The sequence below is a fragment of the Agrobacterium tumefaciens genome (genome assembly GCF_017726655.1).
GTDB classification, from domain to species: Bacteria; Pseudomonadota; Alphaproteobacteria; order Rhizobiales; family Rhizobiaceae; genus Agrobacterium; species Agrobacterium tumefaciens_B.
This window is the reverse complement of the sequence record NZ_CP072309.1, coordinates 771,511-996,350: the sequence shown is the minus strand read 5'-3', so window position 1 is coordinate 996,350 and position 224,840 is coordinate 771,511. Positions and strand designations below refer to the sequence as shown.

Below are 224,840 nucleotides of genomic sequence, written 5' to 3'. Positions count from 1 at the left end.
GCCTGGTCCGGTTCGGCAAAGCTGGTGACGGGCACGATGCACCTGTGATCGACGCCGAACCAGCGCGTCCAGTGAGGCAGGTTGAGCTTGCGCACATTCGTCACACCACGGTCGGGCTCCATGCGGATGAGTTCGTCCATGTCGACGGCCTTGCCTTTGGCCTTCAGTTTCTCCGCCCGAGCTTCGGCGGCCTTCTTCTGTACGAAGATCGGCGAGGGCAGGCCCCAGCGTGCATGCACGAGCTGCGTCTTTCCGTCTGCCGCGTTACGGACGATTGGGCCCATCTGGTCGGGGTTCATCTGATAGGCCGGCATCAGGTTGATAAGGCTCTCGGCGTCTTGGGCCCATTTCGAGACCCAGTCCTTGTCTTCCATGCGATAAAGATTGCACATGGCAGCAATTCCTCCGTTGCGACCCAATGCAGTTTGACGGATGAGTTCCGCCTGCGTCTCTAGTCGAGGTGGTAAACGTCGGCGTTATCCTGCCGTTCCCGCAGGCCCTTATAGGAAGCATGCCGCAGTTTATCGTCGCCGGTCCACGCCCTGAACTCGATCTCGGCGATCAAGGTCGGCGCGACCCAGACGATATCTGATTTTTCAGCAAAGGCGACAGGCGGCTGCTTTCGTTTCCAGCGGAGTTTGTCGAGTATCTTGCGCAGCCTGATCATCTCGGCTTCCTTGAAGCCCGTCCCGACGTTCCCGACATGGACGAGTTGGTCGCCACGATAGGCAGCAAGCGCCAGCGATGCGAAACCGCCCGGCGATGCGGTGGATGGCTCATAGCCTACGACCATGAAGGCTTCGCTTTCAACGCATTTGACCTTCACCCAGTCGCCTGTGCGGCCGGAACGATAGGGCTGATCGAGATGCTTGCCGACGATGCCTTCGAGGCCAAGGCCGCACACATGTTCGAGGATGACGTTTGCGTCGGCATCGATGGTTTCCGACAGGCGGATGGCGCCATCTTTGCCGTTTAGGGTGTCCTCAAGAAGATGGCGGCGCGAACGGTACTCGACGCTGCGTAAATCGTGACCGTCGAGGTAGATAAGATCGAAGGCGTAGAGGATGGCATCAGACGCTCGACGGCCAGCGGCCCGGCCGGAAGCACCTAACGATTTCTGCAGGAGCCCGAAGTCCGGCCGCCCTTGCTCGTCAAGCACCACTGCCTCGCCATCGATGATCATGGTGGCTGGCCCGAGGGCCCGGGCCGCCTCTGCGATATCAGGAAAGCGATGTGTCCAGTCATGGCCGCCACGGGTGAGGACACGGACGCCTGTCGGCTCGATATGCACCGCCAATCGATAGCCATCCCACTTCAGCTCCCAGCTCCACTGGTCACCTCGTGGCGGATGGGCCTTCAATTGCGCAAGCGCCGGCTCGACGCGGTCAGGCATTGGATCGAACAGAAGCTGCGGCTGCGCCGGATTGCGCTTCCGACGCGGCTTCGAGCGGATCGGAGCTTCGGTATCACGAAGGAGCGGTTTTGATCTCGGGGGCTTCGTCATTGGGAGAGTTCAGCACAAAACTCTTAAAAACATTGCCACGCCGTGCATTCATCCCCGCTATTCACCGAGCGCGCGCACCATCATCCGACGGCCTACAAAATTCTTTTTCCCGTACGAGCTTGATTCCGCTTCGAATCTTCAAGACCGCTAATGCTGGGCAGGCCCAGTTCAGTCCAGGACTGGCGATGCAGGTCAAAGCGACGCCCCGGTTGCGAAACCTGATCACCGAAATTGTCGAAAATCCCACGGGAGATTTGTCCGGTCCTGCTCTTGCCAATAAAGCAGGAATGAGCGAGCGGACTTTTTCGCGCTCCACAGGCACGACGCCAGCTCACTTTGTTGAGACCGCTCGGATCGAGCGAGCAAAGATGTTGCTTGAGACATCAGATTGGCCCCTGGCTCGCATTGCCGAGCAATCCGGATTTGGCAGCCTGCATGCTCTGCACCGAGTATTTCGAAAACAACTCGGAATTACACCTGCCTTTTACCGCGATTGCTTCCGGACAAATTAGTCACAGCATCGCTGAAGAAGAGTTGGGGGCGATTTTAACTTCGTAGACGCCGAGCTTTCGCGAGCCTGAATGAGGTGCCTCTTTTTGGGGCGGCAAGTGGTTGTGCTGGCGGCCAACAATGGCCGCTGTTGGACATTTTTCGGTTGGACCGGACAATCTCATTCCGCCAATATTGCGGTTCCCCGTACGGCAAACCGAAAGTCTCCGTTGAGCGGTTTCAGCGCACTGGTTTTCGGACAGCAGGACCGCCGGTTCATATCTGTTCAAGAGCACACGCCTTCACCTACTGCAACAACCTGATGAACCACTTTCTCGGCGCAGATTGCCACGCTCGGGGAGTAGCCGGACGGGCTCTCGTGGCTATACTTCGTCCGCTTTCAATGACCGCTTTGGGGGACCGCTCGCCTGGCCTCCGCGTTTGATGGCCCCATGGATCAGCCTTCGGAACGTGGGGCATTCCATATGCGATGGGGCCGGACAATCGGCGATATGACGCAGTGTCTCGCGCAGCGCCGTCAGCTCCGCGATCTGTTGATCGATGTGCTCCGCCTTTTGACGCAGCAGGTCGCGGGGCAGATCTGGCAAGCCATTGCGTCCAAACATGCCGGCGATCTCCTCGAGCGAGAAGCCCGCAGATTTCCCCATGGCGATTATCTTGAGCTGCAGCAGCACCTCGGGCGGAAACTGCCGGCGCAGGCCGTGACGCGATACCGAGGCGATCAGGCCAGCCTCCTCGTAATAGCGCAGGGCCGACGGCTTGATCCCTGTGCGCGCAGCGACCTCACCGATATCCAGGAATTTCATACTTGACCTCAAGTTGGCTTGAAGTGGCAGCTTGCCCCTCAGTTGATCATTTGACAAGTGGAAACGACATTGGACACCATCGATTCACTCCGACCGCTTTCTGGTCGAGCCGGCATCACGATCGCCCTCTCGCTGGCCACTGGGCTTGCCTCGCTCGGCACTAGCATTGCCAACATCGCCCTGCCGGATCTCGCCAAGGCCTTTGCCGCGCCGCTTCCGCAGGTGCAGGCCGTCACGGTGGCCTATCTCGCCAGCCTGACGGTCTGCGTCGTCGTCGCCGGCCGTCTTGCCGATCGCTTCGGTGCCAAGGCGATGCTCGTGCTGGGCCTGGTGCTGTTTGCGTTGGCCACCGGGCTGTGCGCCGCCGCGCCGACCTTGTCGGTGCTGATCGTTGCAAGGGCGTTTCAGGGCGCCGGCGCGGCATTTCTGATGACGCTGGCCATGGCGTTGATGCGCCAGACTGCAGGCGAGATGCAGACAGGGCGGGCCATGGGCCTGCTCGGCACCGTCTCGGCCATCGGCACTGCCCTTGGCCCCTCTCTCGGCGGGCTGCTGATCCCGCTGTCGGGCTGGCGGGCGATATTCTGGATGCAGCTGCCGTTGGCAGCCTTGGCGTTGATCCTGGCAGTCTCGTTTCTGCCGCGTGACGCGAACTTAGCCGATAGCAAGGCGCCGAGCCTGTGGTCGGTGATGGACCGGAGTCTGACCGGCAATCTCCTTATGAATCTGCTGGTCGCTGCCATCATGATGACGACGCTGGTGGTGGGACCCTTCTATCTCGGCCTCGGGCTGGGATTGACCGTTTCTGAGGTCGGCGCGGTGATGGCGATCGGCCCGGTGATTTCGATCGTCAGCGGCGTGCCATCCGGCCGGCTCGTGGATGCCTGGGGCAGCCACCGCATGCTGGCAATCGGCCTGGCCCTGCTGGGTGTTGGAGCGCTTATGCTGGCCATCGTGCCGGGCGTGATCGGGGTCGCCGGTTATGTGCTGTCGATTCTCGTCCTTACACCGGGTTATCAACTGTTCCAGGCGGCGAACAATACGGCAGCCCTAGCGGATGTGGCCAAGGACCGCCGCGGGACCGTCTCCGGGCTCTTGGGCTTGTCGCGTAATATCGGGCTGATTGGCGGTGCTTCGGCCATGGGCCTTTTCTTCGCCCTTGGTGTCGGCACAACGGATGTCACCCAGGCGCCGGCGTCGGCTATAGCATCCGGGATGCGCCTGACCTTTCTCATTGCCGGTGCCTTGACCATGGCTACCTTCGCCGTCGCGGTTTTCCGGCCGGACAAGCATAGGGCAGAGGTTGAGCGCGGTGAGGCCTGACGGGGACAGCTCGTGTAATTGTGGACAATTGCCCCAGACCATGGCCCTGACGCCAGGGAAGATCAACAGGCCAAAAATAGTTGGTTGAGCGGCACACCTTGCCCTTTGATAACGCCGGCGGGCGAGTCAGATGCCCTTGCTGCTAAGTTTACCGAAGAGGGAATCAAGCATCCTAACCTGTCAGCAATTCACAAGGTCATCTCAAGCCGGGCTGGTTCGCTACGGAAAGTGACGGAGCAGGTTTTGATCAGATGAATGGTCTCGAGCATCCAGTGTCCTGTCGTTCCCACTACGGGTCAGTGGTTCATATCTATGTCAAGGCGACAGAATCGAGTTCCCTATTGTGACGGTTCCACTCGAGCATTATACTGTTTTTGAAAAACAGTATAACATCGGAATCGAGCTTATGAAGTCAGTTGATCTCATGTATCAAACTATGCTTGCCGAGCTAGGTCAGCGCTCGCTCGACGCTGCATGGACGGCCGATTTCCCTCCGGAGGGTCGATTCACTCCGGCGAACATCAAGGGACGGAAGTATTGGTATTTCGACATCCCGGACGGACACGGTGGTACGAAACGTCGTTATGTTGGACCTGCTGACGATCCGGATATAGCGCAGCGCGTATCTGATCATAAGCGGGACAAGGACGATCTACGCGCTCGCAGGCGCCTGGTAAACACCCTGACCCGTGAAGGCGGGATGATATCCCCCGACGCAATGTCAGGCGATATCGTTGAAGCTTTAGCCAATGGCGGTCTCTTTCGACTTCGTGGCGTTCTCATCGGCACGGTGGCCTTTCAATGCTATTCAGGGCTGTTGGGCGTGCGCCTTCCCATGGCCGCCATACTAACCGGCGATGCGGACATCGCTCAGGATTATGCCATTAGTCGAGAGGTTGAAGATAGTCTGCCTCCGATCGTAGAATTGCTGCAGGACGTCGACGCCAGTTTCCGGCCCGTTCCACATAGATCGGGATCAGCGGCTTCGTCCGCATTTCAAAATGCCGACGGCTACAGGGTGGAATTCTTGACATCGAACCGCGGCTCGGACGACTACATCGATCAGCCGGCGAAGATGCCCGCCCTCGGCGGCGCCAGCGCGGATCCACTACGCTTTCTCGATTTTCTTATCAGGGAACCCGTAAGAACAATACTTCTCCACCGAAGCGGCATCCCAGTCGTTGTCCCCGATCCAACTAGATATGCGGTCCACAAGCTCATAGTCGCCAGCCGCCGCCACTCTGACGGGCAGGGGCCAGCGAAGCGTGAGAAGGACCTTCGCCAAGCCGCGCTGCTTTTTGAAGCGCTGGAGCAGACGAGGCGATCTGCCGACTTGGCCCTCGTCTACAACGAAGCATGGGAGCGCGGGGCGGCATGGCAACAAGCTATTCGAACCGGGGCGGGGATGCTGCCGGCGCCAGATGCGGACCGGTTCAAAACGGTCCTAATGGACGGCGCAAAGAAAAACCGCGAAAATATTGAACTTCCGTTTAGCGAATAGCCCGTCTTCCCATTGAACGCCAGGTTGCTGATTGCATTCGAAGTGGCGCGGACAAATAGGGTGCCAAGGGTTCAATTCTGTTCAAGGCGCATCCTTTACGGCCTAGACGTCATCCACACGCCGACTAGAGTTATCACCAGCCCGCTCAGCATCATCAACGTCAGAGGCTCCGAAAACAGCATCCATGCCCACAGCATTGTAACTGGCGGGCTGAGGTAGATGGCCGCGCTGACCTTTGCTGCGGGGAAGAGCCGAAGGCTGGTGTATTACACCGAGTAGGCTAGGAACGTCGCGATCAGCACCAGCCAGGCCATGGCGAGCGCGAATTTCTGCGTGAGAGGAGGCACAAGGCTGCCTTGCATGGACGCGCAAAGCCCGAACAGAACCGCGCCCGTCAGCATTTGGACACAGAGACTTTGATGGACCGGCATGCCGCTCGTTGAGTTCCTCCTGTTCACAACAGAGGCGAGAGCGAGGATCAACATTGATCCAACCGTGAGAATATAGGCCCAGGCCGGAGCGGTGCCTATACCGAGGCTGTCAAAGGATACGATCAACACACCTGAGACTGCGATTGCGGTCCCTTGCCACTGTCGTGTCGTCAAGCGCTCACCGAGGACGGGTTGCGAGAGGGCAGCAACAGCAAGCGGAAGGAGGTCGGCGATGAGTGCTACCAAACCGGTTGGCACTTTCTGCTCTATGGCGAGCGCGAAACCGCCCAGGTACAGAAAAACCGCCATGAACCCGAGCAACGCTTGATACCTGACTGCAGCTAGCGACATTCTGGGACCAAAGGCCAGCGCGAACGGAAGTAAGACCAGTCCGGCCAGCAGGGTGCGCCAGAAGAGCAGCAGCATGACGCTTGCCTCCTCATTCGCATATCGGATCCCCACGAACCCGGAGCTCCAGCCAACGATCAGAAGGGTGGCCAATAGCGGCCACGAACAAAGGCGGTGATGTTGGCCCTTAATGCCTTCGAAAAATTCATTGTGCCTCGTACATGCAGCTACGTTCCAGGATTAACGAGCCGACATCGCAATGCCGCATGACAAATGTCGATGATGCCATGACATTCGTTCTGTATCTGTCATACTGTTAGGATCGCCCTGCAACACTGACGCGGATGTCAGGATGATCGAGATCAACAGTCGCCGTTTGGAAATTGACGCACTGCGGGCAATGCGCGCGATCAAGCACCACGGCGGAATCACCAGGGCAGCGGCTGCCTTAGGACTTTCGCAATCGGCCGTCAGCCACAAGATTCGGCGACTTGAGCTGAATCTTGACTGCGAGTTGCTCTCGCGCCGAACAGGCGGCCCAGTTTTCACCACAGCTGGTCAAGAGCTCCTGGACTATGCGAACAAGATACTAGACCTGCACGACGAGGCTTTGCGGAGTCTCGCGAAGACGCCACTCGCGGGCCGACTGCTGCTGGGTTTTACAGAGGATACCGCTTGCAGCGACCTTGCACGCGTACTTGGACGCTTCAAAAAACTGCACCCGAATGTGGCTGTTAAGACGAAGGTTCGAATGAGCCTTGTCCTCCGCGGCATGCTGGAGCGTGCCGAGTTGGACGCCGCAATCGTTCAGATTTTTGATCATGAAGTGAGGCCCACGGATGTTGTTCTCTACAATGAAGCTCTTCGCTGGGTAAGCCACCCCGAGCTAGAGCTCCGACGCGAAGAGCCAGTCCCGTTCTTGTCCTTCGATGATGACTGCTTTTACCGGAAGTGGGCGCTTGATGTGGGGCGGGATGATGTCGTTCTGGAAACGGTTTTTGAGTGCTCCAGCTCGGCGGGTATTGTCTCTGCGGTCAATGCCGGGATGGGAGTCGCATTGTTGAGCGATCGTCATATCAGCCGCAACATGCGCCTCATCTCCGATCGCTTACCCGCACCCCCTTCGCTTGCCTATGTTGTACGGCGGGCACGGAAGGCGCGGAACCCGGCTCTTGATAGCCTCGTCGCTGAAATACAAGCCGAGGTTGGGCGTCAGGGAGGTCTGGCGTTGATTGGCTAAGTTCGACTGGGTTCGGCTTGATGCCACCATCGTTGCCAACGCCGCTCATATAGTCCACGTGCCGAGAGGCAGGCGCCACCCGAAGGTGGGCCGGGCCCTATGACCCAGCCCGTGCCGCGATCAGAATTGTCGTCGATGGGACCAGAGAATAAGTGGCGACGCGGGTAACAAGCGACCCATTGCTGTGCCCTCTATGTATTCCCCCATCGACGAACGATCTAGCTCCTACATCGTCGCCATCAGGTTCTCATCTCACCATGCCAGCTTCACCATCAGAGTAATTCACCGGCATCCAGTCGAAGTGTTCGCCTTCTTTGAGGACATTGCCGATCCCCGGAAAGGCAATATGCGCGCCGGCGACGAGATAACCTTCCGCGATGGCTTCGGCGAAGGCGTCAAGCCGGGATCGCACTGCCCTCGGACGATCGACGTCGAACTCGATGGTCACATCAGGCTGCTCGAACTGAACGATATCGCCATGCGTGATGTCGCCCCAGAACACCAGTTTTTTGCCGCCGCTTTGAACCACGATCGAACTGTGGCCCGGAGTGTGGCCAGGGCGCATGATCGACTGGAAACCCGAAATTACCTCCTTATCATCCTGAAACACTTCAACCCGGCCCCGCTCGAGATACGGCCGAAGGCAATCCTCTGCTTCCTTGAACAGCTGCTGGTTCAAGTCTTTAGGTCGCGCCTCTACCGGAGTTTTCAGCCAGAATTCAAGTTCACGCGCGGGAACATGCAGGGTTGCGTTTTCAAAGACGAGCTTCCCGTCCCGAACCAGGCCACCGGAATGATCCGTGTGGACATGGGTCAAAATGACATGATCAATCTCAGAGGCCTTGTAGCCGGACGCTTCCAGGTTGGCGAATAGATGCCCGGCCTCCGCGCCTAAGTAGCTACCACTACCGGCATCTATGAGGACGAGACGCTGACCGTCATTGACGAGGAAGGCGTTGACCGATGTGTCAGTCGGAATGTCACGGTAAGCTGCGTGCAGCAGTCGAGCGGCTTGCTCTGCAGTCACGTCACGATACATTTCTGGAAGAGGGAGGGGCAGTGTCCCGTCGGAGAGTGCCGTGATTTCCAGATCGCCCAGAGCCATCCTGAAAAAACCGGGCGACTGAAAGTGTTGCTTGGGGGCAGCCGCGAACGTGAGGGAGGGGGCTCCCGAAATGGCCGCGACCGTGGCTAGCATGGACGCCCCCTTGAGGACGTTTCGTCGTGTTATGCTGTTCATGATAAATCCTTCATCCATTGTCACCGAGCAGCGGCAATTCGATGCGCGCGGCGAGTACGGGATGAAAGTAAGGGGTGGTCGTTCGGGCGATTAGGCGCTGAACCTTGATCGCGCTGTCAGCGATCTGATTACAATGAGGGATCGAGCAGATAGACTGCTCAGGTTAGCCGCAGCACGTTTTCGAGGTTCTCACTCAGATAGTCGATGAAGGACCGGACCTTGAGAGGCTGGACGCGTGCACCGGCCCTGACGGCATACAATATGGCACTGGGTCCGGACCATTCAGGGAGAATACGGACGACGTCGCCGGTTTCCACCGCTTGATGGGCGAGGTGGGGATTGGTGAGCTGTATGCCCTGTCCTCGGATCAGAAATTCGAACAAGGCCTCCGGGTCTGTTGCGACAACCGCCGGGTTGATCGGGAAATCCATTACCTCACTCTGCCTTGTCAAAGGCCATGAGTGCTGAGGCTTCCCGTAAAACAATTGCGTCACCAGGCAGGCATGGTCTTTCAGCTGCGACGGATGTTGTGGGACTCCGTGCTGCTCAAGGTATTGCCTCGACGCGTAAAGGCCTGTCTGAACGTTGGCCAAGCGACGGGCGGCGAGGTTGGAATCGGGCATGGGGCCGTTCCACAAGCGGCAGGCGACATCGATATCCTCCTGCACGATGTTCTTGACGTCGTGGTCGAGAAGCAGTTGCAGTTTGACCTCTGGATAGGCTTCTCGAAACCCGACCATGAGCGGGGCGAGGGCCTTGGTGACTAGCCAGTGCGGCGCCGTCACCCTCAACCACCCAGAGGGTTTGCCATGCACCTGCTCGACCGCGCTCTCCGCGTCACCGATAAGCCGCGCGAGATCGCGACAACGATCAAAATAGATCGATCCCGCCTCCGTCAGACGTATGTTGCGGGTGGTTCTGTGAAGGAGCTTCACCCCCAGCCTCTGCTCCAGGTCCTGCACCTTCTTGCTGATCCGCGCCTTGGATGTTCTGAAGCTCTCCGCTGCAGCGGTGAAGCTTCCCCGCTCGACGACTTCAACGAAGGCTAGCGTGTCGCTCATGTCTCGAAGCATCTATGTCGTTCCTCAGGCGGCCGGATTGTCGCACACACCTCACCGGATGCCATAGCGAGGTAGGCGAGACACATGCGCTTCAACTCATCGCGTATGGAAGTCTGCTCCGAAGGTGGCAGGTTGCGCTCGAAAACATTCCTGACCGTTCCGAAGATGACGGAGAGAAGCGTGAGGTTGACGAGATCGATGTTTTCGTAGCGAGCATCAGGAGCGCTCAGCAGCATCGCCCTCGTCGCTGCATCCATGCGCTTGGCGAAAGCATCAATCAGCGCCTCATTATCCAGTTCTACCGCAGAGCTGTAGAGTGCGCGCGTGACATCGCTACGCTCCGTCTTTGCTTCCCAGTAAGTGGTAATAAGCGCCTCGACCATCTCGTCGGTCGACCGAGCATGGTGTGTACGGCAGGTCATCTCCACGCGCTCCGCCAATTTGTCGAGATAGCGTTCGTTGAGCGCGTAGAGCAAGGACTTCTTGTGGGGAAAGTACTGGTACATCGTACCGACCGAGACGCCGGCGCGCTCTGCCACACGCGTGGTGGTCAGCCGGTGCGTTCCCTCCGTAATCAAAACCTGAATAGTCGCCTCGAAAATAGCGTCGATCGTAGTGGCGGAGCGGGCCTGACGCGGCTGTTTCCGGGCCTTCAGGTGGCGAGGGGGAGGCACATCCATATGCGAATCCAAAATCCGAACTATCCTTCATATATTTACCGTTGCATCCTTCCCAAATGCAAAGGTGAATGAATGACAGATACAAAGAAAATCGCGCTCGTCACAGGCGCTAACAAGGGCATCGGCTTGGAGATCGCAAAGCAATTGGCGGAGGCCGGTGTCACTGTAATCATGGGCGCCCGCAGCTATGCCCGCGGCGACACGGCTGCGAAGGAACTGACCCAGGCCGGATTGGCTGTGGAAGCCATCGAGCTGGATCTTAATCGCGAGGAGACAGTCCGAGTTGCAGCTGCAGCCATCTCGGCCCGCCACGGCAGGCTCGATATTCTTGTCAACAATGCCGGTGTCGTCGACGCTGAGGACGGGCCGCCTTCGGTTGCAACGGTCGGTGCGGCCAGACGGTTGATGGAGACGAACTTTCTCGGGACGCTGGCCGTTACACAGGTCATGTTACCGCTCTTGCACAAGTCGAGCGCTGGCCGGATCGTCAATCTGGCGACGACGCTTGGCTCGCTCACGGTGAATGGTGATCCTACGTCTCCGTACTACGAGGCACGCCTGATTGGCTACAACGCCTCGAAGGCGGCGTTGAATATGCTTACGGTGCAACTGGCCGCTGAGCTCAAGGGGAGCTCCATTGTCGTTAACTCGGTAGCGCCGGGTTATGTCAAAACGGACCTGACTGGAGGTAATGGCTACATGACACCGGAAGAGGGGGCCCGCCTTCCGGTCCAATATGCTTTGCTCGACGACAATGCGGTTTCTGGCCGATTTGTTGCCCCCGAGGGCTCTGTCGGTTGGTAGCGTCACGTTATCCGGGCCGGCCTATGCCGGCCCTTTCCGACATCTCTGTCGCGCAACCGCGAACCACGCCTTTGCCCGGGCATCAATAGCGGGCGTCAGTGAAACGGATTATCGGCGAAGGCACCAAGTCCCAAGGAAACACATGGTAGAGACAGTCGCAACCTCCGATCATCCTGATCCCGGTCCTCTATCGCCAGAGGATGATGGGGATTTTCCGCCGGGCGCAGATGCACCTATGCTGGACCGAACTGTCCCCGATCGCACGTCACCGCGTGGGCTGGAGCAGTTCATAGCAGGCCGAACCTTGTTGAGCGGAGACGGTCTGGCCTGGAGTGATCTGTTCGTACAAGTCTACTCACGCCATCAGAACCAGGAGCCGTTTCTGGTCCCAGCAGTGGCCGAGCCGCTCGTGGTCTGGGTTATGTCGGGTGAGGCCATCGTCGAAGAGCGAGATCTCGATGGAGAGTGGCAGACTGCCCGTGTTAACGTTGGCGATTTCTTTTTGACCCGAGCAGACCGGCCTTATGAGATGCGATGGCGCGCTCTCGGATCTGATCCGTTTCAGGTGATGCACCTCTACATTTCTGTCCCTCTGTTCGAGCGGGTGGCAGGCGATGTTCTTGGCTGCGACACTCCTCCACGATTGCGCGATGTGTCGGGAGGTCAGGATCCACGGCTGACACATTTCCTGGCTCTCATTCACCACGAGCTCACGGCGCAAGGTAGGGGGAGCCAGCTGTATGTCGAAGGGCTAGCCCAAAGTCTTGCTGTTCATCTAATACGAAACTACGCCTCAAACGGCGGCGATGATGATCGGCAAACCGCATTGCCAGGCTACAAGCTGAGAAGGGCGATCGCTCATCTGGAAGAACACTTGGCTGAACCGTTCAATCTGGCGGAGCTTGCGGAAAAGGCCGGGATGAGCCCTTTCCACTTCAGCCGATTGTTCAAGAAAGCGACAGGGCTGTCACCTTCTCGCTACTTCATCCGTCAACGGATGGCGCGCGCTCAGCAACTTCTACAAGAGACAGATCTCAGCATCATCCGAGTAGGCATTGCTGTTGGATACACCAGCCCGAGCCATTTTTCGCAAGTCTTCAGACGGGAGACGGGACTGCTGCCCAGCCACTATCGCAAGACGTGAATACTATGTGCCGCAGATCCAGGCTGTTGTCTCGATGTTCTCACACATCAAGTTTTCTGGTGGTATCAGAACACGCGTTTGTTTATCCCATCGCCAAGAGGTGTGTCCCATCAATCGGGTGCCGCCCCACCAGCGATCAACGCCCTGCGTCTCGACGAAATCAATCGCGCCCGCGATGATCTTGTGCCCGTCAGCCGTCAATCCAAGGTAGCTTCCGACATACGTGTCCCAAGCGTCGACATCATCAAAAAAGTCTGTCGCCCTCAAGCGTCCAGACAGCCCGGCAATGAGTGGCGAAACGCCTGACGCAAGTGTTGTAATGAGGTCAACGACCAAAGGCAAACTAAGCAGATGCAACGGGTCGCTGGCAAAGGCCCTAGCAACCTGGCCGACGGTACATCCTTCATCGGCGACAGTCATCAGTACCAGGCGCTCGGACGAGCCAAGGCCCGTCTCGGCGCTCGGCAGATCATCAAGAAGCGCTTCTCTTGTCTGGGTCATGAAGGGAAAATGGGACAGCTCGTCTAAACTAAGGCCAAGCCATGCATGGGGCGTGGAAGCTGAGTAGGCCGACCATATTGCGGCGGCGGCGGTCAGATGCTGATTTTCAACCGATATCGGCGCCACCACCGAACTGCTTTGCGTCTGAGGGAGCTGTTGTCCCCACGGTGTTATGCCCTGGAAGATCAACAGATTCGTGTGGCCGACTTCCGCGGCAAGGGCATGGCTCAATAGATAGACCATCAGCAGTTGGCTGTTGGGGTCAGGATCTATGTACAGCTCCACCTGATCGGCGTCACGCCAATTCTGCAAGATCTGTTCCACCGCCGGGTGGATAGAGGGAAGGGCCTGTTGTTTGTCGCTGTCGCCGAGATCCACTTCAATGACAGGAGACCTGATGAAGCTGCTGCGCACAGGTATGATTTGTGACCTCGCTGGAATAGATACCTGGCTCGCCTTCAGATAGCCGGCGGCTGCCTCGTTGCAGGTCACGCACAATCGATTTCGCATGGAAGAACCTCAATATTTGTCATGAGCACAGGAGCAAGTGCCGCTGTAGTCTCACTGGCTCAGGTGCAATCTTGACGCCATTCGACACGAGCGCGTCGGCGTCTTCGGGCCGAAAGGTGTTGCGGTGGCATCGTTGTCGCCGGCCTCGAGAGGAGTGGAGATACAAATGGGGAATGATCTGATCAACCAGCAGGTTCTCGTCAACAGCCATCGCATTGCCGCCGGCACCCATGGCAACGGAGAACCCGTGGTTCTGCTCCATGGAACCCCGTCCTCATCGCTCATCTGGAGGAATGTCACGCCACACCTCATCAAAGCCGGGTGCAAGATCCACGTGTTCGATCTCCTAGGCTTCGGTCTTTCCGAACGCCCGCAGGCAGGAAATGTGGACACGTCCATGTCTGGGCAAGTGCCTATTCTCGAAAAGATGCTGGAGCACTGGGGCCTCGAACGTTTTCATCTGGTGGCGCACGATATTGGCGGGGGAATAGCGCAAAGGTTTGGCGTTTTTAGTCCATATCGATTGAAGTCCCTAACGATGATCGACGTCGTGAGCTTCGACAGCTATCCCTCAAGGCGGACCAAGCAGCAAATGGAAAAGGGGCTCGAGGCGCTGATGAAAGCGCCCGACGCCGCCCATCGGGCGCATTTCCGGGATTGGCTGCTCAGCGCTGTGTACGACAAGCATAGGTTCGAAGAAGGTCCTCTTGAGACGTATCTTGATTACATTTCTGGTCCGATCGGGCAGCCGAGCCTGTTTGAGCACCAGGTAAAGCACTACGACCCTGTCCATACATTGGAGGTTGCTGACAGGCTTGGTGAGTTGAAAGACCTCCCTGTGCAACTCATCTGGGGCGCCAATGACGAGTGGCAGGTCCCAGAGTGGGGGCGAAAGCTCCGTGATGAAATCCCTGGGTCAGCCCTGACCATCTTGGAAAATTGCGGTCACTTCTCGCCGGAGGACCAGCCGGAGAAAATTGCGGAACTGGTTTCGCAGTTTATACGGCCTGCTTCAGCAACGTTCTCGTAAGTCGTCGTAGCGCTGCCGGCCGCAGATCTCTTCTCTAGGCTCAGGCGGCTAACTCGCTGGCTGGGCGCTTCTCCGTCGAATTCAGCAAAAGCGCAACACACGAAGCAAGATCGCGCGAGACGATCCACCATCAGCTCCTAGCTTCTTCTCTTTCAATGACGGCGGTCTACGGACCGCCGAGTAAAGGAGCAGAGAAAATGAATTCACGTACCGCCATCTTTCCAACGGATCGTCACGCCCTCTACCAAGCGCACGGCTACTCGGCAGCAATAGCCTCCGGCGGCCTTCTATTCGTTTCCGGCCAGGTCGGAAGCCGGTCCGACGGATCACCAGAGCCCGACTTCGCGGCGCAGGTCCGACTGGCCTTCGCGAACCTTGAAGCGACCCTGTCGGCTGGAGGTTGCAGCTTTGACGATGTTGTCGACGTGACGACCTTCCACACGGATCCCGAAAACCAATTCGGCGTCATCATGGCGGTGAAAAACGAGGTATTTCCGGAACCACCTTATCCAAGCTGGACTGCGATCGGTGTCACCTGGCTCGCCGGGTTTGACTTCGAGATCAAGGTTATCGCTCGTATACCGAGCAACCGCTGATATTCATCGCGCTCTGCCACGACGTTGCTGGGAGCAAATCTAAGGCTCCTGCCTTGCACATTTGCGTCACACGCATGCGGATCGCGACTTTTGCGCAAGATCCCGACATGCGGCGCAAGACCCCGAAAGAAGCTCATCCAGTCGAGCCTAAATCTCACATCGTCAACGCGACAAACCGTCTTCAAGGCGGCTTCCCCAGATTAGGAGTGACGACAATGACGAACCTGAACGAAAAAATCGCCCTCGTGACCGGCGCCTCCAGCGGTATTGGCGCCGCAACCGCTCTCAAGCTTGCCGAGGCCGGAGCGAGAGTTGGCATTGCCGCCCGCCGCACCGAAAAGCTATATGAACTCAGGACAAAGATCGAGGCTGTGGGTGGCGAAGCCATAGTACTCGAGATGGACGTGGTTGACCCCACCTCCGTCGAAGCTAGCGTCAAGACGCTTGTCAATACCTATGGTGCGATCGACATCCTCGTCAACAATGCCGGCCTGATGCCGCTCTCCGATATTGATCAGTTCAAGGTTGATGAGTGGCACCGGATGGTGGATGTGAACGTGAAGGGCCTGTTCAATACGACGGCCGCCGTCCTGCCGCAGATGATCAAGCAGCATTCGGGCCATGTTTTCAACATGTCCTCGATTGCCGGCCGCAAGGTCTTCAAGGGTCTGTCGGTCTATTGCGCCACCAAACATGCCGTTGCCGCCTTTTCGGATGGCCTGCGCATGGAGGTGGGCCCGAAGCACAACATCCGGGTCACCTGCATCCAGCCGGGTGCTGTCGCCACAGAGCTTTACGATCACATCACCGATCCCGGCTACCGCCAGCAGATGGACGACCTTGCCGGCCAGATGACCTTCCTAAAGGGCGAGGACATCGGCGACACGGTCGTCTTTGCCGCACAGGCACCGGCGCATGTTGATGTGGCCGAACTCTTCGTCCTGCCCGTGGAACAGGGCTGGTAAGGCGCCGCCCTTTCGGCCCCTGCCGCTGCGCAGGGGCCTCAATGGAGATCCAGATGAAGGAACTACCCGCATCGCAGGCATACCGTCTGCTTGAACCTGGCCCGATCGTGTTGGTGTCGACCTACGACAACGGCAAGCCCAATGTCTTGACAATGGGCTTCCACATGATGATCCAGCACGATCCGCCGCTCATTGGCTGTGTGATCGGCCCCTGGGATCATAGCTATCACGCGCTTCGCAAGACCGGTGAATGCGTGATTGCCGTGCCAGGCCTCGATCTGGCCGAAACCGTTGTCGATGTCGGAAACTGTTCCGGCGCGGATTTCGACAAGTTTGAGCGGTTTGGCCTGAGGACCAGGCCCGCGGAGCAGGTCTCGGCTCCCCTTCTCGCGGATTGCTTGGCCAACATCGAATGTGTCGTCATCGATGACAGGCTGCGCGACCCCTACAACCTCTTCATCCTCGAGGCGAAGAGGATCTGGCTCAATGAAAGCCGCACGGAACGGCGAACCCTGCACCATCGCGGGGATGGGACCTTCACCGTCGACAACGGCACGCTCGACCTGAAGCACCGCATGGTCAAGTGGCGTCACCTGCCGTGAGCACCATGCGCAGGCCGTTGCCCCATTTGAAACCACCAAGGAAGGAATACTCAGATGACGAACATCGAAAACAAGATCATCCTGATTACCGGAGCGAGCAGCGGGATCGGCGAAGCGACCGCGCGGGCACTTGCCGGCGCCGGCGCCACGGTCGTGCTTGGTGCGCGGCGAACGGATCGGCTGGAAGAGCTTGCCGGCGAATTGAATGCCGCCGGCGGCAAGGCGATCTATAGAAGCCTTGACGTGACGTCCCGTGACAGCGTCCAGTCCTTTGCGGATGCGGCTGTCCGGGAGTTCGGTCGGATTGATGTGATCATCAACAATGCTGGCATCATGCCGCTGTCACCCATGGCGTCCCTGAGGGTGGACGAGTGGGACCTTATGATCGACGTCAACATTAAGGGCGTCCTGCATGGCATTGCAGCGGTTCTGCCAGTGATGAACAGGCAGGGATCCGGTCAGATTATCAATATCTCGTCGATCGGCGGCCTTGCCGTCTCGCCGACGGCCGCCGTTTTACTGCGCAGCCAAATATGCGGTTCGCGCGATCTCGGACGGGCTGCGCCAAGAGAACGACAAGCTCCGCGTCACCTGCATCTATCCGGGTGTGGTGGAATCTGAACTGGCCAACACGATCACCGATCCGGTGGCGGCGCAGGCCATGGAGAGTTATCGCCAGATCGCTTTGAAGCCCGAGGCGATTGCAGCGGCCATCATGCATGTCATAGGCCAGCCTGACGGGGTGGACACGAGCGATATCGTCGTTCGACCTACGGCGGGTGACTGAAACCCGGCACTTCATCCGGCGCTGCTGCGGTTCTGCGGCAGCGCCCGCGTTGCGACGCCATGCCTATGGGGGTCAACTCAGTCCCCACGCGGCGTGGCGGGTAAGGCACTGCGGCAAGTCTGCATTGATGCCTTTGCCTGCGACGGCATCAGTTGATCCAACGTCACCTGGCCAAATCGCTGCAACAGCAGGCTTTCCGCCTGCCGCATCGTCTCCGCCAGGGTTGAGTTGACGCCCTCTTCAATCCTGCATCCCGGATGCCTGCCGCGTGAGCCAATAGCAAACAGTGTCGGCCGCTCCAGCGCTTCATAGACGGCTAGAAGCGTGATTTCCTCAAGGGGTCGCGCAAGTTGCCAGCCCCCGCCGTGGCCCTTGCCCGAGATGACGTGGCCCGCGCGACGCAACCCCGCCATTGTCCTACGGAATACGGCTGGGTTGGTACCCATGCTTCGTGCCAGAACCTCCGATGTCAGGCACTCCTTCACTTGCGCCATGTGCAAGAGCACATGCAACACATCAGATAGTCTCGTATCCTTGTTCATCGGCCGCCCCACTCGTGCGAGCATCATCCTGGCGAATCATGTAGCATCACTTGATACAAGAAGCGAAAGCGTATTATGTATCTTCGACTGATACATAAAGAGGTTCGTCATGAACGGCAATCCCAATCCATTCCAGAATCTGGCGGCCGTCAGCGACTATGTCCTTGAGACGCCGCGCAAGGTGCCAGGGCTTGCAGACCTCCACAAAATGGCAGCGCTGCTTCTTGCCGAACAGGCGCCGGGTGCTGCCGACATACTCGTCGTGGGTGCCGGCGGCGGCCTGGAAATCAGGGCTATGGCGGAGATGCGGCCGGACTGGCGATTTAATGGCGTCGATCCCTCGCCTGCCATGCTGGACATCGCCCGCCAAACGACGTCATTTTGCGCCGAGCGAACGCAACTTAATCATGGAACGGCGATCGATGCACCAGCCGGTCCTTTCGATGGCGCGGTTTGCCTCCTGACACTGCATTTCCTCGATTGGCACGAGCGGCTGGAGACTCTACAGGAGATCTGCAGGCGTCTGAAGCCGGGCGGCGTTTTCGTTGCCGCCCATCACACTGAGATCGAAGGACAAGCGCAAATTTGGTTGGCGAGATCTGCGGCATTTGCCGCGGGTCCGACCTCGGCGCCTGGACAGGCAGCAGCCTCGGCCAAGGCGATGGCCGAGCGGTTGCCGCTGCTTTCGCAGGACCGGGAAGAAGCGTGCTTTCGCGAAGCCGGCTTCCAGCAACCAAGCCTGTTCTACGCCGCTTTTTCGTTCCGCGGCTGGGTCATGACCGCCTGACGCTGCGCACAACGCCCTGTCGATAAGGAGGGATCAGCTTGATTGAAATTTTCAATTTCGCCTTTGGGCCTTATCCGCAAAGGGTGAATATCTACCTGGCAGAAAAGCAGCCTGAGAGCGTCGCGGTGACATTGTATGCGGAGCCAAATGAGCGTGAGCAGACGCCGACGCCTGAAATCAGGGCTCTCACTCCCACGGGATCTCTCCCCATCCTCAGGGACGCCGATGGTACCTTAGTTGCCCAGTCGCTTGCGATCCTCGAATATCTTGAGGATCGGATCCCGGTCCCCGATATGCGAGGGAAGACACCAGCGGAACGGGCCAAGGTTCGCCAAATCGTTCATGTTGTCGATCAGGCCCTTACCTTTTTCGGCCTCTGGGCGCGCCACGGCAGTGCGCTCGGACAAGGCGTGGTGCGATCAAGCCGCGAAGTCGCGGACATCTGCTCCGACCGGTATTTCGGGCAGCTGCGGCTCATCGAAAGGTTGATGAGCGAAGACCCCTTCATTGCCGGTGAGCACGTCACGCTGGCTGACTGCGTGGCGATGGCGACGCTGCAGTATACGAGCGATTTCTATGCCGTTCCGATCCCGCCCGGGTGCGTTAAGCTCCAGATGTGGTTCGATAGGTTCAGCCAGCGGCCCAGCGCCAAGCGGCCACCCTATCCCGAGCAACTGCAGTGCAAGGCAGTGGGTCTGATGGGGCAGACGGGAGTTTACTTTTAGGCTGAGTCCCTTACTTCCCACGTGCTCAAGTGGTTCAGTCACATGCAAATAGTCGGTTAGGATGACCGGACGCTGGTTCGATTCCGTTCAAGAGCAATGTCGCTTGCACGCCGTTCCTTGAATATGCCGAAACATTGCAATTCAGTTGTCGATCCCCCGACGCGAAAAACAACAACTGGTCAAGTGTGTTGGCCACGAGAATTTGCCGCTGTAGTAGGGTACTCTGAGATCCGGAAACCTTACGGTACTTAGAAAACAATTCCTTCTTGGAATTGTTTTCCATTAAAAATAATCTCTTTTTGTTATGTTTTCTCCCGCTTAGTTTCCCTTCGATAATGGACGAGGGAACAGATACTGCAATGGCCGAATTGAACGTGGACTATCTCAAACGGTTGATGGACGTGTTTTCCACATCGCCTTTGAACTCTATGACCCTCAAGCATGGTGATTTTGAAATCACCATGCAGCGTCATCGCGAAAACGCGACGCCCATACGGACCGCGGTCTCTACGGCGCACGAGATGCTACATAAGAGCGCATCCACCCTAGAATCGCCTCTATCAGGCATCGTCTATCTGGCACCGTCTCCGGATGCCAAACCCTTCGTTTCCACTGGTCAAAAAGTGTCGCGTGGCGATACAGTGATGCTATGCGAGGCAATGAAAACGATGATGCCAATTGTCGCGACCGAAGACGGCGTTGTCGACACCATTGCTATCATCGATGGAGCCAATGTCGAAGCCGGCGATATTCTTCTTCATTACCTACCGTCGCGGGCGTGAGATCATGCGAACATTGTTCATTGCAAATCGCGGTGAAATCGCCGTCCGGATCGGCAAGGCTGCCCATGCATTGGGCATCAGCACAGTGCAGGCCTGTTCTCAGGCAGATCAAAACGCACAATATGTGGAGAACGCCGATAAGGCAATTTGCATTGGAGCAGCACCGGCGGCCTTGAGCTATCTTGATGCGGATCGCATTGTGCTGGCTGCATTGGCGGCAAATGCAGATGCCATCCATCCCGGCTACGGATTTCTGTCTGAGAATGCCAGCTTCGCCGACAAAGTGACGCAGAGTGGAATGACATTTGTGGGACCATCCGCGAGTGCCATTCACATCATGGGCGACAAGGTCAGGGCACGCGCATTCATGCTGAAAACCGGTGTCCCATGCCTGCCCGGTTCCGAAGGGGCGCTGCCGGAGGATGGCGATGAGTGCCGGAAAATTGCTGCAGAAGTCGGTTATCCGGTCATCGTCAAAGCGGCCGGTGGTGGTGGCGGACGTGGCATGCGCGTTGTATTACGGGAAGATGAGCTGCTCGCATCGATCGAACTGACACGAGCGGAGGCGGCCAAAGCATTTGCCAACCCGTCCGTTTACATAGAACGCTATTTGACGACCCCGCGCCATATCGAAATTCAGGTCGTCATGGACAATTTCGGCAACGGCGTCTGGTTGGGTGAGAGGGACTGCTCGATGCAGCGTCGACACCAGAAAGTACTGGAAGAGGCACCGGCACCTGATGTGTCCAGAGAGCTACTTGCAAATGTTGCAGACCGGTGCCTCAACGCTTGCCGGCAAATGGGTTACTCGGGTGTTGGCACCTTCGAGTTTCTCTATGAAAACGGTGAAATGTTTTTCATCGAAATGAATACGCGCCTGCAGGTGGAACATCCGGTCACCGAAGCCATTACCGACGTCGACATCGTACAGGCTCAATTACGCATTGCTGCTGGTGAAAGGCTGTGGCTTGACCAGGGCGACATCGCATTATCCGGACATTCGATCGAATGCCGGATCAATGCCGAAGATAGTGAAACCGCGTTGCCGTCCCCGGGACGGATCACACGTTTCATCGCACCGTCTGGGCAGGGCATCCGCGTCGATACACACATTACTGATGGCTACGTTGTGCCACCTTTCTACGACTCGATGATCGCAAAGCTTATTGTCCATGCGCCAACACGGCAAGAAGCCATCGACCGTATGCAATGGGCTCTCGATCATCTTGTTATCGAGGGTATAGCAACCAATATCGCCTTGCATCAGTCGCTCCTGGCCGACCCAGCCTTCCATGAAGGCGGCGCCAACATTCATTATCTCGAAAGCCGCAAGAAGAAGAGAACACCATGACGGATGAACTGCATCTGGCAATGCCCTCCGTTACGCTTTCCCTAACACCGATGGGCGAAGCAGCTTGGTTATGCGAAGTGCCTCAAGCCCAGCTTGATATCGGTTTGCAGCAACGTGTCATGGCATTATCTGAAAAGCTCTGCACGCATTCTGCCGTTTGCGAAACCGTTCCCGGAATGAACAATTTACTTGTCATCTTCGATCCGTTTCACCCACAGGCCGCAGATCTTGAAATGCTCATTTGCGAGCAGTGGAACAACTCTGCCCCGAAAGATCACATCGCTAAAGTCATCGACATACCGGTAAGTTATGGCGGCGAGGATCTTGTTGAATGCGCTACCATTACCGGCATGTCACCTGAAGCCTTTGCCCGTTTGCATGCAGCAGGGGAATATACCGTCTTTGCATTGGGTAGCCACCCTGGCTTTGCGTATCTGGGCGGGCTGGATGAACGTCTCTGCATGCCCCGCCGTGCCGTGCCACGTCCAAAGGTAGCAGCAGGTGCTGTCATGATCGGCGGCAGCCAGACTGGCGTACAAGCCTGCGACAACCCGACAGGTTGGAATGTGATCGGAAAAACGGAAATCCGTTTTTTTGACCCTGCAGCCATGCCCCCCACCTTGTTGAGCCCCGGCATGCGGGTACGTTTCGTGTTCAAGGAGATCGCGCTGTGATCGAAATCATTCGCCCCGGCCCTCTCGCTTCTGTTCAGGACCAAGGAAGGCCGGGCTATCGCAATATCGGCGTTGGCGTGTCAGGTGCCATGGACCATCTTGCGAGACGTATCGCCAATCTCATGGTTGGCAATGACGAGGAACTGGCTGTCATCGAAGTCACGCTGGGTGGCATCGAACTTCGCTTTGACGACAATTGTACTTTCGCAGTGACAGGCGCAGACGCCGGTTTCACACTTGATGGCGAAATTTTGCCTGCCTGGTGGTGTGTCACAGCGAAAGCTGGACAAGTTCTTAAAGCCTCTGCCCCTCGTGCAGGCATGCGTAGCTGCATTGCTGTTTCTGGTGGCATTGATGTGCCCGTACTGCTTGGTGCGCGGGCGACAGACCTCAAGGCAGGTTTCGGCGGCCATGCTGGGCGTGGATTGGCGGCCGGAGACAGGCTGGCAGTCGGAGAGCACCGCTCCACACTCGCAAAACCGTTCGGCCTGTCGGCATCGCGGCTGCATCTTGATGCAAGGGCACACAGCGGACTGCAGGGAGAAACCGTTATTCGCATGCTACCCGCCGCGGAATGGAAAAATTTTGGGCCGGCAGCGCACCAACTTTTCCTCTCCACTCTCTGGGAGATAGACCCCGCCAGCAATCGGGTCGGCATTCGCCTTAACGGACCAGAGTTGATACCTGACCACAGCCGTGAACTTTTGTCTCACGGCATCCTGCCGGGCACGATTCAAGTCCCCCCCTCTGGCAAACCGATCGTACAATTGTGTGATGCGAACACGATGGGCGGTTACCCCAAATTGGGCGTCGTCATAACTTCGGATTTGCATCTGCTTGCTCAGGTCCGCTTGGGGGGCACTGTTCGTTTCGAAGTGATCACGCGTGAAGCCGCGCTCAATGCAGTCAACGACCACAAAAAATCCTTCGACCGTATCAAGGCGTTGATCGCTAGTGCACGCGCCGTTTCGGGAGAAACCCGGAAATGACAACGACTTCAGACAACCGTGCAGCATTCGATCCCGAGATGATCTCGCAATTGACGCAGACGGCTGCATCACTCGGCATCAGCAAACTTCACCTGAAGGCTGGTGAAACAGAGATTACACTTGAGGTGCATGTCGCTCAAAAAGGCTCTACGGGGATAAGTACCACTCGCAGTCTCTTGTCCGACATCGTTGGCAATCTTCATTGGGCGCACCCTGACCGGAGCGAAGATGTAGCCACGTCCGTGAAGGCCGGACAAGCATTTGCCTATCTTGAAAGCGGTGGCGTCATCCTGCCACAGTTCGCGCCATGTTCCGGTGTCGTTGTTGAACGGCTTGCAGCGGCAGGTGATCTCGTTGGTTATGGCACACCGCTCGTCACAATCAGGGAGCAGGCGTGAAGGAATGGCGCTTATGAAAACGATCGATCTCAATTCGGATCTTGGCGAGGGATTTGGCCCATATCGCATGGCAGACGATGCGACGCTGCTCGACATCGTCTCATCGGCAAATATCGCCTGTGGCGCCCATGCTGGAGACCCGGTCATCATGGATCGCACAGTGCGTGATGCAATGGCGCGCGGAGTGGCACTTGGTGGGCATGTCGGTTATCCCGACAGGCAGGGTTTTGGTCGCCGTGCCATGAGCATGACGCTGAAAGAGCTGGAACTGATGACAATCGCACAATTGGGCGCACTGTCGGCAATCGCAGTGCATGCAGGCGGTCGTCTTACCCATGCGAATTTTCACGGCGCGCTTGGAAATCTGTCTTTTGTCGACGAGGACGTTGCCCGCACGCTTATCGGGGCCCTGAAAGGCTTTGATCCCGATCTTCATTTTATTGGGCTGCCACATACCGCTGCTTTCCGCCAAGCCGAGATTCACAATGTTCAAACTGTAGGGTCTTTCCTGGCTGACCGTGGGTACAAGCCAGATGGCACGTTGATGGCCCGAGGCATGGCAGGTGCGGTCATCCATGACGGTGATACTATCAAGCAGCGGGTTGCTCGCGTTTTGCAGGAAGGGGTCGTTGAGGCTGTAGACGGCACTGTCATTGCCATGCCCGCCCGTTCCATCCTCATTCACAGTGACACGGAAGGGGCCGTTGAACTGGCGAAGGTCATTCGCCAGGCCGTGCTCGACGCAGGTTTTGTGATCAGCTATTTCCGCTGAGAGTGTTCAGCTCAAACTAAAAAGGCCGCCCCCAATATCTGGAGGCGGCCTTTTTTCTTATGGTTCCTCAACTTAATTGGTCAGGTTCGGCAGCCAGTTTACGATGTCGGGGAAACACGCCAGCAAGAATACCATCGCGATCATGATCAGAAAGAATGGCAACACTGCGCGAGCAATGGTCGACATGTTTTCACTGGTGAGGTTCTGAACAACAAACAGGTTCATGCCCACAGGGGGTGTAATTTGCGCCATTTCAACAGCAATCACCAGGAAGATGCCAAACCACACCTTGTCAAAACCAGCTGCGGTGACGAGCGGCAGGGCAATCGGCAAGGTCATGACAATCAGTGACATGCCTTCTAGAAAACAACCCAGGACGATGTAAATCATCAACAGCAATGCAATCAGGCCGAGGGGCGAAAGGTTGAGCGACTGGATCTGACTTGCGATGGCCTGAGGAAGCCCAAGAAAACCCATGGCAGTGGACAGAAAGCCTGCCGCAGCAATGATCAAACCGAGCATGCTTGCGACCCGCGCGGTTCCCATACAGGAATCAATGATAGCACGGAGCGTCAATGTTCGCTCGGCAACCATGATCAGCATGGTCGTCGCCACGGCCAGCGCAGCAGCTTCAGAAGGGCTTGCCAGTCCGCCATACATCGAACCAAGCAAAACTCCCATGAGGACCGCGAACGGTGTCAATGATCTCAAGCCATAGAACCGCTCTTTCCAGAGGCTGGCCTTGTCCTGCAACGGCCCACGAGGCGTGTCTTTGTAGATCAGGGAGCGTATCGCCAGCCACGCCATGAACATCAGGCAGAGCAGCAAGCCAGGAACAATGCCCGCGGCAAAGAGCTTCAGCACCGAAGTTTGCGAGAGAACACCATATATGATCATGATCACGCTTGGCGGGATGAGGAACCCGAGCGTGCCGGCGCCGGCAAGAGATCCCATGGCGGCGCGTTTGTCATATCCGCGACGAGTCAACTCGGTGTAGGTGATTTTTCCAACAGCGCTGGTCGTCGCGGCAGATGAACCTGAAATCAATGCAAAAAATGTGCAGCCAAGAACATTGGTGTGCAGTAGCCCGCCGGGCATATTTCGCACCCAGGGTTCGATTGCCCGGAAAAGACCATCGACGAATCTCGAGCGGAACAGGAGTTCAGCCATCAGGATGAACAGCGGAAGCGCCACAAGTTCCGGCGAAGCAAGGCCGTTCCAGACAGACTGGCTCAGTACCTTGTCGATCGGGATAGAGCGGAACAGTGCAAGGCTCGAAATACCGATCCCCATAAGGCCAAGACCAACCCAGGCACCAGAGCCAAGAATAAGGAAGAGAAGTACGATCGGGGCAATAACTGTCAATGGCATAGTGAACCCCTGGCGGTCGCACGTGATGTGATGTTGCTCATGGTCAAGTCACTCCACGGAAGGGCCGGAGCTTCCGGCAAGTTCAAGAGGCGATCCGACAATGTGATGGATGATGCGCAGGACGAGTTGCAGCGTCAGCAGTGCCGCGCCAAACGCCATGACGGCTGCTGGATAAACGAGCGGGACATTGTTGATCGTGCCGGAACTGCGCCCGCTCGCGCCGTAAGAAATGGCAAGTCGAATGAGCGCGAAACTTAAAACGGACGAAATCGCCAGACCCACGAATGTGGACGTCCAGACAAAAAGCCTTGGTGCGACCGCCTTGAGCAGCGTCACCTGAATGTGACCGCCGGTGCGCAACGTATACGCAAGTCCTAGAAAGATGGCCGCCATGTGAATGTAGGCTGCGTATTCCCAAACAAATGGCAGACTGATCCCGGCTGTGTTTCTCAGGATAATCTCGGCAAGCTGCATGATTGCAATCAGCATGATCAGGCCGCCAGCCAGATTGGCCAGCCACCGTGAAATGGCGTCGACAGAGCTATATATGGTTTGCCACATGGCCTTTGTTCCCCTTGCAAGGCACACAAGAGTGCCTCGCATTATGTCCGGTACGGATCGGTTGATGCCCGATTAGCGGGACTGGAAGGCCTTGACGAGCCCTTCTGCCTTTTCACCCATGCCCTTCAGGGCAGCGTCGCGAAGTGGGGCTGCGAGCTCTTTGAGCTTGGCGCGTGTTTCAGCAGAAAGATCCCGTGTTTCGATCCCGTGTTCTTTCAGCTTTTCGATGTTGGCTGCGTCGGCGTCGGCAGCCGATTGCCAGAACTGGTCCTGCAAGCCTGTCGCTGCATCTTCAATTGCCTTGCGCTCGGTTTCGGAAAGTGCGTTCCAGCTGTCTAGGTTAACCGTAACGGCGTTGGTGTTCCATGTCTGGCGGGTGGTGTAACCGTATTTCAGAAACTCCCAGAAGGAGCCATCCACAGCCGAAGGTGACGATGTCGCTACTGCATCGATCACGCCAGCAGCAAGCGATGGAATAACTTCACCCCATGGCAACTGAACAGGCATCATCTTTGCCGCATGGAAAATCTCTGTCGACGATTTGTCGTAGGAGCGGATTTTCAAACCACCGAAATCTTCAACCGAGTTGATTTCCTTCTTCAGGTAGACCTGCTGTTGCGGCCAAGGAATGGTATAGAGAAGCTTCTGATTGTTTTGCGCGAAAACTTCATCAAGAACAGGACGATACATCTTGTCGAAAGCCTTCAACTCGTCGAAGCTATCGATGAGATAGGGCAGGGACTGAATACCGAAAAGGGCGTTCTCACCGACCTGCTGGTTGAGCAGCATGTCACCGACAGGAACAAGACCATCACGTACCGCTGAAACCATTTCCGGGCCCTTGAAGCCGAGCGAGCCGGATGGATGCAAGGTGATCACGACTTCGCCATTGGTATCGGCTTTTACCTTGTCAGCAAAAATCTGCGCGTTCTTGACGATATAGTTGTCCGCAGGCCATGCCAGAGGGAGGTCCCAGTTTGTGGCGGCCGTTGCGGCGGATGTGCCAGCTGCGAGGACCATGCCGGCAAGCAGCGTCGCGTTGCAGAATTTCATGTCATTTCCCTTCTGGTTAATTTTATGACCTTACATGCAGGCGCGTTGCGAGCAGTTTCTTAAGAAAAGCCGAAAATACGAGCCCGAAAAAACGATATATTCTGATGTCAGTTCATTCCTTTTTGGAATTCATTCAGACGCTGGAAGCCGCCAGCCGCTTTGGCGGGCGGCCTCGCCTTGTCATTTCTTGGTGGCATAGGCACCAGTATAGGTACCGTCTTCGATCGTTCGAAGGATGTCAGCCTCTTTCAATTCCTGTGCGCGAACTGCGTCAAGCAACTCAGCCGCGCGCTCTGGTCTGAACGCCACCACGCCATCCAGGTCACCGACGATGATATCGCCGGGATAAACAACCATGCCGCCAATCGAAACCGGAACATTGAGTTCGCCTGGGCCATTCTTGTAGGGACCACGGTGAATTGCAGACCGGGCAAACACAGGAAAACTGTCTTTTCCAATCGCGTCGACATCGCGGATTGCGCCATCGAGGACAAAGCCAGCCGCGCCACGCTTGCGGGCAATGGCACTCATGATTTCACCGATAAGTGCACGGCTGACGTCACCATCACCGTCGACAACGAGAACGTCGCCAGGCTGGATGAGGTCGAGTGCTTCGTGAATGACCTTGTTGTCACCCGAGCGCGTCTTGATGGTAAACGCAGTACCAGCCATCGGCGTACCATTATGAAATGGTCTCAAGCCAATTGCGCCGGGTTGTCGTTCAAGATTATCGCTGATGTTGGCAGTTGCAAGCTTGCGGAATGCCTCGATAAGCTCCGGCTTGACCTGTGCAGGAAGTGGATTTTCGCGCGGGTTGGACATGTTGATCACATTCTCTTTTGGATGCATTGGAAATTAGCGGAGTTTCGCGCAGGCCGTCGCTATTCGGCGGCATCCTTCCTCGATGTCAGGCAGAGCGGTGGCGAAGGAAAGGCGCAGATAGGGCGACATTCCATAGGACGTGCCATCCATGACGGCGACGTTTGCCTCATCCAGAAAATATTCCATGACATCAATGTCGCTGACGAGTGTTTTGCCTGCGGGCGTGGTGCGCCCAACCAGACCCGAAACATTTGGGAACAGGTAGAAGGCGCCGGCAGGAGGCATGCAACGAATTCCATCGATCCCGCTAAGCAGTTCGACCATGCGATTGCGGCGGTGGCGATAATCTTCGCTCATGTCAGCGACGACCTGTTGATCTGCTTCCAGTGCGGTAACGGATGCCATCTGTGTGATCGAGTTGGCACACGTCGTATTCTGACCAAGAAGTTTGGCAATTGCCCCGATCAGTTCCACCGGTCCGGCGACAAAACCGAGACGCCAACCGGTCATGGCATAGGCTTTGGACATGCCATTGACGATCAGGCAGCGGCCGGCAAGGTCTGGCGCAACGGCAAGTGGCGTCACATGGGCAGCGCCGTCATAAATAAGGTGTTCGTAAATTTCATCGGTCATCAGCGCCACCTGCGGATGGCGACGTAATACCTCCGCAATCGCTTCAAGCCCGGCCTGATCGTAAATCGCACCCGTCGGATTGCTTGGTGAATTCAGGATCAACCAACGCGTCTTTGGCGTGATTGCGGCCTCGAGTGCTTTGGCCGTCAAAAGAAAGCCGTCCTCTTCGGGGCAGGTCACGATAACGGGCTTTCCGCTATTTACGGCCACTATATCGGGATACGACACCCAGTAGGGAGCAGGCACGATAACTTCATCACCCGGATTGAGCGTCGCTGCGAAAGCTTCGAAGATCAACTGTTTTGCACCGTTACCGACGAGTACCTGTGATGGATCGATGCTGATGGCATTATCGCGGGCGAATTTGGCTGCGATCGCTTTGCGCAATGCTGGAATACCAAGTGTTGCAGTGTAGTGCGTCTGTCCGCTTCGCATTGCGTCAATTGCAGCGTCAATAATGTGAGCTGGCGTGTCGAGATCTGGCTCACCCATCGTGAAGTCGATGATGTGCCGGCCAGCAGCCTGTAGCTCGACCACGCGCTTCTTGGCGCCGATGCTTGCGGAGGGCTTAAGGCTCTTGACACGTTCGGATAGCTGGATTGCCATTGTTGTCGATCACTCCCGTATTGGCAGGCGAATGGCTTGGCCGCCTTGATCAGAGGAGGATAGAAAAAAATAACATTCAAAAAACCGATAAATAATGATAATCTATCATGACGTTTTGGAATGATAGAGGTACGACGTGACCGTGACGATAACCTTGAAGCAGCTGGAGGCCTTGTATTGGATTGCGCAATCCGGCACTTTCGAGCGTGCTGCGGCGAAAATGAACACCACTCAATCCGCGATATCGAAACGCATTCAAGAGCTTGAGGCCGCGTCTGGGATCGTGATTTTTGATCGAAGCCTTCGTGGTGCTCGCCTGACAGAAAGAGGTGAGTATCTCGTCGCAATCGCTCAGGAAATGCTGGAGCGTCACGACCGCATCATTTCATTAAAAACCGACCAAAAGCCGCCTATGCGAAAACTCCGGTTGGGTGTGACTGAACTTACGGCCATGACGTGGCTGCCGCGCCTTGTGGCAGCGTTGCAGGAGACTTACCCCTCGATAATTCTCGAGCCGGAGGTCGACATGAGCCGTGATCTCTATGGAAGGCTTTTGGATGAAACCATCGATCTCGTTGTCATCCCCGAGGCTTTTGTTGCGCCGGAAATTACTGCATTACGCGTTGCGGAAGTTGAAAATGTCTGGATGGCTCATCCCGGTTTGGTGGATGCGTCCAGGCCCCTGCATCTTTCGGAACTTGCACAATATCCGGCGCTTATTCAGGGAGGCCGATCTGGTTCTGGCCTCTATTTTTCGAAATGGTTGAAGTCGGAAGGCGTTAAATTCGGACACTATATTTCGAGTGACAGCCTCGTCGCCATGATAGGCTTGACGGTAGCGGGCATTGGAGTTAGCTACGTACCTCGTCAATGCTTCCAGCCTCTTGTTGATGAAGGCAAGTTAGTGGTGCTGGAAACCCGTCCCAAATTGCCGTTGGTGCCCTACGCAGCGATGTATCGAAACGATCGGCCTTCCACGATTGTGCAGTCCGTCGCAAAACTCGCAGCTAGAGTATGTGACTTTTCTCAGCAGTTTCAGTCATAGCCCAAGAGGCGCCAGAATGCGCTCGCGAAGTGTAACCTACGAGCCCTCCTATACAGTTGTACCTACAATTTCCTGTCTGTTTCATGATCCCTTGCAAATGTCATGCACTTGCCTTTTTGACGCTCAGCGGCCATGGGCTTACGATTACTGCCTACGAATTTAAGCAAGATCATTTGTTAATGCCCGTGGCGCCCCAGCACGCATATGATCGGCTCGAATGTATCGCGATGGACACGCACCACCCGTTGGGTCGGATTTTCGGCGTACGAGGCGACATTTTGATTCCCTTCAAGAGCTGTGTTTACTTACTTCGTTGGTAAACCACCAAGAAAAAGCCGTTCAGCATATCAACTCTCCACGAGGTCCGCGCGCTGAACGCTGAGCCAATGCGCCGTCGCGAGTACTTCCTTGAGGTGCGCCGCCATTTCTTTTCGTGCGGCTTCCGGCTCTTTCTGCTCGATTGCACGGACAATTTGGCAATGCTGTGCAAGAAGGGTCCGCAAATGGCTGGAGTCCGGAAGGCTGAGGTAGCGAACGCGGTCCATCTGCAGCTTTACGGTCTGGATGACACGCCAGCTTTTGGAAAGACCAGCCTCTTCGCAGAAACTTCTGTGAAAGGCCTCGTCCAGCTCCAGGAAGAGATCGCCATCTTCCTGCGCCACAGCAAGCTCCTGCCGGGCCAGATTAGCCTTGATGTCGATCAGGAACTGGGGAGAACATTGCCCGGCCAGACGCCCTACCACCGCGACTTCGAGGGACTCACGAATGAACTGCGCTTCCTCCACATCTCTGATCCGTATGGGAGCCACAAAGCTTCCGCGCTGAGGAAGGATGTCGATCAAGCCCTCATCTGCAAGGCGGATAAGCGCTTCACGCACCGGTGTGCGACTGACGCCCAGCTGCAACGACAGCTCCTTTTCGCTAAGGGCTTCTGATGGAAGGATCGCAAGGGTGATGATGGCGCGACGGATGCGTTCGTAGACCTGGGGCGCAATCGGCATGCGAAGATTGATGGACTCCAGTCCTCCTGCAGGCTGCGAATTAAGCTTGTCACCGATCATCACCTCCACCGTAGGTTTGTCCGCCATCATCCCCCCTTTGAGCGACCGAGATTGCCGATATCCGCAAATCGCACATCTCTTGCAGACAGTCTATCAAAGATATTGACATGCTACCATGGTAGTATGTATGTGTTCTTCTGGGAGAAACGGGAAGACTTCGACGAACGACTTTCCGCCGCGTTGATAGCGCTACGGCGCCATGCCGCGCATGAAAAGCCGATCGTGGAAGTGAAGCCGCCGACCCCAAGGCCCGGCAGAACCGGGCCTTTGCTCGGGGAGTTGGAGGAGAAAACATCCATGAAGATCAATTACAGAAACAAGGCTGCGGCACTTGCGCTTGCGCTGCTTGCCGGCACAGCCATCGCCTCGTCTGCGCGCGCCGATGACGGTGTCGCTGCAGGTGACACCAGCGGCAAGAAGATCGCATTCAGCAATTCCTATGCCGGCAACTCGTTTCGCCAGGTCATGATCAAGAGCTTCCAGGATATGGGAGCCAAGGCGAAGGCTGATGGCAAGATCGCCGACACGGCCGTCGTCAGTGCTAATAACTCGGTCACCGAGCAGGCCTCGCAAATCCAGAATCTCATCCTGCAGGGTTATGACGCCATCATCGTATTGGCTGGCTCGGACACGGCTCTCAACGGTGCGATCAAGGAGGCCTGCGACGCAGGTATCGTTGTCGTTGCCTTCGCCAGCGGTGTGACCGAGCCATGTGCATATGTCGTCGACTACAACTTGAATTCCTACGCCAAGGCCGAGCTTGATTTCATTAAGTCGAAGATGGGCGACAAGCCAGCCAATATCCTTGAGATCCGCGGCATGGCCGGTGACGGTTTCGACAAGCGTCTGCATGACGGTGTCGTCAAGGCTCTCGCCGAACATCCGGATTACAAGAGTGTCGGCGAAGTCTATGGTCAGTGGACCGCGACCGTAGCGCAAAAGGAAGTTTCCGGCATTCTTCCGTCGCTGCCGAAGGTCGATGCGGTCCTCACGCAGGGTGGCGATGGCTATGGCGCAGCTCAGGCCTTCAAGGCTGCCAAGCGGGATCTGCCGATCATCATCATGGGTAACCGTCAGGACGAACTGGCGCTCTGGAAGCAGGAGCATGACGCTTCCGGCTATGAGACGTTCTCCCTTGGTGCAACACCGTCCGTCTCCCAGGTCGCTTTCTGGGTGGCCCAACAAATCCTCGCTGGAAAGAAAGTACCCAAGTTCGTCGAGGTTCCCCTGCTGCAGATCAATCAGCCGGATCTCGATGCCTGGCTGAAGACAGTTCCCGAGGGCGGCGTGGTCAACGCGCAATATCCGCAGGACCTTGTTGCCAAGATCATCGATGCAAATGTCAACAAGACCGATCTTCCGGCCGTTCCCGCCCCGAAGTGAGACTGATTATGACTGACCTGCCAACCACATTGCCGGATGCCGCCGTGGCGGAAGCGCTGATTGACGTGCGCGATGTGCGCAAGAGCTATGGCGCCGTCCACGCGCTGGGAGGGGTCGACTTTCGGCTCGCATCCGGAGAAGTGGTTGGCCTGGTCGGTCATAACGGTGCCGGGAAGTCCACGCTGATGAATGTCCTGTCAGGCGCTACCCAGCGCACGGCAGGCAGCTTCCGCTATGCCGGGTTTGAAATGGAAGCATGGAATGCAGCGAAAGCTCAGTCGAGCGGGCTTCGCTGCATCTTCCAGGAACTGTCGCTCTGCGCAAACTTGTCCGCGGCCGAGAACACGCGGGTGGTTCACAGGCAGTTGCGGGGTCCCGGCTGGCGTGGCCGCGCAAGGCAGTTGATGGCCCGGGCGCTGGACGACATCTTCCCCGGTCACGGTATCGATCCGAACGCGAAGATTTCGGAACTCTCCATCGGCTCCCGCCAGATGGTCGAGATTGCTCGGGCCTTTACCGAGACGGATATTCGCGTTCGCTGCGTTATCCTCGATGAACCCACATCGTCGCTCGGCCACCAGGCGACCGAACAGCTTCTGGCCTACATCCGGTCGGCTGCCGCGCGCGGTGTCGCCTGCATTCTTATTACTCACCGCCTGAACGAAATCATAGCCGTCTGCGATCGCGCCGTTGTCATGGTCGATGGCAGGATCATAGCCGAGCGCAGCACGCGCGGCCTTTCGCGGTCCAACTTGGTTGAAATGATGGGGGGCATCGAGGTAACCCACAGCCGCAGCGCGAATGGCGCGGCCCGCAGGACAGGTGCCGTTCAGATCGATCATCCCGGCGTCGATGGAGCGGATCGTCCGGTCAAGGCAGCCGCCGGGGAGATCATCGGCTTTGCCGGCCTTGATGGCCATGGCCAGCGTGAACGGCTGCGATCCATATTCACCTCCATAAACAAGGCTGGAAAGACGCCCGCTGCCTATGTTGCTGGCGACCGCGGGCTCGAGGGTGTGTTCGGCCTCTGGTCGATTGCCGATAACCTAACGATCCGCAGCCTGAATGCGTTGCAACGAGCCGGTTTCGTATCGGCCGATGCGGCGAGATCCTTGGCCTCCAGCTGGTCGGCGAGGTTGAAGGTCAGGGCGCCCTCGATTGACACGCCGATCCTGTCGCTCAGCGGCGGCAACCAGCAGAAGGTGCTTTTTGCCCGGGCTCTCGCCTCGGATGCCGAGGTCATCTTCCTCGACGACCCCATGCGCGGCGTCGATGTGGGCACGAAGCAGGAGGTTTATCAGCTGATACGCGCTGAAGCCGAGCAGGGGCGGACATTCGTCTGGTACACCACAGAGATGGAAGAGCTCAATAATTGCGACCGCCTTTATGTCTTCCGCGAAGGCAGGGCCGTCGAGGAAATCCAGGGCAATGAGATCGATCATGCCCGCATTCTGGAGGCTTCGTTTGGAGGCGCACATGGCTGATGTCATGATCAGACCGACATCTAAGGCCCGGCCGGCCTGGCTTTCCGCAAGCCTGCAGGTTGGATTGCCGGCCGTTGCTCTTGTCCTGATGCTCGCCGTCATCTTCTGGATCCGGCCGACAGCCATGAGTTATTTTGGCTTTACTCTGCTGTTCAAGTTGGCGACGCCGCTGGTTCTTGCCGCGCTGGCACAGATGCTGATCATCATGCTCGGTGACATCGATCTGTCGAATGGCGCGTTCGTCGGGCTCATCACCTGCATTACGGCTCTGCACCTCGCGACAAATCCTTCGCTGGCAATCGTTTTCTATCTTGTTGCCATTATCGTCTATGCCGGGATCGGCCTGCTCATCCAGGCTCGCCAGCTCCCATCCATCATCGTCACTCTCGGCATGTCGTTTATCTGGCTCGGCACGGCCATCATGATCCTGCCTTCGCCGGGTGGTGCGGCACCTGCCTGGCTTGCGGGCTTCATGAGCTGGCGGCCGCCGCTTGTGCCGCTCCCGATCCTGCTGGCGGTCATCGCCGCTGTTGTCGGACACTTCGCTATTTCGCGATCCTCCTACGGCGCCATCCTGCGCGGAGCGGGTTCCAATCCACGCGCCATCGAGCGAGCAGGATGGTCCACCACGCGCATCAAGGTAATGGTCTATGCCGCAGCCGGTCTTCTCGCCTGCCTTTCCGGCATCACGCTCACAGGGCTCACCACGTCGGGTGATCCGAATGTCGCGCCGGCGTACACGCTTCTCGGCGTCGGCGCGGTTATCCTGGGCGGTGGCTCCTTCAACGGGGGCATCGTCTCTCCAGTCGGAACGGTCATCGGCGCCCTGACACTTTCGCTTGCCGGCTCTCTGCTCAGCTTCCTGCAGGTGCCTCCCACCTGGCAGATCGGTGCTCAGGGCGGCATCTTGTTCCTGGTGCTCGCCGGTCGCGTACTCCTCACGGAGAAAAAGCCATGAACCATCGTCTCTCGCTCGCCCCCTGGACCTACGGCTTCATCGTGGCCTTTGCGATGTGGATCGCAACCACAGCCTATGCCGGCTTCGACAGTGCGGAGGCGACTTTGACGGCCGCCCTGACATTCGGTGCCTTCAGCGTCGTGGTCGGAACCGGGCAAATGCTGGTGATCGCATCCGGACCGGGTAATATCGACCTGTCCGTCCCCTCCGTGCTGACGCTCGCCGCGTACGTCTCCATGACGGTCATGAACGCGCAGGATGGCATGCTGTTCGCCGGACTTGCGGCGGCCGTCGCAGTCGGCGCTCTTGCCGGTATGCTGAATTTCCTGGCCATCACGCTGCTCCGCCTGCCGCCGATCATCGCTACGCTTGCCTGGAGTTTCGTCTTCCAGTCGTTCGCCTTCAATTTGGGCGGTGAGGCGACGCTGAAGCCCCCGGCGATGCTGTCGGCCTTCACGCTGTGGCGGATAGGTGGCGTTCCCTTCATGCCCTTCGCCGTGATGCTGCTGACGTTCGCAACGATGATCGTCCTCTCGCGCGGCGTCTGGGGCAGGCGGCTGCTCGCGGTCGGACAAAGCGAACCGGCGGCAAAGCTTGCCGGCGTCTCGGTCGGGGGTGTCAGGCTGATCGCCTACTGCCTGTGTGGCGTGGCCGCGGGCCTTGCCGGCTATCTTCTCTCCGGATTTTCCGGCGGCGCGGCGCTCAACATGGGCGACGTCTACCTGCTGGAGTCGATTGCGGTCGTGGTTCTCGGCGGCACGAGCGTGGCCGGCGGTCAGGCAAATGCCGTCGGCATCTGGGGTGCTGCATTGTTCTTCAATCTGATGGCGACGATGCTCAACACCTTTCAGATGCAGGCAGGCGTCCGCTTCGTGCTCACGGGTGCGCTGATCATCCTGATCGTCGCCATCGTACCGCGGCCGAGGGCTGCCTGAAATGGCGGACATCAGCAGCCTGAGAACCCTGTTCAGCGAAGAGCACTTCACCTTCGTCGATCTGACACATCCGATGAAGGCGGAGATGCCGGTTTGGCCGACGCATCCACGCTTCTGCCAAGAGGTCATCGAGAGCTACGACAATGGTGATGTCGCCTGCAATCATTCACTCTGCCTCAGCGAACATTCCGGTACGCATTTCGACGCACCGCTGCATTTCGTCAAAGGTGGAAGCTCGATCGCGGAGATTGTACCCCAACGGTTCTTTGGCCGCATGGCGACCATCAGCGTCTTAGATGCGCTGCTTTGCGAAGCCGTCGGTGCGGACCGGATTCTAGCCTTCGAGGAAAGCCACGGACAAATCGAAGCCGGTGATGCGGTGTTCTTCCATTTCGGCTGGGATCGCTTCTGGGACGATGCATCACAACACGGGCGCTTTCTCAGCGACTGGCCGGGGCTTTCGAAAGAAGCCAGCGAACTCCTGCGTGCCAGAGGTGTTCGTATCGTCGGCTCGGACTGCCTTTCGATAGATCACTATGGAAGTACGGATTTCCCGGCCCACAACACGTTGCTCGGAGCCGATATTCTGGTTGGCGAGAATTTCGCCAATCTCGGTCAGCTGCCTCCTTACTGCTTCCTTACCGCATTGCCTCTTCCGATCGAAGGCGGCTCCGGCTCTCCCGCAAGGGCGGTTGCGCTCGTCGGTACGCCGGACGGAAGTGATTACGGGCAAGGGATTCCACTGCAAACCGGCACAATTTCACGAGGTAAGGCATGAGACATACGTGGCGCTGGTTTGGGCCGGTTGATAAGGTAAGCGTCCGCGAGGCTGCCCAGGCAGGAGCGCAGGGTATCGTCAGTTCGCTGCATCACCTTCCAACGGGAACCGCATGGACGACAGAAGAGGTTGAAAAGCGGCAGCAGGAAGTTCGCGCGGGCGGCCTCGATTGGGAGCTTGTCGAGAGCATCCCGGTTTCTGAAAGCATCAAGACCATGTCCGGGGACTGGAAAGCGCATATCGACGCGTGGCAGCAGAGCCTCCGTGTGCTGGCCAAGGCCGGCATCTCCACCGTTTGCTACAATTTCATGCCGGTTCTGGATTGGACACGCACCGATCTGCGCTGGGAAACGCCGATCGGCGCGCGCGCGATGCGTTTCGATCTGATCGACTTCGTGGCGTTCGACCTCCATATGCTCCAGCGCCCCGGAGCAAGAGGCGAGTACTCCGCTGTTGTCGCCGAACAGGCCGATTCGCACTTCCGTGCCATGTCGGCTGAAAAGAAGGCGGCGCTATCTCGCAATATTGGTGCCGGTCTTCCCGGTTCTACGGATGGCTACAGCATCGGCGAACTCAGGGAAGCACTTGCCCGCTATGCCGCTATCGATGCCGCCACCTTGCGGAAGAATCTCATCGATTTCCTTTCGGAAGTCGTGCCGGTGGCTGAAGAACTCGGCATGCGGCTCTGCGCCCATGGTGACGATCCGCCCTGGCCATTGCTCGGCCTGCCGCGCATTTTGTCGACCGAAGCGGACTATCTCGAAGTCCTGCACGGGGTTGACAGCATGGCGAACGGGGTGACCTTCTGTACGGGATCGCTCGGAGTGCGTGCGGATAATGATCTGCCTGCCATGCTCCGACGCCTGGCACCAAAAATCCACTTCTTCCATCTTCGAAACGTTCGCCGCGAGGAAGAGCGTATGCCGTGCTCCTTCTTCGAAGACGAACATCTCGAAGGTAATACGGATATGGTGGCAATAGTCGCCGAGATCGTCGCCGAGGAAAAGCGCCGCAAGGCGGAAGGACGGAGCGACCATCAGATATTCATGCGGCCTGATCACGGTCAGGAAATCCTGGAAGACCTTACGCGCGGCGCCCAGCCTGGCTATCCTGCGATCGGTCGCCTTAAAGGTCTCGCAGAGCTGCGCGGCATCGAGCGGACCTTGTCGCACACCAGCTATGGATTGGGATGACCATGAACCGATTGAACGCACAAGCACCTTTGTCGGAAGATGTCGAACGTCCAGGCTATGATCGCCGGTCACTCAAGCCGGGCATCGTCCATATCGGTGTGGGCGCGTTCCATCGAGCTCATCAGGCCATCTATACGGATGATGCCCTGGCGAGCGCATTCGGGGACTGGGGTATCATCAGCGTGAGCCTTCGTTCCACGGATATCGTCAAATCCTTGAAGGACCAGGACTACCTGCACTCCGTGACAATACGCGACCAGTCTGGCGCTAAGACAAAGCTTGTCGGCTCGACCGTCGGCGCGATTGCTGCAGCCGAGGACAGGGAGGCGTTGCTTTTGAAGCTTTCGGATCCGGCAATCCGAGTCGTGACCTTAACGGTGAGCGAGAAGGCTTATGGCCTCGATCTGAAGACGGGAAGTCTTGATACCGCACATTCCGCGGTTGCTTATGATCTGGCCGATCCTGAAAGTCCTGTCGGCGTGATCGGTTATCTCACGGAGGGTCTTGCACGCCGGCGGGCTGCAGGCCACCAACCCTATACAGTCCTCTGCTGTGACAATCTGCCAAGCAACGGCCATGTCGTTCGACGGCTGGTCCTCGAAATGGCGTCCCGTCGCGACGCGCACCTCGCTAAGTGGATCGAGGAGGAAGGGCGCTTTCCGTCGAGCATGGTCGACCGAATCGTTCCGGCGGGAACCCAGGAGGTCCGCGTGCGGGCAGCCGAAGCGCTTGGAGCATGGGATGATCTGGCGCTTGAGACGGAGCCTTTCAGGCAGTGGGTCATCGAGGACGATTTTGTTTCCGGGCGACCCGCTTGGGATGCCGGCGGCGCGCTGTTCGTTAGCGCGGTCGAACCCTATGAGAAGATGAAGCTGCGTCTGCTCAACGGCTCGCACTCGTTGATCGCCTATCTCGGGCAGCTCCGCGGGCTCGAATATGTTCGCGACGTCATGGCTGTTTCTGAATACCGGGAGATAGTGCGCCGCCACATGCAGGCGGCGAAATTCACCCTCGATCCGGTTCCCGGCATCGACCTCGACAGCTACATCGAGGAGCTGATTGCCCGCTTCGCCAATCCCGAGATCGCCCACCGCACGGCGCAGATCGCAATGGACGGAACGCAGAAGCTGCCACAGCGGATTTTCGCTGCTGCGGTTGATGCTCTTGCCGCCGGTAGCGACGGTGACCGTTTCGCTTATGTCACTGCGCTCTGGATGGCCTATGTCACGCGATTTGAAAAGATCGACGATCCGCGCGCCCAGGAAGTGCGGCAGGCGGCGTTGGCTGGTGATGGGTCCTCGGTGTCCCTTTTCGCCGTCTCCGGTCTTTTTTCGCCTGAGCTGAAAAACAATCACGACTGGCGCGGGAAAGTGGACGCGCACCTGAAACAGATACTGACTGGCTGAATACTGAACGCGGCTGGCCGCGTTTCGATGCTGCGCCATGATTATGAATGTGGAGACGACATGGTTACGATATCGGTACTCGAACCGCACAAGCTGGCGGTCGATCGGCGCGAGGTTGCTCCTCCATCGGAGGGTGAAATTGCAGTTCAGGTCATGCGCGCCGGCATTTGCGGTTCTGACATGCATATCCTTCACGGCTCGAATCCGTTTGTGACCTATCCGCGTATCATCGGTCATGAGTTCGCCGGTGTCGTCACCGCGCTCGGCGCTGGCGTGTCAGGGCTTGCGATTGGCGATCATGTGGTGGCAGATCCCGTCATATCCTGCGGCCATTGCCATCCATGCCGCATTGGACGCTCGAATGTTTGCGCCAACCTGCAGGTTATCGGCGTTCATCGTGATGGCGGATTTCGGTCAACTGCCGTCCTTCCACAAGAGAACGCCGTCAAGATATCTTCTTCCATGGGTTTCGATGTGGCTGCTCTCGCGGAGCCGCTTGCGGTCGCTGCCAATGTTTTCTGGCGCACCGGCTGCTCGGCCGACGACACTGTCTTGATCTATGGTGCCGGCACCGTCGGCATCACGGTACTTCAAGTTGCCAAGATGCGCGGCGCGCGCTGCATCATCGCCGATATCGACGAAATGCGCCTCGATCGCGCCATGGAGTTCGGCGCCGACGTTGTCATCAATTCTAGGACGAAGTCCGTGGCTGAATCCGTTGCAGGCGAAATGGACGGTCTCGGGCCGTCTGTTGTTATCGATGGCGCGGGAATTCCGGCGCTGCTGGACGAGGCATGCCGCATAGCAGGGCCGGCAGGGCGCATCGGTTTGCTCGGCTTTTCTTCCGCGCCATGCAATGTCACTCAGCAGGAGATCGTTCGCAAGGAATTAACTGTCGTCGGCTCGCGGCTCAATCGCCGGTTTATTCTCGAAGTGGTAGAGTGGCTGGATGCTGGCAAGCTGAAACCGTCCGGCATGATCACGCAGACTTTCGCCGCTGAAGACGCGCGTTTAGCGTTCGATCTCATAGAGCGGAATCCTGAGAAGACGTTGAAGGTCCAGCTGGCTTTCGATGCCTGAATCTGTTCACAAAGTGTGTTTTGGCGTGCAGAATATTGGGTCTGACTCATATGTGGAGCGGTCCGGTTGGCAAGGCTTTGTTGCATGATTTTTCATTGGACAGTGCGGTCATATGTCCGGCCTGTTAACGCGGTCATAAACCGCTAGCCACGATGATTTCCGCGATGCCGATCGGCTAATCAATTTCTCGCGCTCAAAAGCGCACTGAGTCAGACGGTCCGCTTGACGTCGAGATATTGTCCCTGAGAATCATCCTGCTTCGGCGCCTTCCATTTATCCCAACGACGTAGCTCCAGAAATTTTCTTCTTCAAGCTGTTACCAATTCGTAAGCGGCAAGCTGACCCCATCTGGCGTCAGTAGCGCGAGCTCAGCTATTGCGTAATGACTATTCACCAGCTGTGAGCTTCTATGTCTGCGCCTATCTCTGGAACTAGAAACTTTCATATGATCGAGGCCGTTCCGGAACGTTTCGAGGGCGCGCCGCGGCAGTTTCGGCGGCGTTGGTCCGATGATTTCAAGGAGCGAGCGGTGGCTGAGGCGATGGAGCCTGGAGCGAGTGTCTCGGCAATTGCGCGTCGCATCGGCATACACCCATCACAATTATTCGGCTGGCGTCGTGATGCTCGCGCCGAACAAGGGGGCTCTTCGGTGCCTGCGGCTGTCGAGGCGGATTTGGGGCCGATTTGTGCGCGGGCGGTGATCGAGGTGGTTATCGGCGACGTGATTATCCGGGCGGGGGTGGATGCCGATGAAGCACACCTCAGTCGCGTGATCCGAGTGGTGCGGTCGGCATGATCCCGTCGAACGTGAAAGTCTTTCTGGCGAGCCATCCGATCGACTTCCGTAAGGGACCTGACAGCTTGCTATCACTGGTTCGAGATGCTGGCAGTGATCCGTTCAACGGAGCTCTTTATGTCTTCCGGGCGAAACGAGCAGACCGTATCAAGATCGTATGGTGGGATGGCTCGGGCGTTTGCCTTTACGCCAAGCGGCTGGAGAAAGCCCAGTTCTGCTGGCCGCGCATCGGACATAGCCGGGTCCAGCTCAACAATGCCCAGCTTCTGGCTTTGGTGGATGGGATGGACTGGAAACGCGTTCGATCAACACCCATCAAGCCGCCCGAGATTGTTGGGTAAAACCCCTGCGGCGAATTGAATCATGCACCTGAAACTGCGGGCGGATCACAGCAAAATATGCTCTGATCATACCCATGACGCGACCCGATATAGAGCTCCCGGATGATGTAGAGGCACTCAAGGCCATGGTTCTTGCCATGGCCGAAAAGGCCGCTCGCGTCGAGGCTTTGGAAAAGCAGGTCGATGATCTCGAGGCCCGAAATGCTGATGCCGATGAGCGCATCGAGCGGCTGACACAGATCCTGAAAGCTTTTGACCGCGCGCGCTTCGGGCGGCGTTCAGAGAAACTTGCAGCGGCCAGTGTTGATGACGAGCAGCATGCTTTTGTCTTTGAGGAGATCGAGACCGGTATTGCGGCGATCAGGGCCAAGGTTACGAGTGGCATCAACAAAGATGGCAAACGTCCACCGAGGCCACGCAAGGGCTTTGCGGCGCATCTGGAGCGTATCGAGGTGGTGATCGAGCCGGAAGACTTGCCGGAGCATGCGGGTAAGACCAAAATCCTGATCGGAGAAGACATATCCGAACGCTTGGATGTCGTTGCAGCGAAGTTCCGTGTCATTGTTACGCGCCGTCCCAAATACGCTTTTAAGAACGAAGACGGCGTGATCCAGGCTGCGGCCCCGACACATATCATCGAGGCGGGTATCCCAACCGAAGCGCTTCTGGCCCAGATCGCCGTCTCCAAATATGCCGATGGCCTACCACTCTATCGGCAAGAAGCGATCTACGCCCGCGACAAGGTCGAACTCGACCGCAGGCTCATGGCTCAATGGATGGGAAAGCTGGGGTTCGAGCTCGACATCCTCGCCGATTACATCCTGAACGAAATCAAGAAGGCGGAACGAATATTTGCCGACGAGACGACCCTGCCGACACTGGCGCCTGGATCCGGGTCGGCGAAGACCGCTTGGTTATGGGCCTATGCCAGGGATGACCGACCGTTCGCAGGCAACAGCCCGCCCATGGTGGCCTATCGCTTCGAAGACAGTCGGGCGACCGACTGCGTGGCACGACACCTCAGCGGCTATCGCGGGATTCTGCAGGTTGACGGGTACGGGGCCTACAGCAAACTCGTCCGCAAGGACGGCGGCAACGACGGCGTTATTCTGGCTGGCTGCTGGGCCCATAGCCGTCGCAAGTTCTATGAATTGCATGTCGCCAAGAGCTCCAAGGTTGCAACTGAGACAGTCGAGCGAATGGCAACGCTCTGGGAAATAGAAGATACCGTCCGTGGTCAAAGCCCTGAGGCGCGTGTCGCTGCCCGACAAGAACGCTCGGCGGCGATAGTCCGTGACCTCTTCACTCTCTGGCAGACGACTTTGCCGCGAGTATCAGGCAAATCCAAACTCGCCGAAGCTCTACGGTACTCGATCAAGCGTCGTGACGTCTTCGAACGCTTCCTCACGGACGGCCGTGTCGAGCTCGACTCCAACATCGTCGAGCGAGCGATCAGACCTCAGGCGATAACAAGAAAAAATAGTCTCTTCGCCGGCAGCGACGGCGGCGGCAAGACATGGGCGACAATCGCGACACTTTTGCAGACTGCAAAAATGAATTCTGTCGATCCCCAGGCCTGGCTGACGCAGACGCTCGAGCGCCTTGCAAACGGCTGGCCTAGCAGCGAAATCCATACCCTTATGCCGTGGAGCTACAAGGCCTGAACGGCCTCAGCTTGCCGCTTACACCAATTCGACCGGCGGCTCATAGGTTCCACCCTTGAGGAGCAGCGCCCAAATGGGACGCACCATCTTGTCCGCACGGGCTACGGCTGCGACCTTGTCGGGACGGCGTTTAATGAGAGAGAACACCTAGAGCGCGTCCGTTGAACGCGGAATCGCGGACAGCGGGCTCGATCGAGTTCCGCCAACCTGGTTGCTGTTAGTGGTGGTTGATTTCGTTTGTTTCGGCGCTTGTCGTCTATTACCGGTTGAAAATGCCGCAGCTCACAGGATTATTGGAAGAGGTGGTGCTGTTCGTGAAAACGAACTCAAAAAGAGCATCATTATCTGTATTCCAAAATGACCGACGATGAATCCATCGACCCACATAGCCCCACCTGTCGGCTACCCCACTAATTGGGGTAGCGAGAGTTACAAACGCGGCTCCAGCAGCAAGAGCCGATAACTTCATCGTTTTGCGCGGTAGAGCGCAACGCGGTCCTGAAGCCTGTAGCCCTGAATTATGGCAGGCATGAACCAAGGGTTTCCATTATAAAACGGAACGGATGCAGGTGGTTGAAAGTCGAAAACGCTGCGTGTTTCTGCCCTGTTGCCTAGTAGCCTATAAGCAGCATGCATTCCGATCCAAGGAGCCCAAACCACGCCCGACCCGCAGAAGCCTGTTGCATACACGACGCCATCCTTTTCAAAAATGCGGGGCAGCATGTCGCGGTTCATCGCTACATTTCCAAACCAGCTATGCGAGAGGCGAACATCTTTGAGATCGGGAAAGATATGCACTAGGCCGCGGCGCAAAAGCACTTTAGGCGCGTCGGGATCGCCTGTTCTGGAACTGTCACGTCCCCCGAGAAGAACGCGTTTACCGTCCGGTGTCGGACGGTAATAGAAGCCAAGTTGCTTGCCTTCACCCATCATCATCTGTTTGGGCATGAGTCTCGCCATCAGTTCTGGCGGCAGTTCTTCCGTGACGATGATTCGGCTTCGAACCGGCACAAGCCGACGGCGCAAATAAGGGAGAGCTTTGTCTGTGTAGCCGTTCGTACACGCCAGAACCTGGCGAGCCCGCACCGTTCCAGCCTCAGTAACAACCTCAAATCCTGACCTGCTTTTGCTCACTGAAATAACACGGGTGGCTGCATGAACACCGACGCCCGAAGCCAAGGCAATGCGAAGCAACTCCGCATGGAACTTTGCCGGATGCAGCCCACCAATATCAGTTCGCACCATCCCTCCGCGATAGGAATCTGTGCCGATGTACTGTTGCTGCTCTGCATATGGCACCGCATAGGTTTCGATGCCAAGGCGTTTTGCTAGGGCGTCAGCAGATCGGGCGGTTTTTTCGTACTCGTCGTGACCGATGACGCCTTTGAAAAGGCCGACCAGTTTGAAGTCGCATTCCAGGCCTTCCGTCCTTATGAAATTATACAGAAACTCGCGGGCCATTCTACCCTCGGCCTCTACAGCGATCGCAGTGTCTTCACCGAATTGTCGTGTAAGGGTCGAATAGTCTGGGCGGATACTTCCACTGGTTATGCCACCGTTGCGCGTGGATGCGCCTTCGCCTGGATTCATCGCGTCGAATGCAATGACGTTGCGACCGGCGCGGGCCAGAAAGAGGCCAGCTGCCAACCCCGCATATCCTGCGCCAAGGATCGCGACGTCGGTTTCCTTGGCCAAGGGCTGCCGTGGCACTGACTTGACCGGTGCCTCCTCCCACCAATAGGGCGTATTTTTTTCTGCGATAGGTGTGCGATTCATCGACTAATAGTTCTCATTATGTATGACAGACCTCAATCTGCCAGAACTGTGATACGGGTGGTCGGCACCGTTGTTTAGCCGCTGGTGCCACCATGTGTGGTTTCAAGTATCTCCGCGAACATCGAAGGCGTCACGAAGGCCGTCGCCGATGAAGTTGAAGCTGGTCACTGCAATCGTGATGGCGGCACCCGGGATGATGGCGAGCCAAGGTGCGGTGCTCAAATATTGCTGCGCGCCGTTCAGCAAGTTGCCCCAGCTTGGTAATGGCGGCTGAATGCCGTAGCCCAGAAAGCTGATATAGGCTTCCATCAGGATCGCACGTGCCACGGTCAACGTCGCGGCAACGATGATGGGACCGATCGTGTTCGGCAGAATTTCCCGGAACATAATATGCATTCCACTCAAACCCAACATGCGACCGGCCTGCACGAACTCGCGTTCGCGTAGCGATCGAACTTCTGCTTCGACAATTCGCGCCACTTCCATCCAGCTGGAAACCGCGATGACGACGGTGATCATCACCGGACTGGGCTTCAATGCTGCCGCAAGGGCCAGCACCAGGAAGATCGAGGGGAACGACAGGAAGCCATCGACGGCGCGCATGAGCACCTTTCCCAGCCAGCCGCCCTTATATCCGGCAATCACGCCGACGACGGTGCCGACGACCACCGACAAAACCATCGCCGAAAAGCCGACAAGAAGAGAAATCCGCCCTGCCATCAAAAGACGCGCTGCGAGGTCTCTTCCCAAGGGGTCCGTGCCAAGATAATGGCTTCCGGTAAAAGGTGGCGCGAAACGCGCGCGCAAATCGATGTAAAGACTATCATACGGCAGCAGATATGGCCCGATGAAACATGCAACCGTCAGGGCGATGATCAGCGCCAAGCCGATCAAGGCGAGAGGGTGGCTCCTGAAGCGGCGCGCAGTACGGCTGTTCCACCAATGATCTCCGGCAGGATTTACAGCTGTGGCGGTCATCAACGTGACTCCTTCTTCAGCGTCGAGACGCTACTTAACTCAGACGGATCCGGGGATCGATGATGGCGACCGCAACGTCAGCAACGAGATTGCCCAGGATCACGAGAATGGCGGAGAACATCAGCAAGCCCATGACCACCGGGTAGTCGCTATAGCCAAGGCTATCCAGGAAGAGCCGGCCCATGCCCGGCCAAGTGAAAACTGTTTCGGTCACCAGAGCACCCGTCAGCACGCTGGGCAATTGAACGCCCGCAAGCGTGATCATGGGCAGCAAGGCATTGCCGACAACGTGTTTCATCAGGATTCGCCGCTCGCTCAATCCTTTGGCGCGTGCGGTGGTAACGAACTCCTGGCTGATGACATCGAGCGTTGCGGAGCGCATGTAGCGGCTCCAGATGGCGACATGAACCAATGCGAGCACGATGCTTGGCAAGATCAGGTGATGGAGGAAGTTCAATGCCGACCCATCGCCGATCGTGTACATGTTGCCAGCGGGAAGCCAGCCCAGTTTTAGCGAGAAGATGTAGATGCCGATAAGGCCGAACCAGAAGGTCGGGATGGAAAGCGCCACCATCGAGCCGATTGTCGCGGCATAGTCAAACATCGAATAGCGGTGTGTTGCACCCCGAATGCCGATCCAGGTGCCGACGGCGATCGCTATGATCGTTGAGGAGCCCATTAAAAGCAGTGTCGCGAAGATATGGCGGTAGATCACATCCAGAACCGGTGCGCCGTCGCGGAAGGAGTGGCCCCAGTCGCCCTGTAACAGGCGCCGTGCCCAGTCGAAATACTGGATCCACAAAGGACGATTGAGTCCGAGTTGGTCCTTAAGGCGATCTAGGTCGTCTTGCGTCATACTTGGATCAAGCCCGAATTGTGCCAGCGGTCCGCCAGGAATAAGGTTCAGAACAACGAAGCCAATGACCGAAACGATCAAAAGGAGGACAAGGCTCTGGAAAAGCCGATTTAACAAGTATCCGCGCATTCAGCTATCCTCATGGTAGCGTCAGGTATAGTCCGCCGCCGCAATATGCGACGGCGGGGGAGACGCTCAGTCTTTCCAGTTCCAGCTGGCAGCGTGCCAGGATGCCGTGCGGGTGTTGGAATTCTGCACGAAGCCGTCGAGGCGTCCCTTGCGGCCAACCACGTAGGTTGCAGCAAAGAGGGGCAGGAATGGCAAATCCTGACGGACAATCTCCTGGACTTCGAAGTAAATGGCCTTGCGTGCTTCCGGATCGAATGTGCGGGTGCCTTTCTCAAGCAAGGCATCGACCTTGGGATTTGAATACTGCCCCGTGTTGGAGCCCTTGCCACCTTGGGCGACGATTGCCTTGGTGTGCAGACGGTTGGTCACGTCGGGGTCTGCCGCAATGAGGTAGCTTACGGCGGAAATTGCGGTGTCGAACTGTGATTTAAGCCAGAAATCACCAAACATGACGGCCGGTGGCAGGTTCGAGATCTTCATCTCGACACCGATCTCGGCAAATGTCTGTTGCAGAAATTGCTGCACCTGCTCGCGCAGATTATTGCCCGATGTCGTTGAATTGTTGAATGACAACCGGACGCCGTCCTTTGCGCGAATCCCATCTGAACCAGGCACCCAGCCCGCGTCATCAAGCAGTTTACGGGCGTTGTCGAGATTGTAGCTCTGCGTGGGCAGGTTGGGATTATAGTAACGCGATTGCTGCGGCATAAAGGTTTCGGTCAGCGTGCCGACACCGTAGTAGATCTGGTTGATGATGGCTTCACGATCCATAGCCGCGTAGAGAGCCTGACGCACTGCCGGATCTTTGAACTGGGGTCTTTCAAGATTGAGAAAGATCGACTCCACCGATCCGCCAAGCTCCAGCGTGACGGTACGATCCGGCAGGGTCTTGGCTTCTTCGTAATGATCGGCGTTGATATAGGCCTGGTCCACAAGGTCGATATCGCCGCTTTTGAACTGCGTGTAGAGGACTGTCATATCGGGAATGTATTTGAAGACCAGTCGCTCTATGTACGGACCCTCACCGACATAATCCGTGTTCGCAACCAGCTCGATATGGTCGCCCGCCGTGCGTTTTTCCCATTTGAATGCGCCTGTGCCAACAGGTGCCTGATTAAACGCCGCGGTGTTCGGATCGGCCTCCTTCTCCAGAATGTGCTTCGGAACCATGAATGTTTCCGCAAGGAACGACAGGTAGGGGGCAAACACGCTCTCCATCCGCCATGTCAATTCCGTAGGAGAGACGACTTTGATATCGCGTACCAGCGAATGCCCTCCTGTGCGCCAGGCGCGGAAGCCCGGCTTGGTGATCAGTTCAATGGTAAACTTCACATCCTCGGCGGTGAAAGGCGTTCCATCGTGCCAGCGAACGTCGTCACGCAGGCGAATGCGCCAATCCAGACCATCCTTTGAAATGCCGCCATTGGCCTCGGTTGGCACTTCGGCGGCGAGGTTGGGAACGAGTACGCCCTTGGGATCGATACGGAAAAGCGCGTCGAAGAGAGAGAAATGCAGCGCGTCGTCAACTTCGATATGCGGCATCAGTGGATTGAAGACGGTCGGCTCCTGGGAAAGGCCCACGACCACCCGGCCAGCCGGCTTCTTCTCATTCCCCGCAGCAAAGGCCGGCTTGCCGAGCAAGTTCGGCGCAACCAGCGTGGCGAGCCCCCCGGCGGCCATAAATCGCATTGCGTCGCGGCGTGAGAAGCTCGATATATTTGCCAGATCTTCGGTCATTATTGTTCCCCTTTTTGGCGATTTCCGCCGTTGCTTAATGGCTTGCAGCATTCGTCCGGACGGCGGCCGGACGTTCTCCTGGAATTGCGGCGACCAGCTCGCGCGTGTAGGCCGATTGCGGGTTAAGAAAAATCTGAGAGGGCGGACCGCGTTCGACGATCCGTCCCTTTTGCATCACGGCAATCTCGTCGCAGATCTGACTTGCCACGCGCAGATCGTGCGTGATGAAAATCATGGAGACGCCCGTCTCGCGTTGAATCCGGTCCAGCAGCTCGAGAATTTGGGCCTGGATGGATACGTCCAGAGCCGAGACAGCTTCGTCGGCAATCAGCAGTTTTGGTTTGAACATCAAAGCGCGCGCAATGCCGACGCGTTGGCGCTGACCACCAGAAAATTCGTGCGGATAACGGTCGAAGGCACCTGCATCAAGGCCCACATGGGATAGCAGTAGCCGCGCTTCTGTGCTCGCCCGTTTGTACGATGAGCCGTGGGCAACTGGTCCTACGGTCAGAATTTGCCCTATCGTCGAGCGTGGATTGAGCGAAGCGAAAGGGTCCTGGAAGATCATCTGGATGTGGGGCCGCAGCGGCCGAAAGCTTGCCTCGGAAAGCTTGGCAATGTCGTTACCTTCAAACAGGATCCGACCGCTGTCGCTGTCCTGCAGCTTGATGAGCAGCTTCCCGACGGACGATTTTCCAGAGCCGCTCTCCCCAACAATACCGAGAGTGCGCCCCTGTATCAGGTCAAACGAAACGTCGGCGACGGCCGGCACGATACGCTGGCTGCCGAACAGCGGGCTGCCGCTCCGATAGGTCTTCACCAAGCCTTCGATTTTCAAAATGGTGGTTTTGCTGACGCTGGCACCAGCATTTCGATCTTCGCCCGTCAGGCGCGGCACGGCCGCAATCAGGCGCTTTGTGTAGGGATGAGCAGGCGATTTCAGAACCTGTTCGGCGCTTCCCTGTTCAACGATCCGTCCCTTCTCCATTACAACGACACTATCTGCGATTTCCGCCACCACACCGAAATCATGGGTGATGAACATCACGCTCATGCCCTTGCGGCGTTGAATGTCCTTGATGAGCTTAAGGATCTGAGCTTGTGTTGTGACATCAAGTGCTGTTGTCGGTTCATCTGCTATGAGAACTTTCGGCTCAAGCGCGAGGGCCATTGCAATCATCACACGCTGACGCTGGCCACCGGACAATCGAAACGGATACTGAAAGTACATGAGCTGCGGATCGGGCAAACCGACCTCATTCAGAAGCTCGATTACCCGCTCGCGCCGGGATGCCTTGCTGCCCACGCCATGGGCCGCCATAGCCTCGATGATCTGATCGCCCACCGTCATTAACGGGTTCAGAGCAGAGAGCGGATCCTGGAAGATCATCGATACGGCTCTGCCGCGCATATCCTGGAGCGCTTTGAGCGAGGCGCCAACCAGGGAGGTGTCTTCAAGGTGTATAGAACCTGATGAAACCTGGAATACCTTGGGCAGGAGACCCATGATTGTGTTTGCGGTCACAGACTTGCCAGAGCCGGATTCTCCGATGATACAGAGTATTTGACCTCGCTGAAGATCGAACGATATGTCTTCAACGGCATGCGCTCGCTCCATGCCCTTTGGCAAAGCCACAGTCAAACCGCGCACCGAAAGCACCGTTTCGTCTAATGTCGCAGGTTCAAGTGTTGCGGGCATGGGATACCTCTCTTCAATCGGTCTACGGTTCGTCAGCGCATTGGGTCACTGTTTGACTGTCCCCTTTATCGACGCCTTCCTGGAAGCTGTACTGCATCGCACCTCCCATTTCCCGATCACGGGTCGCACTAAACCAATTTGCATTCTTTTCTTGCCCAATATAGGATTGGTCTTTGAGATTGGTGTCAATCCCGATCAATTTGGTTGTTAAAATATTTTGTGAGAAGCAATGACTGTGGTGTTGAAAGACTTCATCGAAGCCGAAGGTCTTGAGCCTGGAGATCGACTACCCCCGGAGCGGGACCTGGCGGTCAAGCTGGGCATTCCACGAACGGCGTTGCGCCGGATGCTTGCAGAGCTGGAAAATGATGGGCGACTTATCCGGCATGTCGGAAGAGGTACGTACATTGCCGGCAATGGCGTGAGTTCGTCTGCACTGCGCCGTCCTCTTGCCGGCGCGATTGACGGATTACGGACCTATCCCGCCGAGGTTTTCGAAGCACGGCTCATTCTGGAGCCCCGGATCGCAGGTCTGGCGGCTTTTAGGGCGACGCGGCAGGAAATCGATGAATTGCAGAAGTCGATTGACCGGACGAGGACCGCGCAAACCCACGCGGAATTCGAGAAATGGGATGCTGTTTTTCACCGAATCATTGTTCAGTGTTCCCGAAACGGGCTGCTGGAGTCTCTCTATGAGAGTATTCACGCCGTCAGATCGGGCAAGCTTTGGGGCAAAATGAAGGAACAGTCACTCAGCCCGGAACGTATCGCGGGCTATACGGCCAAGCATGTGGCGATCCTCGATGCGATCAAGGATCGGAATAGCAAAGAAGCAGAAACGAACATGTACGACCATATCGTCGATGCACGCACAAACACGCTCGGGCCGAGTTGAAAACGACGAGGCGGCGCTCAGGAGAATCGCGCACTTGGTTGGCGACATTGATCGGGTTTCGGTTGCGCCCGCGCATGAGTGCCTGAAAAAGCATCAGCGTTGGGCGGCGCGGTCCTTTTTTGCCCCCGGGTTTTTCGCCGGTTCCCGTTGGGAGTGCATATAAATTTGTCCGCGTGCTAAAATTTATATCGCAACCAAATTGGTCTCCATTGACACCAATAGCGTTACCAATCCAATATTGATTTCATGTCAATCATTGTCGGTGACCAGCCATGTCGCGTGTGAAAATCAAACCTACAGACGAAATAAATCCCGGTGCCGATCTCTACGTCGAGACCGTCGCCAGCCGTGCGCCCACCCAGCTGTTTGTCGGCGGTGAATGGGTCTCCGCAGCAAATGGCCAGACGTTCGATGTGGTTGATCCTTCTACGGGAGGTGTCATCGCCGCGGTTTGCGACGGCCAGATTCAGGACGCAATAGCAGCTGTCGATGCGGCGCACGCTGCATCCAGAGCCTGGAAATCGACATCTGCGCGGCAGCGCTCGGATATCTTGATGAAATGCTTCCACCTCATGCTTGAACATGCGGAATGGTTGGCAAAACTGATCACCATAGAGAACGGCAAGGCTCTTGCGGACGCAAAGTCCGAGGTCACTTACGCCGCCGAGTTCTTCAGATGGTATGCCGAGGAAGCCGTGAGGTCATCCGGCGAGTTTGGCCCCGCTCCGTCGGGCACCAATCATATCATCGTCAGCCATGAGCCGATCGGTATCGCGGTCCTGGTCACACCCTGGAACTTTCCAGCAGCCATGGCCACGCGAAAAATGGCGCCAGCCCTGGCTGCGGGTTGCACCTGCATCCTCAAGCCGGCTGCTGAGACCCCTTTGACCGCGCTGGCAATCGGAGAGATCATGAAGCAGGCTGGCGTTCCTGCGGGGGTGATAAATATCGTTACGACAAGGAATGCAGGGCCGGTGGTCAGCGCAATGTTGCATGATGAGCGCGTGCGCAAGCTCTCCTTCACTGGTTCGACGGGTGTTGGCAGAACCCTTCTGCGAGAGGCGGCAGATCAGGTAATCAGCTGTTCGATGGAGTTGGGCGGCAACGCACCTTTCATTGTTTTCGATGATGCCGACCTGGAAGCCGCTGTTGCGGGCGCAATGATCGCCAAAATGCGAAATGGTGGCGAAGCATGTACGGCTGCCAACCGCTTCTATGTGCAAAAGGGAATTGCGGCCGACTTTACCCGGCGACTTTCCGAGGAAATGAGCGCTCTCACGGTCGGCCCCGGCTTGGAGGCGGGTACCCAGCTTGGACCGCTTATCACACGTGCCGCAGTCGAAAAGGTCGCGCGTCTGGTCGATGACGCTCTTGCCAAGGGTGCTTCCATCATGACCGGCGGTAACAGGCTGAATGGTAAAGGTTTCTACTACCCCCCGACGGTCCTTTCCAACGTACCGGCAGATGCAGATATGCTTTCCGAGGAAATTTTTGGCCCTGTAGCGCCAGTCATCCAGTTCGAAACGGAAGACGATGTCGTAAGATTGGCAAACAACACCGAATACGGGCTGGTTTCCTATGTGTTTAGCGGAAATCTGAAGCGCGCCCTCGCTGTCGCCGGGCATCTCGAAAGTGGCATGGTTGGCATCAACCGAGGGGTTGTTTCAGACGCTGCGGCGCCGTTCGGTGGCGCAAAGCAGAGCGGGCTCGGCCGTGAGGGAAGCCATCACGGCATGCTGGAATATCTCGAGACCAAGTACGTCGCCGTGAGCTGGTAGTCGCAAGGAAACGCTTTGATCGGCAGCGAGGCGTTTCGTCTCGTAATCCAATATTTTCACATTACCGGAGATTTACATGTCACTTTTGAAAACAATCGATCCTAATCCAACATCTGAGCCGAGGCATTCGACGCCGACGCAAGAGCGGCTGGTCTCCGGCAACCCAACCTTCAAGACCTGGGCGCAGGACAGCTCCAAGGACGACAAGGTCGATACTGGCGTCTGGGAGGCAACGCCCGGTGAAACCCATTCTATCAAAGGTGAAAGCTTTGAATTCTGCCACATCCTTCAGGGTGTTATCGAGTTGACCGAAAACGGCAGGGAGCCAGTTGTTTACAAGGCTGGCGACAGCTTTGTCATGAAGCCGGGCTATGTCGGCGTCTGGAAGACGATCGAAACGGTCCGGAAAATCTACGTGACAGTTTCCTGATCAGGTACGAGCGTTCAGGACGGCCCGTGCCGCCCTGAACGCTCGCCATGAGAAAATGGACGTGGTCCAAAAGCCGTCGTTTTCTTGCTTTGAGGTGCCTCTTCGTGGTCGCGAAGTCGCACTTCATCATGCGCCATGGGCGGATCAATACTCTCTTCCGAAATCGGTCTCTTGCACGGGCGAATGCGTCAATCGGCACCCAGCGACACCGATGTCCTAATGATGGATCTGTCGGGCCGGATGCTAAGGAGGGGATGAAAAACGACAAGAATAACTCATATCGCTAGCCAATATAGCTGCTGAGCTTCGCTTTCTTCCTCCATGTTGGCTCGAACGCTGAAGCCTTTACAAAAACAGAGACGTCAAGATATGACGAACGATCATCGTGTTCCTTTCACAGACGGGAGCGACATCCGGCTCGCCCGACTGGAAGCGAGGCATCTCGAAGGTGCGCTGAAACTGTCTCAGGAGTTTTCCTGGCCATACCGCCTGGAGGACTGGCAATTTGCCGCCGGTCTCGGTGAGGGGCTGGTGCTGGAGCGCGCTAGCGAGGTTGTCGGCACGGCGCTCTGGTGGAATTACGGGGCGGAACATGCGACGGCCGGCATGATTATCGTGACGGCCAAGGTTCAAGGCATGGGCCAAGGCTCACGGCTTTTCAACGCCCTTCTGGATGCAGCGCAGGGGCGAACCATACTTCTCAATGCGACAGCAGAAGGTTTGCCTCTTTACGAGCGAAGAGGTTTTGCGCCGTGGGGCAAGATCCAGCAACATCAAGGTGTGTTGAAGGGTGCGCCTAATGTCGAGGCTGAAAGCGGGATCCGTCCTGCAACTAAAAACGACCTCGATGCCATTCTTGCCTTCGATGAACGCGCAATCGGTATGCAGCGAAGGCACGTCGTCACAGCGCTTGCCGCAATCGGTGATACGCTGGTGATAGCGCGAGATGAAAACCTGCTTGGCTATGCCATTGCCCGCAAGTTTGGTCGCGGCCATGTCATTGGACCCGTCGCTGCCAACAACGCTGACGATGCGAAGTACCTTATCTGCGCGCATCTGGCCAAGATCGGCAGGCAGTTCGTGCGAATCGACGTCTACGCCGACGATGGGTTGAGCCCTTTTCTGCAAAGCCTCGGCCTGTTCCTCGTCAGTGAGGTCGCGTCGATGGTTCGAGGCAATTTACCGAGGCGTATGGCACCAGCTCGTATGTACGCTGTCGCAAACCAGTCATTGAGCTAGCTTGTCGCCTCGGCCCCTAGCGTGCAAACAAATTCATGCGATGACCGCTCCTGACCAGCATCTTGTCGAAAACAACAGGATGGGCCAATTTTCATCAATGGCTGATGGACACCAGCGCTGGCGAGCGAGAGGTTCGCCGTCACCAATCCGGCGACCGAAAAAGTCATTGTGTTGGTTTCCACGCGGAACTGAGCCGGAGGGGGTGCGGACGAAAACTTGGACCACCAAGGAGGTAGTTCATGTATTACTACGCAGACAGACTTCGAGCGGTTGAGCGCTATATCCGGCTTGGGAAGCGACTTAACGCGACCATTTACCAGCTGGGATATCCCACCAAGAATGCGTTGAGGGGTTGGTATCGCGAATACGTACAGCATCTCGACCTGCGTATTCAGCCGGTAGCGCGAGCACCCAAATATTCAGAGGCTCAGAGACAAGCGGCACTTGAGCACTTTCGCACCTATGATCGTTGCATCTCCGCGACGATGAGAGCGCTTGGCTATCCCGGACGAGGGACTTTGACCGCATGGGTCCGGGAGGCATTTCCGGAAGCGCGGACCTCGATGGCCGGTCAATCGTGGCATCCTGGCTGATGGGCGACGGATTGAATGCCGCTATCCTTGCCGTGGTGCTCAAGACGGGCGCCTATACCGCGGAGATCTTCCGAACAGGGTTCCTGTCTTTGCCCAAAGGTCTGATCGAGGCCGCCGAAGCCTGCGGCATGTCTCCCTGGCAAGTTTTTATGCGGGTCAAATTTCCCTTAGCTTTGCGTCAGGCGCTGCCCGCCTACAGCAGCGAGGCCGCCATCATTGCCAAGGAATCGAGCCTGGCTTCGACGATCACGGTCCTGGAAATCACCGGATATGCAAAACGTCTGATGAGCGAGACCTTCGCAATCATGGACATCTTCATCCTCACTGCCGCCCTTTACCTCGCCATGAATGTCGTCGCTCTGAAAGCTTTGAAACTTCTCGAGCGGAGTCTGTCGATCGCCCGCTAACGACATCGGAAAGGCAGGGCATGCCTAACACAAATATGATGATGCGACGGCTCAATGGTGCGCCGCCAGTTCACGGATCGTTTGCCATAAACTCTTTGACGAACAGGAGGGCTGCTCCGCTCGAATGCCTGCGATCTCCAAGGGGCAACAGCTAACGGTTGACGAGCAGTTTCGTCTGGAGATCTTGCCAGTGCTCCTGAAACGCTTCCCGCGCGGTATCATAGTGGCGGCTTCTAAGGCTGCTGATCAGGCGCTCGTGCTCCTCCGCCATTTCCTCAGCGGTTCCGTAGAAATCCTGACGCTGTCCGAGGAGAAGCTCGATTTCCCCCTCGAGATCTGAATAGGTTCGCTTCAGGCGAGCGCTACCGCTGGCGGCAATGATCGCGCGATGGAAGTCGCGGTCCGCGGCAACCAGCAGGGATCTGTCGGAGGCGAGTGTCGACCTGCGCATTACATCGATTGCCTCCAGCGCGAGAGGGGGAACAACTCCGGTTAGGACAATCAATCGGATCGCCTCACCCTCGATCGCACCGCGCACCCGGGTGATATCGACAATATCGTCGGGGCCGAACTCGGGAACCACGAAGCCCCGGTTTGGTATCTGTCGGAGCAGGCCCTGCGTCACCAGTACCTGGGCTGCCGTACGGAATGTGTGCCGAGAGGTTGAATGCTCCTCGCACATCTTTACGTCACGGAGGAATTCGCCCGGGCGATAGCTTCCCGTCAGGATGCGCTGTCGCAAGGCGTGCGTCAGGTGCTCCACCGCGCTAGCGGGTGAGATCTCGACATTCTTCACACTGTCTTGGGTCCGGGTTTTGATATGCTGCCACGGCATGGAACTGACACTGCTCGTTGGATTCTACCCCTTACCTACGACACATGTAATGGTACAGGGCAAGAGAGATAATGCTGATATCCAGCCGTCACATCGGGACGCATCCTAAGTCTGCACGGACCGAAGTGCCACGTCGATACCCTCCAGAAGACGCGCCGCATTCGACGACGTGAAGATGAGTGGGGGTCTTATCTTAAGGATATGGGCGTCTGCTCCCGTGGCGGAAATGAGGATGCGCTGGTCGCGCAATGCATTGATGGCTGCCAGCGCACGGTCCATATCGGGTGTCTTCTTCTCTCTATCCTTGACGAGTTCCACCGCAAAGTAGAGGCCAGCCCCGCGAACATCTCCGACAAATTCATATTTCGCCTGGAGGTCCTGCAGCCCGTCGAGGATTTCGCTCCCGATCTTGGCCGCGTTGTCCAGAAGACCCTCGTCGCGGATTGTTTCCAACACAGCGCTTGCGGCGGCGATCGCGACGGAGTTGCCGCCAAACGTGTTGAAGTAGCGCATGCCCGATCCGAATTCCGCGACGAGTTCAGACCGCAGGACGACACCGGCAACGGGATAGCCATTCCCCATGGGCTTGCCCAATGTTACGATATCCGGATCGACCTTGTGGCGCTGGTGCCCCCAAAGATGCGTGCCGGTCCGTCCGAACCCTGACTGTACCTCGTCGGCAATGAAAAGGCCGCCCGCCTTGCGTACGACGTCGGCCACCGGCGCCAATACATCCGTCGGATTGACGTAAAGACCATCGGAGGAGAAAACCGAGTCGGCAATGAAGGCCGCCAATCCGCCCCCATGACGCTCGAGATCGGCTATCTGCCGAGAGACGTCTTCTGCCATTCGCCGGCCTATTTCAGCGACGGGTATGCGGTAGGAGTCAGGCGCTGGAACGGTCCGAAGATACGGGTCCAAGGGTGACTTCTTGCCGAGAGACGGAGAAATTGCAGCAACCGCGCCGCTGTTGCCGTGATAGGCTTCTGCTGTGACGATCACGCCGGTCTTGCGGGTGTGATAGCGTGCGATACGCAAGGCAAGATCATTGGCTTCTGAGCCGGTGCAGGTGAACATGGCGCATCCGGTTTTGCCGAGTTCACCGCTGAACGTACCAAGCAAGGCTTCCGCATAGTCCAGCAGGGGTTCTTGCATGTAGCGCGTGTGGGTGCAGAGCAGTTCCAGTTGCTTCTGGATTGCCTCGACGACGCGCGGGTGAGAGTGGCCCAGCGACACGACATTGTTGTAGGCGTCGAGATATTCGACGCCATGCTTGTCATAGAGAAAGACACCCCTCCCGCGGGAAATCTCGACGGGCGACCTGTAGAAGAGGCGGTAGGCGGGTCCAAGAAGTCTTTGACGCCGGGCTATATGCTGCCGTTCCTCACTAGTGAGATGAGACGTATCCTGAGGGTTGAAGCCATTCGGCATGTCACCGCGGAAGCCCTTTGGGAGGCGAGTTGCTTGATCGGACATTGCTGTTCCTATCGTTTCAGAAGAAGAGAGATCTGTTCGGTGGAGATCGAGTGGAACCACTCAAGGTGCGCCCAACCGGCTTCGGTGTTGCGCAGAATGTAGCGCCTGTTTTCGGGGAAAATCTCCGCGCGCCAGCAGGTCAGCAGCGCGCGCACCGCAAGGCGTCCCATCGACAGGAACGGGATCAGCCGTAATTCCTCATCCGTCAGTTCGGCGTGGCGCAGATAGCCTCGGAGAACGTCGCGCGGTTCGTCAAAGAGGTCATGCCGGTCCCGATAGTCGAAGGTTTTCGGCATCTGGTTCATCAACGCCGTTGAGACGTCCACGGCGATGGCGGTGCGAACTGCGTCGCCAAAGTCGATGACGCCGGTCAGGAACTGCGGATTGTCATGATCAACGACTAGGTTCGATGTATTGAAATCGTTGTGAAGCACCTGTCGCCGGCACAGGTCGAGCTGCGGTTTGACGTCGGCAAAACGTTCCAGGGCCCGGACTGTCCAGGTTCGTTTGTCGCCAGGAGGGAGAAACCTCAGGAGATCGGAAAGATCAAGAAGATGCGTGACGTCCCAAGCCACTGTCCGACCATCCGCGGGATGCGAGAAACCGGACATGGCTTGACGAAGCTTCGCCAGGATTTCACCAATCCGTTCGCGCTGCGGGGCCGTGGACGTTGTCCGGTCAAGGGGCGTTCCCGGGAGAAACGTGATGAGGCGCACCGCGCGCCGCTCTCCTTCCTTCGTCACGATAATGGGCAGATCCGCGCCGCTCAGGTCGCGAATGGCACGAGGGACCGGCAGGTCCGGAGCCTGTTCTTCGAGATGACGCGTCAGTGCGACCTGGAATTCAAGTTCATCCAGCCGCTCACTGGGGTGAGCAATTTTAAGGACAAATCTTTCCCCGTCCCCGCCTTCAAGTAGGAAAGTGTCGTCCTTTTCCGTCTCGAAGCGTGTCATCGAGCCATGTACGCCGTAGAGGCGGCTGGCAATTTCCTCGGCTTCCGCCGCCGAGACCGGGTGACAGGTTTCGAAAAGCTCCGGGCCGCGAGCCGGCATATTCCTGTGCTTCTGATCCATCTCCACCTCTCGCTGGTCCTGCCGCGGGAACGGGCAGCTGCGGCTGGTAGTAATACAAATCGCAATTGTTGTACAACAATTTTAAGAGGCGGTGCGTTTTATTCCAATTGGCGGGATACCCACGCGTGCTGGGTGAGGGCGTTGTAACGTGCCGTGACCGTGCGAAGCAAAAGCAGCCAAAAAAATTGTTGGACAATTATGTGCCGTTGTGCGAAGGCTGTACAAGTGTTGTTGCAACACGCTGGACTACGGCATGCGGTTTGGAGCCTGTCTCCATCGGACGGGCGGCACGTTCTCCAGGATGACCTAGAAAGGCCCTAGGGGCGCTCAATTTGGAAAGAATACCCGCCATGACCCTATTTCGACCGAAATACGTCACCTTCGATTGCTACGGCACTCTCACCAACTTCGATATGGCCGGCGCTGCACGGCGCGTCTACGGCGAGCGGCTCTCTCCGCAAGCGATGGCGGCCTTTGTCGAGGCTTTCAGAGGGTATCGACTGGATGAGGTACTAGGGGCATGGAAGCCCTTTGTCGAAGTGGTGCATAACTCGATCGAACGCAGCTGCAAACGTCTCGGCATTCCTTTCAAGCCCGAGGATGCGCAACGCATCTATGATGAAGTGCCGACATGGGGTCCGCACCCCGACGTTCCCGCCGGACTGTCCCGTGTTGCCAAGGAAATTCCGCTTGTCATCCTGTCGAACTCCATGAACAACCTGATCATGTCGAATGTCGAGAAGCTCGGCGCGCCCATCCATATGGTCATCACCGCCGAAGAGGTTGGGGCGTACAAGCCTTTGATGAAGGGCTTCGAATACATGCTCGACAAGCTTGGATGCGGGCCTGAAGACATCACGCATGTGTCTTCGTCATTCCGCTATGACCTGATGACCGCCTACGATCTCGGCATCAAGAGCAAGGTTTGGGTCAACCGCGGCCACGAGCCGGCTAATCCCTTCTACGAATATACCGAGATCAAAGATATCGGCGGACTGGCTGCCGCCGTGGGCCTGTAGCCGTCGCGTGAGCACGCTGACAGACGGGCCGCAATGCCCGTCTGAGCGCCGGACGGTTTGAAGATGCGCGGCGCGCTGGCTGTCCAGTATATCTATAGGCAGGCCCCGGCGCACGTGGCTGGCGGCATGATGATGACTGGTTGCGGGTGGATGGCGGATCCAAGCAGAGTGGCCTGGCGTCCCTTTTCCCTGTCACACGTGTTCGATAACGCGTCTTAGAAAGTCTTGTGTACGCGGGTTTTGAGGCGATGTCAGCAAGTCCTTCGCCGGCCCTTCTTCCGCGACGACGCCTCCGTCGAGGAATAAAACGCGATCGGCCACGTCTTTCGCAAAGCCCATTTCGTGCGTGACGACGATCATGGTCATGTGTTGCTCGGCAAGTTGGCGCATCACAGCAAGCACCTCGCCGACCAGTTCAGGATCCAGGGCCGATGTCGGCTCGTCGAACAGGATTGCCTTCGGCTCCATCGCCAGTGCACGCGCGATTGCAACGCGCTGCTGCTGGCCGCCGGACAATTCGCCGGGATAGGCATCTGCACGGTGCGAGAGCCCTACCCGTTCCAGCAATTGACGGCCTTTGTCGAGCGCCTCCGCTTTCGGCACGCCTTTGACATAAACAGGCCCTTCGATCACGTTCTCCAGGGCGGTCCGGTGTGGGAAAAGGTTGAAACGCTGAAACACCATGGATAGATGGGTGCGGATGCCGACGACTGATTTGTTTCTCGCATCGACCTTCGTTCCTTCGAACAGGATCGAACCCTTCTGATAGTGCTCCAGTCCGTTGACACATCGAAGGATTGTGGATTTCCCCGAGCCCGAGGGGCCGATCAGGCAGACAACCTCGCCCTTTGCCACGGTTGTGGAGATGCCCTTGATGACTTCTACCGTGCCGTAGCTTTTGTGCACGTCTTTCAGTTCGATCATCTGCTGCCCTTTCGCATTTTCCGTTCGAAGTGGCCAACTGCGAGCATCAACGGGATGCACATGGCGAGATAAAGGAGCGCGACCATCGAGAACACGCTCGTATTTTTGAACGTGGCTGCCGCGACGAGTTTGCCTTGCAGCGCCAACTCCGCCACGGTGATGGTGGACGCCTGCGAACTGTCCTTGACCAGCATGACGATCGTGTTGCCGTAAGGGGGAAGGGCGACCTTTATAGCCTGCGGCAGAATGACCCTTCGCATCGTCAACAACCAGCCCATGCCGATTGATTGTGCTGCTTCTGCCTGCCCCGCATCGATTGCCTCTATGCCGGAGCGGAAGTTCTCGGCCTGATAGGCCGAATAGGCGACCCCCAGTCCAATGATGGCGGCCTGGACCGCAGTCAGCGCTATTCCGAACTCCGGCAGCACAAAATAGATGTAGAAAAGCTGCACGATGATGGGGACGCCGCGGATTATATTGATCATCGTGCGGGCGAAGATGTCGAGCGCGGGAATGCCTGAGATGCGCAGCGCCGCCCAGAACAGCCCGAGGGCAGTCGAAAGAATCAGGGCTCCGACCGTCACGAGAACCGTCAGGCCAACACCCTGAAGCAGGATGGGCAGAAACTCAACTGCGTCGTTTAGGAACTGTTTCATGGTCTTGAGGCCTCCGATGACCGTACAAGGGGAGTTGACGCGGCGGGCAGCCGCGCCGACACTTCTTAAAGCAGACCCCATTTCTTCAGGATGGCATCAAGCCGTCCGTCCGACTTGATGGCTTCAAGCGCCTTGTTCATTTTTGCGACAAGCTCCGGATTTCCCTTGCGTGTGGCAAGGGAGATCGAGCCAACCATGCTCGGCTCATAGGTCTTCACGATCTGGGTGTTGCCGAAATTGCCGTTAGCCAACTGATAGGCAACGACCGGGTAGTCGCCAAAGCCCGCCTTGATCCGCCCGGCATTCACGTCCGCCATGATATCCGGGATGGAATCGTAGGCCTTCACCTCGGAGAATTCGCCCTTCTCTTTCAGTCCGTTCACATAGACCGTTCCAATCTGTGCCCCAACGGCTTCGCCCTTAAGGTCGGCGAAAGTCTTGTACGCAGTGGTGTCTGTCTTGGAGACGAACAGGGTTTCGCCATAGCTGTAGACGGTGTCGGTGAAATCCGCGATCTCGGCGCGTGCGGGCGTCGCAAACATGGCGGCGGCGATGATATCGATCTTATTCGCCGTCAAGGCCGGGATAAGCGATGAGAATGGCATTGCCTGAACGTCGATCTCGAAACCAGCCTCCTTGGCAATTTCCGCGATGACATCGGACATCACGCCCTCGACCTTGTTGGTCTTCGGGTTGAGGAAAGTGAACGGGACGCTGGTAGGCGTGGAGCCGACGCGCAGGGTCTCGGCGGCGGCAAGAGTTCCGTAGAGCGCCATGACGGCAGATATGCAACCTGCCAATATCATAGTCGTGCGTTTGGACATGTGATTTCCCTCTGGATTATTTGAACCATCTTCTGCCCCGAGAGTGAAATTAACTTTCATTCTCGTGAAAATTAGCCTAGAAGTGATATTGGCAAACTGCAATGCTTTTTTTCACGTTGATGAAGGTTCCAAGTGAAAACGGAGAACGGAATGGAAGAATGGAACGCTTCGGTACTGCAAAACAACGCTGCAGTCGAACGTCACGCGGCGGATGAAGCCATGGGCAAGAGAATTCGCGCAATGCGCAACGACCGAAGCTTGTCTTTGACGGAACTGGCGGCGAAAACCGGATTCTCGGTGGGGCATCTCAGCCAGATCGAACGCGGGCTTTCGTCGCCTTCGCTGCGTGCGCTCGTGGCTATCGCGGACTCCCTTGGCGTGGGCCTGTATGCGCTGTTCGACAAGGATGTGAGGAGTGCTGCGGAAAACGTGGTGATGCGCAGAGCTGAGCGCAAGCATCTCGATTTCTGGCGCACGGGCGTCGACAAGGAAATCCTCACCCGCCCCGACAGCGCTTTTGTACTGAACATGTATCTGATGACGTTGGAACCGGAGGGGAATTCCGGCGAGAACTATCTTAGTCATTCCGGCGAGGAGGCCGGCCTGGTTTTGTCTGGCCAATTCGAACTCGACGTTGACGGCCACGTCTGGACCTTGGGGGAGGGGGACAGCTTCCGCTTCGCGAGCGTGCGCGGTCATCGGTACAGAAATCCTTCCAGTTCGGATAAATCGCAGATTCTGTGGTCGCTCTACACGCCGGCCCAGCCCGCAAACGCTGCTTCGAGCCGGACCGCCGATGCGGATGGGCCAACGACCTAAGCCAGCGCCTGGTGGCGCCGTTTTGTCAAACCGTCATGAGGTAAAGATGTCTTACGAGTTTCCACAAAGCGATATTGTTTCATTGTGGCAGGAGACTGCCAATGCGCGACCTGTGTTTGACAGGGTGTCCCGGACTTGCCAATTCGATGTGGCCATCGTGGGTGGCGGTTATACCGGGCTCTCGTCCGCTCGTTATCTGGCGCGGAAGGGCCTGTCTTGCATCGTACTAGAGGCGAACAGGATCGGCTGGGGCGCAAGTGGCCGTAATGGCGGTGTCGTTGCGGGAAAATTTCGGCTGTCCTTTGCGGATATGGCGCACCGCTTCGGAATCGAGGTGGCACGAAGAATGCATCAGCTAGGCGACGAGGCGGCCGATCATATTGGTGAGCTTGTCGATGACTACTCGATTTCCTGTGATTATCGGTCGAATGGCGCGATGCGTTGTGCCCACAATACGCTGGCGCTCGACAACCTCAAACGAGACGTCCAGTGGCTCAAGGACGCCCTGGGCGACACGTCCTGCACGATCGTCGGCCCGGAGCGGGTTTTCGAGGAGACAGGTTCTCGCGGATTTGCCGGCGGCATGCTGAACCAGCATGGAGGCACCATCCACCCGTTGAACTTTGTTCTGGGTTTCGCACAGGGTTTGAAAAAAGAAGGTATCACGATTGCAGAAGGTGAGCCTGTGCTAAGGTGGCGGCGGAACGGCAAGCTTGTGGTTGTCGAGACCCCCAACGCCGAGATCACCGTTTCGACTGTTGTCATCGCTACGAATGCTTATTCTGATCTCACGGGGGCGACCGCGGGCGTCCGTAAATCGGTTATACCGTTTCGTTCGGCCATGATTGCGACGAAGCCGTTGACCGGAACACCGGCCGCGACGTTGCTTGCCACGGACCGCAGCTACAGCGAGACCCGCCGCATGATGCGCTGGTTCCGCAAAAGCGGCGATCGGCTCATTTATGGCGGTCGCGGTGCTTTCGGCAAGACCGACAGCAAATCCGCGTTTGAGGCTCTTAGGACCGCTATGATCAAGCAGTTCCCCGAACTCGACGGCGTGGATATCACGCATCGGTGGTCGGGCCTGGTCGCCATGACACTCGATAGCATTCCTCATGTGGGTCGGCTAGATGAGCGCACGGTCTATGCGATGGGATACAACGGTTCAGGTGTGACCACAGCCTCATTAATGGGAAAGTATGTCGCAGAACTGGTCGTCGGCGGTCGCCCTGATCTTGGCCTTCTGACCGGAACGCCGCTGAAACCCGTCCCTTTTTATAGCCTGCGAGAACCCGCCGTCCGGCTTGTCGCCGGATGGTATCAATTCCTCGACAAGATCGGCCGGTAGGATACGGGAAGCTTGGGTAAAGCAACTTGTGTTCGGTCATGACGACCGGCGAATGAGATGTGTTTCGGTCTCTGGGGAAAGCGGAAGCGGTCTCGAGCAGTCTGGCCTTAGCGTTCAGCCGTAGCCAAAGCGCGGGTGAGGATTTGCGACCTGAGATCGTTGCCTCCCCGCTTTCTGGTCTCACAGCATCCGCTCAACAGCAGCTACCAGAGCGTCGTGACGCCGGGGGAAAACGCAAAACGGCGTGGTGACTCCGTTCGAAAAATATCCGCGCCCTGGATTGCGCCGAACTGAGCGCGGCGCCTTTCTCTCAGGGCCCGGTGAAGTTCGCCTTGTTGGGAAGGCGATTCTCGTCGAGGGCGGCATCAGTGCTTGAGTGTCGACATGAGGCCAGCATCGCCGCTCAACCGAAATGATGACGCGGAATTTTTGCGCCTCGGACATATGGGCTGCGAAGCTTCCTGCGTTGCACTTTGCGCATAAACTTGGCGGAGCGGACGGTGGCTATAATCGAGGAATCTTCCCCTAAGCTGGTGGTGTTTCTGTGGCTCTCCAAGAGAGGAATGGTTCCGAGCCTCGAGCGTATCGCTATCACCCCTGGAGCACATTCGACAATGTCGACGATGACGCGTCAGGGCGACGTTATCCTGTGTGAAGCGATTACCTATCCCGGTTTGCGGGCATTTGCGGCGCGTATGGGGCTGCAACTGGTTGGCTTGCCGATGGATGGTGCGGGCATTCTTCCCGACAAACTGGACGCCGCCATTCACCTGCACCAGCCAAAGGCGCTTTATTTGAACCCCACCGTCCAGAATCCGACAATAATAACGATCTCTCAAGTACGCCGCATGGAGATCGCCGAAGTACTGATCCATCATCGGCTTCCACTCATCGAAGATGATGCATACGGCTTTATTCCGACCTCGGCACCGGCTCCGTTTGCGAGCCTGGTGCCCAATCTCACCTGGCATATCGGCGGACTGGCAAAGTGTCTGGGCGCTGCGGATCGCTGGGAACGACTCTATAGACAATCAGGTGATCGCGACCTGACGCCAGAACCAATGCGGTGGGCCTTGAGCGGGAAGGGTTTCCCGTCCGTTAGCCCCGGCGTGTGGTGGAAAGCGCTATCATCTTCCTTGCTCGGTCCGGGTCGTTTGGTCCGTCGAAGCCCCCAGGCCCCACCCGCTTGCTCGGTTTGAGCCTGCTGAGACGTGGCCTAAATGTCACTGGGCATGCCGCTCAAGGAGATCGCCGTGATCACCAGCGAACTTCTTAGCGAAGGCCTTTCCCCTGAGCGGGAGATCGGGATCATCGATACGCAAGTAGCGAGACTGGAACAGAAGGCCGCAGAGCTTGCGAAGCCGCTTGACCGTATGCACGCCAAGCGCAACTGGATGGCGCGCGGCAAGCCCGGCGACGAGCCCCGGTTCTCCGGAGAGGACCTCTGCCTGACGGAGATCGCGACGCCGGCTTCCAGCCGTGCGACCTTCATGGCGAGCGAGGAGGATCAAGGTGCCTGAAACATTCTGCCACCGGTGATCAGCCATCAGCCTTCCGGATGTTGTTTCATCACGGGGATTCCTTGCGTATTCGGCCATCCAAATGCAACGACGATGGCAACGATCATCATGGCGCATGACAGCAGAAAGGTCAGACGCATTCCGGTGGCGGTGGCTGCTGTTGTTGCATTGTTAAGATCGTCCGTGCCGACGGCGAAGGAAAATACGGCGCCCATGGCAGAGGCGCCGGCGATCAGGCCGATATCGCGCGACAGGCCGAGTAATCCCGAGACTGTTCCGCGCCGGTCATGGGGCACGTCCGCCAAGGCCGCTGTGTTGTTGGCGGCCTAGAAGAGCTGATAGCCTGGCGTCAGTACGATAACGGACAGCGCATAGCCTTTAACTCCGATCATGTTTGGCACGAACGCCAGAAGCAATGTGCCCGTAGTAAGGAGCAGAAGACCGACGGCGAGCACGCGGCGGCTTCCCCAGTTGTCTACCAGCCGGCCGGAGGGCACGCCGCTGAAGATGGAGGTGACCGGGCCGATCATCATGACGAGGCCGAGATAGAAGGGGCCGACGACCAACGTTGTCATCATCACAGCAGTGACAAGGATGTTGACTATGAGATTCGGGACCAGAGAGCGGTTCATAACCGACCACAGGCTTACCGCTACGGTCTTGCCCTTGCCGGCGCCAGAGGGAAGTACCGATATGGCCATGATCAGTGCCAGGAGCGCCAGCGGCACCTGCACCCAGAATATGGCGCGCCAGCCTGCCAGGAGGCGTTGGCTGGGGCCGCGCCACCGGTAAACGCTCCGGCCACCTTACGTATCAACTGTCGGGTGGGGGAGGCGATCGGGACGGAGCTTTGGGAGGCGGCGACCGGGCGGACGGCTGCCGCGTTGCCAACTTCTAACTGCGCGATCAACTGGGTCAACGCTGCCGCTTCTTTCGCGAGGCTGTGGCTTACCGCCGTGGATCGCTCGACCATCGCGGCATTCTGCTGCGTGCCCTGATCCATGGTGTTGACGGCGGAGTTGATCTCCTGAATGCCGATGGATTGCTCGCGTGCGGATTCAACAATTGCGTTCACATGCTGGTTAATATGCTGAACCTCAGAAACAATCACCTCAAGTGCCTTGCCAGTGTTGCCAACGAGTTCGACGCCCGAACGAACCTGATCGCCCGAGGTGACAATCAGCGTCTTGATTTCTTTTGCCGCAGTCGCGGAGCGCTGGGCGAGTTCGCGAACTTCCTGCGCGACAACGTCCTAAGTGCGGAAGAAAATGGGCTTGGCAGGCAAAGTTTCTCTGTCCGTCAGCATGCTCACGCTGCATGACGCTCGTCAAGTCACATCGTCGAACCAGGCGGCTTCCACTGGCAAGGGAAAAGGTCTCGTCCATAGCAAACACAGGGTCCATCATTTTGGCCCTCACCGTCCTTAACACGAGCTTCTGTTCCAGGTGGAAGACCCAAGCATTGTCTACAGGGTCATTCGAAGGATGCCCTCACGGCTCTAACTGACAGAGGTTCTTCCACCTGGTACCCGCCCTTCAACGAAGGGCCGGTAATCTGAACCGCTTTTGACGACGGCGTGTACGACACGCGCCATCTTGGCGGTAATAGCGGTCATTGCCTTGCGGCGGAGATCGGGATTGTCACGATCTCTCGCGATGTAGCGTTCGAATTTATGTCGGAAGCCGTTCTCACGCTGGCGGATTGCAACTTGCCCAGCAATCCACAGGGTTCGTCGCAGCCGCGCGTTGCCGAATTTGGAAAGTCGGGTTTGGCCGCGATACTGGCCCGATTGCTGTGTCGACAGATCCAGCCCGCAGAATTTGAGAAACTGACGGTGATGATGAAAGCGGCGCAGGTCCCCAGCCTCCGCAATGATCGTTAGCGCGTTGATCGGACCGATCCCAGGAATCTGCCGCAGGATCTGATAATCACGGCTGTTTCGCAGCAAATCATCGGCCTGTGCTTCGATCTCGTTGCGTTGGCGGATCAGGCTGCGGGCTTCGGCGACAACCATCCGAAACATGCGAATTGCAGGCGCATCCAGCGGCAATGGCAAGCCAATCGAGGTGCGGGTAGTCTCATAAATATCCATTAAAATCTGTGACTTGCTCACTTTCCTGCCGACAACATCCCATGCCGCTTCGACGAACTTCTCCTTCGTCAGTGTCGTGATGCTCGATGGTGTGGGGAAGGCGTCGAGGAACGCGAAGAACCAGTCGCTCCGACTGTTACCCCGGAAACGCTCGATCTCTGGAAAATACAGCGGCAGGTAATGCGTCAGGATGCGATGTTGGATCTCGGTCTTGGCGTTAGCAATGGCTTCGTGTGTCTTCGACAATTCTTGAACGTCGTTGATGCCAGCACGCAAGGGATCATGATAGACCTGAGTCGAGTGGATCCTCAACATGTGTAGGATCACCTGGGCATCCTTGGGATCGTTTTTGTCCCAACTGTTGTGCAAGGCTTCTCGCGTGCGGGCAAGCGCTAGCGACGACACTAACCGCGTTTCGAAGCCGGCTTCCACCAACCGCCAGGCGATCGGACGATGATAGTTACCCGTTGCCTCAAAGGCGCAGACCACCGGTCGGTCATATGATTGCAAAATCGCGATCAGATGGTCATGTTCTGCACGCGTATTGAGAACAGATAACCGACGGCGGCGTTTATGGCCGGGTGCTTCGATCAACACTTCATTGCGAACCTTGGCGATGTCGATGGCTACCAACACAGCATCGGCAGGTATAGAATTCTGACTGGTCATGGTCGGTCTCTCCCGAATGAGTTGTGAACACTCACATTCTAGAGGTACTTCGACTGGCCATGGCCACCTCGAACGATGCGCGCTTGCAGCAAAAAAGCTGCGCGCACCGTTCCCTCGGTGGCTCCAGTTCTTCCTTCCGTAGGTGCTACGGCGAAACCTTTACCAGCCTCGCCAGCGCGCGCCGCCTCTACACCCGCATTAAGCGCAAGAAGGTTGGTCTGGAAGGCAATCTCATCGATAACACCGATGATGTTCGAGATTTCGCGAGAGGATTTTTCGATCTGCTGCATGGCAACGACGGCGTTGCGGACAACCTGACCGGAGTGCTCGGCGCCAAGCCGCGTCTTGGTCACAAGTCCGCCGACTTCTTCGGCGCGCTTGGCAGAATCGCGAACTGTCGTCGCGATTTGTTCTAGTACGGCTGCCGTTTCTTCCACAGATGCTGCCTGCTGTTCGGTGCGCCTGGAGAGGTCGTCCGCAGCAGAACGGATTTCGTTAGCGCCAGCATCAATGCCACGGGCGTTCTTGCCAACGGACACCAAAGCCTCGTGCAGTTTGCTTACGGAGTTGTTGAAGTCGGCTCGCAGCCTGTCGCGATCGGCGACGAATGGTGAATTGATCCGGTAGGAAACGTTGCCATCTGCGAGTTTACCGAGGCCCTGCGCCAGGGCATCAGGTTGCCCGCTCACGGACGTCCTCATCGAAGATATGACAGAAGGCCATCGTTGAGTGGCGGATCGCGAAAGGTGGCGGAGGCCCTAACGATCGTCATCTCAAGGCAGCGATAACAGAAACCTGGTCTGGCAGTCTCATGATAAGCGGCGCTTCATCGGGCATGCTTCAAGGCAAGTCCGTGGTGACCTTACGAGTTCTGGGGAAACTGAAATAACAGGGTCATTTGTTCAGATCGGCTCAAGAGCTAAAGACGCTGAAGCACTGCTAGGCTGGCGATGCGCGTCGAATTTGTAAGTCGCGATCGCTCGTTACATACCTCTAACGCGACTATGCCGAAGGTCTCGTCCCATACCTTTGTCGGACAACCAGTCAAGAATGACGCTGGCAAGTTGCTGCGGCTCCTCAAAAGGCAAAAGGTGGCCGGCTCCTTCGACGATACGGACCTCGGCGTCTTGCACTCGCCTTGCGACATCGTTGTTTGAGGCCTCAGTGGACATGTGATCGTCGGAACCGGTTACCAGCAAGACCGGAGAAGCCAGATATTGCAGGCCGTCCAACGCGTCCGGTCGGACAAGAAGAGCCCTGTTCTGTTGCTCATGGACTTTGGGCGGGCAGTCTTCCACCATTGCCACGATTTGAGCCACCAGGTCTGCCTCTTCCAGGCTTCTTGACGAGATCACTTTCGGCACCCAGTTCCGAGCATAGGCGGCCATGTCCTCATTTGCTTGCGCAATGCGGGCTCCGCGGTGGGCCGCCTCGTCAGGGCCCAGGCCATCGGTGTTGGTATTCGCCAATACGATTGCGCGGATCCTCTCCGGAGCCTGTCGGGCCATCTCGATGCCCACACGCCCGCCCATGGAATGGGCAAGGACAATCAAGTCGCCTTGGGTGTCGCTAAGCGCACGGGCGGCCATCTCCTCGATCGTGGCGTCCCTTTGCAAATCCGCATTGTGGAGTGTCACGCCTCCCAGATGGAGATTTTTTACGACCGCGCTCCAGGTCCTGACGTCGGACATGATCCCCGGTATGGTGAGAAGTGTGCTCATAGCCTGTCTCCTTTGAAACTCCCCTGGCATAAGGCAAAACAATTACATGATATTGCGTTTGGACGTATAGTCCTTTGGCTTGAACCGCGCCTGAATTGTACAGAGGCGCTGCGCCGTCAAGAAACAACCGGTACCTATCCGGGCACGATATCCCGTCCCTCAGGTTCTTATAGCGCAAACCTGCCGATCCGCCCCATAACCTGGCGTTTGGAGAGACCGTGTGAATAGTTGGGCGTAACACGAATGATTTTCTGGTAGCGTTCGTTTTGAGTCAGGAGGATTGCTGTCTCGATGGATGCTTCTATCACAGGCAACACCACATCTATCCGTTCGCGAGCGTCTGGGCGAACTGCATGTGCCGACGCTGTTGGTCAATGGCGTTTGGGAGAAACGGTTTCAGAGCGCGCGTGACTGGCTGCACGACTCTCATCCGCATATCGCCATCGAGGATTTGCCGGGTGGACACTCCATCAATATCGATTGCCCCAATGCCTTCGACGTTGCCGTGATGGGGATTGCCTTATCTGCGTTGCGATGCCGACGATGCATTCTGCCCAACAATAGGTTGGGCATTGAGCGCCTGAATGTTTCTTGCGGAGTGGCGTTGGACGGATCACCCTCAGGAAATAGGTTACGCACGAAGAGTTGGGAGGCTCTGCGGTACCTTGAACACCGTGCTCAAAAGCACGTGACAGGTTTGCCATTGGTTCCCCTGCCTCTAAGCCAGCGAAGCTAACGAAAACGGCGCGGGATCTGGCCGTAAGCAAGATGGGAGGATTTATGTCGTCTACCGAAAAAGTCATACAGCACGTGTCCTTTAGCCCGGTCCAGACACAGGCGGATGTCGTCATATCGTTTGCCGGCGTCGGCAAGACCTTCAAGGCTGGCGCTGCCGAAATTCAAGCCACGAAGGACATCAACGTCGACATTCGCGAAGGCGAGATCGTCACCATCGTCGGCCCCTCGGGATGTGGCAAATCCACGATGCTCAATCTGACCGCTGGTCTTCTCTCGCCCACCGTCGGAACGGTGAAATATCGCAATGCTCCGATTTCGGACGTCAATGGCCGCACGGGCTATATGACGCAAAGCGACCACCTTCTCCCATGGCGCACCGTTGCGGGAAATATTGCGGTTCCGCTGGAGATCCGGGGCATGTCGAAGCCGGCGCGCATGGCGCGTGTCGAAGAACTGGCGGAATTGGTCGGCTTGACGCAGTTCCTGAACTCCTACCCGTCACAGCTTTCGGGCGGCATGCGCAAGCGCGCCGCCCTTGCGAGATTGCTGGCTTACGATCCTGAAACCCTGCTTCTCGATGAGCCTTTCGCGGCACTCGATGCGCAGTTGCGGATCAAGATGCAGACGGAACTCTTTCAGCTGTCGCGTCGTCTGAAAAAGACGGTCCTGTTTGTCACGCACGACATCGATGAAGCCGTGGCTTTGGGAGATCGATGCCTTGTGTTCTCGGGACGGCCTGGCACCATCGTCAAGAACATCGAGGTTCCGCTTCCAAGAGAGCGTTCGATCCTGGCGCTACGCAAGGACCAGACCTACCAGCAACTTTGCTCCGATCTGTGGGACATTCTTGCACCTTCAATGACAGCTTCGCACTGATATCGCGGCGCCGTGACCGAATTCGGGAGGTAGAAATGAAAATATTTTTGGGAAGAATCGCACTCATCCTTGGGCTGCTGTGCATCTGGCAATTCGCATCCGGACGATTTGCAGATCCATTTTTCATCAGCAGTCCGCTGGAGGTCGGCGAGCGATTCTGGGTGCTTTTGAAGAGCGGCCGTCTGTTCGATCATGGCTGGATCACGCTTGTCGAAACGCTCGGCGGCTTCGCTCTCGGTGCCGCGGCCGGTATTGCGGTCGGCCTGATTCTTGGCCGTAACGAGACGCTCGCAGAGCTCTTGGACCCTATCCTCATCTCGCTCTATAGCTTGCCGAAAGTTGCGTTGGCTCCGCTTTTCATCATGTGGTTCGGCATCGGCATCGAGATGAAGATCATGCTGACGGCGGTCATCGTTTTCTTTCTTGTCTTCCTCAATACCTATAGCGGTGTGCGTAGCGTCAGTGGCGAGCTCGTTGAAATCCTGCGCTTGATGGGCGCCAAGGAGCGCCATCTCGTCGGTAAGGTCATCATGCCATCGGCTATTCAGTGGGTTTTCACGGGCCTCAAACTTTCTGTGCCTTACGCGCTCATCGGTGCGATCGTCGGCGAGATCATGGCCTCCAATCGCGGCCTTGGCTACCTGTTGCAGGATGCTGCCGGACAGCTGGATACCGGCGGCGTATTTGCCGCGTTGATCGCCATCATCTTCCTCGCTTTGTGTTTGCAGACGGCCGTCAAGTTTGCCGAGAAGAAGTTGATGCCTTGGAAAACGGCGGCGAATGACCGCGAGCTGACGATCTAGGGTCGCCAACTATCACCATAAAATCTGAGAAATCGTGGGAGGAAAAAATGATTGCTCGGTCCCTTATTGCTGCGATGACAATCGCAGTCGGCCTTGTCAGCGGATCGGCCAACGCCGCTGATTCATTGAAGGTGGCGCTTGGAACGGATGGCTTCGTGCATCTGCCGCTCTTCGTGGCATATGATGGTGGCTTGTTCAAAGAAGAGGGGCTCGACGTAGAGCTCGTCAAGTTCAAGGGCGGCGGTGCGGCAATGTCCGGCCTGGTGGGCGGCAGCGTGGAGATTTGTTCCTGCTCGGTACAGAACGCCATCAATGCCACAGAAAAAGGTGCGCCGGTAAAGCTGATCGGCGCGATGATAGACCAGTACGCGTCCAATATCGTCGTTACGGAAGAAACGGCGGAGCGCATTGGCCTCACGCCAGACATGCCGATGGAAAAGCGTCTTGCCGCTTTGAAGGGCTTGAAGATCGCCGCAGCCGGGGCAGGCGGTAGCGCAGACTTCCTCGTTCGCCACCTTGCGGGCGCTGCAAAGCTTTCACCCGAGAGCGATATGAGCCTTCTTTACATGAACGACAGCGGCGCAATGCTCGCTTCGTTCGACCGTGGCCGTATCGACGGCTTTGCCTTGTCGTCCCCCACTTCCGATATTGCGGTGCTGGATCACAAGGGCAAGATGCTGATCGATATGTCCGCCGGTCAATATGAGCCGCTTGCCGGATACCCATCGATTGCAATTTCCGCGCAGGACAGCTGGCTTGCAGACAATCGTGCCATGGCGGTGAAGTTTCTCCGCGCCATCACCAGGGCTGATCAGTTGATCCATAACGATCCGGAGAAGGCGAAGGCTGCGGTTCGCAAGCGGTTCGCGTCGACGTCCGACGAGGTGTTCGAAGCAGCGTGGAAGTCCAATGCCGGCACGTATCCGGACACGCCCGTCCTGATGGCTGAAACGGTCGGTCGCGTGATCCAGTTCCTAAGCGAGCTTCAGGGAACCAAGATCGCCGGCACCCCCGAGACTTACTTCGACAACAGCTATGTGGAACAGGCTGTCGCAGAATTGAAGAAGTGATCTAGCCCTTCAAGAGCACCTGTGAGTGGAGATGTACCCGCCGCTCACCACTGCGTTTATTCCTCTCGACGAACCGTAATGGCAACAGAGAGGCTGATGACAGGAGGCCCGAAATTGGCGTTGGTAGATTTCGAAGTTCAGGATCGTGTCGCGATTGTCACCATCGACAGTCCGCCGGTGAACGCACTCAGCCAACAGGTCCGGCAGGAACTGCTGGCTGTTACAGACGCAATCGCCGCCGATCGAGACGTGGACGCGGTCGTTCTTGCCTGTGCAGGCAGGACGTTTGTTGCCGGGGCTGATATCAACGAACTCGGAAACCCCCAGCGGCCCTATTTGCCGGACGTGCTGCAAAAGATCGATGGATCGTCCAAGCCATGGGTGGCGGCGCTGCATGGGACGGTCCTGGGCGGCGGTCTGGAACTTGCCATCGCGTGTGCTGGCCGCGTGGCGCTCGCAGGTACAAAACTGGGTCTTCCTGAAGTCATCCTCGGTATCATTCCCGGTTCGGGCGGAACGGTCAGGCTTCCTCGCCTGATACCGTTGGAAAAAGCGATCAACCTCGTCACGTCCGGCAAACCGATGGCGGCGGCGGCGGCGCTTGTTTCCGGCCTCATTGATCGGCTCGTTGATCGCGATCTTGTGGAGGAGGCGGTGCAATATGCGCGCGCGCTTCTGGAGAAGCCGGTACAGCCTTTGCTTCAGCGCGAGGTTAAGAATGCTCACGCCATCGGCTGGGCAGCCATGCAACGTTCCGTCCAACAAAAAGCGCGAGGCGCCATCGCGCCGCTCGAAGCTCTCGAGGCGCTGAAAGATGCTGCAACATTCGATGCCGACATCGCGCTCGACAGGGAAAGGCAACGCTTCCTGCGGCTTGCGGTTTCGGACGAATCCCGGGCCTTGAAGCACATCTTCTTTGCCGAGCGCAGTGCAGGACAAAGTCTCAAGACACCCGATGCTGATCCGGTCGATTTATCGCGTGTCGGCGTCATCGGCGGCGGAACGATGGGCGCGGGGATTGCCACTGCACTTCTGCTCGCTGGATCGTCAGTCACGTTGGTTGAGCAAACTTCCGAGGCCGCACAGAAGGCGCGGGAACGGGTGAGCGCGACGCTCCAACAGAGCGCGGAGCGAAAAGTCATAACTGCCGAAAGCGCGGGAGAGGCGCTGCAGCGTTTGATCGCTTTGGCCGATTACGACGCTTTAAAGGAATGCTCGCTGGTCATTGAGGCGGTGTTCGAGGATATGGCGGTCAAGCGCGAGGTCTTCTCCAAGCTCGACGCCATCATGCCGCACGCCGCGATTTTGGCCACCAACACATCCTATCTGGACGTGGACGCGCTGGCCGCGTCGACGAAGCACCCCGAGCGTATTCTCGGCCTGCACTTCTTTTCCCCCGCTCATATCATGAAACTGCTTGAGATCGTGCGTGGTGCCAAAACCGGGCCGGTAGCCTTGGCAACGGCTCATGCGCTGGCGAAGCGATTGCGCAAGATTCCCATCGTCTCGGGCGTGTGCGACGGGTTTATCGGGAACAGGATCATGGCTGCCTATCGGCGCGACTGCGAGTTCATGCTGGAGGAAGGAGCCACACCTTCGCAGATCGACGCCGCAATGCGCAACTTCGGTTTCGCCATGGGCATTTTCGAGGTCCAGGATATGAGCGGCCTCGATATCGCCTGGGCACAACGCAAGGCAAAGGCGTCGTCGCAGGCAAGCGGCCAGCGCGTGGCGCACATTGCCGACAGGCTTTGCGAAGCGGGTCGCTTTGGCAGGAAAACCGGCAAAGGATGGTACGATTATTCGTCCGGCAAGCCTGTTGTGGATGACGAGGTGATGGGCATTATTCTCGATGAAAGCAAACGGGGCGGTTTCACCCGTCATTCCTTCACCGAAGCGGACATCATGGACCGGATTATCAAGACGATACAGCAAGAGGGGATGGCAGTGCTGGGCGAAGGCATTGCCGACAATGCCGACGACATCGATGTCGTGATGATCAACGGTTACGGCTTTCCCCGTCATCGGGGAGGGCCGATGCACATGATGAGCGTTGAGACACGTCACGTCCGAACGGTCGCCTGAACGCAGACGTTACCGCGAGCGAATTAAACGCGTCCGTGACGGCTGGTCTTAGTGACTGATAGGTGGCAATGGCGTCGAGAGAGTTACATGGACAATCCTTTAGTTTCCTTATCACGACAGGCGGAGCACTGGCGTTTTCAGCAGCTGACTCCGGGGCTTGAGGTCGCGGCGCGTCGGGCGATCCTCGATTGGTTCGCAACGACGCTTCCCGGTGCCAAGGAAGAACCATCGCTTGCTCTGCTTCAAGCCGTGCAGTTCGAGGAGTTTCCTAGACGATCGGTGTGTTACGCGGACGGAAAGATGCGTTCTCCAAGGGCCGCCGCATTGCTGAACGCGACGGCAAGTCATATCGTGGAGTTCGACGATATTTTCAAAGACGGCGGCTATCACCCAGGAAGTCCGACGATTGCCGCGGCTTTGGCGCTCGCCCAGCATCTGGGCCGTCCCCTGAACGACCTTCATCGGGCGATCATCGGTGGATATGAGGTTGGGTGTCGGATTTCGCTCGCGGTCCAGCCGAGCCACTACGCCTTCTGGCATACCACAGCGACGATCGGCACCATGGGTGCCGCAACAGCCTGCGCCATGCTTCTTGGATGTGACGCCGAGAAAATCGCACACGCGATCTCTCTTGCGAGCAGTTTCGCCGGAGGGCACCAGCAGAACCTGAAGAACGGCGGCATGGCCAAAGCCCTGCACGCGGGGCACGCCGCCGAAGCTGGAATGCTTGCGGCATTTTCTGCCGCCAGCGGCATGACCGGATCGCCGGACGCATTGCATGGGGAAACCGGCTACGCCGCCGCCACAAGTGCGTCTACGGGCGACTGGGCCTCTGCATTAAAGGGCTTGGGAGAGTGGGCGCCCATCGAACACATGACGATCAAAAATCACGGCTGCTGTGGCCATATTTTCCCGGCTCTCGACGGTCTTCGTCTGATGCGCCAACGTCACGGCTTCACGTCGTCTGACGTGAAGGCGATCCGCATTGATGGATATGGTGCGACCAAGACCATGTGTGATCGTCCGGCTCCTCAAACCGCGGCAGATGCCCGTTTTAGCGCGCAGTACTGCATTGCCGCCGACATGGTGTTGGGAGGCGTCCGGTTGAGTGCTTTCAAGGACGAGGCGCTCAAAAATGCGGATATTCGACAGCTGATGGATAAAGTTGCCGTCGGTATGGATCCCGTACTCGCCGGTCTCTACCCGAAACAACGCATGGCGAAACTGACCGTGCATCTGAACGACGGTCGTCGCGTGGAGCATCTTCAGGAGACAAGGAAAGGTGACCCGGAAGATCCCTTGAGCCTGGAAGAGCTGGTCCAGAAGTTCGATGAACTGACAGGTGCAGTGCTGAACGCCACTCAAATTGCAGCACTTAGAAACAGAATTTTGACCGAAACAGAGCTGCCGCAGCAGGCCTGTTGAATTGCCCAACCTAATGTTGGTCAAGGCTGACGTGATCCTCGGTTGCGACATTCCGGTCTGTCTCACTATTCATGGAGAATGCCAAAGCGGCGCGGAGGAGTGCAGCCGTTCGCATCACCAAATTCGAGGAACATCACGATGAACATTGCCAATCGCCAAGCCGAGTTCGTGCTGGTAAGCGAGAAAAACGGTATCGCGACGATTACGCTGAACCGGCCGGATGTCCGTAATGCCATCAACGACCAGATGCGTGCCGAACTGATTGCAGCGTTCGAAGCGGCAGGTGCCGACAAGACAGTGCGTGGAATCATCCTGACAGGTGCGGGTAAAGGCTTCTGCTCGGGAGGCGACGTTGCCGGTATGCGCGCCAGACTTGATGCACCGTCGGCAGAGGTGGCGTTTAACGGCTGGACGCGCCAGCAAAGCACCCACCGTGGCGTTGCCGTGATTCACGGCATTTCGAAACCCGTCATTGCGGCTGTCAACGGTGCCGCCTTTGGCCTCGGACTGGACATGGCCCTGGCCTGCGATTTCATCGTTGCGTCGGAAGGCGCAAAGCTCTCAATGAGCTTCATCAAGCGCGGCCTCGTTTCCGATGGCGGCGGCATGTACTTCCTCCCGCGCCGTGTCGGCCTTGTCAAAGCCAAGGAGCTGATCCTGACGGCCCAGGTTCTCGAGGCCGAGGAAGCCCTGAAGATCGGCATGGTGGACCGGGTGGTTTCTCCGGACATACTGATGGACAACGTCCAGGCCTGGGCTGAAGAATTGTGCATCGGCTCGCCCGCCGCCATCGCCTTGACGAAGTCGATCCTCGACAAGACGTTTGAAAGCACCGATGAGCAGGTTTTTGCCTTGGGTCGCGAAGCGCAGGCGATCTGCTACACCACGGCCGAGCACCGCAAGTCCGTCGAGGACTTCCTCAACAAGTCGTCGAAGTGAGGTGTGGTGATATGAATATCGTCAGGACAATTCTTAACCCGCAAAGCGTCGTCGTCGTCGGTGCGTCCAATGATCCGGCAAAGCTGACCGGGAGACCCGTAGCTTACCTGCAACGGCATGGCTTTGCAGGCGACATTTACCCGATCAACCCACGTTACGACACCATTGCCGGCCTCAAGTCGTATGCCGATCCGCGCGAGCTTCCCGCTGCTCCGGACCTCGGATTGGTTCTCGTTGGCGCAGACCGCGTTATCGATTCCGTTCGCCAGTTGGCGCAGGCGGGCACGAAAGCCGCCGTCGTCCTGGCGTCGGGATTTGGCGAGAGCGGCGAAGATGGCCGGGCGCGTCAACAGCAGCTTCTGGAAGCCGCGGGTAACATGCGCATCCTCGGGCCCAACACCATCGGCCTGGTCAACCTGACCGACAAGATCATGCTTACGGCCTCCGGCGCGATGGAGATGGACGATTTTCCGACGGGCTCGATCGCGCTGCTGTCTCAAAGCGGCGGGATCATGGGATCGCTTCTTTCGCGTGCTGCGGGCCGAGGCATCGGTTTTTCCAAACTCGTGGCGACGGGCAACGAGTGCGACCTTGAAGTATCGGATTTTCTCGATGCCTTTGCCGAGGACGACGCCACGTCCGTCGTCGCGCTGTACCTTGAAACGATCCGTAACGCCGCCAAATTCAGGGCAGCTGCAAAACGTGTCATCGACGCGGGAAAAAGCATTGTTGTCTACAAGGTCGGCAAATCCGAATCCGGCGCAAATTCTGCCGTCTCCCATACCGGCGCCTTGGCCGGCGCCGATGAGGTTTACGATGCCCTGTTCAGCCAGCTTGGCATCATCAGGGCCCAAACCTTCGCAGACCTTCTCGACATTCCAGCGATCCTGGCGTCGGGTCGCAAACTGGCGGGCAAGCGGGTTGCCATCGTGACGTCAACTGGCGGCGCGGCGACGATCGTTGCCGATAATGTCGGCTATCTCGGCCTTGATATGCCGAGCCCCGACAAAGACACTGCCGAAAAACTTCTGGCCTTGGAGCTGAAGGAGGCGGTTCTGGATCGCAACCCGATCGACGTCACGCTTGCGGGCCTGCGACCGGATCTCTTCCGGTCGATCCTCAAGATACTGGCGGAAAGCTCGAGCTTCGATGCCATTGTCGTTGTGATCGGTTCGTCTTCGATCGGTCAACCGGATGTCGTGGCGCGACCTCTGCTGGAGTCCATGGCAATGACAGATAAGCCACTTATCGCTTACGTCAGCCCCGAGGCCCCGGGCATCGTTCGTCATCTCAACACCAGCGGAGTGCCAGCATTCGCAGCGCCTGAAAGTTGTGCGTCTGCGCTTACCGCCTTGTTGAAGGTGGGCAAATCCGACGGCGTGGAAGCTCGCAAACATCAGGAGATCGACTGCTCGGACATCGTGGCCGGTTCTATGAACGAGGCCGACGCCAAGTCGCTTTACGCACGTTTCGGCGTTCCCGTCACCAAGGAAGTCGCCGTTGCGACGGCTGAAGAAGCGGCGGAAGCTGCCAAGGGTTTCGGCGGTCCCGTAGTCATCAAGATATTGTCGGACGAGATCCTGCATAAATCAGAGGTCGGCGGCGTTGTGGTCGGCGTTGCGCCAGATCAGGTTTCGAAGGTCTGCAACGATATGCTGGCGCGGGTGCGTTTAGCCACGGACGCGCACATCGATGGCTTTTTGGTCCAGGAATATATCACCGGCGGCGTCGAGCTTATCCTTGGCTTCAACCGCGATCCTCAGCTTGGGCCCTATATCCTGCTCGGTGCAGGCGGCGTCACGACGGAGCTTTATCAGGACGTGTCCCTGCGACTGTTGCCGATCGACAGGAAGCAGGCGGTATCGATGATCGACAGCCTCAAATGCGCGCCGCTTCTCAAAGGTTTCCGTGGCAAGCCGCTGGCTGATACTGATGGTCTGGTCTCGACCATCCTGTCGTTCGCCGATATGGCGCATTCTCTGGATGGCCGCCTTGTCGAGGCCGAAATCAACCCCGTTTTCGTGCTTCCTGAAGGTCAGGGCGTCAGGGCCGGAGACGCTCTTGTGGTCATCGGCGAATAGCTGGTGCGCAAATCCCGACATTGGAAAAGCGCCGGCGCAAACGTCGGCGCTTTTTGCGTTGTGCGCGCTTGTTCGGCTACGATGATCGCAGGCGGGCCGAATCTTCTTCCATCTGTTTTCGAACCCAGTTCAAAAACTGCATGAGTGGCTGAGACGGACGCTTGTCTTTCGGCCACGTGAGGTAATAGCCATCGCCCGTTCGGCATGTTTGCTCGAAAGGGGCGACGAGAACGCCGCTGCGAAGATGCCGCTCAACGAAAACACGTACGGCAATGGCCACACCGACGTCTACCGAGGCAGCCTCATATGCCAGAGCGGAATTTTCGAACTTCACGCCCTGATGCGAAACGATATCGCAGTTCACGCTCTCGGCCCAGGCGCTCCAATCGTGCGGGCGCGCCATCGAATACAGAAGCCGGACATTGGAAAGGTCGCTGGGCTGCTTAAGCGGGAACTCTTCCAGGAAGGATGGCGAGCAAACCGGTATCAGCTCTACATCGACAAGACGTTCGGCATGCAATTCGGGCCACTCTCCATTGCCAGAGCGAATGGCTGCATCGAGGTTCTGGGTATCGAAATTTGCTGCGGTGGCGGAGGACGACAACCGCACCTCGACACGTGGATGGGCCGTATGAAAGGCCACCAGCCTCGGGATCAGCCACCTCTGCGCAAAGGTGGTATAGGCCTGCACTGCCAGTATATCCCGTCTACCCCGTCTTGAGACGCGCCTTGCGGCATTTCCGATCTGCTGGAACGCTTCGGTAATCCCATGATAGAGTTCCTGTCCTTCTCGCGTCAGCACCAGACCCCTGTGCAAGCGGTTGAAAAGGGCGACACCCAGATAATCCTCAAGCGCCTTGACCTGTCGGCTGACCGCGACCTGCGAAACGTTCAATTCGTCCGCAGCCAGGGTGAAGCTGTTGAGCCTTGCTGCGATTTCGAAGGTACGCAATGGATTGAGAGGGGGCATAGGATTAGACATGGCGGCGCATATACCTGACTTCGATATCGACTGTTCAAAGGGCTAATCTTGCCAATTCCTCGTACGATACCACACGGGTTTCCAACGGATAAGCGATGTCGCGAAGCGATAACAACATCTCTGTCAAATGTCGCGCGAAAAGACCGCCAGCCGTTGATCCCAATTCAAGCCGTAGGCTTCAGCAGCCCGACGTCGTGAAGTCTGATTTTCTGCCGATCTGGAAGCGGTACGAATATTCTTGGATCGGCGCTCCTGACTTGGCAACCTTCCCACGTGACCGCCAAGAATGCGCTGAACGACGGGGAAAACTCGCCGGGCAGAGGTGACCCGGGATCATGTCCCCGATACATGCCGAATAACGCATGCGGGTGGTTCTCGCTTGTCGAAGGCAGCGGATTGCCCAAGTTTCTCTGCTCGTGTGGATGACTTCTTGTCAGTTGTTGCCCCAGATCAGGTGTCTTACGGATGGCTCGGCTATGGCGATTATCACTTTTGTCGGCCGCTGGGAGGCGCCGACACCGGAAGCTGGAGGAGCATCAATGATTGACGTGTATATCTGCGATTACATCCGCACGCCCATTGGCCGTTACGGCGGCGCACTCTCCTCGATCCGCGCGGATGATCTGGGCGCCGTTCCTTTGATGGCCCTGAAGGAGCGAAACCCGAATGTGGATTGGGACGCGGTCGATGATGTGATCTTCGGCTGCGCGAACCAGGCCGGAGAGGACAACAGGAACGTCGCGCGCATGTCGCTTCTTCTGGCGGGATTGCCCGTTTCCGTCACAGGCACGACGATCAATCGTCTCTGCGGCTCCGGTATGGATGCCGTGATCACCGCGACGCGCGCCATCAGGGCGGGCGAAGCGGATTTGATGATCGCAGGCGGTGTGGAAAGCATGAGCCGCGCGCCATTCGTCGTGCCGAAGGCTGAGACCGCCTTTTCCCGCAATGCCGAAATCTACGATACCACCATTGGCTGGCGCTTCGTGAACCCGCAGATGAAGTCTCTTTATGGCGTGGATTCCATGCCGGAGACGGGAGACAATGTCGCGCTCGACTACAAGGTCTCGCGGCAGGATCAGGATGCCTTTGCGTTGCGAAGCCAAGACAAGGCTGCCCGCGCACAAGCCAATGGAAGACTTGCGAAAGAGATCACGCCTGTCAGCATCCCGCAGAAAAAGGGCGATGCTATATTGGTGGAGAAAGACGAGCATCCACGCGCAACGAGCCTCGACGTTTTGGCCAAGCTGAAACCGGTCAATCGCATGGAAGGCGCATCGGTGACCGCGGGTAACGCATCCGGTGTCAACGATGGCGCGGCGGCGCTGATCATCGCGTCCGAAGCCGCTGCCGCAAAATACGGCCTAAAACCCTTGGCCCGCATCGTCGGCGGCGCAACGGCGGGAGTTCCCCCGAGGGTCATGGGCATCGGTCCTGCACCGGCCTCGCAAAAACTGCTGGACCGTCTCGGTTGGAAGCAGGAGACGCTCGACATCATCGAACTCAACGAGGCCTTCGCCTCTCAGGGCCTTGCCACCCTGCGTCAACTGGGCCTGGCAGATGACGATCCGCGCGCCAACATCAATGGCGGCGCGATTGCTCTTGGCCATCCGCTTGGCATGTCGGGCGCCCGCATCGCCGGAACGGCAGCACTGGAGCTATCGCTTTCCGGCAAGGAGAGAGCCCTGGCGACGATGTGTATCGGCGTTGGCCAGGGTATTGCGATCGCGCTGGAAAAGCCTGACGTAGAAGAAGGCGGGTTCTCGAGCTTTTATGACGGGCGATAAGCGGATTTCACATCGTGCCCTTGCCTGGTCCCTTATCCTATGCCGACGGTCGCTTTGTAGGCTGCATCGCTCCGCAACAGCATGCCGTAGAGGTCGCGCGGCTCGTCAGGGTCTGCGAGCAGGTCGAGATCGATGAAGAGCCCGGTCTCTTCAAGCTTGCTTCGGACATAGCGAAGCGCGGAAAAGTCTTCGATGGCGAAGCCCACGCTGTCGAAGAGGGTGATTGCTCTTTCGGATTCCCGACCGTCCCGTCTTCCGGAAATGACTTCCCAAAGCTCCTTGACCGGATAATCGGCGTCCAATTGCTGGATTTCGCCTTCGATGCGCGTTTGCGGAGGGTATTCGACGAAGATATCGGAGCGCAGCAGAATGTCTTTGTGAAGTTCCGTCTTGCCGGGGCAATCGCCGCCGACGGCATTGATATGCACCCCCGGTCCAACCATGTTGTCCGAAAGGATGGTCGCATATTGTTTGTCTGCCGTGACGGTGGTGATGATGTCGGCGCCTTCCACCGCCTCCTGGGCTGACGAGCACGTTTTGATGTTGAAACCTTTGTCGGCGAGATTTCTCGCGCAGCGTTCTGAAGCCAACGGATCTATGTCGTAGAGCCTGAGATCGGTCACCCCGACGATCGCTTTGAACGAAAGCGCCTGAAATTCGCTTTGAGCACCGTTGCCGATGATTGCCATCGTCCTGGAATTTGCGCGGGCAAGATGCCTGGCAGCGACTGCCGACATTGCTGCCGTGCGCAAGGCGGTCAGGATCGTCATTTCCGACAGCAGCATGGGATACCCGTTGTCGACATTCGATAGGACGCCAAAGGCCGTGACCGTCTGGCGACCATCCTTCGTGTTCTTCGGGTGTCCGTTGACGTACTTGAACCCATAAAGCGTCCCATCGCTCGTCGGCATCAGCTCAATGACGCCCTCGTCGGAATGCGAAGCGACCCGCGGTGTCTTGTCGAACTGCTCCCAACGGCGGAAATCTTCCTCGATCACAGCAGCAAGCTCGGTCAAGAAAGTTTCGACGCCGATCTTCAGCACGAGCTTCATCATGTGATCGACGCTGACGAACGGGACGGTGTTCAGATTGGTGTGAGCAGTCATCGCGGCTTGTTCCTTTTTTGGGTTTCGGTCGTGGGGAGCGTGCGCCAAAGCTTCGTTTCCGCAGCAGATCATCGATCGCTATCGGTGGAGGCAAGGAACATGTTCGCGATATCGGCAACGAGGCCGGGCAGTACGCCGAACGCATAGGGCTCGTGGACACGTTCGAATTTCTGATGAAATTCACGCCCCCAGGGGCCAAGATTGACCGTGGGAAACCGCAACGCATTCTCCGGGGCCTGATCGACCAAGCGTAAAATCGGCGTATTGTTCGAAACCACCGCGCTTGCGCTGCTTGCCATCCCAAGGAAGCTCATATCGGAGATGCCCTGGAAATGCGGTTTCCAGACCAGACCGCGCTGCGGATCGTTGCCAAGACGCGAGCGCGCCTTCTCGATGGCGTGATGCAGATTACGATCTTCCTGTTCATCAAGGCGCAGATGGCTCGATGGATAGTGCAGCCCGGAAAAGCCGATGATCACCGCCGGTCCGGAAACGCGTGCAATGCCGATCAGCCATTCCGTCAGCAGGCGGCTGAGAACGAGGGGATTGTCGATATGGTGGTATTCCTGCTCCTTCGTCCTGTAAAGCGCCTCAAAACCATCACCTATGGCATCGGCCGCCAGTTTTCGGAGCTCATGGAAAGTGAAAAGCCGAGGCTTTGCTGGCGTTGCGCCAGCACTACGCCCGACCAAACGGCCGTATTCTGAAGACTGCGCAGTGAACTGGTCGACAGCGTTGGTGGCGCCGTTTAAAACCTCTTCGCGAAAGCGGTCGAAGAGATCATCCGCGCTCATGGAATGATAGAGCCAGTTAAAGGCGATCCAGAATCTCTCGGGCGTCGTCACCTCATAGCCATCGCGAAGATCTTTGGCTTCAAGGCAGATCGGCGGGGGAGATATGTCGTTTTCATCTCTGTCCGCCAAAGCCGCATTGCCTTCCAGCCGCGCGAGAATTCCCGCTGCCATGGCCTGGGCGCTGACACCTTCAAACGGATAGCTGGCGTGAGAGCTCAAGCCGATCACCAGCGCGAAGGGCAGGAGCTTGCCGATCGTCCCTGCATAAACTGCGCGCCCTTCGCGGCCATCTCCCTGATCGGAGGTCACGTCGAGGTTAATGCCGGCGACGACATCGATATCAAGGTCTTTCGCCAGTTGCGGAAGTGCATTGCGGAAAGACCGCATGCCCCGGCTTTCCCGCTCCTCATCAGGCGTGGCGACCAGCATCAGGTTGCCCTCGCGGGCAGGGTCGGATGTGAACTGTTCGAGGACGGCGATCGCGACGGCAATACCGCTTTTCATGTCAAGCAGTCCGCGGCCGGGAAGGAACTCGCCGCTCACCAGATCCTGCAGTGCGCGCTCTTCCTGTTCCGAGCGGTGCTCTCGTCCTGAGAGCATCTCGATTAGGGCGTCCTTGAGGGCAGGCGCCTCGCAGGCCAGCGGTTTGAGTTCATGATAGTTGTCGGTGGCGACCGTATCGTAATGTCCGGCAAGCGCCAGCGTACGCCTGCCTTTTCCACGCACGAGTGCGACGACATTGTAAGTGAGCGGCTCTCCGTGGCTTTCGACGAGCCTGAGATCTTCCGGATGTTTCTGAAAATATGGAAATTCGCTCAAAAGCCCATGAAGCCGACCAGCGAAGGATGCCTCTCCGGGAGTTCCCGTTTCGCTGGGCCAGGAGGTGATGCGCAGGGCGAACTCGCGGACGCGGTTGCTGTCGATCTTGCTGCCGCCATCGGCCTCAATCTTTTCGTGCACCTTGGTCATTATAGCTTTCCGTTCTTAGTTCGAGAGATGCTTGCGCAGAAATGCGCGGGTGCGCTCTTCGGTCGGGTTCGAAAGAACACGGGAGGGTTCGCCCTGCTCGACGACGACACCGCCATCCATGAACATGACGTGGTCGGAGACCTCCGCCGCAAAACGCATCTCATGCGTGACGATGAGCATTGTCATGTGCTCTGCCGCAAGCTGCTTCATGACGAGGTTGACCTCATCGACGAGTTCCGGGTCGAGCGCCGAGGTTGCCTCGTCGAAGAGCATGACCTTCGGCTGCATGGCGAGCGCGCGTGCGATCGCCACACGCTGCTTCTGCCCGCCTGACAGCCGGGCTGGATAGGCTTGACCTTTATCTGCAAGGCCGACCTTGGCCAGCAGCGCGTTTGCCCGGTCCAGTGCTTGCGACTTGGACAGACCCTTAAGACGCATGGGACCGATCATGATGTTTTGCAGTACCGTCAGATGCGGGAAAAGATTGAACTGCTGAAACACCATGCCCATTTCCTGCCGAATCTGATTGATGTGCTTTTCGAAAGCGCGACCTTTCAGTGGACGGTTGACCTGCTGGCCATCGAGCCAGATTTCGCCGCCCGATGTCTCCTCAAGCATGTTGATCGACCGCAGAAGCGTGCTCTTGCCGGAGCCGCTTGGACCGATGATGGAGACGATCTTTCCTCGCTCGACGCTGAGGTCTATGCCTTTCAGAACTTCATGGTCGCCGTAGGCCTTGCGAATATTCCGCAACTCTATCATTGGGGTTTGAGACGTCATCGGATCGCTTCCGCTTTACGTGCGGCCAAGCCGAGACAAAATTCCATCGCCAGATTGACGACATAATAGAGCAGGGCCGCGGTGAAATAGAATTCGAAGGGACGGTAGGTCTCGCTGATGGCGCGCTGCGCATTCAACACAAGCTCGGTTATGCCGAGCACAGACAGGACCGCTGTGTCCTTCAGGAGAATGATGCTGTTGTTGCCGACCTGGGGAAGAGCAGTCAGGACCGCCTGTGGGACGATGAAGTGGCGCAGGGTGGCAGTTCTGCCAAAGCCCAGGGACCTTGCCGCTTCCGCCTGTCCAGCATCGACACTTTCGATCGAGGCGCGAAAGATGTCCGCATTATATGCCGCGTAGTGCAAGCTAAGTCCGACAACACCGGTCCAGAAGGCGGGCAACATCACGCCCACCTGCGACAGCCCGTAATAGAGCAGATAGAGTTGCAGCAGGAGCGGCGTTCCCATGAAGAGGAACGTCACGGCACGAATGGGCAGACTGACGATTTTTGGCCCATACAGCGTCGTGATCGCAGTCAGGATGCCGAGGATTACGCTCCAGACCCCCGAAAGGAACGTGATGAGTATCGTCCAGAGAAGACCGGTAAGAAGAAGCTCGGTGTAGGAGGAAACGACGCTGAAATCGAGTGTCATGGGCGTGCCTCCTGACCGGGCCTGAAGGCGTCCTCAATGCTCCGGACGATCAGCGAGATAGCCGCAACGATGGCGATGTAAGCGACGCCCGCTACCGCGAAGACCTCGAAGGGTTTGTATGTGGAGGTGACAAATCGCTGAGCCGCATAAGTCAGCTCGACCACTCCAATAGTCGAGACGAGGGCCGTGCTTTTCGAGAGGATCACGGCGTTAACGCCTAGTGACCGAATCATCAGCGGCGCTGCCTGTGGCAGTACGAAGAGCCGCAACGTGTCGAGGCGACCGAAGCCAAGGGAGCGCGCTGCTTCGGTCTGTCCCTTGTCAACGGCAAGGATCGCACCCTTGATTCCTTCCGACATATAGGCTCCGATGTTCAAGCCCATCGTGAGCACGCCTGCGACAAACGTGGTCAGTTCGAGCCCGAACTGCGGACCGCCAAAATAAACGATGAAGAGCTGCACCAGGAGCGGGGTACCGCGCATGATGCTGACATAGAATGTGGCCAGCAAACGGACGGGCAAAATCTTGGAAAAGCGGCCAGCGGCGAGAACAGTGGCAACGACGAGACCGAGAGCCAGGGAGCAGACGGTCAGCTCGACCGTCACCAGCGCGGCTTCGGCGATAAAGGGCGCTAGGCGCGCAATAAGTTGAAAATCCATGCCGGGCACTCCGGATCGTATTGAGAAGACGTAAGGCATCCGACTGGCGCAGGATGCCCAGAAGGCCAATCTCTACGGGCAAGCTAAGGCGCTCGCTCAAGCGGACTTGCATTATCGAGGAGGAAAGGAATGCCGGAGGGATTTGGCCCTCCGGTCTGCCGGATCAGCGGATATCCTGGCCGATCCACTTCTTCGAGATGGCCTCGTAGGTGCCGTCTTTCATCATATCGTCGAGCGCCTTCTGCATGGCAGCGGCAAGGTCGGGATTGCCCTTTCGGATGGCGATGCCGATATCGTAGCGCGGCATATGGTCATCCTTGACCTGTTCGATCGGGGCGTTGCTCTTGGCGATCGCAACGAAGACGGGAACATCGTCGGCGACGATCGCATCGACGCGGCCTGCATTCACATCCAGAAGCATTTCGGGCAGGCCCTTATAGGTGCGGATATCGAACATGTTCTGTTCGCGCGCCCACTTTTCCGCTGCTTCGCCAAGCGTCACGCCGATCGTCTTACCCTTGAGCGCATCGACCGTCTTAATCTCAGAGCCCGTTTTCACAAAGATCGCGAGACCGGAGCGATAATAGGGGCCGACGAAATCGACCGCCTTCTTCCGCTCATCGGTGATGCTCATGGAGCCGATAATGGTGTCGTAGCGACTGGTAACGAGGCCCGCGATAATGCCGTCCCAGGCGGTCGTGATGATCTGCGGCTCTACCTTGAGGCGCTTCGCGATCTCTGTGCCGATATCGACGTCGAAGCCGACGACCTTATTGCTCTCATCGACAAAGCTGAAGGGAGGAAACGAGCCCGAAAGCGCAACTGATAGTTTTCCGGCTTTTTCTATCTTCTGCAGATCGTCAGCGTGGGCAGCTGCCAGGGGCAGACAAACAGCTGCAGCAACAGCAAGCGCTGCAAGGACTTTGCTAAACTTCATATATTTTATCTCCCAGTTGACGCGAGATCGCTGATCGTCGCGGGGCTTGTGACGCAAATTTCAAGCTTCGATCGCAGAATGCGAGAGGGGCCGATTGACTGTTCCCGTATGACTTCCGACTGCTTCAGCAACGATGGGAGGAGTCGTAAGTGGTTTATGAAGAACAAAAAAGAACGTAAACTGATTGATATCCTCATTTTTTGACGAAATAGTAATAGATATGACGAAATTGGAGGATCTGCTGTGGATGATCTGGACAGGCGGCTGATTGCCGAATTACGCATCAATGGCCGGGCCTCGGTTCCGCAACTTGCACAGCTTCTTGGGGTCGCCAGAGCGACGGCTCAGAAGCGGCTGGACCGGTTGATCGAGGGTGGGCACATCAGAGGATTTACGGTTCGTCTAAAGGACGACATCAGCAAGGATTTGATCAGAGCATTTATCCTGATCACCATCAACGGGCCACCGCGGCCGGCTGTGTCAGCAGTAAAACGGCTCCCCGGCGTCGCTGCCGTTTCCAACACCAACGGCGTGTGGGACGTGATCGCCGAGATCGAGGTTTCCACGATGTCCGAATTGAACGAGTTAATTTCAACGGTTCGTGCGACGGAAGGCGTCTCGAAGAGCGAAACGTTTATCATGCTGGGGCCGGCTTGACGATGGCATCTATTTAGTCTGTAGGGGAGATGATATCTGCCCAAGCGGATGAAACCGCTTCAACATTCTTTTTTGAAATGTAATGGAGGAGGTGCAGGCTTATATCGCAGTTTTGGCCGCTGGGCGGGCTCCTATTGAGGTGTTTCGGTTCAATCCGCATCAAGAGCTAGACTAATGAGGCGGTATCGCGTGAGTTGCCGTAGCCGCATTTGACTCGGCACTCCTTGTTGACAGCGTCGCGCTGTTAAGAGGTTACAGAGCTGTCGCTGCCACAATTAAAGCGTACCCGCATCAACGCCAGCGGTCTGAAGTCTGAATCTTTCAGGAAGACATCATGCCCTGAAGGTAGCTTCTTGAAGCTGATCTCGATCCATTCTCCCGGCTCCGCATTGCCGAGATAAACCACATTCCGCGAGGTGATCATTGCAGGGTGCATCTCCCCTGCTTGAAACAATCCCCGATCTGCCAATGCGCTGTAGCTCGGGAAATAGAGAAGTCCTGCGGCATTGAAGTCTGTCGTCGGGCACGGCAGGACCATCTGGGTTTGTGACATCGCGGAGAGTTTAAGATGGTTGTTGCGAATGTCTCGCGCGGCGGCCGAGGCCGTCTCGGCAACGCGACGAACCGCGAGGGGAGCCTCAGGCGGCATCGCCAAAGCTCGCGGGCTCCTTCGGACGACGGATCGGTTGACGCCGGGTTCAGAGCGTCCCACAAAGGTCGAGACCAAAATCATGCGACCTACTGTATCGCCGCCTGCGGTGATGCGGAGAAGTGACGCCAGACGCCCGTGGCCGACGCGGTAGAGATCGGCGGCGAGTGTCATCTCCCCACCCAGGCGGGGGAGATGGGGTCTTACGAGCTGCAAGCTGGTCGCACGAAAAGCAGCATAGAGTGGCTCGCCCTCTGAGCAAGTGAAAACTGCATCCCGCTGTCCCATGGCGCGCGCGATGAGCCGCCAGTGCAAATCACCGGCACGTCGCTTGAGCCATTGCTCCGAAATGCCGCTGTAGCCCATTTCCGCCATGCCTAGAACGTGGCGTTCGATAAGCTCCGTTCCTTCATGCCTGGCGAGCTGAAAGGTGCTCATGCGGCCAGCCTGTCCTTTTGGAGTGCCACTATTTGTTCGGCGAGATACTGGCTGTCCTCGTCGATGCCAAGAAATCGGCCCGAGCCCCAAGTGTTCAACCAGCCAAGACCTATGAAATAAAGACCCGGTGCATCCGTTACGCCGCGACGGAACACAGGCTTGCCTCGCTGATCCAGGCAGTCGACCTTCAACCACGAATAATCCGGACGGAAACCGATTGCCCAAATGATCGACGTTATGCCTGCCTCCGCGAGATCAACTTCGGTGATTTCTTGAGCGGGACGCCAGACCTTTTCGAAAGGGGGTTCCTCCGGAGCATCGATTGCCTGCGCGGCGATCCAGGCATCGATCTGCTTACGTATACCCAGGTAGCTCCGGTCAGCATCATCGAGGTTCTTCTCAAGGTCGGGCAGGAACGTCATCGTTGTGCCGGAGCCGCCCGCGACAGATCCGTATAGCCGCACGCCCTCCAGGGCGTATTTGCGCAGATCGATCTCCTTGCCGCCGTCGCGCCCGGACATGTAATGGTTCGTCTGGGTGAGCGCTTTTACAGGATCGGGATGGCTATCGATCGTGACGGCATAGGTTCCTGCATCGTAAAGCCAATCTGTCGCGTCGCGCCCACGATATTTGCGCGGGCTGCGCGGGGCCGGCCCTACGGCAAGATGCACCGGACGACCTTCCAGATGGAAGTCGTCCATGATCTGCACGCCAGATTGCCCTGTGCCTACAATCAAGGTTCCGCCATCTGGCAGTTGCGACGGACGCCGGTAATCGCGCGAGTGCATCTGTAGGATAGAGGCGTCCAGATCTGCCGCGTAGGACGGCACGATTGGATTGTCATACCCGCCTGTCGCAACCACAACCTGATCTGCAGTCAAGGTGCCAGAGCTGGTCTCGATCCAGTATCCGCCGCCTTCGCGAGGGGAGACATGCGTGACGTCCACCCCTTCACGGACCGGCGGGTTGAAGCTTTCTGCAAAGCCATCCAGATAGTCTACGATCTCTTGCCTGAGCATGAAACCATCGGGATCCGCGCCTTTATAGTGCCAGCCAGGCAGGCGGCATTGCCAATTCGGTGTGACCAGACAGAAACTGTCCCAGCGATTGTTGCGCCAGCTTTCGAACTTCCGGTGGCGCTCGAGAACGATGTGTTCGATTCCTTCCTTCATCAGATACCAACTGACCGAAAGGCCAGCCTGGCCGCCCCCGATGATGAGAACTGGTACGTGCGGTACGATGGTGTCGGTCATAACGAACCCTTTCATGACATCGAGAGACAGGTGACTTGAGAATCGGCAGGCTGGTTGGTGGCCGTGGCTTCGATCTGTGCGAGCTGATCGAGTGCTGAGGAGCAGGCGAAGCCGAATTTAGCCGTGACGCGGTCCGATGCTTCGTTTAGACCGGTGCGCGCACGTTCGACAAATTCAGTCAGCGGATACGTGCATCCGGCTTCGAGATGGCGCGTTATGGCGGTCGAGGGCGAGTAGCAGCTCTCCTCCATGCCATCAGGCCATCGAATGGTGAAGCGTACTTCAGGCATGGGCGATCTCCTTTGCGAGCGCGATATAGGGGGCTGCCGCGTAGTCCCAGAAAGTTGCCCGGGCGCCACCGCTCGTTAGATCGATCCGGGAGCTGTCCGTTGCATGACCGATGGCAGCTGCGCTGATGCTCCGAGCAGCAAACACGTCGCAGACCTCTTCTGCCCGTTCCGGGCGGACCGAAAGGAGAAAGCCGAAGCTCGGGAAGCTGCGCAGCCAGCGTTCGAGTTGAACGCCTTGCGGAAGCGGGATGTCGGCCAGCGCGATATCGAAGCCGCAGCGTGACGATTCCGCTAGCATCAGCGCTGTGCCGACAATACCGCCCTGACTGATGTCCTTTCCGGCATCCACCAGACCGGCCTCGGCAAGCTCCGGAAGGATCTCGTAGTCGCGGCGTAGCCGTTCATGGGGCGCATCAAGGGCGGCGCACCAGTTGTCGAAACTTGGCCGATACTGCCCGCGATGATCGATGGCTGCGATAAGCAGATCTCCAGGGGCGGCTGCAAAGCTGGAAATCAGCTTCTTTGCACGTCCCATCACCGAAACGGCGAGATTAAGATCTTTGCTTCGGAGGTTCGTGTGACCACCGACAATCGGCACGCCGTAGGTCATCGCTGCATCCCGTAGCCCGGTAAGCAGGGGCTCGGCAGACGCCGCGTCCGGTGCCCACACGGCATCGAGCAGCGCGGTCGCACGCCCTCCCATGGCAGCGATGTCCGAGAGGTTCACCATCACGCCGCACCACCCGGCGAACCACGGATCGTCTTGCACGAACTGGGGCATGAAACCTTCCCCCGCCAGCAGATCCCAAGTGCCGTTCGGAGCTGGAATTGCGGCGGCATCGTCGCCCGGCATTCCCGCGGTTCCGGCTGATATCGAGAGCGCTCGCGTCGTGCCTGCTATGTCCAGTTTGCTGCGGATCGATGGGTGGGCTGCGAGTGCTGCCGCCAAGGCATGGACGTCCATCATGGCCTCCGTGCTCTGGCGGACCAGCCGATGGTCGGGTCGCATATGGGGGGATAGTGATCGAGTGAGGCCAGCATGTGCATGTGGCGCAAGCCATGTAGGTCGATCTCTCCTTGCGGCTCCCAATGCAGCCGGCGAAAAAGAGGTACGTTCTGAAGCTGGACATGGGCGTGAAACTCACTGCACCCGAGGCCATTCGCGGTACTCACCGCCAACCGGATCAGCTCCGCACCCAACCTTCCGACTTTGCGATATGCGGGAGCGACCGCAAGGCGCGAACCCCACCAGATGCCGGGCGCGGGCTCATGTATCCTGACAGTGCCCACGACGTCCGCAGGCTCGGCCGCCAATGTGGCGATGGCCACGAGCGGGATTGCCGTAGCGTCGATTTCGTCACGGTCGTTGCCGAAGAAGATGCGCTGTTCTTCCACAAAGACCTGATGCCTGAGACGAGATACACCTAGAAATTCCCAAAGCTCAGAGGCGGCGCGGATCAGGAATTCCGGGCTGATAAACGCTGAATGATCCATGTGGCTCATGCCGGGATCCTCAGCTTTTCATAGGTCGAAAGGGCCGAGCAAGCGCCGCATTTGCCACAACCGGCCTTGATATCCGAGGCCTTCAGTCCGCCGTCGATGATGATCTGCGACAGGGGAGCCAGGATGGAGGCCATGAAGTCGGACTTCGGTGCCGGGTGACTTTCCAGTGGTGTTCCGGAGATCGGCACGAACGGGACGACGAATGGGTAGACGCCCATTGCGACCAGTCGAGTAGACATATCGAGGATGGCTTGACGCGTATCGCCCAGCCCCGCGAGAATATACGTCGAGACCTGTCCTCGCCCGAAGACTTTCACTGCAGCCTCGAAGCTCGAAAAGTACTTTTCAAGCGGGACGCTGGCCTTGCCCGGCATGATCCGTTCCCGTACCTCGGGCGTCACCGCTTCAAGATGCATGCCCAAAGCATCTGCGCCGGCGCTCTTCATCCGCTCATGCCAGATATCGTCTTCCGGCGGCTCGCATTGCACCTGGATCGGCAGGTTGACGATGGCTTTAACTGCGCGCGCGCTCTCTGCCAAAACCGCAGCACCACGGTCCTTGCCGGCAGGCGTGCCGGTGGTCATCACCATGTGCTTCACGCCGTCGAGTTCGACGGCCGCCTTGGCGACCTCCGCCAGTTGCGCGGGAGTTTTGTGCGCGACAGTCCGGCCGGCTGCAAGGCTTTGGCCGATCGAACAGAACTGACAGGTCTTCTTGCGGCTTTCATAACGAATGCAGGTCTGTAGGATGGTCGTGGCGAGCACGTCGCGCGAATGAAGAACCGCGATCTTGTTGTACGGAATGCCGTCTGAGGTGGTCAGGTCGTAAAATCGCGGACGATTGGGAAATCGAATTCGTGCGACCTCGGATCCTTCCTTGGTGATGCGCGCACGGCCGTCGGCATCTGGCGCTTCCACCAGATAGGGGCTGTCGAATGCGGGTGCGGTATGTACCGGCACCATTACGGTTGTGTCGCCGAAATTGACTGCCTTATGGTCCGAAGGGCCTGCACCGCCGCGCCTGCTCTCGTGGCCGGCCCGCGGATCGACGAGACGCATTCCTCGCGTCTGGAGGTCGTTGATGAGTTCCGGATCTATCGATGGCAGCTCACGCATCTTGAACCTCCTCAAATAGCTTGTCTTGCTCCGCATCGGAAAAATCGCCTGAAAGGCCGACCTGCTCGCGTGCGCGTGCGGGCGTCGTGTCATGGACAAGATGCAGCAGTTCGGGCCGAGCATAGTGTCCGACCGAATCCATCATCCGCTTGCGCTTGGTAATGAGCCGCATGTCCAGATCGCCGATCAAGATGCCTTCGCCCGAGGTCAGGGGCGGTACGACGTGGCGGCCTTCCGGGGTTATGATGCAGGTCATGCACCCATCGCGCAGCCCCTTCTGCAAGGCGGGGTCTGGATGAATAGATGCGATCTGCTCCTCGTTCAGCCAGCCGGTGGCATTGACCACGAAACAGCCCGATTCCAACGCGTGGTGGCGCATGGTGACTTCGATCTGTTCGCCGAAGATTGGACCCACCAGAGAGCCGGGAAAGTGCGAGGCGTGAATTTCCTCATGCTGGGCCATCAGCGTATAGCGCGCCAGAGGATTGTAATGCTCCCAGCATGCCAAGGCCCCCATGCGACCGACGGCAGTGTCGACAACCTTCAGACCGGCGCCATCGCCCTGGCCCCAGATCATCCGCTCGTGATAGGTCGGCGTGATCTTGCGGCGCTTGAGTTTCAGGCTGCCATCCGCGTCGAAGATCAGTTGGGTGTTGTAGAGGGAGCCGTGGTCGCGTTCGTTCACGCCAAGGACGACGACCGCATTGCGCTTGCGCGCGGCATCAGCAACAGCCCGCGTTTCCGCCGATGGTACCGTGACCGCTTCCTCATAAAGCCGCAGGTGCTCAGGGCCTTGCTGAACCGGTGGCAAAACGAAGCTGAAATAGGGATACCAGGGCACGAACGTCTCGGGAAATACGATCAGTTCCGCGCCTTTGTCTGCGGCTTCGGCGATCGCATTCAGGACCCGCTCGACAGTGCCGGCGCGCGAGGTTAGGTCGGGCGCGATCTGGACGGCGGCGGCACGTACTGTTTTGGGCATGACTGGCTCCTTCGCATTACCTGCAACGAAGCACCCCGTTCGCTGCGGAACGGGGTGCCGAGGTCAAATCAGACGGTCCATGTGTCGATGATCAGGGCGTTGGCTTTCTTGTGCAGAAGCACGCAGTCCAGCACGTCCTGGGGCAGGATTGGGATGATGCCGGGGATCAGAGCCGGTTCGCCGTGCCCATAGAGTGCCTGAAGTGCGAAGCGACATGCGTAGACCTTGCCGCCTTCCTTCATGAAGCGCTCGAGGTTCTTGTTGAAGTTCAGGTGACCGGGAAAGGCTTCGTCTCCGAGCTTGGGAAAGCCTCGCTGGATCCCCAGTGTCACGCCCGGACCGTAGAGAAGGATCGAAGTCTCGTAGCCTTTCCGCTGCAAGCGAATGGCATTGAGAATGTTCACAAGCCCGATGGAGCCTTCGAACGCCACCGTGTGGAAGGTTACGAGCGCCTTCTCACCGGGATCGGCCTTAACATCCTCGAAAACCTTGGACTCGTAATCGACAAAGAAGTCACCATCCTTATGCGGCGGCTGCGTTACTTCAGGCATATCTGCATCTCCTTACGCGGGGTTGATGCAGAAACGATACAAACGAAATTGTATGAATCAATAACCAGTTCATTATGCATACAATATTTCTTTGATGAAACGTAATTCTGCACAACGAACATACGTGTTGCTCAATTAGCAGCTCGAAAATCGGCGTTTATGCCCAATTTATGATCTCGGGTTTGTCGTTAAATCATCACTTGAATCCGCCTCGTGATATCCATACAATGTGAAACAATCGATATTTGAGGTAAGGTGAAATGTTGAAGTGGCTCCCTGAACTTCGTGCTGACGGCAAGCCTCGTTATCTCCAAATTGCGGATGCGATCGAGCTGGCGATCAAGCGAGGCGATATCGCCGCTGGTGATCGATTGCCGCCACAACGCAGGCTCGCCGAGCGTCTCAAGATAGACTTTACGACAGTCAGCCGCGCCTACACCGAGGCGCATGCCAGACGTCTGGTGGAAAGCCACGTCGGAAGAGGTACCTTTGCACTCGGCCGCCCGAAAGAGGAGCATCGTATCGATCCGCGCCGCGCCGGGGACGAGGATCTGTCGATGAACATGCCTCCCGAGCCGCAGGACCCGGATCTCGTGGCGAGAATGCAAGAAGGGCTGCAGACTGTTTCAGCAAACCTTATTTCTCTTCTCCGCTACCAGTCGACGACCGGCGGAGAACAAGATAAGGCCGCGGCGTCTTCATGGCTGTCGAAGAGGGGGATGGTGCCAAGTCTCGAGCGGATCGCGATCACTCCGGGAGCGCACGCGACGATGACAGCGCTTTTTTCGACGATGACGAGACCGGGCGATGTGATCCTGTGCGAGGCGGTGACGTATCCCGGTTTGCGGGCGATCGCAGCCCGCATGGGATTGCAACTCGTCGGAATTGCGATGGACGCTTCCGGCGTGCTGCCCGATGCGCTTGACGCGGCTATTCATTTACATCAACCGAAAGCGTTGTATCTCAATCCTACGGTCCATAATCCAACGACGCTGACCATTCCACGCGAGCGGCGAATGGAGATCGCCGAGGTTATCCTGCGGCATAGACTGCCTTTGATAGAGGATGATGCATACGGCTTCATTCCCGCAACGGCGCCCGTACCTTTTGCTACGCTTGCTCCCGACCTCACCTGGCATATCGGCGGCCTCGCGAAATGCCTCGGCGCAGGTCTGCGCCTCGCCTACACGGTTTCCCCTAACGCCAGAGCCTCTTATTCTCTCGCCCAGGCATTACGGGCCAGCGCTGTCATGCCGTCGCCAATTTGCATGGCGCTGGCGACACGGTGGATCGAGGACGGGACGGCAGATGCCATTCGCCGGTTTGTCCGTGCGGAAAGCGCTGTTCGTCACGAGATCGCAATCGATACTCTTTTGGGGCTGGACATCGAAGGTGAGCCGGAGGCCTTTAACATTTGGCTGAAGCTGCCAAAGGGGGCGAGCAGGGCAGAACTGATGGGGCGTATGGCAGGGCGCCATATTGGCCTGATGCCTTCAGATACCTTCACCGTTCTGGGGAAGCCCGATGAGCATGTCAGGGTTTGCCTTGGCGGCGTAATCCAGCGTGATCAGTTGCAAGCCGGGCTGCATTTCATGGCCCAATCACTTTCCGACGCTGGTTGGATGGGCTGATCACGGACTCATAAACATGCCTTTCATTGCTACTCCATGCGCTCGCAATCCGCGACGCAAAGAGCGGCGTCGCTATCAAACCGAGCTGGCATCTCCCAACAAAAGATCTTTCTCAGTGATAAGGCTCCAGTCCGCGCTCTTCGCTGCACGAACTGGTGTGAGCCCCACCCATTTACGCGGCCTTCCCCGGCACTTTCAGAAGAAGCAGGTTTAATCCTTCCGAGATCAATGGGTGCGCAATGATCGAATCGCGAACCGCCGTGTAAGGAAGCCCTGCAATCATCGCCATTTGCACTGCCGTTACCACTTCTCCCGCGTTTGTACCGACCATCGTAAACCCGAGGATCTGGTCAGAATGAGCGTCGATCAGAGCCTTCATAAAGCCCCGCATAGCGCCATTGGTTCTTGCGCGTGGTACTGCGGTCATGGGCAGCTTCGCCACGCGGACTGCTATGCCGCGCTCGCTTGCCTCTTTTTCATTTAGGCCAATGCGTCCTAATTCCGGTTCGATGAACATGGCATAGGGAATGACGCGATCACGCGTCGTTCGGTCACCACCTGATAGCTGAGACTTCAAAACCCTGTAGTCATCGTAAGACGCATGTGTAAACATCGGTGTCCCCGCCACTTCGCCGATTGCCCAGGTATTGGGAGCCGAGGTGGCTAGCCGCTCATCAACTTCGATGATGCCGCGTCCGTCAACATTCACGCCCGCCAGATCCAGTCTGAGGTCTGAGGTCACAGGTGTCCTCCCTGCCGCGACGAGAATGTGGGTCCCGGTAACGTGGGCGCCGTCGCTGAGCGATACGGTCACGCGATCACCCGAACGCCCCTGAACTTCAATCGCCTTGACGCCGGTCTTGATCGTGATGCCATCCTCTCGAAACGCTGTTTCGATTGCTTCGGAGACATCTACGTCTTCACGATTGGCAACGTGGGCCGTCTCCTGAAGAACGGTCACTCTACTGCCGAGACGGTGAAACGCCTGAGCCATCTCAAGGCCTATGTAGCCACCCCCGATTACGATCAGTTCTTCGGGCGCTTCCGTCGCTTCGAGGGCCTCGACATGCGTTAAGGGTTCGCTGGCGCGCAGCCCTGGAATATCCGGAATGGAAGCTCTGGTCCCTGTATTGATGAAGACATGCGTGCCCTCGACAGTCCGCGTCCCGCCGTCATTCAGCTCAACTTCGATTGTTCTCGGAGCGGTAAAGTGGCCCGTCCCCAGAATGAGGTCGAAACCCGAGGCGATGAAACCCTTCATGTTGATATCGACCATTTCGGACACAACGGTGCGAACTCGTTGTTGCGCCGCGCCCATATCTGGCCTGAATGACGTTGGTGCGGCGGACTTCGCAGCGTGGGCGGTGCGCGCACTCTGGATCAAGGTTTTGCTAGGAATACAGGCGACATTGATACAGGATCCGCCAATCATTCCTTTTTCGATGACCGCGACACTCTTGCCTGCTGTTGCAAGCTCCATCGCGAGCGTCTTCCCACCCTTTCCGCCACCGAGGAAAACGTATTCAAAATGTTCGATCTCAGACATTTTTTGATCCTTTCTGATGTTGATGCAAGAGATGTGGCCGCGTGGTGCGGCGCCGATCTGCAGGCAGTATTCTTCCCCGACATTTCGGAGCATTAGACCGTCTGAGCTTTCCCAGATGTCGGCCGCGTGAAATGTGACCGTATTGTTATGACGCCGCGACTGGATAGGCGGTGCCCCCAAACGGCTCTTGGGCCAGAAATCTGTAGGTGTAGGTACGACGTAGGAACCGCCAGCCGTCGGCTTGCCTGATGACTTCGTCGTTATAAACGGCGAGGTTGTCGTAGAATGTGTCCGCTCCGCGACCATGCTCGCGTATCACAAAGCGCGCGGTTGCGTGGTCGCCGTTGAGACTGAGCACCCCGGAATGGGTCATCTGCATGAAGTAGTGCTCAATTGTGAATAGCTGGCTCAGCATCTTTCTTATGCCGTCCTGTCCTTCACCACGCAAAGGCAGCGGCTGACCAATTTCCCAAATGGCTCCATCTTCCGCCCAAGTCGAAATAAAGGCGTCAACGTCTCGCTCATTCACGGCATCGGAAAAGCGTGCAGCGAGTTGCTGAATGGCCAGATGATCTTCCAGGCGCTGCAAGCGCATCAAGGTCTGATCAGACATTTTTTTGCTCCTCATATTCGAGACGGCGAGCAACTAGAGCGACGAGTATCAGGCCGCCAACAAGTCCAACGTGCTCCAGAAAGGAAGCGAGAGCATCTAAGCGAGCAGGCCCTTGTATCGCCCAGAAGGGGTGAGCGAATACAGCACCGAACGCCGTAAACACACCTAGCATTCCGGCTCCAAGCCAAACCAACCGCCCGGTGAGAACGAGAAGTGACCCCGCAATCTCAACGGCCACGGTGAGCGCTGCCATAAAGCTGGGCGCGGGCAAGCCATAGTTTACCTGTTCCGCGACCGCCGCACCGAAGTCAGACAAGTGCCCGAATGCCGAAACGAGGAAAACGAAGACGATCGCGAGACGGGCAGCGAGCCACGTGCCGCGCCAATCGAGTATCTTGTCGATCAATGGTGGAGCCTTGAGTTTGATCATGCCTGACTACCTCTTGCATTTGCCGGAGAGCGGCCTGTGAAGTCGGCCTCACATTTTGGGTTGGGTTTGGCTGCTGCCACGAGTTGACGCACGCCGATCAGTTTTTCCTACGCCTCAGGTACCTTTCGCAAGCGTGCGCTCAGCGGCCAGATTGGGACTTTCCGGAAGTGACCGGTTACCTGACGTTGCCACTGAACATGCCGCCCTTAAACACCGGCGCCTTGGGATCGGTGGTGAAGAGGACAATGTCGGAATCTGCCAGCGCCTCGATGGCTTGTGACTCCGCACCCAGATAGTAAAATTCGCCGGCACTGACCGTGATTTCGCCGAGACGTACTTCACCTTCGAAGACGAAGAGCAGGTTGACTGAAGACGGCGTAGGCAGGGCCGGGATTTGCAGGCGCCGTCCGGCATGAAGACGAGCATCTCGAACCCAGGCTTGAGCACGAACTTCGAAGATTGCACCACCTGGTGCTACGAGCAGTCGCCACTCGTCCTCACTGTAAGCGCTGTCGAGACTCTCAAACTGTACCTTGGGCTCAAGGTCGCCTTCGCGAGGACGCAAGAAAATCTGCAGGGCTTTGGTCGGCTCGTCACCAATGACACGCTCTTCATGCTGGAAGGTGTGGCCCGCATTCATCATCATCAGGCGGTGAGCGTTCACCTCCTCACGATTGCCGACAGTGTCCAGATGCAACATCCGCCCGCCGCGTTTGTAGGTGAATATCTCGTCATCCTTATGCGGATGCATGGCGATGACATGTCCCGGCTGGATTAGCGCGCGGTCAATGCGGCCGATCGCTCCAATGCCACTATCGGCGTCGTCAAGCGCTGTTCCAGGGTAGAAGATCTCTACACCAAAGCCGTGTTTCCAGTCGCCGTGTTTTACAGAGGACTCGATTTTGATCGGTTTCATTGCAATTTCTCCTGTTATCTGCCTGAGCTCATGAAGATGAGCTGAAGTTCATGTTTTGATTTCATTGAACTCAGTCCAGTTGGCGACTGAGACGCGGGCCCTGCCCGGGCGCCGGCTTTGTTACCTGTTGTGAAGGATCAGCATTCCGAGCCGCATTCTTGAGTTCGGGCTAATGAGTAGGCTCTCCGGTCATGCCGATAGGGGACCTTTCGGTGCTTTCGTGACGAAAGCGAGAAGGAAGAGCCCTGCCATCGCACAGTAAAATGTCAGCCAGAACGCATCGATGTAGGCGAGAGTGTTCGCTTGCTTTTGGACATGTTGGGCAATCACTGCTGTGGCCCGGCTCACGGCGAGGCTCTGCCCCGAGCTTGCGACAGCTCGTCCGATGGCCGAGATCGCATCCGCCGAGATGTCCGATCCGCGTTGCAAGTTCAGGCCGACGGCATAGGAATGGATCTGCTCGCCCTTGCGAATGGACGTCGTCATGAGGGCCTGCGCAGTTTGTGTTCCCAGCACGCGGATGACCTGGATATAGGCAGCCACTGCAACTGCACGTTTGGGATCGCCATTGGCAATGGCAACAGCGATGACGGGCAGAAATGTGAGAATATGACCTGCCCCCTGTAGCACAAGCATGGTCCTGAAGTTTTCCCCGCTCCAGTCGGAAGTGAGACCCGTGCCGATCAAAGCTGCACCCGCAAAGCAGCACAAGCCGGCAAGCAGGACCAAACGGCCGTCGACACGATGCATCGCCCACACAGTCACCGGGGTCATCACGATCAAGGGCACACAGGCCCAAATCAACAGCGTGGACCCCACCTGCTCTGGGCGAAGCTGCATGACATTAATGAGGAAGTTAGGAACTAACGCTGTGTTGGAACTGGCGCTCATGAGATAGAAGAGCGATACCACAAGCAGCAAGATGACGTTGCGGGCGCTGATCGCGCTTATGCTTGCCCATGGGCGCGCGACAACGACTTCGTTTACGAAAAAAGCTGCTATCAAAGCGGTACCGCCGAGAAGTGCCGAAACGATGATGCCGTTCTCAAACCAATCCAACCGGTTTCCCTGATCAACCGCGACGAATAGCATGGCCAGTCCACTGCCAAAAAGGATCATGCCGCCCCAGTCCGCGTCACGAATGAGTTCACGGTTGGGCGCCCGTCGCGCTGTTCCCTTGAGGATGAGCAGCGCCATCAAAGGGGCGAGCACGACATCCTGCCAGTACAGCAGCTGCCAACCGAGATGCTGAACATAGAAATCAAGAAGACCGGTGCCTGCATTCGTCGTGAACGCTGCGCGGAAGGCATAAAAACCGATTGCTGACATCCACCACTTTGATGGCAGCGTCTGAAAGATGATCATCAGCGTTGCGGGGATAAACAGGCCAAGCAATGCGCCGTGAACTATGTGAAGGCCTATCAGGACGTGATAGTCACGAGCAAACGGTATGATCGCTGATATAACAGCGTAAACAATAGCAGGTCCGACGATGACGCGCCGTATCCCATATGCAGCGGCAAACCAGGCGACCGCAGGCGCTAGGATAATCTGGGGCGCTGTGGCCAATGTGCTTAGCCATGCGCCTTCGTCGTAACTGAGGCCGAATGCGCCTTTCAGATCAACTAGACCTATCCCGAACATGCGGCTGTGAAAGCCAACCATGAATGGCCCAAGCAGCACCGCGAAAACGGCCAGCAACGGACGATGCATGGCGATTGAAGTCGAATGAGCCGGCATTGATACGATGTTGGCCATCGTTGTCCACCTCTACTCAGGCTTGACCGCTACTGAGACGACCGCAGACATGCCCGATCTCAGTTTAGCGAGTGCTGGCGATGGCTCAAAATCAATGCGGACCGGAATGCGCTGGACAACCTTGGTGAAGTTGCCCGTGGCATTGTCTGCCGGCAGAAGTGCGAACTGAGAGCCAGATGCCGGAGAAAGTCGGCTGACTTTCGCCGCAAATGTTTCGCCAGGCAGCGTATCGACACTTACCGTGGCCACCTGACCCTCCTTCATCAATCCGAGCTGTGTTTCCTTGAAATTGGCGATTAGATAGACTGAGGGCAGCGGTACGATGGATATCGCGTTTGATCCTGTGGTTATGTAATCGCCGACGTGGACCTGCCGCTCGCCGACAACGCCGTCAAAGGGCGCGGAGATTTTTGTGTAGGACAACAAAAGTTCAGCAGATTGTAGGGCCGCTTTGGCGGCATCGATATTTGCAGCAAGTTGTCCCTTTTGACCCTCGATGAACGAAAGCTGGGCCTGTGCCGATGCGACCGCAGCTGTGGCTGCGGACACCGAAGCTGACGAAACCTGTACCTGTGCCAGCGCCTGTTCTTTTTTCTGTTGAACACCAGCGCCACTTTGTGCGAGCGCGACCTGTCGATTGGCCTCGGTCTGAGCGAGGTCGGCATTTGCTTGTGTAACCGCTAATTGGGCGTTGGCTTGCGTAATTGCAGCCCGCTGAAGCTGTTCCTGATTTGCAAGGTTCTTCAATTGCGCAAGCGCTGCCTCAAGGTTCGCCTTGGCCTGATCGCGCTTTGCCACATAGTCGGAAGGATCGATCTGGACGATCACATCACCGGCCTTGACGGAAGCGAAGTCAGACACGTTCACTGCGCTTACATTGCCGCTTACCCGCGCACTTAACCTACTCATTTCTGCGCGCACATATGCGTTGTCGGTCGTCTGCGTTGCAGCACTCGCGGTCCAGACGTCCCATCGCTGTGAGCTTAACGCCACCATCGCCGTCACTGCAGCCACGACAGCGACTGGTACCAGAATCTTCGTGTAGTCACGCGCCGTATTGCTTGCCGGCGCCGGCGTTTCAGTCTTCTCGGGGACAAGAACAGGGCCTGTCGGTGTGGTGCGAGACATCTTTTTAACCTTTTCGGCGCTGATCGTTTTGTGCGGTTTCAATGGCTCCAAGCTATGTGCAAGGATGCAGGCGAGGTAGCCCGACAATGCGACATGGAGTCTTTCGAGAAGCGGAACGATGACTTGAAGTACGGGTATGAGATCTTTGATGCGATCAGGAAGCGCGCGCTTGGGATGGCCGCCTCTGGTTTCCACTAAACATGCCGCCGCGGTAGACCTCGGCCTCGGGATCGAACGTAAAGAGGACGACATCAGCCTCTGACACCGCACGCAGCCGGCGATCACTATCTGTCAGAAACACGCTTTCACCTTCCGTGAAAACCTCATCCTCAAAGGCGATCTTTCCGCTGTAGACGTAAAGCAGCATGTCCCGGCCTTTATCAGAAACCGGGAGACGTAGCTGAACATGGCCGCTCAGCCGCGCGTCGAAAACCTGGACGTCCGATCGGACGATCAGTGGGGCGGTCCTTGGTCCGGCAATCAGCCGCCAGCTGTCGAGGCTCTCTGCCTCCGCAAACTCATGAAATTGAACCTTCGGCTCAAGATCGGAAACGCTTGGTCGCAGAAATATCTGCAGCGCAGAGATCGGGCGTTCGCCGAGCATCAGTTCCTCATGCTGGAACGTATGGCCGGCATTCATCATCATGAACTTCCTGGTGCCGAGCTTCTTCTCGTTTCCCACCGTGTCGCGATGGAGCATCTCGCCGCCACGGATATAGGTCAGGATTTCGTCGTCTTTGTGCGGGTGCATGCCGATCAAATGACCGGGCTGAACCTGGGCGCGGTCAATTCTCCCGATCGGGCCGATCCCGCTATCGTCCGAAGTTAGCGTCAGTCCGGGATACAGGATCTCGACGCCGAAACCATGGGCGAAGTCGCCGCGTGTTTGCCCCGCAGGCACTTTGGTCATTGTCGTGGTCATGGAAATGCTCCTTTCATTTGGACGCGGGCTCTTTTGCCCGCGCCAAGGCGACCAATGCGTGCTCAGTGGTAGTTGAGGATCCCGACCAGCTTCTGACCGAGCGGGCTCGTCCAGTCGACGGCCAGTTCGGAGATAATCTGGTCGACGGTGGTGATGATCGCTCCGGCCTTTTCCATGCGCCGCAGAGCGAGATCGTCGCCATACTTGGTGTAGGATGCCGAAGCATCAGCAGAGACCTGAACCTCGTAGCCTTCGTCCAGCATCTGCAGGACAGGAAAGGTGACACAGATCTCGGTCGTGACGCCGGCAACGAACAGCTTCTTTCGGCCAGTCGCCTTGACGGCTTGGTTGAAACCGTCGTGATGCATGGCGTTTACGATGCCAGGACGCTTGACGCGGTCTTCGAAGGCCTCAGGCAGAATCTCCTTCAGTTCCGGGAGCAGCGGGCCCTGGATCTGGTCTTCCATGCTAGAGGTAAGGATCGTCGGGATGTTCGCGGCTTTGGCGATGCGGGCAAGCTTCAGCGCATTTTGCTTGACGAGATTGATGTCGTGCGAGTGGGTCCATGCCATGGTGCCGATCTGGTGGTCGATGAGCAGCATTGCGGAGTTTTCGGGGGTAAAGACGGCCTTATGCATTGTCGTGTTCCTTTTCTTTGTCGGCGGCGGTTAGTGAACTGGGTTTCGATCCGTCCGATGAGTTGAATTTAGCGTTGCAACCTTCGGTGCGGTAGCTCTATATTCCACCACTCTGTGGAACGAAAAATGGAACGATAAGATGATCAGCTTCGAGGACATGCAGACCTTCGTGGAGGTAGCGGACGGCGGTGGCATCACAGTCGCGGCTAAGCGTCTTGGTCTGCCGAAGTCGATCGTCAGCCGGCGGCTCGTCCGCCTCGAAAGTGAGCTCGGCGTCCAGCTTCTGGCGCGTACGACCAGAGGCGCGTCTTTGACCGAAGCTGGGGCCTCCTTCCGCGAACACGCAGCTCGCATGTGCCTGGAGATGGACGTGGCGCGCGAGGAGATGCTACCCACTGGAGAGCTGCGGGGCCGCTTACGTGTAGCTGTCCCATCATCTTTCGGTCCCGGGCACTTCGCGCCGGCGCTTGCCGAGCTTGCCCGCCTCCATCCGCTACTACAGCTGCACGCGCATTACAGCGACAGATACGTTGACCTCGTTGCAGACGGCTTCGATTGCGGAATCCGCGTCGGCTATCTCCAGGACTCGAGTTTGACCGCGCGCAAGATCGGAGTGTTCCCAGTCGGCCTATTCGCCAGCCCCGAGTATCTGCGGGTTTACGGCGTTCCGCAGAAGCCCTCGGAGCTACTCGAGCATCAGGCGATTCTTCAGGGTACCGAGAGCTGGAAGGTGTCGGATGGCAGCCGGACAGTTGTGGTGAATAGTCAAGGACGGTTCAAGGCCGACAGCGCTGCAGGTATCGCCGAGGGAACCGCAGCCGGGTTAGGTGTGGCGGCCCTACCTGTCGTGATCGCGCAAAGCTATCTGGAGGCGGGCACGCTCGTACCGATCATGCAGCAATATAGCCTTCCTGAAGTTGGAATTTACATCGTGCGGCCGCCGGGATCGCACGTGTCTCGAAAGGTCCGAGTTCTCATCGACTTCTTTGTCGAGAGGTTCTCCGCGAGTGCTGTCGCAGCTGGTACAAAGAAACTCTAGGACGACTTTGTCGAACGGCGCTCCTGAAACGTAACACCCCAGTCGCGCATCGCTATCAGCACTGGCGCGAGCGTCTGTCCGAACGGTGTGAGCGAGTATTCGACACGTGGCGGGACTTCCGCAAAGACTTCGCGCGCGACAATGCCGTCAACTTCCAGCTCGCGGAGCTGCATTGTCAGCGAACGCTGGCTAGGGTCGCCGACCAGGCGACGCAGTTCACCGAACCGTCGCGGACCGGCTAGAAGCCGGTAAATGATCATCGGTTTCCATTTTCCACCCGTAACGTCGACTGTTGTTTCGACAGGGCACTTCTCGCCAGCAATCATCGTGCCCTCCTTTAGTGTACTTTGTATCCCTATAGGCAGAATTGTTGCCTACTTGCAAGTAGGCCTATCTTGGACCTATTTGACGACAAATATTCGAGAGGTGTGTGATGCGAGCTGCATATTACGAGCGACAGGGATCTGCTCAAGAGGTCCTCACTGTCGCTGAACTGCCTGATCCGGAGCCCGGCGCCGGAGAGGTCCGGGTAAGAATGATGGTCTCCGGCATCAATCCTTCCGATATCAAAACGAGAACCGGATTTGGCGGAAAGGCCATGCCCTTTCCTTTAATCGTGCCGCACCAGGATGGTGCGGGGTTCATCGATGCCGTCGGGCCAGGCGTGCCTGAGACGCGTGTTGGCGAGCGGGTCTGGATCTACATGGCGCAGTGGGGCAGGGCATTCGGAACCGCAGCAGAGTTCGTCGTCGTGCCGTCAGTGCAGGCCATTGGTCTGGCCGACAACATCTCCTTTGAGATCGGCGCGTCGCTCGGCGTGCCCGCGATGACCGCGCATCGCTGTCTGTTCGCGGACGGAGACTTGCGTGGCAAACGGGTGCTCGTCCAGGGCGGAGCAGGCGCTGTGGGCAACGCGGCAATCCTGCTTGCGAAATGGGCGGGCGCGTGGGTCGCGGCAACAGTAAGCCGGGAAGAGCAGGCTGAGGTCGCGCGAGCGGCCGGCGCCGATCTTGTGCTCAACAGACACAAGGATGATATCGCTCAAGCCGTGCGATCGGCGACCGGTGGCCATGGCGTCGACCGCATTGTCGATGTCGATATCTCAGCCAACATCGACGCGGCAATCTCCTGCCTCGCTCGCGATGGCATCGTCTCAGCCTACTCAACGGAGTCACCGCAAGCCAAGCTAGCCATCCCGTTCTTCCCGGCGCTGCTCGGCGGCTTCTCGTTTCGTTTCGTCTATGTCTACACCATGCCGGAAGCCGCTATGCGACAGGCAGCCGATGAGGTTTCGGCCTGCGCCGCCTCCGGGGCATACGCTCCGAAAATTGCGAAGACTTATTCTCTTGAAGCCGTGACAGATGCACACGAATTGCAGGAAAGCGGGAAAGCTGTTGGCAAGATTCTTGTTCGACTAGCGGATCAACGCCGCTAGTTTTTAAAGTTTTTGCGACGGTCCCGGCCGATGTTTCTGGAAATGATGGCGCGTTGAATTCCGTTCGACCGCTATTGCGTTGTCGTGCCTGCATGGACGTCGTGGATCAACAGGTGGCGAGTTGGCTCGCGCTTTATAAACTCCGCTTCCACATGCTTTAAAACATGTCGCTGCCCTGGAAACGGAACCATACTGAGGGCTTCGCTTATCCGGACCCACTTGAACTCGCTGTGTTCATCGTTGATCACGACCTCCATGTCAGCGTCTACGAAGCCGACAAAGACGGGGAAAATGCTTATAGTGTCGCGATCGGCTTCGTAGAACTGCTCACATATGTCTGCCGTGTAAAGCGTGCGGCAGGTTAAACCTGCCTCCTCGCGGACCTCACGTAATGCGGCTTGCCAGGCTTTTTCCCCATTTTTGATGCCTCCTGATATTTGACACCACTCTCCTGCGAGGGTCCCGTTGCGACGCATAAGCAAGACCTCGTGCCCAGCGGGAACCCTACGGAGCATGACAACGGAAACTGCGGAGGAGCGGATAGAGACTTCAGCCATACAAATTCGCTTCGCTAAACTAAGCATGAACTTAAGCTAATGGCAGAGCCTTGGCATAATTGTGACGATTATGAGCTGGTTGACGCACGGGGCTAAAGCTCCGCGCGTCTTGGCTGCTATCACGCAATGATTGCCTTTGGCTCGAGAAATGCTTCCAGGCCAAACACGCCATATTCACGGCCAATGCCCGACTGCTTGAACCCTCCGAAGGGAGCAAGCGGTTCATGGGGTGCCCCGTTGATGACGACGCGTCCGCTGTCCAGCCTGCCCGCAAGCGCCTGCATGCGCGACGCGTCAGTGCCGTGAAGATAGGCCTGCAGTCCGTAGGGAGTGTCGTTGGCGATTGACACAGCCTCGTCGTCGTCGTGATACGCGATCACCGACAAGACTGGTCCGAAAATTTCCTCGCGCGCGATGCGCATCTGGTTATTGACGCCAGTGAATATGGTTGGCTTCGTGAACCAACCACGTTTTAATCCGGCGGGCCGTCCGGGACCGCCTGTCAGGAGGCTCGCGCCTTCTTCCAGTCCCAGTTCGATATAGGTCTGAACCCGATCATATTGCTTCTGGCTGACCATCGGGCCAATCACGGCATCCGGGTCGCTCGGGTCGCCAACCTTGAAGGTCTCGATCTCCTGCTTCAGCCTGGCAAGGACGTCGTCGAGCAGATGCTTTGGAACCAAGATACGCGTGCCGGCGATGCAGGCCTGGCCACTGTTGATAAAGCCCATTCGCAGGACGGTTGGGATGACCACGTCAAGATCGGCGTCGTCGAGGATGATGTTCGGTCCCTTGCCGCCAAGCTCCAGGGTGACGCGCTTGAACGTGTCGGCTGCATTTCTCAGGATTTCTCTGCCGACAGCAGTAGAACCAGTGAACGTCACCTTAGCCACATCAGGATGCCGGCTGAGTTCAGCGCCAACGACGTTGCCGAGCCCGTTGACGATGTTGAACACGCCCTTAGGCAGGCCTGCTTCATGAAGACACTCGGTGAGGATCTGCGTCTGTATCGCGCTCATCTCGCTCGGCTTCATGACGATGGTCGAGCCTGCGGCGATGGCGGTTGCAAGCTTCGACGTGATGAAACCGATATTGCTGTTCCAAGGCGTGATGGCAGCTGCAACGCCGGAGGGTTGCATGACGACACGCGCGCGGCCGATTTGGCGCTCGAAATCGTAGGCATCCAGAACGGTTGCCATGGTAGCAAAGCTTGATGCAGCATGCGGGACAGAAAATCGTGTGAAGACCTGTGGCGCTCCATACTCGAGTGCCATTGCTTCGGTTAAGTCTGGCACGCGCGCAAGAACAGCCGCGTTCAACTGCTTGAGCATCTCAATGCGCTCAGCCTTTGAAGTGCGTGAGAATGTGGGGAAGGCGCGCTTCGCAGCGGCGATGGCGTCCCGTGCGTCTTCGACGCCGGCAAGCCTGACCGTGCCGATCTTCTCTTCCGTGGATGGATTGTGGAGATCGGCAATCTCCGTGCCCTTAGGCGGGACGAACTGTCCCTCAATATAGATTTTGTCGATGTTTCGCATCTGAAACTCCTTTTGGCTTTCCAGCCATATCTGGCATTCCGACCCTGTCCTGATAAGGTGGCCAAAAACGGTCAGGCTGATAGGAGAACACGGACAATGATGCGCGGCTCACTTGCTGAACTGGAGGCTGTCCTTGCCGTCTCTGCCCAAGGCGGATTTCGGGCTGCGGCTCGCGAACTTGGAATTTCGTCATCGTCGCTTAGCCAGCAGATCGCTACGTTAGAGACCCGCATGGGTGTTAGACTGTTTAACCGCTCGACGCGCAGTGTCGTTCTCTCGGCAGCTGGCGAGCAGTTTGTCGCTAGCGTCGGTCCCGCGCTGGAGGCGATCCGCGGCGCCGTTGAACATGTCGATGAACATCGGGCTGAAGCCACAGGCATCCTACGGATCAATACATCCGTCGGCGCCACGCGCATGGTGCTTAAACAGCTGATCCTTGAATACATGCGCAGAAATACGCAGATGGCGGTAGAGATCGTGACAGAGGGTGCACTGGTCGACGTTAACGCCAAAGGCTTCGACGCCGGGATTAGGATCAGGGAGGCCGTTCCTGCGGACATGGTGGTCGTTCCGATCGGCGATAACATTCGCCCGGCTATTGTCGCGTCGCCAGATTACTTCCATCGCTATCAAAAGCCACAGGTCCCGGCAGACCTCCAGGAACATAATTGCATTCGCGCTCGAATGGCGAGCGGAACCATCTATCGATGGGAGTTTGAGCGACGAGGTGAGAGCTTTGCGCTCGATGTTCCAGGCAAACTTGTGCTCGACGATAGCGATCTGATGCTGCGGGCTGCCCGCGACGGAGGAGGTCTCGCCTATCTGAACGAATGGCAGGTCAGAGACGATCTTGCTGCCGGAAGATTAGAGCAGGTTTTGTCCGATTGGACCCCGCCTTATCCGGGTCTGTGTCTGTACTATCCCGGACGACGCAATATTCCGGCAAAGCTCCGCCGGCTTGTCGACCTGATTCACGAGCTTCGGCAAACCAGGCAGGTCTAAAGCTTGCCACGGAGCAAAAGTTTCCCGAGTTAGAGGCGGCGTCGACCCAGGTGTTGACAAAGCTGGCTGAAGTGAGGATCGCGTGTGGAGACCCTCACTCCTCGGTGTTTGATTTATCTTTGGATGAATGCCAGCATGTCCGCATTCAGGACATCGGAATTGGTAGCGAGCATACCGTGGGGGTAACCGGGGTAGACCTTCAAAGTCCCGTCTTTCAGGAGCTTAACGGCAAGCTCTGCAGACGCCTTGACGGGAACGATCTGGTCATCGTCGCCATGGAGGACCAGCGTTGGCACTGAAATTTTTTTGAGGTCTTCGGTCTGGTCAGTTTCCGAAAATACCCTGATCCCCTCATAATGAGCCTTGGCGCTACCAATCATGCCTTGGCGCCACCAATTCTGGATGAGGCCCTGCGAGATTTTTGCACCTGGCCGATTAAAGCCGAAGAAGGGGCCTGTAGGCAGGTCGAGATAGAATTGTGCCCGATTGGCGGCCAACGCCTTGCGGAGGCCATCAAACACTTCGATCGGGGTTCCGTCGGGGTTAGATGCTGTTTTAAGCATCAGCGGTGGGATCGCGCTAACCAGGATAGCTTTTGCCACACGGCCCTGCGGTTCACCGAAGTTGGCGACATAGCGAGCAGTCTCGCCGCCGCCCGTCGAATGGCCGATATGGACAGCATTTTTGATGTCGAGATGCTCGTAGACTGCCGAGGCGTCGGCGGCATAGTGATCCATGTCGTGACCATCGCTCACCTGCTGTGAACGACCGTGGCCACGCCTGTCATGAGCGATCACGCGATATCCCTTCGAGAGGAAGAACAGCATCTGATTGTCCCAGTCGTCGGACGACAGCGGCCAGCCATGATGGAATACGATCGGCTGGGCTTCCTTTGGGCCCCAATCCTTATAAAAGAGGTTTACGCCGTCTTTGGTGGTGATGAAGGCTTCTGTCATTGCCGTTTGTCCTTGTCTGATGGTTTTCATGGTGGTTGTTGCAGCGAAGGCTGGGGCTCCAGAGGCCAGCAGCAGTGCCGAACCTCCTAGCAGAACGTCTCGACGCGAGACGGTGAAAGGGCGATATTCGGTCAAAGTGGTCTCCATTTGGAGTGGCGTGGCGCTCGGCTGCCTCTAGATCCGAAGTCAGTTGGAGCAGCTGTTCGCTTTCATACGCCCTTGTAGACAAGGCGAGTGAAGAAGGCTGGGCTAATGATCGCTTTGCCCCATTGCTCGTCAAATGCCTCAGTCGGGTTGGCTGCGACCGTTTCCTCGACGGTGCGACCCGCCGATTTCAGCCTCGCGACATTGTCCCTGATGGTCGCCAGCATCTCGTGATAATGCTTCAGATCGTCGAGCGTGCTGAGCGGCTTGCCGTGACCAGGAATGATGACGGTATCGGAATCCACTGCAGCGATGACTTTCGCTGAAGCTGCGATTGTTCCGTCTATGCTTCCGCCGGTCGAATAGTCGATGAACGGGTAAAGTCCGTTCCAGAAGATATCACCGACATGGATCACGTTGGCTTCATTGAAATAAACGGAGATGTCGCTGTCGGTGTGGGCCGGTTGATAAGCGGTGATCGCGATCTTTGCGCCTTCAAGCTCCAGAACCTTGTCGCTTGTAATCAGGGTCGCAGGGATCGCACCGGAGGGTGAAGGCGGAAAGTCGAAGTTCCAATCATCGACCCGCTGCGCCTCTAGCAAGTGCCGACGTGTGTTCTCATGAGCAGTGATGGAAGCGCCTACAGAGTGCAGCCACTCGTTTCCGTCGGTATGGTCGAAGTGCCAATGCGTGTTGATGAGATGGGTGACAGGCTGATTGCCTAGCTTCGAAAGGGCCTGCTCGATCCGAGCACGCGTTGCAGTGATACCCGCGTCTACGAGAACCTTACCTTGCTTGCCGCTCAAGACCGCAATATTGCCGCCGGAGCCTTCCAGCACGGAAATATTTCCACGGGTCGGATATGTGGTGATGTCGGCATGGGCCGCCGCTTCCCTGAGTGAATCCACGATCGTTCCAGATTTCGCGAGCGAGTTGGATGTCAGAAAAGGTGCAACGGCGAAGGTCGCGAGCGCGCCCGTGATGAGAGAGCGGCGACTAACAGGTTGTAAATTGGCTACGGAGTTCACGGCAAGGTCCTTCTTGGTTGAAACAGTGTCCAAACCATACCTTCCGGAGCGCATTCGATAATTGACAAAGCGCGTAAGGCTTTATTCCGCTTTGCGTAACAGTGTCCTTGGGCCACCACGCACCCGCATCAATGTTCATTGGTGGTAAAGGCAGACTGATCGCAGCAACAAGCGACCCATTCTAGGAGCTCTTACGCCAATGGCCCGGGGTGACGCCAGTTGATTTAGTAAAGACGCGCGTGAAATGGCTTTGATCAGAAAATCCGCATGAGTAAGCAATTTCGGCAAGCGGAAGCGCAGTTTCTTTCAAAAGGCGCTTGGCCGCCTCAACTCGGTAGGCTCGTAGCCACCTAAAGGGCGGGTTTCCGGTTGTCGTTTTAAACGCGTTGCCAAACACAGAAACTGGCATCTCCAAACTCGCCGCAATATCTACCAAAGAAGGTTCAACAGTTAGATCTTCTGTAAGTAAATCCTTGGCCAGCCGCTCCTGGCGCATACTCAGGCGACGGAATTTCAAGTCAGACCGTGGCGCAGTTGAATAACGCTCTACCAAGTGACTATGCAAAGCTAGGATTAGATGGTCAAACAACAGGCTTTCAACGCCATCATTATTGGCAAGAGCGGACAAAAGAGCCTGTCCCAAGAGCGCGACAAATGGATCAGCCTGCGAGTTTGTTTCGAGAAGGCCTGAAAAATCGGGCACACGGTCGTCGCTCGAGAGTTCACGAAGCGCCATCTCTGGCAAGTGAATTTGGATGGAAGCAAATGGGTTGCTGAAAAGTCCTTGTGTCTCCTCTTCAAGGTGAACTAAGTTCATCGAACCCGCAGGATAGTCGTCAGAGTTGACGAACTGACCCCATTTCCATTGCTCGTGCCCAGTCATCGGTGTCAGCCATAACGAAAGAAGCAGTGCTTTCTCGCTTGGCAGCGGTGTCGTCAGTTCGCGAAGCGCGTGGATCACTTCAAGATGCGTGAGCGTAATGGCAGACGACTTGATCGTGAGAGTGTGGCGGGTCGGTGGAGCTGCGAGGCCAAAGACGTTCCCGATCACCTGGCCGATTGGCGATCTAGATGACGCAAGGAGCTCGCGTATCTCTTCGGGGTTCTCTCGTTGATCCATGGTTTCCCCGATTTTGCCGCCATTCGGGCAATTTGCAGCACAACCTTAAACGCGGGAGAAATTTCGTCTTGAAGATAAACAACCGATTTTGAAGATTGTTGTGCATGCCGCCGCGTTCAATTTTCAATCAAGGCGTTGTATACACGAATTTTTCTAAAGCAGCCTCTTCTGAGGTATGGCGTCGGATGTTATCGTTATACGGGGAAAATTGTCGAGCAAACTAACGGTAGCGATTGAGCCTCTTGGCAGGACATGATGTGAAGGCACGGTCAATTTTCTTCACGGTCTACGTTACGAGTTGGTGTTGTGAGACAGCGTCTTGAGGGTATCCTGAACAATGAAGCGGAGCATACTTAGAGCCGATGGCATTGACATCGTCCATGTCGTTTCCAACCAGGATGCCGCTAGCCACGAAACGAAACCGGTCCCGAACTTCGATGGGTTTACCGTCATCGTCCAAAGAGCCGATTATATCAGGCACAGTGTTTGGCGTTCGGGCCGGCTAGTTTTCAGTGGAGGTCACGCGGCCGGAAGCATGGCGATAATGGACCTCGAGGAAAACTGGTCGTGTAGACCGGAGTCGGCCTTCGACAATGTCAGGTTTAATATATCGAGCGCTGGCTTGAGGGACTTTGCACTTGAACAAGGTAGGGTGCCATTTGCGCTGTTGCGAATAGAAGACGGGCCTATCGATCCTATTCTCAAAGGGTTAGCGGAGACCTTCGTTCCGCTGGTGGCCAATAATTCACCACGCAGGAAGCTATTGATAGACCATCTTGTTGAGGCAGTGAAAGCTCATGTCGCGTGTCGCTACGGAGGCATTGCTCTTACTGAACGCAAGGGCGGATTATCTGCCAAACATCTGGATCTTGCAACGCAGTATTTCGTCAGCTGCTTGGACAAGGAGGTCGCGATAGACGAAATTGCATCTCTTTGCGGACTTTCGGTCGGATACTTTATTCGAGCTTTCAAACGCTCTACGGGACTGACACCCTATCAATGGCTCCTCGATTATCGCGTCCGGAAAGCTCAGGACATGTTGCGTCGAGGAATTCCGCTTGCTCAGATAGCGCTAGAATGCAGCTTCGCGGATCAGGGCCATTTTTCGCGCGTGTTCAAAGCGAAGTTCGGAATATCTCCAGCGGCTTGGAGAGATGGCATCCGTTAGGCATCCCGAAACACAGTGGCTAGCGATCTGGCGTTTTTGCGATATTGAATGCTTTGCCCAACTCGAAACCTCAAGCAACGAACCCTGCTTGAATCATCGCGACCGTCACGGCTTGAGTCTCGCAAGGGCGCCACCGTTTCACAATTTGGAATAAATACTTCCACATTCTGCCGATTATCGTCGCCGCATCACCCGTTATGTTCTTCTCCAGGTCAGCACATCGCTGCCATTCAACCGAGGAGAACTGAAATGAAGCACATATTGGCAGTCATGATGTTGGCAAGCGTGAGCTTCGCCTCGTTTTCTCATGCCGCGTCACCTCAATCGGCAAAAGCCGTCACAGCTACGCAAAATGGTCCTGTCACGATCCACTATCGGACGGTGGAAGTGGATGGAGTAAATATCTTCTACCGTGAGGCAGGCCCAAAAGACGGACCGGTTGTCCTTCTTCTTCACGGCTTCCCCACATCTTCGCACATGTTTCGAAATCTAATTCCGCAACTCGCAGATCGATATCGCGTGATTGCTCCAGATTACCCTGGTTTCGGCCAAAGCGACGCTCCAGATCATGCAAAGTTCGCTTACACGTTCGGGCACTATGCCGACCTCGTTGACGGGCTTCTTGATAAAGTCGATGCCAAGCAATATGCGATGTATGTCATGGATTACGGTGCACCCGTCGGATATCGGCTCGCACTTAAGCATCCTGAACGCGTGACTGGCCTTATCGTCCAGAATGGCAACGCCTACGAGGAAGGCCTGCGAGAATTCTGGGACCCGATTAAAAAGTACTGGGCCGATGGCTCCAAAGAGAGCCGAGAGGCACTCTCTGGATTGGTCACACTCGAAACCACCAAATTCCAGTATACGGATGGTGTAAAAGACTTGACTCGGATCAGCCCTGATAACTGGGTCCACGACCAGGCTCTTCTCGACCGCCCGGGAAATAAAGACATTCAGCTGGACTTGTTCCATAATTATGGAACGAATGTCCCGCTTTATCCCAAGTTCCAGCAATTCTTTCGCGAGCGTAAGCCGCCGACCCTGATCGTTTGGGGCAAAAACGATAAGATCTTCCCAGAAGAGGGCGCGCACCCCTATCTTCGTGATCTACCCAACGCTGAGATCCACATTCTCGATACTGGCCACTTTGCCCTTGAGGACAAGCTGGATGAGATGGCACCGCTCATCCATAGCTTTCTGGACCGTAAGTTGTCCGCCAAAAAATGAAGTAAGTCAGCGGTGCGGTCTATGGCCGCGCCGCTGAATTCGTCCGTCCCTCGCCGAAGCTTCGGTCCGCCAAGAGTCAGGCAAGGGATTTGAAGCAGATCTCAGTCGTATGCCATTCGGGAAGCAACTTATGTTTGAGAGCAATGGACGCCATTCCGCTTCTAACTGGCTTGCGAGGGTGCCAGCGTCATTTTTCGGTATCGTGCTTGGCTTGGTCGGGTTCGGGAGCTCATGGCGGACAGCGGCGGAAGCATGGGCCTTGCCCTCTTTGCCGGGGGAGATCTTCAGTCTTTCTGGCGCCGCGGTGTGGTTGGTCATCACCGTGCTTTACGGTCTCAAATGGGTTCTAGCGCCAGCGGCGGCGCTCGCCGAGGCGGAGCATGCCATTCAATGTTGCTATGTGGGATTGGCAGGCGTTGCGACCATGCTCGCTGGCCTGGCCCTGCTTCCGTATTCTCTGCTCTTCACAAAGGCGCTGTTCGCCGTTGGTTTCGTGTTCACCTTTCTCTTCGCATTGTGGCGAACGGGTCGGCTATGGCAGGGTGCCAGAGACCCCTCCTCATCTACTGCTGTCTTGTATTTGCCGACCGTCGCAGGCTCATTTGTAACTGCGATCGTTCTGGGCGCGCTGGGTTCCCGTGAAGCAGGGCAACTGGCTTTTGGGGCGGGCTTCTTCTCCTGGCTCGCTATCGAATCGGTTCTTTTGCATCGGTTCTATACTTTGCCCGAAATAACTGCGGCATTGCGACCAACCCTCGGCATTCAACTCGCACCACCAGCAGTGGGCAGCGTCGCCTATTTGAGCGTCATGGGCAGCGTACCGGATGTCTTCGTTCACGCACTCCTGGGCTACGCAATACTGCAACTCGCGATCATACTGCGCCTCTTGCCGTGGATCCTGAGGCAACCGTTCTCAGCGTCGTATTGGGCTTTTACGTTTGGTCTGACATCCATCGCGACGGCCGCGATCAGGGTCGCAAGCGCGAGCACAGACATCATCTTAAAAGGCTTATCTGTCGCATTATTTGCTGTAACAAATGGGGGCCTTATCGCCATTTGCGTTGGATCAATCTTGCTTCTGGTTCAGGGGCGCTTCTTGCCGGCCGCTTCAAATGCATCCGTGACCCCGAATAGTGGAGTAACGGGGTAAGCGAAGCGCCAGTATAGCGCGATCGTTAAATGAATGATCCCTTATCGCAGCGCTGACGAGGCGATCCTATCCTATCGGAGAACTTTACCGGTTTCCGGTGAACACCAAATTTGGTGATGTTAAATCGAGGTTGCCGGTTAGTTTCTTACGAAGCAGCTTCAGGGCCTTTTCGATATTCTTTACGATATCGAGGCGCCTGTTCGCTTGGGCGAGACTCAATGCCCGCAGGCAATGCCAGAAAGCCGGTCCGGCCGAAAGATCATCATGCCAACCAAGATACATAACTCCAGCGTAGACCGACGGCGTGCCTGAGGCATCACGGAAACATTGGCCGATCGTTGTCACATCAACCTGATCTCCGTTTTGGGTCAAGACTTTATACTTATGTGAGTAACGGTCGCCCGATAGTATGGCGTCGTCGATCGCATCTTTGAGACCCGATTTTTCCGCTGGAACAATTTTGTGAAGATATTCGATGATGGGCTGTCCCTTCTTTGCCTTTTCAGGCTCCATTCCGAAGAGAACAGCCATGACCTCGTCGGCATAGACGGCGTCTGCCTTCAGATCCCACGTAAATAGGCCCGTGTAGCATGCATCAGGTTCTGTCTTATTGACTGCGAGTGACAATTGTTGCCCCTTGATTAGCGGTTGACCTTCCACCTTCGACGTAGAACGGCAAAATCACCCGTCAGTTGCATTGGGCTAGAATAGATAACGTATAATTCTCGCCACACAACAAGCAAACGAAGTAGCCTGGGACAGCGAATTCGTCTGAGGCTAATTTTAGCATATACCCCCATTGCCGCTCTGTTAATTCCTCATATCGGAACAGTTTATGTCTGTTGACGGACTGTCGCTCCAATCGGAAAATGTCTTCCTCACGAGAAGCTTAAGACATGCGACTAAGAACTATCAAAGAGCTCCTTGAGAACCAGGATTATCGCGAGCTCTGAAGGGCGACTCGCAGCTTCGACAACGCGCAAAACGCGCCAGTCCATGGGATCGGCGCGTTCAAGGCAATGCAGAGCTAGAACCTCGTTCAGAAACCGAAGTCACTCAAGCCGGGGTGATCATCAGGTCTGCGACCTAATGGCCAACGAAACTTTCGGTCGGCTTCACTGATGGGCTGCTCATTGATGCTGGCATGTCGTTCCCGCATGAGCCCATCTTCAGCAAATTCCCAATTCTCGTTTCCATAGGCGCGGAACCACTGGCCACTGTCGTCGTGGTATTCGTAGGCGTAACGGACGGCAATCCGATTATCAGTAAAAGCCCAAAGCTCCTTGATGAGCCGATAATCTAGCTCTTTATTCCACTTACGGGTCAAGAATGCCTCGGCTTCAGCCCGGTTTTTGGCGAATTCGGCGCGATTTCGCCAGCGCGTATCCAAGGTGTAGGCCAAGGCCACCTTGGCCGCATCGCGACTATTCCAGCCGTCCTCTGCGAGGCGTACTTTTTCGATAGCAGTGTCTTTGGTGAACGGTGGAAGCGGGGGTCGTGACATTGGTAGCTCCTCAGACGGGGACAAAGCGGGAGGGTAACGACTTGGGTCGTTCCCCTTTTAAATTAGGCCGCAGCCTTATCGATGCGAGGGAAGTCGATCTCAGTTTCTAACGCCTCGTTGACGTAATTTGTGAAGGTGTTGAGAGCGACGTGAGCGATGATCTCTACAATCTCGGCATCAGCGTAGCCGGCTGATCGGACCTTGGCGATTTCCTCTGGACCGACAGCGCCTCTTGTGGTCGTTAGCGCACGGGCAAATTCTACAGCAGCAGCGGCCTTCGGATCATTCGATGTGCCCCGACGGTTCGCAAAGATTTCATCGGCGTCGAGCTTGGCGAACTTGGTGCCCGTAAACGAATGAGCAGACAGGCAGTAGTCGCAGCCGTTCGCTTCGGCCATGGCGAGCGCGATACGTTCGCGCGTGGCTGGAGCGAGTTTCCCTTTTGCCAATGCACCTTGAAGAGACGTCAGCCCGGTGAGTGCGGCAGGACTATTTGAGACCAGCCGAAAGATGTTCGGTACCGATCCTATCTGCTTCTTAATAGACTCGAGGATCGTCCGAGATTCCTCTGGTGCATCGTCGATTGTAGCTGGTGTGGGAATGCGGGACATTGTTGTTCTCCTTTTCAAATTGCGAAAGGGCTTCCTTTCGTCGAATTGAAAATGAGCTCGCAAGGGCTCCACTTGAAGAGCGAAAACGAGAAAGGCAGCATTCCACAATTTGAGGGAATGGTCTCGCTATCTCTGCTGTCAGTGATGCGGTAACCGACGATGCTGACTTGATCGACGGCCGACGAATAGGCACGGCTCTATTAGAGCTCTCGCTTAATAGCCCGATCAGACTTCAGCATCCGGTTGCTTTGCTGGATGTGCGAGCGCAAAGGCGTCAAGCGATTCACAACGTTCACGGATCACCTTGAGCTGCCGAAATGCCGAGGTATCTACGCCGAACCTATCAGCGGAGAACAACTGCGGAATGAGGCATAAATCCGCGAGCCCCGGAGCATTTCCCGAAACGAAAGCGCCGTCAAATGGACGATTTTGCAGGAGCATCTCACATGCCGCGAGCCCCTCTGATATCCACCGTCGGCACCACTCATCAGCGACTTTCTGGTCATGGCCAAGATCTGTTTTCAAATAATCCAGAACACGGAGATTTTGAAGAGGATGAATGTCGCACGCGATTGCTTGTGCAAATGCGCGCACCCAAGCACGTTCGTTTGTATCAGCCGGCAATAGCGGAGGGGCAGGGCGGGTTTCGTCCAGCCACTCGATGATCGCCAACGATTGCGTCAGTAAGAAACCACCTTCTTCAAGCGTTGGCACAAGCGCCTGAGGATTGATTGCACGATACTCGGATCTCTTTTGCTGGCCACCGTCGCGCCTGAGATGAACCGAAATGAAATCGGGCGTGATCCCTTTCAGGTTAAAAGCGATGCGGCAGCGGTAGGCAGACGAACTACGAAAATAACCAAAAAACTTCATCACGATTCTTGCCCGATGTGCAATTCGATACCGGGCAGGCCGTCGATGCCGCCGCGGATTACATTCCCCGGTACAACAGCGCCGACCCCTGCGGGCGTGCCTGTAAAAATGACGTCGCCAGGCTGAAGGTGGTAAAATCCCGACAGATGGCTAATGAGCTCTGGAACACGCCAGACCAGATCAGAAAGCTGCGCATCCTGAAGGGTTCTTCCGTCCACTTCGAGCCATATTCGTTGATCAGCGATGGCGCCAAATTCCTCTTGCCTTACGACTGTCGATATCACAGCCGATTGCTCAAAGTCTTTGCCAAGGTCCCAGGGGCGACCCTTTGCTCGCGCGTCGAGCTGAAGATCTCGTCTGGTCATGTCAAGGCCCGTTGCATAGCCGTAGACATGGCTAAGTGCGTTTTTCACGGACACCTTGTAGGCGGGGCTTCCAATGGCAACAACAAATTCCATTTCGTAGTGATAGTTCGAGGTTCCGGGCGGGTAGGCAATTTGCGCTCCGCTCTCCACGATGGCATGTGGCGATTTCAGGAAATAAAACGGTGTCTCGCGGTCGACTTCCACGCCCATCTCTTTGGCGTGCTCGACATAGTTTCGGCCAACGCAAAAGATCCTGTTTACGGGAAAGCGCGTTTGTAGCCCTGCGACCGCAACGGTTGGGGCAGGAGGTACGTCGAAAAGAACGACAGAAGTCATAATGCGGTGTCCTTATGATGGGTAATATTCATCGTTCGTCGAACTTAAGCAGATGCGGCGAAGATTTGAGGCCAAAGTGGAATTTCGAAGGTAGCGTCGGTGCGAGGTAGGCCACTTAGCCCCCTTGCGCCCCGTCCGCTTAGCCAGCGCACGGCATCAGCGGGATGCGCGAAAATTGGTTCTTGTTCTCGGTCCGGACGGATGATCCAGCAGTCGTTGCTCTGCCGCTCAAAAGAGTATTTCGCAAATGACGCTGTCGTACCTAGATCATTCAGCAATTCGTTGAGCAGCACGGCCGGAAAATCAAGAAACGAGCCTTGGCTTGCGAGATCTACAGCATGTACCCAGACAGCGCGGGCTCGGATCCAAGGGGTTTCTCTGATCCCGACCTGCGTACCGTCCAACATAACCGTCGCAGCCCAATTGTCCGCCGACAGGTCGCGCCAGACAACGTTCAAATGCACCTCGGCATGATCAAAGAGGTTTCGAAGTGCACGCGCAGGAAGCGTAGCGCCGTCTTCTATGAGCGTGCTCATCGTTTGAGTGTCAAAGACAGGAATAGGCGAACCGTCATGAACCGCCTCTATCATAAGCGCCAACTGCCGTGCCTGATAAGCGATGTAGGCTATCACATGCCGCCGGGTCCAATGTGGGATCATCGATGCCACATCGAGGTCTTCGTCCTTGATGCCCTTCAGGATCCTGGCGAAATAGGCAGTGCCGCGACGGGCAAGCATCAGTTCCTGTGCAGGGGCGGCAGGTGAATCATATCGCGCGCCTCTCCCCTGCCTCTCCCTCAATGCAGTCTGGTCGTCGATGTATTTATTGTGCGTCACGATGACTCTCCTTGACAGGGGCTAGCGTTCGCCATCGTCAATGTGCGTGCGTGCAAAACCAAGGCGCTCCATGATCGGAGCATCCGAGAAGCGAAACAGATCGAACTGTGTTTCCGCTTGCAGCGACCACGATATCCATGACGGAACGACGAACAGGTCGCCGACATCAAGTTGTTGTACCTTCCCATCGAGTATGACGGAACCTGAGCCCTCGAAAACTTGAAAAACACTTGAACCGACTTCTCGGCGGGCAGGCGTTGTGGCGCCGGCGCGCAGACGATGGAACTCTGCTCTGATGGTCGGCATCACATCTCCACCGTTCGTCGGATTGATATAACGGATCGCTGCATGACCCTGCTCAACGGTCGCTGGCTGCCCCTCATCCTCGAGTAGGAGTTGCTCTGTAAGCGCCCGATCCGTGTACTCCCACCTATAAGCTGCGATTGGGGAGCTTACGGTTTCATGCAGTCCCGATAACGGACGAAGACCTGGGTGGGCCCACAAGCGCTCAGATCTGGAAAATCTCGGAGTCGCGTAGTCGGTGACCCGTTCAGAACCAAATTCAAAAAAGCCGACATCATTTTGCTGAGAAAACGGAATGTCCAGACCATCTATCCATGCCATCGGCTTGTCAGTCTCATTGTGGTGGCCATGAAAATTCCAACCCGGCGTCAGCAAGAGGTCGCCACGGCTCATGCGGACTGGGTCACCGTTAACGACCGTCCAGACGCCCTCTCCTTCCACAACGAAGCGAAATGCATTCTGCGAATGCCGGTGTTCTGGGGCCGTTTCCTTTGGACCGAGATACTGGATTGCTGCCCACAATGTTGGGCTGATGTACGGCCGCCCCCCAAGGCCCGGGTTCCCAAGCCCAATGGCGCGTCGTTCCCCGCCCCGGCCAACAGGAACCAGATCACCCGAGCGCTTTGCAAGAGGATAAAGCTTTGCCCACTTCCAGATATGAGCAACGGCTTTTGGTGAGGGATGCCTCGGCATCAAGTCGTCAAGCTGTGTCCACAGCGGCATAAGATGTTCGTCGCTGAAGTCCGCGTAGAGTTGCCTCAGAGCTTCCTCTTCTTGGGGCGTGATGGGCTTCAAGTTCGCAGGGGCGTCCATTCGAAAACTCCGTTTGCCTGTCAACGATCAACCGCTCGACCGTTCTCACTATCGGTCATGACTATGCCAGCATCCCAAAGATTGCACAATACGTTTGTTTGTGCATAAATTAACTTCTGGCTAGGAGGAGCATCGCATGGACATGAAGTTGAATGAAAAGGTCGTGATGATCTCTGGGACGGGGGGAGGACAAGGTAGAGCGGCGGCTCTTGCATTTGCGAAAGAGGGTGCATGGGTCGTGGGATGCGATGTGAACGTCGAAGCCGCCAGCGAGACGGTCGAGTTAGTCACCGCTGCAGGTGGACGCATGATGTCTCTACACCCGCTCGATCTAGCTGATCCGGACGATGCAGGACGGTGGATGCGGGCCGCCATCGAAGAATTCGGGGGTATCGATATCCTATACAACAACGCAGGCGCTTTGCATGCCCGCGGCCCCTTTGCCCAGTCCACCCTTGATGAGTGGCACAGAACAATTCGGGATGAGCTTACAATCGTCTACGTCGCGTGCCGTGCCGTGTGGCAGCACTTAGTTTCGCGTGGCGGCGGCGTGATCATCAATACGGCGTCAGTTTCGGGCCATATCGAGTTTCTGCCGATGCGAAGTGCCGCTCATGGAGCGGCCAAAGCCGGTGTATTGGGTTTGACACGCATGTTGGCGGCTGAGGGCGCAGTTCATGGCATAAGAGCGGTGAGCATAAGTCCTGGGGTGACAAGGACGCCTGCAACCCAACGGTTTTGGAACGGAACTAACGAACAACGTGCAGTTGGAGCGAGCATGATCGCCAAGGTGCCGAGCGCCCGGCCTGCGGAACCCGACGATATCGCAGCTGCGGCCGTCTTCTTGGCGTCCGGTCATGCCGACTACATCAAGGCCACGGACCTTCTTGTAGATGGCGGTGTTCACGGCGTCTCGTTCACAATCATCGAGTAGGAGGAAAGCATGCCATTTATCAGCATTCAACATCTTGCAGGGGCTTTCACGATCGAACAGCAGACGGCGCTTATCGCCGACATCACGGACGCCTTTGTCCGACAGGGAGGGGAGGGGATTCGACCGGCGGTCCATATGTCGATTACGGAAATTGGTAGCGGTTTATGGGCCTCTGGCGGACATCCGCTTACGATTGAGGAGGTTCAAGCCCGCCGCGCAAAAAGGGCCGCTGAGACAGGGAGCGTGTGAGGTGAAAGGTTTAGAAGGAAAACGCGCAATAGTGACCGGAGCGGCTTCAGGCATTGGCCGCTCCACATCGTTGAGACTGGCGAAAGAGGGTGCCGCCGTACTGGCGATTGATCAGGAGCTAGTGAAGCTACGCACACTCGAAGAGCCAGGCACGGAGAAAATCCAAACCCTTGCCGCCGACATCGGCGATCCTGCTATCACGGAAAAGATAAATGACGTTATCGGATCGAACGCAAGGATAGACGTCCTCATCAATTGTGCTGCGCGAGGAGGGGGAAAGCTTGCGGAGCACACTTCAGAAAAGGAACTCTCCGATTTTCTAGACCTCAATGTTGTAGCGCAGTTCCGGCTATGCCGGCTTGCAATATCGCGTATGGCGGGGGGCGGCGTTATCGTTAATGTTGGGTCAATGTTTGGGGAAACAGGTGCCTCCGCCATGGCGGCTTATTCGATCTCAAAGGCCGCTGTCAGCGGTATGACGCGCCAATTGGCTACCGACTATGGCCCCATGGGCGTCCGAGTTGTGGCGGTCGCGCCCGGTCTGATCGAGACGCCACGTACCGCTGATCGAATGAAGTCCGACCCATGGTTGACTGCAAACCTGGTCGGCCGATCGGCTTTGCGTCGAGCCGGTTCAGCTGAAGATGTCGCCAGCGCGATTGCTTTTTTAGCGAGTGATGAGGCTGCTTACATTACCGGGGTGGTTCTACCGGTCGATGGGGGATGGTCGGTCGCGGGCCTGCCGCGCGAGAAAGATTGATCCACCCAAACCCTCCTTGACAATCGATCGTTCGGCAATATTATGCACAAAATGGTTATTTGAGCACAAAGTGGAGGTAGGTATGTTTGCGATCTCAGCGACGTTTGAAGTTAACCCGGCGGGTACGACCGTTGAAATTTCCCGCGACGCCATGTGGCAGGGTCTTGTATCGAAGGCAGAATATGCGGTGCCATTCGTGCCGGCGATGGAAGACTGCCGGATTATTGAGCGATTTGAAGATGGCTTCATCCGGGAGATCAAGCTCCGGGGTACCGTAATGCGCGAGCGTATTGTCTTCACGCCTGATGTCGAAGTGTACTTTGAGCGCATCGAACCTGCCGACGGAGGTTGGATCACAAACGTCATGAGTGAATCGAAATCCGGTCTGCTTCTGACGTTCACGTTCGCACTGACTTTCCCAGGCGTGGCGGCGGGATCTGCAGAGGAGAAAGCGCGCGGCGAAGAGGTCAAGCAGAGTTACATTGTCGCTATCCAGGCAACGATCGATGAGACCCGCCGCAGGGTCGAGAAAGGCGAGATAACCGCTCGCAAAGGGGCCGCGTGATGATGGGGCAAATGGGGTCGGAGATTGCGGCTGATGCAAAGCCCGCAGGTGTTCGAATTGTGACGTATCGGGCCGGTGATCAGGAGCGTGCTGGCTTGCTCGTCGGTACGGAGGTATACGATGCCGTAGCGCTTACCGGCGACCAGCGTGACCTCTCAGTAATGTCAATCCTTAATGATTGGGATGCGGCGATGGAGCGATTGGCCACGGCAGCCAGGTCCAGGCAATCCAACTCGCCTGAGCCTGTGTCGCGCGCTCAGCTTCTTGCTCCTCTTCCCGCACCAGGTTCGATCTACTGCGCAGGGGCAAATTATGCCGATCACGCCGCAGAGATGGCGAAGGCAAACGGCTCCCAGATTCGTCCAAAATCAGACCGGTCATGGCATTTCCTGAAGAGCCCAAGGGCTATAGCCGGCCCGGACGCTTCCGTGGCGCTGCCGCACAATTCCTCCAAGGTTGATTGGGAAGTCGAGTTGGCGGCAATTATCGGCCGCAGATGCAAGGACACCGACCTTGATCACGCTTTAAGCTATGTTGCAGGCTATGCAATTGCGAATGACTTGTCTGCTCGCGATCTAAGCCGCAGACAGGACGTAGCAGATGGATCGCCCTTCAAAATGGACTGGATGTCGCACAAGAATTTCGACGGCTCCTGCCCATTGGGACCATTCATCGTGCCGGCGAACGAAGTCTCGGATCCTCAGAATCTTGAAATCGAACTTTCAGTGAACGGCGAGACAAAACAAAAATCAAAGACCAGCGAGATGATATTTTCACTCGCCGAACAGATCAGGGACCTGTCGAGGCAGATAACGCTTTGGCCAGGCGACATCATCCTGACCGGAACACCTGCGGGTGTCGGCACGAGCCGGGGTGAGTTTCTAAAGCCCGGAGACATTATCTGCGCGCGAATAGAAGGAATGGGTGAACTGCGCACGATCATGATCTAATCTAAGCCTTAAGAGGGGAGATATAATGCGCGCGATCGTAATTCGTGGCTTCGGTGGTCCAGAGGTGCTGCAAGTCGAAACTGTTCCGGAGCCCGAGCCGAGTCCCGGCTGGGTAACGGTCGCCGTCCATGCTGTATCGGTTAACCGAACGCTTGACCTTGCAGTCAGAGCTGGCCGTTACGCCAGACCCGTAAAGTTGCCGCACGTGTTGGGCGCAGACCCTTCGGGCGTCATTGTGGCAGTCGGTGACGGTGTGTCCTCACGCCAGGTGGGGGACAGGGTTGTCACCTCGCCATTCTTGCGTCCACCCACTGGTGCGCAGCCATCACAATTACTAGGCGTGCACGCCTGGGGCGGATATGCCGAGTTCGTCACGGTTCCGGCGGACGCAACATTCATCATCCCGTCCAGCCTCGATTATCCTCAAGCCACAGTCATTTCCCGCCACGCGCCGATGGCATTCCATCTACTTGATGACAAGGCTCGCCTTTCGTCCGACCAAACAGTTTTGATCATGGGTGCGTCGGGAGGACTCGGAAGCGCAGGGGTTCAGGTAGCTAAGACCCTCGGTGCAACCGTCATTGCAGGTGCCGGGCGCGACGATCGGGTCGCGCGCGCCTTGTCGTTGGGAGCGGACTTTGGCATCAACTACCGAAGGGACGATCTTGAGGCGGAGGTTATGCGCTTAACTGATGGGAAGGGCGTAGACGTTGTTTATGAAAACATCTCCGATCCTGCGTTGTTCCCAAAGGCCTTGGCGTCGCTTGCTCGCGGCGGACGACTGGTGACGGCTGGTTCGCATGGTGGTGGTATCGTGCCATTGGATGTTAGTCGCCTGTATATGAAGCAACTGACAGTCATGGGTTCAACGGGGCAAAAGCCTTATGACACGGAGCGCAGCCTGGCAGCGGCCGCCGCAGGACGCATCAGAGCAGATATCCACACTTGCATGCCGCTTGAGGCAAGCGCAGACGCGCACCGGCTGCTGGAAGCCGGCGAGGTGCAGGGAAAGATAGTGTTGACGGTGCCACACCACGACAGGTAATACCGAAAGCACAGTTTGTGCACAAAAACATCGGATGGGCATTGTGGATAAGAAAAACCTCAAAATCGCAGTATCGGATATCGAAACGGCGGATCGGGCTGTTCCACTTTCAGAAATTGCCTTCAGAACGCTCCGACAAAAGATCTTAAGAGGAGAAATCGTACCTGGTGAGAAGCTCCGTATTGAGGTCTTACAGCGAGAGCACTCTCTCTCCAGCAGCCCGCTGCGTGAAGCCCTGAATCGGCTTGTAGCGGAAGGATTGGTAACGTCAGACGATCACCGTGGGTTTCGGGCTGCGCCTATGTCGGTTGCGGATCTCAATGATATCACGAGCTATCGGCTTGTGATTGAGCCGGCGGCTCTTGCACAGTCAGTGACCCATGGAAGCGACGAGTGGGAAGGAAATGTCGTGGCAGCCTTCCATCGTCTCGAGCGGGTCGATGCCAAAGTGGTGCAAAATCAGAACGAGATGAATGACGAATGGACCCAGCGGCACAAGGATTTTCATATGGCCTTGGTCGCGGCAGCGTCGTCTGCGCGGATCGTGGCCGCCTGCTCAAGCTTATTCGATCAGGCGGAGCGATATCGTCGTTTTTCTCTGATGAACAGAACCAAACCACGAAACACCGCAGCTGAGCACAAGCGCCTGATGGAGGCCGCGATCGGTCGGCAATCCGAGTTGGCTACGGCTTTGCTCAAGGAGCACATTCAGCTTACCGCGCAAAATGTCATGGAGATTGAGTTGCCAACCGCGAAACGGTAACCGGTGAAATCGCTCAGGCCCATGCGCAAAGGAAACACTTAGTGAGGAGGAAAAGCGCATGAAAGCCTGGGTTATTTTCGAGAGGATCGAAGAACGCAATCTCGATTTTGTTAAGAAGTACAGGACAGCAGCGGCGTCAAGCGTCGCTGAACATCACGGGAAATATCTAACCGTAAGCTTTCAAAACCCGGTGGTTGAAGGCCCGGGCCCGATAGCGGGTCCGAAAATGATTGCAGTTAAGGAGTTTGTTTCGCGTCAGGCTGCGGAGCGATGGTTCGATTCTCCTGAATACAAGGCTGCGCGCAAAATGCGAGAAGGGGGCGTTACGAACCGCACCATGATTATCGACGTCAGCCCACCTTCTTATGCATTGGACCAGCAGTCAGGAACGATACCTGACATTGATGAAACTTCAGTTCCTGCGTGGGTGATCTTCGAACGATTGGAGGAGCGGAGCCTCGATTTTGTTCCTGAATATCGCAAGGTTGCGGCAGCTAGCGTCGCCAGATTTGGCGGGCGATATCAAACTGTAAGTTTTGAAAATCCGGTGATTGAGGGACCTGATGTCGGTAAAGGCCCCAACATGATCAGCATTATCGGTTTCAGCTCTCGAAAGTTGGCTTCTGCTTGGTTCAGTTCTCCGGAATATGCCCAGGCAATTGAGATACGCCGCACAGGTGTCACCAACCGGGCAATAATTATTGACGTCATTCCACCAGAATACGCCCTGAAAGGTCCAGGCAAATTAACTTTTTATTTGCACGAAAGATCGTTTTGTGCATAATTTGTCTTAACGACTGAGGAGCGTTTTTCACGGGAGGAAGGACGAATGGAAATGTTTAAGCGTGCCGCGATGGCCTTGGCGCTTAGTTTAAGCGCAAACTACGCTGCTGCTGATGAGGTCAAAGTAGGCGTCATCGGCCAGTTCTCAGGCCCTTACGCGCTGGCTGGCAAGCAATTGCGGGAATCAATCGACGTTTACGTCGCCCAGCACGGGGTGAAAGCCGGAGAGCATGATGTCAAATTCATCTACAAAGACATTGGTGGCTCAAACCCAGCGCTCGCGAAAAGCCTTGCTGAACAGCTGATTGTAAAAGACAAGGTATCCATTCTCACCGGGTTTTTTCTCTCCCCAGAGGCGGCGGCTGTTGCGCCGGTAATCAGCGAGACGAAGACGCCATCGGTGCTAAGTGTGTCGTCGGCGCCGCAGCTTCTGCGCATGTCTGATTATTTTGTCCGCGCCGGCCAGAACATCTGGCAACCGGCCTACGCGCAAGCTGACTTTGCAATCGATAGCGGCAAAAAGCGAGCATATATCGCTGTCGCTGATTATGCGCCTGGACATGAGGTCGAGGAGGCTTTCACTCGGCGGTTTAAGGAGCGAGGTGGCGAGATCGTCGGACACGATCGGATGCCATTAAGCACGGTTGACTTTGCAGCCTTTGCGGAACGCATCGCTGGTTCTAGCCCGGACGCAGTAATTACATTTCTGCCAAATGGAGCGCCATCCGTTGCGTTCTTCAATGCCTTGGCGGCGCGAGGTGTTAACAAAAATTCGATGGTGATCGGCATCGCGGAGACTGACGATCCCGATTTACCGCTATTCGGTTCGAACATCGTTGGGGTGTATTCCGCGATTTTCTACACTGGCTCGCTAAGCAACCCTGAAAACTTGGCGTTTAAGAAGATCATGACTGAAAAGTTTGGGCCGCAGCATCGTGTGGGCGTGAACAACGCGTCACCGTATGACGCAGTCGAACTGATATACAAGATGGTTGCAGCTCAAGGTGACAGCTTCGACCCTGACAAGGCTATGTCAGCCGTAAAGGGATACGAGTGGAAAAGCCCAAGCGGTCCAAAGCGTATCGACCCAGAAACACGCGAGATGAATCACAACATTTACATTCGCCAGGTCCAGAATGTGGGCGGGCAACTCCAGAATGTACTCATAAAGACCTATGAGATGGTCGGCAATCCGTGGGCAGAAGCCCATCCCAAGTGAAGAAGGTGCCAATGTTGCCCAGACGTTCACAACAAACGGGAGCTGTTCATGGAATACGTCGCTAGGTCCTTCACATTCATCGCAATCTACGGAATCTCATACGGGATGGTGATTTTCCTAATCTCGATCGGGCTTGTCGTGACGATGGGCTTGATGAGAGTGGTCAATCTCGCACACGGTGCGTTCGCAGCTCTAGGTGGCTATCTCTGCACATACCTCGTCACAGCACAGTCAATTCCATTCGGTGCTGCGGTTCTGGCCGCGACAGTGGCAATTTCCATCCTAAGCCTGGGATTGGAAAAGGCTGTATATACGCGAATTTACAAGGCGAGCGAGCTTGATCAGGTTCTCTTGACGATAGGACTAATGTTCGTAACGGTCGCAGGGCTCAATTTCTTCTTTGGACCAAATGTGCAGCCATCTCGACTGTCACCAGCCCTTGAAGAGAACATCGATCTCTTGGGGCGAAGCGTCCAGGTCTATAGGCTTTTTGTTATCGCCGTCGGGGCAATCATCGTTGGTGGCCTTTGGTTTCTGTTTGAAAAAACCAGCTTCGGAGCGCGCTTGCGGGCGGCGGTAGACAATAGGGGTATGGCACAAGCGATCGGTATCGACGTTGCGAGCCTCTATTCGAAAGCATTCGTGCTGGGGAGTGGCCTTGCCGCTTTCGGCGGAGCCGTGGGCTACGGAATGCTGCCCATAGAGCCGCTTTATCCCTTCAAATATCTCACGATCATCATGATCGTTGTTGCGCTCTCAGGCTTTGGTAACATGAAAAGTGCAGCTGTCGTGTCAATAGCCGTCGGAATTGTGGACACGGCTGGTCGATACTTCTTTCCGACCTATGGCGCCTTCGTGATTTACGGGTTCCTCATTTCATACCTCCTCCTCCGTATGGAAGGTGGCTTCAGAGGGAAGAGCGCATGAAACGCGAAGCTTCATTTTACAATCCCGCCGCAACAGACGGTGTTGGTGTAATGGAAATCGTTTTCTGGGCGATTCCACTTGCCGCCTTCTTCATCTTTCCGGATCACCTTTCTTTCGGTGCTCAGGTTCTCATCATGTGCTTATACGCAATGTCACTCGGCTTAATTCTTGGTTTCGCGGGGATCGTAACACTCGGACATGCTGCCTTTTTTGGTATCGGAGCCTACAGCACTGGCCTCATCTCGTTAGCCGGGTGGCATGAACCCATCACTGCGACGCTGGGAGGCGCGATGGCGGCTGCTTTACTTGCTGCAGTTGTTGGACCGGTCGTTTTGCGTCTTTCCGGCCTACCCCTTATGATGATGACGCTGGCGATCGGGGCAGTGCTATTCGAAGCGGCGAATAAATTCAGCTGGCTTACCGGCGGAGAGAATGGCCTTAGCGGCATCGAGTTCGAACCTGTCTTTGGTCTGTTCCGTTGGTCGGTCTTTGGTCAGACAAGTTATCTTTATTGTCTGGCCTGGCTGTTCATCATGTTTGTGATCTTCAGATCTCTGGTGGCGTCGCCTTTTGGCCTGGCATTGCAGGGGATCAGAGAAAACGCGCTACGGATGCGGCTGGTCGGCGCGCCTGTATCGCGCCACCTGATCACGGTCTATGCGATCAGTGCTTTCATGGCAGGCGTCGCGGGAAGTCTTTCCGCGCAGGTTACCGGCTTCGTGGGGCTCGACGTTCTTGCTATCGAGCTTTCCATTAACGGTATCATCATGCTGGTTCTTGGAGGCGTCGCTAGCATATACGGCGGCCTTGTCGGAGCTGGCGTCTACATGGTGCTCAAGGATTTTGCAGCCAACTGGGATCCATATAACTGGATGGCTGTCATCGGGCTATTCCTAATATTCGTTGTCCTCTTTGGTAAGAATGGCCTGATCGGGCTTGGTCAACGGACCCTTCCGCCTGCTGTGGTGCGCTCGCTTCTGAGACCGCGACAGATAGAAACAAGGAGGCAACCCAATTGATCGAGCTCGCACTAGAAGCAAAGGGCCTTTGCAAGAACTATGGGGGCCTAAGGGTCACAAAGGATGTAACACTGTCTCTTCCTGTCGGAGCACGGCACGCCCTGATCGGGCCTAACGGCGCGGGCAAAACGACGCTCGTCGGTCTGCTGTCCGGCACCATCGCACCAAGTTCGGGGACCATCATTCTTGGGGGTAAAGACGTGACAGCCTCAAGCCCTGCTGCGAGAGTGAAGAGCGGCCTGGGGCGAACGTTCCAGGTCAACTCCCTTTTTCGGGAATTGAGCGTCTTCCAGAATGTGTTTCTGGCAATCAGCGAGCACCGCGGTCTCAGCCGACATCTTCTGACTTCAATTTCTCGACACACAGAGGCAACCGAGGAGGTGTGGCGAGTGCTCGATATGCTCGGCCTTTCGCCGGACGCCTCCCGCTCCATTAATGAAATCGCTTACGGCCGCCAGCGACTTGTGGAAATCGCAATCGCGTTGGTTCTGGAGCCGAGAGTACTACTTCTGGACGAACCAGCCGCCGGCATTCCCGGTGCAGAGGTTCCGATTTTGCTGAACGCTATTGAAAAGCTCGACGAGAAGATCGCAGTGCTGATGATTGAGCACGACATGCAGATCGTTAAGCGCTTTGCGGGGTCGGTTACAGTGCTTGCGGAAGGCGAGGTCATCGAGAATGGCCCACCCGAGGCAGTCATGGCTTCAGAGCGCGTAAGAACGGTCTACCTAGGTCGCTCAGGTCAACAACGCTTTGGAGAAGTTGCTCATGCTTGAGATCAGGAACCTAAAGGGTGGCTGGGACGAAACCACCGTTGTAGACGACCTTTCGATTTCGGTGCAGCCAAAAGAATCGATCGCCGTATTGGGACGCAATGGCGTTGGTAAAACGACATTGCTTGAGCTCATCACCGGGCGTTGCCGCCGCCACGACGGAGCTTTGATATTTGACGGTACAGACATCTCCAATTTATCGACACAGCGTCGGGCGCAACTCGGGATTGGTTATGTTCCGCAGTCCCGAGAGGTATTTCCAAGCCTCAGCGTTCGCGAAAACATCAGTGTCGCCTGTCGACCGGGTTTCTGGGACGAAAAGCGACTAATGGAGCTTTTTCCATCTCTCGCAAAACGCGCAACGAATCTTGGTAGTCAATTATCTGGAGGCGAGCAGCAAATGCTTGCGATTGCGCGTGCTCTTGCGGGGAATCCAAAGCTGTTGCTGATGGATGAGCCGTCAGAGGGCTTAGCCCCTGTTGTTGTGGAACAGCTCGTTGTCGCGATGAAGGAACTGGCCACATCCGCGTCACTAGCCATCGTTCTAGTTGAGCAGAGAGCGGACATCGGGCTGGAGCTTTGCGACCGCTACGTGGTGGTTGAACGTGGAAAAATCGTCAGTCAAGGCGCTAGTCAGGCCCTTGCCGGAGATGACGCCAAGATTGGGCAACTCATCGGTCTCAGCGTCCACTGATCCAACTACATAAAATTTGCACAACCGCAGAGGTTAGCAACAGCAACGCTTTCTCTCGCGGTAGAAGGAGTTTGATATGAAAGTAACCAGCATCGGACACGTCGTTTTCGACACTCCCGACATCAACCGTTCCATCGAATATTATGAGAATGTCATGGGGATAAGGGTTGTCGATAAAGGTGACGGCGCTGTCTTCCTCGCTTGCCCTCAGGATCGACATTCCGTCATTCTGCGACAAGGTGAAGCGGCATGTCGGGCCGTCTCCTTAAATGTCTCGCGGGACACCGACCTGGGAGACGTGCTCAAAGATCTGACGGGAAAGGGGTTGCGCGCCACGCGTAAGTCTTATTCAGCACCAGGAACAGAAGACCTGGTGCTGGTCGATGGTCCGGAGGAGATCCAGATCGAGATCACGCATGCCGCGGAGCCGGGTAAAGTCGAAGCCCATGATCAAAAGGGCGTCACTCCAAATCGGTTGGGTCACATTGCTTTCAATGTTCTCGATCCCCAGCTTGCCACGAAGTTTTTCGTCGATGTCTTGGATTTCAAAGTGTCAGACTGGATGGGCGACTTTTTTGCGTTTCTCCGTTGCGGACCCGACCACCACACGATCAATCTCCTGCGAGGCCAGCGCCGCAAAATGCATCATGTCGCGTTCGAGACGCGCGGGTGGGATCACATCAAGGAATCGTGCGATATCTTGAGCGAACTCGGCTACCCATTGATTTGGGGACCGGGAAGACATGGTGTTGGCCACAACATATTCATCTACCATCTGACACCTGATGGGCAGATCATGGAGCTCTATGCGGAGCTCGACCAGATGGTCAGCGAGGAGCTCGGTTACTTCGACCCGCGGCCTTGGCACAAAGACAAGCCGCAGCGTCCCAAGAGATGGGAGCCTGGAATAGCGGCGTCTAACCAGTGGGGCATTCCGACGCCTGAGAGGTTCAGGGACTAATTATCAAAGCGCTCGGTCGAACAGGCCAAGAGAAGATATGATGGGGCCGCTGTAATCGACAGCGGCCTCCACTCATAGCGATAGCCGCCATTCGGGCCTAAACGGCGGTAATGTGCCACCCGGGCTTTGCGCCTCTCTCACACAGGATGAAATGAAGTGACGTCTAAGTTCGTCCAAGGGTGCTGCTGGATGACGGTTTCAGTGATCTTGGCCGGCTGCGCAGTGGCCACCGATGATGATGCCAAGATTGCGAGTGCAGTGGTTTCCCTAAATGGGCAGTCGCGCGCGACGGCCGAAGCAGCTTTCGGTGCTCCGTACTACACCGTCATTTCAAAGGGCTTGGCGACATCCTACTGGTTGATGACCCAAACCGAGGAGTACCTTGGGGTAAGCAACAAACGGATCATCCGCCAAGTGGATGGTAAGCGGCAAGGAGGCCCCATCTGGCTGGTCTGCTGCTGAGTAAGGTATTTCGGGCATACGAGTTCTTTGAATGTGAGGATCTATGTCTAGACCTGCGGCTAGCCTTGGGTTGATGCGAATGATCGAGGCGGTGCCCGATCGCCTTGACGGGTCGCCGCGACAGTTGCGGCGGTTCTGGTCCGACGAATTCAAGGCCACAGCGGTTGAGCAGGCCTGTCAGCCCGGTGTGAACATGTCTGCCGTGGCGCGGCAGATCGGTATCTTGCCGTCCCAACTCTACCGCTGGCGTAGAGAACTGTTGGGCAGTGATGAGTCTGGACTAGCAGCGGCAGTTGATCCGCAGAGCGTCGCACCTGACCCCGACCCCGTCGTCGAAATCGACATTGACGGTATCGTCGTGCGGGTCGGCCGGCATGTTGAAGAAGCGCATCTGCAGCGTGTCATCCGAGCGGTTCGCTCAGCATGATCCCCGCAGGTGTAAAGGTCTTCCTGGCCAGCCATCCCATCGACTTCCGCAAAGGGCCGGACAGCCTGCTGTCGCTGGTGCGGGATGCTGGCAGTGATCCGTTCAACGGCTCGCTTTATGTCTTCCGGGCCAAACGGGCCGACCGGATCAAGATCGTCTGGTGGGATGGATCCGGGGTTTGCCTTTACGCCAAGCGGCTGGAGAAGGCGCAGTTTTGCTGGCCGCGGATAGGCCACAACCGAGTCCAGCTCAACCATGCCCAACTCATGGCGCTCGTTGACGGCATGGACTGGAAACGGGTGCGTTCGGTGGCGGTGAAGCCGCCGGAGATTGTTGGGTAAATGCCTGCGGCAAAGTGAATCAACCGCCTGAAAAGGGCAGGAAAACCGGAGCAAAATATGCTCTAGTAGACGTCATGACGCCGCCCGATCTGCAGCTCCCGGATGATATAGAGACCCTGAAAGCTATGGTCCTTGCCATGGCCGAGAAGGCAGCGCGCACCGATGCTCTTGAGAGCGAGGTCGCAGACCTGAAAGCCAGAAACGCCGATGCTGATGAACGCATCGAACGACTGACCCAGATCCTGAAAGCCTTTGATCGTGCCCGCTTTGGCCGGCGATCAGAAAAGCTCGGCTCTGCAGGCATCGATGATGAGCAGCAGGCCTTTGTCTTCGAGGAAATCGAGACCGGCATCGCTGCGATCCGAGCCCAGGTCAACAAGGGTGCCGCCCATACCGAAAAGCGTCCGCCGAGACCGCGCAAGGGCTTTGCTCCTCATCTGGAGCGGGTCGAAGTGGTGATCGAGCCGGATGAACTGCCCGAACACGTCGGCAAACAGAAGGTGCTGATCGGGGAAGACGTCTCGGAGCGACTTGACGTCGTGCCGGCGAAGTTCCGCGTCATCGTCACACGCCGACCGAAGTATGCCTTCAAAAATGAAGACGGCGTCATTCAGGCCGCCGCACCCGCGCACATTATCGAGGCGGGCATTCCGACGGAAGCGCTTCTCGCCCAAATCGCCGTCTCGAAGTATGCCGATGGCCTTCCGCTCTATCGGCAGGAGGCAATCTATGCCCGCGACAAGGTCGAGCTTGACCGGAAGCTGATGGCTCAATGGATGGGCAAGCTCGGCTTTGAACTTGATATCCTGGCCGACTACATCCTCGCCGAGATCAAGAAGGCTGAGCGTATCTTCGCTGACGAGACGACGTTGCCCACACTCGCGCCCGGATCCGGATCGGCCAAGACGGCCTGGCTTTGGGCTTATGCCCGCGATGACAGACCCTTCGGTGGCAGTAGCCCGCCGATGGTTGCCTATCGCTTCGAAGATAGCCGTGCTGGCGATCGGGTCGCCCGGCATCTGAATGGCTATCGCGGTATTCTGCAGGTTGACGGACATGGTGCCTATAACAAGCTTGCCAGATCTGACGGAGGCAATGACGGCGTGATGCTGGCCTACTGCTGGTCCCATAGCAGGCGCAAGTTCTACGAGCTCCACGCCTCAGACAGCTCCAAGATCGCCACCGAGACGGTGGAACTGATGGCGAAGCTCTGGCAGGTGGAAGAAACGGCTCGCGGGCAAAGCCCTGACGCCCGTGTCGCCGCGCGCCAGGCGACATCTGCTGCGGTTGTCACGGAGATCTTCGCCCTCTGGCAGAAGACCCTACCGCGGATCTCTGGCAAGTCGAAGCTGGCCGAGGCGATCCGCTATGCCACCTCGCGTCGCTCCATCTTCGAGCGCTTTCTCACCGACGGCCGCATCGAGCTCGATAACAACATAGTCGAGCGTGCAATCCGGCCCCAGACAATTACCAGAAAGAATAGCCTCTTCGCCGGCAGCGATGGCGGTGGAAGGACTTGGGCAACAATCGCCACGCTCCTTCAAACAGCGAAAATGAACAATGTCGATCCGCAGGCCTGGCTCACCCAAACACTCGAGCGCATAGCCAATGGTTGGCCCAGCAGCGATCTCGATGCACTCATGCCCTGGAATTACACGCGCTGAACGGTCTCAGGTTGCCGCTTACAGTGGATGGGCGTCCCGTTGTACACGAGACCGAAGGCGTTTTGATGAAGCAGCACCGCCACAAATGTGTCGTAGAGATCAAATCGGACGCAACCTCCACCATCATCGAGAGCAATATTCATGGCAGTGCGCGCGGCTGCAAGGACGCCATCGCGAAGTTGGCGAGGACTTCTAGTCAGTTGTGAACCACTTCGCCACGCCCGAAGAGACGGTCGAGCACAGCGCTTTGAGCATGTTCAGGTGTGGTCAATCTCTGACGAAGGTCGTCCTGAGCTGCCAGAGCTCTTATGACAGATGGACGGCGTGAAAGCTCATTTCTCCACCGATTGATATTTGTCAGAGTGCTGGCGTAGTCTTCACCGAAAAGCGTGGAGAGGTTCCTACACCATGGAAAAAGAGCAATGTCGGCAATCGTTATGTCGTCACCAGCGAGATTGGCGCGCGCCTCTAGCCGATTATCCAGCACACCGAGGACCCGCTGCACCTGTGTGCGGTAACGATCGAGGGAATAGCTCGACGAGGCCTCGGGTGCATAACGGGAGAAGTGAACATACTCGCCCATCATAGGGCCAACAGTCGTAACCTGGACCGCAAGCCACTGAAGCGTTTCGTATCGCTCTTGCCCAGAGGTCGGCAAAAGCTTTCCGGTTTTCTCGGAGAGATAGATCAAAATGGCGGCGGATTCGAAGATAGTTCGCTCATCTGCCTGATCGCTGCGATCAACGATGACGGGAACTTTGCGATTTGGATTTAATTGCCCGAACCAATCTTCAAATTGTTGTCCCGCAAAGATATCGATCCCGTGTGCGTGGTAGGGAAGACTGAGCTCTTCCAAAGCGATGAATATCCGCGTGACGTTTGGGCTGCCTGATCCGTAAAGCTTAATCATTTCGGCTCCATGGTTTGGTGGGCTATTCTTCGCCGTATAGTCGAATATCTAAGACCAATCTTCTTTTGATCGATACGCGATGCTGACGCTGATGTGCGGCAGAACGAAGTTCTAGCGGCGTGCTACTTGATGTTCCGTGGATCCACCGTTCGCAACGACCGGCTTTCTACTCGCTGGGGATCAACTGCCAGTCCGGACGGCCGAGTCCCCAAGCGCCGAGTTTGCTTTAATGAAACAACCATCGACCGGCTTGGGGGCTTTGCCCCTCCCAAAATCAAAATATGTCTCGCGCCAGACGCGTTGCATCAAAGGTGACGTATTAGATCATTCCGCAAGCTGCGCAGTTGGAACGGTCCTTAGCGGTATCGTCGTCGCGTCGTAGGAATATAGCCACGAGTTCCTTTCTGCACCCACATTACGTGAGCGAAACCCCTCGCGAAGTTGGTCAGCAGTCGGCAGGTGGAAAAGAGTTCTATTCGCCGTCGATTCCAGAACAACCTTGGACGTCCTTTCGAAGCGCGCATCCTCGTAAACGTCAAACCTGTCTGAGATGGACCCGGGCATCTCCAGCGCTCTTGCGAGAATGATAGCGTCCTCCAGTGCCATGGCTGCTCCTTGCGCCATATAAGGCAGCGTCGCATGCGCTGAGTCTCCTAGCAGCACGGCGCGCCGTGTGCTCCAACCGCGCATCGGCTGGCGGATATTCAGGGCCCAGCGATAGCACTCGTCGCGATTAGCAACATCGAGGATTGCCTGAATTTCCGGACTCCAGCCTGAGAAATCAGCCTTAAGATCCGTCCATGGTCGTTTGGCTGCCCAGGATTCATCTTCCCAAGTCTCATCTTCCACCAGACCGACAAAATTGACGATTTCGCCGCCCCTTAACGGATAGACGACAGCATGACGACCAGGCCCGACCCAAATATCTACCGTTTTAGGTCGCAGTTGTTCCGGTAGTAACTTTGCCTCGACCATTACACGCCAAGCCTGGTCGCCCGTGTACGTTGCCGATGTAGGGCCAAGTACCTGCTTGCGAACAATTGATTTGATGCCGTCAGCACCAACAATCAGGTCGCCCTTCGCTCTGTGCCCGCCGTCGAACTCTACGGTAACGCCACCCTCGGTTTCGTCGATGCTGATTGCCTTGCAATTGAGGTGCATTGCCTCAGGCGAAATCGCGCTCAATCTGTTGGTCAGCGCGCGATGCAAGTCTGCCCTGTGAATCGTGAGGTAAGGGAACCCATTGCGTTCTAAAAATGTATCGCCGAGTGGGATCGTCTGCAGGGTCTCGCCATTTTCGAACAGGCGGAAACGATACTCTGACGGACGTGCGGACAAGCTTTTCACTTCTTCGAGCGCGCCCAGTGAGGTCAAAACGCGGCACGCATTCGGGCTGACCTGGATGCCAGCGCCTATTTCTCCAAGCGTCGGCGCCTGTTCATAGACCTCAACCGCGAAGCCCTTCTGGATGAGTGCAATTGCCAATGCGACTCCACCAAGTCCTGCTCCGATGATGATGACTTTTTCTTTTTGCATAATGTTCTCCAGTCAATGTTGTCGCTGACTAAGGCAGATATCTTCCACCGTTCACATGCAGGGTTTGACCCGTCATAAAGCGAGACGCCGAACCGAGGAGGAAGAGGATGGGAGCTACGATGTCGTCGGGTACTGCAACCCGGCCGAGAGGAATGGCTGCCCGCATCGCCTTTGCGCCGTCCTCACCAAACCATTGTTCCAGTGTTGCTGGTCCGGCGGCTCCCCGTCCGGTACCTCCAGCGAGGAACGCCGTTTGTACCAGTCCAGGTGCAACAACATTGACCCGGAGGTTCGGGGCGACCTCCTTTGCTAGGACCTTCGCGTAAGCGATCAAGCCAGCCTTCGACGCGCTATATGCACCGAACCCGGCCTCGACGTTAATCGCCAAGCCGGACGATATAAAAACGATCGAGCCGCTGTCCGGGGCCAGAAGAGGTAGAAATGCCTTTGACACCAGGAAAGCGCCTCGTAGGTTGATGTCCTGCGCCAAGTCCCATTGATCCAAACCAAATTTGGAAACAGGCGTCGGTCTTTCGCCGACGCCAGCTAAGTAGACGAGGCCGTCGATTTCATTCCATTGCTCAAGGACGGACGAAACCGCTTCTTCAATCTGAGCGAGCTCCAGAACATTCACAGGTATCGAGATAACGCCTTTCGGAAGTGGGTGCTCTTCAATGGCTGCCGGCGTATCAAGCGCAATTACTTTAGCTCCTGCCTCAAGGCAACGCAGTGCAAGCACCTGCCCGATGCCGCCATGCCCCCCTACAATCACAAGCTTCGCTTCCGCAGGGGGCCCCAACCGCTTGAAATCTATTTCCATCGCTCTGCTCGCAGTCATTCATCTGCCTCCATCCTCGTTGACTAGAAGATACACATGAAGACATTTTATGCAAAGAAATATTTTTTATGCACAATACGATTGTATCGTCGGTTGGAAAGTTGTTCGTCTCGCGGTGAATACCGGGTCCAAAAGCTGAGCGATGACCGCGTACAGGCGACTTTCTTGCGAGGTGAGCGTGACCTATCTTCGCAAATTGCTAATTGCCAGGTTGATGCGTTGTCGATTGCCCCCCGGCCTGAGGAGCCAGCCGTTATGCAAACGATTTGCCGAGGTGCCGGACAGGCATAACCACGTCAATTGCTTGTCAAATGTGGAATACTGACTTCCGTGAAAACAGTCTTCATTGATTGGGCCGACCTGCGCAAATTGGAGCTCAGAAGTGGCTCATAAGGAGTTGCTCGAACTGGAGAAATCGTCATGAAGTTGTATTTTCATCCCTTGTCCGGCCATGCACACCGAGCTCGCCTCTTTCTTTCCCTTGTTGATCAGCCATTCGAGTTGATAGACGTTGATCTGGCGAAGGGAGAGCACAAAAGCCCAGAATTCCTCAAAATGAACGCTTTCGGTCAGGTTCCAGTCCTTGTAGACGGCGAGACGGTAATTTCGGACTCTAACGCCATCCTCACTTACCTTGCAAAGAAACTTGGAAAGTCCGACTGGCTGCCTGAGGACCCGACCGGCGCTGCTCAGATCCAACGCTGGCTTTCCGTTGCCGCAGGACAGATTGCATTTGGTCCCGCCGCCGCCCGCTTGATTACCGTCTTCGGTGCGAAGTACAATGCAGACGAAGTCATTGCACGTGCTCACGCGCTCTACTCGGTCTTGGATCAGGAACTTGCTACCCGTCGGTGGCTTGTGTCTGACGGTCCCACAATTGCTGATGTCGCGATCTATAGCTACACGGCACGTGCTCCTGAGGGCAACGTAGACCTTTCCGCTTATCCCAATGTTCGCGCCTGGCTCGAACGTGTCGAGTCTCTTCCGGGCTTCGTCGAATTCGGGAAGACGCCGGTTGGTCTGGCAGCTTAACGCACCCTTGGGAGACTGCCATGGCGGCTGATGCAAAGATTGTTTACGAACTGGCGGAAGCGCCATGGCACAAGGGCGAGATTGAAATCCAGTCGTCCGTCGGGGTCATGGAAAAGATGCACGACGTAGGACGCCGCTTCATCAGAAGTCGTCTGATAGAACAGCATCAAAAGTTTTATCCTCAACTTCCCTTCCTGGTCGTTGGTGCCGTTGACCGTCACGGCCATCCGTGGGCAACGTTTTTGACCGGGCATCCAGGATTTCTCAGGGCGAGCGATGAGCATACGCTCAGCATTGGTACCCAATTTGATCAGTCCGATCCCGCATTTGGAGGTGCCCACGAAGGTGCGCCAATAGGCGTTCTTGGCATCGAGTTTCACACACGCAGGCGAAACCGGCTCAACGGAAATATCCGTCGGCACACCAAAGCCGGTTTTGATCTGCAAGTGAACCATAGCTATGGAAATTGCCCGAGGTATATCCAGTATCGTGATCACCACTTTGAGCGTGATCCGGCAGCCGCTTTCGAACCGGTTGTGGAGGCTCTGGATGGTCTCAACGATGAGGCTCGAGCTCTAATAGGCCTGGCCGATACCTTTTTCGTTGCCTCTTATGCGGACGTTGGAGGAGACCGCCAGGTCGACGTGTCTCATCGCGGAGGAAAGCCGGGTTTCGTCCGGGTAGGCGCTGACGGGCTCTTCACGATCCCTGACTTCAACGGGAATTTTTTCTTCAACACTCTTGGAAATATTGCCCTGAATGGCCGCGCCGGCCTGACGTTTCTCGACGCCCATACAGGTGACGTCCTCCAGTTGAGCGGACGGGCAGAGGTTCTTCTGAACTCACCTGAAATCGCCGCATTTCAGGGCGCAGAGAGGCTTTGGACTTTTCGCCCAGAGCGTATCGTAAGACGCCGCGGAGCACTGCCCATCCGCTGGAGTACAAGAGATGGAGGCGAGAGCCCGTTCTCAACGATGACAGGTGACTGGAGCCAAGCGAGTGAACGATTGAAAGCCGCGGAACTCGCTAAGACATGGCGGCCGTTCAAAGTTGATCGGGTTGTAGATGAAAGTTCAGTCATCAGGTCAATTTACCTCTCGGCAAGTGATGGTGCGGGACTGATCCCCCATAAGGCAGGACAACATCTTCCAATCCGTGTCCTACTTGGGGGTGATGAAGATCCCGTCATCAAAACCTACACGCTCTCGGCTGCGCCGTCAGACGCTGGCTACCGGATAAGCGTAAAAAGAGAGGGGCGGGTCTCCCAACATTTGCACGAATTGGGTGTCGGTTCACTCATTGAGGTGCGCGCGCCTGCTGGTGGATTCACAATTGATCCACTAGAAGAGCGTCCCGCCGTTCTATTGGCAGCCGGAGTGGGAATCACTCCCATGTTGGCGATGCTACGACACATTGTTTATGAAGGTCGGCGGAAACAGAAGATGCGCAAGACGTGGATGATCTACTCCGCGCGAAGCAAGGCGGAACAGGGCTTTTCAAATGAACTCGCCGATCTGGTCTCGCAGGGTGATGGCGCTGTTTCGTTGACGCGAGTGCTGTCCTCTCAAGAAGAAGCCGTCAAAGACGTTGATTACGATGAAATCGGCCGCATAAACATCGCTCTTTTGAAAAAGGTCCTGCCATTCGGGGACTTCGACTTTTATCTTTGCGGTCCACCCGCTTTCATGCAAGACACTTACGACGGGTTGCGGTCCCTTAGCGTAGCAGACAAACGGATCTTCGCCGAAAGCTTTGGCCCGGCTTCGGTCAAGCGTCGCCCAGATATCGGCTCAGTGACCGCTGTAGGCGCTCTTCCCTCGACAAATGACGTCCCCGTCTTCTTCACGGAATCTGGAAAGCAGGCACTGTGGCGTCCCGGAAGTGGCACGTTGTTGGAGCTTGCCGAGGCTGAAGGATTGTCCCCGGATTACAGCTGCCGAGGAGGAACCTGCGGGACCTGCGCTACCCGGATGGTAAAGGGAAAAGTGGCCTATAAAACGCCGCCTCAGGCTGCAGTGGGAGATGAGGAGGTCCTCATTTGCAGTGCATACCCCGCACAGGCTGACATTGCAGATGCCAGCCCGCTACAGCTCGCCCTCTGACCGCTGACAACTGTAGAACACTGCGGATTACTCAGTGGGAACGGCTACGACCAAATTTAAAAATATAGCTCTTCAAGAAGGAGATCGAAATGCTGACAATCAAGAAGGTACTGTCCGCGGCAATTATCGCAGGCGCTATTACAGCGTCGGCCGGCGCACAATCGCCCAAGCCGACCGTCGTGTTAGTTCATGGCGCCTTCGCTGACGCTTCGAGCTGGAATGGGGTGATTTCGAGACTGCACGAGGACGGCTTCGAAGTCGTTGCTGTTGCTAATCCCCTTCGAGGCGTGAAAACTGATGGCGATTATGTTGCAAGGATCATTTCAAGCATCAAAATGCCGGTGGTTCTCGTGGGCCACTCCTATGGGGGTGCTGTCATCAGCGCGTCCGCCGTCGGCGCGAAGAACGTCAAGTCGTTGGTTTTTGTTGGAGCCTTCGCACCTGACATCGGCGAGTCAGCCGCGGATCTTAGCGCTAAGTATCCCGGTAGCACGCTGGAGCCGACGCTCGACGAACCAGTTATCTTGGCAGACGGCGGCAAGGATATGTATATTGCTAAAGAAAAATTCCATGGTCAATTTGCCGCCGACGTCTCGGCAGCTGTCGCCGCTCTCATGGCCGATACACAGCGCCCTGTAACGCTGTCGGCCCTTACTGAGGCGGCGCCAGGTGCGGCATGGAAGGAAATTCCCTCCTACTTTATTTATGGTGAGAAGGACAAGAACATCCCAGCGAAAGCATTGGGATGGATGGCCGAGCGGGCATCCTCTAAAGAAACCGTTGTTGTGAGTGGCGCATCCCATGTCGTGATGGTTTCCCACCCGGCCGAAGTCGTGAAAATCATCGAAAAGGCGGCCAAGTAGATCTGGCCGATACCCAGACGGTTTGAGAACGGCGACCGCGCGGCAACGCGCGGTCCAAAAGGAATCAGCTGAAATGCCGGTTCGCCCTAAGCTTTGCCACGGCGAAATCTACAAAACTTCGCACCTTTGCCGAGGCGTGACGGCCGTCAGGGTGAACGACGTGAATAGGCAGCGGCTCTTCCTCATAATCAGCCAGAACTGTCTGAAGTTGGCCGCGTTCGAGTTCCGGGGCAATCTGGTATGAAAGCACGCGGGTGAGGCCCCATCCCTTGACCGCCGTGGCGATCGCTGCCTCGTTCGAGCTTGTAAAAAGACGCGGGCTCACATGCACGACCGTCTTTTGCTCAGAACCGAAACGCCACTCCAATGATGACCACGCACTCGTTGAAGCGACAATCCTGTGACGAGATAGATCCGAGGGCGTGAGAGGAACGCCATTCTGATCGAAATAGTCAGGGGATCCGCAGATCACACGCTTCACGGAGCCAACTCGAATGGCGGAAAAGCCTGAGTCCGGCAGGTGGCCAATACGTATCGAAACATCAATACCCTCATCAACGATGTTTACCACGCGATCCAAGAACAGGCACCGCCCAATCACATCGGGATACTCATCCAGGTATTCGGTGACCACAGGTAGGACGAACATCGTGCCGAACATGGACGAGGCAGTAATAGAGAGTGTCCCCGTGGGTTTCGCGAATGCGCCCGCAGCTGCCGCCTCGGCGTCTGCAAGATCCGCTAACAGCCTCTGGCAGTCGGTGAAATACCTGTTACCCGACTCGGTCAACTTCACGGATCGAGTGGTGCGCGTTAGAAGACGAGTGCCGATGATATCCTCTAGCGAGGAAACAACGCGCGTCACGGCCGGAGGGCTCATGTGGAGTTGACGTCCAGCGTCCGCGAAGCTCTCCGCTTCCGCGACTTTTACGAATACTTTCATGGCTTGCCAGCGATCCATGCGTTCCCTCCTTGAATAATTTCGCCACTTCGCTGCATCCACGGTTTGCAAATAGCATCACCGGATCGGAACGACCAATGGTGTTGACATAGCCGTCATATGGGCTGTTAAATCGGCGCGGACAGCATTTCCTTGATCTGCCGGCTGAAATCCGTTGTAGTAAAAGCAATCAGCTTCTTCTTTGCAGCGTCTGCCGCGACGTCATTCCCCTCGCGGACAGCAAGGGCATATTTGACGGCGACATCTGTCACAGCATTGAAACTTGCTCCACGCATCGCCGCGTCAATCTCGGCGCCGGTTAGTCCGAGTTCGCGCGCCTCCGCGATTAGACTTTCGTCGATTGATGCTTCCCTGGCTTCTGTCGCCAGTCGGATGTGTATACGCATGATCGGTGTCAATGGGTTCTTCGTCACGGGAGGTCTCCGAGTTTAATTCTTCATGGTTATGTTCTCCGCTCGTGCTAGGACCCAGTGTCAAAGGTGACTTCTCACGGGTGACAGCGAGTTCTTCGCCGAGCGTCATCCATAAGAATAGTGTATCTGGAGTGTTAATTAAGCTCCCAAATCGCAAATGCTTTCTTCCGCCCGCTGCAACAGTTCGGCAGGTGCGCTTTGGCACTAAGATGTGTACTTGCAGGATCCGGCGACACAAAGCCTACAGCCATCGAATGAGCGTTCTTGGCGACCTCATGCCAAGAACCGCCTGTTCTTGCAGTTCTAGATGTTTCACACGACGCTTGCGGCGCCGCAGTTTTTATCGTTTGAGGGCTGTGTGACAACAACACATGCCGAAAGAAAGCCGCGAGTGCTTCCGCTCTCTGGTGCTGCAAAGCCACGATCTGCCGAGACCTACAAGCGCCGTGCCCTCGCCAATAAATGATTAAACGTGGAAATGTTTAGGGTATTGTAAGCTACCACCGCATTTTGGACGTCAGCTCGAAGCGCCGCAGGGACGGTCTCGTAAAGCCGGGACGGCGCAATAGCTTCTAGCCCGGGGGTGCAGGAACCAGCGCGCCCTCAGGGTCTGTATGAAGAGGCGATAAAGCCTGCCATGTCGAGAAGATATCTATTGCAGTGAGCGAGATACAGCCTCAGACGGGCTGTGTCGCGGACATCTCTCTGCGAAGCACCGGCGCAACTCGCTCGGCCAGCAAATCAATTTGTTCAAGGACGGTTTTGAGCGGAACGCCGCCCATTTCGAGCGTGAAGAGCTGGCGGCGGTAACGACCGAAATGGTCTCTGAACGTCAGGACTTTGTCGATCACTTGCTGGGGACTTCCGACGGCGAGTGAGGTATTGTTCATGACCTGCTCGAGCCCGGCACCCCGATAAATCCTGGAGTTGGCAAAAAAAGGCCGGTATTGCGCCAAAGCCTCCTGAGAGTTGGGGTGCATAAAGATTTGCCCTCCAGCGCCGACGATTGCTTCTTCGGCCTTCCCGTGCCCGTAGTGGACGAAGCGCTCGCGATACAGTTTCACAAGTCGACCGAAATGTTCGACCGGCCCGAAGAGATTGTTGGTAAAAAATCCATCGCCGTAATACGCCGCGATTTCGGCGACATCGGGGTTCGATACGGAGCCATGCCACACAAGCGGGGGCTTTGATTCAAACGGCCGAGGTGTGGACGTGAACGCACGCAAAGGGGTGCGGAACTTGCCCTCCCAATCCACACGGTCCTCACGCCAGAGCCTGTGCAGGAGTCCGTAATTTTCAACGGTCAGGGCTACACCGTCTTCGACGTTTTTTCCAAACCAAGAATATACGGCGGGCGTGTTCCCGCGTCCCAGCATCAAGTCGACACGGCCCGCTGAAAGCTGTTGCAGCGTTGCAAAATCCTCTGCCAATTTGACAGGGTCATTGGTCGTAATTAGCGTTGTCGACGTTGACAGTGTGATTTGTTTTGTCTGACCTGCAATATAACCCAGGATGGTGGTAGGGGAACTCGGTACGAAGGGTGGATTATGGTGTTCGCCAATCGCGAATACGTCTAGTCCAGCCTCGTCGGCATGGACAGCGATCTTCACCATAGCCTGGAGTTTTTCGTGCTCTGTCTGTGCCTTACCCGTCGAAGGATCGCCGGTAACTTCACCAACGCTGAAAATTCCAACTTCCATTTTGAATACCTTCGTAGTCCCCGATATTGCTCTAAAGCTACCGGCTGAGCTGGTAAGCCAAAAATCCTTTTCTCATATCCGGATGTGTATATGTTGATGCGGCAGAGGGCGCAGCTGCGGGCAATTAAAGAGCCCCCAGACAGCGCCCCCGGCCGTCGCCCTCACTGTCCCTTGGCCGCTAGGTAGCCAGAGATGTTGTTGGCAGAGAAGGGGAGGTGATCGCCCATCAGTTGCGCATGCTCCTGACCATGCTCCGAACGCCAGTCGCCGAGAAGTTCAGCGCCTACTGCTACCCAAGTGATGGGCTTGATGCCGACTTGTACCATACGAGCAATGGCGGCGTCCTCAACGATCTTGTTCCAGGTTCCAGAGGCATCGATGACGGCATAGACGTCATATCCATCTTCCTTGGCTGATAGTGCCGCGAAAGCGAGGCAAACCTCTGTCGAAATGCCAGCGATCAGCAGCTTCTTTCGCCCGGTGTTCTTAACTGCAGCAACAAATTCCTTGTTATCCCAGGCGTTGATTTCGCCAGGGCGGTGAACGATGGTCGCGTCTGGAAGAAGGTTTGTCACAATCGGCATGATAGGACCGTTTGGACCATCAGAAGCACTGGTCGTGATGATTGCCGGCAGTTTGTAAACCTTAGCAAGAGTGGCAAATGCTTTGACGTTGTTGTTGAACTCCGGCGGGCTTTGGGTCTGCACGCCGTTGGCCAGGCCTGTCTGGTGATCGACGAAGAGAACCGCGGAGTTCTGGGCTGTAATCCGATCGTATGACATTGTCATATCCTTTTGATTGTTGATGTCGGTGTTGATCACTCGACTGCTCTAAAGGTGTCATTCGAACGGCCCATCCACTAGCGGCAATGGCCGGAACTCATAGTTGCTGAAATCGGAACAGAGTTTGGATGAGACTGGCATCACTGATGTCGCAAGCGGTCATAACGGTCTGGGAGGCTCGCCCTTTCAATAAGCTACGTTTGCTCCCGTACAAATCGTAACCGTGATGATCAAGACATCGACGAAAAATACCGCTCACATCTCTTTTGTGTAACCGATCGGAGGCTGGCATGACGGAAGACAAGCTAGAGGGTATCGAAGACTACCGCGCGCCAGCGGGAGGGTGGGGTGCTCTAAAAGCAGTTGCCAGGACCCTTAAAGAACAGCAACTCTCCTTGACCGGCGTTAACGCGTTACTCAAAGCAAATCAGCCGGACGGGTTTGATTGTCCGGGCTGCGCGTGGCCAGACCCCGACCATACGTCCGCATTCGAGTTCTGCGAAAACGGAGCGAAGGCGATCACATGGGAGGCCACCCGAAAAAGGGCGGATCCCGAGTTCTTCTCGCACCACACCGTATCCGAAATGTGGGCTTGGGACGACCATCGCATAGAAGATTCCGGGCGCCTTACTTCACCCATGGTATATGATTCAGCAAGTGATCGTTTCAAAGCGATATCTTGGCAGCAGGCATTTGATACGATCGGGCAACGGTTGCGCGAGTTGTCACATCCAAATCAGGCCGAGTTTTACACGTCTGGCCGCGCCTCAAACGAGGCCGCGTTCCTCTACCAGTTGTTTGTTCGCGCCTTTGGTACGAACAATTTTCCCGATTGCTCTAACATGTGTCACGAGGCGACGTCGGTCGGGCTTCCCCAGTCGATCGGAGTCGGCAAGGGTACTGTGGAATTGGTTGATTTTGACAAATGTGACTTGATCATCAGCATCGGTCACAACCCCGGAACCAATCACCCGAGAATGATGACCACGTTGCACGATGCCTCGAAACGAGGGGTCCCGATCATGGTATTCAATCCGCTGCGTGAGCGCGCGCTGGAACGTTTTGCGGCTCCGCAAAATCCTGTCGAGATGCTTACTCTTTCCTCGACACCTATTGCATCCTCCTACTACCAAATCAAAACGGAAGGAGACATTGCGCTATTGAAAGGACTTATGAAACTGCTTTTTGAGCGGGATTTACTGGAGATAGAGGATGGTGGGGCCGGCCTTCTCGACCGCGAATTCATCGATGAACACACCTTTGGACTTGATGAAATCAAGACCGACGTTGAGGGAACAAGATGGGACCAGATTTACCGGACTTCTGGCCTGGGACGTGAGGATTTCGAGAGCGCCCTGAACACATATGTAAAGGCCCATCGGGTCATTATTTGCTATGGGATGGGTGTGACACAGCACTTTGCTGGAACCGAAATCGTCCAGCAACTGGCGAACCTTCTCATGCTTCGCGGAAATATCGGAAAGCCGGGCGCCGGCCTATGCCCATTGCGCGGGCACTCCAACGTACAGGGGGATCGAACTGTCGGGATTACAGAAATGCCGAGCGCCGCACTTCTGGACGGTATCGAGAGAGCGTTTGGCTTCAGACCCCCGGCGGAGAAAGGTCATAACGCTGTCGACAGCGTGAAAGCGATTATATCAGGACAATCCAAAGCACTGATTTGTCTCGGAGGAAATTTTGCTGTCGCTATGCCGGATCCCGATGCTGTGTTCGAGGGCATGCGGCAACTTGAACTGGCCGTTCATATTGCTACAAAGCCCAATCGATCTCATCTGCTGACGGCGGAAACATCGATCTTGCTGCCTGTTCTCGGCAGAACCGACCAAGATGAGCAAGGTACCGGTCTACAATCCGTGACAGTCGAGGACTCGATGTCGATGGTTCACGCTTCGAAGGGTTTCCTCAAACCTCCGAGCGACCAACTTCTGTCAGAGCCAGCGATCATAGCCAGGATTGCCAAAGCCACAATTGGGGAACGCTACGAGATACCATGGGACGAGATGGTGGAAGACTATGACCGCATCCGAGACAAGATCGAGATCGTCTTTCCTGAATTCTTCGACTTCAATGTCAGAGTTCGCAAGCCAGGCGGTTTCCGTCTGGATATCCCCGCATCAAGGCGTGAGTGGCATACGCCAAACCGGAAAGCCAATTTTTTGGTTGCGGCTGGGCTTGAAGACGATCCGCGATTAGTCGACCCCGAGTGCCTTGTTCTTACGACCATCCGCGCGCACGGTCAGTACAACACGACCATCTATAATATGGATGACCGTTATCGGGGCATTTTTGGCAGACGGGACGTGATCCTTATGAACAAAGCCGATATGGATCTGCGCGGCATCGCCGAAGGGGAGCAAGTTCAGGTCGCTGGAATGGACATCGATCAACCTTTGAACTCACGTCTTCTGACCGGTTTCATAGCGGTTGAATATAACATTCCACAAGGATCGGTTGCAGGATATTATCCAGAATTTAACAAGGTAATGGCGCTATCGGATTTCGACCCGAAGTCAGGAACTCCGGCCTACAAGGGGGCGCCTGTGACGATCTCCAAGTGGAGCCCGTCACGATGACTTGTGCAGATATTCGCGGTGGTGGATCTTGGCTAAGCCGCGCTGGGTATCAATGGCAAACCGGTCCGCGGCGGAAATACTTCGGTTGTATCGCTTGTACGATTGGTCGCACACGCGACTCGACACTTCCGAACGCCGCGATCCCTTGAGCAGATTATCTGACCACGGTCCTATTTTCGCTAATTTCTGCATTCGCACACCCGAATTTAGCTCCGCATCTCACGGAATTGGAGCTCATCTCAGCGGACGCTAGCGAAGGGTTTGCCCGTTGAAGAGCGCTCGGATCAGACATCGTCTGCATTCCTTGGTCATCCGCAGTCGACTGCTCCGCTGCGGAGCTCCAGTCGAGATGATGCCGCTGGCGCCGAATGGCAGGCGACAGCACTGTCCGTCATTTCCTGGCGTGAGAACGACGCGAAGGAGCCTTGAGGCACTTTCAACCAAACTGAAATGTCGAAATTGAGTGCGCTTGCAGCTTCAGGTGACTCCTGGGTTCATATCCTCATGCCAACGACCAAGACCATTTCACAGGATGTATTTGCCATCCTTGCTAGGCATACGTTGAGCAATGTAGTCGCCTAAAATGGGCTGATGACCCCTTCACGCGGGTGAAAGTTCCTCTCCAGAACGCCTGTACTGGAAATCGAAGCTTCACAACGATTTGAAAAAAAGCTGCCTTCGGTGGCGGTACCGAAGGCAGCAAAGCCTGCGATGGGCAGGCGCCTGCGGCGAGGACCGCAGTTGAGCGGCGGGGAGACGGCCGTTCACGAAATATATAAAACATCTTCATTTAGCAGCAGTCTTGAACAGGGCTTGAGAAGATGGGACATCACGAAAATAAGTGTTCTTAAGCCCTGAATATTGTATTTGCCTAATAGCGTAGCCAGCAATGAAGGCGAGTGAGAACTCGTTCGACTTTAAAGCTCACCACCACTCACAAGCTCACGGACTTTCTTCAACGTCGACACGACTGCGGCGATGTAGTTGCTACGCATCTCGTTCACCTGAACGCGTTCTTCATCAGAACCTTCAACAGCTCCCGCAAACGGGACGCTGAAAGTGAAAGTGAGCCAAAGCCCCTTTTCGCTTTCGCTGATCGTGTTTTGAATGAAGCCATCACTTCCGACCCTTTCGAATTGAACTTGAACGGGTGGGAAAAAGGTTATCCGCTCTTCATAATCGCCAGTCGGCAGACTGATCTGACGCAACAGGCCATTATCCGACCGACTGATGACGTTGCAACGTGACATCCCGGGCACAAACGGAAGTGCGTTGTTCGCCTTCATCTCGAGACCCTTCCAAACTTGCGCTGCCGTGAGCACCGGCTCAACGCCTTCAGGATTTACTTCAAGTGTGTATGAAACGGTTTTCATTTGAGACTTTCCTTTAATCTAGTTTTCATGAAGGATCGCGCGAGTATTCGTCAAATTGGGCGTGCTAGCATTTGCTCATAATAGTCGCGCAAGTAGCCGTACCTCTCGGCTCCAAGCTGGGAGATAGCAGGCGCTTCATGTTTCTCCAGTTCATAAGGTCTCGCTCCGTCGAAGCCGCTCGGCGAGCGCCTGTTGGATGTCATGGCTTCTTCAAGCCAACGCGCAATAATGATGTCTTCGTACATTTTGGCAGCCTCTCGCTTTGGTAGCCAACATAATGCGGCCCGCAAACAAGACTTTGAAGCCTTGCGCCAAAGAAGACATTGTTTCGCTTGATGAATGTAATGATTGCGAGTGTCAGACTGCATAAACAGAGGGAGCCTGATCCTCTCGTACGTCTAGCCTGACCTTGTCCACTGTGCGGCGTCCAGGAACGGAGCGCGACGATTTGAGCTATCTATCATCGGATCCAACGATCTCACATGCTCGGCGGACCGCCCTCTCAAGCCGCGCTGCAGCTAAATAAATAACTATCAGCGGTCGACCGCCGCTTTGATTTTTGAGTCAGATTATCCTTGGGTGCCGCGGTCAATTTTTCCTTCCTCAGCTTTGAAAAAATATTGACTGTTCACCAGCCAACCTTTCAACGGCCTGAGTGGTAAGATTGATGCCAGTATAACGAGCGGTAGAGAGGTGAAGAGGTGGACCCACAACGGCGGCTGGTAGGCAACTTCTAACCAACATGCTATTCCGACAGCTGGCACGCTGGTAAAACAGATCGCAAAAAAAGCTGGGCCGTCCGCCGGATCGGCAAACGTGTAGTCCAGACCGCAAACCTCACAACTGGGTTTCAGAGTTAGGAAACCCTTGAACAAGTGGCCTCGTCCACAACGGGGGCATAGCCCCCTTATGCCAGTTTGATAAGGTGATAGTGGCGGCCAATCTGTGGTCATTGAGGTCCCTCCAAATTTCCATGGTAGTGTGATGCGGCAGATCGCTGGAGGCGCAACGCTTCGCTCCGCTCCCAGCTTTGGTTAAGCACTCTCACTTGCAATTTTTTACGCGTCGGTCTGCATTTAGGCAGAGTGCAAGGTCTGCGCGGACACCCTGGCAGCCTTAAGGGCGCGTCCCCACCAGGTAAGCTGATCGAGGAGATTTTGTGCGGCCTCATCCAAATGAGCGTAATCACCTAGGGTTTTGCCGTCTTTCACCACCGATAGGTATTCGGGGAAGGATATATGAACACCAGTCTTGACAGAGACAGCACTCATCTCAACGAAGATCAACCGGAGTTGCTCAACGGCGCGAGCTCCGCCAACGCCCCCGTAGCCGACGAAAGCAACGGGCTTATGAATGAACTCGCCAAGGTCAATTGCATTCTTGAGCACAGCCGTCGGCGCGTGGTTATATTCTGCTACGGTGAAAACGAAGCCGTCAAATTCGCGCAAGGCTTTCTTCCACCGCTCCGCAGTGTCATTCTCCGCCGTTGTCGCGCGCTCTTCACCGAAAAAGTGCATGGGAAAGTCCAACAGATCGAGGATCTCGACGTTCAAATCGGGGCGTTGGTTCGCGATGTGGTGAATCCATTTCGCTGGGTGTTCCGCGAACCGACCCATCCGGGTACTTCCGACAATGACGGCAATTTTCAACTCACTCATGGCTCGTTCCTTAGATTGTTGAGGGTCAGTCTCGCTACGCGGAGCAAATCAACTCGGTATGTTTACGTGGGTGCTCCTTAGTAGCGCATGAGGATGGGATCAGCGGGCTGTGTATAGAACGCGCGGAGGCAATCTAGAACGAGAGCAGATTTCTAATTCTCAACAAGCAGAAATTCACCATCAGACGCTCCAAAGCCAGTTTACACGACAACGCATCGATGGCACTTGGCCAGCAACGGTCGGCAGGCCGCTGCGATCATAGTTACTCTGATTTACCAGTATGTCCCTCGAGCAGCGCGATTTTCTCCTCGAGTTCTAGTATTTTTTGTTCCTTTTCCGACAGCACCTGTTTGACGACGCTCTCATCTATCATTCGAGGGATATGTTGTGGGCAATTCGCATCCCATGCCGTCACTGTGAAAACTATCGCCTGCTCTACGCGGGCATTATAATCCGCAGGCTTGAGACTAGCCTGGAGATCCGCGTCGTTTTCAATTACTTTCGCTTCACCCCAAATCTTGACACGCTGGCGGTAGGTGTAGTCCATCAAAAACAGAAAAGCCTTTGGATTGTCGATAAGATTTCCCTGGGTGATGTACTGACGGTTACCTGAGAAGTCGGCGAAACCAATCGTGGTATTGTTTAAAACCTTGAGAAAGCCGGGCGGGCCACCCCTATGCTGCACGTACGGCTGACCCTCAGAGTTAACGGTCGCTAGATAGACGGTCGTTCTGCTTTCGATGAAAGCGGCAAGATCGTCCGTTATCTCGGTCTGCCAAGAACCGCCGGTTTCCATCCGCTCGTAACCGCGTCGTGACCCTTTCCTGACTTGAATCTCTTTAACGGAGGGCGTGAAGGCGACATCGCTCGCGTATTGAATATCTCTTTCTGTCATAACCTAGGCCTTTATTCGCGCGAAAAGCGCGTAATCGGGAACGAGCTTAAAACCAAGCAACCGCGCCGACCACCGCTGTTTTGTGCAATACTCTGTTCCGGCAATTCAAGGTCTTGTGAGAAGCAGTAATCAGGAGACGCGCCAGCTTTCGTTGTAGTTGCAGCAATTTATCAAGATCAGAGTAGCCGCGAGACCTCAGAGACAGCGGTTTTCCAGAAGAAGGACGCGGCCGACGTATCACCGCCGGAAGTTAGCGATCTCATCAGGCGTTGTCTCACTACAAATCCTTGGGAGCCGAAATCTCAAATGCGCGCCGCTTTTTGATCCGATCTCGGCTAGCGTCATCGGGGAAGTCTAGCCATGTATGCTCGCGTGAAACTCGCCACTTCAGCCAGCTTTGTGTCCATCGCAAAATGACCCGCATCCAAAATATGAATGTCTGCCTCCGGTAAATCCTTTTTGAAGGCGTTGGCGCCAGCGACCGTAAATGCTGGATCATACTTTCCCCACATGACAAGAGTTAATGGTTTGTGCTCGCGCAACCAGCTTTGCCAAATCGGGTAAGCCGCGATATTGTTCTGGTAGTCGAAAATCAGGTCGGACTGGATCTGGTCCTGCCCGGGTCTGTTGAGATACGCGTACTCGTCCATCCACAGATCCGGATTATAGGCCTCGATATCAGGATCTGCTCCAAGGTGACGGGCTCGGGTCACCGCGAGCGACTGGTGCTGTTTAACAACTTCAGCCTGGAGTTCGCTGCGGTTGTTCCAAAATGACTTTCTCTTTTCCCACATGGGGCCGAGCCCCTCTTCGTAGACGTTGCCATTCTGAAAAATTGTACCGATCACAGATTGGGGTCTCGTCGTAGCGACGCGCATCCCGACCGGAGCACCGTAATCCTGCATGAAGAGCACATATCGATCGAGCTTGAGCGCATCAGTCAGCTTGATGATAGTCTCAGCCAAGTGACTGAACGTATACGTATAATCCTGCGGGGAAGGCGCCTCGCTGTTGCCAAACCCTGGATAGTCAGGGGCCACGAGATGATACTCGTTTCCGAGCCTTCTCATCAGATCGTCGTACATCCGCGATGAGCTTGGAACGCCGTGTAGCAGAAGGATTGTTGGTTTATCGTGCGGGCCGATTTCCCGATAGGCGATCTTCGACCCGTCAATCTCGATCGTACGATAGGTCATTTGGGGCGTGGGGACGCTGACATCGGCAGCGTTTGCGACCGTGGCTGTGAGAACTACTGCCAACGCAATTGCGCTCGTCAATGATGCGAGTTTTTGCGGCGTTTCAGCTACATTAATTGGCTTGTTGTTCATGGTTCGGATCCTCACCGGGTATGTTGTCTCGGTGATAATCATCCATCTTCCTGGGAGCGGGAACCGCCTCATTTCACAATGGATTGTTTCTTCCAATGAAATAGTGGCTTCGCGCGAAAGGCCTTCTTGCCTCGGGCAAAAAGCATTCTGAGACATTTACTCGCGGTAACGAGCAATTTCTAAAAATGAATATTCGGCCCGTGGATCGTTCGCTGCATCCTGTAGGCCCGGATCGGGAATGGAACAGTCACTATGACGAGGCAGACTCTTAGTGTCTCCCGCACCGAGGAGTGCGAGAGCATTTGGCAAAAGCGGTGCCAGCGCCGCGCATAGTGGTGCCCCCCGTTCGACGCCTGCCTGAACCGAAGGAAGCTGCTCTAGTATATTTACTTGAAGCAGACGTTATAAATGTGGGCGACGTGGTTCCGCGAACGATGCTCTTTGCCGTGAAAGAAAGGCAAAGTTGCAAAAGAGCTTGCACCGTAGGGGCCGAGCCGGGTCGGACGACTAATGACCGCTCCTTCGCCGAGGAGCACTCATCTTTTTTCGCCGCAGATGACTAACCGCGTTTGTCTGAGCACACAGTCTTGTTTGTTTTCGACTCGACAGTTGGCCACTCCAGAAACCCGAACGATGCGTTTGACTTACGTTCAATTGCAAAGCTTAGGGAAAAAGACGTTGCCGCCGGTCTTCCGCATCGAATAAATGTACCGCGCCCTGACCCAGAGATATCCTTTGGAAAGAGCCGACCTCGAACCATGGCCGCTCGCGCAGAACCGCCGAGACCAACTGGCTGCCAAGCCTCAGTTCGATAAAGCTCTCTGAGCCAGTCGGCTCGATATTCTCGACAGTTGCTTCCAGCGCGCCCTCGGAACCAACAGCGATTTCTTCCGGGCGCTTGCCAATGAGCAGCTTCTGGCCGTCTTTCACGCCGGCCGGCGCGGTGAGACCGGAAGCCTGTCCGCCCTGCAGCACCAGCTGTCCGGCGGATACGATTGCCGGGAACAGGTTCATGGCAGGCGAGCCGATGAACTGCGCGACGAAGGCATTGGCCGGCCGGTCGTAAAGCTCCAGCGGCGTGCCTATCTGCTCGATGCGCCCGGCCTGCATGACGACGATACGGTCGGCCATCGTCATCGCCTCGACCTGGTCATGCGTCACATAGACCATCGTCGTTCCCAAACGCCGGTGCAGGCTCTTGATCTCGCCGCGCATCTGGACGCGCAGCTTGGCGTCAAGATTGGAGAGCGGCTCATCGAACAGGAAAACCTGCGGATTGCGGACGATTGAGCGGCCCATGGCGACACGCTGGCGCTGGCCGCCGGAAAGCGCCTTCGGCTTGCGCTGCAGCAGGCTTTCGAGACCGAGAATCTCGGCGGCTTCGCGGACCTTTTTCTGTTTCTCAGACTTGCTGGCGCCGGCGAGCGTCAGCGAGAAGGCCATGTTTTCCTCGACGGTCATGTGAGGGTAGAGCGCATAGTTCTGGAAGACCATCGAGATGTCGCGGCTCTTTGGCGGCAGGGTGTTGACCACCTTTCCGCCGATTGAGATCGTGCCGCCCGAAATATCCTCCAGCCCGGCGATCATCCGCAAAAGGGTGGACTTGCCGCAGCCCGACGGCCCGACGAGGACGACGAATTCGCCGTCGCCGATCGCCGCGTCGATTCCGTGGATGACCTCGGCGCTGCCGAAACGCTTGGCGACCTTGTCGATCGTGACGCTTGCCATGAAGTCCTCCTTATGCCGCGCCGATATGGATGCGCGTGGCCGACAGGGCGCCCTCGTGGATGATCAGGCCGGCGGAACCGCTGGCAAAGGTCTGGTCATTGGCCTCGACTACGGTATCGCCGACCTTCACCGAGAGCTTGCCGCCCTTGGCCGAGAACTTCATCGTGAAGCGTGTCTCGAACTCGACCTGGAGCGGTGCGGAGGCGAGCACGGTCTGCTTTTCGTCCTTGCGGCAGACGATCTGCAGCTGCCCGTCGCGGGTGACGAGCGCCGCATAGTAGCGGCGCTGGCCTTCGGCGCGGATCACCAGGCCGCCGTGATCGCCGAGATGCAGCATCATGTCGGCTTCGATCGCGTAGTGCGTCCAGTCGCGCGTGCCCTGCAGGATCATGCCTTCGCCGCGGTTCTGGCTGATGCGGAAGTCCTGCGGGAAGTTCTTCGAGAAGAAGTGGACATTGCTGACCCAGGCGCGGCGCCAGAAATCGCCGCCGTCGTCCGGCCGCTTGAAGGTCACATCAGGGCAACCGTCCCAAGTGACGGTATCGACCAGCACACGGCCGTTGGCGCGGCCCTGCGGGGCGCTCAGCACGACGCCGATTTCGGCGATCGGCTGGTGGCCGGTCGAGGGAACCGTCCATTCGAGCGTTGCGGAACCGCCGGGGCCGAGCAGCTTGCCGGCGGGCATGTCGATATCGACGAGATTATCGCTGCCGTCATAGTGGCGAATGCGGAGTTTGGCTTCGACCGTGCCGCTGTTTCCGGCTTCCGCCGAAAGTGTGGCGCGCAGCGTCTGACCGGCGTGGATGCGCGGGCTGGCGACCAGATCGTAGGTGCGCATCTTGGTGACTTCATGCGGCGTGAAGACCGGCGTGGTGGCTGCGGCCTCGCGGCCCGGCGCCAGCGCCAGATAGTCGATCGCCAGAGCCGAGCCGGTGCCGGTGACCTTGAGACCTTCGAGCGCAGTCTGGCCGGCCTGCGGGCGGAAGCCTTGGACGGAGCCTGGTAGCGCGAAGTGGAACTTCGCACCGTTCTTCGGCGCCGGCTTTGCCGCCTCGCCCCCAAGCTTGCGGCCGAGATTGGCAAGCCACAGAGAGACATCGGCGGCATCGGAGATCGAGCGGCCGCCGTCGGCGGTCGACATGTAGAGACGGTCGGCAACCGGACCGCGCCAGTCCGGCCCGGCATCGAGGCCGTCGAGACCGAGCATGATCCCGTGCAGGCAGCCGAGATTGCCGGCGTTGCAATCGGTATCCCATCCCGAGGTGTTGACGATCATCTGGCCGCGCTGGAAATCGTGCGGCGCATGCAGCAGCGCCATGATCATCAGCGCGTGGTTCGGCACGACATGGCAGTTGCCCGGATATTTGTCGTAGCCGTAATTGTCCTCGATCTTCTGGCGCGTCGCTTCCCAGTCCTCATTGCCGGAGGTCCAGTTGCGGATATCGCCGATCAGCTTGGCGATCAGGCTGTCCTTGGGGATATGGGCAAGGCCAGTGTCGAGCAGATGGTTCACATCCTTGCTGACGAAGGCTTCCGCCTCCATCGCCGCCCAGAGCACGGCGGCGTTGACGGCTTCGCCGTCATGGCTGACGGAACCGGCAGCACTCGCCAGCTTGGCGGCCTGCGCCGGATTGCCGGGGGAAACGAGAGCCCAGCCGTCGATGAAGATCTGCGCGCCGATCTGCTCGGCGACGGTCGCGCCGTTGACCTCGATCGAGCCGGATGCCGGAGCCGGGATGCCGCGCTGCAGGTTGAGCCAGGCGGTGTGTTCAGTCGAATTGCCTGTGCCACCCCACCAGAGGATCGAGCGCTCTTCGATGATGTAGTTCAGCCAGGCCTTGCCGATGTCTTCGGCCGACAGATCCGGCGAAATGCCGTAATCGTCGAGCGCGCGCGGGAAGGTGAAGGTGCCGGCAACATCGTCGTCAGTGACGACGAGCGGATCGCCGAGCCGGTCGTGGACGTAGTAGGTGATCGGACCGAGCTTCTCCAAAATGTCCTTGTAGCGCCAGTTCTCGAAGGGGCGGCCGAGATAGACGCCGATCAGCTTGCCGAGAACGCCGGCATAGACGCGGTTGGTATAATCTGCGGGGATTGGCATGCGAAACTCCTTGTCAGCCCTTCACCGAGCCGCCGGCCATTCCTTCGATGAAGTGGCGCTGCAGCAGGACGAAGAGGATTACGATGGGAAGAATGATGATGAGGGCGGCGGCCATGATCTCACCCCAGTCGGACGAGTATTGGCCGGAGAGCAGGAAGAAGGAGACGACGGCGGTGAGCCTGTCCTGCTCCTGCAGGAAGGTCGTTGCGATCAGGAACTCGTTCCACGAATAGAGGCCGATGATCAGCGCCACTGTCAGGATGCCGGGAGAAACGATCGGCAGGAAGACGCGGCGGAAGACCTGCCAATGGGTCGCGCCGTCGATCAGCGCCGCTTCCTCGAGTTCCTTGGGAACCGCGAGGAAATAGGTGCGCAGCAGCATGATCGCGAAGGGCGAATAGACGGCCGTATAGATGAAGGCGACGGCGATCGGGTTGTTGATCAGCCCGAAACGGGCAAAGCCGAAATAGAGCGGAAAGAGGAAGAGCTGGATCGGCGCGGTGGTGCTTGCCAGCAGATAGAAGGTCAGGACCTTCCAGCGCTTGATCTTCTGGCGCGCCAGGACATAGGCCGTCAGCGAGCCCGTCGAGCAGACGAGAATGATCGTCAGCCCAGTCAGGACGGCGGAGTTGACGAGCGTCGTGCCAAAATTGGCGTCCGTCCAGGCGCGGGTGAAATTGTCCCAGCGGATCACCGAAGGCATTGCCAGCGGGTTCTGGACGATCTCCGCGGATGGTTTCAGCGCGTTGAGGACGCTCAGCGCAATCGGAAACAGCGTGATGATCAACAGCACCGAGAGCGTGATGTATACGATCGCGAAGGTGAGGCGGCTTTCGGAAATGTTCATTGTTCGAACTCCGTCGCTTGGGCGCGGATATAGAAGATCGTGGCGGCGAGGCCGAAGAGGCTGATGACTACGGAGATCGCTGCCGCCTTGCCGACGGCGAGGTCGTAGAAGGCCGAGCGATAGGCGAAGGTGGAGAGCACCTCGGAAGAATAGGCCGGGCCGCCCTGAGTCAGGATGTAGACGAAGTCGAAGACCAGGAACGACCAGATGACGGTCATGATCATCATCAGCGTTATCGTCGGCATGATGCCCGGCAGCAGCACGTAGCGGATCGTCTGGAAGAAGGTGGCGCCCTCGATGCGCGATGCCTCGATCTGCTCGGCCGGGACCTGGCGCAGCGCGGCAAAGAAGATGACGCAGAGGAAGCCCCACCAGTGCCAGAGGTCGACGACGGCGATGCCGTAGAGCGCGCTCGACGTCTCCGTGAGCGGGTTGGCGATATCGAGGCCGAGGCGCTGTAAGAGGCCGGTGACGCCGGTGACCGGCGAATAGATCATGCCCTGCCAGACGCGGCCGGTGATCGCCGTCGCGATGATGACGGGCAGAAAATAGATGACCTGGAAGAAGTTCGAGCCGCGGCGCACGACAAGCATCATAGTTGCCGCAAGCAGCCCCATTCCGATCGGCACCGTCAGGAAGATCAGCGTCCAGATGATGTTGTTGGTCAGTGCCGTCCAGAAGACGCTGTCGTCCCAAAGGGCACGAAAATTGTCGAGCCCGACGAAAATTGGCGTACTGATCCCGTCCCACTCAAAGAAGGCGAGAGCCACCGTCAGCAGCGCCGGAATGGCGATGATGACGACATTGATGATCAATGTCGGCAAGACATAAAGTCGGTGCATTATCTACCTTTCGCAGGCAATCGGGGCGCCTGGCGCCAGCCGGCGCGAGCAGGGAGGTGAGGGCGCGCGAACCGCACCCTCATTGTCGTTGCGATCAGCGGGCCGGGACGGCAGGCGCCTTTCCGGCCTTCATTTCCTTCTGGAAGGATGCGTCCATCTTGGCGAGGAAGTCGGCAGTGGTTGTCTTATTCAACCACACTTCCTCGATGCCGTTGATGACATAGCTGTCGGTCGCCGGCGGCAGAAAGGTCCAGGTCGTGTAGCCGTACTTGCCGTCGTTGACCTCGGAGGAGAGGGTCTTCATCGTCTCGGTGAAGAGCGGCGTGACCTCGCTTGCCATCTTGACGTTGGAGATGTCCTTCAGCGGGATGTTCCACTCACCCTGCCAGGCCGAGTTCATCGTGCCGTAGACTTCGGGCGAGAAAACGTAGTTGATCGCGGCTGCTGCGCCATCAGGGTTTTTGGCCTTGGTGGCGATTGAGAAGGTCGAGCCGATGCCGAGCGGGAAGACCGGGGCGCCCGAAGCGCTCGGGAAGCCGATGAAGCCTGCCTCGCTGCCAGCCTTCTTGCCGTAGGTGTCGACGTTCTGGAACTGCCAGGTGCCCGTCGGCATCATGCCGGCTTTGCCGGATGCCATGGCATCGGCGGCCTGCTCGCTGCTCGTCACCGAGAAGTAGTTCTTCCCGAAATAGCCCTTCTGCCACCAGGAGTTCAGGCGGTCGATCGACTTGACGAAGGGTTCAGCCGTCCAGGGCATCTCGCCGCGGAGCGCCTTGTTGAGGTTCTCGGGGCCAGCGACGGAGTTGAGCGCTAGCGTCACGAACCACTCGTTTGCGCCGCGCCAGTCGGCATTGCCGGCCGCAAACGGCGTGATGCCGTCCTTCAGCATGGCATCGGCTACGGTTTCCAGCTCGTCCAGCGTCTTCGGCGGCTGCCAATTCTTCTGGGCAAACAGCGTCTTGTTGTAAAACAGGCCGACGGTTTCGTAGGTCTTGGGCAGCGCGTAGATCTTGCCGTTATACTCGCCCATTTTCAGGAACACCGGCAGGATGCGTTCTTCCCACTTGTACTTGGCGGCATAGTCGTTGAGCGGCATCAGCTGGCCGGACTGGGCCATCGGCGCGACATAGCTCGGGCCAGCGGTATAGACGACGTCGGGACCGTTGCCGGAGAGCATCGCGACGCGCAGCTGCTTGTCGAGCTCGTTGCCACGGTAATCGATGACGAGGCTGTAATCCGGGTTCGCCTTGGCGAAGGGCTCGACGATATTCTGTTGGATCAGCTTCTGCTGGTCGGGCGTCGCCTGCTCGTACCACCAGGAGACTTTCTCCTGTGCGGCGGCCATCTGTGCGGTACTGGCGATCAATGCGGTGGCGGCTAGGCGCTTCAGCCTGGTCATGATATTTCCTCCCTTACTGGATGCGTTTGGTCCGGCCGCGCCGAAAACGGGGCGACCGAAGCTCTGACGATAAGTTCGTAAGCCATTTCCTCCGCCTGGCCCGGGGCCGAGGCCTCGTTTGCCAGACGCTCGATAAGCTTTTCTGCGGCGCGGGCGCCGAGCCGGTCCTGGAATTGCGCCACCGTCGTCAGCGCCGGCGTGACCAGAGCCGCGGCGAGTATGTCGTCAAAACCGGCGACCGAAACGTCGCCGGGAACCGATATGCCGTTGGCTGCCAGCCCCTGCATGACGCCTATCGCCATCAGATCGTTGGCAGCGATGATGGCGCTCACCGAGCGGCCGCTTTCGATTAGCCTTTCTGCGACTTCGCGGCCCGCCTCCAGCGTGAAATGAGCGGCCTCAAGCACGATCGGCTCCGCGCCCATTGTTGCCATCGCCTCGAGATAACCCTGCAGGCGCACCTGCTGCGGCCCGCCGGGCGCGGCGATCATGGCGATAGAGCGGTGGTCGAGTTCCAGAAGATGAAGCGTCAACGCCCGGGCGGCTGCGACATTGTCGATGAAGAGGTTGTCGATCGGCAGCGGTCCGCCCGTCTTGCGGCTGACCTCGATGCGCACGATCGGAACGCCGCTCATGCCGAGAGGAGCCAAATCCCGCGCGCTGGTCTTGAAGAAAACGCCGACAACGCCGTCGAAGCGACCCTGCTGCGCGGTGAGGATGACCTGGCGCTCGTTCGCGAGCTCGCCCTCGGTATCGATCGTCACGACCTCGTAGCCGGCGGCGCGTGCGACCTTCTGCACGGCAACGACCAGCGAAGGATAGAACGGGTTGGCAAGGTCGGGAACGACGCAGGCAATCACATAGGCGCGCTTGGTGCGCAGCGCCTGCGCGAAGCGATTTGGTTGATAGCCAAGCTCGGAGATTGCGGCCTCGATACGCTCGGCCGTATCGGGGCTTACCCTGTCGCGTCCGCCATTCAGGACGAGCGACACTGTGGCCTGTGCAACGCCGGCTCTTTCTGCAACTTCCTTCTGCGTAATTCGTCGTTCGCTCACGGAGATATCCAAATTGCTACGTAACAATAGGTTATTGATACGTAGCAATAAGTCAATAAGCGTTAGGATTTTATCGCGCTATACCCGTCCAGGCCGCACCGAGCATGAAATCACCCTAAACCATGAAAAGTTGTCTGATCCGCTTTGAAAGCGCCAATTGATGGGCACTTCCGTGCGGATGGTCATCACGATGGAGCGCCTCTTCAGCTCTCGTTCGATTGTCCAGAAGAAGAGCGAGTTCTTCGGCAATTGCAGGTCGTTCGCGCATGATCTGCGCTAACTTATCTTTGGGGACTTCGTAGATGACGGCAGCCGTCAGCGCCCGATAATCCCCGAATTCCAGCGCGCCCAGAAGCACGCCACGTTCTCCGAAGAAATCTCCCGGAGCAAGGCGCGACAATTCCAACGTCTCTTTGTCATCGCGTTCCTCGATTGCAACGACCCCGCTGCGGACGATCATCAAGGACGTCAATGCCGTATCCCACCGCGAGATAATTTCGCCCTTGCGGAATGTCAGCCTGTTCATGTTTGCGGCAAGCTCCTCTTTCTCTTCTTCGGTTAGGCCTGAGAAGAGCGGGATGCTGTTCATCAACCGCATCGGTGTCGCAGGTTTCTTTAGAACTTTGGCGGCGTCGAGCTGCTCGATGCTGACCTGTAATGAACCGGCACTTGCCGCCAATTGCAGACCCGCTGCCTCAGCATGTCGAACCGACAAATCGAACAATTCATTCTTGGCGGCCGTTACCATCCCACTATTTTCAACCCGAAAGGATAGCTCGATCTCAACGGCTTCCCGATCGACGCTGACAATGGCCGCAGTTGGCACTGGCTTTTTCAATATGGCGTTACTACTCAGCAAAACCCGGTCCATTGCGTCAAGGATGATCCCGGGGTGACGTGTCGGCTGCAATCTTATCCGCAAAGACGCCCCGTGCACGGCGTCTGGTCCGCTGACATTGGTGATACGGCTCTTTGCCAGGACGCTGTTTGGTACGACAACCAAATCATTGGTCCCGCTCAACAGGTGCGTTGAGCGCCAGTTGGTCTCGATCACTCGTCCCTGCACGTTTTCGTCCAATATAATCCAGTCACTGACCGAAATGGGCCGACCAAGATTAAGGGCGATCCCTGAGAAAACATCGTTCAGCGTGCTTTGCAGGGCGAGGCCAAGAACAATCGCAAAAACACCTGAGGTAGCGATGACGGTGCCCACGGGTAGGTTGAAAACGTAAGCAACTATGCAAAGTGCGGCAACAACATAAATCAGCGCTATGACGAGATCCTGAAGCAGCCTGCCCTCACGAGGCTTGCGTTCAAATGTCAGGAACAGCCGCACGCAACTCGCAAGAACCATCGCACCACCGACCCACCAGATCGTTTTGAGCGCTCCGTTTGCGATGCGCGCGGCAAAGCTCGATGGGTCGTCGTCGCGAAGGTAAGGCGCTATGCCGTGGTAAAGCAGAAGCGTGGTCAGACCCGTGAAGAAGAGCACGTTCAGCAGAAGGCGAAGTAATCTTGCGCCTGGGAAAATGATCGCGGCCAGTACACGAAGAAGGACCAGAATGCCGAATTGGATGAGTGGGTCTGCAAGGATACTCATGGGGCGATTTCGTGAATGGGCGTCAAGCCCGTTGATACTGCGACGGGCGCGCCGGCGCCCATCGCTCGCATTGACCATGCCTTACGCTTGAAAGCGCAAGAATGGCTTGTAGAACCGAACGTCATACCCTTCGGTAGAAGCACGCAGCTGCGGATCAGAATGAGACCAGACCTCCGCCTGCATGTCGACGATCGCCAACATGCCAGTGACATTTTCGCCGAGGTTTGCCAGATGCTCCAGTCTCGCGGCCGGGTTCACGAACTCTTCGTAGACGACTGCTTCGGTCTCGTTGTCGTCGAGGAAGATGTCGTAGCGGATCGTTCCCGTGTCTTTTTCGCGCGCCAGTCTGATGCTCTCCGCAGCGATACGCTTAAATTCCTCCAGTTTCCCTTCGTGAATCTTTAATCGTACCATCGCCTGGAACCTGTCTGACTTGGCCATTCCGCTATCCGGCAGGGCAGGGAAGTCCGTATATCCCGACGCCGGCCCTTCGGGACCCTCGCCGAAATAGACGCTATGATCGGCCCTGTTGAGGGGCGCACCAGTCGATATACGCTCGATGAAGTCGGGATTGGCCAGCACCATCGCGCCGTAGGATTCAAGATCAGCGAGCCCGGATGCGATGTCCTTGCCGATGTCTTCGCGTGGCCGGCCCGGGCGGTTGAGAATCAGCGCCTGGTCCCAGATTTTGCGGAAATCATGAAGAATGTCATCGTCGCCATAATGGACGATGTGTATATACGCGAGGCCGAGCTTATTGAGTTCGGCGACCAGATAGCGAAACAGGTCAGGACCTTTTTCCCCGACATCAAGACCAAATCCGGCAAAGCCCGGAGAAAGCCGAATCCCAGTGCGATCTGCGCCAATTTCAGCGACGATCGCCTTTGCGACCTCGATCGCAAAGCGCGCACGATTCTCGATCGATCCGCCATATTCATCGGTGCGCTGGTTCGCGCTGATCGCCAGGAACTGGTGGATTAGATAGGCAATGCCGTGGATCTCGACACCATCGGCACCAGACGCAATCGCCTGCTTTGCTGCATGAGCATAATCTTTGACGGTTGCCTTGACTTCCTCCGTCGTGAGCGCACGGGGCGTCGGAATGTCCTTCATTCCTCCAAGCGTATAGATCTGCTCTCCCGGTGCGATTGCGGAGGGGGCAACACCCTGACGGTGATGCGGCGTATTGTCGGGATGCGACATGCGACCAGCGTGCATGAGCTGGTAGAATACGTGGCCGCCGCGCGCATGGATGGCCTCGTTAACCGATCTCCATCCAGCAACATGCGCGTCCGTGTAGATGCCTGGCGTCAAAGGATATCCTTGACCGTCGTCCGATGGCTGCGTCCCCTCGGTAACGGTCAGTCCGACGCCTGCTCGCTGACCGTAATATTCTGCTGCGAGCTCACCGGGTGTTCCGTCGGCATTGGCCCGCGCACGCGTCATTGGCGCCATGACGAAGCGATTCTTGAGCTGAATTTTGCCCAGCGTGAAGGGCGAATAGATATTGGTCATCTGAGTTCCTATTGATTGTCCTTGGACGCGGCTGATGCAATTGGAGAGCGGAACCGAAGCCGGTCCCACTCTCGATTTCATTCAGGGCAAAGGGCTATCGATCTTCACGAAATCATGAGCAATCAGTGGGCCGCCAGGCGATTGGAACAGCCGGCTGCCATGCTCGATGTCGCCGAGGTCGAGCCCGAAGAAGCCGAGTTGATCGATCAGTTTCGCAACCTCTGCCTTTGCGGCCTCGTCATCGCCGGCATAAAACAGGACGCGTCGGCCGCCATCGGCATCCGGTGCCTTCTCAAGGTTCATGAAGTAGTGGTGGTTGAAGGCCTTCACGACACGCGCACCCGGCGCCCATTCCTGGATGATTGCGCTTGACGCCCGGCCGGCAACGTCGATCGGGGGAAGGGGCGGTCGCTGCATCGGATTGTTCGTGTCGATAAGGATGCGGTTATTCCAATTGGGCAGGCCGGCAAGTACGCCTTGCAGCTTCGGCCAGTTGACCGACAGAAAGACGATGTCCTTGGACGCTGCTTCTTGGCTGGTTCCCGCCGTGATCGAAGGACCAGCCTTGGCGACGAGATCTTTGAGTGTTTCGGGGCCGCGGCTGTTGGCAACTGTCGCCGCAATACCTTTAGCGCCAAGGCGCAAGGCAATGGCTCCGCCAATCATGCCAGTGCCAATGATACCGATGGAAGGCATTTGAAGTCTCCTGAATAAAGTCAAAAAGGGTCACGCCAGAGATTGAGTCCCTGGCATCGGTGGGAAAGGACAATTACAGCTTGATTGGAAATCAGCCGCGATAGACCGGGGTCGATCCGGAGGCGCGCTGTCTGTCGCCAAGGGCGAGCATTTTTTCTTTCAGAACATGGATGTTGCTCTCGCCAGCAACCAGGCCCTCAGCCGTTGCGTGAACAGAGTAGTAGCCGAGGTGCAGATCGTGTGGGTGCGGGATTGCCGATCCGAGAACAAAGGTCGCCCCGTCTGGACCACCTTCGAGCGCAATCGCTGTGTCGTTATCGGAGAAAATAAGCAACTCGCCGTTCGAAGCCTCGGCGGAGCCAACAAGGCTTCCCTTCGAAACCGCGAGCCAGCCGACCGTGTGGCCGCTCGGCGGGACGTAATCCCAGCGCTGGCCCGGTGCGACGGAGACAAGGAGGTAGTTTACCCCCTTGGGAGAATTGACCGGGCTCGTGACCCCACCGTAGCTGCCGACGATAACGTAAGCGGGGCCAACCTCTGGCATGGCCGACGCCTCGAAATACTGGCTCTCGACTTCAGAAAGCTCCAGCTCCGCAGGCAGAGCCAGCCAAAGCTGGAAGCCATGGATCCGCTCGGATTTACCGGAAGAAAGCTCCTTGCCGTGCCAGACACCGCCGCCGGCGCGCATCCATTCAACGCCGCCGTAACCGATGTAGCCTTGACCTGCTTCCGGGTCGTCGAAATGGACGTCGCCTCGGGTGAACACAGTAACTGTACCGATACCGGAATGAGGGTGCATCTTGCCGCCCGCGGCAAATTCGTCCATGACGCCGCCAAAGCTGTCCAGGAACACGAACGGCTTGAGCTGCTGGCCGAGATCGCTTGGACTGATCAAGCGGAAGATCTCTCCGTGGCCACGCCCATGGGTGCGGTAAACGACGGGGCGGTCGATTACTACTTCATCGGCCGTTGTGGTTTGGGTAGGCCGGGTAATGTCGAGAACAGACATGAGGTTTCTCCTTCGGGGGAGCCGATGTCGGCTACCCCGTCACATTTTGTGAGGATTTGAGGGTTAGGCCGTTGTCGCGGCGCGAGCGGCCATCGTTGCCTTCGCCCACCAGACAAGCTCGTCCAGTGCTGCGGTTGCCGACGGAATGAGGTTCTGTTCGATCGTCTCGATTGGCTGGTTGCCGACGGCCGGGAAGACGGTGAAGAAATCACTGCCGCCGATATGGACGGTCGCATGCGTGGATACCATGTGCATTTCGATGCCGATGAGGCGCAGGTGCTCGATCGCGCGTGCAGCGCCAACGCCGCCATAACCGATCGCGGTGAAAGGCTTGTGGTTCCATTCCTTGTAGGCGTAGTCGAGCGCGTTCTTGAGCGCTCCAGTCAAGGAGTGATTGTATTCGGCGACGACGAAGATGAAGCCATCGAAACGAGCGAGCGTTTCCTGCCAGCGTACGGCTTCGGGGCTCTGGCTCGGAACCCACGCGCTGGATGCGACTTCATCGAAGAATGGCAGATTAAAATCGCGCAGGTCGACAAGCTCGACATCGAGATCGGTGCGCGCTTGGGCCTGCTTGAGCATCCACTGTGCGGGCACGTCAGCAAATCGAGCCGCGCGCGTCGAGCCGATGATCAGGGCAATCTTCGGCTTGGTGCTGGAAGTAAGTGACATGGTATGTTCCTTTGTTGATCAGAGCCAGTGTGGCGTCAAATATGTTCTGCAGAGAGAAGATGCCGTATCGCGGTGGATGACACTAGCTAGCTAAATAGGCACTCGCTGTCGCTCATGCAGGAACACCTAATGGTGGTCCTGAATTAGAAAGAGCCGGACATCGCTTGCGCATGTCCGGCTCTTTGAATGGGCGGGCGATGGAAAGGACTAGTTCACGTAGGCGACTGTGGCCGGTATGACACCGCGCTTGGCGAAATAGGCGTCGAGGCTGAGCGCGCCTGCTCCGAAAGCCACGACCTGCAGCAGGCCACCAGTCATCATGACGTTCTTGAAGAAGTGGACCATCGTGTTTTCGTCGGCAAGATTGCTGTGGAAGTAGTACGCGGTGACCATCGTGAAGATGGCGAGCAGGACGGCGACCGGGCGGACCTTGAAGCCGGTGATCAGCAGCAGTCCGCCGCCAATTTCCAACATGATCGCACCGATCGCGCCAAGAAGGGGAAGAGGAATGCCGACCATTTCGACCAGCGCGACGGTCTTGGCAAACGTGGCGGCCTTGGCAAGACCGAAGAACAGGAAGGGAAGACCGATGAGGAGGCGGCCGGCGAGAGGAAGATAGCGAGTGTCAGACATGTTCATTCTCCGTTGGTTGATCTGGATGGTTCCGCATCCGTGTTAAGACGATGCCTGCGGAATGGTCTCTTCACTAGCCACCGAACCTGCTACGCGATGTCCCCGAAAACGGGACAGACCGTCGCGGTCGTGTTGAAATCGTGTTCCCGCTGGACAGACCATCGGTAAAAAACGGCTCGGCCGTATCGGTCGCGACGAGCAAAACATCGGCTGGGGTCGAAGCTATGAGTGACTTGGCTTTGTCACTCAGCGTGATGATGTCGCCTTTTCGAAAGGTTTTACCTTCGATCCGGACCTCGCCATCCATAATGACGAGGATGCGCGCAATGTTGCCATTGCCGTTCGTATGCGCAGGAAGAAAATAGGTACCGCCGTCAAGATGCGCGTCATGAAGCCAGGCTCTGACCCGCAAAACCAACGGTGCGTCCGCTTGAGCCGCTAGAAGCCTCCACGGCTTTGGCTGAACCGTCCTGACCTCATGAAACTGGACCATCGGCTCAAGCCCAGCACTCTCGGGTCTGAGGACGATATGGAACGCCTCGACCGGGTCTCTCCCCAGGACGCGCTCCTCGTGTTGTAAAGCGATGCCAGCATTCATCAGCCGCAACCGCGATGGAGAGATTTTCTCTTCGTGCCCCATACTGTCGAGATGAAGAACAGTGCCGGAGCGCAAGTAGCTAAAAATCTCGTCGTCCCGGTGAGGATGCATCGAGGCGACGAAACCTGGTAGGGCGTAGGTTCGCTCAATCTTTCCGATTGACGCGAGGCCACTGTCATTGCAACCGAGCGTCAAGCCTGGATAGGTGGTCTCAACCGTGCATCCTTGCTGCCAGCTGCCGCTCTTGCGGTCGGGTTTGATCTTCTTCGTTTCCACAGGGTGCGCCTTTTTTGGTAATTTCGGCGCTTTAGCCAGCGCTGATAAAAACCAAAAATACCGTCGCGAGGGCCGGCACAGTAGCCAGCAAAAGTGCTCCTCGCTGTCGCGGGTAGAGGGACAGCTGGGCAAACGACGATAAACGCCGACGGAAATCTTCAAGCCCCAAGACCGCGGGTTACGAAGACGATACCAATGTGTGATGAGCCGGCTTCTTGGTCACGCGACAGTTTTCACCGGTTACCCTCTCCCAGCCCTGGTAGGAGCGCATTTAGCAACGCCCCGCCTTCGCCGCTCAGCAGCACTTTGCCGCCCGCCATCCAGTTCGTTTTGTGAATGAGGCTATGCTGGGTTGCGACCTGAATATCACGCAGCCGCCGTTGCAGTGGACTATCTTCGTAAACTGCTGCGCTGCCTCCCAGTTCAAAGCAGCTCCGGACGATCGAGAGCGTCTCTGCCGCGATATGAACAAGTATCTGGATCGTGTCGCCAAGGGTCACGGGATTCATTGGTACGTCGTCGCATGCATCCGCCCAATTCGACCGCACCTGAAGATCAAAGGCAGCTTGCGCCGCTCTGAGCTTGCCATGGGCTTTTCCAAGCTCGAACTGGATAAACTCGCGCTTTCCAGCAGTGTCCGCAGGCTTTTCTCGCTGCAAATCCACAAGATCTGCGATAGCCGCACGGGCGATGCCGAGATGCACCGATCCGTGTCCCAGCGCGATCAGATGTGCGGGGTGTCGGTAAAGCGGGACATCGACGCAAGGCTTCCCGGGGCCGAGAGTAAGAACGAAGTCGTCGGATACGAATGCATCCTCAATCGAAATATGGTGGCTCCCGGTGCCTCGCAGCCCCATGACTTTCCAGGTATCTTCCACGGTGAACTGCCGGGCTGGAAGCAGCATCTGTTTTGTACCGGCACTCTTGTCGTCGGGGTCGGCGTCGCCGTCCTTGAAGCCCGCGATCATCCAGTTCGCGGCTTTGCAGCCACTTGCCAGAGGCCACCGTCCGGTGACGCGCCAGCCACCGGCAACTCTCATCCCGACGCCCTTCGCTTGAGCAGAGCCTGCAACGACCTGATCCGGTCCGTTCTTGTAAACCTCTTCGAGGGCTGACAACGGCAAACGGGGAAGTATGATGGCTGCACCACTGTTGATAGCAGCGATCCACCCGATCGATCCGTCGATCATCGCAATGCGCCTGACCAGTTCGAGGGCTGTGGGGAACGCCAGTTCAAGGCCGCCGAATCGGTTGGGAGTGAACATTCGAAACACTCCGATCTTTCGAAGCTCTTCGATCGCGCCAGCCGGAAGCGCACGGATTATCTCCATTTCAGAAAGGTAGGGGCTGAACCTGGCGCGCAGGTCCTCCAGGGTCGGGACCAAAACCTCGGAACCGACTTCTCTTGTCTGGATGTTCATTCATATCTCCTGAAATAATGCTTCTCCTGGCCAGCCTCAGTCCTATCGCTCGACGATACGGTTAGAAGACGAGCGAATGATCTCCCTGTTTGCTGTCTGACTACATCTGACATCCCGCCATCGCAGGGGTGTATCCAGTCTGGTTCTTCGTTGCGCGCGATGAGGTGCTCAAGGAAAAACCTCGCCCAATTTGCGCTGCCCTCAGAACCAAAATTACTGTCGCCGGTACTGGCACAACAGTCCACGGAAATGCTATCACTGTCCCCGTTATAGGGACAGGAGAAGCGAATGGAAATAGAGGACTTGCGAACTTTTGTGGAGGTTGCCGACGCAGGGGGCGTCAACTCCGCAGCGCGACGTCTGGGACTTGCGAAGTCAATCGTCAGTCGGCGTGTGCTACGTCTTGAGGACGAGCTGGGTGTGCAGTTGCTCGCACGAACAACACGCGGCGCCGCGTTGACGGAAGCTGGAGCGTTGTTCCGTGACAGGGCAGCGGATGTCTGTTCGACGATAGAAGCCGCGCGCGAAGAAATGTCGCCCGAAGGCGAACTGCAAGGCTTGTTGCGAATAGCAGCCCCAGCATCTTTCGCCGCTCAGCTAGCGCCGTCACTCGCAGAGCTTGGCCGGCGCCATCCGGCACTTCACGTCCATATTCGGTTCAACGATCGCTATGTTGATCTCGTCGCGGAGGGTTTCGATTGCGGCATCCGCGTCGGTTACCTGCCCGATTCAAACCTGGTGGCACGTAAGATCGGGTCGCTCGCCGTCGGGTTATACGCCAGCCCGGATTATATCAATCAGCATGGCGCCCCGGGTACCCCTGCGGACGTCCTCAAACACAACGCGATCACCCCTGGGACGGACGCATGGACGTTTACCAGCGGCGACACGTCCGTCACGGTTCATCCCCAGGGCCGCTTCAAAGCCGATAGCGCACATGTTCTTGTCGAGGCTGCAGTCGCGGGAATAGGCATCGTCGCGATGGGCGAGATCGTCGCTGAGCCGTTCGTCGCGAGAGGAGCGCTTGTTCCAATCATGACCGACTATGCGCTTCCTCCTGTTGGAATTTATATCGTTCGGCCTCCTGGGCAAAACCCGGCAAGGAAGGTTCGGGTACTCGTTGACCTGTTGGTCCAGGAATTCGCTGCGGTCCGTGTCTCGTAGCGATTGTACACTGGCAATTCGTGAATGGGTGCCGTCGGCGCGACATGCCCATTCGAGCAGGCAGCATTAGGGATGGAACATGAGGGCAAACAGTCTTCAATCAAACGGCATTGAAGTCGTACACACTGTCGGACGAATTCAAGGTTCGGGACCCGAAACAATGGAGGTCCCGAGGACCGATGGGTTTATCATGGTTGTCCAGCAGACGGACTACCAAAAGCACACCATCTGGCGCTCAGGTCGGCTTTTCCATGAAGGAAGCCACCCCGCAGGAAGCGTTACCGTCATTGACACCTCGGAAAGCTGGTCCTGCAGGCCTCAGTGTAAGCGGTGTCTTCCTCGCACATTTACCAAGCGCGATGGACAATTCCGAAGATTCCCGCTGCAACATTGAAGGCGAGAATGCGCCATTAGCGGTCATTGAAGCTGATGCTCTTGAAGTCGGCGGTCTTGCCGTCCCAGGTGCCGGACGTAAAGGCGGTTACCGAATGCCCTGTGGGCGGACCTTCATCCAGGCGACCCGCCGTTAAGCCGAGCTTGTCGAACAGTATGATCCCAGCAGAAATCGCAGCTCCCCCATTTAGCTGCTCCAATGCGCGGAGTACCTTTAATCCGTTCGTTTCGAAAATAGATATTCCTCGAAACATAACTACCCCAATGTCGTAGAAGGCTTCGATCTCGCGAACGCGATTTCCTCGATAACGCACGATTGGCGCTTTGGTACCGCGATGTTCACTGAACGTATCAGACCGAAGGCCTCGTCTTGACCGGTCTGGTGCTCCGATATGTGTGGCGACATCCTCTGGAGTCATGCCGAATTTTATGGGCCCAATTCCCGAGAAAGAGTGGATAAGCCATGTCATATCAGTCTTCTCCATAATCAATTAAGAAATTAGAGGATTCACAAAGTTGAGCAACCTCACTGACCGCCTTGGGCCGAAGCGGACTTCAACCGTTTGTTCGCCCGGAATAATTCCAAGGTAGCAGTTCATCGATCCGGTTCTGCTTATGGCCATTTACGATGGCGGCGAGTGTGCTGGTCACGTAGGCCAACGGATCGACGGCATTGAGCTTACAGGTCTCGATGAGCGAAGCGATGGTGGCCCAGTTCTCTGCTCCGGCATCGTGACCCGCAAAGAGCGCGTTTTTCCGGTTCAGTGCAATCGGACGAATGGTCCGCTCGACGGTGTTGCTATCGATCTCGATGCGACCGTCTGTCAGGAAGAGTTGGAGGCCATCCCAGTATTTGGCGATGTAGGCCAAGGCTTCTCCGAGCGGGGATTTTGCAGCGACACGGGCTCTGTTATGCGTGAGCCAAACCTGCATGTCGGCGACGAGCGGTGCAGACCGTTCCTGCCGCCCAGCAAGACGAGCCTGCGGATCAAGGCCGCGCAATTCGGCTTCGATCCGGTACAGCTCGCCGATCCGTTTGGCGCCGTCCTCGGCAATCGGTGCTATTCCGTTACGGGTGATCTCGACCAGCTTGCGACGAGCGTGCGCCCAGCAATAGGCAAGCCGAATGTCTGGGCCAATCCGGTCTGGACCGATCAGCCTGTTGTATCCGGCATAACCATCGACCTGCAGGACGCCGGAGAAGCCCCGCAATATCCGTTCGGCATGAATGCCTCCGCGACCAGGCGCGTAGGTGAAGGCGACCCCTGGCGGAGCACTGCCGTTCCACGGTCGATCATCCCGTGCCAACGCCCAGAAGTATCCGGTCTTGGTTTTGCGAGAGCCTGGATCGAGAACCGGAGCACGGGTCTCGTCCATGAACAGCTTGGTCGAGCGCTTCAGGTCGGCGATCAGCGCATCGAAGACGGGACGCAGCTCATAGGCTGCTCGCCCGACCCAGTCGGCAAGTGTGGAGCGGTCGAGATCGACACCCTGGCGGCCCATGATCTGGGCCTGCCGATACAGCGGAAGGTGATCAGCATATTTAGAGACCAGCACATGGGCGACCGTCGCCTCCGTTGGCAATCCAGCCTGGATTAATCGCGCTGGAGCAGGAGCCTGAACGACGCCGTCGGTGCAGGAACGGCAGGCATATTTGGGACGGCGGGTGACCAAGACTCGGAATTGCGCCGGTACGAGATCGAGGCGTTCGGAGACATCCTCGCCGATGCAATGCAGGCAGCCGCCGCAGGCGCACACCAGGCTTTCCGGCTCGATCACCTCTTCGACGCGCGGAAGATGTTTTGGAAGAGAGCCACGATTGGTCGTGCGTGGCTTGGTCGTCCTGGTTCCAGCAGGAGTGTCCGCCTCGTCCTCGGCATGGATCGCAGCCATCGCCGTTTCCAGGTCCTCCAATGCCAGATCGAACTGGTCGGGATCGGTCTTCTCGGATTTGCGCCCGAAGGCTGCCTGTTTGAAGGCGGCCACCAGCTTCTCAAGCCGTTCGATCCGCTCGTCCTTGCGAGCGATATGCTCGTCCTTACTTGCTATCGCGACGTCCTTTGCCGTCTCGCGTGCCTGGGCTGCGATCAGCATCGCCTTCAGGGCAGCAACATCATCGGGAAGATCGGCGGCGTTCAGCATGGCCGGGAACCTACCAAATTCTGTGCCGATTTGCCTTCGGAATCTGTTGTCCTGAGTCATCTTGCCGCAGCTATTCGATGGTCTCCGGCGTTCTCGTCCTGACGGCATGAACCCGCCGCCAATCAAGTCCCCCAAACAGGGCTTCGAACTGGGCGTGGGTGAGCGTCATCAGTCCATCCTTGATGCCGGGCCAGGTAAAGGCGTGCTCTTCCAGCCGCTTGTAAGCCAGCACGATACCGGAGCCATCCCAGTAGATCAGCTTCAGTCGATCTGCCTTACGAGACCTAAACACAAAGACCGTTCCAGTGAACGGGTCCCTGTGCAGCTCATTCTTCACCAGCGCTGCCAAGCCGTCATGACCTTTGCGGAAATCCACGGGTTTGGTGGCCACCATGATTCGAACCCGGTTTGACGGAAAGATCATGTCGCCGCCGCCAAGGCGCGAGCGATGGCAACGATCCGGGCAGCAGGCGCACCTTCCTCAAGACGGATGGTGACGGGACCGAGGACGATCTCGGGGCGACTGAGCATTTTAGGCGGCAGTTCCGAAACCGGCGGATCGACGATCACCGCCGCGAACTCTACCGCATCCTCCGGTGCGGGCAGGATCAGCTTGCCCTGCCGCGCCATCGTCCGCCAGGTGGAAAGGCTGTTCGCTCGCACTCCATAGCGTTGCGCAACTTCATTGACCGTCATGCCGGGCCTCAAGCTTTCCGAAACGATCTTCGCCTTGACTTCATCGGGCCAATGTCGGTGAACCTCACGTCCAGGCTTCCTGGTTGTGAGAAACTCCAATGAGGTCTCCATGGAGAAACTCCCGTTCATGATCCATGGAATGTCGATCACAGATCAGGCCGCGAAGGACAATGTGGGACCGAAACACCGGTTACGCCTCAGTCTAGTTTTGAGACGGTGCACTTTAGTCTGTCAAACACGTGTCTCCGCGAGTTTGCTCTGGAACAGGGAAAGGTGCCGTTCGCACTCACCACACTGTTGGACGCGCCGCGGGATCCAATTCTGGACGGTCTCATCAAGACCTTTCTGCCATGTTTATCCGACGAGATCCCGCACAAAAAGCTTCTGACAGACCATCTCTTGGAAGCACTCAAGACCCACGTATCTAGCCGTTATGCTGGCCTAACTCTTTCTGCGCGTAAAGGGGGCCTGACAACACGGCAACTCAAGACTGCTCTAGAGCTGTTGGTGTCGGATGAACAGGGAGACTACGGCGTGGAAGAGCTTGCAGCCGCTTGTGGCTTATCCGTCAGTTATTTTATCCGAGCTTTCAAGCGCGCGACTGGCGCTACGCCGTATCAGTGGCTCCTGGATTTCCGTATAAGCAAGGCACAGGAAATGCTGAAAAGGGGCATGCCGCTGGCTCAGGTCGCTCTAGAGTGCAGATTTGCAGATCAAGGTCATCTTTCGCGCGTGTTCAAGTCGAAATGCGGCGTGTCGCCGATGCTTTGGCTGAGTAGTATCCGGTAATGTAAACGACGCGACCCCTTGACCTTAGCAAGCGTCCAGGTGTCCAAAGCCACCATCTACGCGCGGTGGCCCGTGCAGATGCGACACCTAGGTAATACTGCTCGGCCGAGTACGTCGCTCCATCAAGGCATGGCAAAATACGATAAAACACGCAGATTTCCTCCAAGACCTGCCTCGGTTCTTCATGCACGCTAGAGCTTTGAATCGATCAAAGGGCAGGCGACACGAAAGCAGCTGACGGGGGCATCCTTCCAATAAGCAACTGGACGGTGCATCGGCTGGTTCGGCAGCCGCCTTTGAAAATCGTCTTTTGGAAGAGGTACCAGGGCCGAATGCTAGACATGAATGACTTTCGATATTTCGCGACAATCGTGGAGCACGGGAGTTTTACGGGAGCAGGTCGGGTTCTTGGCCTTCCTACTTCGACGCTAAGCACCAGAATAAAGCAGTTGGAAGAGAGGCTGTCTCTGGTTCTGCTTCGCCGATCATCGCGACATTTTTCTCTGACCGAGGCAGGGCTGGAATTTTACCGTCACGCTGCTGCGACCGTTGAGCGTGCGAACGAGGCAGAGGCCGCTATGAAGTGCAGAGTAGCGGAACCTTTAGGCGTCGTGCGGTACACGACATCCACGTCACTAGCGCAATGCGCAATGCCAGAAATGGTCCATTCATTTCTAACGAGATATCCAACGGTCAGCCTGGTGCAGTATCCGGTGGACCATCTCGTGGATATAATTTCAGAGAACTACGATGTGGCGATCCGAACTCATACTGGACCGCTGCCAGACTCCCGTTTGATACAGCGACCGCTAGCTAAAGTTCCATGGATACTGCTAGCGGCCCCGAGCTATCTTGCCTGCAAAGGAGAGCCAGAGTCGCCGTCAGAAATCGAACATTACGAGACATTGTATTTCGGCACGCAGAGCTCTCAACCCAGGTGGTGTATGACCAATTCCGGATCAGGGAAAATCCAACAGCTGGATCTCAATCCTCGGTTTCTCGGAGCATGCATTGACACCATTCGCCATATGGCAGTTCAAGCCTTGGGTATCGCCGCGCTTCCAGCGTATGCTTGTCGCAAAGAGCTAGAAAACGGTAGCTTGGTGGCACTAATGCGCGGTTGGAACGCAGCTGATACGACAGTCTCGGCTCTCTTTCCTAACAGGACGGGAATGAGCGCGGCAGTAAGGGCGTTCGTCGACCATCTCTCTTTGTCATTTTCCGACGCTGTGCGTTATCCTTGGGTCGACATCGCGAGTGGCGCGCGCGACACTGGAACCAAGCAGCTCTCTTCCTCAGACCACAGCACTTCGTGACCGAAGCCAGCCGAGCAATCCGCCTAGCAGCTGCCAGGAGATCAAGCTCACAATCGTCGTGACCAGCACGAAGCGCGTATGCAGCGCAGCCGGTACGCTCGTGTGAGTATCCACAGCGTGCGGTGCCCCAATTGCAAAAGGCAGCGCAATCAAAGCAATGGGAACAGCAATCCTGAAGACCCCACGCAGGCGAGCTACCGCGGAGATCGATGCAGCAACACATGTCGCAGTACCGATCCACCAGAGCTGTCGCATGAGAAGATCGGCTGCCGGCATTCCGGGCAGTTCTGGGGGAAGCCCGATGGCAGGAAACAGAGTGAAGGTTGCAAAGCCTGCTGCACCCCACTTGATGCCGTCTCGCCAGTTATTCAACCCACCTACCATTTCGGCACAGACGCCAAGAAGCAACGCGAAACCAACATAGGCAAGGACCATCGCACCGATGGTAAGGAGGTTCCGCTCCGAGAACAAGGATCCCCCGGCAGCTGGCTCATGGGCGTGCGATTGGGCGGCGGCCACTTCGTGATGGTGGCCTGATGACGTCCCGTTTTCGAATTTCTCGGCCATTAAGACTACGGGCACCGTTGCAGTAAGGTGCATCAGCGAAGCAACTGCACCTACAATCGCTCCGGCTAGCAGTGCGCTCATAATCAAAGAACGTAACAATGCCATGCGCCTCATCCTCAATGGCAGGGGAAACTCAACGTATGACGTGCATCGTGCGCCGCGTCGTGAAGGAACGGCGTTCCTGCGAAACCGACACCTCCCACGAGCACGAGGCCCAGCATAGCGGCGCCGACAAGCGACCACGTACGAGAGGAAAATAATGCCGCCTGATTGATACGACCGGAAGCAGTCATGTTCGTCATTACATTTGTCCTTTCGAGTGCTGTGTTGTGGAAATGTTATGTTCAATCGGGGGCGAATGCGATTCGGTTGACCACTACCGCTATGACCAAGCCGATCAATTGCCCGACGACGTAGAGTAAGGCTGTGGAGGTAGCCAGAGAAGTGGGTCCCTCAGCGAGGACCACTGCGATTGTCACAGCTGGATTGGCATACGATCCGGATGGTGTCGCCACAATTGCCGCCCCAAGCCAAAGGCCAACCCCAAAGGGGCCAGTTTCCCACCTGGCACTTTTTGCGCATCCAAGCACTATGGAAAGCAATCCCGCCGAAGCAATTACTTCACTCAGCATGAAGGCCGTTGTCGTAGCCGCCGGACCAGTATCTGGAGGGACGAGGATCGTCGAGCCCGCAACTATCGCGCCGAGTGCGCCTCCAAAACACTGAGCGACCACATATGCCGCCGTGCACGTCGCGCTCCTTTCCCGAGAAAGCCACTGAGCAATCGTAATCAACGGATTGAAGTGGCCACCAGAGACTTTGCCGAACGCGACGATTAATCCGACCAGCGCCCCAGCGACAGAGATCGCTATCGTTAAATTAGCGACGAGCGGGATTACTGGACTTTGGCGGGAAACCGCCAGTCCGGACCCCACTAAGATCAAAACCAATAAAAAGGTACCAAAGGCCTCAACGAAAGCTCTCCGTAACAGAGGGAAAGCAGGATTTGACTCAAAGAAGCAGGGCGCCTTAGCGAAGAATCGAGAGTCATCCATCGGTTGCGTGTGCCGAAACGTACCGTGCTTCAACTTCCTTCATCTTGTTCGCGAGATCACCGGGGGTCAGGATACCTTTCTGAAACAGGATGTTGCTAAACGCGACAATCCACCGTTCGTAGTAGGATAGCTTTCCGATCATCTCAGCGCCCAAAGATTCCACACCGCGGCGCTTTTCCTCGGTATTGATGATTTTGTGAAAATCCAAGACGTCAGCGAGTGCGTGGCATCGCTTTTCCCACGGCAGAAGCTGGTGGTCGACCATTTCGATCTTCCCAGCCGGATCGCCCCCAATATCATTAGGCAGCTTCTTAACAAGCTGTTCTGAGCCCATCATGCAGCCTCCTTGTTATACGTGACAGGAATAACGCCGATCATAGCATCGCGAGTCACCAGGTCCGCGAGCTGAGCTTCGTCAAGATGCTCGGTACCCGTCGGACGCATCGGCAGCACCAGATATCGCACCACCGCTGTAGAATCACTGACAACGATTTCGACGTCTTCAGGGATATTGGTCCCAAATTCACGTAGGACTGCTCGTGGTTCGTAGACGGCCCGAGCGCGATAGGGCTTGAGCTTGTACCAGTCCGGTGGAAGGCCAAGAACAGGTCGAGGGTAGCACGAGCACAGGGTGCAAACGATAAGGTTATGAACTGCTGGCGTATTCTCAAGAACGATCAATTGCGTATCGTCGTAGAACGTGATGCCCAGTTCCTCGCAGGCTGCCCGACCATTTTCGAGGAGGCGTTGCTTGAACCCCGGGTCTGTCCACGCCTTCGCGACGACCATAGCCCCTAAAGCCGGGGTGCGGGAATCGAGCACCTCAATCTGCCGCCGGATTTCTTCCGCTCCGAAAAACTTTCGTTCGACAAGAAGCTCCCGGACGGCCGTTTCCATAATGTCATAGTAACCCGGCATCTCGTCTGATGTGATGGGCGCGTGGTCATGATCGTGGTCATTGTCATGGTCATGGTCGTGATCATGGCTGTGATCGTGTGTTTGTTCCTGATCGTGGTCAGACATTTCAAATCCTCTCCAGCCAGTTTTCGAAGATCTCAATCCTCAAACCATCATTGGGTGACCCTACGTAGTCAGCCCAAATTTCCGTGAGAGGAATGGCAATCCGGTAGTAGTGGCCCCTCGAGCCAGCGTTTCGCCCGTAAGCTTCTTCTTCATTGTCGACCGCCATCGTGCCGATGACGCTTTCGACGACGCCCTGCTTGCCGCGTAGGTAGGTGGGCATCCTATAATGACCGACGGGGGAGCGATCTGAGATCGCAACTCGATCACCCGCCTGAAACAGCGGGATCTCCCCAAAGGCCGGGACAACTTCTTTCAGCTGTTGTGCGTGGTGTTCCAATCAGGCCTCCCAATGATTTCGGCCTACTATATCTGTCAACAGCTGCGGCGAAGCAGCGCTGTTTCGAAAGCAGCTTTCAACATGTCGAACGTTCACAACTTTGAGGAAACAATAAAAGAAGCGCGTGCCGAACGAACGGCGGTGCAGCAAATTGTAGAGCCGTGAGAATTCGGCCCAGACGAGATGGAGCAACCCGGAGCTCGTCCTCGCAGACCTGGAAGCCTGGCCTAACTTTTTTAGCGTCGCGCAAGTTGTACTACTTTGAGCCCGTTGTGCGCGTACCGCAGACACAGAAGCGGTGGAGTACTTACATCACCAACCGTAACAATCCATTGCTCATTACGAACATTCTCCGCCAGCGATGAAAGAGAGAAAGTGGCTGCATTGAAACAAGCCGCAGTAACTCACCTCTAAGGAGAACCCCAATGTCTCGCACTCTTGCCATCCTGCTTCTTGCCTCGGCCTCGATATTTATGTCACCTTCCGCAACTAAAGCATTCGCCGAAACGCCTGAGATTACTCAGCAGGCGCCCGCAACGGTCCACTACCGCACCGTGAAGATCGACGGCGTCAACGTTTTCTATCGCGAAGCCGGTCCGTCTGACGGTCCGGTCGTTGTGCTGCTTCACGGGTTCCCGACATCGTCCCACATGTTCCGAAACTGATCCCGCTTCTTGCAGACCGCTACCGTGTAATCGCGCCTGACTATCCGGGCTTCGGCCAAAGCGATGCGCCCGATTACACCAAGTTCGAATATTCCTTCGGCCACTATGCCGATATCGTCGACACGCTCCTGACCAAGGTCGGCGCGGCAAAATATTCGATGTACGTGATGGATTATGGTGCACCGGTCGGCTATCGGTTGGCGCTCAAGCATCCGGATCGGGTCACCGGCCTGATCGTCCAGAACGGCAATGCCTATGAAGAGGGCCTTCGAGAATTTTGGGATCCGATTAAGGCCTACTGGGCCGAGGATACGGCGCGACGCCCTTTCCAGTCTCCTTGCGCCTGAGAACACCAAGTTCCAATACACTGATGGTGTCAAGGATCTATCCCGCATCAGTCCTGACAATTGGGTTCACGATCAGGCGCTCCTCGACCGGCCCGGGAATAAGGACATCCAGCTCGATCTTTCCCACGACTATGGGTCAAATGTGCCGCTTTATCCGCAGTTCCAGCAGTTCTTCCGTGACCACAAGCCGCCAACGCTGATTGTATGGGGCAAGAACGACAAAATCTTCCCCGAAGAAGGCGCTCATCCCTATTTGCGCGATCTTCCCGAAGCGGAGCTCCACATTCTGGATACGGGCCACTTCGCGCTTGAAGACAAGCTGGATGAAATGGCGCCGCTGATCCAGAGCTTCCTCGATCGCAAGATCGCCAAGTGAAGCAGGTGGCATCCTGCGCCCTGAACAGAACGGCGCAGGAAGCCTCACCTTGAAAAGGAGCCATCACAATGGTCGCGCATTTCGTACACTGGCCCGCCTCCGTCGAGCGGGTTCATACGCGCATACCGGCGTCGTTCTTCAGCATCGTGATCGGTCTTTCCGGCTTTGCCGGCAGCTGGCGTGCCGCTTCGCAAGTATGGGACTTAACGCCCATTCCAGGTGAGGTGTTGAATGGCCTGGCGGGGGTGATCTGGCTGTTCCTCGGCATCAATTTTGCCGTAAAATGGCTGTTCGCACACGAAGAAGCGCGGGCCGAGCTAAATCACCCGATACAAGGACTTTTCGTTGGACTGGCAGGTGTTGCTACGATGCTTGTTGCTTTGGGAGGCTTGCCGTATTCGCCCGTGCTGGCCACCGCCATATTCATTCCCGGACTGCTCGGGACATTCGGCTTCGCCTTGTGGAAAACAGGGAAGCTTTGGCAGGGCGGACGCGATCCCGAACAATCTATTCCAGCGCTCTATCTCCCGCTTGTTGCCGGATCATTCGTCACGGCGATCGCCTTGGGGTCATTTGGCTTCGATGCGTTCGCGAAGCTTGCCTTCGGTGCGGGATTTTTTTCCTGGCTTGCAATCGACTCTGTCGTTCTGCACCGGTTCCTGCACGCACCAGAGCTTTCTCATCAGCTGCGGCCAACGTTTGGCGTGCAGCTGGCACCTCCGGCTGTCGGGAGCGTCGCTTATCTCTCGACAGGTGCTGTCCCAGATGCGCTTTTATAAGGCATGCTCGGCTACGCCTTTCTTCAGGCCGCAATTCTTCTCCGTTTGATCCCTTGGATCGCAAAGCACGGGGTTTCGATCTCCTACTGGTCGTTCTCGTTCGGCGCAACGGCCCTTGCAACCGGCATGGTCAAGACCGCCGGTTTGACTGAAGACCCCTCAATGGAGACTCTCGCGATGCTAGTGTTTGGCCTTACGAATATGATCATGATGATCATTCTGGTGGAGACGATAATCTTAGCCAGTACCGGTGCCTTGCTGACTGGGAAAACTCCCAAAAATTAATCGATCGGGTGACGAGACTTCACCCGATCGTCCTTAACTCGTTACAGCTTCAAACACTAGATGATGGTCGGGGTGATGCCGCCATCAGCTCGTAACGCAGCGCCGTTGGTCGCTGCGGCCAAAGGGCTGGCGACATAGGCGACCATGCTTGCAATTTCCTGCGGCTCAATCATCCGTTGGATGAGCGAAGTCGGGCGGTCGCGAGCGAAGAATTCAGCTTCGATCGCTTCAGGGCTTGCGTTTGGATCACTGGCCACGCTCTTAAGGAAATCCGTAATTCCTTCCGAACGGGTCGTGCCCGGAAGCACCGTGTTTACGGTCACGCGCGTGCCCTTCGTCAATCCCGCCATACCCCTCGAGATCGCCAGCTGTGCCGTCTTGGTCATACCGTAATGGATCATGTCCGGTGGGACCATGAGCCCCGACTCGCTGGCGATAAAGATTACCCGGCCCCAGTCACGCGACAACATGCCAGGGAAGTAGTGCCGGGAGAGACGCGCACCGCTCAAAACGTTGACCTCGAAGAAGCGCAGCCAATCACTGTCAGAGATGTCGGCAAAGGCTTTGGACTCGTATATGCCGAGATTATTGACGAGGATGTCTACCTCCGGGACGGCGGCTGTCAGGGCAGCCGCGCCTTCTGCTGTTGCCGGATCAGCAAGGACGGCTTTGACGCCTTGCCCAAGTTCGGAAACCGCGTCGTCGAGCTTCTTTTGCGAGCGCCCGCATATGATGACATCCGCACCCTCTGCGGCAAGCCGACGCGCGATTTCAAGACCGATCCCGGCCGTCGCACCTGTTACGAGTGCTTTCTTGTTTGATAGTTGTAAATCCATAATGACATTCTCCGGTTCGGCCTAGCAAATGGCGACGGGATTGATGTTGACTTGGGTCGAACCCTTGTAGAGCGGCTGCCCAAGTACAAACAAAAATTCGAAAACCTGGTCCCGCACTAGAGGACGACTATCAATCAACTCAAGATTATAGATGCCCTTCTTTGCGAGCATAAACTGGTTGACTGGAAATTCCTGGCCGTCCTTCGCAGGGTAAATCTCCGAGGCCCAGGTGTCCCCACCGAAGGCCACGATGCCTTGGTCCGCCAGCCATTCAGCCGCTTCCATTCCAATTCCCGGCTCGACTTCCAGGAACTTTTTGTCGTCCTTACCGATAAGTTCGAGCCAGCCGGTATTGAATAGGACGACGTCACCGGTGCGAAGGCCGATGCCTTGCTTTTTCAGTACCGCCTGGATGTCCATCACGGTGAACTCGGTCGCTTCAGGGACGATCGGCTGACCATAATGAGCGACCATGTCGAGCACGACGCCGCGTGTGACCATCGGCGGGACCTTTTCGATGCCAAGTTTCGTGACCCCTTCAACAGTCACGAAGTCAGCCGCTTTGTGTCCGTTGTAGTAGACGTAATCGATGCCGATGTGGCCGATGCCGTTGAGCTGTGTCCCAACACCGGTCCAGCCGTTTACGAGTTCATCATTGAAGGTGAACTTGTTCGCCGCTTTGCTGGTACCGCCTGCTTCGTCCGGCTGCACGTTGTAGAGATTGAAGCTCCTGTGACGAAACGCCGGCAGGTGCCTGTCGATCGGCACGGCCAGCGGATAACTGCGTCCCGACTTCACCAGTTGAACTGCTGCCAAGGTTACGTCCGGCGTCAAAAGGTTAGCTGCGCCAATTTCGTCTTCTGGTCCGTAAGCGGAGGGTGCCCAGTCTACCATGTTCATTTCTCCTTTTGCGGTTCTAATAATTTAGAGGAATCAAAAGAGCCTTCTCAGTCGGCTCATGCGTCCCAAGCGGGCGCCAGACCCGGAGGGCTGACGAGGCGACCACCGGGGGCCGCGAGCTTGCTGATCGTCGCGAGATCATCGGCCGAGAGTTCGAAGTCGAAGACGTCGATGTTCTCCTTGACGCGCTCCGGCTTGGCGGTCTTCGTCAAAGCGACAAAGCCCGTTTGAAGAAGCCAGCGCAACCCGACCTGCGCGGCAGACTTGCCATAGCGGGCGCCAATTTCCTTAAGAACAGGATCACGGGGGACCGCTCCATCAGCCATGCCATAGTACGCTGTGAGCGCCACACCTGCGTCTCTCGCTGCGCCAATAAGCCGAGCCTGGTCGAGGTACGGATGTGCTTCGACTTGGTTTGTTACGATCGGCGTCTTGCTCACGGCGATCGACTCTTTGAGTTGCGAAACATTCTGGTTGCTGACACCGATGAAGCGAGTTTTACCCGCTGCCTTCAAAGCATTCAGCATCTCTATCTGCTCCGAAATGGACACTTTGTCGCCCGGCCAGTGCAGGAGAAGGAGATCGACATGATCAGTTCTCAGCTTCTCGAGACTCTCGTTCACCGACGCAGCGAACCTGTCCTGGCTGTAATTGTCCACCCAGACCTTGGTGGTGAGGAAAAGTTCCGCACGCTTAGCTCCGGCCGCTTCCAGAGCCCGTCCGAGTGCGGCCTCATTTTGATAAATCTGGGCAGTGTCGAAGTGACGAAAGCCCGCGTCCAGCGCCGCTGGAACAACCCGTTCCACCTCCGCGTCGGACATTCGGAATACGCCGAATCCAAGCTTTGGGATGACGGCTCCATGAGCACGAATGGTTTCCATTTCGAAGTCTCCTTTGATTGATCACGTCGCACTTCGACACGGCTTGGGGTAAAAATGCCGGTAACTCGCGCGGACGGCCCACTGCCTGTGGCGCCAATTGCGTAAGCGAAGTTTCATAATCGAGAAGATAAGTGCAATCTTAGGCCTTGATAATACGGCGTCGCTCCACTTTATCTGTGAAACGATTTCATCGAAGGGACCCGTGATGGATAACAGGGCTGGCGAGATGTTAGTGTTTCAGCGCGTGGTCGAGGCGGGAAGCTTCTCGCAGGCCGCCCGCTCGTTGCTGATGACGCCTTCGACCGTGAGCAAACTCATCAGCCGGATCGAGAGCCGTCTGGGCGTGCGGTTACTTGAGCGCTCGACGCGCCAGCTTGTCCTGACTGAAGAAGGTCAGATCTACTACGAGAAAAGCGCGGAGTTGTTAGCCGGTTTCGCGGAAGTCGAGCGCGAACTCACTCGCGGGGCAGCAAGCGCGAGCGGAACTATCCGCGTCAATGCGTCAGTCGCCTTTGGAGTCCTGGGTCTTGAGCCCGTCCTTCCGGCGCTCTGGGAATCGCATCCAAACATCATCGTTGATCTGTCATTGTCCGATGAGATGACCGATCTTTACCGTGACCGTACAGACGTCGCTTTTCGCGTAGGATCTCTACAAGACTCCACCGCGATCGCCCGTCGCATAGGTGTGGCCACACGCAAGATCGTCGCGTCCCGGAGCTACCTCGACCGTCACGGGGAGCCCGAAACGGTCGAGGACCTCCATCAACACAACTGTCTTGGGTTCAACTTTCGGCGGGCGGCGCCTGTCTGGCCTCTTAAAGAGAGCGGCAGAATAGTCGATAGCACGGTTGCTGGTCCTCTGCTTGCCAACAATGGTGAGACCGTGCGGCGGATGGCACTAGCGGGCGTGGGCCTCGCGCGGCTCGGTGATTATCATGTGCGCGACGACGTCAGAGCCGGGCGCCTCGTCGAGGTCCTTTCGCACGCTGTTGAGGGGGATGAGGAAGAGATACACGCGCTTTATCTTGGCGGTCCTAGACTGCCACATCGCGTCAGGATCTTTCTCGATTTCGTCTGTCCTCGATTGGCCGATTTCCTGACCGCTTGAGCGTCCTGCTCACCTTGCGCGTCACCAGTCGATGTAAGTCTTCTTCATGCAGTCGACATCACTAGGGCTCGAAGCTGGAATGCTTAAGAAGTTCCTCGATGAAGTCCGACACGATCCGTGATGGCCGGCGGTTGGGCGGCAAAAGCATCAGCGTCCGGAAATGTACTGCCGCGGCGAACGGTCGAAGGGAGAGGCCGTTTCCAATGTAGGGTTCCGCGGTCATGGGATTGACCATGCCCACCCCGAGGCCTGCCTGCACCATTGCGCATATTGTCGTAGAATAGGGCGTTTCCAGCACCATCTTTGGCTTTATTCCCTGCTCCGCGAAGATGATATCCGCTTCCCGCCGGGTCGTATCCTCCGGTGAAAGGGCAATGAAATTTTGCCCGTCAAGATCTGACGGCTCGATCGTCTGGCGTGCTTCAAGCGGATGTCCTGCGGGTATTGCAATCGCCACCCGGTAGCGGGCGAACGGCCGGGCTTCGACGCCGGTCACGTCGATCTCGTCAGCAGCAAGCCCGACATCGAACTGCCCGCCCGCCACAAGGTCCTTCACGATCGAGGACATGCGCGCCTGGAAGGTGATAGCGACATTGGGATGGAGCGCCTGAAATGCTCGAAGGGCTTTTGGTATCACATTGGTGCTGAGGGCAGAAAGGCTGGCGACACGGATTTCACCGGACCCGAAATCTCGGATGCGCGCTGCAGCACTTCTGAGATGTATGAGGCCGGAGAAGGACCCTTCCACTTCTCGGAAGAAGAGCTGGCCTTCGGCTGTTGGCAGCATTCTGCCTTTGATTCGATGAAAAAGATCGAGGCCGAGAATACGTTCAAGTTCCTGAATGCCTTTGCTTACCGCAGGCTGAGAAATGCGCAGCACCTCCGCGGCCCGAGAGGCCGTGCCGTTTGTCATGACCGCATGAAACACCTCAAGGTGGCGGATGTTCATATCCATGGAGGCCTCCTAATCCATAACCAATGAGAATAGCCTGCATCAATCTTAATATTGGACGGAATAGCAAGCAGCGTGCTTCTTTCGGACAGATAGTCTGCAAGGCGAAAAGCCCCGTAAGGAACAACAAGACATGAAAGACCTGACGCAATGCGTGGTAACACCCAAGGTCAAGACCGAGGGCTTTGAATCCTTCGGTGTCGCGACACACCGGGCTTCGACGATCGTGTTCGACAATGCGGCAGCATACGCTTCGCGCGGCCAGAGAGGGCATGACGGTTACAGTTACGGGCTCTACGGAACGCCCACGACCCGCACACTGGAAGCCAAGCTCACCGCTCTGGAGCAAGGGGCATGGACCTTCCTCTTGCCGTCCGGACAAGCAGCGAATGCGGTCGGCATCCTGCCGTTCGTGCAAGCCGGCGACAAAGTGCTGATCGCCGATACCTCCTATCCGCCGGTGCGTGATTTCGCCAACCGGGATCTCACCCGCTTCGGTATCGAGGTTGCCTATTACGACCCGGTTGATGCCGTAGATTTGGCGCGTCAGATCGACAACAGGACGAAGATCGTCTGGTGCGAGTCGCCTGGCTCAACGACTATGGAAATCCAGGATCTGCCGCGTATTGCCGAAATCGCCCACCATCACGGCGCACTGGTCGGCTGCGACAACACTTGGGCGACGCCGCTGAACTACAAACCGCTGGCGCTGGGCGCAGATATGGTGACAGAGGCCCTGACCAAGTACGTCTCGGGCCATTCCGATCTGCTGATGGGCTCCCTTACCGTCAAGGATCAAAGCCTCATTGCGCCCATCCGTTCGACACTTGGGCGTTTCGGGATCGGGGTCTCTCCGGACGACGCTTCGCTCGTGCTGCGTGGTTTCGAAACGCTCGGCGTTCGGCTAAAGCATTCAGCGGCCGGCGCGGAGACGCTGATCGAGTGGATCCGTCAACATCCCGTCGTCGATCAGGTTCTTTATCCATCGCTTCCCGATTTTCCAGGCCATGCCATTTGGAAACGCGACTTCTTAGGCTCGAGCGGTGTCTTCAGCGTGACGTTCCGGCCCCAGGCGATCCCGCATGTCGCCGCGGCACTCGATACCTTGAAGACCTTCGCAATTGGCGCCTCCTGGGGTGGCACGCGCAGCCTCATGGCTCCCATGCCGATCAAGCACTACCGCAGCGCTACGCAATGGGAAGGCGACGACCTGATCCTTCGCGTCAGCGTCGGCCTGGAAGACCCTGATGACCTCATGACTGATATCGAGACGTTCTTCGCGGATATCGCAGACCGCACTGCTCAGACCGAAACGCGCAAAGCTGGCTGACGCAGCGAATTCATCGACTATAACAAAAAGGGGAATGACATGAACAAGTTCACGCGCCGCATTGCGATTAGCCTCGCCGCGCTTTCTTTGCTTGGCCTAGCCGGACTACCGTCGACATCGGCAGCAAAAACAATTGAGGAGGCAGTCGCCGACGGCAAACTCACCGTCGGAATCCATAACCGCGCGCCTTGGGGGTTTCGTGGCCCGGACGGATTGGTGACCGGGTTTCATCCCGATCTCGTGCGCGCTGCCTTCGAACCGCTTGGCGTCAAGCAGATCGATTTCGTCATCTCTGACTTCGGGGCACTGATACCCGGCCTCAACGCCAATCGCTTCGACATGATCGCGTCGGGAATATCAATTACCCCGGAGCGGTGCGGCCAGGTGGTCTTTAGCGAACCTGACCTTTCCGTCCTGGATGGGCTGATCGTCAAGAAGGGCAATCCGAAAAACATCCATAGTTATGCTGACATCGCCAAGAACCCGGATATCAAGCTTTCCGGTGGGCGTGGGTCGCTCAACACGAAGAACGCGCTCGACGCCGGCGTCCCGACAGATCAGGTGTTGCAACTGACGGACGCTCAGGCAACGCTCGCAGCCATTCTTTCGGGCCGCGCCGATGCAGCGACGATTTCCGCTCCGTCGGCACAGGCCCTGCTGGCCGACCCGAACCTTGCCGGTTTGGAACGGGCAATGCCTTTCAAAGGGCTGCTGAAAGCAGATGGCACCGAGGCGGCCATGTATACCGCCGTCGCCTTCCGATCGAAAGATAAAGACCTACGTGATGCCTACAACAAGCAGCTTGCGAAGATGATCGCCGACGGCACGGTCCGGAAGATCATGTCCAAATACGGCTTCGCGGATTCCGATATGGCTCCGTCGAAAACGACGCTGGATATATGCGCCGGGAAATAAACCCGCACTCGCTTAATAGGAAGGTAAGGACGTGACCTTCACGGCTATCCTCTCCGGCATCTTTGAAGGTTTCAGTGTGACCGCATCGGTCACACTGTACGGCATGCTTTATGCCGTGCCATTCGCTCTGGTGTTCGGGATATTGCAGTATTTTACTGCCGGTTGGCGCCGCACGCTCGTGACGTCGGTCATCGAGTTCTGGCGTAGCACGCCAATACTGGTACTGATGTTCGTGTTTTATTACACGCTCCCGGGAATGGGCATCACGCTCTCCGGTGTCGCCGTGGGGGCAATGACGCTCGGCCTTCATATCGGCGCTTATGGAAGCCAATCGGTTCGGGCAGCGCTGCAGGCGCTCGACCGGGGACAGGTGGAGGCGGGTTTCGCACTCGGTCTCCGCCGCCATCAGATACTCCGCCTCATCGAACTGCCTCAGGCTTTCGCGGCCATGACGCCGACTTTCGTCAATCAGTTCATTCAGTTGGTTAAGGGAACGGCTCTTGTTTCATTGATTACGCTTTCAGACATGACGCATCGGGCAATGGAGATCAACCAGGTCACCTTCAATCCCGCGGGCATCTACAGCGCGTTGCTCCTCGCATACTTCATCATCTGCTATCCCGCGACGGTCTTAGGGCGCTGGCTAGAGCGGCGGACTATGCCGCAGGGGAGGGGCAATCGTGAACTTTGATGTCCAATTCGCGCTGTCGATGCTGCCGGTCGTGGTTGAGGCGATTCCGACGACGATACTTGTCGCGATAGCTGCCTGTATCGGCGCCTCGCTGCTAGGGTTTTCGCTGGAAATGATGCGGCGCTCCAATCGATACATTGGATGGCTTGTCCGCTTTGTGATCGACTTCATCCGTTCGACGCCGGCTCTCGTGCAGATCTACTTCCTTTATTTTGTGCTGCCGTTCTACGGTGTGACACTGCCGGCGCTCGCCGTCGGCGTCGTCGGCCTCAGCATCTATTACAGCGGCTACCTTGCAGAAGTGTTCAAGGCCGGTATCGAGGCCATTCCTTCAGGCCAGTTCGAAGCAGCCAAAGCAATCGGATTGACGCGCTTCGATGCCACAGTCTTTGTCATCGCTCCTCAGATGCTTCGCAATATCGCGGCTCCGATGGGCAATTATTTTGTCGGTATTCTCAAATCGACGCCGTATCTCGCTGTCATCGGCGTCAACGAAATGTTGGGCGCTTCCATGCAGGTCGCGTCCGATACCTTCCGGTATGCGGAGCCCATGGCAATCGTCGGTATTGTCTTCCTCATCCTTGCCGTTTCCATCGCTCAGCTGGTCCGGCTGCTCGAGGAGCGGCTTCTCCTCTCATCCAGGCGGTGAACCACGATGGTCGTTACAGAAAAACACCCCGCTGTGCAGGTGCAGCGGCTCAACAAGTGGTTCGGCACGTTCCAGGTCCTCAAGGATATCAGTCTTGAGGTGCGACAGGGAGAGCAGATTGTAATCTGCGGCCCCTCTGGCTCAGGCAAATCCACGCTCATTCGCTGCATTAACCAGCTGGAACGTCACCAGGAGGGCGAGATTGTTGTGCATGGCCGCGAGATCGGCGCCAAGGTCGCGCGGCTGCATGAACTGCGCCGCGATGTCGGCATGGTGTTTCAGCATTTCAATCTCTTCCCACACTTGACCGTGCTTCGGAACTGTACGTTGGCGCTGACGCGGGCGAGGGGCATCGCCCGTGAACAGGCTGAGGAGATCGCCATGGCGATGCTGGGGCGGGTGCGCATCAGCGAGCAGGCCCGCAAATACCCCAGCCAGCTTTCCGGCGGGCAGCAGCAGCGTGTCGCGATCGCACGGGCGCTCTGCATGAATCCCAAGGTTATGCTGTTCGACGAGCCGACCTCCGCACTCGATCCAGAGATGATCAAAGAGGTTCTCGATGTCATGAGGTCTCTGGCCGAAGACGGGATGACAATGATCTGTGTCACGCACGAAATGGGCTTCGCCCGAGAGGTCGCCGACCGGATCATCTTCATGGATGCAGGCTCAATCGTTGAGGCTGCGCCGCCCGCCGACTTTTTTGCCAATCCGCAGCATGAACGCACGCGTTCCTTCCTGCAGCAGATTCTCTAACTTAATCGAGTATTTCAGAAAGGAACACACATGGCAGCGACCCGTGCCTGGACGAGGATCGATTTCGAGAAGGACGGAAAACAGTCAGATTATGTGCGCGTGCCATTTTCTTCGGACAAGTCCGCCTATGGGTGGATCCCTGTTCCGATGATTTGCATCCGCAACGGCGACGGGCCGACGGCCCTTCTAACGGCCGGCAATCACGGCGATGAATATGAAGGCCAGATCGCGCTGCTGGAGCTGGCTCGAACGATTACCGCAACAGAACTCCAGGGCAGGATCATCATTCTTCCCGCACTGAATTATCCGGCTGTGGTTGCCGGAAAGCGGGTTTCACCGCTTGATGACGGCAACTTGAACCGCCTTTTCCCAGGCGACGCCAATGGCGGACCGACAGCAATGATTGCACATTACGTCGAAACCGTCCTTTTCCCACTGTCGGACATCGTCATAGATTTGCACTCAGGGGGAAAGTCGCTCGATCACTATCCGGTAGCGCTCGCTCGTCCAGGCCTTAATCCGGAAACGACTGCAAAAATTCGCACCCTCCTCCAAGCTTTCGGGGCGCCGTATAGCGTGGTGACGACAGGCGAGGGTGGTGGCGCGGGGAGTACCCTTTACGCCGCAGCAGAACAGTATGGCATTCCGGCACTGACCACGGAGCTTGGAAGCGGCGGAACCCTCTCTGCGCATGGTTTGTCCATTGCCAAGAACGGCCTGCGGCGCGTGCTCAAAGCTTATGGTATCGCGCCGGACGTCGACACGGCGGAGTCGCCCGGAACGAAGTTCATGCGCTCGCTTAGCCGTACCGGGTCGGTTTATGCGCCTCGGGGTGGGCTTTTCGAGCCTTTTATTGATTGCGGAGAGAACGTGATCAAAGGTCAAGCCGCTGGCCTGCTGCATTCTTTCGACGATCCGCTCGCTGCGCCCGAGAAGCTTTTATTCGAAGCCGATGGTGTCGTCATCTGCCGCCGCTTTCCGACACTAACCGAGCGGGGTGATTGCTTGTATTCACTCATGGTCGAAGCAAACGGATAGTTTGAGGTTATCTGCTGGATGAGAGGGGTGGCATTCACCTTCGGATGTAAGTTCAGGTTCGGCTCGATCGAGCTTCAAAGTTGCCGCTTGTTCTCAGATAAGCTCCAAGGTCGGTCACGTCTCGATCCCCATCCTCACGATGATGCTGGCTCTCCTTCCGAAACAGGCTTGTTGATGCGACATTATCGTTACCCCTCAAATCATTCGAAAATCTGGGAACGCATCGCTCGTTCCCGGCGGCCTCATGCGAGAAGGGAGGAGGTCAAATACCAAGCGTGGTGCACTCCCAGCGGAGGTTTAATGGCATAATCCTTGGGCGGTCAGATGCCAAAGGATGACAGTATCGGGCACGGACCAGTGCTTTCAGAAGCGCATTCACTGACCAATCGCCGGAGCGAACTCCTTGCGCGCTCCAGCTCCGCGATGCGCTTATCGAGAGATGCGAGCCGGATCTTAGCCAGTTCGCGAGCAGTGGCGCGGTCATCGCCAGCGTCGAGATCCAAAAGCTCCTTAATCTCGTCAAGCGAGAAACCCGCTGTCTGAGCCTGCCTGATGAACTTGAGGCGGCGAAGATCTTCGATACCGTAACGACGGACCCCATTATACCCGGTAGGGGTCGGCAGAAGGCCTCTGCGCTGATAATAGCGGACCGTCTCTACCCCAACTCTCCCGGCTTCAGCGAATTTTCCAATAGTAATGTTCATGGGCTATTGACTCCGTACCACAGTACGGAGGCTATGGTCTTGCCAACGCTTTCACAAGACAAAAGGAGATGTGAGATGTTGGACCAGGTCCAGAATTCGAAGAAAGCAGTCATCTATCGCATGGTGACGCCTGAACACACCTGCCCCTACGGCCTGAAGGTCAAGCACCTGCTGGAGAGTGCAGGCTACGAGGTCGAAGACAATCAATTGACGACACGTACCGATACGGATGCGTTCAAGAGAGACCATGGTGTTGCGACAACACCGCAGGTCTTCGTGGCTGGCGACCGCATTGGTGGTCATGACGACACGAGGCGCTTTCTTGGCAAGAAGGTGGTCGACCCCAAACAGACCACATATCGCCCGGTCGTCGTTTTGTTTTCAATGACCGCTCTCATGGCGATGGCAGCGAGCAACGCAGTCAGTGGTAACCCCTTCACTCTGAAGTCTGCAGAGTGGTTCATTGGCTTCTCAATGGTTGTGTTGGCGTTGCTCAAGCTTCAGAACGTCGAATCCTTTGCGACGATGTTCTTGAACTACGACCTGCTGGCAAAGCGCTGGGTGCCTTACAGCTATATCTATCCTTACGCGGAGGGCGCGGCAGGGGTCCTGATGGTGGCCGGGGCGTTGAATTACATTTCGATCCCGGTGGCACTCGTAATTGGTATGATCGGCGCAGTGTCCGTGTTCAAGGCCGTCTACATCGATCGGCGTGAGTTGAAGTGTGCTTGCGTCGGTGGGTCCAGCGATGTTCCGCTTGGCTTCGTGTCGTTGACCGAGAACCTGATGATGGTCGCCATGGCGGTCTGGATGGCAGTGTTATCTTCAGGTCTGGTCGAAGGCCGGGCCATGTAGTCTCACATAGGACTCTGTACACATGGGCGATAACCGCGATGCACATTCTTGCCTCCAAACCGGAATCCTCATTGTTTACGACCAGGCCCATCGATCGTCGTGCCACTTGGTGGCCAATCGTAGTCCGTCCAGGCCTTGGTCAATGTGACGGCGATCCTGTAATTGTGGCAACCGCCATCGTACCGATTAACGCTTCAACGGTCCGCCGCAGAACTCCCAGTTAGGATCCGATAGTGGCTGATCGCTGTTCGGTTTGCAGTTGCGACGGGGTCGCCACGATGAAATTGCAGCATTTCGCCACGGCCGGGACAATCGCTCAGAGGTGGTAGGCGTTGTGCTCCAATAGAACCGCCTACGGTGATTGGTCCCTTGAAGCTGGTCAGGCGTCGGTTTCAACTGGGATAAAGCGAACGCGACTCCACAGGGCAGCCAAACGCTTTTCTGATCGTGCCGTTCTATACGTGAAATTGTTGTTATATATCCGCGCTAGCCGTCGCCTTAAAGTTCCCCAAACGGTGGCTCGCGTGCGGCTGGCTAGACGTTCATTCTTGAACGGCCTTAAACCTTCCCGACGTCAAAGGAGAAATCATGAGCGGATTGACCGAAGACAGTTTTGTCTCGGGCGGGTTAGATCATATCGGCCTCACCGTACCTAACGTTGCCAGGTCTCTATCGTTTTTCACGGACTGTCTGGGCTGGGAAAAGATTGGCGAGCGTCTGGATTATCCAGCTGCTTTCGTTAGCGATGGCACTGTCAAGATTACACTTTGGCAGGTAGCTGACCAGAATTTGTGCGTGAGTTTTGACCGACGTCAAAACGTCGGCCTGCATCACCTCGCGTTGAAAACACGTTCTGAAGCCGAGTTCGTTCAATTATTTGCTCGGATCAGTGCGTGGCCAGGAACAGCCGTCGAATTTGCCCCGCAAGCTTCTGGAGCGGGGCCGAAGATGCACTTTATGATCTACGAGCCTGGAGGATGCCGTATAGAGTTTACGTTTAACCCGCGCGACGTGTGATGCTCCGTAGGATCAGATATTGGCGGCAGAATTAGGATCGCGGTGGGTACGTTATATTTCATAAGACGGAAAACCGTCTTGGAGTGGCGATTGGGTGGCCAGGATAGCTTTCACACTAGCGCAGCACTCATTCGGCTGCGAAGCGTGATCCCGATACAGTCGTCACGCTGGAGAAAATGGCGTAGCGCTGAAGGCGTGGCTCGTGGAAAATGGGCGAAGCGTGGCGGAAACGCCGGCACATCCAAAAGTTCCATAAGATAGATTATGCGATAAAATCTTGTAGCCGCAAAGTTAAAATGTCCTGTTTCTGCAAAGTTAGAATGTCACACTCCCCGCGTCTGATTGACCTCTGGGAGACTGCAGATGGGATTGATTACGATGAGCGAGCGCGACCTGCATAGGATAGAGGTGCTGTCCAAAGTCGTTGATGGCCGCATGACTATTGTCAAAGCGGCGCATGTGCTGGCGATCAGCAAGCGCCATGTCCAGCGCCTGCTTGACCGTATTGAGATAACCGGTGCTGCGTCGATCCGACACAAGGCGATCGGGCGACCGTCGAATAATAAGATCGCCCGCGGCGTTCGCGATTATGTTTTGATGCTGGTGCGTGAACGCTATCTTGATTTCGGACCTACGCTCGCGGCCGAGAAGCTTCAGGAGGAGCACGGCGTCACAGTCTCGCGTGAGACGCTACGCAAATGGATGCAGGAGGCCGGAATTTGGCTTTCGAGAAAGCAGCGCCGGACATTTCATCAGCCGCGGTTGCGGCGTGAGGCTTATGGCGAGCTGGTGCAGATCGATGGCTCCGAGCATCGCTGGTTTGAGGATCGTGGTCCGGCCTGCTCTCTGCTGGTATTTGTTGACGACGCCACCGGCAAGCTGATGCAGCTCCGGTTTGTTCGATCGGAGAGCGCCTTCACCTATTTCGAGGCACTGGCGCTTTACCTCGAAGAGCACGGCGCACCGATTGCCTTCTATTCCGACAAGCATTCGGTCTTCAGGGTGGCAAAGAAAGACCCCAAGGGCGGCCAGGGCATGACGCAGTTCGGTCGGGCGTTATCAGAGCTGCACATCGAGATTCTCTGCGCCAATTCCAGTCAGGCCAAAGGCCGCGTCGAGCGTATGAACCGAACGCTTCAAGATCGACTCGTCAAAGAATTGCGGCTGGCCAGGATCAGCGACATGGAAGCCGGGAATGCCTTTCTGCCGACATTCATCTCACACTATAATGATCGTTTTGCGGTGACCCCTGCCCGTTCCGACAACCTTCATCGACCTGTCAACATGACAGCAGACAGGCTGAAGGATATTCTCTGCAAACGTGAAGAAAGATATGTCGGCGCGCAGCTGACATTCTCTTATGAACGCAAACGCATCATGCTCGAAGAGAACGACATCACGCGCGGTTTGGTCGGCAGGTATGTCGAGACCTATGCCTATGCCGATGGTCGCCTCGATATCAGATGGAAAGGTCACTCATTACTCTACAGGACCTTCGACAAGGACCAGAGCGTGACGCATGCTGCGGTCGTGGAGAACAAGCGTCTCGGTGATGTATTGGCCTATATCAAGGAGCAGCAGGATCGCCACAAGGTCGTGACCCCCAAGACCAACAGCAGCAAGAACGGCTACAAGCCAACGGGTCGTAAACCTGGTCGGCGGACGGATTTTATGAACGATCCGAAGGTCATCGCGAGGCGGCAAAAAGCTCTAGCTAGAATGGACGCGGCTGAATAAAAGCGGCTTTTTTGCCCAAAGCTGTCGTGGTGACTGAGAAAGCTAAAGCCGCAGGGTGTCTTTCACCCGCCCCCTCCCTGCCCTTGCAACCCGGCCCAGCCGGTTCGGTCGGGGGCTACTCGTCAGCGCCAATGTCGCATTTCTAACGCTGGCAAAGCGACAGCTGACATTTTAACTTTGCACAATCTGCGACAATTCAACCTTGCTGCCACAAATCTAACAAAAACAATATGTTAGCAAATATGTTGCTTTGCCGCTTCGATGACGGCAACGCCGCGTACAAAGTATAGGCCCGTAATGGATTTGGATGATCAGTCCCCGCGTTTGCACTTAGCGTATTCTGAAATCGACGCCTGCGACGACGTTGCCAGTGCTCTCGCCATATTCCAGAGATCATATCGCATCGATCATGTGACGTACCACCTGTCGCAAACCTCGGCGAGCTTGGTTGACGCGCCATTTGTGCGAACAACCTATAACGAAGCGTGGGTCGCCCGTTACCTGTTGCGAGGATACGTTTCGGTTGACCCCATCGTCGTAGAGGGTTTTCTCCGCCAGCTTCCATTCGATTGGCGAGACGTCGAGGCGACCAAAGCAGCACAGGAATTTCTGCTGGATGCCGCCCGGCATGGCATCGGTAGGAACGGCTTTTCGATACCTGTCGCCGACAAATCGCGTCGTGCACTTCTTTCTCTCAATTCTTCGGCCTCAAACGAAGAATGGAACGACATCGTCGCCGATGCTCGGGACGAATGGCTTGAGCTCACCCGTCTCATACATCGAAAAGCAATTTTCGAAGTCTTTGGTCGTCACGACCCTGTGCCACTGTTGAGCCCTCGCGAGATGGAATGCCTCCATTGGCTAGCGCTTGGCAACGATCACAAAGGCTTGGCGCTCATACTTGGTCTTTCTGAGCACACGACACGGTCCTATCTCAAGTCTGCCCGCTATAAGCTGGGATGCTTGACCACAACTGCGGCAACAGCCCGAGCAATTCAGCTACGCCTCATCAATCCCTACGCCAATACCCCTATCTGAGGGTGCCGTTCCAGGGGAATACGACCCTTCCCGAGACATTGGCATGCTGCAACGCACACACGTTGGAGACGCCCATGTATCTTTTAGTTCAGGCCCATCAGTTCGAAAAATTCTCCCACTTGATCGATCAGTCTTTCCTGCTGCGAAAACGAGTTTTTGCGGATCTGCTGGGCTGGAAAGTTGCAGTGTCCGGAGAAATGGAAAAGGACTTGTATGATACTCTGGATCCCGCCTACCTTTTCTGGTGTGATGATGAGGGAAAGAGGCTTTACGGAACGGTCCGGCTCTTGCCGACGACCGGGCCAACTCTCTTATACGACGTCTTCCGGACGACCTTTCCCAATTCGTGCGACTTAGTTGCCCCCACGATATGGGAGGGCACGCGTATGTGCATTGACGAAGACGCTATCAGCCGCGACATGCCCGAGTTGCGCCCGGATCAGGCGTTTTGTAAGCTTTTGCTCGCTTTGTGTGAGGTGGCGCTCGACCATGGGATCGAGACATTAGTATCGAACTACGAACCCCACTTAAAGCGACTGTATGAACGCGCCGGCGCGGAGCTTGAGGAGCTTGGCCGAGCAACGGGATTTGGGCGCTTCCCGGTTTGCTGCGGCATATTCGAGGTCTCCCCCCGAATTCTCAGGCAGATGCGAACTAAACTGGAGGTATCCGAGCCTCTATACCGACGCAGCTATCCTACTCGACGGCAAACCGGCCAGCCTATAGTTCGTGGCGAAAGGCTTTCCGAACGTCTGCAAGCTGATTTCAGCGAGATTCAGTCGGACCAGGCGGATCAAGTCCAATCCCGCTCTCTTGTAATGGCGTCCTGGCCCAGTCCCGGATCTTCCACGATCAACCCGTGAAGGGTCCGCCAGCGAGCTGCGGCCGCTTGGCTTCGCCTGCGCGGTGATCGCGCCCGTGACCGCGCCTTTTTAGGAGCCATCGAGCCGGATTTGACCCGCTCCCAATGGAGCCTTCAAATGTCGTATGATCTCACGCTCGCACAGTCCCACGCCTTCCAGCTTTCCCGCGACCTGATGGTCCCGGTTACCGTCTTCGAAGTCGACGGCGAGTATCCGCTGACAGGCCGTCTTCCTTTGCCGGCTGGCAAAGCCTGTGGGAGGACTCATGATCGACATCGGCGTTTCGAAACCGCTGGCGAAAGCAATTGGTGCCCGGCGTGAAATCCAGCGGCATCTGGAATGTCTGACCTGGCAGATTGCGTCGCGCGCCAGAAGACAGGCGACGACGGTAAAGGCCCAGAGCCGCAATCGTCTAAGATGCGGCTCTCGTACATATCATCATGAGCTCGTCCATCGCCTTACCTTCGAGCGGTGGGTCGAACTCCACGTCATTGCCTGCAGGCTGGTGGTGCAAGAGCAGGTCATCGATGAGCTAAGGCATCGCGACAAGCGACCTGTGCATCATCCGGCGACATAGGCAGACCCGCGAAGAGGGTGCAGGTGCTGGACTTGCCGGTCTTTGATGTCAGCGGCATGAAGGGCTTGGCCATATCAGTTCCTTCCCGCTGGAGACAGATATCGGGCCCGTGTCGGACTGCCCTTCTTGTTCGCTGCGGTCTGAACCGGCGGCCGGGCGTTTCAAGGCCGCTGTCGCGCCGCTGAGCGGCCGATCCAACCTCTCCGCGCGAGAGCAGCCTCGCGATCCCAAGCAGGTCGGAACCTGCCGGCCCGCAAACCTGCCCTGCTTGTTCAGCCGGATCGGACCTGTGAAGCCGCCCGTCCTTTGCCGGTTCTGGTCAACCGCACCGAAGGGCAAACCGGCACGGGCCGGAACCGCTTCGGCAGCCAGGAAGGAATGAATATGGCCAAGTCCGCAACTCCAAACCGCTCCAACGCACGGATCTCGCAAGCTCGCCGCGGAGTAACCCTCGAAATGGTCCGCCTCTCGTGCCCCGATGCCTCCCAGGCTCTCAAGATCTCCGAAAGCTTTGGCACAGCAGTCGTCGACAGCGATGGTATCCGCAGCCTGCATGAGCGGCTGATCCTCGAGACTGCCGACAGCCTCTCCGAAGGTTTGGGCGAGAAGGCCATGCAGATCCACCTGCAGCGCATCGTCGGGGCCTTCGTCGGATCGGCGCACGGCGCCGGGCAGTTCTACTCCCGCGCCGTTACCGAAGCACGCGACGCAACTGCCAAGGCATCGAACGAAGCCCGCGACGAGGATCTCGATGGTCCGGTCGGCTACGATAGCGCCGCCCAGCGCAAGCGGGAATTCGCGGCCGACATGGGCATCCAGTCCCACGCACTCCGGATGGCAGCCGAGGGCGCGGTAGCCGCCTATGAACAGGTCGTCGGCGAGACCTGGAAGCCCTTCGACCGCCCAGTCGAAAACCCGGTTGCATCGCTCGACCGCAAAGCGGCCGAGGCTCAGATGGCGGCACTCGGATGACGCACTCGGTGGGGCATTCCCCGCCATTCCCCTCTTTCAGGCTGGCGCCCCACAGGCGCCGGCCTTTTCTTGTGTCGAAAAGAGAGCGGAGGCGCGCCGATCGCGGCCCGTCCCGTTCGATGGTCCTGCAGGAGCCGGGCGCCCATGCAACGGCTTTGCCGTCCTCCACGCTGTTACGGCCTTCGGTGCACGGCCACACCATCGGCCCCTGACTTCGGACCTCCGTGGCGGGCCGCGATCGGCGCGGTCCCCGAGAAAAGGAGAAAAGAGTCATGACAAAGAAATCAGGATCGGACCGTGTGGACATCTACAAGCGGATCACCGATCGGATCGTCGAGGATCTGGAACAGGGCGTCCGTCCCTGGATGAAACCGTGGAGCGCTGCCAACACCGGTGGCCGTATTAGTCGACCCGTACGCCACAATGGCCTTCCCTATTCGGGCATGAACGTGCTCCTCCTATGGTCGGAGCAGATATCGCATGGCTTCGCTTCCTCAATGTGGATGACGTTCAAGCAGGCGCTTGAATTGGGAGGAGCTGTCCGCAAGGGCGAAACCGGCTCGACCGTCGTCTTCGCCAGCCGTTTCACCAAGTCCGAACCGGACGGAAACGGAAACGAGGTCGATCGGGAGATCCCGTTCCTGAAGGCCTATTCGGTGTTCAACGTCGAGCAAATCGACGGTTTGCCCGACAGCTATTATGTCCCGCCCGCCAGGGTCGTTGATCCGATCGAGCGGATCGAGAGCGCCGATCGCTTCTTCCGCAATACAGGCGCTGTCATCCGGCACGGCGGCAACCGGGCCTACTATTCTCCGGTCATGGACTACATTCAGATGCCACCGTTTGAGGCGTTTCGCGATGCTGCCGGATACGCGGCCGTCCTCAGTCATGAGGCGACACACTGGACGGCGGCTGAACATCGTGTGGGACGCGACCTGTCGCGTTATGCCAAGGACCAGACGGAGCGGGCACAGGAAGAACTCATTGCCGAGCTCGGCAGTTGCTTCCTCTGCGCCGATCTCGGTATCGCACCAGAGCTCGAACCGCGGCCGGATCACGCTTCTTACCTGCAGTCGTGGTTGTCGGTGTTGGCCAACGACAAGCGGGCGATCTTTCAGGCGGCGGCCCATGGGCAACGCGCTGTGAGTTTTCTGCATTCGCTGCAGCCGGAAACCGATGTGAAAGCTGCGGCGTGAATTTCAAGCGCGATCGTCACCACCGGTGGCGGCCACGTGTTCCATATCCCGCTGATCGCTAAGACCTTGTGCAATGTCAGCTTCCAGCCTTCCCCAGATCGACGGTTCTGCAGCGTCAGGTCTGGGTTTGCGGGACGGTTTGCGTTCGACGATGAACGGCCTAGTCTGCTGGCGCATTGGTCCTCCGGGTTGCGATTCGCGTGCGCAACGATATCCCACCGGGCGCAGTCAACAAGCGGGCCAATGTTGGCAGAAGCGCTTGTCCCCTGATGAAGCAGGGAGAGACGGCGGTTCAATCGGACGTGTCGCAGGATGCCATTGGCGCCCAAGGCAAATGGGGCGGAATGCCATTGCTATCTCCCTTGACGTCAGAGTTTCCGGCAACCCATCCGCGGGCTCGATGAGGCATGTCTGACCGGAGACCGGCTGCGCCTCGATCGTCTTACCGCAACGGCCACGGCCACTTTTCTTACCCCTGCCGGCTGCGCCGCCATTCCTCTCGAACCAACAAAAGTGGTAGTCGCCGCCCTCCACTGTGTTCCGGCCTTTCAGGTGCGGTCCGATCGTCACCGGTCTTTGCGACAGCCATCGAGGCCGCGATGGGCGCGGCCCGAATATGAGAAAAGGAATACGACAATGGCAACCATCGGCACCTTCACCTCTACCGAACACGGCTTCACCGGCTCCATTCGCACTCTCGCCCTCAACATCAAGGCACGCATCGCCCGGGTCGAGAACCCTTCCGAGAAGGGCCCGCAGTTCCGCGTCTACGCCGGTAGCGTCGAACTGGGCGCCGCCTGGCAGAAGACCTCCGGCGAGGGTCGCGACTATCTCTCCGTCAAGCTTGACGATCCGAGCTTCCCGGCTCCGATCTATGCAACGCTTACCGAGGTGGAAGGCGAAGATGGCCTTCAGCTGATCTGGTCACGCCCAATCCGGGATTGACAGATCGGAGGCCCCGCCAACAGCGGGGCCTCTTCTGCTCTAACGCTTTCCGCAATCTTTCGTCCATTAGATCGAAACGGATGGCGGACTTGATCATGGCCAGATCGCGAGGCACGGCGGATATTCCGTCACTGATCTCCAAAATCGACGTTCAGCCAATTTAGCGGGCTGTCCTACCAGTGGATTGTCGACCCGTATTGGAGGCGCAAACACAATCAATGCAGCGAAATATTTCGGTGATCCCTGTTGGCACAAACGTCATTGTCAATACGCGGCATCAAGGGCAAGCCATTTCCTGCCGGTTGCTCCGGAGGCTCAACCACTCCTATCAGAATCACTTCTTAGACTGTCGCAAAATAGTTACTTTGAATGCGATCGTCGTGTCAGCCGTCGAAGCTGCTCAGTTTCTTCAGAAGGTCGTTTGAAATCTCGAATTGACGTGCAGTTCCTCGTCCCATGGAGTTGGTTCCCATGGTTTCGCGCAGCATACCCCGCTTGACGAGAAGATCGACCGTCTCCTTCACTCCGCTTCGCGTCAATCCAGTAATTTCAACTATTTTGGATAGAGTTAGCTTCTGGTGTGTCTGGCTCATCGTGTAAAGGATCGTCATCATGCCGATCTCTTTCAGTCGTGCCTGCGGTGTTTCGTCCTCCAGCGTGCGATTGAGGATCTCGTGCAGGATCAACCCGGAAAAGGCGAGATTGTGCAAATGCGTCTTGAGTGCTCTTGTCATGTTATTTTACTGTGTTATAAGCGGCAGTTAAATTGCAATGGCGTTTCTGTCAGGCGCTGGTGCCACGGCGCCGCTTTGTTGTTTTGGGGGAGCAAATTCATGAAAAGCCTTCTGCTGTCCGTTTCATGGATGCTGTCATCCTATCTGATTTCCGGCAGCAATGCGCGCGCTGATGACTGGGGATGTCAGGTAATCCTGTGCCTTTCCAGTCCCGGCGGGCCGACCCAGTATGCCGAATGCCGGCCCCCCATCCAGAAACTATGGCGCGCGCTTGCCAAGGGCCATTCATTCCCAACATGCAGCGGTGTCGGGTTTCACAGTTCCCGGCCCGGCTATGAGCCATATTATTGCAATGATAGCTTTCGGCTTTCGCGCAGTTATGGCCCCCGCGGCGAGCAGGCGACCTGCGTTTCAACCGCTCTCGAGCCGGTAGAAGGCTCGCTTTGCTCGTCCGGCCGTGACGATGACGACTCCAGCTCGGTCCGGTCTGCACGATGGCAGCGGCGGGACGGCCGGCTTCAGTGCATGGGTTATCCGATCGCGCGTCCCAATGTGCGATCGCAACCCCACTATATCGATGTGACCATCGACGGTGTTGGCAGACAGCGTGTCTGGTACTGAGCAAATGGACGCCGCATTCGTTGATATCGCGCAGAGCTGCGCGCCCACGGTCCGCGTAGAAACGCTGGCCGCAGTCGTCAGCCTGGAGAGCAGGTTCCTTCCCTTCAATATTCGTATCAATAGCGGCGTGCCACTCCCTGCGCAGCCCACCAGCAAGGCCGAAGCGATTGAGGTGGCAACGTCCCTGATCGCCGACCACAAGGATATCCAGGTCGGACTAGGCGGGATCGACATCAAGGAGCTCCAGAAGTTCAATCTTTCGATTTCGGATGCCTTCGACCCGTGCCAGAATCTCAGGGCGACCGCGGCGCTCCTCGACGGCTACTATCGCCTCGCTGTCCGTTTCGGTGCTGATCCCGCGCGTGCCGAAGCGGTGATGCTCCAATCCTTCTACGGGCGGGATGATCCCTCTGTCGGCGAAATGGTCAGGTATGACGAGCAGGTGCGGAAGGAAGCGAGACGCCTCTCCGCAACGCTCGCATCCCTCGCGACTGGCGGACCGGCTGGATCAATCGCTCGTGAGGATGCCCCCGAGGAGCAGGCTGAAATCCAGTTGGGTCAGCCAATCCCCAAGAAAGTCGTCCAAACCGAAGAGAGCGCATCATGGGACGTGTTCCGTTCCAGAGGGCGCCCTTCAGTTCTCGTTTTCCAGAATAACAGATCGGAGCATTGAATGATCCTGATAAGTAGCCTTCGTCCCCTCACGGCCTCGACGCTGATGGCCATCGCCATCGTTGCCTGCCTCGTCGAACCGGCCTTTGCCCAGTCCGCCGGTATCGAAAGCGTGCTGCAGAACATCGTCACAATGCTCACCGGAAATATTGCCCGCCTGCTGGCGATCATCGCCGTGATCATCATCTGCATTGCCTGGATGTTCGGGTACATGGATCTGAGAAAGGCCGGTTTCTGGATCATCGGCATAGGTGGCATTTTCGGCGCCACTGAACTGGTCAACACCATCGTCGGCGGCTGACGTCAATGGTGAACACTTCCGCCCTTGAGGAGGACACGCTGTTCGTGGCCTGCACCCGCCCGGCCATGATCGCCGGCGTGACCATGGAAGCGATGGGCATCAACATCATGCTGACCACCATCCTCTACATCACAGCGGGATCGATTGCCTATGCGCTTGTCGGCATCATCTTCCACCTCGTGTTTCGGGCGCTCGTCAGGCACGACCACAACATGTTCCGCATCCTGCTCGCCTGGATCGAAACCCGCGGTCGTTCCCGCAACGCCGCCTATTGGGGTGGCGCGACACTCTCGCCCTTGAGGCTAGTAAGGCGCTACGACGAAAGGGATCTAAGTCTTGCCTGATCTTACGACATTGCGGTCCCGCGAGCTTGGGCCGGAGACCTTTATCCCCTATGTGCGCCATGTCGATGAAAGTACCATCGCGCTTGAGACCCGTGCGCTGATGAGCGTGCTCATACTCGAAGGTGTCTCCTTCGAGACTGCCGACATTCTCGATCTCAACGGTCTGCATCGCAGCCTCAATACGCTCTACCGCAATATCGCCGACGAGCGGCTGACGCTCTGGACGCATGTCATCCGCCGACGCGAGAACGCTTATCCCGAAGGGCGCTTTGCCAATCGGTTTTCAGACGGCCTAAACACCAGATACCGTGAGCGAATGGTGCACGAGGACCTCTTCCGCAACGATCTTTATCTGAGCCTCGTCTGGTCCGCGAGCCGTGATCCCGCCGAGAAAGCCGCGAATCTTCTGTCGCGCCTGCGCAAGGCGCGCCGCTCCGGCATTGAGCTGGACGAATTGGCGCTCAAGCATCTGCAAGACAAGGTGATCGACGTTACTGCCGGGCTGAAGCGTTTCGGGGCCCGCGTTCTGTCGCTCCATGAGCATGATGGAATCCTATTCTCTGAGCCGAGCGAGTTTCTACACCAGCTTGTCGGCGGGCGGCGGGAAGCCTTGCCTTTGACAGAAGGGCGCATTTCCTCGGCAATCTATTCGGACCGGGTGATCTTCGGTCGCGAGACAGTCGAGATCCGCCTTGAAGCGGAAACCCGCTACGCGGGAATGTTCGGCTTCAAGGAATATCCGGCGACCACGCGCAGCGGCATGCTCGATGGCATCCTGACCGCGCCGTTCGAGCTCGTCCTGACGCAGTCTTTCGCCTTTATGTCCAAAGCAGACGCCCGCACGATCATGGGCCGCAAGCAGAACCAGATGGTCAGCGCCGCCGACAAGGCCGCCTCACAGATCGAGGAGCTCACTGAGGCGATGGACGATCTCGAATCCAACCGCTTCGTGATGGGCGAACATCATCTCGGCCTTGCGGTTTTCGCTCCGACCGTCAAGGAACTGACCGACCACATGGCGAAGGCACGCGCGCAACTGACCAACGGCGGCGCGGTCGTCGCCCGTGAGGATCTCGGGCTCGAGGCCGCCTGGTGGGCGCAACTGCCGGGCAATCTCCGTTATCGTGCCCGCTCAGGTGCGATCACCTCGCAAAACTTCGCGGCCCTTTCTCCCTATCATTCCTACCCGACCGGCCGGAGGGACGGCAATGAATGGGGACCGGCCGTCGCGATGTTGAAGACCGCCTCGGGCTCGCCATTTTATTTCAATTTCCATCACAGTGATCTCGGCAACACCTTTGTCTGCGGCCCGTCTGGAGCGGGCAAGACGGTGCTCCTCAACTTCATGCTCTCACAACTCGAAAAGCACGATCCCCACATGGTGTTTTTCGACAAGGACCGGGGCGCGGATCTGTTCGTTCGCGCGGCCGGCGGCACTTATCTGCCGCTCAGGAATGGCGTTCCGACCGGTTGCGCGCCGCTGAAGGCCCTTGATCTGACGCCAGAGAACAGGATATTCCTCGCCCGCTGGGTCGGCAGGCTTGCGGGAGCGGCGACACGGGAACTGAATGTCAGCGAGCTGCGGGATATTGCTTCAGCTGTTGATGGTCTGGCGGACCTTCCCGTTGAGCGCCGCTCCATCGGCGCCCTGCGCGCCTTCCTCGACAATACCGATCCCGAAGGTATTGCCTCACGCTTGCGGCGCTGGGAGAGGGGAGGGCCCCTCGGCTGGGTCTTCGACAACGATCTGGATGATATCGGGATCGATGCCAAGTTCATCGGCTACGACATGACCGAATTCCTCGACAACGGGGAAATCCGCAGGCCATTGATGGCCTATCTGTTCTATCGCATTGAGCAGCTGATCGACGGTCGCCGCATCATCATCGTCATCGACGAGTTCTGGAAGGCGTTGCAGGACGAAGGTTTTCTTGATCTCGCCCAGAACAAGCTGAAGACGATCCGCAAGCAGAACGGTCTCATGCTGTTTGCAACCCAGAGCCCACGCGACGCCATCGTCTCACCGATCGCCCACACGATTATCGAACAATGCCCCACGCAGATTTTTCTGCCCAATCCGCGCGGCGACCACGCAGATTATGTCGATGGCTTCAAGCTGACTGAACGCGAATTTGAATTGATTTCCCGCGAGCTTTCGCTCGAGAGCCGTCGCTTCATCGTCAAGCAGGGCCACAACAGCGTGGTGGCCGAACTCAATCTCAACGGTTTCGACGACGAACTCGCGATCCTGTCGGGCCGGACAGTGAATGTGGAACTGGCGGATGCCATCCGCACTGAAATCGGCGAAGACGGCGGGGACTGGTTAACCGTGTTCCAGCAAAGAAGGAAGACACCATGATCCGTACCTCAAGGACAAGGCTCCTCCTGGCAACCGTCATGCTGCTGGCGTCGGCCGGTCTCGCTGACGCCCAGGGCATTCCTGTTACAGACCAGGCGGCGATCGCCAAGCAGATCGAGAGCATCGCTCAGCTCAAGTCGCAACTCGATGCGCTCAATCAACAGATCTCACAGGCGCAGGAGCTTTACGGTTCGCTGAACAAGATCACCGACATGGCCAATGTCGCAAGCCTGCTGAATGATTCAGCGATCCGAAGGGCACTGCCGCAGGACTTCACTGCCATCGAAAGCCTGCTCAGCGGCACCGGGGGCGGCGTGTTCGGCGATTCCGCGTCAAAGTTCCTTGAGGGCAACTCCACCTACCGCACCAGCGCGAACGATTTTTACGCACAGGAACTCTCACGCGCCCAGGACAGGAACGCCGGACAGATGAGTCTCGGCCAGCAAATCTATGACGCAGCCACCAAGCGGATCGACGGCATCGACGAACTTCGTCAGAAAATCTCCAGTGCTGCAGATGCCAAGGACATAGCCGATCTGCAGGCCCGCCTGCAGGCTGAAACAGCCTTTCTGCAGACTGACGTGCTTCGCATGCAGGGTCTGCAGATGGTTCAGCAGGCCCATGTGCAGGTCGAAGAGCAGCGCAAGGCTGAGGATTGGCGCCAGCGCATGGACACCATGGGAGCAGCGCTTAAATGAGATGGCTCGTTTCCGCTATAGCGATGCTTCTCCTGTCGGCTTGCTCCGCCGAAGGGGAGAAAGTCTACACTGTCGACGAACTGGTCGCCGACGAGGAATTGCTGACGAAAACCATCGGGAAATGCCGAAACAATCCCGGTGAACTCCGCGACACAGCCAATTGCCGTAATGCCGAGGCCGCCGATGGCAAACTCCGCCTCGAACGCATGCGCAAGTCGCTTGGAGGCTGACCGATGTATGAGGTATTCAGTTTCGTCGACGGTCAGTTCAAGGCGCCACTCGAAAACTTCATTTCCACCGGCACCTCGAACATTGCCAACTGGGTTGTTGGCCCGCTCACGGCGGCGCTGACGCTTTATGTCGTCCTCTACGGCTATCTCGTGCTGCGCGGCACGGTGCAGGAGCCGATCCTGGAGTTCGCGTTCCGGGCCATAAAACTCGCCATTATCGTCATGCTGGTGCGCAACGCCAGCGACTACCAGATCTATGTCACCAGCATCTTTTTTGAAACCCTGCCGAAGGAGATTGCCGAGGCGCTGAACTCGGGGACATCTCCCAGCGCATCGACCTTCGACAGTTTGCTCGACAAGGGCCAGAACTGTGCTTACGAAATTTGGTCGCGCGCCTCTTGGCCGATTGATATCATAACCGCCATTGGCGGTATGCTGGTGATCGGCGCAAGTTTCCTCGTCGCTGCGATCGGCTACATCGTCTCGCTCTATGCGCGTCTGGCGCTCGCCATCGTGCTCGCTATCGGGCCGATTTTCATCGCACTCGCGATGTTCGAGTCGACGCGCCGGTTCACTGAATCCTGGATTGGCCAGCTTGTGAACTTCGTCATCCTTCAGGTGCTGGTGGTGGCCATCGGCTCGCTGCTGATTACCTGTATCGACACCACCTTTACCGCGATCGAGGGATATAGCGATGTACTAATGCGGCCGATTGCGCTTTGCGCCATCTGCATCGCTGCGCTCTATGTCTTCTACCAGCTACCCGGGATCGCCTCCGCGCTTGCCGCTGGTGGGGCGTCGCTGACCTACGGCTATAGCGCGGCCCGTGATGCGCATGAAAGCACGCTCGCCTGGGCGGCCTCACGCACGGCAAGGGCGGTCGGACGCGGCTCACGCGCTATGGGCCGCCGGTTGACCGCGAACCGGACGGAATGACCGCCTCGATATCAATGACATGGGACAGGTTAGCTTTAGATGAACCGTATTCTCCTGCTGCTTTTGCTCGGCACCAGCCTTTCCGGTTGCGCCTCGATTTCCTACCCGCTGCCCAAATGTGACGGTTATTCCCGGCGTCAGCTGAACCGCTCCCTATGGCAGAGTGAGGATGAGGGCCGGCAGCAAGCGCCGGCCAACGAAATCTCTCGCAAATCGGAGAGCCGCGCGGTGCCTTTTGTAAAAGAACCGGCCGCCGAGAAGACGGCCGTATTTGCACGCTTCGATTCCGCGGATTTATACCGTCCATGTGAGGGCAACTGAGATGGTCAATACCGACAGCCTCCAGAACTATTTCGACAGGGCGCGACGCTTCGACCAAGATCGGCTCATTCAGGTCGAGCGCTCGGCCCGCATCGCCTGGTTCGTCGCGATTTCGGCCAGCGTCACTGCCGTTATCTCCGTCTTTGCGATTGCCGGGCTCACCCCTTTGAAGACGGTAGAGCCTTTTGTCATTCGGGTCGACAATTCGACCGGAATCGTTGACGTGGTGTCGCCGTTGACCTCGATCGCCGGCACTTATGATGAAGCCGTGACGAAATTCTTCGCGGCCAGATACGTTCGCGCACGCGAAGGCTATGTCTGGAGCGAGGGAGAGGAGAATTTCCGGACGGTGGCCCTCCTGTCGACGCAGCCCGAGCAGTCCCGCTTTGCGGCGTCTTACCGTGGCAGCAACCCGGATTCTCCGCAAAATATCTATGGGCGCAGCGCTACCGCACGGATCAACATCGTATCGATCTCCTTGATCAACGGCAATGTGGCATCGGTCCGATACGTACGAACCGTCACCCGAGGTGACGAGGTGCGCACCACCCATTGGGTCGCGACACTTACCTTCTCCTATGTCAACGCGCCGATGTCTTCCTCCGACCGGCTGATCAATCCCCTGGGATTCGTCGTCAGCGACTATCGCGCCGATCCGGAGGCGATCAATTGAAACAGAGATTTCTGATCGTTCTTTTCGTAATTGCCAGCTGTTCCTCCACGGCCTCATCTTTGGAGATACCGCGCGGTGCGTCTCAGGACAGCCGGGTCCGATTTATCGACTACCAACCCTACAACATCACCCGCGTCATTGGCACGCTGCGTTCATCGGTGCAGGTGGAGTTCGCGGTCGATGAGGAGATCGCTCATGTGGCGCTCGGCAACAGCGTGGCATGGGAGGTCGCACCTGCCGGGAATATCCTGTTTCTGAAACCGCGCGAAAACCAGCCGGTGACCAATATCTCCGTCGTGACGACCAGACGGGATGGTTCGACGCGCAGCTACCAGATGGAACTGACTGTCCGCGACGGCAGCGTGGAGGCCGGGCAGAACACATATTTCTACGTAAAATATCGCTATCCGGCCGATGAAGCTGAGCGTCGGAGAGAGGTCGCTGCCGCTCGCGCCCAGGCAGCGCAGGCGAGTGAAGCAGATCGTGTTCTGTCTCTTCATGAGGCCTACGGACCCCGCAACTGGCGGTACTCGGCGCAAGGCGCACAGACGCTTGAACCTCAGTCCGTCTTCGACAACGGCAAGGTCACCACATTTGCCTTTGCCGGTAATCAGGAAATGCCGGCGATCTATATGGAGAGTTCGGACGGCAGCGAAAGCCTGGTTCCAAAATCCGTCGACGGCAATCTGGTGCTTGTCCACGCAATCGGTCGCAAGTTTATCCTGCGCCGGGGCGGCGATGTCCTGTGCGTCTTCAACGAGGCCTACGATCGTGTCGGCATCAATCCCGGGACGAACACGACGTCGCCGTCGGTCGAGCGTGTCGTCAAGGCCGCGTCGTCCCCAGCGCGATAGGAGCTGTCATGGCCGAGGAAGAAATCACCCATATCCCTGGCGAGCGTGCTGAAACATCGACCGGCCGGCGGATCGACAACAACCCAGTCCTCAAGCGTGGCGCTGTTGCCTTGGCGATCGTTCTCTTCGTTACCTTTTCTCTCTGGTCGATGGGCGGGACGAACCCGCCGACGAATGGCGCGCAGCCAGAGCGCGTCGTCATCCGTCAGACGTCGAATTTCGAGCCGGCAAAGGAGCCGGTCCAGCCCGTTGTGAAGCCAGCCGAAGTCCAGCTGCCGGCACCCGTCGTCGTCGCAAATGCGCCGACCGACGACGACAAGCTGCTCGACGCAGCGCGACGCGCGCCGGTAATGGCCTATGGTGCGGGAAAGGCGCCTACCGCCAGCCGACAGCGGGAGGCCGACCCCAATCTCAACTCGAGCTATGTCCCGCTCGCGAACACGCCGGGCAGCTTTACGGGGCAAGGGGAAAACGAGGATCAGCGCTTCAACCGCATGCTGGCGCCGACTCAATTGCAGGGTTCACGCGCCGGCACGCTTGGAAACCGTGATTTCATCGTCGCGATGGGAACCTCCATCCCTTGTGTGCTCGAAACGGCGCTTTCATCAGATCAACCGGGTTTCACCAGCTGCGTCATCAACCGTGATGTCCTTTCCGACAACGGCCGCGTCGTACTGATGGAGAAAGGAACGCAGGTCGTCGGGGAATATCGCGGTGGATTGCGCCGGGGCCAGAAGCGGCTGTTTGTTCTCTGGAACCGGGCAAAGACGCCGAAGGGGGTGATCATTACCCTGGCGTCGCCGGCAACCGATGCCCTGGGTCGCGCCGGAATGGATGGCTTTGTCGAGACACATTGGTGGGAACGGTTCGGCAGCGCCATCCTGTTATCGATTGTTGGTGACGTAACGTCCTATGCCGACAGCCGTTTGCGGGATAGCGACGTCGATGCACAAAATACCACGAGCGCCGGTCAGCAGGCCGCGGCAATTGCAGTCGAGCAGTCGATCAATATCCCACCGACCCTGTTGAAACATCAGGGAGGCCTGGTTTCGATCTTCGTGGCGCGCGATCTCGATTTTTCCAGCGTCTACCGCCTTCGCGTCACCGAGCCGCAAAACCGTGTCTACGACCGCGCCGTTCTGGGCGACTTTGCCCCGGGCTCGACGCTTGTGACCAAGTAGGTGCTGCGATGACCGAAACGGCGGACACCGGTGTCGTGCGTGAACTGCTGCGGCCGCTTTCGCCATTCCTTCGCGACAAAACGCTCTATGAGGTCATTGTCAACAAGCCCGGCGAGGTCATGACAGAAGGAGAGAATGGATGGCAAACCCACGATATGCCGCAACTTGACTATGACCGGCTCATGCGTCTCGCCCGGGCGGTGGCAAGCTACTCCAGTCAATCGATTGATGAAACCCGGCCGATCCTGTCGGCGACTTTGCCCGACGACGAACGAATCCAGATCGTAATTCCGCCGGCGACGACACGGGGACTTGTCAGCATTACCATCCGCAAGCCGTCCGCGGTGTCGCTTGACCTCGACGATCTTGACGACGGCGGACTGTTTGCGGAGGTGGCTTGCACAGGAGAGGTTCACGGGCGGCCGGATCAGCGCTTGTCCGGTCTTCATCGCGCCGGCGCTCATAAGCAGTTCCTTCGGGAAGCGGTGCTTGCGCGGAAAAACATCATCATTTCCGGGGCAACCGGATCGGGCAAGACGACGCTGTCCAAAGCGTTGATCCAGCATATACCGGATACCGAACGTATCATTTCCATCGAGGATACGCCGGAACTAGTCATTCCGCAGCCCAACCACGTCCGTCTCATTTATTCGAAGGGCCGTCAGGGGACTGCGAAGATCGGGGCCAGGGAGCTGTTGGAATCGTGCCTTCGTATGCGCCCGGACCGGATCCTGCTGCAGGAGCTTCGGGACGGAACGGCGTTTTACTATGTACGGAACGTGAATTCCGGGCATCCCGGTTCTATCACGACTGTGCACGCCGATTCTGCACACCTCGCGTTTGAGCAACTCACATTGCTGGTGAAAGAGTCGGAAGGCGGTCGCGACCTCGAACGGCACGACATTCTGGAAATGCTGAAGATTGCGATTGATATCATCATCCAGTGCAAGCGGATCGACGGGCGGTTTCGGGTGACCGAGATCTATTACCGGGACGGGCTTGCGTCCGGCACCCAAGGTTGATCGGCGCGTGCGGATAGATATCGGTTGACGCTGCAGAAGCAGTATCAGGTGCTGAACTTTCTCTCGGGCAACTCACGGAAGGCCGCTGCCAGCAAGAAGGCAAATTTAAGCAGCCTGATCGAAGGCGTTGCTTACGGCAGATGCGGCGGCGGGAAAGGACGAGTGTTCTTGCGGCGGGTCGCGGTTGTCGGAAAGAGACGCTGATCACCATGCCACGGAGAATGGACATGGCAACGCCGGGCATGGATGATGTTCCACTGACGGATACAACAGTTCGCTCAGGATATTGCAATCGACCAGGGTGCCATGCCAAACTCTGTTTCATCGTCTGACCAGCGACGCTCCTCTCTTCGTCGATTATTCTGTCGACCAGTCTTCAACGCGCAATCCATCTACCCGACTGAACTCGCCGAGATTGTTGGTGACGAGCATGAGACCCCGAGCCTTGGCCTGACCTGCTATCAATACGTCGTAGGGACCAATAGGCGTTCCCTTTACGGCGAGGGCCGCCCGGATTTCCCCCGCGACAAAAGCGTCGCGTTGATCGAAGTCGAGGATCGGAAAATCCGAAAACAACAAGCGCAATGTTTCCAGATTGTGCTGGACCTTCGCGCTCTTCTGGGCTCCAAAATATAATTCATGTGCGACGATCGATGGCAGGCCGATCGTTCCTTCAGCGTTCTGAAGGACGCGATTGGCTAACTTGTCCGATCGGCGGCCAATCAATGCAATGACGGCATTCGTGTCGAGAAGATGCGAGATCACGGAAACACCGTATCAATCGCTGGCCGGTCCTGTGGTTTTGGCTGATCGCGCCCCTCTTTCATAAAATCGTCGCTTACGCTGCGCGCCATCGCAGCTTTCAGGGACGACCATGCCTCACCACGCTCAATGTGCGGGCGCAAAATAAGTGCATCGCCCTCCTGGGTTATTTCCACACTATCGACGTCGAAACGAAATTCTTTCGGCAGCCGAACTGCCTGAGAGTTGCCGGACTGAAATACGCGGGCGACATGGGGCATGGTGTTCGCTCCTTTCTGTATATACCGTTTTGTATATACGTCTTTTCTCCCAAGTCTTCAACCAGTAAGCTGCTTATGATCGACAGAGATAAGATACGCGCAGGTCGAGAGCGTTGTAAGTGCTACCGGACCGCGGCAGGAATCGGCCCCCCACCCGCCGCCTCCGGCCGTCGCATCCCGCCCTCCTTGATCCATACGATCAGCCATCAAGGCCGGCCGCGTCTTTCACTATATCACGAGATGACCAATGGCGATCGATCAGCACACGGCCGCATAGACTGCCTCCTTCAGGAACGAGCCGCCCTTCAAAGGCGGCATCGCGCTTCAGACGCGTTTCTCGACGTCAGCCGTTAAGCGCGTCCTTTACGGCCTTCGCTGAGGCGAAGGTCAGTTTTCTGGATGCCGCGATCTTGATCGTCTCCCCCGTGGCCGGATTGCGGCCTTCACGTGCCGGCGTCTCCTTCACCTTGAATTTGCCAAAGCCGGGCACGTTCGTCTCCGCTCCGTTTTTCGCCGCTTCGGTGATCTGCCGGAACACGCTGTCGACGATCGCTTTTGCCTGCGCCTTCGTCAGGTTCTGCTCGCCGGCGATCTTGTCCGCGATCTCGGTTGCTGTCGTCATGATTGAATCTCCTTGTCCGATTGATGATCCTTCTGGTATCGCAACCGGGCCGGGTCGATGGTAGGGGGAAGAATGCTCCGCCGTCCTGAATCCACCGGAAATCGACGATTTCCGCCGTGTCACGAGCCTTCAGGCCGTGCCATCATCACGATATCCCCTGCGACGTTTTGCTTTTTGGAGCCGCGTTGCCGCCCTTGCGGCATCCTGCTCGCTGTCGAAGGTCTCGATCTTCGACTGGCCGCTCGTGCCTATCCGGCCCCAGTGGCGGATGACCGACGCACCACCGAAGAGCGTCGGCTGGATCGCGAGCCCATAGAAGCGCCGCATGTTCTGCGACGGATCAATTCGGCGAAGATGAACTGTACTCGTATCCTTGATTTCCATGACCGAAGTCTCGCGCCCTTCGAAGGACCCGTCCAACGACTTCTTTGAATCAATCCGCCCGGACCGATTCATTGTGGTGATGATTGAGTGGATTGAGCCAGCTCCTACTGAAAAAAAAGGGCGCCAAACCCTTGCGAGGTACGACTCTCCTCTCGCCTGAAGGGACGCCCCGGGGCAAGGCATGTGATCTGAGCACATTCACACGACGATCCTTGCGATGCGTGACCAGCCTGCAAACGGTTCGTGTGCGGCAGTCGCATCGCAAATTCAGTTTCATATGTCGCCTTCGGCGCCTGCGTTGACTCAGGTGGCGCCATTCGGCCAATGGCGTCCGCGTCAAAACTCTCGCTCAGCGAAACAGAGAAGGCCCTGCAAAGCGGCGGGTTGAAGAATATTTCAGTGCAGACTGTCTGGCTGCCATCTGACCCGCTATCAGAAGATAGTCGAAGCACTTAAAGGAATGAAAGTTCAAAGGCTGCCGGAAAAAACGAATGCAGGCCACAATGCCTCTTTGGCATTCGACTTCACGAAAAGAACCGCCTCTTTTAACAACCCTATGAGCTCTGGCATTGTCACCCGATAATAGACGACAAGGCCGTGGCGTCGCGTTTCAACAACACCCGCCTCGCGCATTTTTGCGAGATGCTGAGAAAGCGCTGATTGTGATAAATCGACTTGATGGGCCAACTGCTTCACGCTCTGCTCATTGTTGGACAGTGCCAGCACGACCTCGACGCGCTTAGCGTTCGACAGGATGTTGAGCACCTCACCACACAGTTGTAAATAATCCGCCGGACGGTTGAGCTTACGGACCGGGCTTGAAGAAGCGATTGGTCCTGACGATCGTGTTCATGTCCTTGCGCCGAAAGTAGATGGCGCGACCGCAGCGGATCGGGTTGTGGCCCTGGACGATGATGATCTGCTCGTCCTTGCGCATCGACTGCATGATTTCATGCGGCATAATCAGCGGACGCCGCTGGAAGCTCAAATTCTCCGATTTCCGCGACGCGCTGTTCTTCGTATCCCAGCCTGTGTTGCGCGAACTTCCCTTCACCTCGACCGTCATCTCGCCGCATTGTGCCGAAACGCTACGCGCCGTATCGAGTGCCTTGATCCCCGCGTAGGAGGCAAATGCGCATCCATCGATCCACGAGGTTGCGCCGTCCTTCCCGAAATGCCGCTCAAGTTGACCGATGGACTGGTACATCAGCATCATCGAGATTCCGTACTTGCGCCCGCGATCACGCGCCTCTTCGAGAACACGCATGTAGCCGAGCAGGTCTACCTCATCAAGCATGAATAGCGCCCGTCGCGTGAAGCCGCCATCAGCCTGGATCATCGCATTGATTAGCGCGCCAATGATCACTCGGCCGATGCCCGGATAAGAGCGCAGGATCGACGCCGGGATATTCAGGAAGACGTCTTTGGTTCCGGTGACGATGTCGCTTGATCTAAAAGCATTGCCGCAGACGAGCGCCGCATAGCTCTCGAGTGACAGCCATTGCGTATCCTTTGACGCCGTTGAATAGACGCCGGAGAATGTCTGTTCGGTCATATTGGTAAACACGCCCAGGGTTTCGCGGATGAAGGCGGAGGCGGAATTCTCCTGGATGTCGCGCAACATAGCGAGAACCGAGGGCTCGGGTTCGGAGACGATCTGACGCAAGCTGCGCAGGTGGCGCCTTCCGGAATATTCTGGCGACAACATGACGTGGGCGAGGAGTCCCGTCAGAAGATTGTGGGCCTGACCTTGAAAATATGCGCCGCTCGAGCTTTCAAAACGCATGCTCTCGGACAGGAGCATATGGGCGACCGCGACAATATCCTCTTCCTTCTGTCTCGATGTCTCGATGCCATCGAGCACGTTAAAGCCCATGATCGGGTTTGCCGGATCGAGCACCATGACTTCACGGCCGAGTGCGCGGGTGCGGTGCTCGACCACCATCGGTGCGACCTCGGTGGAAGGATCGAGGCAGATCAGCGGCCCGGTATAACGCAGTGCCGTCGGCACGACGTTGCTGGTGGTCTTGTATCCGCCCGATCCGGCAAAAAAGAGCATATGGGTGGAATCGAAGTCCTGTTTGTAGGTCAGGAGCGGGGCTTTGCCGCCTTGTCCCCATGTTGATCGGTCCTTCGGATCGAAGGGCAGCTCATGGGCGACATCTTTGTCGACGCGGTAACGTTCGCCGACGACAATTTCGCCGTCCGCCGGAAGCAGTTTTCCGGCCGCCGGCATCGACAGCCAGTCCGCATTGCCGAAGGTTGCGCGCCGTGCCCGCTTGACCTGCTCGGGAACGACGACGGAGAGGCGCGCCGAGGCAGCGACCGCCATGAAGCCCCCCAAAGCCCCCAGCACGAAAATCATGTCGAGATAGGAAAGCGCATCGTGCCAGTCGATCACACCACGTTCCACGAATGGGGAAAGACGCCCGTATTCTCTGAAACCATAAAAGCCGGCAACGCTGAGAAAGCACAGAAGGCTCGTGATGGCGATCGGCCTTCGGCGATGCATGGGCAAAACCCACACCGTCAACAGGCCCGCGAGGGGTCCGAACAAAAGTGCAGGTAAAGGCGCTGCCCGCAAGAACCAGTAGGCCGTTTTTTGTGACATGTCGCTCGCCAATCCCGTCCAGTGCCAGCCGGCGATATTGACGGTAATGGCCGTGACCGCGATAGGCACGAGGATCAGCGACAGGCTCGGATGGAGTCTTCCCTTCACGGCCATTCCGTTCTGCCCCGGGCACCCGATACCTTGCCCTCATATGGTGGTGCCTTGAACGCCTCTGCGCCGATCTCGCGCAGGCGCCGGTGTTCGTCGGAGCCCGTTGTTACCCGCGCCAGCTCAAGCAGGCCGCCGAACAGAAACGCCCGGTCGGCATTCGACAGGCCTGCTTTCATGACAATATCGCCAAGCAGGAATTTCTCCCGAGCCTGCCGTTTGCGATCAGCGTTCATCTTAAACCGTCTCCGTCGTTCCAGGCTCACGATCTGCCGGTCAACGCGCCGGAGGCTCTGTGCCGACAGCGCCGTTTTTCTTTTCTGTCCGAAATCGCGCTGCGATCTCCTCAATGATATGATCGACCTCCTCGTCGGCGATCTCCATTTCCGCGAGCCCCGATTTCGTGGCGGCTCTTGCGAAACGTTCTGCAGATTTAACTATCAAAGAACGCCTGCGTTCGCGCAGCTTTTCAATTTGAGCGTCAATATCCAAAAGAGATGATTTTGCGGCCATCCGGCACCCTTTCCTGCAGATTCGACTTATCGAGCCGCCAATTAAACTGACTAGAATAAGATAGTCAAATAATCTACCCTGCACAAGGCTGCAAAATCGCCGATGACGGAAGTCCGGCTTATGCGGGCTTTCGGAGAAGCGGCATCTGCCCTGCGGTCCGATCGGTTTGAGGGCGCAATATACGTCGCAGAGGCGACGTGCCAGAAGTCGGGAGAACAGTCGTGGCGATCATGTTCGTCAGAGCGCAGATGATCAGCAGAGGGGCAGGGCGCAGCGTCGTCTCGGCCGCCGCCTATCGTCATCGCGCCAGGATGATGGATGAGCGTGCCGGCACGTCCTTTACCTACAGGGGCGGCGCATCCGAACTCGTGCATGAAGAGCTCGCCTTGCCGGGCCGGGTTCCAGCCTGGCTGGAAAACGCAATCGATGGAAAATCCGTGACCGGCGCCAGCGAGGCCCTTTGGAATGCTGTCGATGCCTTCGAGACGCGGTCGGACGCACAGCTGGCCCGCGAACTCATCATTGCGCTGCCGGAAGAACTGACCCGGGCCGAGAACATTGCGCTGGTCCGGGAATTCGTCGCGCACAATTTTACCCCAAAGGGCATAATCGCGGACTGGGTGTTTCACGACAAGGATGGCAATCCGCATATCCACCTGATGATGACGCTCAGGCCACTAACGGACGATGGCTTTGGGCCGAAGAGGGTACCGTTCCTTGGAGAGGACGGCGCCCCGCTGCGGGTTATCACGCCGGAGCGTCCGAACGGCAAGATCGTTTACAAGCTTTGGGCGGGCGACAAGGAAACCATGAAGGCGTGGAAAATTGGCTGGGCTGACGCGGCCAACCGTCATCTGGCGCTTGCCGGTCATGAGATCCGTCTCGACGGTCGTTCCTATGCCGAGCAAGGGATCGACGGGATTGCACAAAAACATCTCGGGCCGGAGAAGGCGGCGCTCGCCCACAAGGGGATCAAGATGTATTTTTCGCCAGGCGATCTTGCGCGCCGTCAGGAAATGGCAGACCGGCTGCTGGCCGAACCTGCGCTTTTGCTAAAGCAGCTTGCAAACGAGCGGTCCACCTTCGATGAGCGGGACATCGCCAAAGCACTGCATCGCTATGTCGACGATCCGCTCGATTTCGCCAACATCCGTGCGCGGCTGATGACGTCGGATGATCTTGTTATTTTGAAGCAGCAGCAGGTTGATGCCGCAACCGGTAAGGCTGCAGAGCCCGCCGTCTTCACCACCCGTGAGATCCTGCGCACCGAATACGACATGGCGCAGTCGGCGAGCCTCCTGTCACGGCGTACGGGTTTTGCTGCGTCGATGGATGACCTCGGTGAAGCGATCAGTAAGATCGAAAGGCAAGATCCTCAGAAGCCACTCCGCCTCGACCCCGAGCAGGTCAATGCTGTCAGACATGTCACCGGCGACAGTGGGATTGCCGCCGTTGTTGGACTGGCCGGTGCAGGCAAATCGACGCTGTTGGCTGCGGCACGCATCGCCTGGGAAAGCGAAGGCCGCCGGGTCATCGGCGCGGCCCTTTCCGGCAGGGCGGCCGAGGGGCTCGAAGAGAGCTCCGGCATCACATCCCGCACACTCGCCTCGCTGGAACTGGCATGGGCTGGCGGACGCGATCTGCCCGAAGCTGGCAACGTGCTTGTCATAGACGAGGCGGGTATGATTTCGTCGCAACAGATGAATCAGGTGCTGAAGGTGGCAGAGGAACGGAGCCAAGGTCGTTTTGGTCGGCGATGCCATGCAGTTGCAGCCGATCCAGGCGGGCGCGGCGTTCCGGGCGATCAGCGACCGTATCGGTTTTGCCGAACTTTCCGGGGTGCGGCGCCAGCGCG

General features: G+C 57.0%; 227 protein-coding genes and 11 pseudogenes (2 of these 238 only partly in view). 116 read left to right on the top strand and 122 right to left on the bottom strand.

What is annotated here, in order from left to right:
* Together AT6N2_RS18825 and ligD are read right to left on the bottom strand one after the other, a co-directional pair.
* Positions 1 to 392, bottom strand: the 5' portion of a protein-coding gene (locus AT6N2_RS18825) for an SOS response-associated peptidase family protein (protein ID WP_209090728.1). Its footprint begins 382 nt before the window's first position; only the first 392 of its 774 coding nucleotides appear in the window; it begins with the start codon at positions 390 to 392; its stop codon lies beyond the left edge, outside the window.
* Between the two features lie 59 nt (positions 393 to 451).
* A complete protein-coding gene (gene ligD / locus AT6N2_RS18820) occupies positions 452 to 1,504 on the bottom strand; it encodes a non-homologous end-joining DNA ligase (RefSeq protein WP_209090726.1) in 1,053 nt (350 codons plus the stop codon).
* On the opposite strand from ligD, the gene AT6N2_RS24245 reads away from it, so the two are divergent.
* A complete protein-coding gene (locus tag AT6N2_RS24245; RefSeq protein ID WP_233282546.1) occupies positions 1,504 to 2,016 on the top strand; it encodes a helix-turn-helix domain-containing protein in 513 nt (170 codons plus the stop codon). The two genes, ligD and AT6N2_RS24245, sit on opposite strands and share 1 nt — an antisense overlap.
* Positions 2,017 to 2,376: 360 nt before the next feature.
* Here AT6N2_RS24245 and AT6N2_RS18810 read toward each other — a convergent pair whose 3' ends face one another.
* Positions 2,377 to 2,820 (bottom strand): helix-turn-helix domain-containing protein, encoded by a 444-nt coding sequence (locus AT6N2_RS18810; protein WP_209090724.1) that lies wholly within the window; start codon positions 2,818 to 2,820, stop codon positions 2,377 to 2,379.
* Between the two features lie 69 nt (positions 2,821 to 2,889).
* On the opposite strand from AT6N2_RS18810, the gene AT6N2_RS18805 reads away from it, so the two are divergent.
* Together AT6N2_RS18805 and AT6N2_RS18800 are read left to right on the top strand one after the other, a co-directional pair.
* A complete protein-coding gene (locus AT6N2_RS18805) occupies positions 2,890 to 4,143 on the top strand; it encodes an MFS transporter (RefSeq protein WP_144579125.1) in 1,254 nt (417 codons plus the stop codon).
* Between the two features lie 406 nt (positions 4,144 to 4,549).
* Positions 4,550 to 5,644 (top strand): nucleotidyltransferase family protein, encoded by a 1,095-nt coding sequence (locus AT6N2_RS18800; RefSeq protein ID WP_144579150.1) that lies wholly within the window; start codon positions 4,550 to 4,552, stop codon positions 5,642 to 5,644.
* 95 nt (positions 5,645 to 5,739) lie between these two features.
* Here AT6N2_RS18800 and AT6N2_RS18795 read toward each other — a convergent pair.
* Positions 5,740 to 6,615, bottom strand: a pseudogene (locus tag AT6N2_RS18795) (DMT family transporter).
* Between the two features lie 160 nt (positions 6,616 to 6,775).
* Here AT6N2_RS18795 and AT6N2_RS18790 point away from each other — a divergent pair.
* Positions 6,776 to 7,663 carry a LysR family transcriptional regulator gene (locus tag AT6N2_RS18790; RefSeq protein ID WP_209090722.1) on the top strand — a complete coding sequence of 296 codons (888 nt, stop codon included), beginning with the start codon at positions 6,776 to 6,778 and terminating at the stop codon, positions 7,661 to 7,663.
* 247 nt (positions 7,664 to 7,910) lie between these two features.
* Here AT6N2_RS18790 and AT6N2_RS18785 read toward each other — a convergent pair whose 3' ends face one another.
* The 3 genes from AT6N2_RS18785 to AT6N2_RS18775 form a co-directional block, all read right to left on the bottom strand.
* Positions 7,911 to 8,861 (bottom strand): MBL fold metallo-hydrolase, encoded by a 951-nt coding sequence (locus AT6N2_RS18785; RefSeq protein ID WP_233282545.1) that lies wholly within the window; start codon positions 8,859 to 8,861, stop codon positions 7,911 to 7,913.
* A 200-nt stretch (positions 8,862 to 9,061) separates the two neighbouring features.
* Positions 9,062 to 9,964, bottom strand: a complete 903-nt coding sequence (locus AT6N2_RS18780; protein ID WP_233282544.1) for a LysR family transcriptional regulator — start codon at positions 9,962 to 9,964, stop codon at positions 9,062 to 9,064.
* On the bottom strand, positions 9,961 to 10,644 hold the full coding sequence (locus tag AT6N2_RS18775) for a TetR/AcrR family transcriptional regulator (RefSeq protein WP_144579120.1): 684 nt from the start codon (positions 10,642 to 10,644) through the stop codon (positions 9,961 to 9,963). The genes AT6N2_RS18780 and AT6N2_RS18775 overlap by 4 nt, the downstream gene beginning before the upstream one ends.
* Before the next feature lie 72 nt (positions 10,645 to 10,716).
* Between AT6N2_RS18775 and AT6N2_RS18770 the strand changes: the two genes are divergently transcribed.
* The gene (locus AT6N2_RS18770) at positions 10,717 to 11,448 is read left to right on the top strand and encodes an SDR family oxidoreductase (RefSeq protein ID WP_144579119.1); all 732 of its coding nucleotides are present in this window, start codon (positions 10,717 to 10,719) and stop codon (positions 11,446 to 11,448) included.
* 235 nt (positions 11,449 to 11,683) lie between these two features.
* Positions 11,684 to 12,592: an AraC family transcriptional regulator gene (locus AT6N2_RS18765; protein WP_233282595.1), complete on the top strand. Its 909-nt coding sequence runs from the start codon at positions 11,684 to 11,686 to the stop codon at positions 12,590 to 12,592.
* Positions 12,593 to 12,595: 3 nt separating this feature from the next.
* Here AT6N2_RS18765 and AT6N2_RS18760 read toward each other — a convergent pair whose 3' ends face one another.
* Positions 12,596 to 13,603 carry a hypothetical protein gene (locus AT6N2_RS18760; protein WP_209090717.1) on the bottom strand — a complete coding sequence of 336 codons (1,008 nt, stop codon included), beginning with the start codon at positions 13,601 to 13,603 and terminating at the stop codon, positions 12,596 to 12,598.
* 166 nt (positions 13,604 to 13,769) lie between these two features.
* On the opposite strand from AT6N2_RS18760, the gene AT6N2_RS18755 reads away from it, so the two are divergent.
* The 5 genes and pseudogenes from AT6N2_RS18755 (at position 13,770) to AT6N2_RS18735 (ending at position 17,583) form a co-directional block, all read left to right on the top strand.
* On the top strand, positions 13,770 to 14,633 hold the full coding sequence (locus AT6N2_RS18755; RefSeq protein ID WP_209090716.1) for an alpha/beta fold hydrolase: 864 nt from the start codon (positions 13,770 to 13,772) through the stop codon (positions 14,631 to 14,633).
* Between the two features lie 197 nt (positions 14,634 to 14,830).
* A complete protein-coding gene (locus AT6N2_RS18750) occupies positions 14,831 to 15,229 on the top strand; it encodes a RidA family protein (protein ID WP_209090715.1) in 399 nt (132 codons plus the stop codon).
* A gap of 215 nt (positions 15,230 to 15,444) precedes the next feature.
* A complete protein-coding gene (locus tag AT6N2_RS18745) occupies positions 15,445 to 16,194 on the top strand; it encodes an SDR family oxidoreductase (RefSeq protein ID WP_144579114.1) in 750 nt (249 codons plus the stop codon).
* 53 nt (positions 16,195 to 16,247) lie between these two features.
* Positions 16,248 to 16,796, top strand: coding sequence for a flavin reductase family protein (locus AT6N2_RS18740; RefSeq protein WP_209090714.1), 549 nt, complete (start codon positions 16,248 to 16,250; stop codon positions 16,794 to 16,796).
* Positions 16,797 to 16,850: 54 nt separating this feature from the next.
* Positions 16,851 to 17,583 (top strand): annotated as a pseudogene (locus AT6N2_RS18735) (SDR family oxidoreductase).
* A 77-nt stretch (positions 17,584 to 17,660) separates the two neighbouring features.
* Here AT6N2_RS18735 and AT6N2_RS18730 read toward each other — a convergent pair.
* Positions 17,661 to 18,125 (bottom strand): Rrf2 family transcriptional regulator, encoded by a 465-nt coding sequence (locus AT6N2_RS18730; RefSeq protein WP_144579111.1) that lies wholly within the window; start codon positions 18,123 to 18,125, stop codon positions 17,661 to 17,663.
* Positions 18,126 to 18,234: 109 nt separating this feature from the next.
* Between AT6N2_RS18730 and AT6N2_RS18725 the strand changes: the two genes are divergently transcribed.
* From AT6N2_RS18725 to AT6N2_RS18690, 8 genes are all read left to right on the top strand, one after another.
* Positions 18,235 to 18,912, top strand: coding sequence for a class I SAM-dependent methyltransferase (locus AT6N2_RS18725; RefSeq protein ID WP_209090713.1), 678 nt, complete (start codon positions 18,235 to 18,237; stop codon positions 18,910 to 18,912).
* Positions 18,913 to 18,950: 38 nt separating this feature from the next.
* On the top strand, positions 18,951 to 19,637 hold the full coding sequence (locus AT6N2_RS18720; protein ID WP_209090712.1) for a glutathione S-transferase family protein: 687 nt from the start codon (positions 18,951 to 18,953) through the stop codon (positions 19,635 to 19,637).
* Positions 19,638 to 19,996: 359 nt separating this feature from the next.
* Positions 19,997 to 20,419, top strand: a complete 423-nt coding sequence (locus AT6N2_RS18715; RefSeq protein WP_233282543.1) for an acetyl-CoA carboxylase biotin carboxyl carrier protein — start codon at positions 19,997 to 19,999, stop codon at positions 20,417 to 20,419.
* A complete protein-coding gene (gene accC, locus AT6N2_RS18710; RefSeq protein ID WP_233282542.1) occupies positions 20,370 to 21,770 on the top strand; it encodes an acetyl-CoA carboxylase biotin carboxylase subunit in 1,401 nt (466 codons plus the stop codon). Before AT6N2_RS18715 ends, accC begins: the two co-directional genes overlap by 50 nt.
* A complete protein-coding gene (gene pxpB / locus AT6N2_RS18705; protein ID WP_233282541.1) occupies positions 21,767 to 22,444 on the top strand; it encodes a 5-oxoprolinase subunit PxpB in 678 nt (225 codons plus the stop codon). Before accC ends, pxpB begins: the two co-directional genes overlap by 4 nt.
* The gene (locus AT6N2_RS18700; RefSeq protein ID WP_209090711.1) at positions 22,441 to 23,433 is read left to right on the top strand and encodes a biotin-dependent carboxyltransferase family protein; all 993 of its coding nucleotides are present in this window, start codon (positions 22,441 to 22,443) and stop codon (positions 23,431 to 23,433) included. The genes pxpB and AT6N2_RS18700 overlap by 4 nt, the downstream gene beginning before the upstream one ends.
* A complete protein-coding gene (locus AT6N2_RS18695) occupies positions 23,430 to 23,831 on the top strand; it encodes a hypothetical protein (protein WP_209090710.1) in 402 nt (133 codons plus the stop codon). Before AT6N2_RS18700 ends, AT6N2_RS18695 begins: the two co-directional genes overlap by 4 nt.
* Positions 23,832 to 23,844: 13 nt before the next feature.
* Positions 23,845 to 24,603 carry a LamB/YcsF family protein gene (locus AT6N2_RS18690; RefSeq protein ID WP_209090708.1) on the top strand — a complete coding sequence of 253 codons (759 nt, stop codon included), beginning with the start codon at positions 23,845 to 23,847 and terminating at the stop codon, positions 24,601 to 24,603.
* A 72-nt stretch (positions 24,604 to 24,675) separates the two neighbouring features.
* Here the strand turns inward: AT6N2_RS18690 and AT6N2_RS18685 are convergent, their stop codons facing one another.
* The 5 genes from AT6N2_RS18685 to AT6N2_RS18665 form a co-directional block, all read right to left on the bottom strand.
* Entirely contained in the window at positions 24,676 to 25,974 is a 1,299-nt protein-coding gene (locus AT6N2_RS18685) for a TRAP transporter large permease (protein WP_209090707.1), read from the bottom strand.
* Between the two features lie 48 nt (positions 25,975 to 26,022).
* A complete protein-coding gene (locus AT6N2_RS18680; RefSeq protein WP_209090706.1) occupies positions 26,023 to 26,535 on the bottom strand; it encodes a TRAP transporter small permease subunit in 513 nt (170 codons plus the stop codon).
* Between the two features lie 72 nt (positions 26,536 to 26,607).
* Positions 26,608 to 27,588 (bottom strand): TRAP transporter substrate-binding protein, encoded by a 981-nt coding sequence (locus AT6N2_RS18675; protein ID WP_209090705.1) that lies wholly within the window; start codon positions 27,586 to 27,588, stop codon positions 26,608 to 26,610.
* Positions 27,589 to 27,768: 180 nt separating this feature from the next.
* Positions 27,769 to 28,410, bottom strand: a complete 642-nt coding sequence (locus tag AT6N2_RS18670) for an RraA family protein (protein WP_209090704.1) — start codon at positions 28,408 to 28,410, stop codon at positions 27,769 to 27,771.
* 33 nt (positions 28,411 to 28,443) lie between these two features.
* The gene (locus AT6N2_RS18665) at positions 28,444 to 29,649 is read right to left on the bottom strand and encodes a pyridoxal phosphate-dependent aminotransferase (protein WP_209090703.1); all 1,206 of its coding nucleotides are present in this window, start codon (positions 29,647 to 29,649) and stop codon (positions 28,444 to 28,446) included.
* A 136-nt stretch (positions 29,650 to 29,785) separates the two neighbouring features.
* Between AT6N2_RS18665 and AT6N2_RS18660 the strand changes: the two genes are divergently transcribed.
* The gene (locus tag AT6N2_RS18660) at positions 29,786 to 30,694 is read left to right on the top strand and encodes a LysR family transcriptional regulator (protein ID WP_233282540.1); all 909 of its coding nucleotides are present in this window, start codon (positions 29,786 to 29,788) and stop codon (positions 30,692 to 30,694) included.
* A 347-nt stretch (positions 30,695 to 31,041) separates the two neighbouring features.
* Here the strand turns inward: AT6N2_RS18660 and AT6N2_RS18655 are convergent, their stop codons facing one another.
* On the bottom strand, positions 31,042 to 31,755 hold the full coding sequence (locus AT6N2_RS18655; protein WP_209090701.1) for a GntR family transcriptional regulator: 714 nt from the start codon (positions 31,753 to 31,755) through the stop codon (positions 31,042 to 31,044).
* A 297-nt stretch (positions 31,756 to 32,052) separates the two neighbouring features.
* Here AT6N2_RS18655 and AT6N2_RS18650 point away from each other — a divergent pair, with 297 nt between their 5' ends.
* The 11 genes from AT6N2_RS18650 (at position 32,053) to tnpC (AT6N2_RS18600) (ending at position 43,773) form a co-directional block, all read left to right on the top strand.
* Positions 32,053 to 33,138, top strand: coding sequence for an ABC transporter substrate-binding protein (locus AT6N2_RS18650; protein WP_209090700.1), 1,086 nt, complete (start codon positions 32,053 to 32,055; stop codon positions 33,136 to 33,138).
* An 8-nt stretch (positions 33,139 to 33,146) separates the two neighbouring features.
* Entirely contained in the window at positions 33,147 to 34,622 is a 1,476-nt protein-coding gene (locus AT6N2_RS18645) for a sugar ABC transporter ATP-binding protein (protein ID WP_209090698.1), read from the top strand.
* Entirely contained in the window at positions 34,615 to 35,580 is a 966-nt protein-coding gene (locus AT6N2_RS18640; RefSeq protein WP_233282539.1) for an ABC transporter permease, read from the top strand. Before AT6N2_RS18645 ends, AT6N2_RS18640 begins: the two co-directional genes overlap by 8 nt.
* Positions 35,577 to 36,515, top strand: coding sequence for an ABC transporter permease (locus tag AT6N2_RS18635; RefSeq protein WP_209090696.1), 939 nt, complete (start codon positions 35,577 to 35,579; stop codon positions 36,513 to 36,515). Before AT6N2_RS18640 ends, AT6N2_RS18635 begins: the two co-directional genes overlap by 4 nt.
* Before the next feature lies 1 nt (position 36,516).
* Positions 36,517 to 37,293 carry a cyclase family protein gene (locus AT6N2_RS18630; protein WP_209090695.1) on the top strand — a complete coding sequence of 259 codons (777 nt, stop codon included), beginning with the start codon at positions 36,517 to 36,519 and terminating at the stop codon, positions 37,291 to 37,293.
* Positions 37,290 to 38,486 (top strand): mannonate dehydratase, encoded by a 1,197-nt coding sequence (gene uxuA / locus AT6N2_RS18625; RefSeq protein ID WP_209090694.1) that lies wholly within the window; start codon positions 37,290 to 37,292, stop codon positions 38,484 to 38,486. The genes AT6N2_RS18630 and uxuA overlap by 4 nt, the downstream gene beginning before the upstream one ends.
* A 2-nt stretch (positions 38,487 to 38,488) precedes the next feature.
* The gene (locus tag AT6N2_RS18620) at positions 38,489 to 39,892 is read left to right on the top strand and encodes a mannitol dehydrogenase family protein (RefSeq protein WP_209090693.1); all 1,404 of its coding nucleotides are present in this window, start codon (positions 38,489 to 38,491) and stop codon (positions 39,890 to 39,892) included.
* A 60-nt stretch (positions 39,893 to 39,952) separates the two neighbouring features.
* A complete protein-coding gene (locus tag AT6N2_RS18615; RefSeq protein ID WP_209090692.1) occupies positions 39,953 to 40,972 on the top strand; it encodes a Zn-dependent oxidoreductase in 1,020 nt (339 codons plus the stop codon).
* Positions 40,973 to 41,417: 445 nt separating this feature from the next.
* Positions 41,418 to 41,768 carry a transposase gene (locus tag AT6N2_RS18610; RefSeq protein ID WP_080823178.1) on the top strand — a complete coding sequence of 117 codons (351 nt, stop codon included), beginning with the start codon at positions 41,418 to 41,420 and terminating at the stop codon, positions 41,766 to 41,768.
* Positions 41,765 to 42,109 carry an IS66 family insertion sequence element accessory protein TnpB gene (gene tnpB / locus AT6N2_RS18605; RefSeq protein ID WP_012478067.1) on the top strand — a complete coding sequence of 115 codons (345 nt, stop codon included), beginning with the start codon at positions 41,765 to 41,767 and terminating at the stop codon, positions 42,107 to 42,109. Before AT6N2_RS18610 ends, tnpB (AT6N2_RS18605) begins: the two co-directional genes overlap by 4 nt.
* Positions 42,110 to 42,183: 74 nt before the next feature.
* Positions 42,184 to 43,773, top strand: coding sequence for an IS66 family transposase (gene tnpC, locus AT6N2_RS18600; protein ID WP_080823179.1), 1,590 nt, complete (start codon positions 42,184 to 42,186; stop codon positions 43,771 to 43,773).
* Positions 43,774 to 43,791: 18 nt separating this feature from the next.
* Here the strand turns inward: tnpC (AT6N2_RS18600) and AT6N2_RS24240 are convergent, their stop codons facing one another.
* The 6 genes from AT6N2_RS24240 to AT6N2_RS18575 all read right to left on the bottom strand — a co-directional run bounded on the left by AT6N2_RS24240 (position 43,792) and on the right by AT6N2_RS18575 (position 50,948).
* The gene (locus AT6N2_RS24240) at positions 43,792 to 43,920 is read right to left on the bottom strand and encodes a hypothetical protein (protein WP_425292749.1); all 129 of its coding nucleotides are present in this window, start codon (positions 43,918 to 43,920) and stop codon (positions 43,792 to 43,794) included.
* A 318-nt stretch (positions 43,921 to 44,238) separates the two neighbouring features.
* On the bottom strand, positions 44,239 to 45,549 hold the full coding sequence (locus tag AT6N2_RS18595) for an NAD(P)/FAD-dependent oxidoreductase (protein WP_209090691.1): 1,311 nt from the start codon (positions 45,547 to 45,549) through the stop codon (positions 44,239 to 44,241).
* 102 nt (positions 45,550 to 45,651) lie between these two features.
* Positions 45,652 to 46,527 carry an ABC transporter permease gene (locus tag AT6N2_RS18590; protein WP_209090689.1) on the bottom strand — a complete coding sequence of 292 codons (876 nt, stop codon included), beginning with the start codon at positions 46,525 to 46,527 and terminating at the stop codon, positions 45,652 to 45,654.
* A gap of 34 nt (positions 46,528 to 46,561) precedes the next feature.
* Positions 46,562 to 47,512, bottom strand: coding sequence for an ABC transporter permease (locus AT6N2_RS18585; protein ID WP_209090687.1), 951 nt, complete (start codon positions 47,510 to 47,512; stop codon positions 46,562 to 46,564).
* Positions 47,513 to 47,578: 66 nt separating this feature from the next.
* On the bottom strand, positions 47,579 to 49,249 hold the full coding sequence (locus AT6N2_RS18580) for a peptide ABC transporter substrate-binding protein (RefSeq protein WP_209090685.1): 1,671 nt from the start codon (positions 49,247 to 49,249) through the stop codon (positions 47,579 to 47,581).
* 34 nt (positions 49,250 to 49,283) lie between these two features.
* Entirely contained in the window at positions 49,284 to 50,948 is a 1,665-nt protein-coding gene (locus tag AT6N2_RS18575; RefSeq protein WP_209090683.1) for an ABC transporter ATP-binding protein, read from the bottom strand.
* 229 nt (positions 50,949 to 51,177) lie between these two features.
* Between AT6N2_RS18575 and AT6N2_RS18570 the strand changes: the two genes are divergently transcribed.
* From AT6N2_RS18570 to AT6N2_RS18545, 6 genes and pseudogenes are all read left to right on the top strand, one after another.
* The gene (locus AT6N2_RS18570; RefSeq protein ID WP_209090682.1) at positions 51,178 to 51,843 is read left to right on the top strand and encodes a FadR/GntR family transcriptional regulator; all 666 of its coding nucleotides are present in this window, start codon (positions 51,178 to 51,180) and stop codon (positions 51,841 to 51,843) included.
* 272 nt (positions 51,844 to 52,115) lie between these two features.
* Positions 52,116 to 53,621: an NAD-dependent succinate-semialdehyde dehydrogenase gene (locus AT6N2_RS18565; RefSeq protein WP_209090680.1), complete on the top strand. Its 1,506-nt coding sequence runs from the start codon at positions 52,116 to 52,118 to the stop codon at positions 53,619 to 53,621.
* A 76-nt stretch (positions 53,622 to 53,697) separates the two neighbouring features.
* Positions 53,698 to 54,051 carry a cupin domain-containing protein gene (locus AT6N2_RS18560; protein ID WP_209090678.1) on the top strand — a complete coding sequence of 118 codons (354 nt, stop codon included), beginning with the start codon at positions 53,698 to 53,700 and terminating at the stop codon, positions 54,049 to 54,051.
* 369 nt (positions 54,052 to 54,420) lie between these two features.
* Positions 54,421 to 55,290: a GNAT family N-acetyltransferase gene (locus AT6N2_RS18555; protein WP_209090676.1), complete on the top strand. Its 870-nt coding sequence runs from the start codon at positions 54,421 to 54,423 to the stop codon at positions 55,288 to 55,290.
* Positions 55,291 to 55,529: 239 nt separating this feature from the next.
* A pseudogene (locus AT6N2_RS18550) lies at positions 55,530 to 55,880 on the top strand (IS3 family transposase); the annotation flags it as partial.
* A pseudogene (locus tag AT6N2_RS18545) lies at positions 55,877 to 56,290 on the top strand (ABC transporter permease subunit); the annotation flags it as partial. The pseudogenes AT6N2_RS18550 and AT6N2_RS18545, both read left to right, overlap by 4 nt.
* A gap of 151 nt (positions 56,291 to 56,441) precedes the next feature.
* Here AT6N2_RS18545 and AT6N2_RS18540 read toward each other — a convergent pair.
* From AT6N2_RS18540 to AT6N2_RS18530, 3 genes are all read right to left on the bottom strand, one after another.
* Positions 56,442 to 57,032 carry a GntR family transcriptional regulator gene (locus tag AT6N2_RS18540; protein ID WP_233282538.1) on the bottom strand — a complete coding sequence of 197 codons (591 nt, stop codon included), beginning with the start codon at positions 57,030 to 57,032 and terminating at the stop codon, positions 56,442 to 56,444.
* Positions 57,033 to 57,230: 198 nt separating this feature from the next.
* Entirely contained in the window at positions 57,231 to 58,601 is a 1,371-nt protein-coding gene (locus tag AT6N2_RS18535; protein ID WP_209090672.1) for an aspartate aminotransferase family protein, read from the bottom strand.
* An 8-nt stretch (positions 58,602 to 58,609) separates the two neighbouring features.
* The gene (locus tag AT6N2_RS18530) at positions 58,610 to 59,653 is read right to left on the bottom strand and encodes a phosphotransferase (RefSeq protein ID WP_209091903.1); all 1,044 of its coding nucleotides are present in this window, start codon (positions 59,651 to 59,653) and stop codon (positions 58,610 to 58,612) included.
* Between the two features lie 371 nt (positions 59,654 to 60,024).
* Here AT6N2_RS18530 and AT6N2_RS18525 point away from each other — a divergent pair, with 371 nt between their 5' ends.
* Entirely contained in the window at positions 60,025 to 60,693 is a 669-nt protein-coding gene (locus tag AT6N2_RS18525) for a haloacid dehalogenase type II (RefSeq protein WP_209090670.1), read from the top strand.
* 192 nt (positions 60,694 to 60,885) lie between these two features.
* Here the strand turns inward: AT6N2_RS18525 and AT6N2_RS18520 are convergent, their stop codons facing one another.
* From AT6N2_RS18520 to AT6N2_RS18510, 3 genes are all read right to left on the bottom strand, one after another.
* Complete coding sequence (locus AT6N2_RS18520) at positions 60,886 to 61,617, bottom strand: amino acid ABC transporter ATP-binding protein (protein ID WP_209090668.1); 732 nt, start codon at positions 61,615 to 61,617, stop codon at positions 60,886 to 60,888.
* Positions 61,614 to 62,273, bottom strand: coding sequence for an amino acid ABC transporter permease (locus AT6N2_RS18515; RefSeq protein WP_209090667.1), 660 nt, complete (start codon positions 62,271 to 62,273; stop codon positions 61,614 to 61,616). The genes AT6N2_RS18520 and AT6N2_RS18515 overlap by 4 nt, the downstream gene beginning before the upstream one ends.
* Before the next feature lie 65 nt (positions 62,274 to 62,338).
* Complete coding sequence (locus AT6N2_RS18510; RefSeq protein WP_233282537.1) at positions 62,339 to 63,097, bottom strand: ABC transporter substrate-binding protein; 759 nt, start codon at positions 63,095 to 63,097, stop codon at positions 62,339 to 62,341.
* A gap of 150 nt (positions 63,098 to 63,247) precedes the next feature.
* Between AT6N2_RS18510 and AT6N2_RS18505 the strand changes: the two genes are divergently transcribed.
* The 4 genes from AT6N2_RS18505 to AT6N2_RS18490 all read left to right on the top strand — a co-directional run bounded on the left by AT6N2_RS18505 (position 63,248) and on the right by AT6N2_RS18490 (position 66,784).
* Entirely contained in the window at positions 63,248 to 63,916 is a 669-nt protein-coding gene (locus AT6N2_RS18505; protein WP_209090665.1) for a cupin domain-containing protein, read from the top strand.
* Positions 63,917 to 63,962: 46 nt separating this feature from the next.
* Complete coding sequence (locus tag AT6N2_RS18500; protein ID WP_209090663.1) at positions 63,963 to 65,264, top strand: NAD(P)/FAD-dependent oxidoreductase; 1,302 nt, start codon at positions 63,963 to 63,965, stop codon at positions 65,262 to 65,264.
* 614 nt (positions 65,265 to 65,878) lie between these two features.
* Positions 65,879 to 66,463, top strand: a complete 585-nt coding sequence (locus AT6N2_RS18495) for a hypothetical protein (protein ID WP_233282536.1) — start codon at positions 65,879 to 65,881, stop codon at positions 66,461 to 66,463.
* Positions 66,464 to 66,517: 54 nt separating this feature from the next.
* Positions 66,518 to 66,784 (top strand): hypothetical protein, encoded by a 267-nt coding sequence (locus tag AT6N2_RS18490; RefSeq protein ID WP_209090661.1) that lies wholly within the window; start codon positions 66,518 to 66,520, stop codon positions 66,782 to 66,784.
* 26 nt (positions 66,785 to 66,810) lie between these two features.
* Here the strand turns inward: AT6N2_RS18490 and AT6N2_RS18485 are convergent, their stop codons facing one another.
* The 6 genes and pseudogenes from AT6N2_RS18485 to AT6N2_RS18460 all read right to left on the bottom strand — a co-directional run bounded on the left by AT6N2_RS18485 (position 66,811) and on the right by AT6N2_RS18460 (position 71,266).
* On the bottom strand, positions 66,811 to 67,089 hold the full coding sequence (locus AT6N2_RS18485) for a hypothetical protein (RefSeq protein ID WP_209090659.1): 279 nt from the start codon (positions 67,087 to 67,089) through the stop codon (positions 66,811 to 66,813).
* 21 nt (positions 67,090 to 67,110) lie between these two features.
* Positions 67,111 to 67,485 carry a hypothetical protein gene (locus AT6N2_RS18480; RefSeq protein WP_209090658.1) on the bottom strand — a complete coding sequence of 125 codons (375 nt, stop codon included), beginning with the start codon at positions 67,483 to 67,485 and terminating at the stop codon, positions 67,111 to 67,113.
* 2 nt (positions 67,486 to 67,487) lie between these two features.
* A pseudogene (locus tag AT6N2_RS18475) lies at positions 67,488 to 68,033 on the bottom strand (methyl-accepting chemotaxis protein); the annotation flags it as partial.
* Between the two features lie 224 nt (positions 68,034 to 68,257).
* Positions 68,258 to 69,545: pseudogene (locus AT6N2_RS18470) on the bottom strand (IS110 family transposase).
* Between the two features lie 62 nt (positions 69,546 to 69,607).
* Positions 69,608 to 70,219, bottom strand: a pseudogene (locus AT6N2_RS18465) (methyl-accepting chemotaxis protein); the annotation flags it as partial.
* Positions 70,220 to 70,528: 309 nt separating this feature from the next.
* Positions 70,529 to 71,266, bottom strand: a complete 738-nt coding sequence (locus AT6N2_RS18460) for an alpha/beta fold hydrolase (protein ID WP_209090654.1) — start codon at positions 71,264 to 71,266, stop codon at positions 70,529 to 70,531.
* Positions 71,267 to 72,046: 780 nt separating this feature from the next.
* On the opposite strand from AT6N2_RS18460, the gene AT6N2_RS18455 reads away from it, so the two are divergent.
* From AT6N2_RS18455 to AT6N2_RS18425, 7 genes are all read left to right on the top strand, one after another.
* The gene (locus AT6N2_RS18455; RefSeq protein ID WP_144579106.1) at positions 72,047 to 72,880 is read left to right on the top strand and encodes an ABC transporter ATP-binding protein; all 834 of its coding nucleotides are present in this window, start codon (positions 72,047 to 72,049) and stop codon (positions 72,878 to 72,880) included.
* 35 nt (positions 72,881 to 72,915) lie between these two features.
* Positions 72,916 to 73,683 (top strand): ABC transporter permease, encoded by a 768-nt coding sequence (locus tag AT6N2_RS18450; RefSeq protein ID WP_144579105.1) that lies wholly within the window; start codon positions 72,916 to 72,918, stop codon positions 73,681 to 73,683.
* A 47-nt stretch (positions 73,684 to 73,730) separates the two neighbouring features.
* Positions 73,731 to 74,753 (top strand): ABC transporter substrate-binding protein, encoded by a 1,023-nt coding sequence (locus AT6N2_RS18445; RefSeq protein WP_144579104.1) that lies wholly within the window; start codon positions 73,731 to 73,733, stop codon positions 74,751 to 74,753.
* A gap of 114 nt (positions 74,754 to 74,867) precedes the next feature.
* Positions 74,868 to 76,838: a 3-hydroxyacyl-CoA dehydrogenase NAD-binding domain-containing protein gene (locus tag AT6N2_RS18440; protein WP_209090652.1), complete on the top strand. Its 1,971-nt coding sequence runs from the start codon at positions 74,868 to 74,870 to the stop codon at positions 76,836 to 76,838.
* An 87-nt stretch (positions 76,839 to 76,925) separates the two neighbouring features.
* Positions 76,926 to 78,263 carry an MmgE/PrpD family protein gene (locus AT6N2_RS18435; protein WP_209090650.1) on the top strand — a complete coding sequence of 446 codons (1,338 nt, stop codon included), beginning with the start codon at positions 76,926 to 76,928 and terminating at the stop codon, positions 78,261 to 78,263.
* Between the two features lie 138 nt (positions 78,264 to 78,401).
* The gene (locus AT6N2_RS18430; protein ID WP_209090648.1) at positions 78,402 to 79,202 is read left to right on the top strand and encodes an enoyl-CoA hydratase/isomerase family protein; all 801 of its coding nucleotides are present in this window, start codon (positions 78,402 to 78,404) and stop codon (positions 79,200 to 79,202) included.
* Positions 79,203 to 79,213: 11 nt separating this feature from the next.
* Positions 79,214 to 81,283 (top strand): acetate--CoA ligase family protein, encoded by a 2,070-nt coding sequence (locus tag AT6N2_RS18425; RefSeq protein WP_209090647.1) that lies wholly within the window; start codon positions 79,214 to 79,216, stop codon positions 81,281 to 81,283.
* A 76-nt stretch (positions 81,284 to 81,359) separates the two neighbouring features.
* Here AT6N2_RS18425 and gcvA read toward each other — a convergent pair whose 3' ends face one another.
* Positions 81,360 to 82,265 carry a transcriptional regulator GcvA gene (gene gcvA, locus AT6N2_RS18420; RefSeq protein WP_144579099.1) on the bottom strand — a complete coding sequence of 302 codons (906 nt, stop codon included), beginning with the start codon at positions 82,263 to 82,265 and terminating at the stop codon, positions 81,360 to 81,362.
* Between the two features lie 539 nt (positions 82,266 to 82,804).
* On the opposite strand from gcvA, the gene pcaF reads away from it, so the two are divergent.
* Positions 82,805 to 84,052 carry a 3-oxoadipyl-CoA thiolase gene (gene pcaF / locus AT6N2_RS18415; protein ID WP_209090646.1) on the top strand — a complete coding sequence of 416 codons (1,248 nt, stop codon included), beginning with the start codon at positions 82,805 to 82,807 and terminating at the stop codon, positions 84,050 to 84,052.
* 32 nt (positions 84,053 to 84,084) lie between these two features.
* On the opposite strand, the gene AT6N2_RS18410 is transcribed toward pcaF, so the two are convergent.
* From AT6N2_RS18410 to AT6N2_RS18385, 6 genes are all read right to left on the bottom strand, one after another.
* Entirely contained in the window at positions 84,085 to 85,158 is a 1,074-nt protein-coding gene (locus tag AT6N2_RS18410) for an ornithine cyclodeaminase (protein ID WP_209090645.1), read from the bottom strand.
* 68 nt (positions 85,159 to 85,226) lie between these two features.
* Complete coding sequence (locus AT6N2_RS18405; protein ID WP_209090644.1) at positions 85,227 to 86,921, bottom strand: M20/M25/M40 family metallo-hydrolase; 1,695 nt, start codon at positions 86,919 to 86,921, stop codon at positions 85,227 to 85,229.
* A 15-nt stretch (positions 86,922 to 86,936) separates the two neighbouring features.
* Positions 86,937 to 87,701, bottom strand: a complete 765-nt coding sequence (locus AT6N2_RS18400) for an amino acid ABC transporter ATP-binding protein (RefSeq protein WP_144579095.1) — start codon at positions 87,699 to 87,701, stop codon at positions 86,937 to 86,939.
* Complete coding sequence (locus AT6N2_RS18395; RefSeq protein WP_209090643.1) at positions 87,698 to 88,354, bottom strand: amino acid ABC transporter permease; 657 nt, start codon at positions 88,352 to 88,354, stop codon at positions 87,698 to 87,700. The genes AT6N2_RS18400 and AT6N2_RS18395 overlap by 4 nt, the downstream gene beginning before the upstream one ends.
* On the bottom strand, positions 88,351 to 89,013 hold the full coding sequence (locus tag AT6N2_RS18390) for an amino acid ABC transporter permease (RefSeq protein ID WP_209090642.1): 663 nt from the start codon (positions 89,011 to 89,013) through the stop codon (positions 88,351 to 88,353). The genes AT6N2_RS18395 and AT6N2_RS18390 overlap by 4 nt, the downstream gene beginning before the upstream one ends.
* Before the next feature lie 163 nt (positions 89,014 to 89,176).
* On the bottom strand, positions 89,177 to 89,950 hold the full coding sequence (locus AT6N2_RS18385) for a transporter substrate-binding domain-containing protein (RefSeq protein WP_144579092.1): 774 nt from the start codon (positions 89,948 to 89,950) through the stop codon (positions 89,177 to 89,179).
* A gap of 243 nt (positions 89,951 to 90,193) precedes the next feature.
* On the opposite strand from AT6N2_RS18385, the gene AT6N2_RS18380 reads away from it, so the two are divergent.
* The gene (locus tag AT6N2_RS18380) at positions 90,194 to 90,607 is read left to right on the top strand and encodes an Lrp/AsnC family transcriptional regulator (RefSeq protein ID WP_060726746.1); all 414 of its coding nucleotides are present in this window, start codon (positions 90,194 to 90,196) and stop codon (positions 90,605 to 90,607) included.
* Between the two features lie 244 nt (positions 90,608 to 90,851).
* On the opposite strand, the gene AT6N2_RS18375 is transcribed toward AT6N2_RS18380, so the two are convergent.
* From AT6N2_RS18375 to AT6N2_RS18340, 8 genes are all read right to left on the bottom strand, one after another.
* A complete protein-coding gene (locus AT6N2_RS18375) occupies positions 90,852 to 91,694 on the bottom strand; it encodes a Pnap_2097 family protein (RefSeq protein WP_233282535.1) in 843 nt (280 codons plus the stop codon).
* A complete protein-coding gene (locus AT6N2_RS18370; RefSeq protein WP_209090640.1) occupies positions 91,691 to 92,947 on the bottom strand; it encodes an MSMEG_0569 family flavin-dependent oxidoreductase in 1,257 nt (418 codons plus the stop codon). The genes AT6N2_RS18375 and AT6N2_RS18370 overlap by 4 nt, the downstream gene beginning before the upstream one ends.
* 11 nt (positions 92,948 to 92,958) lie before the next feature.
* Positions 92,959 to 93,237, bottom strand: a complete 279-nt coding sequence (locus AT6N2_RS18365) for an MSMEG_0570 family nitrogen starvation response protein (protein ID WP_209090638.1) — start codon at positions 93,235 to 93,237, stop codon at positions 92,959 to 92,961.
* The gene (locus AT6N2_RS18360; protein ID WP_337926172.1) at positions 93,230 to 94,204 is read right to left on the bottom strand and encodes a sll0787 family AIR synthase-like protein; all 975 of its coding nucleotides are present in this window, start codon (positions 94,202 to 94,204) and stop codon (positions 93,230 to 93,232) included. Before AT6N2_RS18360 ends, AT6N2_RS18365 begins: the two co-directional genes overlap by 8 nt.
* A complete protein-coding gene (locus tag AT6N2_RS18355; RefSeq protein ID WP_209090636.1) occupies positions 94,201 to 94,740 on the bottom strand; it encodes an MSMEG_0567/Sll0786 family nitrogen starvation N-acetyltransferase in 540 nt (179 codons plus the stop codon). Before AT6N2_RS18355 ends, AT6N2_RS18360 begins: the two co-directional genes overlap by 4 nt.
* Entirely contained in the window at positions 94,737 to 95,855 is a 1,119-nt protein-coding gene (locus AT6N2_RS18350; protein ID WP_209090635.1) for an MSMEG_0568 family radical SAM protein, read from the bottom strand. The genes AT6N2_RS18355 and AT6N2_RS18350 overlap by 4 nt, the downstream gene beginning before the upstream one ends.
* Complete coding sequence (locus AT6N2_RS18345) at positions 95,848 to 96,837, bottom strand: Nit6803 family nitrilase (protein ID WP_209090634.1); 990 nt, start codon at positions 96,835 to 96,837, stop codon at positions 95,848 to 95,850. The genes AT6N2_RS18350 and AT6N2_RS18345 overlap by 8 nt, the downstream gene beginning before the upstream one ends.
* Before the next feature lie 68 nt (positions 96,838 to 96,905).
* Entirely contained in the window at positions 96,906 to 97,388 is a 483-nt protein-coding gene (locus tag AT6N2_RS18340) for an MSMEG_0572/Sll0783 family nitrogen starvation response protein (RefSeq protein WP_013637302.1), read from the bottom strand.
* Between the two features lie 260 nt (positions 97,389 to 97,648).
* Between AT6N2_RS18340 and AT6N2_RS18335 the strand changes: the two genes are divergently transcribed.
* Entirely contained in the window at positions 97,649 to 99,019 is a 1,371-nt protein-coding gene (locus AT6N2_RS18335) for a PLP-dependent aminotransferase family protein (RefSeq protein ID WP_209090633.1), read from the top strand.
* 172 nt (positions 99,020 to 99,191) lie between these two features.
* Here the strand turns inward: AT6N2_RS18335 and AT6N2_RS18330 are convergent, their stop codons facing one another.
* From AT6N2_RS18330 to AT6N2_RS18295, 8 genes are all read right to left on the bottom strand, one after another.
* A complete protein-coding gene (locus AT6N2_RS18330; protein WP_209090632.1) occupies positions 99,192 to 100,565 on the bottom strand; it encodes an FAD-dependent oxidoreductase in 1,374 nt (457 codons plus the stop codon).
* Between the two features lie 145 nt (positions 100,566 to 100,710).
* Positions 100,711 to 101,178 carry a nuclear transport factor 2 family protein gene (locus AT6N2_RS18325; protein ID WP_209090630.1) on the bottom strand — a complete coding sequence of 156 codons (468 nt, stop codon included), beginning with the start codon at positions 101,176 to 101,178 and terminating at the stop codon, positions 100,711 to 100,713.
* The gene (locus tag AT6N2_RS18320) at positions 101,171 to 101,608 is read right to left on the bottom strand and encodes a DoxX family protein (RefSeq protein ID WP_209090628.1); all 438 of its coding nucleotides are present in this window, start codon (positions 101,606 to 101,608) and stop codon (positions 101,171 to 101,173) included. The genes AT6N2_RS18325 and AT6N2_RS18320 overlap by 8 nt, the downstream gene beginning before the upstream one ends.
* 175 nt (positions 101,609 to 101,783) lie before the next feature.
* Complete coding sequence (locus tag AT6N2_RS18315) at positions 101,784 to 102,524, bottom strand: pirin family protein (protein WP_209090627.1); 741 nt, start codon at positions 102,522 to 102,524, stop codon at positions 101,784 to 101,786.
* A gap of 189 nt (positions 102,525 to 102,713) precedes the next feature.
* The gene (locus AT6N2_RS18310) at positions 102,714 to 104,282 is read right to left on the bottom strand and encodes an MFS transporter (RefSeq protein ID WP_209090626.1); all 1,569 of its coding nucleotides are present in this window, start codon (positions 104,280 to 104,282) and stop codon (positions 102,714 to 102,716) included.
* Between the two features lie 12 nt (positions 104,283 to 104,294).
* On the bottom strand, positions 104,295 to 105,605 hold the full coding sequence (locus AT6N2_RS18305; RefSeq protein WP_233282534.1) for an HlyD family secretion protein: 1,311 nt from the start codon (positions 105,603 to 105,605) through the stop codon (positions 104,295 to 104,297).
* The gene (locus AT6N2_RS18300; protein ID WP_209090625.1) at positions 105,565 to 106,332 is read right to left on the bottom strand and encodes a pirin family protein; all 768 of its coding nucleotides are present in this window, start codon (positions 106,330 to 106,332) and stop codon (positions 105,565 to 105,567) included. Before AT6N2_RS18300 ends, AT6N2_RS18305 begins: the two co-directional genes overlap by 41 nt.
* A 62-nt stretch (positions 106,333 to 106,394) precedes the next feature.
* The gene (locus tag AT6N2_RS18295) at positions 106,395 to 106,970 is read right to left on the bottom strand and encodes an isochorismatase family protein (protein WP_209090624.1); all 576 of its coding nucleotides are present in this window, start codon (positions 106,968 to 106,970) and stop codon (positions 106,395 to 106,397) included.
* 139 nt (positions 106,971 to 107,109) lie between these two features.
* Between AT6N2_RS18295 and AT6N2_RS18290 the strand changes: the two genes are divergently transcribed.
* Entirely contained in the window at positions 107,110 to 108,009 is a 900-nt protein-coding gene (locus AT6N2_RS18290; protein WP_209090623.1) for a LysR family transcriptional regulator, read from the top strand.
* Here the strand turns inward: AT6N2_RS18290 and AT6N2_RS18285 are convergent.
* Complete coding sequence (locus AT6N2_RS18285) at positions 108,006 to 108,335, bottom strand: winged helix-turn-helix transcriptional regulator (protein WP_209090622.1); 330 nt, start codon at positions 108,333 to 108,335, stop codon at positions 108,006 to 108,008. The genes AT6N2_RS18290 and AT6N2_RS18285 overlap by 4 nt on opposite strands.
* A gap of 107 nt (positions 108,336 to 108,442) precedes the next feature.
* Between AT6N2_RS18285 and AT6N2_RS18280 the strand changes: the two genes are divergently transcribed.
* Positions 108,443 to 109,444, top strand: coding sequence for an NADPH:quinone reductase (locus AT6N2_RS18280; protein ID WP_209090621.1), 1,002 nt, complete (start codon positions 108,443 to 108,445; stop codon positions 109,442 to 109,444).
* Between the two features lie 71 nt (positions 109,445 to 109,515).
* On the opposite strand, the gene AT6N2_RS18275 is transcribed toward AT6N2_RS18280, so the two are convergent.
* Positions 109,516 to 110,001 carry an NUDIX hydrolase gene (locus AT6N2_RS18275; protein ID WP_209090619.1) on the bottom strand — a complete coding sequence of 162 codons (486 nt, stop codon included), beginning with the start codon at positions 109,999 to 110,001 and terminating at the stop codon, positions 109,516 to 109,518.
* Positions 110,002 to 110,120: 119 nt separating this feature from the next.
* The gene (locus AT6N2_RS18270) at positions 110,121 to 111,536 is read right to left on the bottom strand and encodes an aldehyde dehydrogenase family protein (RefSeq protein WP_209090617.1); all 1,416 of its coding nucleotides are present in this window, start codon (positions 111,534 to 111,536) and stop codon (positions 110,121 to 110,123) included.
* A gap of 99 nt (positions 111,537 to 111,635) precedes the next feature.
* On the opposite strand from AT6N2_RS18270, the gene AT6N2_RS18265 reads away from it, so the two are divergent.
* Positions 111,636 to 112,538: a LysR family transcriptional regulator gene (locus AT6N2_RS18265; RefSeq protein ID WP_209091898.1), complete on the top strand. Its 903-nt coding sequence runs from the start codon at positions 111,636 to 111,638 to the stop codon at positions 112,536 to 112,538.
* A gap of 113 nt (positions 112,539 to 112,651) precedes the next feature.
* Here AT6N2_RS18265 and AT6N2_RS18260 read toward each other — a convergent pair whose 3' ends face one another.
* The 3 genes from AT6N2_RS18260 to AT6N2_RS18250 all read right to left on the bottom strand — a co-directional run bounded on the left by AT6N2_RS18260 (position 112,652) and on the right by AT6N2_RS18250 (position 115,786).
* Entirely contained in the window at positions 112,652 to 113,494 is an 843-nt protein-coding gene (locus AT6N2_RS18260; RefSeq protein ID WP_233282594.1) for an alpha/beta fold hydrolase, read from the bottom strand.
* A gap of 209 nt (positions 113,495 to 113,703) precedes the next feature.
* A complete protein-coding gene (locus AT6N2_RS18255; protein ID WP_233282533.1) occupies positions 113,704 to 114,699 on the bottom strand; it encodes an MBL fold metallo-hydrolase in 996 nt (331 codons plus the stop codon).
* Between the two features lie 148 nt (positions 114,700 to 114,847).
* On the bottom strand, positions 114,848 to 115,786 hold the full coding sequence (locus AT6N2_RS18250) for a helix-turn-helix domain-containing protein (RefSeq protein ID WP_209090613.1): 939 nt from the start codon (positions 115,784 to 115,786) through the stop codon (positions 114,848 to 114,850).
* A 544-nt stretch (positions 115,787 to 116,330) separates the two neighbouring features.
* On the opposite strand from AT6N2_RS18250, the gene AT6N2_RS18245 reads away from it, so the two are divergent.
* The 3 genes from AT6N2_RS18245 to tehA all read left to right on the top strand — a co-directional run bounded on the left by AT6N2_RS18245 (position 116,331) and on the right by tehA (position 119,334).
* Positions 116,331 to 116,954 (top strand): AraC family transcriptional regulator, encoded by a 624-nt coding sequence (locus AT6N2_RS18245; RefSeq protein WP_209090612.1) that lies wholly within the window; start codon positions 116,331 to 116,333, stop codon positions 116,952 to 116,954.
* 249 nt (positions 116,955 to 117,203) lie between these two features.
* On the top strand, positions 117,204 to 118,184 hold the full coding sequence (locus tag AT6N2_RS18240) for an alpha/beta fold hydrolase (protein ID WP_209090611.1): 981 nt from the start codon (positions 117,204 to 117,206) through the stop codon (positions 118,182 to 118,184).
* Between the two features lie 130 nt (positions 118,185 to 118,314).
* On the top strand, positions 118,315 to 119,334 hold the full coding sequence (tehA, locus tag AT6N2_RS18235; RefSeq protein ID WP_209090610.1) for a dicarboxylate transporter/tellurite-resistance protein TehA: 1,020 nt from the start codon (positions 118,315 to 118,317) through the stop codon (positions 119,332 to 119,334).
* A gap of 84 nt (positions 119,335 to 119,418) precedes the next feature.
* Here the strand turns inward: tehA and AT6N2_RS18230 are convergent, their stop codons facing one another.
* The 7 genes from AT6N2_RS18230 to AT6N2_RS18200 all read right to left on the bottom strand — a co-directional run bounded on the left by AT6N2_RS18230 (position 119,419) and on the right by AT6N2_RS18200 (position 124,975).
* The gene (locus AT6N2_RS18230; protein WP_209090609.1) at positions 119,419 to 119,961 is read right to left on the bottom strand and encodes a PAS domain-containing protein; all 543 of its coding nucleotides are present in this window, start codon (positions 119,959 to 119,961) and stop codon (positions 119,419 to 119,421) included.
* A gap of 412 nt (positions 119,962 to 120,373) precedes the next feature.
* Positions 120,374 to 120,838 (bottom strand): DUF1348 family protein, encoded by a 465-nt coding sequence (locus tag AT6N2_RS18225; protein WP_209090608.1) that lies wholly within the window; start codon positions 120,836 to 120,838, stop codon positions 120,374 to 120,376.
* Positions 120,839 to 120,900: 62 nt separating this feature from the next.
* Positions 120,901 to 121,449: a carboxymuconolactone decarboxylase family protein gene (locus tag AT6N2_RS18220; RefSeq protein WP_209090607.1), complete on the bottom strand. Its 549-nt coding sequence runs from the start codon at positions 121,447 to 121,449 to the stop codon at positions 120,901 to 120,903.
* A 225-nt stretch (positions 121,450 to 121,674) separates the two neighbouring features.
* Positions 121,675 to 122,322, bottom strand: coding sequence for a maleylacetoacetate isomerase (gene maiA, locus AT6N2_RS18215; protein WP_209091896.1), 648 nt, complete (start codon positions 122,320 to 122,322; stop codon positions 121,675 to 121,677).
* A complete protein-coding gene (locus AT6N2_RS18210; RefSeq protein ID WP_209090606.1) occupies positions 122,322 to 123,023 on the bottom strand; it encodes a fumarylacetoacetate hydrolase family protein in 702 nt (233 codons plus the stop codon). The genes maiA and AT6N2_RS18210 overlap by 1 nt, the downstream gene beginning before the upstream one ends.
* A gap of 44 nt (positions 123,024 to 123,067) precedes the next feature.
* Positions 123,068 to 123,859: a maleylpyruvate isomerase family mycothiol-dependent enzyme gene (locus AT6N2_RS18205; protein ID WP_209090604.1), complete on the bottom strand. Its 792-nt coding sequence runs from the start codon at positions 123,857 to 123,859 to the stop codon at positions 123,068 to 123,070.
* A 21-nt stretch (positions 123,860 to 123,880) separates the two neighbouring features.
* Positions 123,881 to 124,975 carry a cupin domain-containing protein gene (locus AT6N2_RS18200; protein ID WP_209090602.1) on the bottom strand — a complete coding sequence of 365 codons (1,095 nt, stop codon included), beginning with the start codon at positions 124,973 to 124,975 and terminating at the stop codon, positions 123,881 to 123,883.
* Between the two features lie 136 nt (positions 124,976 to 125,111).
* Here AT6N2_RS18200 and AT6N2_RS18195 point away from each other — a divergent pair, with 136 nt between their 5' ends.
* The 18 genes from AT6N2_RS18195 to tnpC (AT6N2_RS18110) all read left to right on the top strand — a co-directional run bounded on the left by AT6N2_RS18195 (position 125,112) and on the right by tnpC (AT6N2_RS18110) (position 139,511).
* Positions 125,112 to 125,909 (top strand): SDR family NAD(P)-dependent oxidoreductase, encoded by a 798-nt coding sequence (locus AT6N2_RS18195; RefSeq protein WP_209090600.1) that lies wholly within the window; start codon positions 125,112 to 125,114, stop codon positions 125,907 to 125,909.
* A gap of 9 nt (positions 125,910 to 125,918) precedes the next feature.
* Positions 125,919 to 126,158, top strand: a complete 240-nt coding sequence (locus AT6N2_RS18190) for a tautomerase family protein (RefSeq protein ID WP_209090598.1) — start codon at positions 125,919 to 125,921, stop codon at positions 126,156 to 126,158.
* Between the two features lies 1 nt (position 126,159).
* Positions 126,160 to 126,918 carry an SDR family NAD(P)-dependent oxidoreductase gene (locus tag AT6N2_RS18185; RefSeq protein WP_209090596.1) on the top strand — a complete coding sequence of 253 codons (759 nt, stop codon included), beginning with the start codon at positions 126,160 to 126,162 and terminating at the stop codon, positions 126,916 to 126,918.
* 82 nt (positions 126,919 to 127,000) lie between these two features.
* Positions 127,001 to 127,483 (top strand): SRPBCC family protein, encoded by a 483-nt coding sequence (locus AT6N2_RS18180; RefSeq protein WP_209090594.1) that lies wholly within the window; start codon positions 127,001 to 127,003, stop codon positions 127,481 to 127,483.
* The gene (locus AT6N2_RS18175) at positions 127,483 to 128,433 is read left to right on the top strand and encodes a fumarylacetoacetate hydrolase family protein (protein ID WP_209090592.1); all 951 of its coding nucleotides are present in this window, start codon (positions 127,483 to 127,485) and stop codon (positions 128,431 to 128,433) included. Before AT6N2_RS18180 ends, AT6N2_RS18175 begins: the two co-directional genes overlap by 1 nt.
* 25 nt (positions 128,434 to 128,458) lie before the next feature.
* Positions 128,459 to 129,478: a zinc-binding dehydrogenase gene (locus AT6N2_RS18170; protein ID WP_209090590.1), complete on the top strand. Its 1,020-nt coding sequence runs from the start codon at positions 128,459 to 128,461 to the stop codon at positions 129,476 to 129,478.
* Positions 129,479 to 129,521: 43 nt separating this feature from the next.
* Positions 129,522 to 130,241 carry a GntR family transcriptional regulator gene (locus AT6N2_RS18165; protein WP_209090588.1) on the top strand — a complete coding sequence of 240 codons (720 nt, stop codon included), beginning with the start codon at positions 129,522 to 129,524 and terminating at the stop codon, positions 130,239 to 130,241.
* Between the two features lie 58 nt (positions 130,242 to 130,299).
* A complete protein-coding gene (locus AT6N2_RS18160; RefSeq protein WP_209090586.1) occupies positions 130,300 to 131,025 on the top strand; it encodes a DUF1330 domain-containing protein in 726 nt (241 codons plus the stop codon).
* Between the two features lie 45 nt (positions 131,026 to 131,070).
* Positions 131,071 to 132,243: an ABC transporter substrate-binding protein gene (locus tag AT6N2_RS18155; RefSeq protein WP_209090584.1), complete on the top strand. Its 1,173-nt coding sequence runs from the start codon at positions 131,071 to 131,073 to the stop codon at positions 132,241 to 132,243.
* A 48-nt stretch (positions 132,244 to 132,291) separates the two neighbouring features.
* A complete protein-coding gene (locus tag AT6N2_RS18150; protein ID WP_209090582.1) occupies positions 132,292 to 133,170 on the top strand; it encodes a branched-chain amino acid ABC transporter permease in 879 nt (292 codons plus the stop codon).
* Positions 133,167 to 134,189, top strand: coding sequence for a branched-chain amino acid ABC transporter permease (locus tag AT6N2_RS18145; protein WP_209090580.1), 1,023 nt, complete (start codon positions 133,167 to 133,169; stop codon positions 134,187 to 134,189). Before AT6N2_RS18150 ends, AT6N2_RS18145 begins: the two co-directional genes overlap by 4 nt.
* Positions 134,189 to 134,965 (top strand): ABC transporter ATP-binding protein, encoded by a 777-nt coding sequence (locus tag AT6N2_RS18140; RefSeq protein WP_209091894.1) that lies wholly within the window; start codon positions 134,189 to 134,191, stop codon positions 134,963 to 134,965. The genes AT6N2_RS18145 and AT6N2_RS18140 overlap by 1 nt, the downstream gene beginning before the upstream one ends.
* The gene (locus AT6N2_RS18135) at positions 134,958 to 135,656 is read left to right on the top strand and encodes an ABC transporter ATP-binding protein (RefSeq protein WP_209090578.1); all 699 of its coding nucleotides are present in this window, start codon (positions 134,958 to 134,960) and stop codon (positions 135,654 to 135,656) included. The genes AT6N2_RS18140 and AT6N2_RS18135 overlap by 8 nt, the downstream gene beginning before the upstream one ends.
* A gap of 76 nt (positions 135,657 to 135,732) precedes the next feature.
* Positions 135,733 to 136,617 (top strand): VOC family protein, encoded by an 885-nt coding sequence (locus tag AT6N2_RS18130; RefSeq protein ID WP_209090576.1) that lies wholly within the window; start codon positions 135,733 to 135,735, stop codon positions 136,615 to 136,617.
* A 189-nt stretch (positions 136,618 to 136,806) separates the two neighbouring features.
* Positions 136,807 to 137,079: a hypothetical protein gene (locus tag AT6N2_RS18125; RefSeq protein WP_209090575.1), complete on the top strand. Its 273-nt coding sequence runs from the start codon at positions 136,807 to 136,809 to the stop codon at positions 137,077 to 137,079.
* Positions 137,080 to 137,158: 79 nt separating this feature from the next.
* Positions 137,159 to 137,506, top strand: coding sequence for a transposase (locus AT6N2_RS18120; protein ID WP_158006590.1), 348 nt, complete (start codon positions 137,159 to 137,161; stop codon positions 137,504 to 137,506).
* Positions 137,503 to 137,847, top strand: a complete 345-nt coding sequence (gene tnpB, locus AT6N2_RS18115; protein WP_044460335.1) for an IS66 family insertion sequence element accessory protein TnpB — start codon at positions 137,503 to 137,505, stop codon at positions 137,845 to 137,847. Before AT6N2_RS18120 ends, tnpB (AT6N2_RS18115) begins: the two co-directional genes overlap by 4 nt.
* Before the next feature lie 74 nt (positions 137,848 to 137,921).
* The gene (tnpC, locus tag AT6N2_RS18110; RefSeq protein WP_173615942.1) at positions 137,922 to 139,511 is read left to right on the top strand and encodes an IS66 family transposase; all 1,590 of its coding nucleotides are present in this window, start codon (positions 137,922 to 137,924) and stop codon (positions 139,509 to 139,511) included.
* 196 nt (positions 139,512 to 139,707) lie between these two features.
* Here tnpC (AT6N2_RS18110) and AT6N2_RS18105 read toward each other — a convergent pair whose 3' ends face one another.
* The 3 genes from AT6N2_RS18105 to AT6N2_RS18095 form a co-directional block, all read right to left on the bottom strand.
* On the bottom strand, positions 139,708 to 140,421 hold the full coding sequence (locus tag AT6N2_RS18105) for a glutathione S-transferase family protein (protein ID WP_209090573.1): 714 nt from the start codon (positions 140,419 to 140,421) through the stop codon (positions 139,708 to 139,710).
* A 324-nt stretch (positions 140,422 to 140,745) separates the two neighbouring features.
* A complete protein-coding gene (locus AT6N2_RS18100) occupies positions 140,746 to 141,957 on the bottom strand; it encodes an FAD-dependent monooxygenase (RefSeq protein WP_209090571.1) in 1,212 nt (403 codons plus the stop codon).
* A gap of 28 nt (positions 141,958 to 141,985) precedes the next feature.
* Positions 141,986 to 142,795, bottom strand: a complete 810-nt coding sequence (locus tag AT6N2_RS18095) for an SDR family NAD(P)-dependent oxidoreductase (protein ID WP_209090569.1) — start codon at positions 142,793 to 142,795, stop codon at positions 141,986 to 141,988.
* A gap of 420 nt (positions 142,796 to 143,215) precedes the next feature.
* On the opposite strand from AT6N2_RS18095, the gene AT6N2_RS18090 reads away from it, so the two are divergent.
* From AT6N2_RS18090 to AT6N2_RS18080, 3 genes are all read left to right on the top strand, one after another.
* Entirely contained in the window at positions 143,216 to 143,827 is a 612-nt protein-coding gene (locus tag AT6N2_RS18090) for a glutathione S-transferase family protein (RefSeq protein WP_076845960.1), read from the top strand.
* Positions 143,828 to 143,847: 20 nt separating this feature from the next.
* Positions 143,848 to 145,929 carry a pyridoxamine 5'-phosphate oxidase family protein gene (locus tag AT6N2_RS18085; protein ID WP_209090567.1) on the top strand — a complete coding sequence of 694 codons (2,082 nt, stop codon included), beginning with the start codon at positions 143,848 to 143,850 and terminating at the stop codon, positions 145,927 to 145,929.
* Positions 145,930 to 146,018: 89 nt separating this feature from the next.
* A complete protein-coding gene (locus AT6N2_RS18080) occupies positions 146,019 to 146,792 on the top strand; it encodes an alpha/beta fold hydrolase (protein WP_209090565.1) in 774 nt (257 codons plus the stop codon).
* Positions 146,793 to 146,856: 64 nt separating this feature from the next.
* Here AT6N2_RS18080 and AT6N2_RS18075 read toward each other — a convergent pair whose 3' ends face one another.
* The 4 genes from AT6N2_RS18075 to AT6N2_RS18060 all read right to left on the bottom strand — a co-directional run bounded on the left by AT6N2_RS18075 (position 146,857) and on the right by AT6N2_RS18060 (position 150,687).
* Positions 146,857 to 147,753 carry a LysR family transcriptional regulator gene (locus tag AT6N2_RS18075; RefSeq protein WP_034499869.1) on the bottom strand — a complete coding sequence of 299 codons (897 nt, stop codon included), beginning with the start codon at positions 147,751 to 147,753 and terminating at the stop codon, positions 146,857 to 146,859.
* Positions 147,754 to 147,860: 107 nt separating this feature from the next.
* Positions 147,861 to 148,166 carry a hypothetical protein gene (locus tag AT6N2_RS18070; RefSeq protein ID WP_076845957.1) on the bottom strand — a complete coding sequence of 102 codons (306 nt, stop codon included), beginning with the start codon at positions 148,164 to 148,166 and terminating at the stop codon, positions 147,861 to 147,863.
* Positions 148,167 to 148,843: 677 nt separating this feature from the next.
* Entirely contained in the window at positions 148,844 to 149,866 is a 1,023-nt protein-coding gene (locus AT6N2_RS18065) for a CE1758 family FMN-dependent luciferase-like monooxygenase (protein ID WP_209090563.1), read from the bottom strand.
* Positions 149,867 to 150,027: 161 nt separating this feature from the next.
* Positions 150,028 to 150,687: an isochorismatase family protein gene (locus tag AT6N2_RS18060; protein WP_233282531.1), complete on the bottom strand. Its 660-nt coding sequence runs from the start codon at positions 150,685 to 150,687 to the stop codon at positions 150,028 to 150,030.
* Positions 150,688 to 150,938: 251 nt separating this feature from the next.
* Here AT6N2_RS18060 and AT6N2_RS18055 point away from each other — a divergent pair, with 251 nt between their 5' ends.
* The gene (locus AT6N2_RS18055) at positions 150,939 to 153,242 is read left to right on the top strand and encodes an FdhF/YdeP family oxidoreductase (protein ID WP_209090561.1); all 2,304 of its coding nucleotides are present in this window, start codon (positions 150,939 to 150,941) and stop codon (positions 153,240 to 153,242) included.
* Positions 153,243 to 154,159: 917 nt separating this feature from the next.
* On the opposite strand, the gene AT6N2_RS18050 is transcribed toward AT6N2_RS18055, so the two are convergent.
* The 21 genes and pseudogenes from AT6N2_RS18050 to AT6N2_RS17955 all read right to left on the bottom strand — a co-directional run bounded on the left by AT6N2_RS18050 (position 154,160) and on the right by AT6N2_RS17955 (position 174,888).
* Complete coding sequence (locus tag AT6N2_RS18050) at positions 154,160 to 154,615, bottom strand: SRPBCC family protein (protein WP_209090559.1); 456 nt, start codon at positions 154,613 to 154,615, stop codon at positions 154,160 to 154,162.
* Positions 154,616 to 154,665: 50 nt separating this feature from the next.
* The gene (locus tag AT6N2_RS18045; protein WP_209090557.1) at positions 154,666 to 154,860 is read right to left on the bottom strand and encodes a hypothetical protein; all 195 of its coding nucleotides are present in this window, start codon (positions 154,858 to 154,860) and stop codon (positions 154,666 to 154,668) included.
* Between the two features lie 324 nt (positions 154,861 to 155,184).
* The gene (locus tag AT6N2_RS18040) at positions 155,185 to 155,568 is read right to left on the bottom strand and encodes a DUF983 domain-containing protein (protein WP_209090555.1); all 384 of its coding nucleotides are present in this window, start codon (positions 155,566 to 155,568) and stop codon (positions 155,185 to 155,187) included.
* A 123-nt stretch (positions 155,569 to 155,691) separates the two neighbouring features.
* Positions 155,692 to 156,273: an NADPH-dependent FMN reductase gene (locus tag AT6N2_RS18035; protein WP_209090554.1), complete on the bottom strand. Its 582-nt coding sequence runs from the start codon at positions 156,271 to 156,273 to the stop codon at positions 155,692 to 155,694.
* Between the two features lie 262 nt (positions 156,274 to 156,535).
* The gene (locus AT6N2_RS18030) at positions 156,536 to 157,168 is read right to left on the bottom strand and encodes a pyridoxamine 5'-phosphate oxidase family protein (RefSeq protein WP_209090553.1); all 633 of its coding nucleotides are present in this window, start codon (positions 157,166 to 157,168) and stop codon (positions 156,536 to 156,538) included.
* 341 nt (positions 157,169 to 157,509) lie between these two features.
* Positions 157,510 to 158,496 (bottom strand): alpha/beta fold hydrolase, encoded by a 987-nt coding sequence (locus AT6N2_RS18025; RefSeq protein WP_209090552.1) that lies wholly within the window; start codon positions 158,494 to 158,496, stop codon positions 157,510 to 157,512.
* A gap of 663 nt (positions 158,497 to 159,159) precedes the next feature.
* Complete coding sequence (locus AT6N2_RS18020; protein ID WP_209090551.1) at positions 159,160 to 160,224, bottom strand: ABC transporter ATP-binding protein; 1,065 nt, start codon at positions 160,222 to 160,224, stop codon at positions 159,160 to 159,162.
* Positions 160,225 to 160,234: 10 nt separating this feature from the next.
* Positions 160,235 to 162,325, bottom strand: a complete 2,091-nt coding sequence (locus tag AT6N2_RS18015) for an ADP-ribosylglycohydrolase family protein (protein ID WP_209090550.1) — start codon at positions 162,323 to 162,325, stop codon at positions 160,235 to 160,237.
* 13 nt (positions 162,326 to 162,338) lie between these two features.
* A complete protein-coding gene (locus AT6N2_RS18010) occupies positions 162,339 to 163,172 on the bottom strand; it encodes a carbohydrate ABC transporter permease (protein ID WP_209090549.1) in 834 nt (277 codons plus the stop codon).
* Positions 163,169 to 164,014, bottom strand: a complete 846-nt coding sequence (locus tag AT6N2_RS18005) for a carbohydrate ABC transporter permease (protein WP_209090547.1) — start codon at positions 164,012 to 164,014, stop codon at positions 163,169 to 163,171. Before AT6N2_RS18005 ends, AT6N2_RS18010 begins: the two co-directional genes overlap by 4 nt.
* Before the next feature lie 94 nt (positions 164,015 to 164,108).
* Complete coding sequence (locus AT6N2_RS18000) at positions 164,109 to 165,413, bottom strand: ABC transporter substrate-binding protein (protein WP_209090545.1); 1,305 nt, start codon at positions 165,411 to 165,413, stop codon at positions 164,109 to 164,111.
* Positions 165,410 to 166,468 carry a LacI family DNA-binding transcriptional regulator gene (locus AT6N2_RS17995; RefSeq protein WP_209090543.1) on the bottom strand — a complete coding sequence of 353 codons (1,059 nt, stop codon included), beginning with the start codon at positions 166,466 to 166,468 and terminating at the stop codon, positions 165,410 to 165,412. The genes AT6N2_RS18000 and AT6N2_RS17995 overlap by 4 nt, the downstream gene beginning before the upstream one ends.
* A 115-nt stretch (positions 166,469 to 166,583) precedes the next feature.
* Positions 166,584 to 168,068 (bottom strand): mechanosensitive ion channel family protein, encoded by a 1,485-nt coding sequence (locus AT6N2_RS17990; protein WP_209090541.1) that lies wholly within the window; start codon positions 168,066 to 168,068, stop codon positions 166,584 to 166,586.
* Between the two features lie 81 nt (positions 168,069 to 168,149).
* Entirely contained in the window at positions 168,150 to 168,482 is a 333-nt protein-coding gene (locus AT6N2_RS24235; protein ID WP_233282593.1) for a putative quinol monooxygenase, read from the bottom strand.
* 137 nt (positions 168,483 to 168,619) lie between these two features.
* Positions 168,620 to 169,583 (bottom strand): annotated as a pseudogene (locus tag AT6N2_RS17985) (alkene reductase); the annotation flags it as partial.
* Positions 169,584 to 169,664: 81 nt separating this feature from the next.
* Entirely contained in the window at positions 169,665 to 170,279 is a 615-nt protein-coding gene (locus AT6N2_RS17980) for an NADPH-dependent F420 reductase (protein WP_209090537.1), read from the bottom strand.
* 91 nt (positions 170,280 to 170,370) lie between these two features.
* Entirely contained in the window at positions 170,371 to 171,288 is a 918-nt protein-coding gene (locus AT6N2_RS17975; protein WP_209090536.1) for a pirin family protein, read from the bottom strand.
* Between the two features lie 63 nt (positions 171,289 to 171,351).
* Positions 171,352 to 171,960 (bottom strand): NADPH-dependent FMN reductase, encoded by a 609-nt coding sequence (locus AT6N2_RS17970; protein ID WP_209090535.1) that lies wholly within the window; start codon positions 171,958 to 171,960, stop codon positions 171,352 to 171,354.
* Between the two features lie 207 nt (positions 171,961 to 172,167).
* Positions 172,168 to 172,593 (bottom strand): DoxX family protein, encoded by a 426-nt coding sequence (locus AT6N2_RS17965; protein ID WP_209090534.1) that lies wholly within the window; start codon positions 172,591 to 172,593, stop codon positions 172,168 to 172,170.
* A 73-nt stretch (positions 172,594 to 172,666) separates the two neighbouring features.
* Positions 172,667 to 173,629 (bottom strand): pirin family protein, encoded by a 963-nt coding sequence (locus AT6N2_RS17960; protein WP_209090533.1) that lies wholly within the window; start codon positions 173,627 to 173,629, stop codon positions 172,667 to 172,669.
* A gap of 71 nt (positions 173,630 to 173,700) precedes the next feature.
* Complete coding sequence (locus tag AT6N2_RS17955) at positions 173,701 to 174,888, bottom strand: hypothetical protein (RefSeq protein ID WP_209090532.1); 1,188 nt, start codon at positions 174,886 to 174,888, stop codon at positions 173,701 to 173,703.
* A 288-nt stretch (positions 174,889 to 175,176) separates the two neighbouring features.
* On the opposite strand from AT6N2_RS17955, the gene AT6N2_RS17950 reads away from it, so the two are divergent.
* The gene (locus AT6N2_RS17950) at positions 175,177 to 176,052 is read left to right on the top strand and encodes a LysR family transcriptional regulator (protein WP_209090530.1); all 876 of its coding nucleotides are present in this window, start codon (positions 175,177 to 175,179) and stop codon (positions 176,050 to 176,052) included.
* 410 nt (positions 176,053 to 176,462) lie between these two features.
* On the opposite strand, the gene AT6N2_RS17945 is transcribed toward AT6N2_RS17950, so the two are convergent.
* The 4 genes from AT6N2_RS17945 to tnpA form a co-directional block, all read right to left on the bottom strand.
* Entirely contained in the window at positions 176,463 to 176,915 is a 453-nt protein-coding gene (locus tag AT6N2_RS17945) for a hypothetical protein (RefSeq protein ID WP_209090529.1), read from the bottom strand.
* 85 nt (positions 176,916 to 177,000) lie between these two features.
* Positions 177,001 to 178,587: an IS66 family transposase gene (gene tnpC / locus AT6N2_RS17940; protein ID WP_209090528.1), complete on the bottom strand. Its 1,587-nt coding sequence runs from the start codon at positions 178,585 to 178,587 to the stop codon at positions 177,001 to 177,003.
* A 70-nt stretch (positions 178,588 to 178,657) separates the two neighbouring features.
* Positions 178,658 to 179,011 (bottom strand): IS66 family insertion sequence element accessory protein TnpB, encoded by a 354-nt coding sequence (gene tnpB, locus AT6N2_RS17935; protein WP_209090527.1) that lies wholly within the window; start codon positions 179,009 to 179,011, stop codon positions 178,658 to 178,660.
* On the bottom strand, positions 179,008 to 179,394 hold the full coding sequence (tnpA, locus tag AT6N2_RS17930) for an IS66-like element accessory protein TnpA (protein WP_209090526.1): 387 nt from the start codon (positions 179,392 to 179,394) through the stop codon (positions 179,008 to 179,010). Before tnpA ends, tnpB (AT6N2_RS17935) begins: the two co-directional genes overlap by 4 nt.
* A gap of 162 nt (positions 179,395 to 179,556) precedes the next feature.
* On the opposite strand from tnpA, the gene AT6N2_RS17925 reads away from it, so the two are divergent.
* Both AT6N2_RS17925 and AT6N2_RS24435 read left to right on the top strand, forming a co-directional pair.
* A complete protein-coding gene (locus AT6N2_RS17925; protein WP_209090525.1) occupies positions 179,557 to 180,072 on the top strand; it encodes a helix-turn-helix transcriptional regulator in 516 nt (171 codons plus the stop codon).
* A gap of 332 nt (positions 180,073 to 180,404) precedes the next feature.
* Entirely contained in the window at positions 180,405 to 181,388 is a 984-nt protein-coding gene (locus tag AT6N2_RS24435) for a LysR substrate-binding domain-containing protein (protein WP_425292748.1), read from the top strand.
* Here AT6N2_RS24435 and AT6N2_RS17915 read toward each other — a convergent pair.
* From AT6N2_RS17915 to AT6N2_RS17890, 6 genes are read right to left on the bottom strand one after another with little or no spacing between them, the layout of a single operon-like run.
* Positions 181,368 to 182,060, bottom strand: coding sequence for a CbtA family protein (locus tag AT6N2_RS17915; protein ID WP_209090522.1), 693 nt, complete (start codon positions 182,058 to 182,060; stop codon positions 181,368 to 181,370). The genes AT6N2_RS24435 and AT6N2_RS17915 overlap by 21 nt on opposite strands.
* Before the next feature lie 11 nt (positions 182,061 to 182,071).
* On the bottom strand, positions 182,072 to 182,257 hold the full coding sequence (locus AT6N2_RS17910; RefSeq protein ID WP_209090520.1) for a CbtB domain-containing protein: 186 nt from the start codon (positions 182,255 to 182,257) through the stop codon (positions 182,072 to 182,074).
* 42 nt (positions 182,258 to 182,299) lie between these two features.
* Complete coding sequence (locus tag AT6N2_RS17905) at positions 182,300 to 183,010, bottom strand: aquaporin (protein WP_209091890.1); 711 nt, start codon at positions 183,008 to 183,010, stop codon at positions 182,300 to 182,302.
* Positions 183,003 to 183,347: an SH3-like domain-containing protein gene (locus AT6N2_RS17900; protein WP_209090518.1), complete on the bottom strand. Its 345-nt coding sequence runs from the start codon at positions 183,345 to 183,347 to the stop codon at positions 183,003 to 183,005. Before AT6N2_RS17900 ends, AT6N2_RS17905 begins: the two co-directional genes overlap by 8 nt.
* A complete protein-coding gene (locus AT6N2_RS17895; RefSeq protein ID WP_209090517.1) occupies positions 183,344 to 184,033 on the bottom strand; it encodes a nitrile hydratase subunit alpha in 690 nt (229 codons plus the stop codon). Before AT6N2_RS17895 ends, AT6N2_RS17900 begins: the two co-directional genes overlap by 4 nt.
* Before the next feature lies 1 nt (position 184,034).
* Positions 184,035 to 184,370: an SH3-like domain-containing protein gene (locus AT6N2_RS17890; RefSeq protein WP_112153343.1), complete on the bottom strand. Its 336-nt coding sequence runs from the start codon at positions 184,368 to 184,370 to the stop codon at positions 184,035 to 184,037.
* A gap of 425 nt (positions 184,371 to 184,795) precedes the next feature.
* On the opposite strand from AT6N2_RS17890, the pseudogene AT6N2_RS17885 reads away from it, so the two are divergent.
* The 3 genes and pseudogenes from AT6N2_RS17885 to AT6N2_RS24230 all read left to right on the top strand — a co-directional run bounded on the left by AT6N2_RS17885 (position 184,796) and on the right by AT6N2_RS24230 (position 186,822).
* Positions 184,796 to 185,758 (top strand): annotated as a pseudogene (locus AT6N2_RS17885) (alpha/beta fold hydrolase).
* Positions 185,759 to 185,826: 68 nt separating this feature from the next.
* Positions 185,827 to 186,537 carry a hypothetical protein gene (locus tag AT6N2_RS17880; RefSeq protein WP_233282530.1) on the top strand — a complete coding sequence of 237 codons (711 nt, stop codon included), beginning with the start codon at positions 185,827 to 185,829 and terminating at the stop codon, positions 186,535 to 186,537.
* Positions 186,538 to 186,540: 3 nt separating this feature from the next.
* Positions 186,541 to 186,822 (top strand): potassium-tellurite ethidium and proflavin transporter, encoded by a 282-nt coding sequence (locus AT6N2_RS24230; protein ID WP_233282529.1) that lies wholly within the window; start codon positions 186,541 to 186,543, stop codon positions 186,820 to 186,822.
* Positions 186,823 to 186,878: 56 nt separating this feature from the next.
* Here AT6N2_RS24230 and AT6N2_RS17875 read toward each other — a convergent pair whose 3' ends face one another.
* The 3 genes from AT6N2_RS17875 to AT6N2_RS17865 form a co-directional block, all read right to left on the bottom strand.
* Entirely contained in the window at positions 186,879 to 187,658 is a 780-nt protein-coding gene (locus AT6N2_RS17875; RefSeq protein WP_209090516.1) for an SDR family NAD(P)-dependent oxidoreductase, read from the bottom strand.
* 21 nt (positions 187,659 to 187,679) lie between these two features.
* Positions 187,680 to 188,552: a cyclase family protein gene (locus tag AT6N2_RS17870; protein ID WP_209090515.1), complete on the bottom strand. Its 873-nt coding sequence runs from the start codon at positions 188,550 to 188,552 to the stop codon at positions 187,680 to 187,682.
* 62 nt (positions 188,553 to 188,614) lie between these two features.
* A complete protein-coding gene (locus tag AT6N2_RS17865) occupies positions 188,615 to 189,439 on the bottom strand; it encodes an aldo/keto reductase (RefSeq protein ID WP_209090514.1) in 825 nt (274 codons plus the stop codon).
* A 205-nt stretch (positions 189,440 to 189,644) separates the two neighbouring features.
* On the opposite strand from AT6N2_RS17865, the gene AT6N2_RS17860 reads away from it, so the two are divergent.
* Complete coding sequence (locus AT6N2_RS17860) at positions 189,645 to 190,547, top strand: LysR family transcriptional regulator (protein WP_209090513.1); 903 nt, start codon at positions 189,645 to 189,647, stop codon at positions 190,545 to 190,547.
* 61 nt (positions 190,548 to 190,608) lie between these two features.
* Here AT6N2_RS17860 and AT6N2_RS17855 read toward each other — a convergent pair whose 3' ends face one another.
* Positions 190,609 to 191,502, bottom strand: coding sequence for a LysR substrate-binding domain-containing protein (locus AT6N2_RS17855; RefSeq protein WP_233282528.1), 894 nt, complete (start codon positions 191,500 to 191,502; stop codon positions 190,609 to 190,611).
* Positions 191,503 to 191,632: 130 nt separating this feature from the next.
* Here AT6N2_RS17855 and AT6N2_RS17850 point away from each other — a divergent pair, with 130 nt between their 5' ends.
* Genes AT6N2_RS17850 through AT6N2_RS17825 form a run of 6 tightly spaced genes read left to right on the top strand, consistent with a single transcriptional unit; the run spans position 191,633 to position 196,875 of the window.
* Positions 191,633 to 192,829 carry a trans-sulfuration enzyme family protein gene (locus AT6N2_RS17850; protein WP_209090512.1) on the top strand — a complete coding sequence of 399 codons (1,197 nt, stop codon included), beginning with the start codon at positions 191,633 to 191,635 and terminating at the stop codon, positions 192,827 to 192,829.
* Positions 192,830 to 192,868: 39 nt separating this feature from the next.
* A complete protein-coding gene (ehuB, locus tag AT6N2_RS17845) occupies positions 192,869 to 193,744 on the top strand; it encodes an ectoine/hydroxyectoine ABC transporter substrate-binding protein EhuB (protein WP_209090511.1) in 876 nt (291 codons plus the stop codon).
* 31 nt (positions 193,745 to 193,775) lie between these two features.
* Entirely contained in the window at positions 193,776 to 194,435 is a 660-nt protein-coding gene (locus AT6N2_RS17840; protein ID WP_209090509.1) for an amino acid ABC transporter permease, read from the top strand.
* On the top strand, positions 194,425 to 195,084 hold the full coding sequence (gene ehuD / locus AT6N2_RS17835) for an ectoine/hydroxyectoine ABC transporter permease subunit EhuD (protein ID WP_209090507.1): 660 nt from the start codon (positions 194,425 to 194,427) through the stop codon (positions 195,082 to 195,084). Before AT6N2_RS17840 ends, ehuD begins: the two co-directional genes overlap by 11 nt.
* Positions 195,085 to 195,090: 6 nt before the next feature.
* The gene (locus AT6N2_RS17830) at positions 195,091 to 195,837 is read left to right on the top strand and encodes an amino acid ABC transporter ATP-binding protein (protein WP_209090506.1); all 747 of its coding nucleotides are present in this window, start codon (positions 195,091 to 195,093) and stop codon (positions 195,835 to 195,837) included.
* 30 nt (positions 195,838 to 195,867) lie between these two features.
* The gene (locus AT6N2_RS17825; RefSeq protein WP_209090505.1) at positions 195,868 to 196,875 is read left to right on the top strand and encodes a succinylglutamate desuccinylase/aspartoacylase family protein; all 1,008 of its coding nucleotides are present in this window, start codon (positions 195,868 to 195,870) and stop codon (positions 196,873 to 196,875) included.
* A 320-nt stretch (positions 196,876 to 197,195) separates the two neighbouring features.
* Here AT6N2_RS17825 and AT6N2_RS17820 read toward each other — a convergent pair whose 3' ends face one another.
* Positions 197,196 to 197,579 carry a MerR family transcriptional regulator gene (locus AT6N2_RS17820; RefSeq protein ID WP_209090504.1) on the bottom strand — a complete coding sequence of 128 codons (384 nt, stop codon included), beginning with the start codon at positions 197,577 to 197,579 and terminating at the stop codon, positions 197,196 to 197,198.
* A 75-nt stretch (positions 197,580 to 197,654) separates the two neighbouring features.
* On the opposite strand from AT6N2_RS17820, the gene AT6N2_RS17815 reads away from it, so the two are divergent.
* The 8 genes and pseudogenes from AT6N2_RS17815 (at position 197,655) to AT6N2_RS17780 (ending at position 205,834) form a co-directional block, all read left to right on the top strand.
* A complete protein-coding gene (locus AT6N2_RS17815; protein WP_209090503.1) occupies positions 197,655 to 198,434 on the top strand; it encodes a MauE/DoxX family redox-associated membrane protein in 780 nt (259 codons plus the stop codon).
* A gap of 588 nt (positions 198,435 to 199,022) precedes the next feature.
* Positions 199,023 to 199,451 (top strand): VOC family protein, encoded by a 429-nt coding sequence (locus tag AT6N2_RS17810; RefSeq protein WP_209090502.1) that lies wholly within the window; start codon positions 199,023 to 199,025, stop codon positions 199,449 to 199,451.
* 363 nt (positions 199,452 to 199,814) lie between these two features.
* Entirely contained in the window at positions 199,815 to 201,188 is a 1,374-nt protein-coding gene (locus tag AT6N2_RS17805; protein WP_209090501.1) for an ISNCY family transposase, read from the top strand.
* Between the two features lie 297 nt (positions 201,189 to 201,485).
* Positions 201,486 to 202,226: a LuxR family transcriptional regulator gene (locus AT6N2_RS17800; protein WP_209090500.1), complete on the top strand. Its 741-nt coding sequence runs from the start codon at positions 201,486 to 201,488 to the stop codon at positions 202,224 to 202,226.
* Positions 202,227 to 202,300: 74 nt separating this feature from the next.
* Positions 202,301 to 202,930 (top strand): annotated as a pseudogene (locus AT6N2_RS17795) (acyl-homoserine-lactone synthase); the annotation flags it as partial.
* 424 nt (positions 202,931 to 203,354) lie between these two features.
* Entirely contained in the window at positions 203,355 to 203,666 is a 312-nt protein-coding gene (locus AT6N2_RS17790) for a hypothetical protein (protein ID WP_209090496.1), read from the top strand.
* 384 nt (positions 203,667 to 204,050) lie between these two features.
* Positions 204,051 to 204,638: a hypothetical protein gene (locus AT6N2_RS17785; protein ID WP_209091888.1), complete on the top strand. Its 588-nt coding sequence runs from the start codon at positions 204,051 to 204,053 to the stop codon at positions 204,636 to 204,638.
* A 272-nt stretch (positions 204,639 to 204,910) separates the two neighbouring features.
* Entirely contained in the window at positions 204,911 to 205,834 is a 924-nt protein-coding gene (locus AT6N2_RS17780; RefSeq protein ID WP_209090495.1) for an ArdC family protein, read from the top strand.
* A gap of 3 nt (positions 205,835 to 205,837) precedes the next feature.
* Here the strand turns inward: AT6N2_RS17780 and AT6N2_RS17775 are convergent, their stop codons facing one another.
* On the bottom strand, positions 205,838 to 206,011 hold the full coding sequence (locus tag AT6N2_RS17775) for a hypothetical protein (protein ID WP_209090494.1): 174 nt from the start codon (positions 206,009 to 206,011) through the stop codon (positions 205,838 to 205,840).
* A 459-nt stretch (positions 206,012 to 206,470) separates the two neighbouring features.
* Here AT6N2_RS17775 and AT6N2_RS17770 point away from each other — a divergent pair, with 459 nt between their 5' ends.
* Positions 206,471 to 206,779 carry a DUF736 domain-containing protein gene (locus AT6N2_RS17770; protein ID WP_209090493.1) on the top strand — a complete coding sequence of 103 codons (309 nt, stop codon included), beginning with the start codon at positions 206,471 to 206,473 and terminating at the stop codon, positions 206,777 to 206,779.
* Positions 206,780 to 207,162: 383 nt separating this feature from the next.
* Here AT6N2_RS17770 and AT6N2_RS17765 read toward each other — a convergent pair whose 3' ends face one another.
* Positions 207,163 to 207,513 (bottom strand): MarR family transcriptional regulator, encoded by a 351-nt coding sequence (locus AT6N2_RS17765; RefSeq protein ID WP_209090492.1) that lies wholly within the window; start codon positions 207,511 to 207,513, stop codon positions 207,163 to 207,165.
* 99 nt (positions 207,514 to 207,612) lie between these two features.
* Between AT6N2_RS17765 and AT6N2_RS24225 the strand changes: the two genes are divergently transcribed.
* Genes AT6N2_RS24225 through virB11 form a run of 13 tightly spaced genes read left to right on the top strand, consistent with a single transcriptional unit; the run spans position 207,613 to position 217,725 of the window.
* The gene (locus AT6N2_RS24225; protein WP_233282527.1) at positions 207,613 to 208,134 is read left to right on the top strand and encodes a hypothetical protein; all 522 of its coding nucleotides are present in this window, start codon (positions 207,613 to 207,615) and stop codon (positions 208,132 to 208,134) included.
* Positions 208,135 to 208,138: 4 nt separating this feature from the next.
* The gene (locus tag AT6N2_RS17760; RefSeq protein WP_209090491.1) at positions 208,139 to 208,807 is read left to right on the top strand and encodes a lytic transglycosylase domain-containing protein; all 669 of its coding nucleotides are present in this window, start codon (positions 208,139 to 208,141) and stop codon (positions 208,805 to 208,807) included.
* Complete coding sequence (locus AT6N2_RS17755; RefSeq protein WP_209090490.1) at positions 208,808 to 209,107, top strand: TrbC/VirB2 family protein; 300 nt, start codon at positions 208,808 to 208,810, stop codon at positions 209,105 to 209,107.
* A gap of 5 nt (positions 209,108 to 209,112) precedes the next feature.
* Entirely contained in the window at positions 209,113 to 209,451 is a 339-nt protein-coding gene (locus tag AT6N2_RS17750; RefSeq protein ID WP_209090489.1) for a type IV secretion system protein VirB3, read from the top strand.
* A complete protein-coding gene (locus tag AT6N2_RS17745; RefSeq protein ID WP_209090487.1) occupies positions 209,444 to 211,810 on the top strand; it encodes a VirB4 family type IV secretion/conjugal transfer ATPase in 2,367 nt (788 codons plus the stop codon). Before AT6N2_RS17750 ends, AT6N2_RS17745 begins: the two co-directional genes overlap by 8 nt.
* Positions 211,807 to 212,508 carry a P-type DNA transfer protein VirB5 gene (gene virB5 / locus AT6N2_RS17740; protein ID WP_209090486.1) on the top strand — a complete coding sequence of 234 codons (702 nt, stop codon included), beginning with the start codon at positions 211,807 to 211,809 and terminating at the stop codon, positions 212,506 to 212,508. The genes AT6N2_RS17745 and virB5 overlap by 4 nt, the downstream gene beginning before the upstream one ends.
* Positions 212,505 to 212,738, top strand: a complete 234-nt coding sequence (locus AT6N2_RS17735) for an EexN family lipoprotein (RefSeq protein WP_209090485.1) — start codon at positions 212,505 to 212,507, stop codon at positions 212,736 to 212,738. Before virB5 ends, AT6N2_RS17735 begins: the two co-directional genes overlap by 4 nt.
* Positions 212,739 to 212,741: 3 nt before the next feature.
* Positions 212,742 to 213,674: a type IV secretion system protein gene (locus AT6N2_RS17730; protein WP_209090484.1), complete on the top strand. Its 933-nt coding sequence runs from the start codon at positions 212,742 to 212,744 to the stop codon at positions 213,672 to 213,674.
* Between the two features lie 39 nt (positions 213,675 to 213,713).
* Entirely contained in the window at positions 213,714 to 213,995 is a 282-nt protein-coding gene (locus AT6N2_RS17725) for a hypothetical protein (RefSeq protein ID WP_209090483.1), read from the top strand.
* Between the two features lies 1 nt (position 213,996).
* Positions 213,997 to 214,668, top strand: a complete 672-nt coding sequence (locus tag AT6N2_RS17720; protein ID WP_209090482.1) for a virB8 family protein — start codon at positions 213,997 to 213,999, stop codon at positions 214,666 to 214,668.
* Complete coding sequence (virB9, locus tag AT6N2_RS17715; RefSeq protein ID WP_209090481.1) at positions 214,665 to 215,522, top strand: P-type conjugative transfer protein VirB9; 858 nt, start codon at positions 214,665 to 214,667, stop codon at positions 215,520 to 215,522. The genes AT6N2_RS17720 and virB9 overlap by 4 nt, the downstream gene beginning before the upstream one ends.
* An 8-nt stretch (positions 215,523 to 215,530) precedes the next feature.
* Positions 215,531 to 216,703, top strand: a complete 1,173-nt coding sequence (virB10, locus tag AT6N2_RS17710; protein WP_209090479.1) for a type IV secretion system protein VirB10 — start codon at positions 215,531 to 215,533, stop codon at positions 216,701 to 216,703.
* 8 nt (positions 216,704 to 216,711) lie between these two features.
* Entirely contained in the window at positions 216,712 to 217,725 is a 1,014-nt protein-coding gene (gene virB11, locus AT6N2_RS17705; protein ID WP_209090477.1) for a P-type DNA transfer ATPase VirB11, read from the top strand.
* Between the two features lie 357 nt (positions 217,726 to 218,082).
* On the opposite strand, the gene AT6N2_RS17700 is transcribed toward virB11, so the two are convergent.
* The 8 genes from AT6N2_RS17700 to AT6N2_RS17665 form a co-directional block, all read right to left on the bottom strand.
* Positions 218,083 to 218,490, bottom strand: a complete 408-nt coding sequence (locus AT6N2_RS17700; RefSeq protein ID WP_209090475.1) for a type II toxin-antitoxin system VapC family toxin — start codon at positions 218,488 to 218,490, stop codon at positions 218,083 to 218,085.
* Positions 218,487 to 218,747, bottom strand: a complete 261-nt coding sequence (locus AT6N2_RS17695; RefSeq protein WP_209090473.1) for an antitoxin — start codon at positions 218,745 to 218,747, stop codon at positions 218,487 to 218,489. The genes AT6N2_RS17700 and AT6N2_RS17695 overlap by 4 nt, the downstream gene beginning before the upstream one ends.
* 343 nt (positions 218,748 to 219,090) lie before the next feature.
* Positions 219,091 to 219,369 carry an HU family DNA-binding protein gene (locus AT6N2_RS17690; protein ID WP_209090472.1) on the bottom strand — a complete coding sequence of 93 codons (279 nt, stop codon included), beginning with the start codon at positions 219,367 to 219,369 and terminating at the stop codon, positions 219,091 to 219,093.
* Positions 219,370 to 219,498: 129 nt separating this feature from the next.
* Positions 219,499 to 219,753 (bottom strand): WGR domain-containing protein, encoded by a 255-nt coding sequence (locus AT6N2_RS17685; protein WP_209090471.1) that lies wholly within the window; start codon positions 219,751 to 219,753, stop codon positions 219,499 to 219,501.
* A 468-nt stretch (positions 219,754 to 220,221) separates the two neighbouring features.
* Positions 220,222 to 220,518 (bottom strand): ArsR/SmtB family transcription factor, encoded by a 297-nt coding sequence (locus AT6N2_RS17680; protein ID WP_209090470.1) that lies wholly within the window; start codon positions 220,516 to 220,518, stop codon positions 220,222 to 220,224.
* A 40-nt stretch (positions 220,519 to 220,558) separates the two neighbouring features.
* Positions 220,559 to 222,478 carry a Ti-type conjugative transfer system protein TraG gene (gene traG / locus AT6N2_RS17675; protein WP_209090469.1) on the bottom strand — a complete coding sequence of 640 codons (1,920 nt, stop codon included), beginning with the start codon at positions 222,476 to 222,478 and terminating at the stop codon, positions 220,559 to 220,561.
* Positions 222,469 to 222,708 (bottom strand): conjugal transfer protein TraD, encoded by a 240-nt coding sequence (locus tag AT6N2_RS17670; RefSeq protein ID WP_209090468.1) that lies wholly within the window; start codon positions 222,706 to 222,708, stop codon positions 222,469 to 222,471. Before AT6N2_RS17670 ends, traG begins: the two co-directional genes overlap by 10 nt.
* Positions 222,709 to 222,748: 40 nt before the next feature.
* Positions 222,749 to 222,985, bottom strand: a complete 237-nt coding sequence (locus AT6N2_RS17665; protein WP_209090467.1) for a TraC family protein — start codon at positions 222,983 to 222,985, stop codon at positions 222,749 to 222,751.
* 221 nt (positions 222,986 to 223,206) lie between these two features.
* Between AT6N2_RS17665 and traA the strand changes: the two are divergent.
* A pseudogene (gene traA, locus AT6N2_RS17660) lies at positions 223,207 to 224,840 on the top strand (Ti-type conjugative transfer relaxase TraA); it runs 3,001 nt beyond the window's last position.

Coding starts and splice junctions, on each gene's coding strand:
- ligD (WP_209090726.1), bottom strand. CDS start 1,504: ATGACGAAGCCCCCGAGATCAAAACCGCTCCTTCGTGATACCGAAGCT.
- AT6N2_RS18810 (WP_209090724.1), bottom strand. CDS start 2,820: ATGAAATTCCTGGATATCGGTGAGGTCGCTGCGCGCACAGGGATCAAG.
- AT6N2_RS18800 (WP_144579150.1), top strand. CDS start 4,550: ATGAAGTCAGTTGATCTCATGTATCAAACTATGCTTGCCGAGCTAGGT.
- AT6N2_RS18790 (WP_209090722.1), top strand. CDS start 6,776: ATGATCGAGATCAACAGTCGCCGTTTGGAAATTGACGCACTGCGGGCA.
- AT6N2_RS18785 (WP_233282545.1), bottom strand. CDS start 8,861: ATGCTAGCCACGGTCGCGGCCATTTCGGGAGCCCCCTCCCTCACGTTC.
- AT6N2_RS18780 (WP_233282544.1), bottom strand. CDS start 9,964: ATGAGCGACACGCTAGCCTTCGTTGAAGTCGTCGAGCGGGGAAGCTTC.
- AT6N2_RS18775 (WP_144579120.1), bottom strand. CDS start 10,644: ATGGATGTGCCTCCCCCTCGCCACCTGAAGGCCCGGAAACAGCCGCGT.
- AT6N2_RS18770 (WP_144579119.1), top strand. CDS start 10,717: ATGACAGATACAAAGAAAATCGCGCTCGTCACAGGCGCTAACAAGGGC.
- AT6N2_RS18765 (WP_233282595.1), top strand. CDS start 11,684: ATGCTGGACCGAACTGTCCCCGATCGCACGTCACCGCGTGGGCTGGAG.
- AT6N2_RS18760 (WP_209090717.1), bottom strand. CDS start 13,603: ATGCGAAATCGATTGTGCGTGACCTGCAACGAGGCAGCCGCCGGCTAT.
- AT6N2_RS18755 (WP_209090716.1), top strand. CDS start 13,770: ATGGGGAATGATCTGATCAACCAGCAGGTTCTCGTCAACAGCCATCGC.
- AT6N2_RS18750 (WP_209090715.1), top strand. CDS start 14,831: ATGAATTCACGTACCGCCATCTTTCCAACGGATCGTCACGCCCTCTAC.
- AT6N2_RS18745 (WP_144579114.1), top strand. CDS start 15,445: ATGACGAACCTGAACGAAAAAATCGCCCTCGTGACCGGCGCCTCCAGC.
- AT6N2_RS18740 (WP_209090714.1), top strand. CDS start 16,248: ATGAAGGAACTACCCGCATCGCAGGCATACCGTCTGCTTGAACCTGGC.
- AT6N2_RS18730 (WP_144579111.1), bottom strand. CDS start 18,125: ATGAACAAGGATACGAGACTATCTGATGTGTTGCATGTGCTCTTGCAC.
- AT6N2_RS18725 (WP_209090713.1), top strand. CDS start 18,235: ATGAACGGCAATCCCAATCCATTCCAGAATCTGGCGGCCGTCAGCGAC.
- AT6N2_RS18715 (WP_233282543.1), top strand. CDS start 19,997: ATGGCCGAATTGAACGTGGACTATCTCAAACGGTTGATGGACGTGTTT.
- accC (WP_233282542.1), top strand. CDS start 20,370: ATGTCGAAGCCGGCGATATTCTTCTTCATTACCTACCGTCGCGGGCGT.
- pxpB (WP_233282541.1), top strand. CDS start 21,767: ATGACGGATGAACTGCATCTGGCAATGCCCTCCGTTACGCTTTCCCTA.
- AT6N2_RS18695 (WP_209090710.1), top strand. CDS start 23,430: ATGACAACGACTTCAGACAACCGTGCAGCATTCGATCCCGAGATGATC.
- AT6N2_RS18690 (WP_209090708.1), top strand. CDS start 23,845: ATGAAAACGATCGATCTCAATTCGGATCTTGGCGAGGGATTTGGCCCA.
- AT6N2_RS18685 (WP_209090707.1), bottom strand. CDS start 25,974: ATGCCATTGACAGTTATTGCCCCGATCGTACTTCTCTTCCTTATTCTT.
- AT6N2_RS18680 (WP_209090706.1), bottom strand. CDS start 26,535: ATGTGGCAAACCATATATAGCTCTGTCGACGCCATTTCACGGTGGCTG.
- AT6N2_RS18675 (WP_209090705.1), bottom strand. CDS start 27,588: ATGAAATTCTGCAACGCGACGCTGCTTGCCGGCATGGTCCTCGCAGCT.
- AT6N2_RS18670 (WP_209090704.1), bottom strand. CDS start 28,410: ATGTCCAACCCGCGCGAAAATCCACTTCCTGCACAGGTCAAGCCGGAG.
- AT6N2_RS18665 (WP_209090703.1), bottom strand. CDS start 29,649: ATGGCAATCCAGCTATCCGAACGTGTCAAGAGCCTTAAGCCCTCCGCA.
- AT6N2_RS18655 (WP_209090701.1), bottom strand. CDS start 31,755: ATGATCGGTGACAAGCTTAATTCGCAGCCTGCAGGAGGACTGGAGTCC.
- AT6N2_RS18650 (WP_209090700.1), top strand. CDS start 32,053: ATGAAGATCAATTACAGAAACAAGGCTGCGGCACTTGCGCTTGCGCTG.
- AT6N2_RS18645 (WP_209090698.1), top strand. CDS start 33,147: ATGACTGACCTGCCAACCACATTGCCGGATGCCGCCGTGGCGGAAGCG.
- AT6N2_RS18640 (WP_233282539.1), top strand. CDS start 34,615: ATGGCTGATGTCATGATCAGACCGACATCTAAGGCCCGGCCGGCCTGG.
- AT6N2_RS18635 (WP_209090696.1), top strand. CDS start 35,577: ATGAACCATCGTCTCTCGCTCGCCCCCTGGACCTACGGCTTCATCGTG.
- AT6N2_RS18630 (WP_209090695.1), top strand. CDS start 36,517: ATGGCGGACATCAGCAGCCTGAGAACCCTGTTCAGCGAAGAGCACTTC.
- uxuA (WP_209090694.1), top strand. CDS start 37,290: ATGAGACATACGTGGCGCTGGTTTGGGCCGGTTGATAAGGTAAGCGTC.
- AT6N2_RS18620 (WP_209090693.1), top strand. CDS start 38,489: ATGAACCGATTGAACGCACAAGCACCTTTGTCGGAAGATGTCGAACGT.
- AT6N2_RS18615 (WP_209090692.1), top strand. CDS start 39,953: ATGGTTACGATATCGGTACTCGAACCGCACAAGCTGGCGGTCGATCGG.
- AT6N2_RS18610 (WP_080823178.1), top strand. CDS start 41,418: ATGATCGAGGCCGTTCCGGAACGTTTCGAGGGCGCGCCGCGGCAGTTT.
- tnpB (WP_012478067.1), top strand. CDS start 41,765: ATGATCCCGTCGAACGTGAAAGTCTTTCTGGCGAGCCATCCGATCGAC.
- tnpC (WP_080823179.1), top strand. CDS start 42,184: ATGACGCGACCCGATATAGAGCTCCCGGATGATGTAGAGGCACTCAAG.
- AT6N2_RS18595 (WP_209090691.1), bottom strand. CDS start 45,549: ATGAATCGCACACCTATCGCAGAAAAAAATACGCCCTATTGGTGGGAG.
- AT6N2_RS18590 (WP_209090689.1), bottom strand. CDS start 46,527: ATGACCGCCACAGCTGTAAATCCTGCCGGAGATCATTGGTGGAACAGC.
- AT6N2_RS18585 (WP_209090687.1), bottom strand. CDS start 47,512: ATGCGCGGATACTTGTTAAATCGGCTTTTCCAGAGCCTTGTCCTCCTT.
- AT6N2_RS18580 (WP_209090685.1), bottom strand. CDS start 49,249: ATGACCGAAGATCTGGCAAATATATCGAGCTTCTCACGCCGCGACGCA.
- AT6N2_RS18575 (WP_209090683.1), bottom strand. CDS start 50,948: ATGCCCGCAACACTTGAACCTGCGACATTAGACGAAACGGTGCTTTCG.
- AT6N2_RS18570 (WP_209090682.1), top strand. CDS start 51,178: ATGACTGTGGTGTTGAAAGACTTCATCGAAGCCGAAGGTCTTGAGCCT.
- AT6N2_RS18565 (WP_209090680.1), top strand. CDS start 52,116: ATGTCGCGTGTGAAAATCAAACCTACAGACGAAATAAATCCCGGTGCC.
- AT6N2_RS18560 (WP_209090678.1), top strand. CDS start 53,698: ATGTCACTTTTGAAAACAATCGATCCTAATCCAACATCTGAGCCGAGG.
- AT6N2_RS18555 (WP_209090676.1), top strand. CDS start 54,421: ATGACGAACGATCATCGTGTTCCTTTCACAGACGGGAGCGACATCCGG.
- AT6N2_RS18535 (WP_209090672.1), bottom strand. CDS start 58,601: ATGTCCGATCAAGCAACTCGCCTCCCAAAGGGCTTCCGCGGTGACATG.
- AT6N2_RS18530 (WP_209091903.1), bottom strand. CDS start 59,653: ATGCCGGCTCGCGGCCCGGAGCTTTTCGAAACCTGTCACCCGGTCTCG.
- AT6N2_RS18525 (WP_209090670.1), top strand. CDS start 60,025: ATGACCCTATTTCGACCGAAATACGTCACCTTCGATTGCTACGGCACT.
- AT6N2_RS18520 (WP_209090668.1), bottom strand. CDS start 61,617: ATGATCGAACTGAAAGACGTGCACAAAAGCTACGGCACGGTAGAAGTC.
- AT6N2_RS18515 (WP_209090667.1), bottom strand. CDS start 62,273: ATGAAACAGTTCCTAAACGACGCAGTTGAGTTTCTGCCCATCCTGCTT.
- AT6N2_RS18510 (WP_233282537.1), bottom strand. CDS start 63,097: ATGTCCAAACGCACGACTATGATATTGGCAGGTTGCATATCTGCCGTC.
- AT6N2_RS18505 (WP_209090665.1), top strand. CDS start 63,248: ATGGAAGAATGGAACGCTTCGGTACTGCAAAACAACGCTGCAGTCGAA.
- AT6N2_RS18500 (WP_209090663.1), top strand. CDS start 63,963: ATGTCTTACGAGTTTCCACAAAGCGATATTGTTTCATTGTGGCAGGAG.
- AT6N2_RS18495 (WP_233282536.1), top strand. CDS start 65,879: ATGTCGACGATGACGCGTCAGGGCGACGTTATCCTGTGTGAAGCGATT.
- AT6N2_RS18480 (WP_209090658.1), bottom strand. CDS start 67,485: ATGGCCATATCGGTACTTCCCTCTGGCGCCGGCAAGGGCAAGACCGTA.
- AT6N2_RS18460 (WP_209090654.1), bottom strand. CDS start 71,266: ATGAGCACACTTCTCACCATACCGGGGATCATGTCCGACGTCAGGACC.
- AT6N2_RS18455 (WP_144579106.1), top strand. CDS start 72,047: ATGTCGTCTACCGAAAAAGTCATACAGCACGTGTCCTTTAGCCCGGTC.
- AT6N2_RS18450 (WP_144579105.1), top strand. CDS start 72,916: ATGAAAATATTTTTGGGAAGAATCGCACTCATCCTTGGGCTGCTGTGC.
- AT6N2_RS18445 (WP_144579104.1), top strand. CDS start 73,731: ATGATTGCTCGGTCCCTTATTGCTGCGATGACAATCGCAGTCGGCCTT.
- AT6N2_RS18435 (WP_209090650.1), top strand. CDS start 76,926: ATGGACAATCCTTTAGTTTCCTTATCACGACAGGCGGAGCACTGGCGT.
- AT6N2_RS18430 (WP_209090648.1), top strand. CDS start 78,402: ATGAACATTGCCAATCGCCAAGCCGAGTTCGTGCTGGTAAGCGAGAAA.
- AT6N2_RS18425 (WP_209090647.1), top strand. CDS start 79,214: ATGAATATCGTCAGGACAATTCTTAACCCGCAAAGCGTCGTCGTCGTC.
- gcvA (WP_144579099.1), bottom strand. CDS start 82,265: ATGTCTAATCCTATGCCCCCTCTCAATCCATTGCGTACCTTCGAAATC.
- pcaF (WP_209090646.1), top strand. CDS start 82,805: ATGATTGACGTGTATATCTGCGATTACATCCGCACGCCCATTGGCCGT.
- AT6N2_RS18410 (WP_209090645.1), bottom strand. CDS start 85,158: ATGACTGCTCACACCAATCTGAACACCGTCCCGTTCGTCAGCGTCGAT.
- AT6N2_RS18405 (WP_209090644.1), bottom strand. CDS start 86,921: ATGACCAAGGTGCACGAAAAGATTGAGGCCGATGGCGGCAGCAAGATC.
- AT6N2_RS18400 (WP_144579095.1), bottom strand. CDS start 87,701: ATGACGTCTCAAACCCCAATGATAGAGTTGCGGAATATTCGCAAGGCC.
- AT6N2_RS18395 (WP_209090643.1), bottom strand. CDS start 88,354: ATGACACTCGATTTCAGCGTCGTTTCCTCCTACACCGAGCTTCTTCTT.
- AT6N2_RS18390 (WP_209090642.1), bottom strand. CDS start 89,013: ATGGATTTTCAACTTATTGCGCGCCTAGCGCCCTTTATCGCCGAAGCC.
- AT6N2_RS18385 (WP_144579092.1), bottom strand. CDS start 89,950: ATGAAGTTTAGCAAAGTCCTTGCAGCGCTTGCTGTTGCTGCAGCTGTT.
- AT6N2_RS18375 (WP_233282535.1), bottom strand. CDS start 91,694: ATGAGCACCTTTCAGCTCGCCAGGCATGAAGGAACGGAGCTTATCGAA.
- AT6N2_RS18370 (WP_209090640.1), bottom strand. CDS start 92,947: ATGACCGACACCATCGTACCGCACGTACCAGTTCTCATCATCGGGGGC.
- AT6N2_RS18365 (WP_209090638.1), bottom strand. CDS start 93,237: ATGCCTGAAGTACGCTTCACCATTCGATGGCCTGATGGCATGGAGGAG.
- AT6N2_RS18360 (WP_337926172.1), bottom strand. CDS start 94,204: ATGATGGACGTCCATGCCTTGGCGGCAGCACTCGCAGCCCACCCATCG.
- AT6N2_RS18355 (WP_209090636.1), bottom strand. CDS start 94,740: ATGAGCCACATGGATCATTCAGCGTTTATCAGCCCGGAATTCCTGATC.
- AT6N2_RS18350 (WP_209090635.1), bottom strand. CDS start 95,855: ATGCGTGAGCTGCCATCGATAGATCCGGAACTCATCAACGACCTCCAG.
- AT6N2_RS18345 (WP_209090634.1), bottom strand. CDS start 96,837: ATGCCCAAAACAGTACGTGCCGCCGCCGTCCAGATCGCGCCCGACCTA.
- AT6N2_RS18340 (WP_013637302.1), bottom strand. CDS start 97,388: ATGCCTGAAGTAACGCAGCCGCCGCATAAGGATGGTGACTTCTTTGTC.
- AT6N2_RS18335 (WP_209090633.1), top strand. CDS start 97,649: ATGTTGAAGTGGCTCCCTGAACTTCGTGCTGACGGCAAGCCTCGTTAT.
- AT6N2_RS18330 (WP_209090632.1), bottom strand. CDS start 100,565: ATGTCTGAGATCGAACATTTTGAATACGTTTTCCTCGGTGGCGGAAAG.
- AT6N2_RS18325 (WP_209090630.1), bottom strand. CDS start 101,178: ATGTCTGATCAGACCTTGATGCGCTTGCAGCGCCTGGAAGATCATCTG.
- AT6N2_RS18320 (WP_209090628.1), bottom strand. CDS start 101,608: ATGATCAAACTCAAGGCTCCACCATTGATCGACAAGATACTCGATTGG.
- AT6N2_RS18315 (WP_209090627.1), bottom strand. CDS start 102,524: ATGAAACCGATCAAAATCGAGTCCTCTGTAAAACACGGCGACTGGAAA.
- AT6N2_RS18310 (WP_209090626.1), bottom strand. CDS start 104,282: ATGGCCAACATCGTATCAATGCCGGCTCATTCGACTTCAATCGCCATG.
- AT6N2_RS18300 (WP_209090625.1), bottom strand. CDS start 106,332: ATGACCACGACAATGACCAAAGTGCCTGCGGGGCAAACACGCGGCGAC.
- AT6N2_RS18295 (WP_209090624.1), bottom strand. CDS start 106,970: ATGCATAAGGCCGTCTTTACCCCCGAAAACTCCGCAATGCTGCTCATC.
- AT6N2_RS18290 (WP_209090623.1), top strand. CDS start 107,110: ATGATCAGCTTCGAGGACATGCAGACCTTCGTGGAGGTAGCGGACGGC.
- AT6N2_RS18285 (WP_209090622.1), bottom strand. CDS start 108,335: ATGATTGCTGGCGAGAAGTGCCCTGTCGAAACAACAGTCGACGTTACG.
- AT6N2_RS18280 (WP_209090621.1), top strand. CDS start 108,443: ATGCGAGCTGCATATTACGAGCGACAGGGATCTGCTCAAGAGGTCCTC.
- AT6N2_RS18275 (WP_209090619.1), bottom strand. CDS start 110,001: ATGGCTGAAGTCTCTATCCGCTCCTCCGCAGTTTCCGTTGTCATGCTC.
- AT6N2_RS18270 (WP_209090617.1), bottom strand. CDS start 111,536: ATGCGAAACATCGACAAAATCTATATTGAGGGACAGTTCGTCCCGCCT.
- AT6N2_RS18265 (WP_209091898.1), top strand. CDS start 111,636: ATGCGCGGCTCACTTGCTGAACTGGAGGCTGTCCTTGCCGTCTCTGCC.
- AT6N2_RS18260 (WP_233282594.1), bottom strand. CDS start 113,494: ATGACAGAAGCCTTCATCACCACCAAAGACGGCGTAAACCTCTTTTAT.
- AT6N2_RS18250 (WP_209090613.1), bottom strand. CDS start 115,786: ATGGATCAACGAGAGAACCCCGAAGAGATACGCGAGCTCCTTGCGTCA.
- AT6N2_RS18245 (WP_209090612.1), top strand. CDS start 116,331: ATGGACCTCGAGGAAAACTGGTCGTGTAGACCGGAGTCGGCCTTCGAC.
- AT6N2_RS18240 (WP_209090611.1), top strand. CDS start 117,204: ATGAAGCACATATTGGCAGTCATGATGTTGGCAAGCGTGAGCTTCGCC.
- tehA (WP_209090610.1), top strand. CDS start 118,315: ATGTTTGAGAGCAATGGACGCCATTCCGCTTCTAACTGGCTTGCGAGG.
- AT6N2_RS18225 (WP_209090608.1), bottom strand. CDS start 120,838: ATGTCACGACCCCCGCTTCCACCGTTCACCAAAGACACTGCTATCGAA.
- AT6N2_RS18220 (WP_209090607.1), bottom strand. CDS start 121,449: ATGTCCCGCATTCCCACACCAGCTACAATCGACGATGCACCAGAGGAA.
- maiA (WP_209091896.1), bottom strand. CDS start 122,322: ATGAAGTTTTTTGGTTATTTTCGTAGTTCGTCTGCCTACCGCTGCCGC.
- AT6N2_RS18210 (WP_209090606.1), bottom strand. CDS start 123,023: ATGACTTCTGTCGTTCTTTTCGACGTACCTCCTGCCCCAACCGTTGCG.
- AT6N2_RS18200 (WP_209090602.1), bottom strand. CDS start 124,975: ATGGACGCCCCTGCGAACTTGAAGCCCATCACGCCCCAAGAAGAGGAA.
- AT6N2_RS18195 (WP_209090600.1), top strand. CDS start 125,112: ATGGACATGAAGTTGAATGAAAAGGTCGTGATGATCTCTGGGACGGGG.
- AT6N2_RS18190 (WP_209090598.1), top strand. CDS start 125,919: ATGCCATTTATCAGCATTCAACATCTTGCAGGGGCTTTCACGATCGAA.
- AT6N2_RS18180 (WP_209090594.1), top strand. CDS start 127,001: ATGTTTGCGATCTCAGCGACGTTTGAAGTTAACCCGGCGGGTACGACC.
- AT6N2_RS18175 (WP_209090592.1), top strand. CDS start 127,483: ATGATGGGGCAAATGGGGTCGGAGATTGCGGCTGATGCAAAGCCCGCA.
- AT6N2_RS18170 (WP_209090590.1), top strand. CDS start 128,459: ATGCGCGCGATCGTAATTCGTGGCTTCGGTGGTCCAGAGGTGCTGCAA.
- AT6N2_RS18160 (WP_209090586.1), top strand. CDS start 130,300: ATGAAAGCCTGGGTTATTTTCGAGAGGATCGAAGAACGCAATCTCGAT.
- AT6N2_RS18155 (WP_209090584.1), top strand. CDS start 131,071: ATGGAAATGTTTAAGCGTGCCGCGATGGCCTTGGCGCTTAGTTTAAGC.
- AT6N2_RS18150 (WP_209090582.1), top strand. CDS start 132,292: ATGGAATACGTCGCTAGGTCCTTCACATTCATCGCAATCTACGGAATC.
- AT6N2_RS18145 (WP_209090580.1), top strand. CDS start 133,167: ATGAAACGCGAAGCTTCATTTTACAATCCCGCCGCAACAGACGGTGTT.
- AT6N2_RS18135 (WP_209090578.1), top strand. CDS start 134,958: ATGCTTGAGATCAGGAACCTAAAGGGTGGCTGGGACGAAACCACCGTT.
- AT6N2_RS18130 (WP_209090576.1), top strand. CDS start 135,733: ATGAAAGTAACCAGCATCGGACACGTCGTTTTCGACACTCCCGACATC.
- AT6N2_RS18125 (WP_209090575.1), top strand. CDS start 136,807: ATGACGGTTTCAGTGATCTTGGCCGGCTGCGCAGTGGCCACCGATGAT.
- AT6N2_RS18120 (WP_158006590.1), top strand. CDS start 137,159: ATGATCGAGGCGGTGCCCGATCGCCTTGACGGGTCGCCGCGACAGTTG.
- tnpB (WP_044460335.1), top strand. CDS start 137,503: ATGATCCCCGCAGGTGTAAAGGTCTTCCTGGCCAGCCATCCCATCGAC.
- tnpC (WP_173615942.1), top strand. CDS start 137,922: ATGACGCCGCCCGATCTGCAGCTCCCGGATGATATAGAGACCCTGAAA.
- AT6N2_RS18105 (WP_209090573.1), bottom strand. CDS start 140,421: ATGATTAAGCTTTACGGATCAGGCAGCCCAAACGTCACGCGGATATTC.
- AT6N2_RS18100 (WP_209090571.1), bottom strand. CDS start 141,957: ATGCAAAAAGAAAAAGTCATCATCATCGGAGCAGGACTTGGTGGAGTC.
- AT6N2_RS18095 (WP_209090569.1), bottom strand. CDS start 142,795: ATGACTGCGAGCAGAGCGATGGAAATAGATTTCAAGCGGTTGGGGCCC.
- AT6N2_RS18090 (WP_076845960.1), top strand. CDS start 143,216: ATGAAGTTGTATTTTCATCCCTTGTCCGGCCATGCACACCGAGCTCGC.
- AT6N2_RS18085 (WP_209090567.1), top strand. CDS start 143,848: ATGGCGGCTGATGCAAAGATTGTTTACGAACTGGCGGAAGCGCCATGG.
- AT6N2_RS18080 (WP_209090565.1), top strand. CDS start 146,019: ATGCTGACAATCAAGAAGGTACTGTCCGCGGCAATTATCGCAGGCGCT.
- AT6N2_RS18075 (WP_034499869.1), bottom strand. CDS start 147,753: ATGGATCGCTGGCAAGCCATGAAAGTATTCGTAAAAGTCGCGGAAGCG.
- AT6N2_RS18065 (WP_209090563.1), bottom strand. CDS start 149,866: ATGGAAGTTGGAATTTTCAGCGTTGGTGAAGTTACCGGCGATCCTTCG.
- AT6N2_RS18055 (WP_209090561.1), top strand. CDS start 150,939: ATGACGGAAGACAAGCTAGAGGGTATCGAAGACTACCGCGCGCCAGCG.
- AT6N2_RS18050 (WP_209090559.1), bottom strand. CDS start 154,615: ATGAAAACCGTTTCATACACACTTGAAGTAAATCCTGAAGGCGTTGAG.
- AT6N2_RS18045 (WP_209090557.1), bottom strand. CDS start 154,860: ATGTACGAAGACATCATTATTGCGCGTTGGCTTGAAGAAGCCATGACA.
- AT6N2_RS18040 (WP_209090555.1), bottom strand. CDS start 155,568: ATGACCACAGATTGGCCGCCACTATCACCTTATCAAACTGGCATAAGG.
- AT6N2_RS18035 (WP_209090554.1), bottom strand. CDS start 156,273: ATGAGTGAGTTGAAAATTGCCGTCATTGTCGGAAGTACCCGGATGGGT.
- AT6N2_RS18030 (WP_209090553.1), bottom strand. CDS start 157,168: ATGACAGAAAGAGATATTCAATACGCGAGCGATGTCGCCTTCACGCCC.
- AT6N2_RS18025 (WP_209090552.1), bottom strand. CDS start 158,496: ATGAACAACAAGCCAATTAATGTAGCTGAAACGCCGCAAAAACTCGCA.
- AT6N2_RS18020 (WP_209090551.1), bottom strand. CDS start 160,224: ATGGCAAGCGTCACGATCGACAAGGTCGCCAAGCGTTTCGGCAGCGCC.
- AT6N2_RS18015 (WP_209090550.1), bottom strand. CDS start 162,325: ATGCCAATCCCCGCAGATTATACCAACCGCGTCTATGCCGGCGTTCTC.
- AT6N2_RS18010 (WP_209090549.1), bottom strand. CDS start 163,172: ATGAACATTTCCGAAAGCCGCCTCACCTTCGCGATCGTATACATCACG.
- AT6N2_RS18005 (WP_209090547.1), bottom strand. CDS start 164,014: ATGCACCGACTTTATGTCTTGCCGACATTGATCATCAATGTCGTCATC.
- AT6N2_RS18000 (WP_209090545.1), bottom strand. CDS start 165,413: ATGACCAGGCTGAAGCGCCTAGCCGCCACCGCATTGATCGCCAGTACC.
- AT6N2_RS17990 (WP_209090541.1), bottom strand. CDS start 168,068: ATGAGTATCCTTGCAGACCCACTCATCCAATTCGGCATTCTGGTCCTT.
- AT6N2_RS24235 (WP_233282593.1), bottom strand. CDS start 168,482: ATGGTACGATTAAAGATTCACGAAGGGAAACTGGAGGAATTTAAGCGT.
- AT6N2_RS17980 (WP_209090537.1), bottom strand. CDS start 170,279: ATGCCTTCCATCGGTATCATTGGCACTGGCATGATTGGCGGAGCCATT.
- AT6N2_RS17975 (WP_209090536.1), bottom strand. CDS start 171,288: ATGTCTGTTCTCGACATTACCCGGCCTACCCAAACCACAACGGCCGAT.
- AT6N2_RS17970 (WP_209090535.1), bottom strand. CDS start 171,960: ATGTCACTTACTTCCAGCACCAAGCCGAAGATTGCCCTGATCATCGGC.
- AT6N2_RS17965 (WP_209090534.1), bottom strand. CDS start 172,593: ATGTCTGACACTCGCTATCTTCCTCTCGCCGGCCGCCTCCTCATCGGT.
- AT6N2_RS17955 (WP_209090532.1), bottom strand. CDS start 174,888: ATGAACATCCAGACAAGAGAAGTCGGTTCCGAGGTTTTGGTCCCGACC.
- AT6N2_RS17950 (WP_209090530.1), top strand. CDS start 175,177: ATGGAAATAGAGGACTTGCGAACTTTTGTGGAGGTTGCCGACGCAGGG.
- AT6N2_RS17945 (WP_209090529.1), bottom strand. CDS start 176,915: ATGACATGGCTTATCCACTCTTTCTCGGGAATTGGGCCCATAAAATTC.
- tnpC (WP_209090528.1), bottom strand. CDS start 178,587: ATGCTGAACGCCGCCGATCTTCCCGATGATGTTGCTGCCCTGAAGGCG.
- tnpB (WP_209090527.1), bottom strand. CDS start 179,011: ATGATCTTTCCGTCAAACCGGGTTCGAATCATGGTGGCCACCAAACCC.
- tnpA (WP_209090526.1), bottom strand. CDS start 179,394: ATGGAGACCTCATTGGAGTTTCTCACAACCAGGAAGCCTGGACGTGAG.
- AT6N2_RS24435 (WP_425292748.1), top strand. CDS start 180,405: ATGCTAGACATGAATGACTTTCGATATTTCGCGACAATCGTGGAGCAC.
- AT6N2_RS17915 (WP_209090522.1), bottom strand. CDS start 182,060: ATGGCATTGTTACGTTCTTTGATTATGAGCGCACTGCTAGCCGGAGCG.
- AT6N2_RS17910 (WP_209090520.1), bottom strand. CDS start 182,257: ATGACGAACATGACTGCTTCCGGTCGTATCAATCAGGCGGCATTATTT.
- AT6N2_RS17905 (WP_209091890.1), bottom strand. CDS start 183,010: ATGGATGACTCTCGATTCTTCGCTAAGGCGCCCTGCTTCTTTGAGTCA.
- AT6N2_RS17900 (WP_209090518.1), bottom strand. CDS start 183,347: ATGATGGGCTCAGAACAGCTTGTTAAGAAGCTGCCTAATGATATTGGG.
- AT6N2_RS17895 (WP_209090517.1), bottom strand. CDS start 184,033: ATGTCTGACCACGATCAGGAACAAACACACGATCACAGCCATGATCAC.
- AT6N2_RS17880 (WP_233282530.1), top strand. CDS start 185,827: ATGGTCGCGCATTTCGTACACTGGCCCGCCTCCGTCGAGCGGGTTCAT.
- AT6N2_RS24230 (WP_233282529.1), top strand. CDS start 186,541: ATGCTCGGCTACGCCTTTCTTCAGGCCGCAATTCTTCTCCGTTTGATC.
- AT6N2_RS17875 (WP_209090516.1), bottom strand. CDS start 187,658: ATGGATTTACAACTATCAAACAAGAAAGCACTCGTAACAGGTGCGACG.
- AT6N2_RS17870 (WP_209090515.1), bottom strand. CDS start 188,552: ATGGTAGACTGGGCACCCTCCGCTTACGGACCAGAAGACGAAATTGGC.
- AT6N2_RS17865 (WP_209090514.1), bottom strand. CDS start 189,439: ATGGAAACCATTCGTGCTCATGGAGCCGTCATCCCAAAGCTTGGATTC.
- AT6N2_RS17860 (WP_209090513.1), top strand. CDS start 189,645: ATGGATAACAGGGCTGGCGAGATGTTAGTGTTTCAGCGCGTGGTCGAG.
- AT6N2_RS17855 (WP_233282528.1), bottom strand. CDS start 191,502: ATGGATATGAACATCCGCCACCTTGAGGTGTTTCATGCGGTCATGACA.
- AT6N2_RS17850 (WP_209090512.1), top strand. CDS start 191,633: ATGAAAGACCTGACGCAATGCGTGGTAACACCCAAGGTCAAGACCGAG.
- ehuB (WP_209090511.1), top strand. CDS start 192,869: ATGAACAAGTTCACGCGCCGCATTGCGATTAGCCTCGCCGCGCTTTCT.
- AT6N2_RS17830 (WP_209090506.1), top strand. CDS start 195,091: ATGGTCGTTACAGAAAAACACCCCGCTGTGCAGGTGCAGCGGCTCAAC.
- AT6N2_RS17825 (WP_209090505.1), top strand. CDS start 195,868: ATGGCAGCGACCCGTGCCTGGACGAGGATCGATTTCGAGAAGGACGGA.
- AT6N2_RS17820 (WP_209090504.1), bottom strand. CDS start 197,579: ATGAACATTACTATTGGAAAATTCGCTGAAGCCGGGAGAGTTGGGGTA.
- AT6N2_RS17815 (WP_209090503.1), top strand. CDS start 197,655: ATGTTGGACCAGGTCCAGAATTCGAAGAAAGCAGTCATCTATCGCATG.
- AT6N2_RS17810 (WP_209090502.1), top strand. CDS start 199,023: ATGAGCGGATTGACCGAAGACAGTTTTGTCTCGGGCGGGTTAGATCAT.
- AT6N2_RS17805 (WP_209090501.1), top strand. CDS start 199,815: ATGGGATTGATTACGATGAGCGAGCGCGACCTGCATAGGATAGAGGTG.
- AT6N2_RS17800 (WP_209090500.1), top strand. CDS start 201,486: ATGGATTTGGATGATCAGTCCCCGCGTTTGCACTTAGCGTATTCTGAA.
- AT6N2_RS17790 (WP_209090496.1), top strand. CDS start 203,355: ATGATCGACATCGGCGTTTCGAAACCGCTGGCGAAAGCAATTGGTGCC.
- AT6N2_RS17785 (WP_209091888.1), top strand. CDS start 204,051: ATGGCCAAGTCCGCAACTCCAAACCGCTCCAACGCACGGATCTCGCAA.
- AT6N2_RS17780 (WP_209090495.1), top strand. CDS start 204,911: ATGACAAAGAAATCAGGATCGGACCGTGTGGACATCTACAAGCGGATC.
- AT6N2_RS17775 (WP_209090494.1), bottom strand. CDS start 206,011: ATGCGCCAGCAGACTAGGCCGTTCATCGTCGAACGCAAACCGTCCCGC.
- AT6N2_RS17770 (WP_209090493.1), top strand. CDS start 206,471: ATGGCAACCATCGGCACCTTCACCTCTACCGAACACGGCTTCACCGGC.
- AT6N2_RS17765 (WP_209090492.1), bottom strand. CDS start 207,513: ATGACAAGAGCACTCAAGACGCATTTGCACAATCTCGCCTTTTCCGGG.
- AT6N2_RS24225 (WP_233282527.1), top strand. CDS start 207,613: ATGAAAAGCCTTCTGCTGTCCGTTTCATGGATGCTGTCATCCTATCTG.
- AT6N2_RS17760 (WP_209090491.1), top strand. CDS start 208,139: ATGGACGCCGCATTCGTTGATATCGCGCAGAGCTGCGCGCCCACGGTC.
- AT6N2_RS17755 (WP_209090490.1), top strand. CDS start 208,808: ATGATCCTGATAAGTAGCCTTCGTCCCCTCACGGCCTCGACGCTGATG.
- AT6N2_RS17750 (WP_209090489.1), top strand. CDS start 209,113: ATGGTGAACACTTCCGCCCTTGAGGAGGACACGCTGTTCGTGGCCTGC.
- virB5 (WP_209090486.1), top strand. CDS start 211,807: ATGATCCGTACCTCAAGGACAAGGCTCCTCCTGGCAACCGTCATGCTG.
- AT6N2_RS17735 (WP_209090485.1), top strand. CDS start 212,505: ATGAGATGGCTCGTTTCCGCTATAGCGATGCTTCTCCTGTCGGCTTGC.
- AT6N2_RS17730 (WP_209090484.1), top strand. CDS start 212,742: ATGTATGAGGTATTCAGTTTCGTCGACGGTCAGTTCAAGGCGCCACTC.
- AT6N2_RS17725 (WP_209090483.1), top strand. CDS start 213,714: ATGAACCGTATTCTCCTGCTGCTTTTGCTCGGCACCAGCCTTTCCGGT.
- AT6N2_RS17720 (WP_209090482.1), top strand. CDS start 213,997: ATGGTCAATACCGACAGCCTCCAGAACTATTTCGACAGGGCGCGACGC.
- virB10 (WP_209090479.1), top strand. CDS start 215,531: ATGGCCGAGGAAGAAATCACCCATATCCCTGGCGAGCGTGCTGAAACA.
- virB11 (WP_209090477.1), top strand. CDS start 216,712: ATGACCGAAACGGCGGACACCGGTGTCGTGCGTGAACTGCTGCGGCCG.
- AT6N2_RS17695 (WP_209090473.1), bottom strand. CDS start 218,747: ATGCCCCATGTCGCCCGCGTATTTCAGTCCGGCAACTCTCAGGCAGTT.
- AT6N2_RS17690 (WP_209090472.1), bottom strand. CDS start 219,369: ATGACGACAGCAACCGAGATCGCGGACAAGATCGCCGGCGAGCAGAAC.
- AT6N2_RS17685 (WP_209090471.1), bottom strand. CDS start 219,753: ATGGAAATCAAGGATACGAGTACAGTTCATCTTCGCCGAATTGATCCG.
- traG (WP_209090469.1), bottom strand. CDS start 222,478: ATGGCCGTGAAGGGAAGACTCCATCCGAGCCTGTCGCTGATCCTCGTG.
- AT6N2_RS17670 (WP_209090468.1), bottom strand. CDS start 222,708: ATGAACGCTGATCGCAAACGGCAGGCTCGGGAGAAATTCCTGCTTGGC.
- AT6N2_RS17665 (WP_209090467.1), bottom strand. CDS start 222,985: ATGGCCGCAAAATCATCTCTTTTGGATATTGACGCTCAAATTGAAAAG.